Genomic DNA, 230686 nt, shown 5'->3' on the forward strand with positions numbered 1-230686 from the left:
ATTCAATAGAATAAGCGGTATGTCCCGGGGTATGTCCCGGCGCGGCTATGGCCTTGATTCCGGCGACCGGTTCGGTTTCTTCACCCGAGAAAGTACGGATGCTTCCGGTGTAGGGCGCCAAAGCCGCCTGGGCCATTTGAAAATTAGCTTGTTCTCCTTCATCCAAAGGATTTTTCATATTGCGATTGTCCATCCAGTAGTCATATTCTGCTTTTGCCACTACAACTTCGGCGTTCGGAAATACCTTCGTTCCATCCGGATAGATCAGACCATTGGCATGGTCCGCATGCAAGTGGGTCAGCAGGACCGTATCGATTTGTTCCGGCGCGATGCCGGCTGCCTTTAAGTTATCCAGAAAAACACCTATGCCGGGGCCGATTCCCGTATCGATTAAAGTAAGTCGGCCTTGAATATGGATCAGAAAGCAATTGGTGTTGAAATATGGAGGGCTTACTTCGAAATGGGACTCCAACAGGGATGTTCCATCCTCTTCGCTAAGCTCTGTAAAAGGCCACCAGGGAAACTGCATTCCTCCGTCCGAGAGAACGGTGACGATAACCTCTCCGATCCTTTTATGATAGACTCCCGGCGTCTGCGCCGTCGGCAATACTGTTTGTGTCATTCCATGTAGCTCCCTTCAGGAAATGTTGGACCAGGGCAGATCGGCCCGTTCCACTCCTGTATTATAGGGACCGGCGAAACTTGGATTCTACATACAAAACACTCGATTTGTTGCTTTAGTCTATATCCGTAGCGGTTTTATTTCAGCAGTCTGCGCGCAATCTTGACCTTGTCACGGTAAGGCGGGTAGACGATGCCGAAATCGAGCTTGGTCCCGCGCTTGACGACGCTTTTGCGGTGCGAGAACAGCTCAAAGCTGTGTTTGCCGTGGTATGCGCCGATCCCTGCATTGCCGACGCCGCCGAAAGGAAGGCGCGTACTGGCGACATGCGTAATCGTATCGTTGATGCAGCCGCCGCCGAACGATACGTCTCGCAGCACCCGGCGCTCGGTCTCCTTGTCCTGCGTAAACAGGTAGAGCGCGAGCGGCTTGGGCCGGGCATGGATAGCCGCGATGGCTTCGTCCAGCTGCGAATAGGTCAGCACCGGCAGCACGGGACCGAAGATTTCATCCTCCATGGCCGCATCGCTCCAAGCCGCCGGAAAGAGAAGAGTAGGCTCGATGTAGAGATCGTCCTCGCAGACTGTTCCTCCTGCGGCGACTTTGGCGCGGTCCTGCTCAATCATCTCCGCCACCCGGCGCAGCTGGCGCAGGTTGACCATTCTTCCGTAATCCGGGCTGCTCTGGATATCGGGGCCGAAAAAGGCCTGGATATAATGCTCCATCCGCGAGACCAGCTGCTCCGCCACCGCTTCCTGCACAAGTACGTAATCGGGGGCGATGCAGGTCTGGCCAACATTGATCAGCTTGCCCCAGACAATCCGTCGGGCGGCGTTGTCGAGATCGGCGGAGGCATCGACGATAACCGGGCTTTTGCCGCCGAGCTCCAGCGTTACCGGGACGAGCTTTTGGGCTGCCGCCTCCATGACGATCCGGCCGACGGGGACGCTGCCGGTGAAGAAGATATAGTCGAAGTCAGCATGAATCAGCGTCCCGGTCGTCTCCTTCTCGCCCTGAACGACGCGGACGTATTGCGGCGGGAAAACGGCGCCGATCAGTTCTTCAATGACGGCGGAGACCGACGGCGTATGCTCCGACGGCTTCAGCACCGCGCAGTTGCCGGCGGCGAGGGCCCCGATCAGCGGTTCCAGCAGCAGCTGGAACGGATAGTTAAACGGACCGATGATGAGCACGGTCCCGTAAGGCTCGCTGAGAATCCGGCTGGAAGCCGGAAACATATGCAGCGGCGAACGGACCTTGACGGGCTTGGCCCACCGTCTCAGATGCTTCTGCATATAACCGATGCTGTCGAGGATAAAGCCGATTTCCGTTGCGTAGGCCTCGAATTCGCTCTTACGCAGATCCTTGTGCAGCGCTTCGATGATCTGCCGCTCCCGGCGTTTAATTTCCGCTTTGAGCTGTGCCAGCTGCCGGAGGCGGAAGCCGACATTCCGGGTCTCCCCGCGTTCAAACCATCGTTTGTGCTCGGCCAGCAGCTTCGCGGCGGCCTCCTCCTGTAATTCGGGCATGGATATTCCTCCAGTACATTTTTCTTCAATGACTTCTTCGGTGTGTTCAGCCTTTGTCCGCCGTCCCGCCTTCGGAGCGGAGAAATCCGTTCATCGCCTCGCGGTCCAGCAGGGTAATGATCTCTCCCTTGAACGCGATCCAGCCTTTATCGCGCAGCAAGCCGATTTCCCGGGAGAGCGACGGCCGGGCGGTATTGAGATGCTCGGCCCATTCCCTCCGGCCGAAAGGCAGGCTCAGCTTATCCGAGCCCTGCTGGATAGCCAGCTCCAGCAGGAAGCTGATGATGCGGCGGCGCAGAGAGCCTGCGGAGAGCACTTCGATCTTACGGTTGACCAGCACGAGCCGGTCGGACAAATTTTCGATATAACGGACAAGCATGCCGCTGTCGCCGGAGAGCAGCCGCAGCAGCTCCTGCTTGCCGATGAACAGGATGGAGCAGGGGGAAGCAGCCGTGACGGTGGCAGGGACGACATTGTCCCGGCGGAAAATAACCGCCTCGCCGATCGTTTGCCCTTCTCGCAAATGGGCGATGGTGACGCCGCCGCCGGTCGGTTGGGTCTTCTGGACTTCGACGACGCCGGACAACACGATGCCCAGCCGCTCGGCCGGATCGCCTTCGGCCAGAATGAGGGCATTTTTCGGGTACGACGTGACGGTATACGCCAGTTCTTGCAGCAACGCTTCGATGTCCTGCACGGATTTTCCGCGGAAAAACAGGCACGAGCGCAGCGTGGCGGGATCGGGTCTCATGCTGGTCCTCCAAATTTAAGTGATTCGGTAACAACTGTTACCGATTGTTCGTCGAAAGTCTACTACAATAGGCGGTAACTGTAAAGGCGGAAGCCTGTGAGAATGCTTTCGGTTTGGCAGCCGATAACCGTAGAGGAGTGTGGGAAGAAATGACCGCCATGTTTTGTTATCAGTGTCAGGAAACGGCGAAGGGAACAGGCTGCACCATACAAGGGGTGTGCGGCAAAACCAGCGAGGTTGCCGGTCTGCAGGATGTACTGATTTACACGCTTAAGGGAATTTCGATCTTTGCCGCAAAAGGCCGCGAGCTGGGAATGACCGATCCGGCCGGCGACAAGTTTATCATTGAAAATATGTTCTCCACGATCACCAACGCCAACTTCGACGGGGCCGGTTTTGTGGAGCGGATTCGCAGCGGGCTGGCGCTCCGCGACCAGTGGCGCAGCCGGCTGGCGAACTTGGATGCCGTTCCGGCGCTGTCCGGCCATGATGCGGCGGTCTGGACAGGGACAACAGAAGCCGACTTTTGGGCGAAAATGGGGGATGCCTCCATTCTGGCCACTGAAAATGAAGATATCCGCTCGCTGCGGGAGCTGCTGATTTACGGCCTGAAAGGCATGTCCGCCTATATGGAGCACGCTGCGGTGCTGGGCCACCGGAATGACGAAGCGCATGCGTTTATGGAAAAAGGGCTGGCCGCCACCCTGGACGACAGTCTGGGCGCGGATGAGCTGACGGGGCTCGTTCTGGAATGCGGCAAGCACGGGGTCACTGTTATGGCGCTGCTGGATCAGGCCAATACGTCGACATACGGCCATCCGGAAATTACGAAGGTGAACATCGGCGTCGGCAGCAATCCGGGTATCCTGATCAGCGGCCATGACCTGAAGGATATGGAAGAGCTGCTGAAGCAGACCGAAGGCACCGGCGTGGACGTGTACACGCACAGCGAAATGCTGCCGGCGCATTATTATCCGGCGTTCAAGAAATACAGCCATTTCGTCGGCAACTACGGCAACGCCTGGTGGAAGCAGAACGAAGAGTTTGAAAGCTTCGGCGGTCCGATCCTGATGACGACCAACTGCATCGTTCCGCCGCGCGACAGCTATATCGAACGGTTGTATACGACCGGCAACACCGGCTTCCCGGGCGTAACGCATATCGCCGCAGGCGAAGACGGCAGCAAGGATTTCTCGGCGATTATCGCCCAGGCCAAAACCTGCCCGTCTCCAGTAGAGATCGAAACCGGCGAAATTATCGGCGGCTTCGCCCATGAGGCTGTGATGAACGTGGCGGACCAAGTCGTGGACGCCGTGCAAACCGGCGCGATCAAACGTTTCTTCGTCATGGCCGGCTGCGACGGACGGATGAAGAGCCGGGACTACTACCGCGACTTTGCCTCTGAACTGCCGGATGATACCGTCATCCTGACCGCCGGCTGCGCCAAGTATAAATACAACAAGCTGCCGCTCGGCGACATCGGCGGGATTCCGCGCGTACTGGACGCCGGCCAGTGCAACGATTCGTATTCGCTGGTTGTCATCGCGCTGAAGCTGAAGGAAGTATTCGGCCTGGACGACGTCAACGACCTGCCGATCTCCTATAACATCGCATGGTACGAGCAAAAAGCGGTCATCGTGCTGCTCGCGCTGCTCCACCTTGGCGTGAAAAACATCCATCTCGGCCCGACCTTGCCGGCCTTCCTCTCGCCGAACGTGGCGAAGGTGCTGGTCGACAATTTCGGCATTTCCGGCATTACGGACGTGCAGGAAGACATGGAAAAGTTCATGGCAGTAGTATAGCCCTTATACGTAATGGAAAAAGCCTCATTCCCGAATATATCGCGGGATGAGGCTTTTTGGTGTTAAAGGGAGCGGCAATCGGCCGCAGCCGTTCCCCGATAGTGGCAGGTCGGCGTGACTGCTACAACAGCCAGTCCGCTCCCGTTACAGCCGGTACACCGCAAACGGCTCGCCGCTGCGGAACGGCCGGCTCGCTTCCTCGAGCCGGGCCAACAATTCCGGCCCGAGGGGAACGTCCAGGCTGCGGAGGTTCATCTGTACCTGCTCCGTACCGGTCGCGCCGGCGATGACCGTGGCGACGGCCGGCTGCTCCATCAGCCAGGCGAGCGACAGCGCCGTCGGCGTCGTGCCGGCCTCGGCAGCCAGCTCGCTGACCTTGCGGCCTAGCTCCAGCCGCTCCCCGCTCAGGAAGCGGTTGAAGTTCGGATCGGTCTCTGCCCGCGAGCCGGCTGGGGCGTCGCCGCCCGAATATTTGCCGGTCAAAATGCCGCCGGCCAGCGGGAAGTAAGGAATCATGCCGACGCCTTGATCGAGGCAGAGCGGGATCAGCTCGCGCTCCGGCGTCCGGTCGGCCAGAGAGTAGCAGCTCTGGATGGAGACATACGGGGCGTAACCCTGCCGTTCGCTGATGCCCAGCGCCTTCATCAGCTCCCAGGCGGCGTAGTTGGAGGCGCCGATGTAGCGGACCTTGCCCGCACGGACCATATCGTCGAGCGCGCGCAGCGTCTCGTCGAGCGGCGTGTGCGGGTCGAACGTGTGGATCTGGTACAGATCCACATAATCGGTCTGCAGCCGCTGCAGGCTGCCCTCCAGCTCGGCCATGAGATGGCGGCGCGAGGAGCCGCGCCCGTTAGGGCCTTCGCCGCGCGGCAGCCCGGCTTTGGTCGTGAGCACGACGTCGTGGCGGCGGCCTGTAAGGGCCAGCCCGATGATCCGCTCCGACTCGGTTCCCGCGTAGATGTTGGCGGTATCGATAAAATTGATTCCGGCATCCAGCGCGGTATGGAGGATGCGGATCGACGCCTCTTGATCCGCCCGTTTGCCGAACGCGTTGGTGCCAAGCCCCAGCGCCGATACCTGCAGCCCGCTTTTGCCCAAATAGTTATACTTCATGATTTGGTTACCTCCCAAAGTGAAACCTGAAGTGAAATGTAAGGCCTTGGTGATTAAAGCTTGAAGGCCGGTTCCGCGTCCGCGAATAGCTGCCTGGCCGTATCCATGAACAGGCGGACGGCAATGGACATCTCTCCGGAAGAAGGGACGGCCAGATGAATGTCCCGGTAAGCGCCCTGCGCCAGCTCCCGCACCGTGACGCCGGGCGGAAGCGAAAGCAGCGACAGCTCGGACATCACGCCGAGCGCCAGTCCCTCCCGCACCATCTGGAGCGCGGTGACATAGCTGCCCACCTCGTATTTGATGTTCAGCGTCGTGCCGCTGCGCGCGAACAGATCCACGACCGGGGGTTCGTAACCGGAGCGGCAGATGAGCATCGGCGCGTGCTCCAGCTCGCCTACGTCCACAAGCTTTTTGACGCTGAGCGGATGGCCTTCCGGCAGCACGGCGTACAGTTTCTCTCGATAGAGCGGCTGCGTGTACAGAGCTTCGGCCGGAGGAATGATCAGCCCGACATCAATGAAACGGGAAGCCAGCCAGTCCTTAATCTCCATAACGGAACCCTCGTAGAGCGCAAACTCGATGCCCGGATAGACTTCGCCGATGGCGCGGATCAGCCGCGGAACGAAGTAAGGCGCCGCCACCGGGAAAGCGCCAATGCGGATCATGCCTTTCTCCAGCCCCCGCTCCGCGGCAATTTCCTGCTCGACCTTGTCAAAACCCTGAAGAATCTCGCGGAAAATCACGAGAATCCGCTGCCCGACGTCGGTGAGCGTAAGTCCGTTTTTCCGGTCACGCGTAAGCAGCTTAACCTGGAGCTCGTCCTCCAGCGCGGAGATCGCCCGGCTGACCGCGGGCTGCGTCATGTTCAGCGCGAGGCCGGCTTTGGTGAAGCTCCCGCTTTCGGCGATGTGGACAAACAAGCGAATCTGATTGTTGTTCATATCAAATTTGTTATACTCCTCATGATTAATATGCATTTCAATTATGATTAAAACTATTGTATCATTGGGAAATCAAAAAGAACAAGAGGTGTGGAGATATATGCAGCACAATAAACGAACGATTGCATTGCTCATATTTTTAATTCTCGTCTGGGGGATCAACTGGCCGCTGTCCAAAATCGCTCTGGCTTACTGCCCGCCGTTGTTGTTTGCCGGTATCCGGACGTTTCTGGCCGGCATCCTGCTCATTGCGGTTGCGCTGCCGAAGCTGAAGGCGCTGAGGCTGGGTACGCTCTGGCCTGTTTATTTGACATCGGCTTTTCTTAGCATCGTGTTTTATTACGGATTTCAAACGATCGGCCTGCAATATATGCCGTCGGGACTTTTCTCGGCGATTGTTTTCCTGCAGCCGGTGCTGCTCGGGATCTTTGCCTGGATGTGGCTGGGCGAAAAAATGTACGGCCAGAAGCTGGCCGGCCTGCTGCTTGGCTTTAGCGGCGTAGCGGCGCTCAGCATCGGCGGTTTTACCGGCAAGCTGTCGGCCACCGGCGTGCTTCTCGCACTGGCGAGTGCCCTGAGCTGGGCATTCGCGACCGTCTACATGAAACGCAATGCGCTGCGCGTGGATATGCTGTGGATGACGGCGATGCAGATTATGATCGGCGGGGTCCTTTTGCTGGGAGCCGGCACGGTAACGGAACATTGGTCGGATATTACGTGGAATGCCGCTTTTATCGTCAATACGCTTTTTATTGCCGTGTTTGTCATTGCGCTTGGCTGGCTGGTTTATTTCAAGCTGATTCAGGAAGGGGAAGCGGGAAAAGTAGGGGCGTTTACGTTCATTATTCCGTTGGTGTCCATCGGATCGAGCATTGTGTTGCTACATGAGCATATAACCGTTAATCTGGTGGTGGGCTTGCTGCTGATCGTCTGCAGCATTCTTCTAGTCAATACGCGGCCGGTGCCGATTTGGGGGCGTCTGGTTCGATCAAAGGGGGATTCAAATGTTCATTCGCGTGGATGAGCAATCGGAACATGACAATTACAAGCTTTTGATCGGAAGCGTGGTGCCGCGGCCGATCGCTTTCGTGACCACCGTGGACGGCGATGGCACGGTCAACGCCGCGCCGTTCAGCTTCTTTAACATCGTCAGCAACGAGCCGCCGATGGTGATGATCTCCTGCGTCCGCAGAGCCGGGGACGTCCTGAAGGATACCCCGCGCAATATTTTGGACAACGGGGAGTTTACGGTTCACATCGCCGATGAGGACGCAATCGCTGCAATTAACCACACCTCCATCGATGCGCCTGCCGGCGTCGGCGAGCTGGAGCTGGCCGGGCTGACGGCGGTTCCCGGTGCGATGATCCGGGTTCCGCATGTGCAGGAGTGCAAGATTGCTATGGAGTGCAAGCTGGCGAAGCATCTCGATCTGGGGCACAGCACGCTCCTCATTGGTGAGGTGCTGTGCTTCCATATTGCCGACGAGCTGCTCTCGCATGGCCGGATCGATCCGCTCAAGTTGAAGCCGATAAGCCGGCTAGCTGGAGCCTCTTATGCCGGCATCGGCCGGATCTTTGAGCTGGAACGCCCTAAATACGAGCCCTAAGTCGCAGTGTCTTCAAGTAAAAAGGGAACATCGGCGGCCGTCAGCAGTTCGCTTAGCCGGAGGTTTCCGTGATGGGCAAGGAAGCCGCCCGCGGATTCGATGACGCTGCTTTCGGCTTCGCCGATTTCGATCCGCGTTCCTTCCTCCTGCATGTATGAGATGTAGTCCAGAACAAGCCGGAGCCGCTCGATCAGCGAATTGAATTCGTCATCGCTGAAGGTATCGATATGCTGCCAGGGCTGAAGCAGGCGCTCCAGGCCCTTTTCCAGCAGCGAGGTATCCTCCTTTATCCGGCAGGAGCCTGAGATGTCACCGAGCGTTTCCAATATCACGGCGGCCAGCGGCGGCACATGTTTGAATTTACCCTCCAGCATGAGCACCGTCACCAGACCATAGCGCACGGTCTCCTGGCGGGCAAGGATGGCCTCCGCCAGCTCCTGGGCGGCCTCCCTCAGCCTGCCCAGCTCCTCCAGGAGTAGATTGGCCTTCTGCCACATCCGGCAGCGCACGACACCGCAGGATCCGGCGTACAGCCGGGAGTCCACCACACGGCCCTGCACATAAATGCTTCCGGTTACGGCAAGTGTACAGTGGTATACATCCCCGAAAACATATACATTTCCGATAGCCTCAATCGTAACCCCTGATAAACATTGACTGGCGACGACATCGCCGCCGAATACAATGCTCGCCCCGGGAGGAAGCGATTCCGGGAGCACATAACGTTTGGCCAGATCGAAGGTTCGCTCAAGGGTTCCATTCCCGGTAATCCGCGGCCGTCCATCGCGGAGCGCGACAACCTCGCCGCCGGGCAGCACTTTCGTGTCCGCTGTGGCGGTGAACCGGAGATCGGCCGGACGGGGGGCGGGCAGGACGCTGCCGAATACATCGTAGCCGGGCAGGCCGTCCTGGGCATCCACTTTACGGGCGATCGTCTGCCCTTCGCGGACAATGGCAATGCCCGGGAGCTCCGTTGCTTCGTCGTCCGGGCCGGTCGTCCGGGCCCGGAAGATGAGCTGAAGCTGCGCGTCCCGGCCGGGAACGGGAGCTTTGCCCCGTGCGATGCAGACTGGCTGGTAAGTGGGATTGCTCAGCTCGGCATATAAAGCGGGAATGCTGACATTGCGGGTGAGCGAGCTTTGGCCGAGTCCGGCCAGAACCTGCTCCACCGTCAGCGTAGACAACAGGGATGAACGATCAGGTTCAGCCCGGACCCGAAGTTCCCGGGCAGCGGAGCAATCGACCAGCTTCCAGGCATAACGCTCCGCACGGTAAAGCGTAAAATATACATGCAGCCGGTCTTCCGGCATCGTAATTTCGTATTGGGGTTTCTCGCTGATTTCCCAGGACACGACATCCTCCGGCAAAACAGGGGCCGAACCGGAAATCCGCCGGCCATTTATGCTTAGAACCACGGGATGGACCGCAGTGATTACGGCCGGTCTGCCGCCAGGCAGCGGCGGGGTGACTAAAATCCGGTTGTCGCGGATGTGAACGCTTCCGTCCAGATTAGGCTCGGGCACAGGAAAAGTCTGAACAACCTGAAACGCGCCTGAACTTGCGGCCGGCGCGGGTTGTGGATATTCTCTTCGCGGTGTACGTGGAAGACGCAGGGACATGCTCATACCTCGCTTTTCGTATAGTCAAAGTTATCGGTTACAGCAAAGACATGGCAGCGGGGATGGTTGAGCGCCTTATGGCGACAAACGTACTGAAAATGTCTTTATTTGGCGGCATGGCAACCCTAGAGGCGTCTGATCCCCATCCTTAGGCCCATTGCTTTGCGTCCTGCCCTTTCGGACAGTTTGCCCTTAGAATAAAACGTTGATATACATTCAGCCTGAGGCAATATTACCGCCCGTAACGGTGCGGCGCGCAACTTCTGCAAACAACCTTAATTCTAGTCCGAAAGACGCAGTTTTTCAACAAAAGTTTGGGAAAGGCAATCCGGATTCTTTTCCTGATGAAAGTTATCGCATATCTGGTAAGATTCCTTTATTCTATATAGGGTGAGATGTCGAACGCAAAGAGGAAATGTCGCTTGCCGGCAAGTCCGAAAGTCTCGGGTTGTTCCCCTGGAGAAGGGGTAAATTGGGTATAGTACATACATAGGGTTAGGAGGGTGTTAGCCATAGCTACAGAGAACACGATCATTTCATTCGAGCAGGTCATCAAGCAATATGATGATGAGGAGCCTGTCCTGAAGGGCGTCAGCTTCGAAATCGAGCGCGGTAAGTTTTATACGCTGCTGGGTCCGTCGGGCTGCGGGAAGACGACGATTCTGCGGCTGATTGCCGGATTCGCCGAGCCGACGGAGGGCTCCATTTATATGAACGGGCAGGTTATCAACCGCATTCCCGCCAATGAGCGCCAGGTCAATACGGTGTTCCAGGATTATGCGCTTTTCCCCCATCTCAACGTATTTGAGAATGTCGCGTTTGGGCTTAGGGTCAAGAAGCTCAAAAAGGACGTTATCGCGGAAAAAGTTCAGGAAGCGCTGCGTTTCGTCAACCTGGCCGGGTACGAAAATCGTGCGGTCAGCGAAATGTCCGGCGGCCAGCGCCAGCGCGTGGCCATTGCCCGCGCCATCGTCAACGAGCCGCAGGTGCTGCTCCTGGACGAGCCGCTGTCGGCGCTCGATCTGAAGCTGCGGACGGAGATGCAGTACATTTTGCGGGAGATGCAGCAACGGCTTGGAATTACCTTTATCTTCGTCACCCATGACCAGGAAGAGGCGCTGGCGATGTCGGACTGGATCTTCGTCATGAACCAGGGCCGGATCGAGCAGAGCGGAACGCCGAACGATATCTACGACGAGCCGATCAACCGGTTTGTAGCCGACTTTATCGGGGAATCGAACATTGTCCCCGGCACGATGATCGAAGATTATCTGGTGGAGATCAATGGCAAACGTTTTGAATGCGTCGATGCCGGGCTGCGGCCGAACGAAGCGGTGGAGATCGTGATCCGTCCGGAGGATCTGGAGATTGCGACTCTGGAGCAGGGCAAGCTGCGGGTACGTGTAGACTCCCAGCTGTTCCGCGGCGTGCATTACGAGATCAGCTGCTATGACGAATCGGGCCATGAATGGCTGGTGCATTCGACGCGCAAAGCGGAGGTCGGCAGCGAAATCGGCCTTTATTTCGACCCGGAAGCGATTCATGTCATGCGTTTCGGCGAAACGGAGGAAGAATTCGACGCCCGTCTCGAAGCCTATGGCGAGGTGGAGAACCATGAAGCGTAAGGGCCGGTCGTATTACCTCATCCCTTATTATTTATGGATCGCGCTGTTCGTCATCGCACCGGTGCTGCTCGTTGTTTATTATTCCTTGTTCGATTTGGACGGGAAGCTGACGCTGGACAATTACGTCAATTTCTTTACCCCGGTGTATTTGAAAATGACGCTGAGCTCGTTCTGGTACGCCTTTCTGATTACGCTGTTTTCGCTGCTCGTGGCGTATCCGGCTGCGTACCTGCTGACCCGGACGAAGCATAAGCAGCTTTGGCTGCTGCTCATTATTTTACCGACATGGATCAATCTTTTGCTGAAGACTTACGCCTTTATCGGCATTTTCGGCACGTTCGGGCCCGTCAACAGCCTGTTCGACGTTCTCGGGCTGGGCCGCCAGCAAATTCTGTTTACCGGTTTCAGCTTTGTGTTTGTTTCGGTGTATATCTTTATTCCATTCATGATCCTGCCGATCTTCAGCTCGCTGGAGGAACTGAACCACTCCCTCGTGGATGCTGCGCGGGATTTGGGCGCTTCCGGCTGGGCGACGTTCCGGCGCGTGATTTTCCCGCTTACGCTCTCGGGCGTCCGTTCGGGCTGCATGGCGGTGTTCATTCCGGCGTTGTCGCTGTTCATGATTACCCGCCTCATTGCCGGCAACCGGGTGATTACGCTCGGTACGGCGATCGAGCAGCATTTTCTGGTCACACAGGACTGGGGCATGGGTTCGACGGTCGCCGTGTTCCTGATCGCGATCATGGCGCTGTTCATGGTTTTGTTCGGCGGCGCGCGGAATGCGAGAAAAGGGGTGCGGAATGAAAAATAAAAACGGGATCGCCAATCTCTATTTGGTGCTTGTCTTTATTGTGCTGTACGCGCCGATCTTCTATCTGATGTATTACTCGTTCAACAGCGGCGGAACGATGCATAAATTCGAGGGCTTCACCCTCGATTATTACCGGGAAGTCATCCATGACACCCGCCTGATCATCATCATTATCAACACGCTGGTCATCGCGCTGCTGTCATCGGCCATTGCCACTATCATCGCCATCATCGGCGCGCTGGCCATTCAGGGCATCCGCAGCAGGCGGGCGAAAAATACGGTGCTGTCGCTGAACAACGTGCTGATCGTCAGCCCGGACGTCATCATCGGCGCTTCGTTCCTGATTCTGTTCACCATCGCCGGCATTCAATTGGGCTTTACCTCTGTGCTGCTGTCGCATGTGGCGTTCAGCATCCCGATTGCGGTACTGATGATTCTTCCGCATCTGCAGGAGATGAGCCCGACGCTGGCAGATGCCGCAAGGGACCTCGGAGCCACCCGGCGCGATGTACTGACGAAGGTGATTTTGCCGATTATCAAGCCGGGGATTTTCAGCGGATTTTTTATGGCGCTCACCTATTCGCTGGATGATTTCGCGGTGACGTTCTTTGTGACGGGCAACGGCTATTCCACCTTGTCCGTAGAGATTTATTCCCGCGCGCGGCAGGGCGTCTCGCTCTCGATCAATGCGCTGTCCACGCTGATCTTCCTGTTCACCATTTTGCTGGTGGTCGGTTATTATTTCCTGAACCAGCGGAAGAACCGTCCGGGCACGGCGGCTGCGGAGGGCGCGGCGGAAATGGGGGTGCCTAGATGAAGCAGCTCATCAACACGTTTGCCGCGATTCTGATCGTCGCCTTCGGGCTGATGTTTCTGGCCTCGCGGCTGAACTCGGCAGAAGGGTATACCGGCGGCAATACGTTGACGATTTACAACTGGGGCGATTACATCGATCCCGATATATTGAAGGAATTCGAGAAAGAGACCGGCATTACCGTCATTTACCAGACCTTCGATTCCAATGAAGCGATGCTGACCAAAATCGAGCAGGGCGGCACGACCTTCGACGTTGTCGTTCCTTCCGATTACGCGATCGCCAAGATGCGCGAAGAGAACCTGCTGCTGCCGCTGGATCATAGCAAAATTCCGAATCTGGCCAATATCGATTCGCGGTTCATGAATTTGTCCTTTGATCCGGGCAATCAATATTCGGTGCCGTATTTCTGGGGAACCGTCGGCATCATCTTTAATCCGGAGCTGACGGGGGGCATTGATTTCAGCAGCTGGCAATCGCTGTGGGACAGCCGGCTGAAGAACAACATCCTGCTGGTGGACGGCGCCCGCGAAATTATGGGCATGGCGCTGAACAGCCTGAACTACTCGGTCAATGATACGGACGAGGCGCATTTGCAGGAAGCGCTGAAGAAGCTGAACAAGCTGTCTCCGAACGTTAAAGCGATTGTCGGCGACGAGATCAAGATGCTGCTGGCCAACGAAGAAGCGGCCGTCGGGGTCGTCTGGTCCGGCGATGCTTCGGAGATTATGGACGAGAACGACAAGCTGGATTATGTCGTGCCGGAGGAAGGGTCGAACAAATGGTTCGACAACATGGTCATTCCGCGCACGGCAGCCAACGTCGACGGCGCGCACAAATTTATCGACTTTATGCTCCGTCCGGAGGTTGCCGCGCAAAATGCCGAATACGTCGGCTATTCGACGCCGAACGTGCCTGCGCTTGCGTTGCTGCCGGAGGATATTTCCGGCGACACGCGTTTTTATCCTTCGACGGAGATTACCGACCGGCTGGAGGTCTACGACAATCTCGGCAAAAAGATGCTTGCCCATTACAACGAGCTGTTCCTGAAATTCAAGATGAATAAAAAATAATATGAATCATACAAAATGATATAGGCCAAAAGGCGGCTGTGTGCGAAAGAAATTCGTGCATGGCCGCCTTTTTAGTATGGATGAAGAAGCCGGCAGTAGCGGCCCCGAGAAATTCCTTCAGAGCGGCATTTTTGATTGATCGCGGAGCGGTCCGGGTATAATACAAGCAGCGAATAGAGGAGCAATACGCGTAGCAGCGGGCTTTTTCCGTAGAACGGCAAGCTCTTAAATGTTGTCAACAATGTTCCTGCCGAAAGCGCATTTTCAATTCCGTGACACTGAAAGCGCTTTGAATTACTATGTAGCCATAGGGACGATATTCCTAGTAAGCCTTGATCAAAGGGCTTTAGATTAATATTTTGAGGGAGGCATTTGTTATGGCCACAACGGCTACAAACAGAGCAACACAACCTTCTACCGGCGGAGCCAGAGTAAAGGTTCAACAATTTGGCCGGCTGCTGAGCGGTATGGTTATGCCGAATATCGGCGCATTCATCGCTTGGGGCTTGATCACCGCTTTGTTCATTCCTACAGGCTGGATTCCGAACGCGGACCTGGCAACGCTGGTTGATCCGATGATCAAATACCTGCTGCCGCTCCTGATCGGTTACACCGGCGGTACGATGATACACGGCAAACGCGGCGGGGTTATTGCCGCCATCGTAACGATGGGCGTCATCGTCGGCGCAGATCAGCCGATGTTCCTCGGCGCCATGCTCGTCGGCCCGCTGGCCGGCTGGGTCATCAAACAGTTTGACCGTGCGGTAGACGGCAAAATCAAAGCCGGATTTGAAATGCTGGTCAACAACTTCTCGATCGGTATCATCGGCGGCGCATTGGCGCTGCTCGGCTACAAAGGCATCGGCCCGCTGATGCAAGGCATCACCAACGTTCTGTCGAACGGCGTAGAATTTCTGGTCAACCACCATGTGCTTCCGCTGGTCAACATCATCATCGAACCGGCGAAGGTCCTGTTCCTGAACAATGCGATCAACCACGGGATCTTGAGTCCGATCGCCGTAGAGCAAGTGCAACAACACGGCAAATCGATCCTGTTCATGCTGGAATCGAACCCTGGTCCAGGTCTGGGCATCCTGCTCGCTTACTGGCTGTTCGGTAAAGGCTCCGCTAAAGCTTCGGCTCCAGGCGCTGTCATCATCCACTTCCTGGGCGGTATCCATGAAATCTATTTCCCTTATGTCCTGATGAATCCTCGCCTGATCCTTGCGGTTATCGGCGGCGGCGTTTCCGGTACGTTCATCTTCAACCTGATGGGCGCAGGCTTGACGGCTTCCCCGTCTCCGGGTTCCATCATCGCCTACATGGCCATGACGCCTAAGGGCGGATACCTTCCGGTTCTGTCCGGCGTAATCGTAGCTGCGGTTGTATCGTTTGTGATTGCATCCCTGCTGCTCAAAACGTCCAAGCAAACCGATGAAGAAATGGATCTGGCAGAAGCAACGGCCAAAGTGAAAGACATGAAAGCCGCAGGCAACGTTCCGGCTGCTGCCGCTAACGCAGTCGCTGCCAACGTACGCACCAAAGGCGATGTGAAGAAAATCGTATTCGCTTGCGATGCCGGCATGGGCTCCAGTGCGATGGGCGCTTCGGTTCTGCGCAAAAAGTTGCAGGAAGCCGGCGTCAACATCACGGTCGTCAATTCGGCGGTCAGTGAAATTCCGGCCGACGCCGACATCGTTGTCACCCAGAAGACGCTGACGGACCGGGCCATGAAAACGAACCCGTCCGCCGAGCACATCTCGATTGACAATTTCCTGAAGAGTCCGAAATACGACGAGCTGGTTGAACGCCTGCGTTAATTTTAGGTAAGATCTGAATAGTCCCATATTACGGAGATACGTTGGCTGAGTTACGAAGCCAGCGTTTCTCCCGTTTAAGGCGAGGGCTCATGCCATGAGAAAAATGACCGCAAGGCAGCGGCAGGTCATTGCGCTTCTTATATCCATGGAAGGCGAAATGACCGCCGCCGAGATTGCCGGAAGCGTCGGCGTCAGCGTCCGAACCGTCCATCGCGAAATGGAGGAAATCGAACGCATTCTGCAGAACTTTGGACTGGTGCTCAGCCGGAAGTCGGGCAAGGGTATACAGCTTGGGGGACCTGCCGAAGGCATGGAGGAGCTGCGCCGTTTTCTCCGTGAGGCAAAGCCGGCCGAATACTCCGGCGAGGAACGCAAGGTGATGGAGCTTTGCCGTCTTCTGGAGGCGGAGGAACCGGTCAAACTGTTTGCGTTATCCCATTCCCTGAAGGTCACGGTGGCTACGGTCAGCTATGACCTTGATGAGCTTGAGCCTTGGCTGAGGAAATTCAGCCTCCTGCTGATCAGGCGCAGAGGGTACGGCGTAGAGGTCGAAGGCAGCGAATTTGACAAACGGCGGGCGCTTAGCCGGCTGGCGGCCGAGCATCTAGACCAGTCCGACCTCGTTGGTTACGGCGCCCATGCCGAGAGCAGCGCGGTGTTTGCCCGGCTGCTCACCGCCATCGGCCAGGACCGGCTGATCGAAATCGAAAGCACCTTCTGGGACATGGAATGGAGCTGGACGCTGGAGCTTCCGGAGATTGTCTACATGGAGCTGCTGATCGGCCTGGCCATCGCCGTCAGGCGCGTGGAAATCGGCCGGGGCATCGACAGCGTCGATAATGCGGGTTATTCGCGAAAGTCGGAGCATCGGAATATTCCGATTGCCGAGCAGTTTATCGCCAGGCTGGAGAAAGAGCTGAACCTACAGTTTCCCAAGGCGGAGATTCTGCATATTGCCGGTCTGTTTGACCGGGCGCAGGATTCGTTCTCTCCTTCGGATTCGGCCTATGGCGATATCGGGCTGATGGAGCTGGTGTACCGGCTCACGGAGAATGTGGTCCGGCGGACGGGGCTGCTTTTCCAAAGCGACCGCACCTTGCGCGAAGGGCTGCTGGAACATATGGAGCCGGCGCTGCGCCGCATCCGGGAAGGCACCCGAATTCGCAACCCGCTGCTGAACCCGATCCGCAGAGATTATGAAGAATTGTTCCAGATCATCCGCCAAGCGGTGGAGGAGCTGGGGCTCGATTTAACCATTCCGGATGAGGAAATCGGCTTTCTGGTCATGCATTTTGGGGCGTCCATGGAAAGACTGAACCAGCTGAAACGCAAGGTCCGGGCCATTCTGGTCTGCTCCAGCGGTCTCAGCTCTTCCAGGCTGCTGGCGACAAGACTCAGCAAGGAATTGCCGCAGATCGAAATTCTCGGCAATGCCTCTTGGTATGAAGCGGCACGCATGCCGGAATCCGAATACGACCTGATTATTTCAACGATTGATCTTCCGCTGCCTCGTGACCGTTATATTCGTATCAGCCCGCTGCTTACGCCGGAAGAAACCGTACGGCTGCTGGATTTTATCCAGAATACGACGCTGCGCGAGCGGCCAAACAGCGGCGGTGACGCCGGAGGAACTTCCACTCAGACGGGGCGGGCGCTGGAGCGGCTGATCAGCTACAAGGGGCTGCTTGATGAAATCATCAGCCTTATGGAGCGCTTTCGCTACCATCCGCTCGACAATTCCGGCCTGGCGCTGCCGGCATTGCTGAGGCTGATCCTCGACCACCTTGAAGCGGACATCATCGACGATGCCGACCTGATGGTCGAGCGCCTCCTGGAACGCGAGCGCCTAGGCAGCCAGGTCATTCCCGACACCGGCCTTGCGCTGTTCCACGCGCGAAGCAGCCATGTAAGGGTGTCGTCGCTGACGCTCTACCGGCTGCGCAGCCCGGTTCTGCTGGAGGGCGAGCAAGAAGTCAGCGTCATTCTCTTGATGCTGGCGCCGCGCAAGCTGGAGAAGGAAAGCCTGGAGGTGCTCAGCGAGATCAGCTCGCTGCTGCTCAACGCTGAAATGGTGAAGCTGCTGCAAGAGAAGACGGAGGAGGAAATACGGGCTTTTTTATCGGCTGAGCTCCTCCGTTTCTTTGAAAATAAACGATAGAGAGGGAGAAACCATATGAGTATTTTGAATGAAAACAAAGTCGTTATGAATGCTGTGGCTAAAGACAAATATGAGGCCATTACCATTGCCGGCCGCATTTTGGTGGAAGCCGGACATGTTACGGAGGAATACATTCCTAAGATGCTGGAGCGCGAGCAAGTGGTCTCCACTTATATGGGCGGCGGGCTCGCCATTCCGCATGGCACCAAAGAAGGCAAGCAATACATTAAGTCGACGGGCTTGTCCGTAGTCCGTTTCCCGGATGGCGTTGATTTCGGCGGAGACGAACCGGCTTTCGTAGTGATCGGCATTGCGGCCGCGGGCAGCGACCATATGGAGATCCTGACGAATGTAGCCATGATTTTCACGGAAGACGATGCCATCGAGAAGGTCATGAACGCAGCGACACCGGCCGAGATTATCTCGATTTTCGAAGGGGGACTGTAAGATGAAGAAGGCAGTTCACTTCGGAGCGGGCAATATCGGGCGGGGTTTTATCGGCCTGTTGCTGTCGGATTCCGGTTATAAGGTCGTATTTGCGGACGTAAACGAGAAGGTGGTCGGCGAGCTGCGGGAGCGCGGCGAATATCCGGTAACACTCGCAAGCGAAGGCGCGGAAACCGTTATCGTGAAAAATGTAACGGCGCTCAGCAGCGCTGCGCAAGCAGAAGAGTTGGTAAGCGCCATTGCCGAGGCTGATCTCGTGACGACCGCCGTCGGCGTTACCGTGCTGAAATTCATCGCCGGCGCCGTAGCCGAAGGCATCAAGAAGCGTCTTGCTTCCTCGGAAGCCCCGCTGCATGTCATCGCCTGCGAGAACGCCATCGGCGGCAGCGCCCAGCTCAAAGAGTTGGTTTATGCGCAGCTGGATGAAGCCACCCGCGAAAAAGCAGACCGCGTCGTCGCCTTCCCGAATGCGGCGGTAGACCGCATTGTGCCGCTGCAGCAGCATGAAGATCCGCTAAAAGTGGTGGTCGAGCCGTTCTACGAGTGGGTAGTCGACGCTTCGCAGATGCTTCCGGGCTATGAGCCGGTGGAAGGCGTGCATTACGTCGAGAACCTGGAGCCGTATATCGAGCGCAAGCTGTTTACGGTGAACACGGGTCACTGTTCGGCGGCTTACCTGGGTTATCTGGAAGGATATGAGACGATTCAGCAAGCCATGGCCGACGACAGCCTGACGGCAAAGGTCCGTGAGGTACTGGAAGAAACCGGCGCCATGCTGGTGAAGAAACACGGCTTCGATGCCGGCGAACACGGCAAATACATCGACAAAATCCTGGAGCGCTTCCGCAATCCGGCGCTGACCGACGAAGTCAGCCGCGTCGGCCGTTCGCCGATCCGCAAGCTGTCTCCGAACGACCGTCTTGTGTCGCCGGCACTGCAGGCCTTGGAGCTGGGGCTCAGCTATGACGCGCTCGCCCGTTCGATGGCCGCAGCGCTGCTGTTCAAAGCGGCCGGCGATCCGGAGGTCGACGAACTGCAAGCCGCTTTGGCCGAGCATGGCGTATCCGCAACCTTGGCCCAATACACCGGCCTGGGACCTGACCATGCCATCCATCAAGCGGCGTTGAAGCATTACGAAGCATTGAAATAACCCGGGCGGCAGGCCGGACAGCAAAAAGCCAGTATCCTTGCGAGGCGAGGGTACTGGCTTTTTTAGTTGCCGACGGAGAGAAGTGCTATGGCGTCACGGCGGAGTGCTAACGGCAGAGCAGTAAGGGCGGAGTACTGGTGGAGTGCAAACGGTGGAGTGGCAAAGGTTGAGTACAGGTGAAATGGCAAAGGCGAAGAGCCAGCGGTAGTAGTAACGGCAGAGTACAAGTGGAGAGCCAACGGTGGAGCCATCGACGAATGCCAAGGCGGAGAGCTAGGACAGAGTAGTAACGGCAAAGTACTGGTGGAATGCCACGGCGGGGAGCTACGGCAAATTAACAACGGCAAAGTACTGTGGGGCGCCAACGGCCAAGTGCCAATAACGGAGCGCTGTCAGGAGAGAGCCAAGGCGTTCGCAGACAGTGGAGCAGCAGCGGGGAGTATCGGTAGAGCGCCAACCACGTAGCGCCGGCGGAGCGCAGACTGCTGAGTGCCAACGGTGGTGCTGCTATCGGCTTGCTCCATCCGTGCAACTCCTTCCAACGCTGCTTGCTCACCACGTAACGGACACAGGAGCCGTTATTTGATCCAAAAGGTGTCAATTTCCAAATTAACGGACATGAGAGCCGTTATTCACTTCAAAAGGCCGAAAATAGCTAGGTAAAAGTAACAATAACGGCGCTCAGGTCCGTTGGAATGGGAAATAACCGATTTTTCCGCAAATAGCGGCGCTCAGGTCCGTTAGAAGGGGGGCCGGGTCACAAGCGAGGTTACATGCCAGAACACAAGTGAGTCTGTAGTGACTGCAAGTGAGACTGAACGTGAGACCAGAAGTGAGGTCACACGCGGGACCAACTGTACCGCGCCTGCATACCCGATTACTTCACGCCGATCCGCATCCGGTAGCCCAGCAGCATCGGCAGCGTGCGGCCAGCATAATACGCCTCGACCGTACGGGCAAATTCCGCAATATCCTGCTCCAGCTGCTCTGGCGCCAGCTTCAGTACCGTCTGAAGACCGCCTTGGCTCAGCGCCAGGCCGATGAACCGCTGCGCATCACAATTCTCGGTATGATGGAACACGATTTCGCGGCTAAAGGAAAAATGGCCGCTTTTTTGAATTTGCGCCAGATGTCCTTCTTTGTTCCATTTGCTGGCCCGCTCTTTCTCGGGTTGCAGCGAATGCAGCAGCTTGTCGGCATTATCGATCAACCGGCCGTAGCCGGCTTCGACCTGCGGGTGAACCACCGGAGGCCAGTCGCAGTCGTAAGCGGCGAAGAGGCCGCCCTCCCGCAGGCAGCGGGCGAACTCCAGCAGGGTGCTGGACGGCTCCATCCAGTGGAATGACTGCGAGCAGGTGATGATGTCCAGCGCGCCCGAAGCAAACGGAAGCTGGTTAGAATAGCCGTGGATAAAAGACACGGTAGCCTGCCCCTCCGGCAGCCGGCCCAACTTCTCCTGTGCTTTGCTCAGCATGTCGGGATTCGGCTCTACGCCGGTCACGCGGTCGGCGGCTTGGCCCCAGATGAGCGTCGACAGCCCGGTGCCGCAGCCGACATCCGCCACTGCCGCAGGCCGGCCGCCGAGATATTGGCAAAGCAGCTCGGCAACCAGCGGAGGCGCCTCGGGACGGAAGCGGTCGTACGTATCCTGGTATCCCAGGAAACGGTCTATATTCTCCTGGCGATTGCCTTCGGGAATGATTGTAATCTCCTCCTTGGGGTTCAGGTGCATCTATCGCAGCAGCGCCAAATCAAACGCAGGGACAAGCCCCTCCGCCGCAGCGCGGCCCAGCAGGGCGGTAATAGCGGCATAGCCGTCTTCGCCCAGATCCATCGTAAATTCGTTCACGTACAGGTCGATATGGGATTTGGCGACTTCCGGCGACAGCTCCTGGGCATGGCTCATCACGAACTCCCGGGTATCGCCGGGGTGATCCCAGGCATGGCGCAGCGAGGCACGGATCCATCCGGCGATGGCGGCATCGTCCAGCTCCCGGCGGGCGATGATGGCCCCGAGCGGAATGGGCAGGCCGGTATCGCTCTCCCACCAGCTGCCGAGATCGGTCAGCAGTTCAAGACCGTAAGACGGATAGGTAAACCGCGCTTCGTGAATGACGAGGCCGGCATCGATTTTGCCATCGCGCACAGCCGGCATAATCTCGTCGAACGGCATGACGACGATCTCCGCCGGTCCGCCCGGCACATGCTGCGCAGCCCACAGGCGGAAGAGCAGGTAAGCGGTCGAACGCTCGCTCGGCACGGCGATCCGGCGGCCGGACAGCCGTTCCGGCCGGGCAATCGCTCCCTCCTGCTTGCGGGTCAGCACCAGCGGCCCGCAGCCGCGGCCAAGCGCGCCGCCGCAAGGCAGCAGCTTGTAGCGGTCCAGTACCCAGGGCAGCGCGGCATAGGAGATTTTGAGTACCTCCGGGCCGGCGCCGTCCGCAGCAAGGCCGTTGGTAATATCGATATCGGCAAACATGACGTCAAGCTTGGGAGCATCCGGCACCAGGCCGTGCGCCCAGGCGTGAAAGACAAAGGTATCATTCGGGCATGGCGAAAAAGCAATCTTCAGTTCGTCGGTCATTACAGCACCTCCACTAGTATCGCGGCGGCCTTGGACAGCATGTCCAAGGCTTCGCCGATTTTCCAGGCGGCCCGGTCGCGGGGACCGACCGGGTTCGAGATCGCGCGCAGCTCCAGCACAGGGAGCCCGCGCGCTTCGGCGGCCACGGCGACCCCGTGGCCTTCCATCGCTTCCGCGGCGGCACTTGGGTGCCGCGCGAGCAAGGCGGCGGCCGTCTCCGCGGTTCCGGTCGCCGTGGACACCGTCAGCACAGGCCCCGTGCTGACAGGCAAGCCGGCCGCTTCAAGCGCGGCCGCCAGGGCCGCCGCTGCCGCAGGCGCGGCGGGAACGAGCACGCGGCCGAAGCCGAGCTCGGCCGCGCTGCGGAAGCCCTCGGGGGTCTCCGCCCCGAGGTCCGCGGCAATTAGCTCGCTGGCAACGACCAGCGAGCCGACGGGTGCGCGGCCGGGGAAGCCGCCGCCGATGCCCGCGCTGACGACGCAGCCGTAGCGGCCGGCCGCCAGCATCGCCGCGGTGCCCGCGGCCGCCGCGGCGGTCCCGGCCCCCGCCGCGACCACATCGAAGCGGCCGCTGCCGCCCAGGCCGCGCAGGACCGCGTCGCGCTCCGCCTCGACGGCGGTGACGATCAGCACGCGCGGCGCAGCAGGGCCGCTGTTCGGATCGGCAGCGGCCGGGGAAGAGTGTTCTTGAAAGGTCATGATCGAGTAGCCTCCAGGCAGATGGGATTTGAGTGGATGCAAAACACAAGACATACACAAGTTATATAGAAGGGAAGCTTTCTCTTTCCGGGAAAGGGACGGTATATCCCGCCATGTATGTTTACAGGTACGGCAAGCGTGTCCGTTTAAATCAAAAGTCTACGCCGATTTGCAAAACAGGTCAAATGGACGTCAAGAGCGGGAAGGGGTTTAAGGAAGGAACGTGCGTTGCGGCGGCAATCTTCAGATGACTTCGGATGATATTATGATTATTTTAACAGAGGTGTTGACAAACGATTCAAAGGGGGTTATATTTATCTTAACTTAAAGATAATTAACTTAAAGATAACTACACAGGAGGTGATGACCATGAACGAGAATAGCGGAATTGCCAAACCGGCGGAGCAGCTTCCCAATCAGGAAGAGGCCATGTCGCTCAAGCTGTTTGTCGTTCTGTCGAAAGCCTACCGCAGCCTGATGGATCAGGCGGTCAAGGATATGAAGAGCCACGGGCTGGCCTCCGCCGAATTTATGGTGCTTGAGGTGCTGTACCACCGGACGCGCATCCCGCTGCAGCAGATCGGGGAGAAGATTCTCGTCACGAGCGGCAGCATCACCTACAATATCGACAAGCTGGAGAAGCGCGGACTGCTGAGACGCGTTCCATGCAGCGATGACCGCCGCGTGACCTATGCCGAGATTACCGAGGCGGGCCGGGAGCTGTTCGACGATATTTTTCCCAAGCATACGGCATCCATTCATCAGTTGATGGGCGGGCTGGATCCGGAAGAGAAGCAGCAGGCGATCAAACTGCTTAAGAAGCTGGGCAAAGGCGTGTAGCGCGGAACAAGCCGCAAAGCTTGCAAGATCCGGGAGTCCCGGACATCCGCGCCGTCATACCCGGCGGTAAACAGGTAAGGATAAAGAATTGTCGGCGAGGCTGGAAGGCTGCTTAAGAAAGGACAAAAATTTTTTTAGCAGATATCTTAACGTTAAGATAATTAAATCAAAGAGAATGGAGTGTATTTAAAATGGTGAGCGTAGGATTGTTGGTTATTCGTTTGGTGATCGGGGTTATCTTTATCGGGCATGGTGCACAGAAGCTGTTTGGCTGGTTCGGAGGTTACGGTCCGAAGGGAACCGGGGGCTGGATGGAATCCATCGGCATCAAACCGGGCGTGGCAATGGCGGTCACGGCGGGACTTCTGGAGTTTGTCGGCGGGCTGTTGTTCGCAGCCGGACTGTTGACGCCGCTGGCGGCGCTCTTTATCGCAGGGGCGATGCTGGGTGCCATCGTCAAGGTGCATGCGCCTAACGGCTTCTGGTCTACGGCGAACGGTGTGGAATTTCCGCTGATTCTGCTCGCAGTGGCTGTAGGCGTTGCGGTAACCGGAGCAGGTTCCATTTCGCTGGATGCGGTTTTGTTTAATTAAGATTGACGCACGCATGATTAGTTCGCATTTTCAAATATAAAACTGGAGGTAATAATCATGACTACACAACAAACGGCAGGCATTCACCATATTACGGCTTTTGTCGGCGACGTACAGCGCAATGCGGATTTCTACGCGGGGATTCTCGGCCTGCGGCTGGTGAAAAAAACAATCAACTTCGACGCTCCGGAGGTCTACCACCTGTATTTCGGCAATGAGCAAGGCGCACCGGGCACAATTATTACGTTCTTCCCATGGTCGACGGGACGCAAGGGCAGAATCGGCGGCGGCCAGGTCGGCATTACGACCTACGCCGTTCCGGCCGGCTCCTTCGGATTCTGGGAAAAACGGCTGGCCGATTACGAAATTCCGGTGACGCATACCACCCGTATCGGAGAATCGTATCTGTCCTTTGCCGACTATGACGGCCTGCGGATCGAGCTGGTCGAACGAGAAGACGGGGCGCCAAGCGCCTGGACGTTCGGCGGCGTACCGGAAGAGCATGCGATCAAAGGCTTCGGCGGCGCGGTGCTCTTCAGCACGAATCCGGAGAGAACGGAGGATACGCTGGCCCGCACACTGGGACTTACGCGTATCGCCGAAGGCGACGGTTATATCCGCTTCCGTTCCGGGGCCGACATCGGTAACATCATCGACCTGAAGGCTTCGCCGGTGCCGCATGGCTCCGGAGGCACAGGTACAGTCCATCATATCGCCTGGCGGGCCAAAGACGACGCCGAGCAGCTCGAATGGAGCGAAAAAGTGTTCGGTGACGGATACCAGCCGACGCCGGTGCAGGACCGGCAGTACTTCAACGCCATCTACTTCCGCGAGGAAGGCGGCATCCTGTTCGAGATCGCGACCGATCCTCCAGGCTTTGCCCGGGACGAAGCGCCGGAAGCGCTCGGCGAGAAGCTGATGCTCCCCGCCTGGTACGAACCGCACCGCGCGGCAATTGAACAGAATCTGCCGGCGTTTGAAGTCCGTGAGATCGGGGTGAAAAAGGCATGAATCACGTTTTCCGCAAAGGAACGGATGAGCGCTTGCCGGTACTGGTGACGTTCCACGGCACCGGCGGCAACGAGCGTGATCTGCTGCCGCTCGCGGAAATGCTCTCCCCCGGCGCCTCGTTGCTGGGGGTGCGGGGCAACGTGCTGGAGAACGGCATGCCGCGGTTTTTCCGCCGCCTGGCCGAAGGCGTATTCGATGAAGAGGATCTGGTATTCCGCACCCATGAAATGAAGCAGTTTCTGAATGAAGCAGCAGAGCAATACGGCATTGCCCCCGGCAACTTCATTGCGGTGGGTTACTCCAACGGGGCGAATATTGCCGGTAGCCTGCTGTTCCATTACAGCGCGCTGTTCAAAGCGGCGGTCCTGCTGCACCCGATGGTGCCGCTGCGCGGCATGAAGCTGGCGGAGCTGAAGGGCGTTCCGGTATTCATCGGGGCAGGCACCAACGATCCGCTGGTCCGCAGGGAAGAGACGGAGGAGCTGGAGCAGCTGCTGCAGGGCGCCGGAGCGGAAGCATCCGTGTACTGGAGCAACCAGGGCCATAGGCTGAGCACCGGCGAGGTCGAAGCCGCCCGCGGCTGGCTGCGGAAGCATGACGGGCTTACCGCCCTTTCCCAATAAAAGACGCTTTAAACAAGCCACCGCCTGCGGGGCGTCCCGAAGCACTTAACCGAGTGCTCTCCGGGCCCTCACGGGCGGTTTGTTGTTTATTCGGAAGCGGCCGAGCCTGAAAATAACGGGAATGCGAGCAAAAGCATTGATCTTTAGGTCTTTGCTGCGGTAATATGATGAATCAATAGAATGATAGGAGGACGGGAAGACGGATGAATCGCAAGGATTTTGCTTCATTGCTGCTGCTGGCCATGACCTGGGGCGCTTCTTTTTTGTTTATGCGTATCGCCTCTCCGGAGCTGGGGCCGGTATTTACGACGGAGCTGCGGGTCAGCCTGGCTGCGGCCGCGCTGCTGCTGTACGCAGCCCTGACGAAGCGGCCGCTTGAGATCTGGAAGCATTGGAAGCCGTTCCTGCTGCTGGGCGCGATCAATGCCGCGCTGCCATTTACACTGATCTGCATCGCGGAGCTGGAGCTCAGCGCGTCGCTGGCGGCGATTCTCAACGCCACTACGCCGATGTTTACCGCGCTGGCCGCCTGGGGCGTGCAGCAGGAGAAGCCCGGCGCCGCGCGGATGGTCGGGCTGATCGCCGGCCTGGGCGGCGTTGCCGTACTGGTCGGCTTTAGCCCCGTCCCGCTTGAGGGCACGGTCGTGCTGTCCGTCCTGGCTTCGCTGGGCGCGGCGCTCTCCTACAGTTTCGGCGGATTGTATGCCGCCAGGGTCGGGCGCGGGCTGGAGCCGTTGGCACTCGCCGCCGGCCAGCAGCTGGGCGCCGCCGCCGCGCTTCTGCCGCTGGCGGTCTTTTTCCTGCCTCATGCGCTGCCTTCAGCCGCCACGGTATTTTCCGTTCTCGGCTTGGCGCTGCTCTGCACTTCTGCCGCCTATTTGCTGTATTTCCGGCTGATGCGCAGCGTCGGTCCGGTCAAAACGGTCAGCGTGACCTTCCTGGTGCCGGTGTTCGGGCTGCTTTGGGGCGCGCTTTTTCTGCAGGAGCGGATCTATGCCAACACCGTTGCCGGCCTCGTCATTATCCTGCTCAGCGTTGGCTTGGTAAACCGCAAACCGCGGCGGGAGGCCTCCGGCCGCCTGGATGAGGCGCAAAATGCCGGCTATAAAGCGCGAAGATAACCGGCCGACAGGCTTTCAGCAAACTTTCAGCGCGTTTTAACGTTGGGACAAGGGAAAGGGACTATACTCGGAGGGTGAAAGGAGGGATTCGCATGAACGTATCATCCGTATCCTCAGCATCTTCCGCTACCTATACCTCATCCCCGTCAGCTTCCTCGGACACCTCGGCGCTCGAGAAGCAGAAAGCCCGGCTGGAAGCCGAATTGGAGAAGCTTAAGGCAAGCAAAGAAGACGAAAAAACCAAAGAGACCAAAACGAAGCAGCTCGAGACGCAGATCAAGACCCTGGAAGCGCAGATCGAGCAAAAATCAAACAGCGCTTCTTCCCCGTCTGGAGCCGGTGCAGCCGGAGCGCCGCCGCAAGGGCCTCCGCCGCAAGGACCGCCGCCGGGAAGCAGAGCGAACAGCGCGGCCAGCTCGCAGGAAATCGAAACCGCTACGACGGACAGTCAAGGCCGGTTCGATATCCGCGTGTAGGACAAGCCGCCGCGGCGAATCCTATACAGCCTTCCGTACAGATGCTAAAATAGGATTGTGAAAAAAAACGCAAAACATTCGAATGGCATCCGCGCACAGTCTGAACGTGGATGCCATTTTTATTTTGCGACAAGGAGGCAGGATTCTGATGACAACGGAAACGCCGGTAATTCCGGTTTTCCCCGCCGCGGCGACCATGGAGAAACGAAAATCGGTCCGCACGTATGCCCGGACGCCGATCCGCGGGGAGGACCGGCGGGCGATCATGGACTATCTTGCGGATGAGACGCTGCTGCGCGGCCCGTTCGGCGGCCAGGCGGCCGTTGAATGGGTGGATGCCGGGCAGGAAGCCAGGGAGGAAAGCGGCAAAGGCCTCAAGCTGGGTACCTACGGATTTATTCGCAATCCCCAGGCCTATCTTGCAGGCTGTATTCCGGCCTCGGAGCAGGCGGTCCTGGAATTCGGCTATACGTTTCAGCGGCTAATCCTGTTTGCAACCAGCCTTGGGCTTGGTACCTGCTGGCTGGGAGGGTCGTTCACCCGCAAATCCTTTGCCCGCGAGCTGTCGCTGGCTCCGGGGCATATTATTCCGTGCATCACGCCGCTCGGGTACACCCATGACAAACCGCGGCTGATGGAGTCCACGATCCGCTTCATGTCCAAAGCCGATCAGCGCAAGCCGTGGAACGAGCTGTTCTTCGACGGCGCGTTCGGCCGGCCTCTGACCGCCGAAGCCGCGGGAGAACTGCACAAGCCGCTGGAGATGGTCCGCATCGGCCCTTCGGCCTCGAACCGGCAGCCCTGGCGTCTGGTATTGTCCCCGGACCGCCGTCAGGTGCACTTCTATTTGAAGCAAACGCTGGGCTACAGCGCCAAGCTTGGCTTCGATATGCAGCGGATCGACATCGGCATCGCTGCCTGCAACTTTGAGCTGGCTTGCCGGGAGCTTGGCCTCCAGGGAAGCTGGCATCGCCAAGACCCCGGCCTTGCGCCGAGAGAGCCTATGCTTCATCTGCTCAGCTTCGCTTTCAGCTGAAGCGGGAGAATCCCCACAGCAGCGCCGCCGTCACCAGGATGGCGGCGAGCGCCGCAGTGTCCGCCTTGCGCCACTGCAGCTGGAATGAAGGCGTCCGGGTTTTGTCCGGATCATAGCCGCGCGATTCAACGGCCGCGGCTAGGTCATCGCCCATCCCGATCACGAGAATCAGCAGAGGTACGGTCAGAAGAGCGGCTTGTCGCGGCGTCCAGCGCGGCTTGCCACTTTTTCGTCTGCCGCGCGAGCGCAGCGCCGTCTGCAGCTGGACCAGTTTATCCAGAATCCATGGAATAAACTGCAGCGTCACCGAGACGGCCAGCGAAGCGTTCCGTGTACGGATCCCGAGCCGGCGCAGCGGCGCAATCGCCCATTCCAGCGCTTCGCGCAGCGGCGCGCCGGTGGTCGTCTCGGTGAAGAGGAATCCGAGCGCGATCAGCAATAGAAGCCGCAGAACGTTAATCCCCCCGCGGACAAACCCGGCATAACTGAAGAAGCCCGAACCGGCGCCCGGGGTATTCCAGCTCAGTGCTGACAGCAGCCACAGAAAGGAAAACATCAGCAGGAACGGGCGGAAGAAGCGCAGGCAGCGCCGCCCCGGAATACCGGCCGAGCGGATGAGGCCGGCCATGAGCGCCGCCGCGAGCAGGAGCGGCGGCCACTGGTCCATGCCGAGGATGACGAGCGTGCCGAGCATCATCCCGAGCCATTTCACCCGGGGGTCGAGGCGCTGCCAGCGCCCGCGTCCCCCCGCTGCCGGGTCCGGCCCTGCCTCCTGCGGGCCGGACGGTTCCGGCCGCAGCCCGGCGGGGGCTGCGGCGGCGTCTGCCGGATGCCGGGGAGGAGGCGGCGGGAGCGGGCGGGCCTCCAGCTCCGCCAGCAGCGCCTCCATGCTCTCCGGCATCCGCCCGAGCCAGCCGCGCGCCATCAGGCGGTGGCCGATGGCGGCGTAAGCAGGCGGCGTGAGCCCCGCCGCCTGCCAAATGCCGGGCCGCTCCGCCAGCGGCCCGGGCGGTCCGTCATAGGCGACGGCGCCGCCCGCCATGACGATGACCTGATCGGACAGCGGGATGAAGCTGTCCAGATCATGCGTGGCGACGACGAGCGTCATGCCGCCGCGCCGCAGCTCCTGCAGCCGCGCCAGCAGCGCCGCGGCTGCCCGCGGATCGAGCCCGGCCGTCGGCTCGTCGAGCAGCAGCACCCGGGGCGAGACGGCCGCGGCGTCGGCGAGCGTCAGGCGGCGTTTCTCGCCGCCGCTCAGCAGGAAAGGCGAGCGCTCGCCGAAGATCTCCTGCGGCAACCCGGCCTCGCCGAGCGCCCGGGAGACCTGCCGCAGCCGCTCTGCCTTGGGCATGCTGCGTTCCTTCAACCCGTATTCAACCTCCTGGTTGACGCTGCCCAGGAACAGCTGCGTCTCCGGCTGCTGGAACACGATCGATATCTCCGCTTCCGGACCGCCGGCATAAAGAATGCGGCCCTGCTGCGGAGCCAGCAGGCCCGAAAGGAGCCGTAGCAGCGTCGACTTGCCGCTGCCGGTGACCCCGCACAGTACCGCGAGCGTGCCCTCCCGGATCTCCAGATCAATACCGTGCAGCAGCGGGGTACTGTCGTAACGGTAAGCAATGCCTTCCGCGCGGATGCTCATAGGATGGCCTCCAGCTCCAGCTCTGTGAGCGGAAGCTCCGCGAGTGCCCAGCCTTTGGCGTGCAGCAGCCGGCCGATGCGGACCGCGGGCGGCAGCGTCCAGCCGAGCCGTTCCGGCAGGCCGGAGGCGTAGAATAAGGAACGGGAGTCGCCGTCGAAGATCAGCCGTCCTTCGTCCATGACGGCGGCGCGCGGGCTGAGCGCCAGCTCCTCCAGCCGCTGGGTCACCCATAACACCGTCATGCCCTGCTCCCACAGTTCCCGGGCCAGCCGCAGGATATCGGTTCTGCCCGCAGGGTCGAGCATCGACGTCGCTTCGTCGAAGATAATCATTTCCGGCTCCAGCGCGAGACAGCATGCCACGGCCAGGCGCTGGCGTTCGCCGCCGGACAAGGTGCCGACGGCGGACGCCGCCTTATGCGCCAGCCCGACCTGCGCCAGCACCCGGAGAATGGTTCGAGCCATTTCTTCCGGCGGGATGCCGCGGTTCTCCAGCCCGAAGGCTACGTCTTCGAACGGCGTGGAGCCGACTGTCTGGGCTTCGGGATTCTGGAAGATTAGCTGAATCTGCCGCTTGACGGCCGAGCGGTTCTGCGGGCGCCGCATGTCTAGGCCCGCAGCATGCAGGCTGCCCAACGTCGGCGAGAGCAGCCCGTTGAACATACGGACCAGCGACGATTTGCCGCTGCCGTTGCTGCCGGTCAGCGCGATCCACTCGCCCTGGCCGATATGTATGGACACCCCCCGGACGGCGTCCAGCCTGCGCTGGCCGTCCCGGTAGGATAAGGTCAAATCGCTTGCATCGATCATAATGGCTTCGTTCCTCCCCTGAATGCCCTTGATTATAGCAGAGATTCACCCGTTGCTGTATCCCGGCGGGGATGATATAGTGTTCTAAATTACCCCAGAGATTCATATAATGATCTTTTAAAAAAACGGAGGTGTTGCCGGATATGAAACCTTGGACGACCCGGGGCGTGATTTTCAGCGCCTTATTCGCCGGTGTCATTATTACGATGAGTTACTTGAAAATTTCGCTGCCATTTTCGGCGGTGCCGATTACGATGCAGACGCTGGCCGTCATGCTGACCGGCTGCATTCTCGGCCCGCGCTACGGTACGCTGGCCGTCCTGATTGTGATTGGGCTGACCGCTGCCGGTTTTCCGGTTATGGGCGGGAACGGCGGACTTGCCGTGTTGTCCGGACCGACGGCGGGGTATATCTGGTCCTGGCCGGTTGCCGCAGGGCTGATCGGCTGGTTTGGCGTACGGATGGCACAGAATAAATATACGTTTCTCAAGCTCTTGGCCGTCAATTTCATTTTTGGCGCGCTGCTGGTCTATCCGGGCGGCGTATGGTGGCTGGCGCATTCGATGGAGATGGATTCGCTCTCCAAGGCGCTCACCGCGGGCATGTGGCCGTTTATTCCCGGCGATCTGATCAAGGCGGTTCTGTCGGCCGGCGTGGTCGCTTCCGTCTGGAGAGTATATCCGGTGAGCCGCGTGCTCGGCGGAGACAGCGGAGTGTGGGACGACGGAGGAAAAGTCACAGCCCGTCATTAAGTTTCGTTATACGCAATGCGCACGCAAAAAGAGGTGAACCTGCGCCGGCCATCCGGCCGGCGGGTTCACCTCTTTTTTAGCGTAAGCTTCGATCAGTCTTGATCTTCATCCGGCATCGCCCAGACGGAGACGCTTCCGCCTTTGACCGGGAACACGGCCCAGCCGTCCTCGCCGATGGTTACGGTTGCGTCCAGATTGCCGGTGTAGTCGATCCAGGCTTCGCCGCTCCGCGCTTCGCCGACGAACATCCGCTTGTCGCCGTTGTCGCCATTGCCGATGACAACCGCGCAGCCCGAGCCCGGAAGCTCGTCCGTGCCGCGGCGGACCCAGCCGATCGTATTCGGATGGTCGAAATAATCCTCCTGCTCGCCGTACGCCTTATGGTAGCGGACATACAGCAGCGGATCGAGGGCCGCCTTTTTGCCATCCAGCGGGGCCGGTCCGCCGATGCCGTAATAATCGCCGTAGAACACGACGGGATAACCGTCCCTGCGCAGCAGAATCAAGGCGTAGGCGCTTTGCTTGAACCAGTCGCTGATCCAGGATTCCAGCGCTTCATGGGGCTGGGAGTCGTGATTGTCGACGAAGGTGACGGCGTTCAAGGGATGCGTCTGCACCAGCGTGTCTTCGAGTATTTTGGACAGATCATAGCTTTTGCCTGCCTGCGAGGCCGCGTGCAGCTTGTAATGCAGCGATACGTCGAACAGATCGATCCGGTAATCGACGGTGTCCAGGAACCGGCGGCAATCCTCCAGGTTGGAATTCCAGAATTCGCCGACGATGTAGAAATCCTCGCCGCGTTTTTTCAGCATCTCGCCGGCAAACTCTTTGATGAAATCGTGGTTGATGTGCTTAATCGCATCTAACCGGTAGCCACTGCACTGCAGCGTGTCTACGAGCCATTTTCCCCATTCGATCATTTCTTTGCGGACCTCGGGGTGGCTGTAGTCGATATTGGCGAACATCAGGTAGTCGTAATTGCCAAATTCGTCGTCCACGTTCGGGTTCCAGCCCTTATTGTCGCCGAGAATCCGGTATACGCCGGTACGGTCCCGTTTGGCATCGTAATCGGTGCCGTTGAAGTGCGTGTAGTTCCATTTGAAAGAGGAATATTTATCTTCGCGGCCGGGGAAGGTGAACTTTGTCCAGCCTTCGATATCGAACGGCTCGGAAATCTCTTTGTTCCGGTCATGCGGATCGACCTCGATGACTTTGAACGTCTCCTTTTCATCGGCGCCGGCTTTATGGTTCATGACCAGATCGACGTAGACGGCTACGCCGTTTTTCTGGCATTCCGCGATGGCCTGCACGAGATCGTCCTTCGTCCCGTATTTGGTCTCCACCGTGTTCTTCTGCGGGAACTCGCCCAGATCGTACAGGTCATATACGCCATAACCGGTATCCTCCCGGGATACGGCTTTCGTCACGGGCGGGATCCATACCGCGTCAATGCCTACCGCCTTGAGCTCCGGCGCCTTTTCGGCCAGCCGTTTCCAGTGCTCCCCGTCCGCCGCCACATGCCACTCGAAAAATTGCATCATCGTATGATTTCGCATCATCGGGTACGCCTCCTGTAGGTTCAATTGGAAGATGTAATATGTAGTCCTTAGGAAAATAGGTCAAGCTGTCGCGGCGCAAGGCCGCCGTCGATACCCAGGAGCGCTTGAAGCTGCTGCGCATTCGGGCCGGCATCGCCGCCGGAATTGTTGTTAAAGGCGACATAGAGCTCCTTGCAGGTCGGTTCCAGCGCCAGCAGCCGATCCCGCCATTCTTCCAGCTCTTCCGTGCTGTAACGGTAGAGATAACGTTCTTTGCGCCAGTCGGGATTGGCGCCCTGGCTCCAGCCTCTGGCATTGCGGCCGTGAAGGCGGACATAAGTCAGTTGCGGGTTGGCAGTTACGGGCACGAGGGGCACCGACGCCGTCCCGATCTGCGGTTCGTCGACGACGGTATGCACCCAGCCCAGTTCCTGCAGAAAGGCCGGCGTACGCTCCCGCAGCTCCCCGCTGTACCACGAAGCATTGCGGAATTCGACCGCGACCGGTACATCCTCCATACGCTCCTTTGTTTCGCGCAGGTGTTCGGCGTTCTCCTTGCTGCAATCAAACCACGGCGGATACTGGAACAGGACCATGGTCAGTTTGGCAGCCTCCCTGAGCGGGGCAATCGACTTGTGGAAGGCTTCATACATGTCCCGGTCCGATTCAAAGTATTGCTTTTTGCCGCGCAAATGGCCGGTCATGCCCTGATAGGCTTTGACGACAAAACGGAAATTGTCCGGCGTCTGCTCGACCCAGCGCGCGTAATTTTTGACGGGAAGCACGGCATAGAACGAGCTGTCGATCTCCACGAACGAAAAATAGGCGCTGTAGGCGCCAAGCCGCTCGGTGGATTTCATTTTGCCGTACAGTTCTTCATGGTCCGAAAATCCGGTCAGTCCGATTTTGATCATGCGGAACGCTCCTTATGTGAGGGATTTCGTCCATTCATGGCTAACATTTATATAAACGGGAATGTTCCCGTTGCAAACATTTGATTCACCCGGAGATTTGCGTCATGATAAAAGTATAAGGTGCATAAGGGTTATTTTACCGCTATGGGTGCTGTTATCACCAAAAGAAGGCGCGGATATACTTGCGGCGGGCGTTTGCAGCCGGCCTAAGGCGGTTCCGCGGAAGGAGAAGAAATGGAGCATCGATTTGAGCGGCTTACCCCGCATATTGTCATTATGCACGCCGAACACGAGACGGACCGGCCGATCCTTGCGGCAATCGCCGGCCAGCGGCGGACGCTGCTGCTGGATGCCGGCAATTCGCCGGCCCATGCCCGGCTGTTCCGCGAGGAGCTGCAGCGCCAGGGTCTGGAGCTACCGTCGCTGCTGGCGCTCACGCATTGGCACTGGGATCACAGCTTCGGCATGGCGGCATGGAATCTGCCGGCGGTTGCCCATACCGGAACAGCTGAAGCGCTGAAGCGGCTGTCAGCCCTGGAATGGCACGAAGCCGAACTGGCCCTTCTGGCCGCAGAGGGCGTTCTGAACGAGGCGAGCGCTGAACATATCCGGCTGGAATACGGCGATGCAGCACAGGTGAAGGTGGTTCCTCCGGATGTGGTGTTTGATCAGCGTACGGTGTTGGAGCTGGGCGGCGTGACCTGCGAGCTGACCCATGTCGGGGGCGACCATGCGGATGATTCCTGCATGCTGTATGTGAAAGAGGATCGCGTCCTGTTTGTCGGTGATGCCTTGGGGCCTTCCGTGTATGGCGGACCGCGGCGGTACAGCAGCACCGGTTTTCTCCGTCTGCTCGAAACCATCTACGCCTACGGGGCGGACTGGATTGTCGAGTCGCACGGCGTTCCGCTTTCGCCGGACGACTTCCGCCGGGAACTGGATCCTTGGGAGCGGCTTGCCCGGCTGGTCGACGTCTTCGGCAAAGACCGCACCCGCGTGGTGCTCGAGCTGAAGGATTACCTGGGGCTGAACGAACTTCCCCGCGACCTGAGCCAAGGCGTCGAATATTTTATGGCCGGCGTTTGAACGGGAGCATAGGCAAGGGCGCTTTTGCCGCCGCAGGACCAGCGGAATATAACGTCAAAAAAACCACCGCATCGGTATCTGCGGTGGTTTTTTTGGCGGCTGCGGCCTAATGCGGCACAAATGCGGAAATCCCGCCGCCGTTCGAGGTATGGACGGCGTTGCGGCCGCTCCGTTTGGACGTGTACAGCGCGTGGTCCGCTTCGGAGAGCAGCTCCTCCAGCGAGATGCCGGGGCGCGAGGAATCCGCTACGCCGAAGCTTGCCGTTACATGGATGGGGCCGGACAGTGCATAAAACGGGCTTGCCGCGATATCCGCACGAATTTCTTCCGCAAGCTGCGCGGCTTCATCCAGATCGGTGTCCGGGAGGCAAAGGACAAATTCCTCGCCGCCGTAGCGTCCGAAAATATCCTGTTCCCGGAGATGCCTCTCGCAGACGGCTGAAATATGCCTCAGCGCCATGTCGCCGAATTGATGGCCATGCCGGTCATTGATGTTCTTGAAAAAATCGATGTCGAGCAGGATGACCGACACATCCATGCCGGTTTCGGCCTGCTCCGCGAGCAGCTGGCGGCTGAGCTCCATGAAATGCATCCGGTTATAAATGCCAGTAAGGCTGTCGGTCGTCGCCAGCACCTTCAGCCGTTCCTGAAGCAGCGTCCGCTCCGTGACGTCGATCAGCATGATCATCCGGCCGGCGAGCTGGCCGTCCTGCTTGGTAACCGGGGACGAACGGATCTGGTAATAGTTCATGCCGTCGACCTTCTTCCAGGCCAGCTCCCGTTCCTCGCGTTCCAACGGGTCGGAATGCATGACATATTGGACGGCTTCGGCACCGGCGGGCAGGAAGAGCTGGGCGAGCGGGCGTCCGATCGACGATGTGTCCAGCCCCTCCAGCATTTCCGCCGCTGCCCGGTTGTAGTCAATCAGCATGTCGTAACGGTCGGTGACCAGGACCCCGTCGCGCATGCTCTCAAACAGATTCTCCCGGGCGATCGGCGCTGCGGTGAGCATTCCCCGCGAGAGGATGGCCCAGATATACAGCGTGGAGGTTACGCTCATGATGACCGGGACAGGGTCCATGCCGTACGGCGTCTTGTTCATCAAATAGAGGAAGGCGCCCAGCGCCGGGAGAAACTGGCCGATCAGGATGGTGACCATCTGCCGGCGGTAGATCCGCTTCATCTTGTTCCACTGCCACAGCATCAGGAACATTCCGGCCAGCAGGCAGCCGAAGGTCACGCTGCCCTGGACGATGTACCAGGGGCCCATGACGATATCGACCATCGGCGTCGGCGTTCCTTCGCGGAGGTACATCGAGCGGTAAAACAGATGATGATAGTCGTTGGTCCATACCAGCAGAGTCGAGAGGACAGGGATGCTGTACAGGAAGGTCAGCAGCTTTGTTTTGATCAGCCGGTCCAGTCCGACGAAATGCATGACCATCAGCAGGCTGGACGGGGCGATATAAGGCATTCCCAGGTATTCGACCTTTACCCAGAAGCCGATCTCCCGGAGCGTGTCGCCCGATAGTTCCAGCGCAAAGCCGAAGGTATAAATAGCCGAAGCAACGGAACTGATGATAAACGCGTTGATTCCGGTGAAATCGGTTTTTTTGTAGTAAGCGATTAAGGCAAGCAGGGCGTTGAGCACGCCGGAGATGCAGACGACGACAATATAATTAGAGATCAAAGAGTCCATAGATCGCGGCTTGTCTCCTGTTATTAATGAAATGATAGTTAAATAGTAACACAGATTGCCTGGGAGCACATGATGCTTCCTTAGGGCTACAAATGTAAGGGTATATAACTTCAATATCGGCATCCTTTGCATAAATGACCAGGTTTTTTTGCCCGGCTAGACAAAATGCCGGAAATTAAGAAGTGCAATTTTACGCTTTGTCTAATGAGTGGGTGGAGCCTTCCGTGTAACATGTTAGTTAATCCTACATCGTAATTAAAAGTTATTGTCGGAAACGGATTTTTCGTGTTATATAAACTGTCATATACAACGAGTGCAGATCGTGAAGGGGGAGTTCTACATGTCATCGGTAGCGGCGAGAATGCCTGAAATTCAACTGCAGAACGTGGAAATGCGTTACCGGACGGAAACGGCCGACGTTCTTGCGCTTCACCAGGTTAGCCTGGATATCGCCAAGGGGGAGTTCGTCTCTTTGCTGGGTCCTTCGGGCTGCGGAAAAACGACGCTGCTGCGGCTCATGGCCGATCTGATTGCGCCGACCGGCGGCAAGGTGAACGTGGCGGGCAAAAGCGCCAGGGAAGCGAGGCTGGCGCAGAAATACGGCATCGTATTTCAAAGCCCGGTGCTCTATGACTGGCGGAAGGTCAAGCACAACATTACCCTGCCGCTGGAGCTGATGGGCGTCAAGAAGTCGGTCCGGGAAGACAAAGCGCTGGAGCTGCTTGATCTGGTAGGCCTTCAAGGCTTCGCCGATAAATATCCTTGGCAGCTCAGCGGAGGCATGCAGCAGCGCGTGGCGATTGCCCGGGCGCTGTCGATGGAGCCGGAAATCCTGCTGATGGATGAACCCTTCTCCGCGCTGGATGAATTTACGCGCGAACGCCTGAATGAAGAGCTGCTCTCCGTATGGAGCAAAGTGCAGAATACGATCGTCTTTGTGACTCACAGCATTCCGGAGTCGATTTTCCTGTCGGACCGGGTGTTTGTGCTCTCGCCGCATCCCGGCAGGCTGTCGGCCATCGTCGACATCCCGCTGCCGCGTCCGCGTACGGCGGAGATGCGTAACAGCCCGCAATTTTACGAGCTGATCTCGAGAATCCGCGACAGCTTCGAAGGGGTGTAGCCATGAAAGGGAACAGCGCGCTGGCCAGCAGCCGGCTGCTGCCGCTGCTGGTGTGGATCGTCTTGCTCCTTGCGGTATGGGAGGGGATGTCCTGGTATTTGCTGCATGTGGCCAAGACGCCGCTGGCCCAGTCGAAGCTGCCGTACGTTCATGAAGTGGCAGCGACGCTGTGGAAATACAGCGGTACACTCCTGAAAGAAGGGGGAGCGACCTTCGGCAATGCGGGCGTCGGCTTTTTGCTCGGCGCGGCGGCAGGCGTGCTGCTGGCCGTGCTGATGAGCCTCTCCCGGACGATTGAGCGGCTGGCTTTTCCGTATGCCATCGCCTCGCAAATGATTCCGATTCTGGGCCTGGCGCCCATCATCTACGGCATTGTCCGCGACGAGCAGGTGTCGCGGATCATCATCTCGGGATATATCACCTTCTTCCCGGTGGCGCTGAATATGCTGCGCGGTCTGCGCAGCGTAGAGCTGCCGGCGGTAGAACTGATGCATTCCTACGCGGCAAAATCCTGGGCCGTCTACTGGAAGCTGCGGCTGCCGGCCTCGCTGCCGGGCTTGTTCGGCGGCCTCAAGATCGCCGCGCCGCTGGCCGTGACGGGCGCGATTCTGGTGGAGCTGATGGGTGCGCAGCATGGCATCGGCGTCATCATGCTCCGCAACCTCTATTACGGCCCTTCGCATACGTACATGTTCTGGTCCACCGTCCTCGTCGGTGCGCTGCTCGGCATCGCCAGCTACTGGCTGATGGGCCTCATCGAGCGATTGGCCGCGCCCTGGCAGCCGGAATTCCGGCCGAAAGGAGGCGACCGCGGATGAAAGAAACTTCGGTACGCGAAGCGGCTATTTTAGCCCCGGCCGGGAATGACGGATCCGCAGTATCTCTTATAACAACGAATAAACGCGCGTCGGCATCTTCGAATCCACGCAAAAAGCGGAAAATCATACGGCGCATTTTTAATCCGTCGGTGGTGTTGCCTCTTCTGTTGGGTGCGCTGTTCCTGCTGTTGTGGGAAAAGCAGGTCTTCCATAAGCTCTTTGATCTCAAAAAATATCAGCTTCCGCTTCCTTCGGCCATATACGAAGCGCTGAGGGACAATTTCAGCCTGCTGCTGTCCTATACAGGCTACACGCTGACCGAAGCGGTGGTCGGCATGCTGCTCGGCTCCGCCTGCGGCTTCCTGATCGCACTGGCGGCAACGGCGTGGCCGCGCTGGGGCAGCAGCAGCCTGACGCTGGTGGCCGCGCTGAACGCCGTGCCGATCGTGGCGCTCGCCCCGATCATGAACCTGTGGTTCGGCGACGGCATCGGCTCCCGCGCCGCCATTGTCGTAGCGACAACGATGGCGGCGATGGCTATCAACAGCTATAAGGGCATGACGGCGGTTGATCCGCTGGCGCTGGATCTCATGCATTCCTACGCTGCAGGCAAGCCGGCGGTATTCCGGTATTTGCGGATTCAGAACAGCCTGCCGTATGTGTTCACCGCGCTGAAGATCAACGCCACCGCCAGCATGATCGGCGCCATCGTCGGGGAGTTCTTTTTCTCCTCGCGCGGTCTCGGTTACCTGCTGTCCAACTCGATCAAGGTGGCGAAGATGCCGCTTGGCTGGTCCTGCATCGTGCTTGCGGCCATCGCCGGCGTTCTCTTTTACCTGGTTATCGAATGGCTGGAGAAGATCTTTATCCGCTGGCATGCTTCCCAGCGCGCCTGACCTGTTATAGGTACATCCGGCCGGAGCGCAGCGCGAAGACAGAGGCGTCTGCGCCACCGCGGCCGTGTGCATACAGCTGTACAACGATACCATGCTGTGACCCGCTCGAGACAAAAAATCAAAATTGGTAGGGGGAGTTGGCCTTGATGAAACGGAAAAAAAGCAAATTTCGCGGCGGACTGTTGTTGGCGGCACTGGTAATGGTCTTTTCACTTCTGGCGGGCTGCGGCAACAACAATAACAATGCGGGTGCGCCGGTAGCTGAGGCGAATGGCGGTGCGGAAGCGTCGGCTTCCCCGGATGCGGCGGCAACGGAAGCGCCGGCAGCCGAGCCGGTCAAGGTCAAGCTGCAGCTCAAATGGGTGCCGCAGGCACAATTCGCCGGTTATTTTTTGGCCAAGGATAAAGGGTATTATGCCGATGAAGGCTTGGATGTCGAAATCCTGCCGGGCGGACCGGACATCGTGCCGGAGCAGCAGGTGGCCGGCGGTTCCGCCGATATCGGCGTGGATTGGGTGGCGAGCCTGCTGACGAGCCAGGAGCAGGAAATGCCGCTGGTGCAGATCGCGCAGATTTTCCAGAAGAGCGGCCTGGTGCTGGTCTCCAAAAAGGACGCAGGCATTAACGGTCCGGCGGACCTCAAGGGCAAAAAAGTCGGCAACTGGATGGGCGGCAACGAGTTTGAAATTTTGGCACTCTTCGACAAATACAAGCTGGACTCAAACAAGGATCTGAACTTTACGAAGCAGGGCTTCACGATGGACCAATTCCTCGGCGGCGAGATCGATGCGGCTTCGGCAATGACTTATAACGAATATCAGGTCGTGCTGGAATCCGGCATCAAGGCCGAAGACCTGAACGTCATCGACATGAACGATGAAGGCGTGGCGATGCTGGAAGACAATCTGTTCGCCAACAAGGAATGGTTGGAAGCCAACAAGGAGACGGCGGCAAAATTCGTCCGCGCTTCCCTGAAGGGTTGGAAGGACGCGATTGCCGATCCGGAAGCGGCGGTAGACAGCGTCATGAAGCTGGCCGAGGAAGGCAGCACGACCCGCGAGCATCAGCTCACGATGATGACCGAGGTCGCCAAGCTGATTCAGCCGGAGGGCTTCGACGTCTCCAAGCTGGGGTATACCGATGCGGCCGCGTTCCAGCAAACGGCGGATATCGCGCTTAAATTCGGCGTTATCAAAACGGCGTCCAAAGTGGACGAAGCGTACACGAACGAGATTGTGGAGATGGCATCCAAATAACGGTTTGGCTTATACAATCATTCGGATGACCGCCTTCGCCGGCGGTCATCTCTTATCATCGGCATCGGGAAAGAGGTGCGCTTATGTCGCTGGCGGCAAGACAGACGGTAAAAGTGAAAAATTATATCAACGGCATCTGGACCGAATCGGCGTCCGGCCGCGAAGAGGAGGTCTTTAATCCGGCGACAGGCGAGGTAATCGCCAAGGTGCCGCTCTCCAGTGAAGCGGAACTGGGAGCTGCGGTAACGGCGGCGGCGGAAGCTTTCGTAAGCTGGAAAAAGATTGCCGTTCCCCGGCGGGCCCGTTATTTCTTCGCATATCAGCAGCTGCTGGCCGCGCACAGCAGAGAACTGGCGGAGCTGATCACTCTGGAGAACGGTAAAAGCCTGGAGGAGGCGCTCGGCGAGGTGCAGCGGGGCATCGAATGTGTGGAATTTGCCGCCGGCGCCCCGACGCTGATGATGGGCAGCCAGCTGCCGGATATCGCGACCGGGATCGAATCGGGGATGTACCGTTATCCGCTCGGCGTGGTCGGCGGGATCGCCCCGTTCAACTTCCCGATGATGGTGCCCTGCTGGATGTTCCCGCTGGCCATCGCTTGCGGCAATGCCTTCGTGCTGAAGCCTTCGGAACGGACGCCGCTTCTGGCCAATCGGCTGGCGGAACTGTTCGCCGAAGCGGGTTTTCCGCCCGGCGTGCTGAATGTCGTGCACGGGGCGCATGAAGTCGTGAACGGGCTGCTCACGCATGAAGCCGTGAAGGCGATTTCCTTCGTCGGCTCCCAGCCGGTGGCGGAATACGTCTACAAAACCGGTGCGGCGAACGGAAAAAGAGTGCAGGCGCTGGCCGGCGCCAAAAACCACTCCATCGTGCTGCCGGATGCCGATCTGGACAACGCCGTCAAGAACATCATCGCCGCCGCCTTCGGATCGGCAGGCGAGCGGTGCATGGCCTGCGCCGTCGTCGTCGCGCATGAGGACATCGCCGACGAGTTGCTCGGCCGGCTGGTGGAGGCCGCCGATGGCCTGAAGATCGGCGACGGCAGGGAAGACGGCGTCTTCCTCGGCCCGGTCATCCGCCAGTCCAGCAAGGACCGGACGATGGGGTATATCGAAGCAGGCCTTGCCGAGAACGCGGTGCTTGTCCGCGACGGCCGCAAGGATGCCGCCGCGGAAGGGACGGGGTATTTTCTCGGCCCGACGATCTTTGATCGTGTGCGGCCCGGCATGAGCATCTGGAAGGATGAAATCTTCGCGCCGCTGCTGTCCGTGGTGCGGGTGAGGGACTTGAGCGAAGCGATCGCGGTGGCGAATGCGTCGCCGTTTGCCAACGGCGCCTGCATTTATACCGACAGCGCCAAGGCGATCCGCGAATTCCGCGAGGAGATGGATGCAGGCATGCTCGGCGTCAATCTGGGCGTACCGGCGCCGATGGCTTTTTTTCCTTTTTCGGGCTACAAGAAGTCGTTCTACGGCGACCTTCATGCCAACGGACGGGACGGCGTTGAATTTTACACCCGCAAAAAAATGATTACTGCGCGCTATTAGCGGAGCGGGATTTTGAGAGGAGCGAGCGCTGTGCAAAGCCTGGGGAGAGAAACCGAGCTGGCGATTCAGAAGGACCAGCGTTATTTATGGCATAATATCACGCCGTACAACGAACAGAATCCACCGATGGTTGCGGCGGAGGCAAGCGGTTCATGGGTGACCGACCTCGACGGCAAACGGTATTTGGACGGGATGTCCGGCCTGTGGTGCGTCAACGTCGGGTACGGGCGCAAGGAACTGGCGGAGGCGGCCTATCAGCAGCTCTTGAAGCTGCCGTATTTCCCGCTGACACAGAGCCATACACCGGCCATCGCGCTGGCGGAGAAGCTCAGCGAATGGCTGGGCGGCGACTATGTCGTGTTCTTCTCCAACAGCGGTTCGGAGGCGAACGAGGCGGCGTTCAAGATTGCCCGCCAGTACCAGCAGCAGATCGGCCAGCATTACCGTCACAAGTTTATCGCCCGCTACCGCGGTTATCACGGCAGCTCGCTCGGCGCGTTGTCGGCGACCGGCCAGGCGCAGCGCAAGTATAAATACGAGCCGCTTGCCGGCGGCTTTCTCCATGTGGCGCCGCCCGACAGCTACCGCCGTCCGGCCGGCATGACGGTGGAGGAATTTAACCTCCACTGCGCACAGGCCATCGAAGACACGATTGTCTGGGAAGGCGCGGAGACGGTCGCGGCGGTCATCATGGAACCCGTAATCACCGGCGGCGGCATCATCGTGCCGCATCAGCTGTACCTGGACCGCGTGCAGGAGATCTGCCGCAAGCATGGCGTGCTGCTGATCATCGACGAGGTCATCTGTGGGTTCGGGCGCTCCGGCCGCAAATTCGGCCATCATAATTTCGGCGTGAAGCCGGATATCGTGACGATTGCGAAAGGCTTGACGAGCGCGTACCTTCCGCTGTCCGCTACGGCGGTGCGCAAGGAGATTTACGATGCATTCAAAGACAGCGGCGACGACTACAGCCACCTGCGCCATGTCAACACCTTCGGCGGCAATCCGGCCGCCTGCGCGCTGGCGCTGCGCAATCTGGAGCTGCTGGAGCAGGAGCAGCTGGTGGAACGTGCGGATACGCTGGGCGCCAGATTGGCATCGGCTTTGGCGCCGCTGCTGGAGCAGCCGCTCGTCGGCGACATCCGCAGCTTCGGGTTGATGATCGGCATCGAGCTGGTTGCCGACAAGCTCACCAAGCAGCCGGCCGATCTGAGCGTGGTGAAGGGGATCATCGGGGAATGCAAAGCCCGCGGCCTGATTATCGGCAAAAACGGTGATACCGTCGCCGGCTTTAACAATGTGCTGACCCTGGCACCGCCGCTCTCTTCGACGGATGAGGATATCCAGTTCATCATCGATACCGTCACAGCTGTGCTGAACGGGAGCTCGGCAGGGTGAATTTCTCCGGATACAGGAACTGGTAGGCCCGCAAGGCAACCTGTATGGAAATACGGTTCTCCGGCAGCATGAAATCTTCGCCGAGCAGTTCCGTGATTTTATCCAGACGGTAATACAGCGATTGTCTGACGATAAACAAGTTCCGCGCGGCAATCTGTTTGGAGCCGTCATGGTCCAGGAAAACGCGGAGCGTCAGCAGCAGCTCGCTGCCTTTGGCTTCGTCGTGATCGATTAACGGGCCAATGTAGCTGCGGATGAAATTCTCCAGCGTGCGCCCGTCGTTCAGGCTAAGCAGCAGCTGGAAGACGCCGAGTTCCTCATAGAATAGGATAGGCTTCTGGTAACAGGAATAGAGGGACAGGGCCTGGACTGCTTCCTGGTAGCCGGCGTAGGCATGCTTTAGCCCTTTATGGGATTTGCTGACGCCGATCACGAGCTGCAGATCCTTTAGCTTCTCGTCGGAGCGGATATGCTGGAGTGCGTCGAGCGCTTGTTGCAACCGGAGCTTGCCGGGCAGCTTGGACTGGATGTCGAGCGCGATGACGGTCAGGCGGTTGTTCTTGAGCGTAATGAGCGGCCGCAGGGAATATTTCTCGAAGGTAGAACGAAGCAGGAGCGACAAGTGAAAGGCAATGGACTCCCATTCATGCTCGGAGCTGTTCCATTTCACTTCGCGCGGGTTTTCGATTTCGATCAGGCAGACGCGGTAAGGCAGCTCATTGACGGTGTTGAAGTCGGGTCCCACAAGCGCCTTCAGGCGGCTTTCGTCTTCAATGCGTCCGCTGATCAGCTCGTCGACCCAGAGATTCTCCGAAAAAAGCTTGCGTTCCTCCATATACCGGGTGCGCAGCAGCTCCTGGGCGATCGACAGCGAGGCCGAATCGAGCAGCAGGCAGTCGAATTCTTGAGGTTTGTAATTACATACCATCAGGATGTACGCCCAGGTCTGGTCGAGCGCGCCGACCGGTTTCAGCGCTACGGTTCTGGTGCCGAACTCCCGGAAGATCGGGGCGGCATCGGGCTGGAGGCCCTCGGCGGATTCGGCGAATGTTTCGAAGAATTGCAGGAGCGGCGCCTGATCTTCGGGCGAAAGGGCCGGGAAGAAGAGCGGTTTGCCTTGCAGATGCACGTAGGCGATCTGCGTGCGCGTGCTTTTACACAGAAGCTGCAGTACTTTGAGTGTGCCTTGGGACGTGAGCGTCAGCCGGTGGAATTCGCGGGAGATGCTCTCCAGCTCCTGCAGCATCCGGTGGTGCCTGTTAATGATCAGGGAGTGCAGGTCAAGCGTGATATCGACGAAACGGACGGTACGGGAAAAGACGATCAGCGGAAAATCGTGGCGGTCGGCAAGCTCAATCATTTCGGAAGGAATATTGCTGAAGTAGGTGCCCAGCTCGATGCAGAGGCAGGCGGCGTTTTTATCGATCAGATTCTGCATAAAGGACAGTGCGGAGGAAAGTGTCGTGCTGACTCCCATCCCCGTAGTCAAAATCATCTCTTCGCCGTGGATCAGGCTTTCAAAGCTGGCGCTCTCCAGCACATGCACCCAGCGGATGGCTCGGCCCAGACCGTTTCCGCCGCCGATGATCTCGGCTTCAGCAAACAGCGGGCGCCGCAGGGCATCGCGAATCGTAAATACAAGCTCCCAATCCATATGAAGCTTCACCCCGCTTGTCGTTGGTATGGCGTACTTTTCCCAGCACTGAGGCCCGGGTAAAAAATCCGCATTTGAAATTAGACATATTGTCTAATGTAACGAAAAATTGAAATGACTATATTGAGAATATAATGTTAGATTATATAACCCAAATGGAGAGGAAATGCCGTGAAGTTCCTGCTCGATGTCCATTTTACTACATTTCTCAGCGGAAGTAAGCAAAAAATATAAGGCAAATATCGTAATTGTGTAATATTATATAACATACACTTGGAGTGAAGGAGGAGTTACCGATGGAACGCGTTTCTCCATTGACCGTGTACACGCCGGATATGTTTATGCGCAACTTCGCCGAATTCGAGCCCGGTCTTACCCGCAAAGGCGCAATCGAGGAATCTAACCGCTGCCTCTATTGCTATGACGCCCCCTGCATTAAAGCCTGTCCCACCGGCATCAACATTCCCTCCTTTATCAAGCGGATTGCGACCGACAACTTAAAAGGTGCGGCCATGGCCATTATGGATGCCAATCCCGTAGGCGCGAGCTGCTCGCGCGTCTGCCCGACCGAGGAGCTGTGCGAGGGCGCCTGCGTGCTGAACAGCGCCTCTGCGCCGATTGAAATCGGGCTGCTGCAGCGGTATGCCACCGATTGGGCCGCGGCGAGCGGACAGACCTTGTTTGAGGCCGGGCTTCCCAACGGAAAAAAAGTAGCGGTGATCGGCGGCGGCCCCGCCGGGCTCTCGGCGGCCCGCGAGCTGGCGCGCAAAGGGTTCGAGGTGACAGTCTATGAAGCCAAACCGCTGGCCGGCGGCTTGAACACCCACGGCATCGTATCGTTCCGGCTGCCGCAATCCATCTCCTTATGGGAAGTGGAGCAGGTGGAGAAGCTGGGGGTAGCGATTCATACCGGCGTCAAAGTCGGCGTGGATATTACGGTAGAGGAACTAAAAGCGGAATATGATGCAATCGTGCTTGCGGCAGGAATGGGCTATGTTCCGCCGCTGGGCATCGAAGGCGAGCGGCTGTCGGGCGTATATGATGCTATCGAGCTGGTGGAGACGACCAAAACCGGTATTCCAAACCTGGAGCTGATGGGACGGAATGTCGCCGTTATCGGGGCAGGAAATACTGCCATTGACGCAGCGACCTGCTCCATCCGGCTGGGGGCGGCAAACGTGAAGATGGTGTACCGCCGCACCCGCGGGGAGATGACGGCTTACGATTTTGAATATGAATTCGCCAAGCAGGAAGGCGTGGAGTTCTCCTGGCTCACGATGCCCAGACGCATCGTCGGCGACGCGGAGGGCCATGTAACCGCGCTGGAGTGCGTGCGGATGAAGCTGACCGGCGAGACCGGAAAGGACGGACGTCTCACCCCGATGCCGGTCGAAGGCTCGGAATTCCTGCTTCCGGTGGACGCCGTCGTGGTGGCTATCGGACAGAACCGGCGGACAGAGCTGATCGAGGCGCTGGGCATCGCGCATGACCGCGGCGTGGTAGCAATCGATGCGGCGACGGGGCGGACCTCGGATCCGCAAATTTTTGCCGCCGGCGATATTGTATTTGGTTCCGGCAGCGGCGAGGCCATGGTCGTATCGGCGGCCCAACAGGGCAAAAATGCGGCATATGCCATTGCGAAGCAGTTATTGGGCTGGCAGGACACGGTGGTCGGCTCCGCCGTCTGAAGACGGGGTTCATTATGAGGGGGAGGGAATCGCATGGCAGATTTAAACATCAATCTAGCAGGAATCAAGTCACCCAATCCGTTCTGGCTGGCCTCCGCGCCGCCGACCAATACCGGCTATCAAGTCCAGCGGGCCTTTGAAGCCGGCTGGGGCGGAGCAGTCTGGAAAACGCTCGGCGAACCCATTATCAATACGTCGTCGCGGTTTGCGGCGGTTCATTTTAACGGGCAGCGGGTGGCGGGCTTCAACAATATCGAGCTGATCACCGACCGGCCGCTGGAGGTCAACCTCAAGGAGATTTACGAGACGAAGAAAAGGTTCCCGAACCATGCGGTAGTCGCCTCGCTGATGGTGGAGCCGAAACGCGAGAAATGGCATGAAATCGTCAAGCGCGTCGAGGCAATCGGCGTGGACGGCCTGGAGCTGAACTTCGGCTGTCCGCACGGCATGGCGGAGCGCGGCATGGGCGCCGCCTCAGGGCAGCAGCCCGATCTGGTCGAGTCCCAGACCTATTGGGTCAAAGAGGTGGCAACGACGCCGGTTATCGTCAAGCTGACGCCCAACATCACCGACATTACGGTGGTGGCGCGCCACGCGGTCAAGGGCGGGGCCGACGCCATCAGCCTGATCAATACGATCAACAGCCTGGCGGGCGTGGACATCCACAGCTGGAATACGATCCCGAATGTCGGCGGCAAAGGTGCCCATGGCGGATACTGCGGCCCCGCAGTAAAGCCGATTGCGCTCAGCATGGTGGCGGAGTGCGCCCGCGATCTGGCGGTGAACGTGCCGATCTCCGGCATCGGCGGTATCTCCACCTGGCAGGACGTTGTCGAGTTCATGCTGATGGGCGCAACAGGCATCCAGGTCTGCACGGCGGTCATGCACCACGGCTTCCGTATCGTCGAGGAGATGATCGATGGGTTAAACCATTACCTGGATGAGAAAGGACTGGCTTCCGTCGCCGATCTGATCGGCAAGTCCGTCCCGCGCTATTCCAACTGGGGCGATTTGGACCTGAACTATAAAGTGGTGGCCCGGATCAACGAGGACAACTGCATCAACTGCAATAAATGCCACATCGCCTGCGAGGATGCCTCGCATCAATGCATCGATATGCTGACGGGCAAGGACGGCAAGGCGGTTCTAAAAGTGCGGGAGGAAGACTGCGTCGGCTGCAATCTTTGTTCGATCGTCTGCCCGGCGGAGGGCGCGATCGATATGGTCGCCCTGGATACGGGCGCTGTCCCGCTTACCTGGAATCAGCGGCAAAAGCTCGTGGGCGGTCTTAGCGGTACCTATTCCGAAGCGGAGGTGGTCTGAGATGAAGAAAATCATCAAAAACGGCATAATCGTGACAGCCGCGGATACGTATGCAGGGGATGTCCTGATCGAAAATGGAGTGATCACAGCGCTTGGCCTGGGGCTGGAGGCGGCGGATGCGGAGGTGATCGACGCGGCCGGTTGTTATGTGTTCCCGGGCGGGATCGATCCCCACACCCACCTCGATATGCCGTTTGGCGGCACGGTGACGGCCGATGATTTCGAGACCGGCACGAGGGCTGCCGCTTTCGGCGGCACGACGACAGTCATCGACTTTTGCCTGACGACCAAAGGCGAGCCGCTGCAGCGGGCCGTCGATACGTGGCACAACAAATCGAAGGACAAGGCGGTCATCGATTACAGCTTTCACCTGATGGTCTCGGAGCTGAACGACCGCGTGCTCGGCGAGCTGCCGCAGATTATCGAAGACGAGGGCATTACCTCTCTGAAGGTATTTATGGCCTATAAAAATACGTTCCAGGCCGACGACGGCACGCTGTACAAAACGCTGCAGACCGCCAAAAAGGAAGGCGCGCTCGTCATGGTGCATGCCGAAAACGGCGACGTGATCGAATTCCTCGTCGAGCAGGCGCTGGCTGCCGGCAATACGGATCCGATCTATCATGCCCTGACCCGCCCGCCGGAGCTGGAGGGCGAAGCGACGGCGCGGGCGGCCTATTTGACCGAGCTGACCGATTCGCAGCTGTATGTGGTGCATGTCACCTGCGCGGAAGCGGCCTGGAAGATTGCCGAGGCCCGAAAGAAGGGGCTGCGCGTCTACGGCGAAACCTGCCCGCAGTACCTGGTGCTGGATCAGTCCGCGCTGGAGAAGCCGGACTTCGAGGGCGCGAAATACGTCTGGTCGCCGCCGCTGCGCGAGGCATGGAATCAGGACGCGCTCTGGGATGCGCTCTGGAACGGCTCGCTCCAAACGATCGGCTCCGATCAGTGCTCTTTTAACTTCAAGGGTCAGAAGGAACTGGGCCGGGGCGATTTCTCGAAGATCCCGAACGGCGGGCCGACCATCGAAGACCGCTTCAGCCTGTTGTATTCCGAAGGCGTGACGAAAGGCCGCATTTCGCTGAATAAATTCGTCGATATTATCGCCACGTCCAGCGCCAAGCTGTTCGGCCTGTTCCCGCAGAAGGGCACGATCGCCGTCGGCAGTGACGCCGACATCGTAATCTTTGATCCGAACGTGAAGCGGACGCTGTCCGCAGCGACGCATCACATGAACGTTGACTACAATGCATTCGAGGGCTTTGAAGTGAACGGCGAGCCGGTATCGGTGCTCAGCCGGGGCGAGTTCGTCATCCGCGACAAAACGTTCGTCGGCCAGGCGGGCAGCGGCCAATATTTACGCCGCAAACGGTTTGAGGCGGAAGTGCCGCTCCCTGCCCGGAAGGAAATTGGCGGAGGAGTGGTGTAAATGACCGCGTTCGACGATTTCGCAAAGGAGCGGGCCGGCATCGACGCTTTGCTGGACCAAGGGTTTACCGTTGCCGGCATGGCCGAGGATTTGGACGGGGCTGCCGTGACCTTCACCGGAGGAACAGGCGTGACGGTGGAACTGCGGCTGTTAACCGCCGATGCCCGTAAATATGTGACGACCCGGATCCTTGCCGCATACCAGGAAGCGGCAAGGCCCCAGGCCAAAACAGCCGGATCAAGCGCTTAGCGCGGATCCGGCTGTTTTTTTCATATACATATGGGAAGGTTATCCCGCTCCAGCGATGGAGTTCTTTCTCCGCTCGTACTCCGGGCGCAAAATCGACATGACCTGCATGGACACGAACGTTTCTCCGAGCCGGATGCTGTCGCGCAAGGTGCCTTCCAGTATAAAGCCGGCCCCGGTGTAGACATGCTTGGCTCTGTCGTTGTTCTCCCGCACATCCAGCCACAGGCGATGCGTTTGCGTGTACGTGAAGATATAATCGGTCAGCAGGCCGAGCAGGAGGGTGCCGTACCCCCGTTCTTTGGCATGCACGACTATGCGCTTGAGGCAGACGCTTGAATTGGGGTCGCGCAAGCCGGTAACGATGACATAGCCTATGGAATGGCCGGCGGCATCCGTGAGCAGTAAGTGGAGGACATCCTCATCCGTGAGCGCGGCTGTATGCTCTTCCAGGCTCCATTGGCCGATGTAAGGCCGGTTTTCTTCATGCCGCTCGGCGGTGAGAACGAACTCCAGATCCTCCGGTGTGGTCCGTTGCAGCCGCAGCAGGTCGGTATGGATCATCAAAGCACCCTCCTCAGGATTTTTGTTCATTATACAGGAGGGCGCTGCTGTGCGTCAGTAGGAATTGGAGGTCATGTATAAGGAATGATGTCTACGGCTTTGGCGGGAACTTCGGTAATGTCGGGCGCATAGAGATACACGCTGCTTCCGGCTTCGCTGGTCCGGATTCGCGTAAACTCATTGGCGAGGCTGATCAGGGAGGAAGCGGCGGTGGCCTCTTTTTTGACCCGCAGCTTGAAGGCAACCAGTGTTTGGTCGACTGCGGGGATCGGCGCTTTTTTGCTGTTGGCTTCGACTTGAATGTCGATCCCGCGCATCCGGTTGTTCACGCCGAAGTGAACGCCGCCGTCGACGGGGCTTAGAAAGTTATATTGAAAAATGTTGCTGACCTGATGGCCGGCCGCATAAGCTTCTTCTTTGTACACGTATTGGCTGACAAATTCCGTATTCTCAAACACGTCGCTATCGTATTGCACCATCAGATTAATGTAGCTATATCCGCAGTCTTCCGGCATGAAATCACGCAAATGTACAGAAACGACGACGTCTTCGCCGGGGACGTAGATCTGTTTGTTGGTCGTGACATGCACCGACATGGCCGATTGGGTATTATCCACGGCAATCTCCCGAACCATGGAGAACATGAGGGTGAGGAAACGCGAAGTTTGAAAATATCTTTTAAAACCTGACCATTTCTGCATGCGGATTCTCCTGTCGTCGAAACTTTAACCAGCAGCGGAATACGGTGCATCCCGGAGAAGGACATCCTCTGCCTGTAAGACTATGGTAATCTTTGCCGCTGATAAATCGCTGATAAACTGCTGATAAACGTCGAAAACTGGCGAAAAAAAGCAGCCTTTGAGAAATCAAAGGTTGCCTGAGAGTCTTTGGTATTCTTCGAGAAACCACGCCGGCAGCTCCGCGCCCATTTCGTTCATATACGACTCGCGGAATGAGGCGAATCTGCGCTGGGCCCGCAGCGGCTTGCCGACCCGCCAATACAGCGAGATGAGCTGCAGCACGTAGCTTTCCTCCAGCGGCTCCAATTCAACAAGCCGTAGCGCATAATCCTCGGCCTCATCGTAACGTTCCTGCTGGAGAAGGCCATGCACCAGCTCCTCCAGCAGCTTCAGATAGAGGCGCCGGCTTTTGTCCCGCGCGGGATACACCCAGAGGCTGTCCAGCGGCTGAAGCAGCTCGCCGCCGTAGAGCGAGGCGGCGTTCTGCAGGCGCTCCGGGTCTTCGCTTTGCAGAGCGGCATTTGCCGCCTCCTGGAACCGGCTGATGTCGTCGGCGATGCCTGCGGATTCCAGCCGGTAGTTCTCCCGGTCGAAGGCCAACTCAATCTGCTCGCCCAGCTCGGCGCTTTTCAGCGTTTTCCGGATTTGGTAGACGGTCGTATGCAAGTATTGCTTGCCCTTTTCGTAATTCCACTGGGGGAACACATCGTTCAGGATGATGCTGACGCTGCCCTGGCGGTGAATCCACAGGTAGGCAAACAGCTCCTCGGCTTTGTGCGTGCTCCACTTCACAGGCCCGTGCGGCCCGGTCAGCTCGTATCCGCCAAGCACCCGAACGGCCGCGGACGTTCCCTGTCCTGCGCCCGCGACCGGCGGCACCTTGCGGGCGGTGATTTTGTTCCAGGTCTTCAGCAGCCGCATCGGCTCCACCGGCTTTAGCAAATAGTCGGCTGCCGACAGCTCGAAGGCCTCTACCGCGTAATTCCGGTAAGCTGTAACGAACACGATATCGGTCTCCGGCGAAAACGTGAGCAGCTCCTCGGCAAAGGTCAGTCCGGAGAGCTCGGGCATCTGGATGTCCAGGAACAGGATATCCGGCTTCTGCTCCGCCGCCGCTTGGAAGGCTTCGCGCGGATTGTCGTAGACCCGGATGTCTCCGACCCCTTTGCACTGCCGCAGCAGGCCCTGCATCTGCTCCAAAGCGGGCCATTCGTCATCCACTATCATCACAGAATAATTCAGGTTCCCTCACCCTTCCACGGGATCGTAATGTGCACTTCAATGCCGCCCCCCGGCCTGCGGCTGAGGACGAGCGGGCGGCCGAACTGGGTCAGCAGCCGGCGGTTGATGTTCTGCAGGCCGATGCCCGTCCGCTGCCCGGAACCGCCGCCTTCGTTCATCCAGGTGGCAAGCTGTTCGTCGCTCATCCCTTTGCCGTCGTCGGCGACCGTGATGCGGATGAGCTTCTCCTCCCGGCGGGTGGAGATCACGACGGTCCCGCCGCCGATCTTTTCCATCAGGCCGTGACGGACCGCGTTCTCGACGATCGGCTGGACGATCAGCGGCGGCAGCGCAAAGCCGGTGATCTCCAGATCATATCTGGCCTGCAGCCGTTTGCCGAACCGGGCTTGCTCCAGCGATAGATAGGCTTCGACCAGTTCCAGCTCCTTGTCGAACGGAATTGCGGTCTCCTGATTGCTGAAGTCGAAGCTTCCGCGCAGGAAATGGCTTAAATCGTACAGGAGCTGGCGGGTTTTCTCATTATCGCGCGAGCTCATCCAGATGATCGTATTGATCGCGTTGTACAGGAAATGCGGCTTGATCTGCGCGCGCAGCATGGCGATTTCCGAGCTGAGACGGTCGGACACCGAGCGGCGGAGCTGCACCAGCGTTTTGACGCGCCCTTTGAGATCGCTCCACGCGTAAGGCTTATGGATAAAGTCGTTTGCGCCGGCCCGGAATGCCGACTCGTTAAAATGCAGCAGTTGCCCGGATGTAGCCATCAGAACCGGCAGGTCCAAGGGCGAGAAGCTGGTGCGGATCTGTCTGCATAGCTCCAGTCCGGACATCTCCGGCATCATGACATCGATAATGCATAGATCGAAATTGCGGTCTTCTTCGAGCAGGGCGAGCGCTTCCCTGCCGCTGCGCAAGCTCGTAATTGCATAGTTCTCCAGGATGAGCAGGTTCGTCAGCGCCTTCAGGTTGGCATAATCGTCATCCACGACCAGAATGCGCGGGGCCTGTCCACGCTCCTGCTTGCCGTTTGCCGCCGGGAGTCTCGGATATTTCCAATTCTCGACGGCGGCTTCCGCCGGCGGGCGGACGGGCGACAGCAGCAGGCGGGCATCCTCCGGCTCCGCATCGGCGATCTCGTCTTTTACCAGAGGGATCGTAAAAGTGAAGCGGCTGCCCTGGCCCGGGGTGCTGTCGACGCGGATGCCGCCTTCGTGCAGCTCGACCAGCTTGCGGGTGATGGGAAGTCCCAGCCCAAGCCCGATCGGCTCCGGCGTATCGTCTTCCGTCATCAGCGGGCCGTCGCGGAACAGGGTCTCCAGCATCTCTTTCGGGATGCCCCGGCCGGTATCGGCCACGGCAATGGCTGCATCATCTCCCTGGCGTTTGGCCTCGAAGACGATGCTGCCGCGATCCGTGAATTTAAGCGCGTTGTCGAGCAGATTGTACATGATCTGCATCAGCCGGTGCTCGTCGCCATACACGAAATAGACGCCGGGCGGTATGCGGTTTTTAATGCGGACCGTCTCTTTCTTGTTGAGGAACTGGAAGACCTCGATGACGATAGCCGCGACGCTTTGGATGTCTACCGGCTTCCGGTTCAAGGTGATTCGCCGCTTGCGGATCTGCTCGTAGTCGAGGATATCGCGCACCATGAACGCCAGCCGTCTGCCGGTGCCGAGGATCAGCCGCATATCCTCCCGCTGCGAGGCGCTGAGCGGCCCGCCGGCCCCCTCATACAGCGAAAGCGAGAGATTGATCATGGCATCCAGGGGCGTCCGCAACTCGTTCGAGGTTTTGAGCAGGAACTCGTCTTTGTCCCGGTCGCGGCGCTCCAGCTGGCGCGAGAGCTGCCGGATGGTCTCATACGCATGGGCATGGCGGGCGGAGAGGAACAGCCCTTCGGCCAGTATAAAGATCGGGCCGGCGACCGGCGGTACGGCATAGAAGGTCTTGCCGAGAAAAAGATTGGCTGCAAGACACATCGTAAACATGATGGCGGCGATGACGCCGATCAGCAGATACAGCGAACCGGTCTCTTTGCGCCAGGCCGCTTTGGCCATAACGTAGAAGGTGTAGCAGACCGACAGGAAACTGAACACCAGCAGAAAGCTGGCTGCTCTGGCATAAAAGCTGACTGAGAATGCCAGGGCAATCAGGCACAGCCCGTAAGTATAGACCTGCGTGATCCGGCGGAAGACGCGGGAGTATAGCGCCGGGAACAGGGAATACGTATAACCGCTCACCGCGTTAAACGCGACGACGCCGGAGATCAGCTGCAGCTTGCAGAACCATTCATACGATATAGACGGCAGATAGGTGAACAGCAGCTTTTCGCTGTGCGTAAGCAAAAATGCAGCGAACATTAGGCAATAAACGGCAAGCTGAAGCGAGGAGAGGTCCTCTCTGCGCTGCAAGCCTTGGCCGATAAAATAAATTCCGATAAAAAGATATCCGGCGACGAGCAGGATGTCGTATGTGCTGTTGCGCAAATCGAGCGCGCCGATGGCTGGTTCAGAGCCGATCTGCACGGAATCGGCGATTCCCCCGCTCTCGTAGGTGTAATTGGCGGTGTGGATCACGATATCCGCCCGCCCTTCACGGGCGCTGAAGACGACCGTGTACGGGTTGTTGCGCGGAGCGGTATCCTGCCTGGACAGGCCGGGGATGCCGCTGCCTCCTAGCGGATCGCCGTTGATATAGACGCGGCTGGCGCTGCGGATATTATTGATTTTAAGCGCAAAAGAAGCAGGCTGGTCCGGCAGCAGCACCGTCAGGCGGTAGGTTGCGGCGCCATAACGGCTGTAGGATTCGGGCAGGCTGGAGGATGTCCAGATCCCGGGAACGGGCATATACTTGGGGGCGGATTGAAACGCAAATCCGCTCCCTTCGGGTTCGGGCAGCTCGTTCCAATAAAACGCCCATTGTCCATCCAGCTTGAAGGTGGCGGAATGGTCGAAGAGACATCCGGAGAGATCAAAGGTGCCCGGCTCCTGACGGATGCAAGAAGAGGTGGAGCTGCGAAGCAGCGGTACCAGCGCAGCTGCCGCCAGCAGGCAGAGACACAGCACAGCCAGCGCCCGCTTGGCCAGCAGCCGGTAGTCAAAGGGTATCATGAAGACCTCGCTTTACGAATCTGGATCAGGTTGGCAAATAGCCAATCTAATCATAGTCCCGTCGGCTTTGGCTTGTCCAGTCAAGAAGAAGCGGGCCAAGGGCCGGAAAAGGTGGATACGCGGCAAGGGGGAGTGTTGTATAATTAGGCACGGCTTCATTTATTTTGGAGGGAGAAGGAAAGGGGAAGGTTCGTGTTCACTCTTGATCTGGCGTCATGGTTAACCGAAGACCGGCTGCGCGATCTGATCGAGCAGTACCGTTCGCTCGGTCCGCTGCCCGGGGTCGGGCTGACGTTTATGAAATCTTTTGTTCCGCCGCTGCCGACGATCGCCATTGTAGGACTTAACGGCGCCGTGTACGGATTGTGGCTCGGATTTTTATATTCTTGGCTGGGACTGGTGTCCGGCTGTCTTGTGACGTTTCTGCTGATCCGCAAGCTGGCTTCGCACCGTTATTTCCGCAAATGGGCAGCCCGGCCGAAGGTGGCGCGCAGCATGAATTGGGTCCGCCGGAACGGCTTCAGCTACGTTTTCCTGCTCAGCCTGTTTCCGGTGGGGCCGTTTGTCGTCATTAACATGGCGGCCGGACTGGCGGCCATGCGGCTGCGCTCCTACCTGCTTGCGCTATGCGCCGGCAAAGCGATTATGGTGTTGGCCGTAACCTACATCGGCAATGATGTGGAGCGCTTTATCCGCCGCCCGGGAGAGCTGGTCTACGTGCTGCTGTTCATCGGCTTGTCGCTCTGGTGCGTGCGGGCCATCGAGGCCCGCTTTGCGCTCGCCGAACAGCAGCGGAAATAACGGCCCGGCTGTTACAGCTGAAACAGATCGGCAATCCGTTCATCCTCCGGTTGGCCTGAACGATGCACCCAGGCGTTGCGCTGCTTAGAGTAGCGGTAATCCTGCATCCACGCTTTCCCGTGCTCGGCAATGTCGGCGACGGCGGCAACGATCGCCCGGACATCATCGTCCTCCATGGTCGGATGCAGTGAGATCCGCACCCATCCCGGCTTAAGCGACTGGTCCCCGGCGTTCATCCCCGCAATGAACTGCTGGGACCAGACAGAGCCGATGCCCAGCAGATGGTAGCCGTACGGCCCGGCGCAGGAGCATCCGCCCCGGGCCTGAATGCCGAAGCGGTCGCTGAGCAGCTGTACGGCCAGATTGTAGTGAATCTGGTCGAGCGTGAAGGAGACGATGCCCAGACGGTCGCGGCGGTTGCCGGCGAGAATCGTGCAACCGGCAATGCCGGAAAGTCCGTCCAGCAGCATCCCGCACAGCTCGCGTTCCCTGGCGATCATCCGCTGGCCGTCATCGTTCATCTGCTCCTTCAGCCGGATGCAGAGGGCGGTGCGGATGGCCTGCAGGAAACCCGGGGTTCCGCTGTCTTCACGCACCTCCACGTCGTCGATATAGCGGCGTTTGCCTCCGGGATGGACCCACATCACGGTGCCGCCGCCGGGCTCATCGGGCCGGAGGCCGCCGCATAAGCTCTTATCGAAGACGAGAACCCCGCCGGTGCCGGGGCCCCCCAGAAATTTATGCGGCGAGAAGAACACCGCGTCAAGCTTCTCCAGCGGCGATGCGGGATGCATGTGGATATCCGCATAAGGGGCGCTGGCTGCGAAATCGACGAAGCATAATCCGCCGTGGCGGTGCATGGCGGCGGCAAGTGCGGGATAAGGCGTTTCGATGCCGGTCACGTTGGAGCAGGCCGTGAAGGAGCCTAGCTTGTAGCGGCGGCTGCGGTATCGGTACAACAGCGCCTCCAGTGTCTGCGGGTCCACTCCGCCGTCCGCGGCGGGCGGGACGGTGACGACGTCGCACACGGATTCCTGCCATGGCAGCAGGTTGGAATGATGCTCCATGTGGCTGACAAAGACGACCGGGCGTTCCTCCGGCGGGCAGGTTAACCGGCCCTCCAGCCAATCCGGCAGCCGCAAGCCCATCAGCCGGATCAGCTTGTTGACGGCGCTTGTCGTGCCGTTGCCGCAGAAGAGCAGCGCATCCTCCGGACCGGCGTGCACATGGCGGCGGATGATGGACCTTGCTTCGTCGTACGCGCGGGTCATCAGCCGCCCCGTCATGCTCGATTCCGTATGCGGGTTGGCGATCAGCGGGCCGAAGTCTTCCAGCATACGCTGTTCGATGGGCCCGTAAAGCCGTCCGCTGGCGGTCCAGTCGGCATAGAGCAGCGGCTTGCGCCCGTAAGGAGTATCAATCAGGTGCCGACTGCCGACGGTATTTTCGCGGAACGCTGCGAAGCGGTCTTCCTGCAAGGCGGGTTCCGTATTGGCGGCGGAGCTCATGAGAAGTTGCGACAAGGGACATTCCTCCTGCCCGTTGGGGATTTACCCGCTCAGTATATGCTTGCGGGGCGAAATGGGTTAATGCCCGGCTGGCTGCTCAAATAAACAGCTGCATATCGCTTTCCAGCGCATCCTTCAGGTAGGCGGCCGCATCGATGATCTCCACCTCGGGCAGAAATTCTTCCGGCTTAAAACCCATAATCTCTACGGAGAGCTTGCAGGCGTAGAATTTGATGTTTTTCTTACGGGCACCCTTCAGAAAATGCACCAGCTTGGGCGCGCCCTGATCCTCCATCATCTCCTCCAGCATCATCCGTCCGAGTCCGCCGAAGTTCATCCGCGAGAGCGGAAGCTGATGCGGTCCCTTAGGGGTAATGACATCCATCAGTTTTTCATAAATCGTTTTGTCCTCCAGCGTCATTTTCTCCGGATCACGGACGAGAAATAATCCCCAGAATGCAAAAAACATCGTAACCTCAACGTCGATCTCCCGGGCGGTATTAGCCAAGATTAACCCGGCCATAGCTTTGTCGTACTCGCCGCTAAACATCAGTAGATTCATTTTTTTGCCCATGCCATATCCTCCTTCAGAAAAATACAGATTGCTCTTAGTATGGATGGATGCTGGAAAAGTATGCCGCGTCTTCCGGGCATGCCAAATAACGCCGGTTGCGCTCCAGAGTCGGAGGCAACCGGCGTATCGTGTCCGTGTGCGCTTGGCTTCAGTTGAAAAATAAACGGTTGTACAGCAGGCTGCCGTTCCCCGAGCGGAATTCGCCCGGCGTCTGGCCGGTCAGCTTGCGGAACACTTTGATGAAATAGCTGCCGGTGGAGTAGCCCACGCGGGCGGCAATGGCTTCGATCCCGTCGTCGGTGGACCGCAGCAGCAGGGCGGCATGCTCGATGCGCACGCGGTTCAAATAATCGTTCGGCGTCACCCCGGCATATTTGCGGAAGGTCCGCAAAAAATGGTATTTGGAGAGGCCGACCGTTTCGGCCAATTGCTCCTGTCCGAGCATGGACGCGTAATGCGAATCGATGTAGGCGGCCGCGGCTTGAATCGCCGCCGGCCAGCTCTCCCGCTGCCGCGGCCCGCTGGTCGCCAGCCTGCCTAGCTCCATCAGGAACTGGTACAGCAGGGAAGAGGCGATGTACGGGTCGGTAATCCGCCCGGCCTGCGCTTCCAGCGTAATGTCGCGGAGCCGCCGGACCGGCAGGCTGGAGGGGTCCAGCGCGGGCGTCACGCCGAGGCGCTCCTTTACGCTCTCCCAGAGGGGCAGCATGGGCTGCGGCCGGAAAAGCACGAAATAAAATTCCCAGGGCTCGGGACCTCCCGGATAATAATAACGGTGGTTGCCGGGGATTTCGGCCATGAATGCCCGCCCGGGGCCGACCCGGTAGCTGTGTCCGTTCAGCTCGAAGATGCCGGTCCCGGACGTGGTGTACTGAAACAGCAGAAGGGGGCCATCGGTCCGCTCGAGGCCGTTCCAATGATACGCGGGGCTTGTCTCTGCGGCATGGCCTGCGGCAAATAAGTTCAGAAGCGGGAGCTGCTCCGGCTCGGTGAAGCGGAAGCCGTAGATTCCATAGCTGCTTTGGTTTTTCACAGCATATCCTCCTAAGAAGCCAGCTTGAAGATTTCCTCTGCCGGAAGCGGCGGGAAAAACAGATAACCCTGAATATGCGGGCAGTTATGCTCGATCAGGAACCGGGCCTGCTCTTCGGTCTCCACGCCTTCGGCAATGAGGTCATAACCGAGCTGCGAGGCAACATAAACAATCGATTTGATGATCGTCTCGTCGATGGAACTGACCCCGATGCCGGTGATGAAGGTCCGGTCGATCTTGATCTTGTTGACCGGGAAGTGCTTCAAATAGTTCAGCGATGAATATTTGGTGCCGAAGTCGTCGATGGACACGACGAAGCCGTGATCACGCATCTGCTGCAGCAAGGGATAATGTTCCTCGAGGAGCGCGGTGCTCTCCGTAATTTCGAATTCCAGCACGTTCGTCTCCAGCCCGTATTGATTCAGTACATCCAGCAGGCTTTCGATCAGATTGCGGTTGTAGAACCAGCTGTTCGAAATGTTGATGGAGGTGCGGATAAGCGGCATTCCCCGCTCTCTCCAATCGCAGAGCTGGCGGCAGACTTCCCGGATCACCCAGTCGGTGAGCTGGATCATCAGTCCGGCTTCCTCTACCGCGGCGATAAAGGCGCCCGGGCCGAGCAGTCCCCGTTCCGGATGGTTCCAGCGGATCAGCGCCTCCATGCCGATCATTTCCCCGGTGGCGGCGTTCATTTGCGGCTGATAAAACATAACGAATTCCCGGTTCTCCAGGGCGGATTGCAAATATTTGGCGATCTTCGTCTTCTGTTCCAGCTTCTCGCGCAGATCCCAGTCAAATACGAAGTAGTTGCCGGCCTCCTGCGATTTGGCCTGATACATGGACATGTCGGCAAATTTGAGCAGGTCCTCCTTGTCCAGCGAATGCTCGGGATAGAGGGAGATGCCAATGCTTGTCGACAGATTCAGATGTGCGCCGGCAATATAAAGCGTCTCGGAGATCACAGTGCTGATCCGGGTGGAGATCGTCGATATTTCTTTGCGCGGCAGGTCGGCGAAGATCATGACAAACTCGTCGCCGCCGATGCGCGCGAACAGCTTGTACGGCAAATCGACGGACTTCAGCCGGTCGGCCAGCGTCTTGATGACCTGATCCCCGGTCGAATGCCCGAGCGTATCGTTGATTTCCTTGAACCGGTTCAGATCAAAGAAAAACAGGCTGTACGTTTGCAGCGGTTCGGCCATTTGCAGCAGGCGTTCAAACTCGTCCATGAAAAACCGGCGGTTGGGAATCTCGGTTAAGCTGTCGTAATGCGCCATTTTTTCATAGAGGCGTTTGGACACCCGCAGGTCGCGGGTGCGGATGCTGACCACGCGTTCCAGCTCGCGGTGAAAGCGGCTTTGGTGCCAAGAAGTGTACAGGATGAACGCAAGCAGCAGCAGGAAGGCGATATCGATCCATAAAATGCTGCGGAGAATTTCCCCCTTCTTCTCGGAATGCAGCGGGATGCCGATCAGCCAATGCTGGTTGTAGATCTCGACCGGAACCGTGATCTGGGGGCCTTTGTTCCAATCCGGGTTGCCGAACAGAAAGCGGTTGTTATCATCCATCACATAAACCTGCGAATCCTCCGGCAGCAATGAGTCGCTTCTGACATTAATCTTTAGCGTAACCGAAACGATGCCTTTAAAGGTGTTGCCGTCGTATAAGGCTTGGCGGATGACCATGCCATAATCGCCTTGGGCCAGCGTCCGCGGCCCGTCGATGGTAATGGTGCGGGAAGCGATCGTCTCCTGAATGATTCCGGGCGCTGCCAGCGCTGGATCGGTCAGCAGGTTTTTGCCTTCCACCACCGCGTTGCCATTCTGCGGGTATAAGTAACGGATGATGCCATCCGGTGCGATCACGATATTTTTCACGTCGGGAAAGTTGTGGAATTGGGCGCGCAAATAGTTTTGCACAAGGGTAGGATCGGCCTTCAGGCCGGCAGCGTCCACAAACGCGCAAACGCCTTTAATAATCGATACTTTCTGCTCGATGTTGGAGGTAAGCATTACGGCTTGCGAGGATAGGTTGGCTTTTTCGGCGCGGTATTCGCGGTCCACCGACAGAGAATAATAGTAGAATAATGAGAATTGAAGAACCAATATGAACACGAGGATGATCGTTAAAGGCTTTTTGCGGATGAAAGCCATGAGGTGCCTCCGTTACGGAAAAATTCATGCATGAAATGTCGGTTTATGTCGTATATGTTTCTCTAGCATGTCACGATTATAAGCGGAGCGCAAGGATAAACGTAATAGATTTGCAAAAAAAAAACAACGGTTAAAGCCCCGCTGAAAACAGCGAAACGGGCTTAACCGTTGTACTTTGCCGGATCATGCTATTTTTTGAAGATGCGCAATGGAGCGCCGATCGGCAGGAAGGTACGTCCGAAATGGGCGTTCAGCACGGAAGCGCCGCAGCCGTACAGGGATACGATCCCGATGGCCATTTCCGAGTAAGCCGCCAGCTTGTGGAAGGCTTCCGCAGCAACATCGAAGGAATCAAAGGTGAGGCCCAGGAACAGGAAGTCGATCAGAATGAAGATGACCAGCAGCACCCTATTCGCTTCAACGGCTCCGATGGTCATAAAGAGCGTGAATACGAGATAGCCGAGGAACACGAAACCGAGCTGCTTCGGATCTATGCCTCCTGCAAGGACGGTGCCGAATACGCCAAGCTTGATCAGCCAGCTGGTCCCCATACCGAACCAGAAGAACGCATAGGCGGCAAAGGCGGTCATGCCGAAGGTGTTGTTGTGCTTGGCATCCTGAATGGAGGCGAACAACTGGGCAAAAGCGCCGAGGAAAATCGCCCAAGGAATGCAGTAGCTGAGCCCGGTTGTGATCTCCAGCTTTTGCGACGAAGCGATCAAGGTGACGATGGCCAATCCGAAAAGGCCGATGGCGCTAGGGTCGGCAGTAACGATTTTGACGGATTGCGGGGATTGCGGTTGTGCAGACATAACGATAGAAGCCTCCATTTTTTTCGATAATTCGCTAATAAGCGTGCCTATCATACCATATGAGCGGTAACTTGCCTATAAAATAACAGTCATTTTTCGCGCCGATGTTCTCCCGGTAACTTAAATTTGATGTATAATTGTTAAGAATCATTATCAAATAATAATACGAGGAGACACGATGCCGAATGGATCGATGGATACAATTCAAAAAAGCGTCGCGGTTTCGAGTGATCCCCGTTATGCTGATCCCGGTGGTGCTGGGGGCCGCCGGAGCCTATGTCTGGACGGGGCAATTCCATCCGCTGCTGTTTATACTTACCGTGATCGGGGCCGCGGCCGCCCATTTGTTCTCCAATATGGTGAACGATCTGTGGGACTTCCGCAACGGCACGGATTCGCAGGCTAAAGAGACGCCCGGGGCGATTTCCACCAACTCGGGTTTTTTGTCGGGAGGCATGATGTCCGAGCGGGCATTTGCCCGCCTGACCTGGGGGCTGCTGGCGGTCGCCGTTATTTGCGGCGTGGCGCTGAGCATAGCCAGCGGGCCGGAGGTGCTGTGGTTCGTGGCCGGCGGGGCACTCATTGCCTACTTCTATGTTGCGCCGCCGCTGCGTTTCGGATACAGGGGCAAAGGCTACAGTGAGCTGGCGATCTTCGTCGCCTTCGGGCTGATGCCCGTGCTGGGCACCTATTTCGTGCAGACCGGCGAGTTCAGTCTAAAGCCGGTGCTGCTGTCATTGCCGGTCGGACTCCTGACCACGCTGCTCCTGTTCAACCATCACTTCCTGCACTGGCAGGCCGATAAGCAGGCGGGCAAACGGACGCTGGTCGTCGTCTGGGGCGAACGCCGGGCGCTGGTCTTCTCCCGCGTGCTGCTCTACATCTCTTACGCTTCACTGATTGTTTGCGTAGCGTTCGGCGTGCTGCCGTTCTATGCGCTCCTTGGGCTTGTTACGATTGCCGCGCCGGTGCATGTCTACCGCGGCCTCAGCGCCCATAACGCCTCCGCGGCGTATCTGCCGCTGATGGGCGCTTCGCAGCAGGCATCGGTGCGCTGCGGTCTGATTATGGCCGCCGCGCTGGTTATTCAGGGCCTCATTTAAACTCAAAACACAGAAAGAAGGGACCGTTTTGGAACATAAAGAAACTGCTATTGCCGAAACAACAGCCGCCGCCCGCCGGACCTTTGAACTCGGTGATTTTCATACCATCCTGTCGGAAGGAAAGGTCTGGAAGACCGGCGGTTTTACGCTGCCGGACGGCTCGTTCTGGGCCTACCGCGAGCCGGAAGCGGTCGTTATCGTTCGCAACGGATACTTGTACGTCCGGGCGCAGCTCAGCCGCGGCCATAACCAGGTGCAGATTCTGGACAACGCCAAGCATATGTACTACTCCGCCGAGCCGGTGGCGGTTCCCGAGAAGGGCGAGATCAGCTTCGAGCTGCAAATCCGCGCCCGCACGCAGGGGACGGCGCCGGGCGACCTCTACGACGGCTACGTTTCGCTGAACCTGCTGGACTTTACGACGGGCGCCGCCCTGGACTTTTTTGCCGGGAACGACAAATACGCCAGCGTGTATGGCATTTTGCCGTTTCCGGGCGTGAAGGTGCCGGACCGGGACGGTACGAAATATTTCTGTATTTTTACCGAGGACACCGGCTTTAAGGCGCGGGAGTTCAATACGTACAAAATTACGTACCACCGCGGCAACGACGAGGCGGTATTCTACGTTAACGGCAAGGAAGTGCGGCGCGAGCAGGGGATCCCCGTCAAGCTGAACGAGTTCACGGTAGCGCTCGGCATCATGACCGAAAAAGACCTTTCGCCGGAAGGCAGCGTCTCCGTGCACGGACAGACCGTCATCGCCGACTGGTCCCCGGTCACCGTTACGGTCTCCGAAGCTTAGGTGGGCATTTTTGACAGACAGGGGATAATGCGGTGAACGTAAAAAGCTTCCTGAAGCTCGTGGAGCTGCCGACCAAGGTAGCCAGTATGATTCCTTTTACCTTAGGTACGCTTTATGCTTTATACCGGTTCGACCATTTCGAGGTGCTGAATTTTGCGCTGATGCTGATCTCTTTGCTCAGCTTCGATATGGCGACGACGGCCATCAACAACTATTACGATTTTAAAAAGGCTTCCAAAACCTCGGGATACGGGTATGAGACGCATAATCCGATCGTACATTTCAAGCTGAAGGAGTTCACGGTCGTAGCAACGATCTTCACCTTGCTGCTGCTGGCCGTGGGCGGGGGCATCGCGCTGGTGTCGCAAACGGGCATACTGGTGTTCCTGCTCGGCGGCCTTTCCTTCCTGATCGGGATTCTGTATTCCTTCGGACCGATACCGATATCGCGGATGCCGCTGGGCGAGCTGTTCTCGGGACTGTTTATGGGTTTTGTCATTATTTTCATCTCGGCTTATATCCATTCCGGCGACAGCGTCATCTACCTGCAGTTCCAGGGAGGCTGGGCTACGCTGGGCATCCATTGGCCTGAATTGCTGTATATGTTCTGGTTCTCCGTGCCTGCCATCCTCGGCATCGCCGGGATCATGCTGGCCAACAACATCTGCGACATCGATGATGATCTGGAGAACCGCCGGTATACGCTTCCGGTCTATATCGGACGGCAAAACGCGCTGCTGCTGTTCAGCCTGCTGTATTATTGCTCCTATGCCGATTTGATCGTGCTGCTGATTCTGGGCATTCATCCGCTGCTTGTACTGGCGCTGCTGCTGACGCTGATTCCGCTGCGCCGCAATATCGCTGCCTTTCGGATCAAGCAGGAAAAAGCAAGCACGTTCATTCTTTCGGTCAAAAATTTCGTGCTCCTGAGCACGGCGCGAATTGCCGTGCTAGCGTTGGCCATTGTGCTGGACGCGCTGCTGTAACACAGGCTGAAGCTGCTCCGCGCGCGCAATCCGGCGCTGCGGGCGGCTTTTTTCTTCAATATTAGTTTCAATATTGGTTCGATAGAGGTTATATGATATGTTGGTTGATAAATACAGCATTTGGAAAGGCGGAGAGTGAAATGGCGGACAAACTGCGCTGGGGCATCATGGGCTGCGCGCAAATTGCGATTCATACCGTGCTGCCGGCCATCCAGGAATCCACTACGGGCGAGATACTCGCCATGGCCAGCCGCAGCCTGGAGAAAAGCCGGGCCATTGCCGAAACGTTTGGCATACCGCGGGCTTACGGCAGCTATGATGAACTGCTAGCCGATCCTGATATCGACGCGGTATATATTCCGCTGCCGAATCATCTGCACCGGGAATGGGTCATCCGCGCGGCGGAAGCGGGCAAGCATGTGCTCTGCGAGAAGCCGATCGCACTTACGAGCGCCGAAGCGGAGGAGATGCTTGCGGCCTGCCGGAAGGCCGGCGTCCATCTGGCCGAAGCCTTCATGTACCGGCATCACCCGCAAATGGCCGGGCTGCGCGAAGTGATCCGGCGCGGGGAGATCGGCGAGCTGCGGCTGATCCGCGGCGCATTTACATATAACGACGCGGCAGATGCGGGCAATATCCGCTTCAAATCGGCCTGGGGCGGCGGTTCCTTATACGACGTCGGCTGCTATCCGCTGAGCGCGGCGCGTTTTCTGTACGAAGCCGAGCCGGAGGCGGTGACAGTACACGCGCTGTTCTCGCCGGAGCATGACGGCGTCGACATGATGGCCTCCGGCCTGGCGGAATTCGCCGGCGGCCGCAGCCTGATCTTCGACTGCGGGATGTGGGCACACAACCGCCAGCTGCTAGAGGTGCTTGGCACGGAGGGGCGCATCGAGGTTCCGGTGCCTTTTAACGCCCGCTACGAGGATGCAGGCTTCACCGTTTTCGTCGGAAATGAAGTCCGGACCTACGGCACCGAAGGAGCCAATCCGTACGTGCGGCAGGCCGATCATTTCGCAGCAGCCGTATTGGGGGCCGAGCCTGTCGTTGCGGCGGATGACCCTGTATCCAATATGAAAGTGCTGGAAGGCTGCCTCGGTTCGGCACGCCGGAGGGAACGCGTAGATTTAGCTTAAATTTATTACACTAATGTGTTAAAATTAGATAGAATAGGAATGGAATAGATTGGCTTTCAAGCAAATATGGACATTTTTTGCCGGCCGCCTAAATCGCATTCCAAGTTCCAGTATTTACTTAGACAGTACGCCGAATACACGTTAGAATACACCTAAAGTTACTTCTCAGGAATGGTCTATACTTTTTACAAACTCTTCCTTTTATCTACTATTCGTAAATTGTTTTTACTTGAGAATGCACTGCAGCGAAAATGATAATTAAACGGGTGAAGAGGTCAAACTATGGATCAAACGGGAATCCACTATAACATCTGGGTTGTTTTGCTATCCTTTGCGCTGGCGGCCATCGCGTCCTATTCGGCGCTGAACCTGACCGCTCAGGTTTCGCATTCCGTCGGCAGGATCCGGCGTTTATGGCTGTTTTCCGGCGCAAGCGTGCTGGGGACGGGGATTTGGGCCATGCATTTTATCGGGATTATGGCCGGCCAATATCCGCTGAATGTCAGCTACGATCCAGGCGGCGCCGTGCTTTCTCTGGCCGTGAGCATGCTTTTCTCGCTGCTGGCGTTATTCCAGGTCACTTCCAAACGCAATTCCTTCAGACGTCTCTTCCTTGGCGGACTGATCCTCGGTGCAGGCATTTCACTGACGCATTACGCTGCGATGGATGCCATGAAGACAAGCGGACACCTTCACCACAATACACTGGCTCAAATTCTATCCGTAGCGGTATCGCTGCTGGGCTCATGCTTCGGGTTTATGTTTCTCCGCCGTTTCAGGGAGAAACGCGGGCTCGGGCGCTGGAAACTTTACTCGTCACTGTGCATCGCGATTGCCGTAACCGGCATGCATTATACCAATTTACGTTCAAGCTATATGGAGACAGACGTTGCAAATAGTCTGGGCCCGCTTCTTATGGATACGGATGTCGTGCTGCTGACCGGGGTTACCCTGGTCACCCTGCTGATGTTGCTTATCTCCGGCGGCGCCGTGTTCCTCGACCGCCATGTGCTGGAACGGATGGCTTATAACGATCCGCTGACAGAGCTGCCGAACCGGCATGGCCTGGAGCGGTATTTCTCGGAGGAATTTTTCGGCAAGCCTTCCGGAGCGGTCTTCTTTGTCGATCTCGACCGGTTCAAATCGATTAACGACACCCTGGGCCATGATATCGGCGATCTGCTGCTGCGGGAAGTGGCTGAACGGCTTAAGGCCTGCATCGGCCACCGGGGAAAGGTATTCCGGCTTGGCGGTGACGAATTTCTGATTGCCTTACCGGATTGTTCCGCGAAAGAGGCGCAGGACACCGCCCATCATATGCTGAGCGAAGTCAAAAAGTATTACAGCATTCAGGGAAATGAACTTTATATTACGGCAAGCGTGGGCATCAGCATGGCCCCGGTGCACGGAATCGACCGCTCGGCTTTGATGAAAGCCGCAGATACGGCATTGTATTCTTCCAAGGATTCCGGCAAAAACAAATTCAGCATGTTCGATCAGGAGATGAACCGCCATCAGCTGCGGCGAATGCTGTTGGAGAAGGATTTGCGCAAGGCGCTGGCCCGTTCCGAATTCGTGGTCGTCTATCAGCCGAAATGGGACTCGCTGATGAATGTGACCGTCGGTCTGGAAGCGCTGCTGCGCTGGAGACATCCGGAGCATGGGATGATCTCCCCGGGGGAGTTCATCCCGATTGCCGAAGAGACGGGGCTGATCGTGCCGATTACGTACTGGATGCTGCACGATGTCTGCATGCAGAATGTGCTCTGGCATAATGCCAAGGTGGCCAATGTACCGGTCTCCATCAATATGTCGGCCCGCATGTTTGAGGGCGAGAACTTATATGATGCGGTGGCGGAAGCGCTGGATTTTTCGGGACTTGAACCGCATTTCCTGGAGCTGGAGATTACCGAATCGATCGCGATGAATAATATGGAAGAGACGGTCGCCCAGCTGTCCAAGCTGCGAAACCTTGGCGTGCGGGTATCGCTGGATGATTTTGGAACAGGGTTTTCCTCGCTCGGCAATCTGGACGAGATTCCGGTCAACACGCTCAAGATCGATCAGGTATTTATCCGCAAGAGCAAGATGCATTCCAAAAAAGCAATCATCAGCAATATCATTGCCATTGCCACCAATCTCAACATGGAGGTTGTGGCCGAAGGCGTAGAGACGCCGGAGCAGATCGAGCTGCTGCAATCGCTCGGCTGCCGGGTGATGCAGGGATTCTACTATGGACGCCCCATGCCGGTGGGTGAGCTGGATCAATGGTTTGTACAGAATACGGCCTGAAATAGCGGCTGGCGTACGAATAAAGAGGATGTCCTTTCGCAGATTTCGCGAAGGGACATCCTCTTTATTGTTGATGCAAGCCTGTCCGGCTTAGGAATTGATTTTAAAGTTCTCGACGAGCACTTGAAGCTTCTCGGCCAGCGATGACAGGAATGCTGCCGAGGCTTCGACTTCCTCCATGGCGGCAAGCTGCTCCTGCGACGAAGCAGAGAGGCTTTCCGCACCTTCGGCCGTTTGGTTGGAGACGGCGACGACGCTCTGGATGGAAGCGACCAATCCTTCGGCAATCGCGGCCAGTTCCCGTACGGTCGCCGAAATTTGCTGGTTCTGCACGGCCATTTCGGATACCGAGGTTTCGATTTCCGTGAAGGAGCGGCCGGCGGCTAAGATCATTTCCGAGCCTTGCTGCATTTCCTCTTTGGAGCGGTCCATCGTAAGGCTGACCTGGTTCATTTGACCGACGATCATCGTGATCAGCTCGCCGATTTGCGCTGCGGACGTGGCCGAGCGTTCGGCCAGCTTGCGCACCGAATTGGCAACTACGGCAAAGCCGCGGCCTTCTTCGCCCGCGCGGGCCGCTTCAATCGCAGCATTCAGCGAGAGCAGGTTGGTCTCCTCCGCAATGCCGGCTATCGTTCCGACGATGTTCTCGATTTCCCGGGTGTGCCCGTCCAAATTGGAGATAATCGTGGACAAATCGGTAATGCTTTCGTTGACCCGCTGCATTTGCGAAGTCGTCGACTCCATCGAATCGCGGCCGTCATGGGCTTTCTGTGCATTGATCGCCGCGTGGTTCGTCGCATTGTCCGCGCTGCCGGCTATCTCGGCAATGAACCGCGACATATCCTGTACGGCTTTATAACTGCCTTCGAGGTTCTGAAGCTGGGCATTGGCGCCTTCGGCCAATTCGATTGTTACGTTTACGCTGTGCTCTCCGGCCCGGTTCGTTTCCTGCGCGCTGGCAGACAGTTCCTGCGAGGAGGAAGCCACGAGCATGGAGGTATCGTTCACCTGGGTGATCAGATTGCGCAGATTCAGTGTCATGTCGTTGAAGTCGCGGGCAAGTACCCCGATTTCATCCTTGCTTTTGAAGAGCAGCGGCTCTTGGGACAAATCGCCTTTGGCGACGGTGTTTACCGAATGAGACAGCTTGGTCAGCGGGCTGACCATCCGGCGAATCAACAGATAAGCGGCGATAATGGCGACAACGAGAATGGACGCGCCGATAATGAACGGTTGAACAATGATATCCATGGTGCGTTCTTTTACGAGCGGGCCGTCGAAGTTGATGGCCATCAGCGCAACGATCGGCTTGGTGGGATCATGGTCCTGATAGATGGGGCCGTAACCGGTTTTGAGCGAGGTTCCCTGATAGGTATAAACCTTGGAGTATGCGGAATGCTTCATGGTAGTAATCATGGCTTTGTCTTTTTCATTGAAATAGAAAGAATCTCCGGCTTTGTAGCCTCTTTTCTTGAGGTTGTCGTCAGCGGCGAGGATCTTTCCATCCAGCGAGAGCAGGAAAACTTCTTTAAAGATCGGTTTGTGTTGAACCGTCCAGTTGATTCGCTTTTCTATAGCAGCCAGCTTGCTGGTATCGCCTGCGGCGAGTGCAGCGACATCCGCTGGATCGAGAAGGCCTGTGGTAATATTGGCGCAACCAACCAATTCAATACCTGCTGCTTCGTCGACTTGGTTATAGGCGGCGCGGTATCCGAAGAACCCGATGGATGAACCGACGAGCAGGAGCACGATCAGCATCATCCAAGTTAATTTTGTTGCCAATTTCATTATTAGCACCACCAGTCCTTACCCTATGTGTATTCAGTGATATTTAATATCACTGCTACGATTATAAGCGGAAGCCCGTGTTTTGAGAATATGGCAGATTGTAATTTTTTTGTGTCGAATGTTGCAGAATTTCAAAGAAATAGCACAATAATTGTGACTCTAGTCATGTTCCGGTACAAAAATATTGAACCGCCCCTCCGGTAATGTTACGCTTAATTTAGGACAAACGGACTGGGAGCTGAAAAAGATGCCTCAACAAATCGATCCGCTCATCGAAACGCTAGGACTCTCCATGTGGAGAGTACAGCGCAGAATTATGTCCCAGAATTCGCTGTATAAAGAAATCGGGCTGACCGTTCCGCAATACAGCCTGCTTCAGCTGGTCGCGATGGAGAAGACGCCCCGCGTCATCCAGCTTGCGGACAAGCTGGAAGTGAAATCGAGCGCGGTTACGGTCATGCTGGACCGTTTGGAGCTGCTGAAGCTCGTATCACGGACCACGGATGAGAAGGACCGCAGGGCAGTCATTGTTACCCTTACGCCGAAAGGCCAGGAAGTACTAGATGAAGCCAAACACCGTTCACTGCTGCTGCTTGCGGAGACGGTTTCCATTTTGCAGCCGGAAGAACTGGAACGCTTCGCCGCCTATTATCACATGGTGGAGAAACAGGAACGCCCCGAATCCCCCGAGTAACATAAACAGCCGCACCCCGATAACGGGTGCGGCTGTTTTTATGGAATCCGGAAGACGGCCGGCGTATTAGTTACCGGCGGTCTCTGTTTTTGTTTTGTCCGGAAGCTGTATCAAATAGCTGTCCGAAAGCTGGCGCAGGCGCAGTGCGCGGTTGTACTCGTCTTCCGTGCCTGCCGGAGTTTTGCCGCCGGAAGCGAGCAAATGCTGCGTATTATCCGCAAAGCTGTTGCCCGGGATCAGCAAGCCGCTGGTCGCGATGAACGATCCGGTAGGCAGATAATAACGCTGCGGCAGAAGATTATAAGGTTCGGCAAGCAGGTCCTGGCCGAAGTGAATCTGGTTGCCGAGCGGGACGCCCAGCAGACCGGCAGCCGTCGGCAGAATATCGACCTCGCCGCCGACGGTGTCTACCGATTGGCCCTGCTCTACCCCGGTGGCGCGAATGAGCAGTGGAATGTTGAGCATATCGGCATACTCGTAATCGTGGCCGTAGATTTCTTCCATCAGCGCTTTGTCGTCATGGTCGAGCGAATAAATCGGCAGCCCCATATGATCGCCGTACAGCATAATGACAGTGTTATCCCAGAGGCCGGCTGCCTTCAGCTCCTCGACGAACTGTCCAAAGGCGTAGTCCGCGTAGTTCTGCGCGCGGATATAGTCGCCGACGAACGTGCCTTCATAACGCTCCGGAAGCTTGATTTTATACTTATCCTTCGGAATGTTGAACGGATGATGCGCCGACATCGAAATGACCTGCGCGTAGAACGGCTGGCCGGAAGCGGACATTTCCTTCAGCTTCTCCGTCGTTTTGCGGTAGAGCACCTCATCGGAAGCGCCGAAGAAGAAGGAATCCTCATCCCCGAAATAGTCATGATCGTAATAGTTTTCCCAGCCGAGCGCGCTGTACAGTTCTCCGCGGTTCCAGAAATTCACGTTGTTGACGTGGAAGGTCGCGGTCTGGTAGCCGTTCTGCTGAAGCAGCCGCGGCAGGCTCGGAAGCTGCTTGTTCACATATTCGGAGGAGGTCGCCGCGCCTTGCGGAGGGCTATAGAACGAAGAGTTAACCACGAACTCCGCATCCGAGGTGTTGCCCTGTCCGACCATTTGATAGAAATTGGTAATGTGCAGGCTGTCTTCCATGAACTTGTTCAGATTCGGCGTGATTTCCGTGCCGTCAATCTTCAGGCCAAGCAGGAAATTTTGCAGCGATTCCATTTGCAGGATAATCAGGTTTTTGCCTTTAGCCGCACCCTGGTATGGCGAGACGTCGGCAACGCTGATGCCTTTCAGCTTGTCGATGGCGTCCTGCGTAATTTCGCTGGCATCGACGAGCGGCGGTTTATCTTGAGCAAAGATGGTATAAGCCTCATAATTAAGGATACCCATTTCCTGTGCTTTCTTGATTTCGTTCATGCTGGCTTTGTTGGGCAGAATATTGAACAGGCATAACGCCAGCGATACGGCGAACAGCACACTGTAAGAAATTTTCCCGTTGCGGAAGTTGATGTTCGCTTTCTTGTAGCTGCGCCCCTTCTTATTAAAGAAGAAATAGATGCCGAGCACGATAATGTCCGAGAAAATCAACAGGTAGTACGGATCCATCAGCGAAAAAACGCTGGATTTGACCTCCGTCACCTGGCCGGCCTGCTGGGCGGCATGATAGGTCACGATAACCCCGAAATACTTGAAATACATAATGGCTGCAAAATAGATGCCGGTCACGATCAGGTTCACCAGCATGTAATAGCCGAGCTTGCGTTTGGAGGCCAGACGTTCGATCAGGCAGAACAGCGCCCAGACGAACGGCAGCTCGGTGACGATAGATTTCCACGGCAGCGGATCTCCGAATACTACACCCCAGGCCAGCCAGGTCTTGAGGATAAATAGAATCGAGAAGAATACAAATGGTTTGACAAGCCACCGTTTGACGCTCAGGGATGACACAGCTTCGCCTTCTTTCTAAATATGAACACAATGTAAAAACGCCTTATTAATAGATTTATTATGCAGGGCAGGCCTGGGATTGTCAAAAAGCAGGAAACCCGTATACCGTTACTGTAACGCGTATTACCGGAGATGACGCAGGCAAGCGTGCATTCTCGTGAGAATAAGCCTGATTGAAGCGGGCGGACGATATTGGAGGTCTACAGATGGAGTATGCGGAAATCTGCCTTTCAGTGCGTACACTTGTGGAATATGCCTATGCTTCCGGCAGCATTGAGCCGGGCTTTCGCAGCGCGGCGGCCTTATCCGAAGGAACACGCATCCACCAGCATATCCAGCGGCAATATAAGGAAAGCGACCGCAAGGAAGTCTACCTGAAGACGGAACTTACCTGCGGCGGACTGCGGTTTGTCATCGACGGGCGCTGCGACGGTCTCCTGGACGACGAAGCGGGCGGCTATATCGTTGAAGAGATCAAGTCGACGGGAGCGCCGCTGGACGAGCTTGGCGAAGGGCGCGAGGTGCACTGGGCGCAGGCCCGGATGTATGCCTATATGATTCTGCAAAATGAACCGCTGCCGCACATCGCTATCCGCCTGACCTATGTGCGCCAGGGCGGCAGCGAGTCGCGCCAGCTGGTGCGGTCAGAGACCCGCGAGTCGCTGGAGGCATTCGCCGCCGAAACGGTGGCTCGTTATGCCCCGTTCGCCGAACTGAAGACGCGCCACCAGGAACGGCGCGACGACAGCATCCGGAGCTTGGCCTTCCCTTTCCCGGCGTACCGGCCCGGACAGCGGCGCCTGGCCGCGGCGGTATATAAGACTGCCCGGGAAGGCGTGAATTTATTTGCCGAAGCGCCGACCGGCATCGGCAAAACGATGTCCACGCTTTTCCCCGCCGTCAAGGCACTCGGGGAGGGCGTCATCGGCAGTCTGTATTATCTGACTGCCAAGACCGTCAACCGGCTGGCCGCCCAGGATGCGGTGGCACTGCTCCAGAACGGCGGCCTCCGGCTGCATACCGTGACGCTGACCGCCAAGGAGAAGGCCTGCTTCTGCGCGCAGGGGCTCTGCGGCAAGGAGCCCTGTCCCTTTGCCGACGGCTATTATGACCGGATCAATGGCGCGGTGCTGGATATTCTCGGCCAGGAAACGCTGATGACCGGTCCGGTCATCGCCGAATATGCCCGAAAACACCAGGTTTGCCCGTTTGAATATTCGCTCGACCTGGCCTATGCCAGCGATCTCGTCATCTGCGACTATAATTATATCTACGACCCGCGGATCAGCTTCAAGCGAAATGCCGAGGAGCGCAAGAAGCGGACCGCCCTGCTGGTCGACGAAGCGCATAACCTGGTCGACCGCGGGCGGGAGATGTACTCCGCGGTTTTGACGAAAGCGCCGTTTCTGGCGCTCCAGCGGCGCTATAAGAGCAGCCGGAAGAGCCTCAGCGCTGCCGCCAAAGCGGTCAACGCCTTCTTCATCGCCCTGCGCAAGAGCTGCGGGGAGGGTGGAACCGGCCGCTGGGACGAATACCCGGAGGAGCTGCCGCCGCTGCTGGAGGATTTCGCCGCCGAGGCGGAGAACGAGCTGGCAGCCCCGGCCCTTACCGTGCCGCTTTCGGGCGACGAAGAGGCCGGCCTCCTGCTGGATACCTACTTCGCGGCACAGAACATGCTGCGGACCTTCAAGCTCTACGACGACTGCTATATCACTTACGCCGAAACGGGACGGGGCGACGTGACGCTCAAGCTGTTTAACCTGGACCCGTCCCGCCTGCTGCGGCAGATGTCCAAAAGCTACCGCAGCCAGATCTTTTTCTCGGCGACCCTGTCGCCCTTGTCCTACTACCGCGACATGCTTGGCGCCGGAGAGGGAGACTACAGCCTGAGCGTGCCTTCGCCGTTCCACAAAGAACAGTGGCAGGTGACCGTGCTGCCGGTGTCCACCCGCTACCATGAGCGGGAGACGTCCCTGGTTCCCCTCGGCGATGCGCTGATGGGCATGGTGTCTGCGCGCAAGGGCAACTATCTGGCCTTCTTTCCTTCCTATATTTATATGCAGCAGGTCTATGAACAATTTACCGGCAAATATCCGGAGGTAAGGACGCAGGTACAGCGGACCGGCATGGACGAAGCCGAACGGGAGGGATTTCTTGGGGCCTTCCAGCCGGACAACCCGGAGACGCTGCTCGGCTTTGCCGTGCTTGGCGGTATTTTCTCCGAAGGGGTCGACCTGCCGGGCGACCGGCTGAACGGGGTCATGGTCGTGGGCGTCGGCCTGCCGCAGGTCGGGCTGGAGCGCAATCTGCTGCGTGCCTATTTCCAGGCGCAGGGCAAAAACGGCTTCGACTACGCCTACGTCATTCCCGGCATGTGCCGGGTGCTGCAAGCCGGCGGCCGGCTGATCCGCAGCGAAAGCGACAACGGGGTGATCGTGCTGGCGGACGACCGCTTCCTGCTGCCGCCGTATGTCCATCTGCTGCCGGAGGAATGGAAGGACTACCTTGTGCTGGATTAGGAGGGTATAATTTAACTGGACTAGCACTTCATTAAACGCAGGAGGTATGACATGACACTCAACATCGGAATCGTCGGGACAGGCTGGTTCTCCAAGGTGCATGCGGATTTGCTGGCCGGCATGGAAGACGTGAAGCTGGTTGCGGCATGCGGCAGCAGCCAAGAGAAGGGCGAGGAGCTGGCCGGCAAATACGGCGCCGCCGGCTATGGGGATATCCACGACATGCTGGAGAACCACGAGCTGGACGCCGTCTATATTTGCGTGCCTCCGCAGGCGCACGGCACGATCGAGCGGGCGCTGATCCGGCGGGATATCCCGTTTTTCATTGAAAAGCCGCTGGCGTCGAGCACCGAAATTCCGGCGAGCCTGCTGCAGGAGATCAAAGAACGGAACCTGCTGACCTCCGTCGGCTACCATTTCCGTTATCAGGAGAATATCCAGCGGCTTAAAGCGGAGCTGGAGGAGGATAAGGTCGGCATGATCGTCGGCCAATGGATGGGCGGCATGCCGGGCGTGGCCTGGTGGCGCAACCAGGAGATGTCGGGCGGACAGTTTACCGAGCAAACGACCCATATTGTTGACTTGCTGCGCTATCTGGCCGGTGAAGTGACCGAGGTCTATGGCGCTTTTGCCAACCGGATTATGCACGAAAAACATGAAAACGTAACCGTCGCCGATGTCGGCACCGTGTCGCTCAAGCTGGCCAGCGGCATCGTCGCCAGTATCTCGAATACCTGCGTGCTGCCGGACGGGGTCGGCAAGGTGGGGCTGAGCTTCTACAACGAAAAAGGCCTGCTCGACTGGAACCCGGAGCGCCTTCTGACCGTGCGCAGCGGGAACAGCGAGGAGACGCCGAACTCCGGCAATCCGTATGCGGCGGAGAGCGAAGCTTTCCTGCATGCGGTACGGACCGGCGACCGTACGCGCATCCTTAGCGACTACGAGGACGGGTACAAGACGCTGAAAGTCACCTGTGCCGCCTTTGAATCGGCACAGAGCGGAACGCCTGTTAAGCTGTAATCAGCAGGCTGATTACAAAAAAGGCCCTTCGGCCAGCGATGCTGACCGAAGGGCAGTTGGCCCAAGCCGGGGCGGCCCAGTTTAGTGGAGGAAAACCGCGAATAACGTCGGCGTCAGCCCGATAGAGAAGAGCGCCGACAGGATCATCGCGATACTCGAGATGGTGCCGGTCAACGATCCAAGCTCGAACGCTTTGGAGGTTCCCGTACCGTGCGCCGCGGTTCCCAGCGATACGCCGCGCGCTACTTCATTGTCAATGCGGAAAAGCCGCAACACCGAAGGCCCCATCAGGGAGCCAAGCACCCCGGTCATGATGACAAATACCGCCGTGATGCTGGGGATGCCGCCAATGCTTTGCGAGATGCTCATCGCAATCGGCGTGGTTACCGACCGCGGAACGAGGCTGGTGGCCAGATCGCCGCTTAAGTGCAGCATCCGGGCAAGCAGCATGGAAGACAATACTGCCATTACCGTACCTGACAGCACGCCTGCCGCAATTTCGGCGGCGTGTTTTTTGAGCACCTTGAAGTTTTTATGAAGAGGGATCGCAAAGGCGACGGTGGCCGGTTGAAGCAGATCCGTCAGCCATTGACCTCCCGCATTGTAAGATTTGTAGGAATGGCCGGTCAGCAGCAGAAAGCCGATGATCGCAAGCGGTGTAACGATGAGCGGGGAGAACAGCATGTTGCCGGTCGACCGGTAAAGACGTTTAGCCAGCAAATAGAGAACAAGGGTTAGGATAAGATACATTAGGCCTGTAATCATGAGCTCCGACGCTCCTTTACTTTATAGATGAGCCCGGTCAATACGCCCGAGCTGGCCATGACGGCGAAGGTTCCGATCAGGACGACGGCCAGCACTTGAATGCCATCCGCTTCCAGCACCTTGAAATAGTTCATGACGCCGATGGCGGAGGGGATAAAGAACAGCAGCAGCTCGGCAAGCAGCCAGGAGGCGCCGGCTTCCACCCAGGACAAGCGGACAATGCCCGATTCCAGAAGCAGGAAGAGCAGAAACATGCCGATGATGCTTCCGGGTATCGGGAGATGCAGTCCTTTGGTAACCAGATTAACCAACATCGAAAAAACGGTAAGGCCCGCTACCTGCACAGTACCCAAGGCTAATTTCTTCATGGCTTCTTCCTCCTTTCATGTTAATGAAAGTTTACATCAATTGTTTTCATAGGTAAAATGAATAATAAGAATAGATGACATTCCTTTCGTCTATATATGAACGGAGTTGAACCGAGGATGGATATCCGTCAGCTGCAGTATTTTGTCCGGGCGGCCGAGCTCAACAGCTTCTCCCGCGCCGCGGAGTCCTTGTTTATTACCCAGCCCACCATCAGCAAGATGATCCGCAACCTGGAGGAGGAGCTTGGCGCAAGCCTGTTTTACCGGGAAGGCAAAAGCATTCGCTTAACCGATGCCGGGGAAATCCTGCTCTCCAAGGCACAGAATATCGTAGAATCGGTAGGGAGCTTATCCTCCGAGCTCGACAGCCTGCGCAACCTGCGGCGCGGCCATATCCGCATCGGCTTGCCGCCGATGGTCGGGGCCAGCTTTTTTCCGGCAGTGATCGGCGAATTTCATCGGAAATATCCCGAGGTGACGATCCGGCTGCATGAGGACGGCGCCCGGAAGGTGGAGAATGATGTCGAGACCGGTCTGCTTGATATCGGGGCGATTGTCTTGCCGGTGGATACGGCTAAATTCCACTGTTATACCTTTGTGGAAGAAAAGCTCGAATTGCTCGTTCCGCTGAGTCATCCGCTCGCTCACGCAAAGGTTGTCACCCTTAAGGAACTGGAAAATGAAGAATTTGTGCTGTTCCGGGAGGATTTCGCCTTGCATGATCTGATTATCGGGGAATGCGTCAAAGCCGGCTTTCAGCCGAAGGTCGTCTATGAAAGCTCGCAATGGGATTTGATCAGCCGGATGGTGGCTGCAGGCATGGGGATCGCCCTGTTGCCGGAGACGATCTGCCGCAGCATGGACCGGACGCATCTGGCCATTATCCCGCTGGTGGAGCCGGTGATTCCGTGGCAGCTCGGGATGATCTGGCGCCGGGGACGGTATCTTTCGTTTGCCGCCCGCGAATGGATCGATTTTGCCAAGCGGGTATTGGGTGAACGGCACCGGCAGTAGACGTTTGTTTTCTATTTTTCTAAAGATATGTTTTTTGGCATCATCCCTTATGATAGGAGAGGAGTTTGGGAGAAAGAGGTGTGCTGTTGGACCGGAATGAAGAGGAACTGTCCGCCCGGATTGAACGCTTGAGAAGAGAGCTCCTGGAGGCTGCGAGGCACCGCAGCTTATCGGATAATCGGGTGATTGAGCTCAGCCAGCGCTTGGACACGGTTGTGCTGCTGGCCCAGAAAAAGAAGCTGGAGCGAACAGACGGAGGCCATTTATAAGGAAGTACCATTATATAGCATCTATTACCATAATTTACGACCCCTTCGGACGGGGTTTTTTTGTTAGAATAGCAGAAAGAAACGGCGGGGAATGCCCCTGGGAGGTACAGATGGACGGAAATCAGGTTACCTTGCGTACGGTCATTGAGCGGCATCTGGTAGGCACCGGACATACACTTGCCTCTTTTGCGAAGCAATCCGGCCAGAATCGGGGCAGCCTAAGTGCCATTCTGCACGGCAATCCGCCCAAGCCGATTTCACTGGCCCAGCTGGATGCGATCACTGCGGCACTCGGCTTGGGAGACGGAGAATTGTATCCGCTTTATCCGGATGAATGCTTCAGCGAGCGCAGGATTTCCCGTCGCCGGATCGAACCGTTTCTGATCCGCTGCGCCGAGATCGGCCAGTCGGCCTGTGTGGAGTCGTGCATCGAGCGGATGATGGAGTACCCCCGGGCGCTTGATATTTTGTTTGCCGTCGGCGAAAAGCTGTTTTTTCAAGAGAAGACCCGGGAAGCGGGCATTTTCTACGCCAGGATCGCGCTCAATGACGCCGATTTCCATTCGGAGCGGCTGGCGGTGAGCCAATACCGGCTGTTTCGCATGCGCCGCTCGGCCAATGATATGGAGGAGAAGCTGTGCGCGGTCATCGCCTTTGAGCCGTTCCGCCGCCGCTTGCCGGAGGAATTGCAGCTGGACGGTCTGCTGGAGCTGATCGAGACCTGTTCGGCGCTGCAGCGGTGGGGCGATGCCGAGCGATATGCGGGCGAACTGGAAGCGCTCGCGCTGGGAATCGCCCGTGAGCTAAGCATGCGGCGAAAAGCCGATTCCGATGCCGGGCGTCCCAAGTCCGAGCATCCGCTGATCCATTACGCCATACAGGCGCATATGCGGAAAGGAACCGCTCTGGTCAGGCAGGGTAAATATGCCGAAGCCCGGGGGTTTGCCGCAGGTTATCCCGAGATCGGCTCCTTCGGAGAGCTGAATGAGCGGGAACGGTTACTGGTCGAAGAATGCCTTGCTTATTCGAAGGGTTACCAATATGCGCTGGAATTGCTGTTGGGCGATACGTCCTTATTATCTGAGGTATTGGAATACATGGAGCGTCATCCGCGCCGGGTAATACCGGGGTTGGTCTTTGTGCTGACAGCGGCCAACGGCAATGGATTTTCGGTAGATCACGTTCTGCAGCGCTTCGCCGGACGGATTGCCGAATATGTACAGACCCGGGATACCGCCTTGCATGGGCTGGCTTTCCGGCTGCTGGATGAGCTGGCGACGTATCTCATGAACCAGGAAAAGTACGCCGATGGCCTCGACTGCCTGCTCCGCGGTCTCGGATTAGCACGCTCTATGAACAGCGCCAAGGACATGGTGTACGGGCTGGCCCGGTTCGAGACGTTCCGCGAGTATGCCGACGGCCGGCAGCTGGCTGAATATCGCCGGTTACTGTACGCCGACGGAGTGCAGACGCCGTTATTTTCGCATCAACCCTATACAAAAAGGCAATAATAAATCCTCCCGTAGACGGGGGGATTTTTTGCTGTTCGCCGGGATCGCTACCTGCCGCTTTATGTTCGAGGATCCGCCACATTTGAGAACGCATTCAATATTTGACAACAGATTGTCCGCATCCATATAATTAGGTTGCCTAAATAATATACTACTTAATAATTAGTAAACCTAAGTAAAGGGGAGAAGGATCGATGGGATAAACGAAGAACACCCGGTGGCGCACCGCCTGTACAGCGCGTTTCGCCAGCTGCGCCGGGGCCATTGGCAGCGCCCGTTCGAAGGTCATAAGCCGAGTGAGCTGACGTTATTGATTTGCCTTGCCCGTAAGTCGCATGAGCACGAAACCGGACTCAAGGTCTCTGAAATCAGCAAGTTCCTGGGACTGACCCCGCCGACCGTTACCCAGCTTATCAACAGCCTGGAAGCCAAGCAGCTGGTGCAGCGGCAGGCGGACCCGACAGACCGGCGCGTCGTAAGGATCGCTCTGACGAAGAAGGGGTTCGAGATTACCCATAAGACGAGAAAACATATGGATGGAACGCTCAACCGACTGGTGGAATACCTCGGGGAGGAAGACAGCAACCGGCTTGCCGATCTATTGCTGAAGGTCAAAACCTTTATCGACGAGAACCCGCCGCCCAATCTGGACAGGCTAGAAATGAACGGAGATGATAAGCTTGATTAAGCTGATGAAACAGTTAAAGCCTTTTCGCTGGGCCATTGCACTTGTACTGGTGCTGGTCTTTCTGCAGTCGATGGGCGATCTTTATTTGCCGACCCTGATGTCCGACATCGTGGATAAAGGGATTGTGCATATGGACAAACCGTATATCTGGAAAATCGGCGGCTATATGCTGCTTGTGGCGGGCGTCGGGGCGCTATGCTCGGTTGTCGCCAGTTATTTTTCGGCGCGGATCGCCGCCGGTTTCGGAAAAAACACCCGTGCGCGGGTCTTTCATCATGTTGAGAATTTTACGCTGAATGAGTTCGACAAGCTGGGTACGGCTTCGCTGATTACCCGGACAACCAACGATATTACGCAAGTACAGGTCGTCCTGACCATGATGCTGCGCATGATGATCGGCGCGCCGATGATGATGATCGGGGGCATCATTATGGCGGTGTCCGAGGATGCCAAGCTTTCGCTGATCTTCGTCATCGTCATTCCGGTTCTGGTGGGAGCGATTCTCCTGATCGGCATGAAAGGACTGCCGCTCTTCAAAGCGATTCAGGTCAAGCTCGATAAGCTGAACCGCGTGCTGCGCGAGCATCTGACGGGCATTCGCGTCATCCGCTCCTTTAACCGGATCGAGCATGAGAACCGCCGCTTTACCGAAGCTAACCGCGACCTGACTGAAACGTCGATCAAGGTCAACAAGATTATGGCCGGACTGATGCCGATGATGATGATCGTCATGAACTTTTCCATGATCGCGATTTTGTACTACGGCGGTATCCGTATCGGCGACAACGACCTCAAGGTCGGATCGCTGATGGCTTTTATCCAATATGCGATGCAGATTATGTTCTCCCTGATTATGGTTTCCATGATGTTCGTGCTTATCCCGCGGGCCTCCGCCTCCGCGCTGCGGATCAATGAGGTGCTGGATTTGCAGCCGGAGATTAAAGATCCCGAAGCCAAGGCTGCGGCCGGCGCTAAGACTGGGGCGGATGGCGAAGCCCTGCGCGGGTATATCGAGTTCGACAATGTCGTGTTCTCGTATCCCGGCGCGGAGCAGCCGGCGCTTGCCGGCATCAGCTTCAGCGCCCGTCCCGGCGAGGTGACCGCCATTATCGGCGGTACCGGATCGGGCAAATCGACGCTGCTGAGCCTGATTCCGCGGTTCTATGACGTCGACTCCGGCGCGGTGCGCGTGGACGGCGTCGACGTGCGCGAGATGACCCAGGAAGAGCTGCGCGTCAAGATCGGATACATCCCGCAGAAGGCGGTGCTCTTCACCGGAACGATCAGCGACAATATCCGTTACGGCAAAGAAGACGCTAGCGAAGAAGAAATTATCCACGCCGCCAAGGTAGCGCAGGCCTATGATTTCGTTACGGCGATGAAGGACGGCTTCGAGTCGGAGATCGCCCAAGGCGGCGGCAACGTGTCCGGCGGGCAGAAGCAGCGGCTCTCGATTGCCCGCGCGCTGGTACGGAAGCCGGAAGTATACCTGTTCGACGACAGCTTCTCGGCGCTCGACTTCAAGACGGATGCCAAGCTGCGTGCAGCCCTGAAAACGGAAACGACGGAAGCCACCGTCCTGATTGTCGCGCAGCGCGTCAGCACCGTTATGGATGCCGACCGGATTATCGTGCTGGATGATGGCCGCATTTCCGGTATGGGCACACACCGCGAATTGATGGAGCACAGCGAAGTGTACCGCGAGATCGTATCTTCGCAGCTGTCAGAGGAGGAAATAGCATGAGTGAATCGAATCAAAAAATGGCGCGCCCCGCTCCCCGCAGACACGGCGGCTTTGGCGGCGGTCCTCCGGGCATGCGGATGCCGGCCGAGAAAGCCAAGGATTTCAAGGGCACGCTCCGCCGACTGATCCGTTACCTGCGGCCACGCCAGGTTCAATTGCTGATCGTCCTCATCATGGCTATCGCCAGTACGGTGTTCAGCATTTTCAGTCCGAAGGTTATGGGGAAGGCAACGACCAAGCTGTTTGAGGGTGCCTATGCTAAAATGACGGGCGTACCGGGAGCGAAGATCGACTTCGGCTATATCAACGAAATACTTCTGCTGCTTGCCGGATTATACGTGCTTAGCGCGCTGTTTAGCTATATTCAGCAATATGTAATGGCCGGCGTGGCGCAGAAAGTCGTCTTCGATATGCGCGAGCAGATCAACGCTAAGCTGGAAAAGCTGCCGCTTAAATATTTCGACTCCCGCACCCACGGGGAAATTTTGAGCCGCGCGACAAATGACGTCGACAATATCAGTACGACCTTGCAGCAAAGCTTGACCCAATTGATTACCGCCGTCATTACGATCATCGGCGTCATCATCATGATGCTGACCATCAGCCCTTGGCTGACGTTAATCACCATTGTGACGCTGCCGCTCAGCTTCGTCGTCATTATGGCCATTTCCAAACGGTCGCAGTCGCAGTTTATCACCCAGCAGAAGTCGCTGGGCCAGCTGAACGGACATGTCGAAGAAATGTATACCGGGCACCGCATCGTCAAAGCGTTCGGACGCGAAAAACAGTCGCTCGACGAGTTTAATAAAATCAACGAAGAGCTGTATAACAGCGGCTGGCGCGCCCAGTTCATGTCGGGGATGATTATGCCGCTGATGTCGTTTATCGGCAACCTCGGCTACGTGCTGGTGTGCGTGGTCGGCGGGATTTTTGTAACCCGCAAAGCGATTGAAGTCGGGGACATTCAGGCCTTTATCCAATATTCGCGCCAATTCACCATGCCGATTACGCAAACGGCGAATATCGCGAACATTATCCAATCGACCATCGCTTCGGCGGAACGCGTGTTTGAACTGCTGGACGAAGAGGAAGAAGTTCCGGAAGTCGCCAAATCGTCGGCCAGATCTGTCGCCGGCGAAGAAGGCGCAGTGGAATTCCGCCATGTGAAGTTCGGCTACAAGGAAGACGCTATTCTGATCGAGGATATGAACATCGAGGTAAGTCCGGGTCAAACCGTCGCCATCGTCGGCCCGACCGGCGCAGGCAAAACAACGCTGATCAATCTGCTGATGCGGTTCTATGAGCTGAACGGCGGGGAGATCGTCATCGATGGTATCAACATCACCGATATGAAGCGCAGCGAGCTGCGCAGCAAATTCGGCATGGTGCTTCAGGATACGTGGCTCTTTAACGGCACGATCCGCGAGAACATCGCTTACGGCAAGGAGGGCGCAACGGAAGCCGATGTCGTGCGTGCCGCCAAGGCCGCGCATGCCGACCACTTTATCCGTACGCTGCCGCAAGGCTACGATACGGTGCTGAATGAAGAGGCGTCGAACATCTCGCAAGGGCAAAAGCAGCTGCTGACCATCGCCCGGGCGATTCTGGCCGATCCGTCCATCCTCATTCTGGATGAAGCGACCAGCAGCGTCGATACCCGGACCGAAGTGCAGATCCAGAAGGCCATGAATACGCTGATGACCGGACGGACCAGCTTCGTGATCGCCCACCGTCTGTCGACGATCCGCGATGCCGATCTGATTTTGGTTATGAACAAAGGCAGCGTAATTGAAAAAGGCACGCATACCGAGCTTCTGGAGCAAGGCGGATTCTATGCCGATCTGTACAACAGCCAGTTCTCCGGTGAAGAGCTGCCGGACGTCGGTTAACTTACAGTATATACAGTACCATACAAACAGGGGTGTCCCGGATGGCCAAACGGCCATTTGCGGGGCACCCCTGTTTGCCGATCTGCGGCTAATTCCGTTTTCGTCCCGAAACGGCCCCTGGAACGGGTTTTGGAACGGCACCCTGCTACAGTTTTTCCGCCGCTGTGGCCGAGCCGAGAACGAGAGAAGCAGCGGTTGCGGCAATCCGTTTAACGTGCTGCGACAATGTGACCATCCTCCAATTCGTAGACTTGATCGACCATATCCATGATAGCCGGATCATGGGTGGTCAGGACGACGGACATTCCCTGCTGCACGAGATCGCGAAAAATTTTGATGATCGTCAGTCCGGTCCGGGAATCCAGCTCCGCCGTCGGTTCGTCGGCCAGAATCAGCTTGGGCTTGTGGGCGATGGCCCGCGCGATGGCGGTACGCTGCTGTTCACCGCCAGACATTTCAAAGGGGCGATGATGCAAACATGTGCCGAGACCAACCTGCTCTAGAGCAAACAGAGCCGCGTCCCGGCGCAGTTTGGCGGGATAATCGGCGATACGCAGCATAAACTCCACGTTCTCCAACGCAGTCATGAGCGGAACAAGCGCGAAGGACTGAAAGATCAGGCCGATCTCCTGCCGGCGGATCTCGTCGCGCTTCCATTCGGGCAGATTCGTGATTTCCCGGCCGTCAAAGCGGATGCTGCCTTCCGTCGGCTGATCCAGCGCGCCGAGCAGATTGATCAACGTGGTTTTACCGGAGCCGGACCGGCCCCTGAAGGCGATAAACTTACCGGCGGGCAACGCCAGCGTTGCGCCCTTCAGCACCGTTACTGCACCGTTACCTTTACCGAAGGTTCGAGTGACCCCGATGACCTGGATAATGTCGGCAGTAGCTGTAGTCAAGTTGCTACCTCCTTTATGATGGTTTGCCGCCTGAGAGGAGGGGAGCCCGGGTGAGTCCTTGCAAGCCAAGCACACGCGGCATCTATCTTCAAAGTACATGCAAAATCTAGAGAGGAGAATGCGCGATCCATTGGTTTTCATGCCTATTTCTTATAGAGAGGGCTGAAGGAAATTAAGCAGGGGATGAAGCCAAAGAAGCGCCCGGACAGTTCCTGTCCGGGCGCTAGTGTGATGCAGAAAGGGCCTTATTCGCCCGTGCCGAGCTTTTCCAGCGGCTGTGTCGCCGGTCCTTCCAGCACATCACCGTCGATTGAAAAACGGGAGCCGTGGCATGGGCAATCCCAGGAGCGCTCCGCCGCGTTCCATTCGCATTCGCAGCCGAGATGCGTGCAGGTCCGGTCCACCAGATGAAGCGAACCGGCGTCGTCGCGGTAGGCGCCGACCTTCCGGCCGTCAAGGAAGACGACCGCGCCTTCGTCCGGCGCAAGCTCATGCGTTTTTTTGAATACAATCTCCAGCTTGCCTGTAACCAGCTCTTTGGCGACATTGGCGTTTTGGGCCACGAAATTTCGGATGCCGGGATGGGCTTTGAAGCGTGTGGGATCATACAGCTCGGCGTAACGGCTGCGTTTGCCGACGATTTCATCGCGGATCATCAACGCAGCCAGCGTGCCGTTGGTCATGCCCCATTTGCGGAAGCCTGTGGTGATATACACTTTTTTATCATCCGATATTTTGCCGATATAAGGGACATTGTCCAGCGTAATGAGATCCTGCGTCGACCAGCGGTAAGGGATCTGCTTAATGCCCAGCAGTTCTCCGCCGAACCGCTCCAGATTCTCGTAATGGCCGTACGTGCACTCGCCCTGGCCGGTCTTGTGATTCTCGCCCCCGACAATGACGAGCCGTTTGCCTTCCCATTCCACCGCACGCAGCGACCGGACCGTATTGCCTGCGCTCAGGTACATGCCGCCGACAAACTCCGTTTCCGCTTCAATGGCCAGGGCATAGGAACGCTCGGCATGCAGGCGCGTGAAATAAAGGGCACCGCCGTCGTAGAACGGAAAGTGCGACGCCGAAACGGCGTGATGACAGTGGATAAGGTAGTCGTCCTGCTCGGTATGCAGTGTAAGACCGCTGTCCTGGTCGACCTTCTCCCCGATCATCGTATGCTCGAACACCTTGCCGCCTTGGGCCAGAAAAGCCTCCAGCAGCGCTTTCAAATATTGCAGCGGATGGAACCGGGCCTGATCCGGCAGGCGGATCGCGCCTTCCACCTGAAGCGGAATCGGCAGGCTGTCCACCCATTCCCCCGGAATTCCCAACTGCCGGTAAGCCGTGAATTCATCCTGCAGCTGCTTCAGCGTTGCTTTATCCCCGGCGTCGGCATACAGGTAGGCGTCCTCCCGCGTCAGTCCGCAGTCGATATCGAGCGCCTTGGCCGTATTCAGCATGAAATCCATCGCCTCGCGCTGGGAACGATAGTAGAGCCGGGCTTGCTCCTCCCCGAAATGCGCCACCAGCTCGTTGTAGATCAAGCCGTGCTGGGCCGTGATTTTGGCGGTCGTGAAGCCGGTGGTCCCGGCAAACAGTTCGCCCGCTTCCAGCAGCGTAACTTGGTAACCTTCCTTGGCCAGCAGATAAGCGGCAGTAATGCCGGTGATGCCTCCGCCGACGACGGCAACTTCAGTGCGGTGATCCTCCATCAGCTTTGGGAAATGGGGGATGTCCACGGTATCCCGCCAGAGCGATGAAGGGAACTGGGGTAAATCTTCTTTGTACCTGCGTGTTTCCTGCATATCAGCGTCCCTCCGTTACGTTAAAGGTTCATTTCATTTATTACCACATCGGAGATAATAAAAACGGGGACCGGAGAATCCATTGACCCTGCTTGCAGAAAGATTTATACTTGATCTAAAAATAAAGTTGAAGGATGAGTAGCATGAGGAATTTGAACCTGACTTCCCAGCGCCAAGCCGTTTATGATATTGTCCGCAACTCGCATGACCATCCCACGGCGGCGGAAGTGATGAACCGTCTGGTGGAGCAGGGCCACAATCTGGCCTACGGAACGGTTTACAATTCGCTGCGTTATCTTGCCGATAAACAGTTGATCCGCGAGTTGAAGCTGGGCGAAGCGGCAAGCCGCTATGATGCCCGGATGGACGACCATCAGCATATCCTATGCGAAGTGTGCGGGGCGGTCGACGAGGTCACCAGCCAGGTGCCGAAGGCATGGATCGACGAGGTGGCGGCGGATACCGGATATTCCATTACCCATGCGCATGTCGTGTTCGGCGGCGTATGCCCGAATTGCCGGAACAAAGCGGTGAACTAGCTTTGTGCCAACGATATACCGTTTGCCTGCCAAGACCGCTGGTTCAGCGGTCTTTTTTCATGAAAAAAAGAATATATAGTTTTCCTAGGATGCTTTTCTTTTTTCATTCCCAGCAAGTATACTGGTAAACAACAATAATGCAGACAAGGGGAGAGATGTGCATGGCGGAGCAACTGAAAGGGATGACGATCGCCCTCGCCGGCCCGCGCAAAGCGGAGGAGATGGCGGCCATCGTCAGCAATATGGGAGGAACCGCATTGCACCGGCCTGCGCAGGGAACGGTATTTCTGGACGAAGAGGCGCTGCGGGCAGGGCTGACGGAGTGGACCAAGAATCCTCCCGCCTGGGCGGTATTGACCACGGGAATGGGGCTGGACGCGCTGGTGCGGGCGGCTGAAGAGCTTGGTCTTAAAGAGCGGTTTCTGGACGTGCTCTCCTCTTCGAAGCTGGCCGCACGCGGCTATAAAACGGTCAATGCACTCAAAAAACTCGGTTTCGTTCCCCAGGTGCGGGACGATGACGGAAGCACGACCGGCCTGCTTCGCGGCCTTCAAGCATTTGACCTGCGCGGTCAGACGGCAGTGGTCCAGCTGCATGGCGAACCTGCGCCGCGCCTGCTTGCCGGGTTAGCGGAGGCGGGTGCAGCCGTCCGCGAAATCCAGCCTTACCGGCATACACCTCCCGCTCCCGGAGCGCTTGCCGGTCTGCTCGGCGACATTCTTGAAGGACGGGTGGACGCCGTTGCCTTTACAAGCGCACCGCAGTTCCGCTTCCTGGCGGAATACGCCCGAGCGGAAGGACGGCTTACGGAACTGGTGGAGACGCTGGAACAGCGGGTTCTGGCCGTATCCGTGGGTAAAATCACTTCGGAGGCGCTCAGGGAAGAAGGCATCTCCCGCATCGTTATGCCGGAGCATGAACGGATGGGCAGCATGTTCGTGGAGCTGGGCAAATATGTGGCTGCGCAGCGGGGATCCCGGGAGGCCTAAGACCGGGAGCGTTGGACAAGCCGGACGGGTTTCCTTAGAATAAGAGCAACGTATGTAAACAGGGGCAATCATGAAACCACTACAAGAACAAGGAGGAGAGATTGATGGACAAGAGAAAATGCCTGCTTCTCGGCGAATACACCCACCCGAGATTCCATCCGCTGCAAGGCGTGGATCAGCAGCTGGGCGAGATTCTGCATGAGCTGCTGACCGTGCAGTGTTCGGAGAATAAAAAACTGCTGCTCGGCGAGCACCTCGCCGGGTATGACCTGTGCATCGCGTACAATGAATTATGGAATGAGACCGTGTCGCCGCAGCAGACGGCTGGGCTGCTCAGCTATGTAAGCGGCGGGGGCGGCCTGATCGTGCTGCACACCGGTATCTCGCTGGCTAGCCGCTATGAGCTGGCTCAACTGATCGGTGCCCGTTTTACCGGCCATCCGCCGTATGCGCCGCTCAAATTCACCGTATCGGAGCATGATATTACGGAAGGCGTGCAGGATTTCGAGCTGGATGAAGAGCCGTACCGGTACGAGTTCGATCCGTTTACCGAAAAGACGGTTCTGCTTGAGTATGAAGCGGACGGCGAGAAGTGGCCTGCGGCCTGGTGCCACAGCTATGGTCTGGGCCGGGTGGTCTTTCTGATGCCGGGCCATCATGAGCCGACCTTCCGCCATCCCGAGATGCGCAAGCTGATTCTGCGGGCGGCAACCTGGGCGGCGCGCATTCCGGCCGAGCCGGTTTTGTGAAATAGCCGGCCAAGAGGTATACTTTATCCATACTTGAACCTGTGGGAGGAAAGTGCCATGAGCGATTTGTTCAAAAAAGCAATCTCTTTGGGAGTGGGCCTCACCATCGTCAGCAAGGAAAAAGTAGAGAAAGTCGTGGATGAACTGGTCAAGAAGGGCGAACTTGCCCCGTCGGAATCGAAAGCGCTGGTCGACCGGCTCGTGGAGCGCGGCGAAGAGGAACGCGGCGCGTTCAAAACCGCGGTCACGGAGCAGGTGCAGCGTATCCTGAAGGAGCTGAAAGTTCCGGCGCAAAGCGATCTGGCTGTGCTTGAAGAGCGGATCGCCGAGCTGGAGCGGCGTGTAGCGGAGCTGGAGCACCGGCATGTCCCGCAAGCGGACCCCGCCAAGGACCTGGAGGTCCAAAGCACGCTAACCGCGGATGTTCTGCCCGATACCCGCACCGATTAAATGGCGGTGCGAATCAGGCATGCCGGCAGGTATCGGACGATAGCCATGGCGCTGATGCGCCATGGCTTCGGCTATATGGTGGAAGAAATGGGGCTGTACCATCTGCTTTCGCTTCCGCGGCGGATGGTAACCCATGAAACGCATATGAGTTTAACGCTGGGCGAACGCATACGGCTCGTGCTGGAGGACCTCGGACCGACCTTCATCAAGATCGGCCAGCTCGCCAGCACCCGTTCCGACCTGCTGCCGGATTCCATCATTCAGGAACTGGTCAAGCTGCAGGACAACGTACCGCCGTTTTCCGCCGAGACGGCCCGGAACATTCTGGAGCAGGAACTCGACGAGCATCTGGACGCTGTTTTTTCGTATTTCGAGAAAATGCCGCTGGCGGCCGCATCGATCGGCCAAGTGCACCGCGCGGTGCTGCATAACGGGCAGCAGGTGGCCGTCAAAATTCAGCGTCCGGGCATTCTGCGGACGATGACCCGGGATTTGGAGATTATCCGCGACTTATGCGTGCTTGCCGAGAAGCGGCTGGATTGGGCCAAGCAATACGGGCTGACGCAAATGGTCGCCGAATTCTCCCGCTCCTTGCTTGCTGAGCTGGACTATACGCAGGAAGGGCGAAGCGCGGAACGGATTGCCGCCCAGGCACCCGGAACGGCGGAGGTGTACATTCCGGCGATTTACTGGGACTACAGCTCCTCCCGGGTGCTCACGATGGAGTATGTGCAGGGCATTACGCTGAACCGCCGCGAGGAATTGCTGCAGCAGGGCATCAAGCTGAAGAAGGTTGCCGAGCAGCTTGTAGACATTATGCTGAACCAGATTTTTATTCACGGGTATTTCCACGCTGATCCGCATCCCGGCAATGTCATGCTGCTGGAGGGCGGGAAGCTGGCGCTGATCGATTTCGGGATGGTCGGCCGCTTAAGCGAAGACATGCGGGACAGCCTTTCGTCGCTGATTATCGCCCTAATGCGGCGGAGTACCGATGCCATGGTCCGGGCGATTCTGCGGCTGGGCGTCCTTCCCGGCGACGTGAATCAGTCGGCGCTGCATGACGACATGGACCGGCTGCGCGAAGCCTATTACGATATTCCGTTTCAGCAGGTCAGCATCGGGCAGGCGCTGAACGATCTGTTCGGCATCGCGCGCAAACACCGGCTGATGATTCCGCCGGATTTGACGATGCTCGGCAAGACGATGCTGACGCTGGAGGGCGTCGTCGCCGATCTCGACCCGGCCTTCAGCATCGTGCAAATGGCCGAGCCGTTCGGCAGACGGCTGGCGCGGCAGCGCTTCAGCGGGACGCGCCTGCAGCGCAAGCTGGTGGAAGGCGCCGCGGACCTGGCCGAAAGCGTCTTTGAATTGCCTTTCCAGGTCCGGAGGCTGTCGGCGCTGCTGAACAAAGGCAAGCTGAAGATAGACATCGGGCTGCCGGAGATGCGGAACGTGGAGCGCAAACTGGTGCGGGTCGGCAACCGCCTATCCTTCAGCATCGTCATGCTGGCCTTTAGCATCATTATGGCGGCGCTCATCATCGGATCGTCGCTGCGGGGGGACTCCTCGGTCATCTGGAGCTTCCCGACGGTGGAGGTCGGCTCCGTGGTGGCGCTGCTGATGTTTATCTGGCTGCTCTTCTCGATCTTCAAATCCGGCAGGTTCTAACGGCCTGGCGGTCAAACGCAGGATTGCCGGAAAGCGCAATTAATGATATAGATGTATAGTGGAAACTGAAACCAAAGTGCTGCCTGTCATGTCCGGTGGATTGCTGCTTCCCTGAGAAACCGAATGTTGACCGCGCCGCTTTGGCGGAAAACGACAGGAAATCGGGCAAGAAGGGCTCCGTGGACGGAGCTCTTCTCTTTGTGTAGATGAGTGGTTTGTAGAGAATTGGTTTTGAATTGAAATCGTGAGGTGGATAACTTGCCGGGATTTAAAGAACTTGGAGTATCTGAAATATTAACGGACCTGTTGAAGGGTCAGGGCATCGCCCAGCCGACGCCGGTGCAGAGCGAAGCGATTCCTCCGCTGGTGCAGGGGCTGGACGTCATTGCCAGAGCGAAGACGGGGACAGGCAAAACGCTGGCGTTCCTGCTGCCGATTCTGGATAAAATCCGCTTGGAAAACGCCTATCCGCAAGCGCTGATTATGGCACCGACGCGCGAGCTGGCGCTGCAGATCACCGAGGAGGCGCGCAAGCTCGCCCGCCATACCGGCGTGAAGATTCTGGCCGTTTACGGTGGACAGGACGTGGAGAAGCAGCTGCGCAAGCTGGAGGGCGGCCGACATCTGATTATCGGCACGCCGGGCCGGCTGCTTGACCATTTGCGCCGGGAGACGCTGGACCTCGGCGGCGTTAAAATGCTGGTGCTGGACGAAGCCGACCAGATGCTGCATATGGGCTTCCTGGAGGATGTGGAGAGCATCATTATGGCCGTGCCGTACCGCCGCCAGACGATGCTGTTCTCCGCAACGATGCCGGATCCGATCAAGCGGCTGGCTGCCAATTACATGAAGGAGCCGGTGGACATCGTGATCAAAAGCGGTTCGCCGATTCCGCTGGACAATATCCGCCAGCAGGTGGTGGAATGCTCCGACCGGAACAAGGAAGAGGCGCTCAAGTCGCTGATCGAACGCGACCGCCCGTATTTGGCGATGATCTTCTGCCGGACAAAACGCCGGGTGTCCAAGCTGAACGAAGCGCTGCAGGCCGCCGGCTACGCAAGCGACGAGCTGCACGGCGATTTGTCCCAGGCTAAACGCGAAGCGGTCATGAAGCGTTTCCGGGAAGCGAAGCTGCAGCTGCTCGTGGCGACGGATGTCGCCGCCCGCGGGCTTGACGTCGAAGGCGTCACCCATGTGTTCAACTACGACATGCCGCTGGACGCGGACAGCTATATCCACCGGATCGGCCGTACGGGCCGGGCCGGCGGCAAGGGGCTGGCGATTACCCTGGCCTCCCCGCATGACCGGGCCGGGCTCGAGGTCATCGAGCAGGCCACGAACCAGCGGCTGGACCGCCGCCGCTACGAGAAGGGCGAAGGCGGCGCCGGCGAATTCACCAGCGCCGGCGGGGGCGGGGGCGCCGCGCGCAGCAAGCGCGGCGCGGAAGAGCCATCCCGCGCCGGCCGGGGCGGGCGCGGGCAAGGGCGCAGCGGCGGAGCGCCGCGCGCCGAAGCCAGCGCGCGGCCGGGCGGACGCGGCCGCGGCAAAGAGGCAGGCGGCTGGGACGCGCCTGCCGGGCAGGGCAGCCGCAGCGGCCGCGCCGCCGCTGCGGGCAAACGCGGCGCCTACGGCACGCCTGCCCCGCGCAGCGGGGGACAGGCCGGCGGCGGCAGCGCCGCAGGTTCGCGAGCCGGCGCAAGCTACGGCTCGTACGCCAAAGGCGGCGCGGCGGGCGGAAGCCGCGCCGGACAGGCCGCCAAGGGCGGCCAAGGCTCGTACGCCCCTAAAGGCGGCGGCCAAGCCTCCGGCGGACGCGGCAGCGGCGCGGGCCGCGGCGGGCAAGGCAACCGCGGCGGCAGCCCGGGCAATTCCCGGGGCGGCCGCGGCAAATCCAGATAAAGGCGCTTTACAGCCGAGAATAAAACTTGTTACCATAGAGCCGCTCGCGAATGCCTGCGGCGCTATGGTAATATTTGTTTTACGGAAACCTGCAACCTTTTTCAAAGTGGAGCGGTCTGATAGAGTTGTTTATAGATTGCCGAATACGATCAACAGGAGGATTCAGACAGCAGATGTCCAGAACCGTTAAAATCGTCATTTTATTTATTGTTGTCATTGCCGTAGGCTGGGGAATCGGCAAATATACAGCACCGTCGGCCTCGCCGGAGCAAGGCGGCGCCGCGGTGGACGGCAGTGCCGGGCTGGCACAGCCCGGGGAATCGGCCGAGCCTTCGCCGGTGACCGGAGACAATGCCGGTGAGGGCGGGGATACTGGAGCGGATACTCCGGAAGCAACGACAGAACCTGCGGCAACCAGCGAGCCAGCGGCAACGGAGAAGCCTGCAGCCACCGAGAAGCCGGCGGCAACGGAGAAGCCTGCGGCTACCGAGAAGCCGGCTGCGACGGACAAGCCTGCCGCCACAGCTAAGCCTTCCGGCAATTCGGGCAGCGGCGCCGAGCTGACCGCCACGGAGCCGGAAAGCATCGCCGTGCTGGTCAACAAGCAGTACAAGCTGCCGGACCATTACAAGCCGACCGATCTGGTGTATCCGGATGTGCCGTTTATTTTCTCGGAGAAAATCGAGAAACGGATGATGCGCCGCGAAGCGGCGGGCGCGCTGGAGAAGATGTTTGCCGGGGCGAAAGCTGACGGCGTGCATCTGGCCGGGGTCTCCGCCTACCGTTCGGAAAAAACGCAGACTACGCTGTTCAATAACTATGTAGCGAGGGACGGCGAAGAAAAAGCGAAGCGGTACAGCGCCGTACCCGGCCACAGTGAGCACCAGACGGGGCTGTCGATCGACGTGTCGGGCAGCACCGGCCAATGCGCGGCGGAGAGCTGCTTTGGCGGGACGAAGGAAGCGAAATGGCTGGCCGCGCATGCGGCGGATTACGGGTTTATCATCCGCTATCCGGACGGGAAGGAAGCCATTACCGGCTACATGTATGAGCCTTGGCATATCCGCTATGTCGGCAAAGAAATCGCGTCCGATATCGCGGAGCGGGGCATTACGCTGGAAGAATATTTTGATGCCATTCCGGTATCCAACTGAGCAGTCATCTGAAAGAACGTTCGTACATCCGCTCTCCGCGTCCAGACGCGGGGCGGATGGCGGGCGTTTTTTGCTTTGGTTCACCCCATGGGCCCTGGGTTAATAGTGTACAACTCTTACTTTTCCCCAAGGAGGCGAAGCGGATGTCGGAGCATAACCATGTAGTAAGCAAGGACGGCAGCTTGACCATGAACAGGGTGGATGAGGCGCTTGACCGGATTGAACCGGAGCAGCGGGAGATGATTTTGAACAATTTCGCGGAATTTAAAGGCTATTTAAGCAAACGCATACACTTGGCGCAAAAAATCGGACTCGGCGAAGAGCAGCTCGCGCTGGCGGCCGAGAAAATCGCCGATTATCTCGCAAAACATGAAGAGCCCCGCAACAGCGAGGAGAAGCTGCTTCTGGAATTGTGGCGGGTGGGCACGAAAGAAGAACGCCACAGGCTGGCGCATATGCTGGTCAAGCTGGCGCAGCAGTAAAGAATACATCCTTTTCCGGCTGCCGGGAAAGGATATTTTTATGACGCAGACAAGGAGGATGGCCATGTCCATTTACAGTTTTGCCGCCGTGACGCCGTCCGGCGCCGAGATTCCGCTGAAGGAGTATGAGGGACAGGTGCTGCTGATCGCGAACACGGCCAGCCGCTGCGGGCTTACGCCGCAGTATGGAGAGCTGCAGAAGTTGTACGAACGCTACAAGGAAGCTGGATTCACCGTGCTGGGGTTTCCCTGCAACCAGTTTGGCGGCCAGGAGCCGGGAACGAGCGAGGAAGCGGCTGAATTTTGCCAGGTGAATTACGGAGTCGGTTTTCCGGTCTTTGCCAAAATCGACGTCAACGGAGCGGAGGCGCATCCTCTGTTTGCCTATCTGAAGGGCCAGCAGCCGGGCGCGGGCGAAAGCAGCGATATCGCCTGGAACTTCACCAAATTTCTGGTGGACCGCCATGGCAATGTCGTGGCCCGCATCGAGCCCCAGGAATCTCCGGAGAGCATGATCGAACAAATCGAAGCGTTGCTGTAAGCCCTTTCTGAACCGCTGCCCAATTGTGCCTATGAAAATGTTCCTTGACGCTTTTCAAAGACAAGGTATGCTTTTGAAGAGACAGATCCGCAGCGTTTGCTGCATAATGGAACGATAGGCGCAGGATAATAACGGCAGGAGGGTATCATACAGGCATGAGGTTGATAACAGAGGTGGCAGCGGCCGCCGGTATACACGAAGAACATCTGGAGTTGTACGGAAAATATAAAAGCAAGCTTTCTCCTTCCCTTTGGGAGGAATTGAAGGATAAACCGGACGGCAAGCTGGTGCTTGTCACCGCAGTGAATCCGACGCCGGCGGGCGAAGGCAAAACGCTGACGACCATCGGGCTGTCGCAGGCGATGAATCTGGCCGGTGTCCATACCGTCGCTGCACTCCGGGAACCGTCGCTGGGACCTTGCCTCGGCATGAAAGGCGGCGCGACCGGCGGCGGCAAATCGCAGATTGTTCCGGCCGAGGAGATCAACCTGCATTTTACAGGCGACATCCATGCGGTAACGTCCGCGCATAACCTGTTGTCGGCTTTGATCGACAACCATATTTTCCAAGGCAACCTGCTGGATCTCGATCCGCAGCGGATCGTCTGGAAGCGCGTTATGGACATGAACGACCGCAGCCTCCGCCACATCGTTACTGGTCTCGGCGACGGCAACGGTACGGTGCGGGAAGCTGGCTTCATGATCACTACGGCGTCGGAGATTATGGCCGTGCTCTGCTTGTGCGAGAATCTGCAGGACCTGAAGAGCCGGCTGGGACGGATGCTGATCGGCTTTACCTACGCCGGGGAGCCGGTTACAGCCGGCGACCTGGGCGCGGTGGAAGCGATGGCCGTTCTGCTGAAGGAAGCGGTCAAGCCGAATCTGGTGCAGACGCTGGAGGGTACGCCCGTCATTATCCACGGCGGGCCTTTCGCCAATATCGCCCACGGCTGCAGCAGCGTGATCGGCACCCGTTACGCTTTGAAGCTGGGCGAAGTCGTACTGACCGAAGCGGGCTTCGGCGCCGACCTCGGAGCCGAGAAATTCATGGATATCAAATGCCGCCAGGCCGGGCTGGCGCCTTCGGCGGCGGTGCTGGTAGTCACGGTGAAATCGCTGAAATACAACGGCGGCGTGTCGAAGGATGATCTCGGTGTCCCGAACCAGAATGCGCTGCTGTCCGGCATGGTCAATATGGAGCGCCATATCGCCAATCTGCGCAAGTTCGGCGTTCCCGTGCTGGTTGCGCTCAATCATTTTGCCGGCGATGCGCCGGCGGAGATCGACGCGGTGCTGGAAGCCTGCGCGCGGCTGGACGTGCCGGCTGCCGTATCGGACGTGTGGGCCGAAGGCGGCGCGGGCGGGCTGGAGGTCGCCGAAGCGTTGAAGAAGCTCCTCGCCGAGGAGAAGGCCGGCGGTTTCGCTCCGCTGTACCGCGACGAGCTGAGCATTGCGGATAAAATCGAGACGATTGTCACCGAGGTCTACCGCGGCGCGGGAGTAGCATATACCCCGGCGGCCAGACGTTCGCTGGCCGTGATCGAGAAACTGGGCCTTGGTCATCTGCAGGTCTGCATGGCCAAGACGCCGTACTCCTTCTCGGATCAGCCGAAGCAGCTCGGCGCGCCGGCCGGATTCACTGTAGGCGTCCGCGATATCACGCTGTCCCTCGGAGCGGGGTTCGCTGTAGTCATTACGGGCAATATCGTAACGATGCCCGGCCTGCCCGCCAAACCGGCGGCGGCGAGCTTGTATCTGGATGAGGATGGGGTCATTCACGGCCTCGAGTAATACAAAAACAAATAACTCCGGAATGCAGCAGGCGGACTGCGTATTCCGGGGTTATTTGTTTTTCGCGGTCCGGGAGACATAGAACATCACCTGCGGGGAACAATAAACCGGACGAAGAAAAAGGTTGATCGCCATAATTTTAATTGTGAAAAATTTAAGAACATAGACATAAAAGTATTGATTTGTGATAAATATCACAATATAATCATCTCATAAAGTGAAATAAATCACAAAACACATACGGATTGTTTTTCAATACAAGGAGGAATTTATGATGAAAGTAGCAGTGATTGGATGTACCCATGCCGGAACCGCAGCCATCGTCGGCACCGCCCAAATGTACCCGGATGCGCAAATTACCGTTTACGAACGCAATGACAATATATCTTTTTTATCCTGCGGCATCGCGCTGTATGTCGGCGGCGTCGTCAAAGACCCGCAAGGCTTGTTCTACTCTTCGCCGGAAAAGCTGGCCGAGCTCGGCGTGGACATGAAAATGCGCCATGAAGTCAAAGCCGTCGATACCGCCACTAAAACGATTAAAGTCCGCAATTTGGCGAACGGCCTGGAATTCGAGGATACGTACGACAAGCTGATTATGACCACCGGTTCGTGGCCGATTGTTCCGAAACTGCCGAATATCGATCTGGACGGCATTCTGCTCTCCAAAAACTTCAATCACTCCAATACGATTATCGAACGGGCCAAAAGCGCCAAACGCATTACTGTCGTCGGTGCAGGGTATATCGGCGTAGAACTGGTCGAAGCCTTCGAAATGAACGGCAAGGAAGTAACGCTGATCGATGCCGAAGACCGGATTCTCAGCAAGTATCTCGACGAGACCTTCACGGAGCCGATTGAAAAATCGCTGCAGGATCACGGCGTCAAACTGGCGCTGGGCGAGAAAGTGAGCTCTTTTGCCGGCGAGAACGGCAAGGTGACGAAAGTGATCACGGACAAAGGCGAGCACGAAGCCGACCTGGTCATCCTCTGTATCGGTTTCCGGCCGAACACCGAGCTGCTCAAGGGGCAGGTGGATATGCTGCCGAACGGCGCGATTATGGTCAACGACTACATGCAAACCAGCCTTCCCGATGTATTTGCCGCCGGCGACAGCTGCGCGATCCACTACAATCCAACGGGTCAGCATACGTACATTCCGCTGGCGACCAATGCCGTCCGTATGGGTACACTCGTCGCCCGCAACCTGGTGGAACGGACCGTTCCGTACATGGGAACCCAAGGCACGTCGGGCATCAAAATTTACGAAGACAATATTGCCAGCACAGGGCTTACGGAGGAAGGGGCAAAGGCCGCCGGAATCGCCGCCGAAAGCGTAGTGGTCTCCGACAACTACCGTCCGGAATTTATGCCGACCTATGAGGAAGTGCGGCTGAAAGTGGTCTATGAACGCGGCACGCGGCGCATTCTTGGCGCACAGATCATGTCCAAGGCTGATTTGACGCAATCGATCAATACCGTTTCGGTATGCATCCAGAACCGCATGACCATGGATCAGCTGGCCTTTGTCGACTTCTTCTTCCAGCCGCATTACAACAAACCTTGGAACTTCCTGAATACCGCCGGGCTGCAGGCGTTGCCGGTAACCGCTGAAGCCAAAGCCAAGGAAACCATAACCGTCTGAGCGTAAAATAGAAAAGCATCGCTGCCGGGGCCGTAAAGCTCCGGCTTTTTGTTTTGCCCGGATATATTGCGGGGAGCGTTCCACCCGGAGGAACGGCTTTTTTTAAATTTGACATGTCAGTGAAAACTTTCACTAACCTTTTCTGAGGGTGATATTTATCACGTAAATGTGCGTGGCGTCACGTTACAATGGCATAAAGAAACAAATTTTAAGTAATTCGAAGGGGATAGGAATCATGGCTTACAACAAACCGCAGCAGATTGCCGAAGTGACGGTCGAGAACGGCATCAAGAAGGCGCATAATCCGCTGGCTACCGTCCTGATTTTGGGCTTTCTCGGGGGAGCGTTCATCGCGCTCGGATTTTTGCTTGATATTCGCGTTATTGCCGGCGCACCGAAGGAATGGGGCTCCATTGCCAACTTCATCGGCGCCTCTGTGTTCCCGGTCGGCCTGATCTTGGTGCTGCTCGCCGGCGGCGAGCTTTTGACTGGCAACATGATGGCCGTACCGCTGGCTTTTATGGCGAAGAAGATTTCGTTTTTTGAAGTCATTAAGAATCTGGTTCTCATCACATTGGCCAATCTGGCCGGCGCTTTATTTGTCGCTTATTTCTTCGGCCACGTGGTCGGACTTACCGCCGATGGAGTCTATCTGGACAAGCTGGTAGATATGGCGGGACATAAAATCGACGTTACTTTCCTGCAGGCGTTCGTCTCGGGGATCGGCTGTAACTGGCTCGTAGCCCTGGCGGTATGGCTCTCCTACGGCGCGGACAATTTCAGCGGTAAAATTCTCGGAATCTGGTTCCCGACGATGGCGTTCGTCGCCATCGGCTTCCAGCACGTTGTGGCCAACATGTTCCTTATCCCCGCCGCAATCTTTGAAGGACATTTCACCTGGGGCGATTATTTCGGCAACTTCTTCCCGGTATGGCTGGGCAACCTGACGGGGGGCGCGATCTTCGTCGCCTTCGCTTACTGGATGGCATACCTGCGCAAAGCGCCCGCCGCCGTGCAACCGGTGGAAGGCCTGCCTGCGGCCAGCGTCAAGAAACACGCGTAAACATACGGACGCAAATAAGCATCCTGGTTTCCTCTTGGGGAAGCAGGATGCTTTTTTTATGGGGCCCAAAACAAGTTTCGCCGCATCATCCGGTTCGGGGGAACGAAATCGGATGTTACGGCGAAATGAATAGGGAGTGTTTCATATGGCTTATTACCCGGGCGTTCAATGGGTGAAACAGGATACTACGGAAATTTGAGGGCCTTTTCTTTACGATCGGACGCCGGGCGTCTACAATGGAATTTAGCATATGAAGCGGCAGGAAAATCGCAATTGGATATTTCGTGGTAATGCGTCAGTGCGTTAATGTATATGCTTGCCCTTGACCCTGTATTAACTAATACTGGTGAGAATATGACACAACGATTACAGGGGATGAAAGAAAGACATGAAGGTTTTGCCGGGTTATCCGAAGGAAGTAAAAGTGTTTTTGATTGCCAGCCTTATTAACGCTACCGGCAGCGCCTTGATGTGGCCGCTGGTAACGATGTACGTGTTTGACGAGCTGGGCCGGAGCATGAAGGATGCGGGATTCGTCATCCTGATTCAATCCCTGGGCGGCATTGTCGGGCAGCTTCTTGGCGGTTCGCTTTATCACCGGGTCGGCGTCAACCGGCTTATCGTCGGAGCGCTGGCGATGAATGCACTGACGCTGTTTGCCTTGCCTGCGGCAAGCGCAGAGTGGAGTGTGTTCATCATGGTGATGGGCCTCATGGGGTTGTTTAATTCGTTGTCCCTGCCGGCGATTCAGGCGTTTGTCGGTTTCCGGTTTGCGGAGAAGCGCGGCGAGCTGTTTAATATTATCTATGTGGCCAACAACATCGGCGTGGCGCTGGGAACGGCGCTCAGCGGGTTCCTTGCGGACATTTCCTATATGCTGAGTTTCGTGCTGAACGGCGTGACCTCGGCGATTTTTGCCATTTTCTTCTTCATTTATCTGCGGAAAGTCGGAAGCGCGCCGCAAGCCTCGTCCGATGCCAAGAAAAAGGCGCCGCGCGCCGAATCGGCCTGGAAGCTGATGGGCCACACGCGCATCTATCTGTACATGTCCATCGGCTCACTGTTTCTGCTGATCGGCAATTCCATCTGGAATACCGGCGTTTCGCCATACATTATTTCGGAAGGTTGGCCGAAAAAGATATATGGGTTCCTGTGGACGCTGAACGGGATCATGATCTTTGTCGCCCAGCCGCTGGTCGGCCTGATCAAGCGCTGGTGCGCACAAACGGCGACCGCGCAGATGACGGCAAGCGCCGTGTTTTACTTAAGCGGGTATGCTGTGATTCTGCTGCTGCCGAGTTATCCGGGATTCGTGCTGGCGATGGTTTTGGCCACGCTCGGCGAAATGCTGATTTCACCGGCGACGCCGTCGTTTATTTCCGATCATGCCGGACGCCATGCGCCGTTTTATTTGGGCTTAAGCGGCGGCATCGGCGCAGCGGGCCGGGTCATCGGCCCTTTCCTGATGGGTTCGCTGTATGACGGCGGCGGCCTGGCGCCGACAGCCTGGCTGTCCTGCGCGATGGCGGTACTCGCGGTCGGTTTCTTTGTGATTCATGCTTATATACACCGGGCTGCGCTTCGTTCGGAACGGAGTGCCGCCTGAGGATCCAGGCACGGCAAGGGGGGCAGCAGCTGATGCGGCCGATACACAAGGGAACGCTCACGATCCGGCTTTCGGAAATCCGCGATGCGCGTGAGCTGATTGTTCTCGACAATATGATCTGGACGGAAGAGACGACCCCGGGACCGCTGATGTGGCGGTCGCGGGAGGATTTTCTGCTGCATGCGCCGCCCGGCTCGCAGCTTGTGGCGGTTCAGGACGGCGTGCTTTGCGGATATGTCGGCTTCGGCAATCCCGATGGGATGGAGAGCCACCGGCATGTCTGCGAGATCAATATTGCCGTCCACCCGGACTATCAGCGCCAAGGCATCGGCCGGGCGCTGATTGCGGCAATTAAGCAGCATGCGGCGCAGTACGGCATCCGCAAGCTGCGGCTGCGCGCGCTGTCATGCAATGCGCCGGCGCTGGCCTTTTACCGCAAATGCGGCTTCCGCGAGGAAGGGCGTTTGCGCGAGGAGTTTTATCTCGGCGGACGTTATGTCGACGAGGTCTATATGAGCTGCATGCTGAATGGAGGGAAAAGTTATGGAGGTCGTTTCGCTTAATGTAGGTCTGCCGGTACAGGTGGACTACAAGGGAAAACCGCTGCAGACCGGCATCTACAAGCAGCCGGTGGAAGGCGCGCTGCCGGTGGGCCTGGAAGGCTTTGCCGGCGACGGGCAAGCCGACCGCGTCAACCACGGCGGGCCGGACAAGGCGGTCAACGTCTATCCGGCTGAGCATTACCGGTTCTGGGAAGAATACCTTGGCGCACGGCTGGCGGCTTCGGCGTTCGGCGAGAATCTGACGGTTCGCGGCCTGCTCGAGACGGAAGTGTGCATCGGCGATGTGTACGAAATCGGCACGGCACTGCTGCAGGTCAGCCAGCCGAGGTATCCGTGCTTCAAATTGAGCCAGAAGCACGGCCCGGCGGAAATGCCCGCCAAAGTGCTGGAGACGGGCTACAGCGGCTTTTACCTCCGCGTATTGCGGGAGGGAGTCATCGCTGCGGGCGACGCGATAGTCAAACGCGAGAGCGGTGCAGGCGGGTATACCGTCGCACGCGTGCTGTATGCGATGGAGCACGGCAAACGCGACCGGACGGATGTCGCGGCGCTGGCCGGGCTGGACAGCCTCTCCGAGGTGGTCCGCGCCAAGTTCCGCAGCTTGCTGGAGAAGGAGTAAGCGTATAAGCCGAAGCGGTAGCGCAGCACACAAAAACATCCCCGAGCCTGAATGACCGCCGGGGATGTTTTTGTGTTGTGAACCGGAGCTGCCGTTAGCTAACTAAGCCGCTTCCATTCGCTGCGCAGCAGCCCGTAGACGGCGTGGTTGACGTAGCCGCCGGGCAGTTTTTCCGCCTGCCGGATTACGCCCTCGAAGATAAAGCCGAGCCGCTCGGGAATCGCCCGGCTGGCCTGGTTGCCCGTGGCAGAGCGGATTTCGACGCGGTTCAGCTCCAGCTCCAGCAGCGCGTAATCGACGAAGGCGCGGCAGGCGCTGGTCATATAACCCTGGCCCTCGTAGCCTTCGCCGAGCCAGTAGCCGATGCCCACCGAGCGGTTATGCCAGTCGATCTCGTGAAAGCCGATGACGCCGGCGAACGCCTCCTTGACCCAAAGTCCGGCGCTGAAGCCGCCGTTCTCGCTGCCCTGCTTGGCGGCTCCGCGGATATAGGTCGCCATCTGCGCCTCTTCCCGCACGCCGTCCACCCAGGGCAGCCATTTGCGCAGCCGGGTACGCGAACGCTCCACCAGGGCGAACATCGGCCGGGCATGCTCCGGCATCAGCAGCTTGAGCGTTAACTCATCATCAATGACATAATTGAACATTTCGCCGCCACCTTCCGGGCTGACTCAGCGTTTCGTTTTCCATTCCAGCGCGTAAATGTCTTCCTCCAGCGATTGCATGCGCTGCGCGGCAAGCGTACGGCAGTCGGACAGCGCCGCATTGTAAACGGCCGGGCCCAGCTCCTGCAGGAAAAACTCCAGCAGATTGTCGGCGGCCAGGTGGCCGAGCTCTTCGCCCCGTTCCATGTCGAAATAAGTGCGGATATGCTCGATCATCAATTCGCGCTGCTCTCTGGGCAGCTTAAGCGGTTTCAAAGGAAGCTCCCTCCTTGGATGCTTTTTCGATAAAACGATGTATCCCCATGCTACTCCATCGCCCGGAAGGAAGTCAAAAACCTTTTACGCTGCGGACGGTGCCGCTGATTTCATTGAACATTATCCGCCGAACGGGTATATTAGTAGGAAACATGTTCATAACAAGGCAGTAGCTATTACAGAACGAAAGGTTGATTACACGTGGAGAATCGCGGTACCCCCTCCAATTTCATTAAAAATATCATTACCGAAGACCTCCGATCCGGAAAAGTCAAGGAAGTGATCACCCGCTTTCCGCCGGAGCCGAACGGTTATTTACATATCGGACATGCCAAGGCGATCTGGATCAATTTCACGCTGGCCGATGAATTCGGCGGCCGGACGCATATGCGGTTTGACGACACCAACCCGGTGAAGGAAGACCTCGAATACGTCAATTCGATTCAGGAAGACGTGAAGTGGCTGGGCTACGAATGGGAAGAGCTGCGCTTCGCCTCCGATTACTTCGGCGAGATGTACGAGCGGGCCGAGCTGCTGATCCAAAAAGGCAAAGCGTACGTGGATGATCTCAGCGCCGATCAGATCCGCGAGCTCCGCGGCACGCTGACCGAGCCGGGGCAGGACAGCCCGTTCCGGAGCCGCAGCATCGAAGAGAACCTGGACCTGTTCCGCCGCATGCGGGCGGGCGAGTTCAAGGATGGCGAGAAAGTGCTCCGGGCCAAAATCGATATGGCCTCGCCGAACATCAACCTGCGCGATCCGGTCATTTACCGCATTACGCATTCCCATCATCACAACACCGGCGACGCCTGGTGCATCTACCCGATGTACACCTACGCGCATCCGCTGGAGGACGCCATTGAAGGCATCACCCACTCGCTCTGCTCGCTGGAGTTCGAGGATCAACGCCCGTTCTATGACTGGGTAGTGGCTGAATGCGAAATGCCGGCTTCGCCGCATCAATACGAATTCGGCCGCCTGAACCTGGCGCAGACCGTCACCAGCAAGCGGAAGCTGAAGCTGCTCGTGGACGAAGGCCATGTCGACGGCTGGGACGATCCGCGCATGCCGACCATTTCCGGGCTGCGCCGCCGCGGCTATACGCCGGAAGCGATCCGCAATTTCGTATTCGAGACCGGCATCTCCAAAAGCCAGGGCCTCGTCGATCTGCAAATGCTGGAGCATTTCATCCGCGAAGACCTCAAGCTGACCGTACCGCGGACCATGGCCGTACTGCGGCCGCTCAAGGTGGTCATCACCAACTATCCGGAGGGTCAAACCGAATGGCTGGAAGCGGAGAATAACTCCGAGAACGAAGAGATGGGCAGCCGGCAAATTCCATTCTCGCGGGAGATTTACATTGAACGCGACGACTTTATGGAGAATCCGCCGAGCAAATATTTCCGCCTGTTCCCGGGCAATGAAGTGCGCCTGAAGCATGCCTACTTCATTAAGTGCAACGAAGTGATCAAGGATGAGAACGGCGAAGTGGTTGAATTGCACTGCACCTACGATCCGGAGACGAAAAGCGGCAGCGGCTTCACCGGCCGCAAAGTCAAAGGAACGCTGCATTGGGTGGATGCGGGACAAGCCGCGCCGGCCGAGTTCCGTCTGTACGAACCGCTGATCGCCGAAGAGGCGGCGGAAACCGATGGCGAAGTCGAAGGCCTGGAGGCCGCCGATAAACCGGAGCCGACCTTCCTGGATCAGCTGAATCCGAAATCGCTGGAGATTCTGCACGGCTTTGTCGAGCCGGGGCTGAAGGACAGCGTGCCGCAGGATAAATATCAATTCTTCCGTCACGGGTACTTTAACGTGGACAGCAAATATTCGGAGCCGGGCAAGCCGGTCTTCAATCTGGTCGTTTCGCTGAAAAGCTCGTATCAGCCGGCCAAGGGCTGAGGGGCGCATCGGATCCTTTTTTGATCATGAAAAAGCAGGCTTGGACATTCACCGCGAATGGTCCAAGCCTGCTTTTGCGTTAAAACAATAGAAGTATGTGTTATTGCCGGGCAGCCGAGATGTCCTCCAGCTCTTCTTCCTGCGCAGCCGGCGGCCGGTAGCCGCCGCTTCCGGCGAACAGCCACATGCCGCCGAAGCCGAGCGTTCCGATCAGCGTCAGAAACACCGCGGACTGGTACATCGTCTGTACGCCCAGGTTCTTATACAGCCAGCCGCCGAGCACGCCGCCGAGAATGCCGGCGACGCCGCTCCAGGCAAGGGCATACAGCGCTTGTCCGGAAGAGCGCAGCGGACGCGCCACGAGCAGCATAGTCAGCTGGGTGCCGACATAGAAGAAACCGCCGAACGTAATGCAGTGCAGCACCTGGATGAACGCCACCTGCAGCGGCGTCGTGGCATCGGCCATCAGCCACCAGCGCAGCACGAACAAGAGGCTGACCAGCGTCAGGCAGGCGAGCATGACCGGAATGCGCTTGCGCAGCAGTTTGTCGAACAGCAGCAGTACCCCAAACTCCAGGATGGAGGAGAGGAAGACGGCCAGGCCGACCATTGTTTTGCTTCCGCCGAGCTCCGTAATGTACAGCGGCACAAAAATGCCGTTCATGGTATTCGGAATGGAGACGAGAATACCGAAGAAAATAAAACAGAGGAAAAACGGGTTGCTGATCGTTTTGCCAAGCCCTCTAAACGGCAGCGGTGCGCTGCCGATGATATTTTTCGGCCGGGGCAGGGATATCAGCATCACCATCGCCAGGCAGAGCAGGAGCGCAAAGAGGTAGGACAAGACTGAGACGCCCGCCCATTCGATGACGGGGCCGGCAAGGATCGCCGTGAAGGCCCAGCCCAGCGAGCCCCACAGACGGAAGGAACCGAAACGTTTGGGCGAGCTGTCGACGTAACTTAAGATCATGGTGTTGCTTTCGGCAAACAGCGGTCCCTGAAAGAAGTAAAAAAACAAAATGAAAATATACACCGATTCGTATGTATGAGCCTGAAAAATGAGTTGCGACAATACCAGCGTGCCGGTTAGCATCAGCAGGACAATCCGCCGGATATTTTGATAGCGGTCGGTCCAGATGCCCCAGAAGGGATTGGCGATCAGCGACACAAGCGCGCCTGCGGACATCACACTGCCGATTTCAAGCTTGTTCATGCCGACATCCTGCAGGTATAGTGGGAAGAAGCTGGTGAAGAGAACTACAGATCCATAGACAAAGAAGTTGAACCATTTCAGAAAGATGAACGAATGCTGATTATCAAGATTCTCCCGCAAACTGGGCACTCCTTCCCGCAAAAAGGCTTTACAAGGCAATGATTGCCTGAGAAAATGGGCCGCTTCTATCACTGTAACACTTGTTGAAAAGGGATACAAACCATCTTTTGAAGGGATTGACAAATCAATGGTAAAAGCGTTCGTTTAACTTCAGTTTAAATAGCGCTGGTATGTTGAAGCAACGATATATCCCTGCATCGGCTGCAGGGCAAGGGGGTTCGTGAACCATGACAAGCATTCTCGTCGCAGACGATGATCCGCATATCCGGGAATTGGTCGAGCATTTTTTGAAGGCGGAAGGGATGAATGTCTACGGCGCAGGCGACGGAGAAGCGGCGCTGGAGCTTTTGGCCGGCAACGGCATCGATTTGGCCGTCATCGACATTATGATGCCCAAAATGGACGGTTGGGAGTTATGCCGCCGGCTGCGTGAACAATATGATTTGCCGATCCTGATGCTGACGGCGAAGGGCGAGACCTCGCAGATTGTCAAAGGCTTTGAGCTGGGGACCGACGATTATCTCGTCAAGCCGTTCGAACCGCCGGTACTGATTGCCCGGGTAAAAGCACTGCTCAAGCGGTATCAGATTTCGGCTGCGCAAAGCGTGTCCGTCGGCAAGCTGCGGATGAACCGCAAAACGTATGAAATTTTTTCGGAGTTCGGGGAGACGACCCTGCCGCTCAAGGAATACGAGCTTCTGTTCAAGCTTGCCAGCTATCCGGGCCAGACGTTGACGCGTGACCGCCTGATCGAAGAGATCTGGGGGTTTGATTTCGAGGGCAATGAACGAACGCTCGATGTCCACATCGGCCGGCTGCGCGAGCGTTTCCCTTCGGAGCAATACGGCTTCGCCATCCGCACGATCCGCGGTCTCGGCTACCGGCTGGAGATCATGGCATGATCAAAAAGATATGGCAGTATATCAAAGCCGTGTTTGGGATCCTCGTGTTTATTACGGGATTTTTTATTTCCTGGAATGGCGCGTTTTTCGGTTATGGCTGGCTGAGCCGGCATTTCCATTGGAATTTTTCCTCCTATTACGAACACCTGATGATCATGGGGCTGCAATTCTTCCTGCTTGTTCTGATGGCCGGTTCCATCGGGATGGCAACGAAGGGCAAGCAGCGTTCCTTTTACCGTCCGATTATCAATGCGATCCGGCAAATCGCCAAAGGTGATTTCTCCGTGGAACTGGATGGCGGACGGTATGGCCAATTCGAAGAAATCGTAGTGGGCATCAATGAGATGGCCAGCGAGCTGAACCGGATGGAGACGATGCGGCAGGATTTTATCTCCAATGTGTCGCATGAGATCCAGTCGCCGCTGACCTCGATCCGCGGGTTTGCGCGCGCGCTTCAGGATGAAGGGCTTGATGAGGCGAGCAGACGCCATTACCTGGAGATTATCGAAGCCGAAAGCGGCCGTCTGTCGGGGTTAAGCGATAACCTCCTGAAGCTGTCGGCGCTGGAGTCGGAGAGCTTTCCGTTCGAGAAAAAGCCATACCGGCTCGACAAGCAACTGCGCGACATGATCTTGGCCTGCGAGCCGCAGTGGCTGGGGAAAGACATCGAGGTGGAGGCGGAACTGCCGGACGTAACGTATACGGGCGTGCAGGACTTGCTGAGCCAGGTGTGGACCAACCTCCTGCACAACAGCATCAAGTTTACCCCGGACGGCGGTAAAATCTGCATTCTGCTGAAGCCGGCCGAAGCTAAGGTAGAGGTATCGGTCAAGGACAGCGGCATCGGAATTTCGGAGGAGGATCTCCCGCGCATTTTCGAACGGTTCTATAAAGCCGACAAGGCCCGGACCGCCAGCGGGGGCGGCAGCGGACTCGGGCTGTCCCTCGTCAAAAAAATCGTTGAGCTGCACGGCGGCACCGTGCAGGCGGTGAGCCAGCCGGGCGAAGGCACGAATATCACCGTAACGCTGCCCCTTTGAGCTAATCGGATTAAGTTTGGTTCTGCCGCTAAGACTCCGTAAGGAGTCTTTTTGCCGTTGCGGCCAAAGCGGCCAGTCCCTGTTCCAGCTCCGCGCCGGAGGCATAGGCGAACGACAGGCGGATCCGGCTGCTGTCGCCGCGGTCATACAACTGGCCGGGATGAAGCAGCACGCCCGCTTCGAGCGCGGCGTCGAACAGCCGGAGCGCGGACAGGGGCTGATGGAACCGCAGCCAGATGTAGAAGCCGCCGGCGGGGACGCTCCAGTCGGCGATGGACGCGAAGTGGCGGTCCAGCAGCGCCAGCGCGTGATCCCGCCGGCTGCGCAAAGCGCTTCGCAGCCCGGCGAGATGTTCGCCGTGCGCGCTGGAGTTCAGCCAGCGGGCGGCCAGCAGCTGCGACAAGGAGCTTGCGCCGTAGTCGGTCTGCATCTTGATGTCGGCCAGCCGGGAGATCACCGGCTTCGGCCCGGCGATCCAGCCGATGCGCAGCCCCGGGCTGACGGTTTTGGAGAGCGTGCCCAGATGCAGCACGCGCCCTTCGGTGTCGAGCGCCATCAGGGGCGGCGGAGGCGGCGCATCTAGCCACAGCTCCTGATAAGCGCCATCCTCCAACACGGGCAGGCGGAAGCGGGAAGCGAGTGCCATCAGCTCGCGCCGCCGCCCGGCGGACATTACGGCGCCCGTCGGATTGTGGAAGCTCGGGATGGTGTAGAGCGCCGCGCCGGGATGGCGCGCCGCTTCGGCCTGCAGGTGGCGGATGCTGAGCCCGTCCTCATCCAGGGGCAGGCCGGAGAATTTGATTCCCGCCGATTGAAAGGCGTGAATCGAGTAGAGGTAGGAGGGCTTCTCCAGCAGCAGCGTCGAGCCGCGCGGCAGCAGGCCGAGCGCAATCAGCTGCAGCCCCTGCAGCGCTCCTGAAGTAATGAGCACGGAATCTGCGTCCGCCTGGATTCCGCTTGCGCTCAGCTCGGCGCTGACCGCCTCGCGCAGCGCCGGGGCGCCGAGCGGCTCCTCGTAGGAGAGCGGCAGGCGCGGCGACTGCGCCAGCTCGGCAAGCATCCGGCGAAGAAGGGCATCCGGCAGCAGGTCCGGATGCAGCTCGCCCGTGCCGAGGCGGATCAACCGGCGGTCAAACTCCAGCCGGTTGATCGCCTGAACGGCCGGCAAATTCGGATAATGTGTCCCTTCCTCCACATAATCGTTCCAGCCGCCGGCCGAAGGGCCCGCGGCAACGCGCGTTCCGCCGCCGCGGTTGGTCTCGATCAGCCCGCGCTCCGCCAGCAGGCCGAGCGCGGCCGCCACCGTGCTCCGGTCGACCCGGAGCCTGCGGCTGAGCTCGCGCTGCGAAGGCAGGCGCATGCCTGCGGGCCATGCGCCCCCGCCGATCCGCTCCAGCATGTATTCAAGGATTTGTCCTTGAAGCGGAAGCGGCGCGGAGGGGTCGGGCTGCCAGCCGTCCGGCGGCGGGACGGCCGTTTTTTTTGGGCGTGAAGGGCTGTGTGAATCTGGGGGCACCTTTGAACTCTCCTTTCATACAAGCTGAATTATTACGCAGTATATCATGACCGGAAGGCGGGTGGTAATTTGGCTGGTATGCGAGAGCGCATTTGGCTGGTTACGAAAAGGACGAAGCCCGTTATGCTGGTACGGATGAAAAGGGCTCGCTGCCGTATGCATGTACATACGGCGGAGTTTGCAGGGCTGATGCTAAAGGGGAGTCGTGAAAGATGACAGAAGCAATACTGCACGGGATCGTATTGGCCTTCGGCCTGATTTTACCGCTGGGGGTCCAGAATATTTTTGTCTTTAATCAGGGGGCGGCCGGGCAGAAGTTTCGGCAATGGCTGCCTGTCGTGGTGACGGCGGCGCTGTGCGATACGCTGCTGATCAGCATCGCGGTCGGGGGGATTTCGCTGGTACTGCTGTCTTCGGTCTGGCTGGTGCGGATAATATATGGCGGCGGCATTGTGTTTTTGGCAGTTATGGGCTGGAAAATCTGGGGTGCGGTTCCTGCGGAGGAGCAAACGGCGGAGCTGTCCGTCCGCCGTCAGATCGCCTTTGCGCTCTCCGTCTCGCTGCTCAATCCGCATGCCATTATGGATACGGTGGGGGTTATCGGGGTGAATTCCCTGCAGTATGCCGGCAGCAACCGCTGGCTGTTCGCCGCCGCCGCCGCCGCGGTGTCATGGGTATGGTTTTTCGCTTTGGCTTGTACCGGAAGACTGCTCGGAAGGGCGGACCCCTCCGGCGTCATCATCCGGCTGCTGAATAAAGCGTCGGCGCTGCTGATCTGGGGCGTTGCCGTTTATATGGCGGTTCAGCTTTGGCAGGAGCTGCGCTGAATGCCGTATGGTTGAATCTCGCTTGGCTGAACAGCGTCCTGTTGAATGCGGTGCGGCTGAATCCGGCATGGCCGAACAGCGTCCTGCCGAATATCGCTTTCGCAATTCGGATCCATGGACGCATCCGGCTGAAGCCGGCTTGATCCATCGTGCGCCGCCTAACCGCCGATCTGCGACATCCGCCGTGCCGTCGGCGTATGGCTTTGCGCTTTTTTCTCCAGCGCCAGCGCCATTTCATGGTTATGCGGCTTATTGCCGAGCGCCTGGCGGAACATGGCGCGAACCGCATCCGGATCGCCGGTCAGCGGCCGCACGTCATATTCGTCCTGCCAATACAGGCAGGCTTTGATATGCCCGTCGGCCGTCAGCCGCAGCCGGTTGCAGTTGTCGCAGAAATGCTCGCTGACGGGATGGATCAGCCCGAAGGTGCCTTCGGCGCCGACGATCCGGCGGTTTTGCGAAGGGCCTCCCCCTGCCGTCAGAGCGGCTTCTTCCGTCGTCCACCCGGCCTCGTGGCAGGCGGAAACCACCGTTTCGAGCGGCAGGTAAGTTTGCCGCCAGCTATCGCTGGCACTGCCGATCGGCATATATTCGATAAACCGCACATGCAGCGGCTGGTTCAAGGTCAAACCGATAAAATCCCTGATCTCGTCATCGTTGATGCCTTTCATCAGGACGACGTTCAACTTGATCGGCGCCAGTCCGGCCGCTGCTGCGGCTTCAATGCCTTTCAGCACCTTGGATACTTCGCCGCCGCGCGTAATTTGCGCGAAACGTTCCTGCCGCAGTGAATCCAGGCTAATATTTACCCGCGACAGTCCGGCCCGCTTCAGGCTCTCGGCTTTGCCGGGAAGCAGCAGGCCGTTGGTTGTCAGGGATAAGTCTTCAATGCCGGGAATCTCGGCAAGCATAGCCACGAGCTTCTCGAGGTCCTTGCGGACCAGCGGTTCCCCTCCGGTCAGCCGGACTTTCCGCAAGCCTGCCGGGGCCAACGCCCCGACAACGGCGGCAATTTCCTCGAAGGACATGATTTCGTCCTGGGGTTGGAATTGCATGCCTTCCGCAGGCATACAATAGATGCATCTCAGGTTGCAGCGGTCTGTCACCGAAATGCGGATATAATCATGGATGCGTCCGAAAGGGTCCGTTAACGGCTCCATCACGCGGCCTCCTCTTCGTATGGATATATAGTTCAAATTTTAATAATTACTGCAGCCGCCGTCAATTCGCTTTTACGGCTTGCAGGCTTCCAAGCGGCGGCAACCTCCATGATAGGCGATCCATGCCCGTAAGCTGATCCTAATTATGACAGAACTGCGACAATTCCGGGGAATGGTCAAAGAATGCTCACTGAAAGCGCTTAACAAGTCCGATATAATGAAAGTGCAGATAATTCGACGTAATTCTTTCGTTAGGAGGATACGCAAGATGACTATAACGCAAATGTCGTCCGTTGTCATGCCGGAGGAAGTTCAGCGCTGGCTCGAAAATCGGGGATTCATATATCAAATGTTGGGTGATTTTTATGGAAGGGTGCCGGCTCTGTCGCGGGTAGCGCAATGGCGCAGCGACCGTCAAATGGCGAATGCGGCAGAACTGACGGAGGGCGGCCGGGCGCTAAAACGTTACTTGAGCGACTGCGACCCTTCGGAGCTTCCGGCTTTGTGCGAAGCCGAGAGCGAAGAGTACAAGCGGCTGATGGGTGAGTTGAACCGGCTGAAGTCCGGACCGCGCGAAGCGGCGCAGCTTGGCCGGGAAGCGGCATTTTGCAACGTGATTTCCGATGTCTACGCGTCGGCGGGAATCGTGTTCAAGAAATGCGGCGGCGAAGCGGACGATCATATCGCAATCGAGCTTGAATTCATGGCCGTGATGCATGACCGGATGCTCTACAACAGCTTTTCGGCGCGCAATGCCATGGAACTGCTCGAGATTCAGGAGAGATTCCTTGAGGAGCATTTGATCAAATGGGTTCCGCTGTTTTGCAAGCGCCTGAATGAGGCGACTTCCAGTCCGCTTTATCTGGCGCTCAGCCGGATGGTGGAAGAGTTCCTTCCGAACGACCTGAACATGCTTCGGGCCTGGAAGGGTTCGATTGAGGGAAGCGCGGCAGCGACGGTCTAGAGACCGGTTTATCGTGACAGGATTACAACGGGCAGGAGGCAGTGGCAGCAATGGCAGCGTTCATTATACTCGGTATGCTGGGGCTGATCTTCCTGGTTCTCGGCATTGTATTCTATCGGGGCAAAGGTGCCATTCTGATCGCCGGCTTCAACACGCTGCCCAAGGAAGAGCAGGATAAATACGATGTTCCCGCCTTGTGCAGGCTGATGGGGAACCTGATGTTCGTGACCTGCTTTTGCGTGCTGCTGATCGGTCTGAGCGCTGTGCTGGAAACGCAGTGGGTGACTTTTTTGGCCATTGCTATTCTGCTGGTTGCGACTCTTGGGGGCGTGATTTATGCCAACACCGGCAACCGATTCCGCAAAAATTAAATGTATCCGGCGTCCGCCAGGTTAAATACAATGTTATCCTGCTTCGGTAGAAGCGGGATATTTTTTTTGTACCGTGTAAAAGTGTCCTGCTCCATTTCGCGCAATAACTTGCCGCATGACCGACACTTGCTCAACTTACGTCATAACTACCCGCTGCATTGCGACCTTTGTTCAACTTAGAAAATCACCCGCCGCATCACCAAGCCTAGTCCTAAGTGGGCAAGAGGCTCTCACGCTCCCCGCAACATCCTCATCTCCGACAACCTTACGGACCTGAGAGGCGTTATTTACAAAAAACCAGGATATTTCCCAAAACAACGGACATGAGCGCCGCTATTTTGGCCAAAACATTTAAAATCGCCTCCCAATCGAAACAATAGCGGCTCTGGTGTCCGTTATGGGCATAAATAACACATATTTCTCTAAATAGCGGCTCTGGTGTCCGTTACCATAAGTCCGACGGCGGCCCCAACTCCCTACCTGACTTCGAGCCCAACGTCAGCGCCCAACTCCCCACCTAACTTCGAGTCCGATGCCAACCGTGTCTGATTCGATCCACGAGTCCGATCCGAGGCCATCCACGAGCCCATTCATCGTTGGGAGTATCTTCGCCATCAAAAAAACCGCTCCACCCGCGGCTGGACTCATGATCCATGTTCGCGAATGAAGCGGTTTTGTGCAGCTATGAGATTAGCGTGCAATAATTATTCTTCCACCCGTTTGCGGCGGAATTTCATCAGGAATTCGTACACGACCGGCACTACGACCAGCGTCAGCAGCGTTGAGCTGACCAGGCCGCCGATAACGGTCACGCCGAGGCCTTTGGAGATGATGCCCGCGCTGTTTTCCAGCCCGGTGACGAGCGGCAGCAGCGCGCCGATCGTCGCCAGCGCCGTCATCAGAATCGGACGGAGACGGGTAGCCCCGGCCTCCAGAAGCGCCTGGCGTGTGGACATGCCTTCGTTCTCCTTGTGAATAACACGGTCGATGAGGACGATGGCGTTCGTGACGACAATCCCGATCAGCATCAGCGCGCCCATCAGCGCGGAGACGTTCAGCGTTTCGCCGGCCAGCAGCAGCGCAACCAGCGCGCCGATGACGGTAAACGGCAGGGAGAACAGGATGGCGAACGGTGCCAGGCCGCCGCCGAAAGTGACCACCAGCACGAAGTAGACGATGGCGATCGCGGCCAGCATGGCGATGCCGAGCTGTCCGAAGGTTTCATTGATTTGCTCGGTGACGCCGCCGAAGGATACGGTCACGCCGTCCGGCAGATCCAGCGAGTCGACCTTATCCTTCACGCTGTTCGATGCGCTGTTGACGTCGCTGGCCAAAATATCAGCGGTGACGTCTACTTTCATTTTTCCGTCTTCACGCGTGATGGTATCCGGCGACGTTCCGGACTCAACGGTCGCAACCTGCCCGATCGGCACCGAAATGCCAAGAGGCGAAGTCAGCGTTGCATTCTCCATCTCCGTGATGCTGGAGTAAGTGTCTTTGTCGGTTTCAATGTATACCTTATAGTTTTTGCCGTCGACATCGACCTCGGTCAGAACCGGGCGGGTGCTGACCGGAGCCAGCTTCATCGCGATTTGCCCGGCGGTCAGTCCGAGCGAGCTAAGCTTTGCCTGATCCGCGACGATGGTGTATTGGTCATAGGCTTTGGTCAGGCTTGTTTCCCCGTCCTTGAAGTTTTTGCTGTCCGACTGAACAAAGCCGAGGATTTGGTCGGCCACCGGTTTGATCTGATCCAGCGTATCGCCGAACACGCTGACGGTCAACGTATTGCCGCCAAGGCCGCCGCTCGACATGCCGGACATATCGCCCCACTCGCCGTTCGGCGCTTCTTTGGCCAGGTTTTCGATCAGTTTTTCCTTTACATCCTCAAAGTTCGGGGTATCGCTGTCGTACGTGATATAGAACAGTCCCGAGTTGCCGGAGCCCATGCCGAACGGGCCGCTGCCGCCGATGGAATATTGCAGTTGGTCGAGATGCTCCTGGGCCAGAATGAATTTCTCGGCTTTGAGCGCCTGCTCTTTGATGTCGTCCAGCGTTTGTCCGGCCTTCGGCGAGAAGGTCAGGATGACGTTCTTCTCTTCCTGGGAAGGCATGAAGCTGACCCCGATCGGCTTGATCAGGAACAAACTGCCGACGAGCAGCAGGACGGCGACGCCGAAGGTCACCAGCTTATGGGATAGGCACCAGTTCAGAATCTTCTGGTAACCGCCGGCCATTTTGCCCGGTTTCTCGTCGTGGTCATGCCGTTTGCTGCTCTTCAGCCCGTTGCGGAAGAGCGAATGGGCCAGCGCCGGCACCAGCGTAATGGCGACAAGCAGCGAAGCGAGAAGGGAGAAGACCATGGTTAAGGCAAAAGGTAAAAACAGCTCGCCAACCATGCCGCTGACAAAAGCAAGCGGAAGGAATACCGCGATCGTGACGATCGTGGAGGACATGATTGGAATGAACATTTCGCGCGTTGCGGCGCTGATCAGTTCCCGGCCCTTCAGCTTTTCGCTGGAGAGCGACAGGCGGCGGTATATATTCTCGATAACGACGATGGAGTCGTCGACGACCCGCCCGATGGCGACGGTCATCGCGCCGAGCGTCATCATATTGAGCGTAATGTCCATCTGCTTCAGGCAGAGCATCGCGATCAGCAGCGAAAGCGGGATCGAGATAATGGAGATAATCGTCGAGCGGATGTTGCGGAGGAAGATCAGAATGATCAGCACCGCGAACAACGCACCGAATACAGCCTTGGACAGCATGGTGGAGACGGAATCCTCAATCGGCTTTCCTTGGTCGAACAGGTATTCCAAATCGATGGATTTATACTGCTGTTTCAGTTCCTCGGCTTTGTCTTTAACTTTGTTGACAACCTCTACAGTGTTGGCGTCGTTCCCCTTGACGATCTGGATACCGATGGACTCTTTGCCGTTGGTCCGCGAGATCGACTCCGATTTGCCGACCACCTCGATGGTCGCGACATCGCTGAGCTTCACGGTCGGAATGCCCGCGCCCAAGGCAGCGCCTGCCGCACCGGCATTGACCCCGGCACCAGCGGCAGCATCGCTGCCCGCACCGGCAGCGGCGCTTCCCGCGCCCGTTGGCGCGCCCGCGGCACCTGCACCAGCCGCGGCGCCTGCGGAAGGCATGGCCGGAATGCGCAGGTTCTCCAGATCCTCGACGGTCGTAATGTTGCCGTCGACTACGACAGCCTTTTGGGCGTCTTCCATTTCAAACAGGCCCAGCGGCACGCGCAGAGAGGAGCCTTGGACGATGCCTTTTACGGTATCCTCGGTCAATCCATACTGCTGAAGCTTCGCCTGATCGAATTTCAGGGAGACTTCCTTCACATATTGCCCGGAGATTTGCACGGAAGCCACGCCATCAATATCCTCCAGTTCCGGACGGATATCGTTTTCGGCAATGCGGGTCAGGCTCTCCAGATCCTCGCTGCCGTCCTTGCCTGCCAGGCTGAGGGAAATGACCGGAAGTGAGCTGAGGCTGAACCGGGTAATTTGCGGCTTTTGCGCACCGTCCGGCAAGGTGACGTCATTCAGCGCCTCGCGGATGGTGGCGGTAGCATTGTCGAGATTGGTGCCATAGTCGAACTCGATGGCAATGTTGGAGGCATTCTCCATGGAGGTGGAGGTGACCGCCTTCACGCCCTCAACGTTGCGGAGCTTCTGCTCCAGCGGTTTGCTGACATCGTTGACGACGCCCTCCGGAGCGGCCCCCGGGTAGACGGTCGTAATCGTCAGGAATGGAATGTTGATGTTCGGCAGGGTCTCCTGCTTCATCGACAATCCGCTGTACAGCCCGCCGAAGACGACGATAATCGTCAGCAGCCAGATGGCAAATTTGTTGCGCAGCGAAAAATTAATCAGGCTTTTCATTGCAGTTCTCTTCTTCTCCTCTCGGCTTTCCGGAAGGAAAGCTACAGTATGGTGCTTGCGGCTTCAGCCGCCTTATCTTTGTCCCTATACGCGCCAGCTGTCCCGTTCGTTTCAGAATAAATCGCAGGACGGGTGGCTGCTAAGGCCAATCTGCGCCTCCAGCTCCGGCAACTCTTGAGCCAGCAAGGAATTCTGCCGCAGCAGCAGCGTCAAGCCTTGCAGGATCGGCTTGCGGGGCTGCAGCGATAACAGCTCGTTCTCCAGTAGGTTGAGTGCCTCCAGCGCTTCTTCATGCTGCGGGCTTCCCGCGCCGGCAATCCGCAGGCGCATCTGCTTGATCAGTTGAATCGGATTATGCCGCGGAGCGCCGCCCCGCTGCTCTGTCCAGTTCTCGATCATCGCTGCGGGAATCAGCGGCTGCGGAGCGCGGGACATGAGTCCCTCGGCCGCGATATCCAGCATGTCCACGAGATGCCCGGCAAACCGGCTGATCGGAACAGGGAGATTGTGGGTAAAAATAACCCAGATGTACGAATGGATCATTCCCCGCGCAAACAGGCAAAGCTCGCCGGTGTAGGGCAGAATCTCTTCTCCGTACAGCGCCTCCAGCCGTCCGCGGGCCCAGCCCAGAATCGGTACTGTGCTCCGCTTCAGCCATTCCGGCATCTCGGTCCGGCCCTGGCTGGCCAATTCCTGAAATCCCCGCTGCAAAAATTCGCGCAGCTCATAGACATGCTGCAGGAGAATTTCGATCTGGCTGCGCAGCTTGTCCCGAGGCGGCTTTTCCGTCTCCCGTTCTTCCCGGAGCAAGGGGTCGCTGATCATTCGGAAGCAATATATATAAAGGCTGCGTTCCAGCTCTTCTTTGGATTTGAACACCAGATACAGGCTGCCCTTGGAAATCCCGCATAGCTCGGCGATGTCCTGCATGGAGGTGGAGGAAGAGCCTTTAACAGCAAACAGCTGCATGGCGGCCTTGATGATCTGTTCTTTTTTCTCATTGATTTTTTCCGTCAACTGTACATCCTCCCGACTTTCTGACTTGTTGGTTCTATAAATGACCGGAAAGTCAAAATCGATTATAATATACTTTCGGGAGACAATACAAATTCTGCGGGGAAAGTGGTTACAGTATTGTTGTAATTGCGGTTTTCGCGCCTTTTCCAGTAGGAAGAACCGGTTTCTTCCTGTAATATATAATTTGAAATTTTTCGTGTGAACTGGCGAAAGAAAAGGTAGGTTGTATATGAGAAGAGGAATGCAGGCTTTAGTTATTATCGGGGCATTGCTGGCCTTTTATTATTTCGGCTTCGGCGTCTTCGGCAAAACGGTCGGGACCATACTGAGTATTTTCTCCACGCTCGCCGTATTTTCCATCGGGCTGGGGATCTTCATGGAGAACCGCAACCCCTCGACGACCATGGCGTGGATTTTGCTGCTCGCGCTGATTCCGGTGCTGGGCCTCATTTTTTATTTCCTGTTTGGACAAAACGTGTTCAAGCGGCGCAAATACGACAAAAAGGCGGTCCGCGACCTGATGGCCTACGACCGGATCGAGAACGACGCGCTGCGTACGCACCAGGACTGGTCCATGTTTGACGCCTCCCGGCAAAAGCTGCTCGGCCTGTCGCAGCGGCTGGCCCGTACGCCGATCTCGTTCCATTCGGAAACCCGCATTCTGACGAACGGCGAAGAGACCTTTGGCACGCTGCTGCTCGAGCTGCGGAAGGCACAGCATCATATTCACATGGAATATTATATTTTTCGCGCAGACCATATCGGGACGCGTATTCAGCAGATCCTGATTGAAAAAGCACGTGCAGGCGTCACCGTGCGCTTCATGTACGATGCCGTAGGCAGCCTCGAGCTGTCCGGTGCGTTCCTAAAGGAGCTTAGAGATGCCGGCGTGCAGGTGGCGGCTTACGGCAAATCGGCGACCTTTTTCTCCAGCCGGGTCAATTACCGGAATCACCGCAAAATCGTCGTCATCGACGGGGATGTCGGCTTCCTCGGCGGTCTGAATGTCGGCGATGAATATTTAAGCCGCAGCAAGACATACGGCTTCTGGCGCGATACCCACATGCTGATCCGGGGCGAGGCGGTGCGGACGATGCAAATCATTTTTCTGCAGGACTGGATGCACACCACCGGAGAAAAAATACTGGAGCAGGACTATCTCTCGCCTCAGCTGCGTTTCACGACGGGCACAGGCGCAGTGCAGATTATTGCCAGCGGGCCGGACAACGAGCGGCGGGCGCTGAAAAACATCTTTTTCACTATGATTACCTCGGCGGAAAAATCGGTCTGGCTGGCCAGTCCTTATTTTATCCCGGATGAAGATATTCTGACGGCGCTGCGCGTAGCGGCATTGTCGGGGCTCGATGTGCGGCTCCTGTTCCCGGCTAAACCGGATAAATGGATCCCGTTCCTGGCGTCGCATTCGTATTTCCCGGCACTGCTGGAATCAGGCGTGAAGATCTATGAATATGAAAAAGGGTTCATCCATTCCAAGCTGCTCATTACGGACGGCGAAATCGCCACCATCGGCACCGCCAATATGGACATGCGCAGCTTCCACTTGAATTTCGAAGTCAATGCGCTGCTGCTGCAGACCGAAAGCGTCGCCCGGATCGTCTCCGATTTTGAGCGCGACCTGCTTTCGACCCGGCAAATCGTGCATGAGAATTTTATCAACAAACGGTTTATCGAGCGGCTGCTGGAATCGGCAGCCCGGCTGATGTCGCCGTTGCTATAGGAGTCCGACAATAACCGCCGGAAGAAGCGATTCAGGCTTCCCGGCGGTTATTTGTCTGCGTAGGCTTAAAACGTGGTGAAGCCCAGCCGGGTCTGCATCCGGAAAAGGATGTATTTCAGCCAGGTGACGTCACTCTGATACGCTCCGAGGGGCAGGCTGTACTCGGCGCCTTCATTGTTCCACAGCCGGTTGAAGTAGCCGGTCATCTCCGTATACAGCGGCTGATCCTGGGGAACAGATACCCACAGATTATTTTCCAGATTATAATCGTCCAGATTGCGGGTCGTGAAATTGGTTGAACCCCCCAGCACGATGGAGCTGCCGGAAGCTTTGGCGATAAACATCAGCTTGGTGTGATACTGCTCCTTGCCGGTGTTGTACCAGCGGATGGCGATTTTTCCGCCGGAGCGCTTGTTCAAGTTCATGGCCACTGGGCGGTTGGGGATACCGATTTTGTCGCGGCCGAAGGCGTTCTGGTTCGGATCGAGCAGCAGCCGGACCTCCGCGCCGCGCTTTGCTGCCTTGACCAGTTCACGGATGACGGCATCATCGGCCAGATAGAACATGCCCATCCAGACGGTATCGCCTGCTCCGGCACTGCGGATACCCTCCAGTGTATATTTGTAGATTTTCCCTTCGGTCAGATAGCGGATGTCCAGCGGTCCGTCTGCGTTCTGCTTAAACGCCGGCGTGCTGCTAAGCAGCGGACCGGCACCGGAGAGATCGGCCGCCGCCTGCTCGGTGCGCAGAATGTCGGCAATCACCGGACCTTGCACCTCCAGCGCAATGTTGGAATGATAGGCGCTAGGGTCATGCACATTGCCTGATGAAACAAGCGCTGTTTTTTCGCTGACGATCACCTTACGGTGGTTGGCCTTCACGTTCAACAGCTTTAAATAGGAGCGTGCCGTAATATCGGGTCCGCCGCTGGCCATCAGATTGGGAATCCAGCCGTTGCCGGACTGCCCGAACCACTGGATGAAGGTGCGCCATACTGCGGAGTAGGCGGGGGTTGAATCCCGGAGCTTGTCCGTATCGGTGATGATCACCTTAATGCCGGCAGCCTTCATCTCCTCCAGAAGAGGGTTGGGGGCGGAGCCGTAGTTGGTATTGACCTCATCGGTGATGAAAACAATGTCCATAGCCGGAAAGGCGGCTTTATGGCTAATAAGCTTGTCGGTAAGCCTGCGGCTGACTTTCGGGAACTGCTGGTCTTTATGGGTGTAATCATTGAACAGGAACAGATCGATAACAAGAAACTGTCTGGATTCTTCGATAATTTGCAGGATTCTCGGCAGAATTTCCTCTTCCCGTCCACCGTCTGCGCTGCCGTCCCGATAAGTCAGATCATGCCAGAAATGCACGTCATGAACCTTATACACCGGGCTTTCATAGGAAATCCCCGGCGGCAGCGGCTTGTGCGTCTGGTAGAGCATCACGCCGGCCAGCCAGATAAGGAGCAGCAGCGCGGCGGTTAAAAGAATATGGCGGGGTCGTCGATTTGAATGCATGAAAGAGTCCTCCTGAGTCTGCTCCGGGTATTGTAACTACCTATTACCGCCCCTGACGGACAAGTGAAGCAGCCTTATCCCAAGCCCGTACCTACATTTTTGCTGAAGCATGGCAGGTTTATTCTTTCCGGGGCATCGCAGCTATGTCTGGTAGCCGCATCTGATGACATAATACAGGTGCAAATGTATAATGAATGTAAATCATTTGTATAAGGTTTGAATATCTAAATACTATGCAACGGGCTACGGAAAGAGAGTGGGATGCAACGTGTACTCGATCAAACAGGTCGTCGAAATGCTGGATATACCGTCTGTCACCTTGAGAGCCTGGGAGAACAGGTATCAGGCGGTTACCCCTGAGCGGACGGAATCCGGCTATAGGCTGTATACTCAGGAGAATATTGAGGACCTGCGCTGGCTGAAGGAGCAGACAGAGAAGCAGGGGATCAGCATTTCGCATGCGGTGCGGCTGCTGAAGGCCCGAAAAGAGAATCCGGCTGCCGAAGGTCCGGCGGAGGGCCTTGGAACACCCGGGGAGGCCTTCGAGAAGATGAGGCAGCAGATTTATACGGCGCTGCATGAATTCCAGGGCGAACGGGCGAATGCGCTGATTGATTTCGGCTTTTCCATGTACGGCTATGAAGCGATGTTTCATCGGGTGCTTGTCCCGGTTCTAATCAAGGTGGGCGATGCCTGGGAGGAAGGCTCGGCGACGGTAGCGCAGGAGCACTACATGACGCATATGGTTTCTAACCGCTTCTATCAGTTTTTCCACCTGTTCCCGGTGTATGCCCACTTGCCGAAAGTGCTGGCTTTTTGTCCGGAAGGGGAGCACCATCAGGTCGGTCTGCTGCTGTTTTCGCTTTTTCTGCGTAAAAACGGGGTTGAGGTGGTCTATCTAGGCGCCAATACTCCGGAGGCAGGAGTTATAGCCATACTGGAAACGCAAAACCGGATCGGGGCAGCTTGCCTGTCGGTTACGGACAAGGAACTGTTGCCTTACTGCAAAGATCTGATTGCACGCATGTTGGCCATACGGCCGGGAATGCGGTTTTTCCTCGGAGGCAAAGCCTATGAAGCGGCGGCGGGAGAGCCTATCCCGGAAGCGGCCGAGATTATAGAAGGCTCCGCGGAACGCTGGCAGGATTGGTTTGATTATTCATTTACGGGAGCAAGGAATCAGCGCTGAGACCAAAATTTGCGAGAACCCTTTCGAAGTCACCTGCGGGTGAGGCGGAAGGGTTTTTTTGTGCGGATTTTTCAGATAGAAAAAGAAATCGGGGGCCGGTCACGTGTAGCTGTTTACAGGGGTATATAAAGTATGTATGATATTTGTATCACTAATGTATAGTTTTTGTATAATGTTTGTTTATAAATTGATGCGAGCGGATGAACAGAATCCATATCGAATAGGGAGTGGAACGGATGACTGGAAAAAGCGCTGCGAAGGTTGCGGTTGTGGGTGCCGGACCGGGAGGGCTGGCTGCTGCCATGCTCCTTGCCGCCAAGGGCTACGAGGTGGAGGTCTTTGAGAAGCAGGAGACGGTCGGTGGAAGATCGGGCGAGCTGCGCCTGGGGGAATACCGTTTTGACCGCGGAGCCACCTTCCTGATGATGCCGCATTTGCTGGAGGAATTATTTGCTCTGGCGGGACGTTCCCTCCACAGCTATATTTCCATGAAGAAGCTGAACCCCCTGTATTCCCTGCATTTCGGGGACACCGTGTTCCGGCCGTCCACCGATCAGAAGCAGACTGCGGCCGAAATCGAGCGGCTGTTTCCGGGAAACGGGGCCGGGTACCGCCGGTTTATGGCTGATGAGGACGATAAGTTTGCCAGGGTTATGCCGCTGCTGCAGCGTCCCTTTCAGTCACCGGCGGATTATTTGAAAAGGGATGTGCTGCACGCGCTGCCCAAGCTTCATGCCGCCGATACGGTGTATCGCCGGCTGTCGAAATATTTTGACGATGAACGGCTCCGCTACGCCTTCACCTTTCAGGCCAAATACCTTGGAATGTCGCCTTGGGAATGTCCGGGGACCTTTACGATTCTGTCTTATCTGGAGCACCGTTACGGCCTGTATCATCCTGTTGGGGGCATTAACAAGGTGCTGCAGGCTATGGCAGATGTCATCAAGGAGCATGGGGGAAGCATCCGTACTTCAAGCCCGGTTGGGAGGATCTTGGTAAAGAACCGCCAGGCCTCCGGCCTGCTCCTGGAGAACGGGGAAAAGGTGCAGGCGGATTACGTCGTCCTCGGCGCAGATTTCGGGACTGCCGTGACCCGGCTGTTCGAGCCGGGTGTGCTCAAAAAATACACCCCGGCCAAGATGGCACGCAAGCGTTATTCCTGCTCCACCGCCATGCTGTACCTCGGTGTGGACGGCACCGTCGACCTCGGCCATCATTCGGTCCATTTCTCCGGCGATTACCGCCGCAATGTTGACGAGATTACGCGGCAAGGGGTCTTGTCGGCTGACCCGTCCATTTATATACACAATCCTTCGGTGATTGACGATACCCTGGCTCCGGCCGGAAAGTCCTCCCTGTATGTGCTGATGCCCGTTCCCAACCTGCAGGCCGGTATCGACTGGCAGCAGGAAGGCCCGGCCGTCAGGGCACAGATGATGGAGCGGCTGGAGCGCATCCCGCAGCTTGCCGGCCTGTCTTCCCGGTTGGAGGAGAGCCAATTCTTCTCGCCGCTGGACTGGCGGGACCATCTGGATGTATATAACGGCGCGACCTTCAATCTGGCCCATAACCTTGGCCAAATGATGTATCTGCGCCCGCATAATACGTTCCAGGAAGTGTCCGGCATCTGGCTGGTCGGGGGCGGGACGCATCCGGGCAGCGGGCTGCCGACGATTTTTGAGTCGGCCAAGATCAGCGCGCGCCTGCTGGAGGAGCATGACCGCGCTGCCCGCAGCCGGTCCGTTGCTGTAGCAGGCGCGGCGGGAAGCGGGGTGCCGCTGTGAGCCGCGTGGCTATCGTCGGCGGCGGCATCGGCGGGCTGACGGCGGCGCTGCTGCTGAGCCGCCGGGGGGAGCAGGTTGTCATCTATGAGCGTGCCGGCCAGGTCGGCGGGCGGGTCGCTTTTGAAGAGGAAGGCCCATACCGGATTGACCGCGGGCCGACAATCGTGCTGCTGCCGGAGATGCTGACCGGCATTCTGGAGGAAGGCGGGCTTCCGCCCGGCAGCCTTGAGCTGCTGCGCTGCGATCCGCTCTGCCGGATTCACTTCGGGAGCGGGCGCGTGCTGAACAAGGTCGCGGGCCTGGAGGCGCAAGCCGCGGAAATTGACCGGGAATTCCCCGGAGAAGGCAGCGGCTTCCTCCGGTTTATGGGCGATATGGCCGGACTGTTCCCCCGGGGCAAGGCTTCCTTTCTGGAGCAGCCGTTCAGCCGGCGCCGGCAGTTTTTCCGCCCGGCGAACCTCGCGCTGATGAGTCGTCTGCGGGCCTACCGCAGCCTCCGGTCGGCGGTCGGCAACTATTTCCGCAGCGAGGAGCTGCGGGACGCCTTTTCCCTGCAGAGCCTGTACATCGGCGGCGCCCCGTTCCGCACGCCGGGCATCTACACGATGCTGCCGTATGCGGAGAGCGCCTTCGGGATCTGGATGCTGAAGGGCGGATACGGGGAGCTTCCGCGGATTCTCTCCCGCGAGCTCCTCAGCCGCGGAGTGGAAATTCATACCGGTACAGAGGTCGAGGGCCTGACCGTGGAGGAGGGGCGGTGCACCGGCATTACAGCGGGCGGCGTTAAGCACTCGTATGACGCCGTGCTCTATAACGGCGAATTCCCGCAGCTGGAAGAGCTTCTGCCTGCGGAGTTGTTCGCCGGAATGGCAGACGCGAAGCGCGGTAAAGGTACCAGGGGCCGGATCAAACGCGGCCGGTACCAGCCCTCCTCGGGTTGTGTGCTGATTTATGCCGGAGCGGACCGGCGCTGGCCGGAGTCCGAGACCCATCAGTTTTTTCTGCCGGACAGCCTGAACGACAATCTCCGGGAGTTGTTCGACCAGGGCAGAATTTCACATCTGCCGTCCTATTATGTATTTAACCCCGCAGCGCTTGACGACAGTGCGGCGCCGCCGGGAGAAAGCGTGCTGTATTTCCTCATTCCCGTACCGGCCGATCCGGGGCTGGACTGGGAGTCTATTGCCGGTCCTCTGGCGGAACGCGTCCTGGAGGATGCCGAGCAGAGAGGTTTTCCCGGCTTGAAAGCCAGCCTGAAATGGAAGAAGCTGCGTACGCCTGCGGATGCGTACAAGGAAGGCCTGTACGGCGGCGGCAGCTTCGGCATTGCCCCGGTGCTCAGCCAGCTCGGGGTGTTCCGTCCCCAGCCCCGGCCTTACCCGATCAAGAGCCTCTATGCCGCCGGCGCTTCCGTTCATCCGGGCGGAGGCGTGCCGATTGTCATGCAGGGCGCTCGGATGGCTGTCCATGAACTCATGAAGGAGATGAAACCATGATCAACGAGAGTATTTTGCTTGAATGCGAGGAATTGATGAAAAAGGGCTCAACCTCCTTTCATAAAGCTTTTGCCGGGCTGCCGAGTCCGCGGCGCGAGGCGGTGCATGTCATCTACGCCTTTTGCCGGATGATTGATGACAGCGTGGATGAGCCGGAAAAATCGCCGTACACCATCCATGAGCTGCGCCGGCATTTCAAGCAGCTGGACGAAGCGGAGGGCCACTTCATCTGGCCGGCGCTGCGCTGGCTGTTCGCCAGCTTCCCGAAGCTTACGCAGGAACCGTTCCTGCTGCAGATGCAGGGTCAGCTCGGAGATCTGACGTTTACCCATTATGAGACCATGGAGGAATTGGAAATTTACTGCTACCTGGTCGCCGGAACCGTCGGCGAGATGCTGCTTCCGGTTCTGCGCGAGGATTCGGATGAGGAGGTGCAAGCAGCCGGCATTTCACTGGGTATCGGCATGCAGCTAGTCAATATCATCCGTGATGTGGGCGAGGACCTGCGGCGGGGACGGCGTTATGTGCCGCTGGAGCTTATGCGGAGGCACGGATACAGCCAGGAGGAGCTGGAGTCGGGGGTGGTTAACCGGAGATTCGTAAAGGTGATTGAAGAGCTCCGCCGGGAAGCGCTGGGCTGGTTCGAGAAGGGGCTTGCCCATGTGGAGACCTATCCACCCGAAAGCGGCCTGGCGGTGGAGCTGGCGGCGGCATTTTATGCGGCCATTCTCGATTCGGTGGCCGAAGCCGGCTATGATGTATTCCGCAACAGGGCTTATGTCAGCGATGAGGCCAAGCTGCGGATGCTGGGCCGCACAGCGGAGCGATATGCCTCAAGACTGGGCGGCAGAACCGGTAAAGCGGCGGTACTCTAGATGCTCAGGACTGTATTCTGGGGCTGGTACGCTATCGGCGCGCTGCTGCTCATTTTTTTCAGTGTTCCGAAAGGACTGCAATTTTCGAATGGCCTGTTTCTGGTCTTGTATGCCGTTTATGCCGGCGAGCGGATCTTCAAGGGATATGAGCGCCACTTTGTTGCCGTCCCTTCTGCCGTCTATTCGCCCCGGCTCCGCCCGGTCCGTCTCCTCGTCTCGGCCGCGTTAATCTGGACCGGCGGAATGGCTGTGGAATGGGTTGGCGTGCATACCGGGCATCTGTTCGGAAGCTACGGCTATTCCGAAATCCTCGGTCCGCTGCTGTACGGCGTGCCGGTTACTTTGGGCTTTGCCTGGATAGCCGTAGTCTGCAATGCGGTGCTGCTATGCCGGGATTTCGGCCTGTCCGGCTGGCGGCTTAGGCTGCTGCGGGCGGTTCAGGTGGGCTCCTGGGCGGTTTTGCTCGATCTGGTCCTTGACCCGGTGGCCCATGCCCGAGGCTTCTGGACCTGGAGGGACGGAGGCGGCTTCTACGGCGTGCCGGTGAGCAACTTCGGCGGCTGGCTGATTGCCGGATCGCTGCTGTCGCTTTTTCTTCCGGCCGTCCGCATAACCGGCAGGGCAGCCCGGCACGGCACCCGGCTCTATCAGGCGGTGATCCTCATGTTCGGCCTCATCGGCCTGCGTGAAGGGCTCCCCCTCTGCATGGTCATAGCCGTTATCGGGACAATTCTGGCAGAAGGGGGTCTGCGCTATGCTCGAGGCAGCCAAATCCCGAAGCTTTGATGCGCTGTTCAGCCGCTATAATACACTGTACCTGCTGCGCAGGCATTTTCGCTTCCTCGGAATATCCGGCGACCTGCAGCCGGCGTCGGCAGGGGGCAGGCCTTTGTTGTACATCATGAACCACAGCTCCTGGTGGGACGGTCTGCTGGCCTATCATGCAGCAAGGGTGCTAAGCAGCCGCAAGCAGTATTTCATGATGGAGGAAGCGCAGTTGCGCAAATTCCAATTCTTCCGCCGTTTGGGCGCCTATTCGGTTAACCGGAACCATCCGGCGGATGTCCGCGCATCTCTGCGTTATACAGCCGGACTTTTGGGCGAAGGGGGCAGCGTATGGATCTACCCCGAAGGGGAGCTGCTTCCGCTTGAGCACCGCCCGCTGCAGCTCAGGGAAGGGGCGGCTATCGTGCTTCGCCTGTGTCCGGAGGCGGCCGTTGTACCCGTAACCTTGTACCACGGCCTGTTTTTCCATCCCAAGCCGGAGGCGACGCTGCTGGCGGGGGCACCGCTGCTGCAGCCTTGGAAAGAGCTGGACAGGAGCAGCATCTCGGCGCTGCTGGCCTCCTGCCTGCAAGAGCAGCTGGAGAGGCACCGCCGCCTGATTCTGGATAATAAGGGACATATGCCGGCTTGTTTCAGGCCGCTGGTCAAGACGGGCGGTTCGGTCCATGAACGTTATGACGCCTGGCGGAGGGGAGGCCGATGATTGCCCTGCTTCAGGGAATAACCGGAATAATCGTTCTGCAGCTTTTGTTTGCCGTATGGAATGCTTCGCGGCTTCCGGTGCTCGGTGCTCCGCCCGGAGAGGAAGCGGCAGAGCCGGAGGATACACAGCCCGGAAAGGCGCCGGCAGATTCGGCGGATGCACAGCATACAGAGGCGCCGTCAGCGTCCGAAGGTACACGGGCGCCCGCCCTGTCCGTGCTGATTCCGGCGCGCGATGAGGCCAAGAACATTGCTGCCTGCCTGGCCTCAGTGCTGGCCTGCGGCACGGCTGGCCGCCGAATCGAGATTATCGTGCTGGATGACCGTTCATCTGACGGCACGGTAGAGCTTGCCGCAGCCGCGGGAGGCGCACGGACGCAGGTGCTCGCAGGAGCCGGTCTGCCGGAGGGCTGGTCAGGCAAATGCCATGCCTGCGCCCAACTGGCAGAGGCAGCAGGCGGGGAATGGCTGCTGTTTCTCGATGCTGACATCCGCCTGCATCCGCAGGCACTGGATGCGGCGATGGCGTCCGCAGCAGCCCAGGGCAGCGGCCTGATTACCGGCTTTCCACGGCAGCTGACCGGCTCCTGGCTGGAGCGTCTGGCCGTACCGCTGATGGTGTTCACCATTGTCTGCCACCTGCCGATACCGCTTGTCCGCCGATCGGAGGATCCGCGGTTTGCAGCTGCGCACGGCGGGTTTATGCTGATCCACCGGGACAGCTACATCCGCTGCGGGGGGCATAGCGCCATTCGCGATCAGCTGGTGGACGATATGGCGCTGGCCAAAGCGGTCAAGCTTGCCGGCGAACCGGTAACTCTGGCGGACATTTCTGCACATACGGAAATGCGGATGTATCACAATGCCTCCGAGGTCTGGAAGGGCTACCGCAAAAATATTTACGCCGGCCTTGGGCGCAAACCGTTGCTGCTGCTAGGTGTGCTGTTGTTCTACGCGCTTTTGTACGTATGTCCGCTTATTGCGGCCCTTGGGGCTCTGGTCACCGGAGACAATACAGCCCTGCTCTGGGCGGCGGCCGCTTTGGTCGCAGGCGCTGCCGTAAAACGAACGGCAGACCGGTCAGGGCAGCAACCTCTCTGGTTCTGCCTGCTGCTGCCGGCAAGCATCCTAAGCCTGATCGCCATAGCAGCCGCTTCCTGGCGCGGCAGTATATCCGGTAAGGGCTATGAATGGAAAGGGAGGCAGTACCCATGAACAATAAGGCGGTTATCATCGGCGCCGGCTTCGGTAGCCTGTCCTGTGCGGTCACGCTTGCGGCAAAAGGCTGGAAGGTGACCGTGCTGGAGCGGCAGGCGCGGCCCGGAGGCAAGCTGCAGCGGGTAACGGCGCAGGGGTATACCTTTGACAGAGGCCCGAGCACCATCACCATGCCGCATGTCTTCCGCTCGCTCTATGAGCTTGCCGGGGCCGAGATGGAGGAATTTGTCGAGCTCTATGAGCTGGAGCCGAGGACGCGGAATGTTTTTGCAGACGGGCATGTGGTCGATTTGTCCGGGGATTCGGCGTTTATGCGGGAACAGATTGCAGCTTACTCCGCTCATGATGCTGACCGCTACGGGGAATTCATGGCTGAAGCCGAACTGCTGTACCGCCTGAGTGAAAAACAGTTCCTGAACCGGCTTTTGCTCTCCTGGAAAGATAAGCTGTCACCGCCGCTGGTACGGGATCTGCTGCGGGTACGGCCGTTTCTCAGCCTGCATTCGCTGCTTCAGCGCTACTTCAGGCATCCCCATACACTTGCTATGCTGGGGCGTTACGCTACCTATGTCGGATCCTCTCCCTACCAGTCTCCGGCGATCTTTGCGATGCTCGGTCATGTGGAAGCCAAACTTGGCGTATACGGGGTTAAAGGCGGTACATATAAACTGGTAGAAGGGCTGGTGGCATTGGCCCGGCGTCTCGGCGTCGAAATCGTTACTGAGACAGAGGTTACAGCAATCGCCGTCGCCGGCGGGAAAGCCGAAGGGGTGGAGACTTCGCGCGGCTTCTACCCTGCCCAGACTGTCATTGCCGGCGGGGACGTCCTCAGCGTCAGCCGCCTGCTGCTGCCGGAATCCGCCCGCCGGACGATGAGTAACCGCAAAATAGCCGGCTACGAGCCTTCGTTGTCCGGTCTGGTGACCCTTGCCGGTGTTAAACGGAAATATAGGCAGCTACTGCACCATACGGTATTTTTCCCAGAGCAGTATGAGCCTGAATTTACGGCTATTTTCGGCAAAAGACGCCCACCGCAAAATCCTGCCGTGTATGTCTGCTACTCCGGTTACTCAGAGCCCGGCATGGCTCCGGAAGACGGCAGCAATCTGTTTATTCTGGCGAATGCCCCTTATCTGGACAATGGCTGCGACTGGAGCACAGAGACGGAAGTGTATGGCCGGCGGATCACGGATACGCTTAAGGGCTTCGGGATCGGAGGGCTGGAGCAGGCGGAGGTTCTTCAGCGGTATACCCCGCAACATATTGCAGCCGATACCCTTGCCCACCGGGGGGCCATTTACGGCATTTCCTCGAATTCCGTCCGCCAGACGTTTTTTCGCCCGGCCAACCGTTCCCGGGAGGTTCAGGGGCTGTGGTATGTGGGTGGAACAACGCATCCGGGCGGAGGGACGCCGGTCGTATCCCTGTCCGGTAGACTTGTAGGCGAGCATATCGCGGGCGGGGGTTAAGCCCGCCGGGCTTTCTGTTATTTGCAGGGCAGCGATGCTATAATGAAGCGTGCTCTTGGCAAAAGAGATGCCGGCCGAGCCGGCATCTTGCGGTTATAGATCTGCAAATGAAATGAAAAGGGGGGAGCAGCATGGAACAATTACCGCAAAAGGCACTGCAGTCCTTCGCCGCTGAAGCGGCCGGGGACTCGCTGCTGCCTGGCAGTGCCGGGAAGAAGTCTCTGCTGCCCTCCTCCACTACAGGGGAGCGCAAGCTGGAGCATGTACGGCTCTGTCTGAACGAGGCGGTAGGCGGCAGCGGAATAACGACCGGTCTGGAAGAATACCGGTTTGTGCACAATGCGCTGCCTGAGCTGAATTTCGATGATATTTCACTGCGCACGGTTTTTCTGGGGCGTGAGCTGCAGACCCCGCTGCTGATCAGCTCCATGACTGGCGGCAGCAAGGCGACCGGGGCTATTAACGCCAGACTGGCCGAGGTGGCCGGCCGCCGGGGCTGGGCGCTTGGCGTCGGCTCGGTCCGGGCAGCGGTGGAGCGTTCGGAGCTGGCGGAGACCTTCCGGGTGCGGGAGCGGGCTCCGGGAATTCCGGTCATCGCCAATATCGGGGCCGTGCAGCTGTCCTACGGATTTGGCGTGGAGGAGTGCCGCCGGGCTGTGGAGATCGCCGGCGCTGACTGGCTTGTGCTGCATCTGAACGGGCTGCAGGAAGTGTTCCAGCCGGAAGGCAATACCGGCTTCGCTTCCCTGCTTCAGGCCATCGAAAAGGTCTGCCGGGCGCTGCCGGTACCGGTAGGCATCAAGGAAGTCGGCTGGGGCATCGACGGCGAAACGGCGTTCAGGCTGTATGATGCCGGCGCAGCTTTCATCGATGTGGCCGGGGCAGGCGGCACCTCTTGGAGCCAGGTTGAAAAATTCCGCAGCACCGACCCTGTGCGGCGGGCGGCTGCGGAGGCCTTCGCCGACTGGGGCATTCCGACGGCCGAATGCATCCGCGGGGTACGGGCGGCCGCCCCTCAGGGCGCGTTGATTGGCAGCGGCGGCCTGAAGCATGGCGTAGATGCCGCCAAAGCGCTCGCGCTCGGTGCCGATCTGGCCGGCTTCGGCCGCAGCCTGCTCGGGCCGGCCGTGGAATCCGAAGAGGCGCTCGACCGGGCGCTGGCCCAAGTGGAGCTGGAGCTGCGGATCGCCATGTTCGGCATCGGTGCGTCCGACCTGGCTGCGCTGCGCGGAACCTCCCGTTTGATCAAGCGGTAAAAAAGAATGAGGGACAAATGATTCGGAGGATATGGCTAGAGTTGGCGCATGGCAAGGAGGCTTTGATCGCTGACATCGGGCCAGGTGCGGGGCTTATGGCAATGAGGGAGCTAGCCGGCTCGCAAACCCGGTAAAACCCGGCCCCCCTCGATTAACTTCCGGTGCAAAGACTCCTTTGGGGGTCTTTTTTGTTGCTTCAACCGGCTAATCAAACCTGAAACCCTACAGCGGTTCGCATAGCAGATGAAATAAGCTTGTGAAAAGCAGGAGCGGGACGCAGCAGGCGCCAAATAGCCTGAAAGCCTTATGGAGAAAGGGCGGGTTGCTAAGACAATCGTTCGCAAACGGGAGCAAATCGGGAACCTTCTTCACGGGACCCGCCTTTTTTCTGACACACCGCATGGACATCCGCTGTTGCTGGCGAATTTTTTCTAATATATAATGGTTTAGATCGATTGGCATTTATGGTGTGATCAATTTACCCGAAATAGGAGTTGTCATATAAATGGCTTTGAAAGCTGGAATTGTGGGTCTTCCAAACGTCGGAAAATCTACGTTGTTTAATGCAATTACGCAGGCGGGCGCGGAATCCGCAAACTATCCGTTCTGCACGATCGACCCAAACGTCGGCGTTGTGGAAGTGCCGGACGAGCGTCTCGACAAGCTGACCGAGCTGGTGCAGCCGAACAAAACCGTACCGACCGCCTTCGAATTTGTCGATATCGCCGGCCTGGTGCGCGGCGCGAGCAAAGGGGAAGGGCTGGGCAATAAATTTTTGGCCCATATCCGCGAAGTCGATGCCATCGTGCATGTGGTCCGCTGCTTTGTGGACGAGAACGTCACCCACGTTGACGGTAAAGTCAATCCGGTCAGCGACATCCAGACGATTAATCTGGAGCTGATCCTTGCCGACCTCGAAAGCGTGGAGAAACGTCTGGACCGTGCGCGCAAAAACACCAAAGGCGGCGACAAAAAGGCGATTCAGGAAGTGGAACTGCTGGAACGCGTCAAGGAGGCCCTCTACAACGACATGCCTGCGCGCAGCGTGGAATTGTCCGATGACGAGCGCCCGCTGATTCGCGACATGCATCTGTTGACGCTGAAACCTGTACTGTATGCAGCCAACGTCGGCGAAGACGAAGTTTCCGATGCCGAGAGCAACCCGTACGTTCAGCAAGTGCGCGAATTCGCCGCTGCCGAGAACGCCGAAGTGGTGCCGATCAGCGCCAAAGTGGAGGCAGAAATCGCCGAGCTGGAAGGCGAAGACAAAGCGATGTTCCTGGAAGAGCTGGGTCTGCAGGAATCGGGCCTCAACCGCTTGATCAAAGCGGCTTACAAGCTGCTGGGCCTGTACACGTATTTCACGGCCGGCGTGCAGGAAGTCCGCGCATGGACGATCCGCAAAGGCACCAAAGCTCCGGGCGCTGCAGGCGTCATCCATACCGACTTCGAACGCGGCTTTATCCGCGCCGAAGTTGTGGCCTATGACGATCTGGTTGCTGCCGGATCGATGAACGGAGCCAAAGAGCGCGGCCAGCTGCGCCTCGAAGGCAAAGAATATGTCGTGAATGACGGCGACGTAATGCATTTCCGTTTTAACGTCTAAGGATAGACTGGAATAAGGAGGGCGCTTCGAAGCCATGAACTTTGGCTGCCGGGGCGCTCTCCTTTTTTTAGGGGAAAAACAGAATCAGAATGCTGGATAGTTACTGGACCGGAGCTGGGCGGATGTGATTAAGCTGGCGATGCTGAATTGCTGCCGCTACACTACCTCCAAACTATTATGTCCGAGCAATAACTTCCAAAGAAGCTGGTGCTAAACGGCACCTCAAATAACTGCTTATGCTGCCACAGCTAAACTGAATAGGCAAACTACCACAGCTAAACTGCCGCGGCTAAACTGTCATCGCCAAATGTATGGCTAAACTGCCTCGGCAAGCTGTCCCCGCTAACTGCCACTGCTAAACTGCCTCGGCAGGCTGTCCCCACTAACTGACACCGCTAAACTGCATGGCTAAACTGCATAGGCAGGCAGTCCCCACTAACTGCCATGGTTTCGTTACACTTGCGCGTTCATAACCTTTGCCCTGCATTGCAGGCAGCATCGCGAATTTTTCCTGACCTAACGGACATGAGCGCCGTTATTATCCGGGAAATACCTCATTTCCCGAAGCAATGGACACTAGGGCCGTTATGTGCACGACAGACCATCAAAATCGTTCTAAAATACGCAAATAAGGTCTCTAGTGTCCGTTAGAAGCCGAAAAAGCGGATTTTTCAACAAATAACGGCTCTCAGGTCCGTTGGCTGCAAATATTTCAAGAAAGTGGCCGTTGGAAGCGGGGGCGGCGAGTGAAATACAGGATACAGGATACAGGTTACAAGAAACAGGTTACACATTACATGGTTAAAGAAATTTCGTGTCTCTGCTGCAAAGATGCCGGCGGATGCGGGCATTATAGAGTTTGAATGAGTAAAGTGAAACGGATGGTTATGCATAACGTGATACGGCTAGATCAAACGGGGTTTTAAGCGCTCCGGCAAATTGCCGAATTTATTTGTATTCCTCCGGCAGCGCATTGTAGCCAATTAGCTTGTTCGGTGGTATAATATAAAGTCGTATCTCTGCTTTGTGTTTACTTACAATTTTAAATAATGAACGATATGAATTTGATTTCAGGAGAGGTGAATTCCCTTGTTGGACCGATTGCAATCCCTGGCGGACCGCTATGAGAAGCTCAGTGAACTGCTTTGTGATCCGGATGTTGCAAACGACAGTAAGAAACTGAGGGACTATTCCAAAGAACAATCCGATTTGCAGCCCGCCTTTGAGGCTTATACCGAATATAAAAACGTAGTGGAAGAGCTCGAAGCAGCAAAAATGATGCTCGGCGAAAAGCTCGACGATGAGATGAAGGAAATGGTCAAGATGGAGATCGATGACCTTTCCGAGCGGCAGGCGGCGCTGGATGAAAAAATCCGCATTCTGCTTTTGCCGAAAGACCCGAACGACGATAAGAACGTTATCGTGGAAATCCGCGGCGCAGCCGGCGGGGACGAAGCGGCGTTGTTTGCTTCCGACCTGTACCGGATGTACACGCGGTATGCCGACAGCCAAGGCTGGCGCGTTGAGCTGATGGACGCCAACATGAACGATCTCGGCGGCTTCAAGGAAGTCATCTTTATGATCAACGGCCGGGGCGCTTACAGTAAAATGAAGTTCGAAAGCGGCGCGCATCGCGTGCAGCGTATTCCGGCGACCGAATCCGGCGGCCGGATTCATACGTCCACCTCGACGGTGGCGGTGATGCCGGAAGCGGAAGAAGTCGATATTGAAATTCTCGACAAGGATATCCGCGTCGATACGTTCTGTTCCAGCGGTGCAGGCGGCCAGTCCGTTAACACGACCAAATCGGCCGTGCGCGTGACGCATGTTCCAACGGGCATCGTGGCAACTTGTCAGGACGGCAAATCCCAGAACTCCAACAAGGAAAAGGCGCTGCAGGTGCTGCGCGCGCGGATTTCCGATATGATGCGTCAAGAGGAAGAAGCAAAATATGCCGGCGAACGCAAATCGAAAGTCGGCACGGGCGACCGCAGCGAGCGGATTCGCACCTACAACTTCCCGCAAAGCCGGGTCACCGATCACCGGATCGGACTGACGCTGCATCGCCTGGATCAGGTGATGAACGGGGATATTGCCGAAATTATTTCGGCGCTGTCGATTGCGGAGCAAGCGGAATTGATGGAAAAAGGAGAATAATGCTTTGAACCAGGGCGTATATGTCTTGTCTACTGTGCAAAGCATCCGGGAAGCCTTTGCGGAGGCTTCTTCTTTTTTGGCTGAACACGGATGCTCCGAACCGCAGCGCAGCGCACAGCTTTTGCTTGAGCATGCGCTGGGCCTTTCCGGCGCAGCCTTCTATATTGCGCTTGGCGAACCGTTCCCGCCGGAAGCGAAAGCAGAATGGGAGAGGCTGGTTAACCGCCGCGCCACAGGGGAGCCGGTGCAGTACATCATCGGCGAACAGGAATTTTACGGCCGGCCGTTTGAAGTGACGCCGGACGTGCTGATCCCCCGGCCGGAGACGGAGCTGCTGGTCGAGGCGATTTTACGCTATGCGGCCGAGCTGTGGCCGGATGGCCTAGCCGGCGCTGCGACGGATGCGGCGGGGGCGCCGCAAACGGAAGGCGCAGCAGCGCCAAGGCCGCTGACCGCCGTCGATATCGGCGCCGGCAGCGGAGCGATTTGCGTCACGCTGGCGGCCGAAACGCCGGCGTGGCGGGTCTGCGCCGGGGATATTTCCCCCGGCGCGCTGGCTGTGGCCGGGCGCAACGCCCGCCGCCACGGCACAGCCGTGGACTTCCGGCTCGGCGATCTGCTCGAGCCGTTTGCGGGGATGGAGACGGATATCCTCGTCTCCAACCCGCCGTACATTCCCGGCGGCGACATCGCCGGGCTGCAGCGCGAAGTGCGCGACCATGAGCCGCGCACCGCGCTCGACGGCGGGGCGGACGGGCTGGCCCCGTACCGCCGCATGCTGGAGCAGCTGCCGCTGCTCCCGGCCCCGCCCCGCCTGGTCGGCTTCGAGCTGGGGCTCGGCCAGGCGGAGGACGTGGCCGGCCTGCTGCGCGCGGCCGGGCACTGGAACGAGATCGTCACGGTCGACGATCTCGCCGGCATCCCGCGCCATGTGCTGGGTATCGCCCGCTGATGCAGCGCGAAGGTTGCGGCGGCTTTTCCAGAATTAAGTCCGCCGCCCGCTGCAAGGGAAGATTGGTTTTTTGCCGCCCCTTCCTTTACAATAGAAGGTACGGGAACCCGCTTCGTGTGTGCGGTACCCAAACCATAAGCAAGGAGACGGGAAATGCTTCAGAAGCTCAAAAAAATCGACGGCATCATTTTAGTTGTCCTGGCATTGTTAATGGTCGTCAGCATTTTTTCCATATACAGCGTCACCCACGGCAGAGACGGGCTGGACGGTTCGCATATCAAGATGATCAAATTTTATATTCTCGGCATTATCGCCTTTACGGGAATTATTTTTGTGGATTACCGGCTGCTCATCAAATATGCGATGTATATCTATATCATTGGCATTGGCGTGCTCGTGCTGGTCAGCTTCATCGGAGCCGAAGAGAACGGCGCGCAGGGCTGGATCAAATTCGGCGGGTTCAGCTTGCAGCCGGCTGAGCTGTTCAAGCTGATTCTCATAATGTTTCTGGCATCGGTGCTGGTCCGCAAAAATAAAAACCGGTTGCTGTTCTGGAAGGATGTCGTCCCACTCGGTATGATGGCGGCGCTGCCCTTTCTGATCGTCATCAGCCAGAATGACTTGGGGAATGCGTTATCCTACATCGTGATTCTGTTCGGGCTGCTTTGGATCGGGAACATCAAGTTCTCCCATGCGCTGATCGGGCTGCTGGTGATCGCTTCCACGGCTACGGCGGGCATCATGAGTTACATCCATTATCATGATAATATTGAAAAATTCTTTGTGGGCATCGGCCGGGAGCACTGGGTCGAGCGTTTTGATCCATGGCTGGTTCCCGATAAGGCGACGGCCAAAGCGAGTTATCATACGAAAAACGCCAAGCTGGCGATCGCCTCGGGCGGCATGAGCGGAGAAGGCTACATGAAAGGCAGCTCCGTGCAGACGGACCGCGTGCCGTATACGTATTCCGACTCGATCTTCGTGCAGATCGCCGAGGAGTACGGGTTTGTCGGCTCGGCGCTGGTGCTGCTGCTCTACTTTATATTGATCCACAGGATGATATTGATTGCGCTGGAATGCAAGGACAGGGGCGGGCCGTTCCTGATTATCGGCATTGTGGCGATGCTGCTGTATCAAATTTTTGAAAATATCGGTGCCTTCATCGGCCTGATGCCGCTGACCGGGATCACGCTGCCGTTTATCAGCTTCGGCGGCACCTCGCTGATGATCAACATGGCCAGCATCGGCCTCGTAATGAGCGTGCGGCTGCACGGCCAGGAAGTGGAGGAAGATCTTCCGGAGCCGCTTGCCTATCCGCCGGCCGCCAAGCAAAGCTAAAGCATTCCGCCGTAGTCCCTGCAAAGGGCTGCGGCTTTTTTATGCGCAATATATCACGCTAATAAAAAATTAATAGATTGCTAGGTTTGCCGCTTCCTCTCCCCGGGCATAATGGGAACATCAAGGAGTTACGGGAGAGGGGAAGAGAAAGATGAACGCAACAAAACAAGGGTTTGCCGAATCTCTGCGCACGACGATTAAGTATACCGCCATTTTAATTTCTTTTTTTATGGTCGTGCTGATGATGTGGGAAAGCCAAAAAAGCGATGCCGCCCTGGCCGAAACCGCCATTCCGAAGGAGTCGATCCGCCTGCGCATTCTGGCCAATTCGGATGCTCCGGGTGATCAGCTGGTCAAACGGCAAATCCGTGACGCCATTGTGGAGCAGATGAATAAGTGGGTGGCCGAGCTGGAGAATCCGCAAAGCCTGGAGCAGGCGCGGGGAACCATCCGTACCCATCTGCCGGAGCTGAACGCGCTGGTCGGAAGCGAGCTTGCGAAGCGGAGCATTTCCTACGGCTATAAAGTGGAACTGGGCATCGTTCCGTTTCCGACGAAAATGTACGGCGGCACGGTCTATCCGGCCGGCGATTATGAAGCGCTGCGCGTCACGCTGGGCAAAGGCGAGGGACAAAACTGGTGGTGCGTGCTCTTTCCGCCGCTTTGCTTTATCGATGCGGGATCGGGCGACGCTGCGGCAGCGCCGGCAGCCGACGTGAAGCAGGACGGCAAAAGCAGCGCGCAGGTGAAGGCGGTTAAAGCATCCGCGGCCGGTGCGGGTGCCGTAACTGCGGCTGCCGGAGATGCGGCGGACAAAGGAGCGGAGACGCCGGAGGTCCGGTTTTTCGTGGTCGATCTGCTGGCGAAGATTTGGAGCTGGATTTGCAGCTTATTCTCCTGATCTAGTCGTACTCGCCAAAGTGAGGACACTCTACAGTTTTACCCGAGCTTGTGATACTATGAAAAGATAGCAATGCGGCTCCAGCCCTGGAGCCGTTTTTTTCGGCATTTGGCATGTCATTGGTTTATATCATCGGGTATATTATCGGGCATGTTTGATGCGCTTCACAAACCTCTTTCAGAAAGCTTGTGATCTTTGATGGTACAACGTGACGACTATCCGTTTGCGGCGCAGCGCCGCAGCGGAGGCATACAGGATACGAAATATTGGCGCCTGCAGGCTCCGGCGGAAGACTTCCTCGGCATGGATTCAAACGCAATCGACGCGCAGGACCGGCAGGCGCTTGCGGAAGCGGCCGAAATGCTGGCGGGCGGAGCGACGGTCGCTTTTCCGACCGAAACGGTATACGGACTAGGCGCGGATGCCCGGAATACCGCGGCAGTGGAGGCGGTCTTTGCCGCCAAAGGCCGTCCTTCGGATAACCCGCTCATCGTGCACATCGCCGATCGCGAAGCGCTTGATCCGCTGGTGACGGAGGTCAGCCCGGCGGCGACTGCGCTGATCGAGGCGTTTTGGCCCGGCCCGCTGACGCTGGTGCTGCCGGTCCGTCCCGGCGTGCTCTCCCCGCTGGTGACGGCCGGCCTGGACACGGTCGGCGTGCGCATGCCGGCCCACGGCGTCGCACAGGCGCTGATCCGCGAAGCGGGCTGTCCGGTGGCGGCGCCCAGCGCCAACCGTTCCGGCCGGCCAAGCCCGACGACGGCCGGCCATGTCCGCGGCGACCTCGCCGGCTATATCGGCGGGGTGCTGGACGGCGGCCCGGCCGGGGTCGGCCTGGAGTCGACCGTCGTGCAGGTGCAGCCGGACGGGACGGCAGTGATCCTCCGTCCCGGCGGCATCACCGCCGAACAGCTCGCGGCGGTGCTCGGCTCCGGCGCCGTGTCGGCGACGCCGGGCGAAGAAGCCGCCGCCCGGGATGCGGCGGCGGAAGACGGCCCGGCGCCGCGCGCGCCGGGCATGAAGTACACGCACTACGCCCCGCGCGGCTGGCTGGGCGTCGTGCGCGGCGCCACGCCGCAGCGCGTGGCGGAAGCGGCCGCTGCGCGGCTGGCGGCGGCGGCGTTAAGCGGGGAAACGACGGGCCTGCTCCTCTTCGAGGAGCACCGGGCCCTCTACCCCGCGAACCCCGCCGCCTGCGTCCGTTCTCTCGGCGCCCTGGCCTCGCCGGAGGAAGGCGCTCGCGCCCTGTATGCCGCCTTGCGGGACTTCGATGAAGCGGGCGCGACGTATATCCTTGCCGAGGCTTGTCCGGAAACCGGCCTCGGCGCCGCGATCATGAACCGGCTGATGAAAGCCGCCGGCGGCACCGTGATCGAAGCGGGAGAATGAGGCGGCTGCAAGGTTATTCTGCCGTGCGCAGGCATTCTCTTTTTCCGTTTGGTGCATAAGCCGTCATCCCAATCGGTGTCCGTGCTTGTGAGAGGCATGATCGCCTTCTTGTCCGCATATCGTTAGGTGTACAAGATATTCGGACTTGGAGGGTTGGACATGGACGTGGCCGGCGGGTATATGGGATACGGGCAACTGATAACGATCGCGATCATGGCGGTCGCCCTGGGAATGGATGCCTTTTCCCTCGGCGTAGGGATCGGGATGAAGGGAATCCGTCTGCTGCATGTGCTGCAGCTCAGCCTGCTCATCGCCCTTTTTCACGTGCTGATGCCTTTGCTTGGCTTGTTTACCGGCAATTATGTCGGGCATTTGCTGGGCAAAGTTACGACATACGCGGCCGGCGGCCTGCTGGTGCTGCTCGGCGGACATATGGTTATAAATGCGTTCCGGAGCGGAGATGACGGCAAACATCAATTCGAATACCGGACGTTCTGGGGAATGCTGCTCATTTCGCTCAGCGTAAGCGTGGATTCGTTTTCGGTCGGCGTTTCGCTCGGGATGTTCGTCAGCAGCATTGCCCTGACGGTGCTGGCCTTCGGCGCCTGCGGCGGCCTCATGTCGATCATCGGCCTGCTGGTCGGAAGGCGTGTCCGCCGGGGGCTGGGCGACTACGGTGAGGCGCTGGGCGGGGCGATTCTTCTGGCGTTTGGATTGCTGTTCATCTTCTGATACAATAACGGCATAAACAGCTGAAATTGCGGTTATCATCAGCAAAACGTCAGCTGCTATTTTAAACTGGAGGTGGTACGCATGCTGCGTATATTGTTCGTCTGCACCGGCAACACCTGCCGCAGCCCGATGGCTGAGGGGCTTCTGCGGAAGCTGGCGAAGGAGCGGGGCCTGGCACTTGAAGTGCGGTCTGCCGGCGTGTCCGCCATTTCCGGTATGTCCATGTCCCGCCACGCGGCGGCTATTCTGCGGGATGAAGGAATCACGGATACCATTCAGTCTTCGCAATTGACTCCGGAGACGGTGGCCTGGGCGGATCTTGTATTGACCCTGACCAGCGGGCATAAACGGCACTTGCTGCAATATTTTCCCGAAGCTGTTGCCAAGACGCATACGCTCAAGGAATTTGTTTATAATGAAGATAGCGTGAACGGAGATATCCGCGAGCTGGACAGCTTGTATGCGGATGCGGAACTGCGCCTTGCGCTTGGCGGCGAACCCGATCCTGCGGATATGCAGCGGATCATTGAAATCCGCCAGCGGATTCCCAGCTTCGATATCACCGATCCGTTCGGCGGAACGCGCGAAGACTATGAGCTGACCGCGGCCGAAATCCGCACGGCCCTGTACAGTTTGCTCGACAAGCTGGAAACGCTGCGGCACCAGTAATACAGAATATGCAATTTTATCCTGCTGCAGCCTGCGGATCCATTGTTGATTTTTGCGGCGGCATACATTAAGATGAATTTATATTATCCGGTTCCGGTGTAACTGGCGACAACGGTGGATCAAACCACGATGGAGCACCGGAATACACGGCCGGTCGCCTGGGCGAAAGAGCACATCCGCAGCTTCCTGCGGACTGCTCTTTTTTGTTTAAATTCAGGATGATACCGTCCCGGCGCCCATTGAGGAGGCATAAAGGATGAATGAAATCACGAAACTGGCGGAGCAAACCGCGGCCATCGTCCGCGAATTGGCCGATGCAGCCAAGCTTGGCCCGGGGAAGGTTTTGGTCGTCGGAGCCAGCACGAGCGAGGTAGCCGGCGTGCATATCGGCAAAGGCGGCGCGCTGGAGGTAGCGGAGCAGCTGCTTGCCGGAATACGGGAGGTTGCAGAGGAACGGGGCTTCCATCCCGTGTTCCAGTGCTGCGAGCATCTGAACCGTTCATTGGTCATGGAGCGTTCGTTGCTGGAGGCGCTTGGCCTTACCGAAGTATCCGCCGTGCCGATTCCGGGAGCCGGCGGCTCGATGGCGACGGCGGCCTACCGGTCCATGGCGGACCCGGTGCTGGCCGAAACGGTGGCTGCCCATGCGGGCATCGACATCGGGGAGACGCTCATCGGCATGCACCTGCGCCGGGTGGCGGTGCCTTTCCGGCCGAGCCAACGGTATGTTGGACAGGCGAGGGTCAATGCGGCATACAGCAGGCCGCCGCTTGTTGGCGGTGAGCGGGCGGTGTACCGCGCGCCGGAGACAAGCGGAAGCGGTAGCTGCGACTGATGCCGGGACGGTCCCCGGACAGGGGAATCAGGAATTCGCAGATTACTCTGCATAAGCTATAAAACTATATTTTGAAATCAGGGAGGAAGTAGAAACAAATGGAACAATTGCGTAAGAGTGACCCGGCGGTACTGGAAGCGATGGGGCTGGAACTGAGCCGTCAACGCCGCAACATTGAACTGATTGCTTCGGAGAACATTGTCAGCGAAGCGGTAATGGAAGCGATGGGCTCCGTGCTCACGAATAAATACGCCGAAGGTTATCCGGGCAAACGCTATTACGGCGGCTGCGAAGACGTGGATATCGTGGAGAATTTGGCCCGTGACCGTGCGAAGCAATTGTTCGGCGCCGAACATGCCAACGTCCAGCCGCATTCCGGCGCTCAAGCCAACATGGCCGTTTATCTCGCTGCGCTGAATCCGGGCGATACCGTGCTCGGCATGAACCTGGCGCATGGCGGACACTTGACCCACGGCAGCCCAGTCAACGCTTCCGGCTTGCTGTACAACTTTGTGGCTTACGGCGTTCAAGAGAACACCTTCCTGATTGATTATGACGAAGTGCGCAAGGCGGCGTTCAAACACCGGCCGCGCCTGATTGTCGCCGGAGCGAGCGCATATCCGCGCACGATCGATTTTGAAGCACTGGCTTCGATTGCGAATGATGTCGGCGCGCTGTTCATGGTCGACATGGCGCATATCGCCGGCCTGGTTGCCGCAGGCGTGCACCCGAGCCCTGTGCCTCATGCACATTTCGTGACGACCACGACACATAAAACGCTTCGCGGTCCGCGGGGCGGCATGATTCTGTGCAGACAGCCATGGGCGGCCGCAATCGACAAGGCCGTATTCCCGGGCTCGCAAGGCGGTCCGCTGATGCATGTCATCGCCTCCAAAGCCGTTGCGCTGGGCGAAGCACTGCAGCCGTCTTTCAAGACCTATGCAGAGAACGTAGTGAAGAACGCGAAGGTGCTGGCGGAAACGCTGATCGGCGAAGGCGTCAACATCGTATCCGGCGGAACGGACAACCACCTGATGCTGGTGGATACCCGCAACTTGAACATCACCGGCAAAGATGCCGAGAAGGTGCTCGATTCCATCGGTATTACCGTCAACAAAAACGCCATTCCGTTTGATCCGACCAGCCCATTCGTTACCAGCGGCATCCGGATCGGAACGCCTGCGGTCACTTCCCGCGGAATGGACGAGGAAGCGATGGTCGTCATCGGACGCATTATCGCCAACGTGCTGAAAAATTCGCAGGATGAGGGCAAGCTGGCGGAAGCGGCGAAAGAGGTTGCTGCACTGACCGAGAAATACCCGCTTTACTCCGACCTGCGTTACTAATCCTTTAACCTTACCTTGAGCCACTGTATGCTCCGGCCATCCGCCGGATGCTGCGGCGGCTTTTTTAGTTAGAAGATGGTTATAAGTTTGTGAGATAATGTTGTCCTTCCACCGTGTACAATTTTGAATAATGTTCACAATTGGCTGATGAAATCTAAATGAAAATCGATGTAAAAGTGTTGAAAAGTTCAACCATTTTTCGAAAATACTCGTGAAAAAAGTGTGAAAAGTATGAAAACAGAGGAATTACGCAAACTAACACGGTTTTTGAAGCGGCTTGCAGGCTTAGCCGGCAGTCCGGTTCAAACGTAGGTGAAAAGCATCCGCGGTGATGATATAATAGACAAGATTTAGCCGAGGAAGCGATTCAAAGCGCTTTCTGCGGCGGACAAGACTTACAATACCGGAGGTACAAGAATGGGAAAACTGGTGATTTGCGATCATCCATTGATTCAGCACAAACTGACATTTATCCGCGACGAGCGGACGAACACGAAAGAGTTCCGCGAGCTTGTCGATGAAGTAGCCACCCTGATGGCTTATGAAATTACACGCGAAATTCCGCTTGAGGACATCACCGTGCAAACGCCGGTATCCGAAACGCAAAGCAAAGTGATCTCCGGGCGTATGCTGGGCCTGATTCCGATTCTCCGCGCGGGTCTTGGAATGCTGGAAGGCGTGCTGAAGCTGCTGCCTGCGGCAAAGGTCGGACATGTCGGCTTGTTCCGCGATCCGGAAACGCTGCAGCCGGTGGAATACTATATCAAGCTGCCAACGGATGTACAGGAACGCCTGCTGATCGTCATCGATCCGATGCTGGCTACCGGGGGCTCGGCGATTGCGGCAATCACTTCGCTCAAAAACCGGGGCTGTACCCAAATCAAGATGATGAACCTGATCGCCGCGCCGGAAGGGGTTGCCGCCGTGCAAGCCGCCCACCCGGATGTCGATATTTACGTTGCCGCGCTTGACGACCATTTGAACGATCACGGATACATCGTACCGGGACTCGGCGATGCCGGCGACCGCTTGTACGGAACGAAGTAATTCACTTACCACACAATAATGTAGAGATCGGATGAAAGAGAGGCCATGGGCAATGTCCAAGATTAAAGTAATGACGATATTCGGGGTGCGTCCGGAGGCGATCAAGATGGCGCCGCTGGTTCTGGAGCTGGGCAGACATCCGGAGCATATCGAATCGCTCGTCTGCGTCACGGCCCAACACCGCGAATTGCTGGACCAGGTGCTGGAAGTGTTCCATATTACGCCGGATTACGATCTGGATGTCATGAAGAACCGCCAGACCCTGAACGAAATCTCGATTCGTGTGCTGGAAGGGCTGGAGCCGGTTCTCCGCGAAGCCAAGCCGGATCTCGTGCTGGTGCATGGCGATACACTGACGACCTTCCTGGCCAGCTATGCCGCATTTTTGCAGCAAATCCAGGTGGGGCATGTGGAAGCCGGGCTGCGAACCTGGAATAAACTGTCGCCTTATCCGGAGGAGATGAACCGCCAGCTGACGGGTGTTTTGGCCGATCTTCACTTCGCTCCGACCGACTGGTCGGCGGGGAATTTGAGACACGAAAACAAGAAAGAGTCAACTATTTATATCACAGGCAATACCGTAACCGATGTGTTTCAATATACCGTACAGCCGGATTACCGGCATCCCGTTCTTGATTTTGCTTCAGGAAAAAGGCTTATTCTGATGACGGCGCACCGCAGAGAATCACAAGGCGAACCGCACCGTCATATTTTCCGTGCAGTCAAAAGAATCGCTGATGAATTTGAAGATGTAGCCATTGTGTATCCCGTGCACCCGAGCCCGGCCGTCAAAGAGCCGGCGTACGAGATCCTGGGCGACCACCCGAGAATCAAGCTGATCGATCCGCTGGATGTCGTAGACCTGCACAATTTTTACCCGTATACCCACCTGATCCTGACAGATTCCGGCGGCTTACAGGAAGAAGCCCCTTCCTTTGGCGTTCCAGTGCTCGTACTTCGCGATACGACAGAACGTCCGGAAGGAATTGAGGCCGGAACCTTGGAACTTGTGGGTACGGACGAAGAGAAGGTGTATCAACGGACACATGCTTTGTTGACTGATGAGGACCTCTATCAATCAATGAGCCGGGCCGCCAACCCGTATGGAGACGGAAATGCCTCCAAGAGAATTGTCAATGCGATTTTGCATCATTTCGGTGTTGTCGAAGAGCGTCCCGAAGAGTTTCACAGAACGTTCACAATTTCACCAGAGGCTTAAAAACTAGCTGGTGAAAAGAAATGAAAATACCATGCAGTAAAACTGTATGGTTTGTGCGGATTTTTTTGATTTTTATGTGACTTTTTTCATATTTTCACGCTTAGAAACACTGTTTCCGCTTGATTGACAAACTCTTGTAACATTCAGTAAAATGAATTGAAATCCAAGGGCGGGATACAATGAATCAATCTGACCGGAACCAAAATGAAGGCAAAGATCCGGCGAGAGCCTATCGCGCCATAGGTTTGGCCAGCGCAATCGGCGTCGACCTTGCGGGCTGCACAATCGGGGGCTATTTTCTCGGAAGATGGCTCGGCGGGATGTGGGGAAACGCAGGTCTTTGGGTCGGCTTGGGCGTGCTTTTTGGTATGTTGTCGGGAGCCGCAAGCATTGTTAGCGTGATAAAACGAGTGATGAGGGAAAGCGATGAATGACATATCGAAGCTAAACAAGATTATGTTTGTGACCATTATGGCCATCATCGCGGTATGCTTCATTATCGCGGAGCTGATGCCCCATCGGCGGACGATCTTTCACGGAACGGTACTGGGCGCTTCTGTCAGTTGCATCAATGTGCTCTATATGGGCTACAAGATCAACAATATCGGCAAATCGGCAGCGGGTCAGCGAAAGGGCCGGGCTACGCTTGGCTTTGGTGTCAGAGTAGCTACCTCGATCCTTGCCATTATTTTGGCGCTCGAGTATCCTCATTACTTCAGTGAGATTGCGGTATGCGCCAGTCTTGTCGTCGGACAGCTAATGACTCCTATTATAGGATTTATTATGGTAATGAATGAGAAATGAAGCCGCTGACGAGAAAGGGGTGAGAACACAATGCATGAATCACCGATTATTGAACTTGGAGGACTCAACTTCGATCTGTCCATCATTCTGATGCTGATTGTCACCTGTACGATTGTCTTTGTCATCGCGCGTCTGGCAACCCGCAATCTCTCTGTGGAGAATCCGGGGAAACTGCAGAATTTCATGGAATGGGTCGTGGAGTTTGTCCAAGGTTTGATTTCAAGCAATATGGATATGAAAAAAGGCAAGCCGTTTCTCTCGCTTGGCATGACGCTGATCATGTTTATCTTCGTAGGCAACATGCTCGGTCTGCCCTTCGGGATTGTAACGGAGTATAAGGACGCAGATAAAGCAACCTTTTTCAGCCAGCCGCTGGTTACCGTGGTCGACAAAATCCATGAGGATCAAGCTGCGAAGCCGGGCGAAGAGGTTGAGGTTGGCGTAAGCTGGTGGAAATCGCCTACCGCCGATGCCTCGGTATCGATGGGCTTGGCCGGATTGGTATTCGTCCTGGTACATTTCCTGGGGATGACGAGGAACACCAAGGGATACTTCAAACACTATTTACAGCCTTTTGCATTCTTCTTGCCGATAAACCTGATAGAGCAGTTCTCGAAGCTGCTGACGCACGGGATGCGTCTATTCGGGAATATTTTCGCGGGCGAGGTATTGATCACCGTTCTGATCAAGCTCGGTTCATCCGGGATTGTCGGGGCGATCGCATCGATTCCGCTGCTCATGATCTGGCAGGGCTTCAGTATTTTCGTTGGCTCCATCCAAGCGTTTGTCTTTACGATTTTGACCTTCGTATACATTTCGCAGGCATTGGAGACGCATGAGGAACATTGATTGAGGCTTTTCGCGCCATGGGCGCGTAGAAGCTTGTAAATAAAAAAACTATAAAACTTAGATCTTTAAGGAGGATTCATCTAATGGGAGTTATGGCATACATCGCGGCAGCAATCGCGGTAGGTTTGGGCGCACTGGGCGCCGGTATCGGTAACGGTCTGATTGTCAGCAAAACGGTAGAAGGTATCGCCCGTCAACCAGAAGCTAGAAGCACGCTGCAAACCACTATGTTTATCGGGGTAGGTCTGGTTGAAGCCCTGCCGATCATCGGTGTCGTATTGGCTTTCATTTTCTACGCGGGAGCCTAAGAAGTCGCAATATTTGGCGGGGAAGGCCACGGCCATCCGCGCTTTCTTTTTTGAAGAAATTCGCTCTGTAAAGATAATGAAAGTCAAGCGGAAAGGAGTGACCCCTAGTGCATTTTTCTATCACATCTCTCGTGCTGGCGCTGATCGCGTTCCTGATCTTGTATCTTCTGCTCAATAAGTACGCCTTCGGCCCGTTGTTCTCCGTTATGGAGAAACGCCGTGAACTTGTCATGTCGCAGCTTAACGAAGCTACCCAAACGCGGGAGCAAGCGGTCGCTTTCGTAGAGGAGCAAAAACAGGCTCTGCAAAATGCCCGCAAGGAAGCGTACGACATCATCGAGCAATCCCGGCAGACGAGCGGAAAGCAATCCGAGCAATTGCTCGAACAGGCTAAAGTTGAAGCAGCCCGCATCAAAGAAGAGGCTGTTCGCGATATTCAGAACGAGAAGAACAAAGCGGTTGAGGCTTTGCGCGGCGAGCTCGGCGCGGCTTCGGTAAAGATCGCTTCCAAGCTGCTTGAAAAAGAAGTCAGCTCAGATGCCGCTCAAGAAGAACTGGTTGACCAATACCTTAAAAAGGTTGGAGGCCAGTCATGAGTCAGGATACGGTTGTCGCCAAAAGATATGCGAAAGCATTGTTTCAAGTGGCCCATGAAGAGCAAAAGACGCTGGAGGTTGAACAGGAGTTGAAGAGCCTCGTCGAAGCGCTCAATTCCGATGTTGACCTGCAACGCTTCATCGCCACGCCGAAGATTTCCGGAGAGCAGAAACTGGAAGTGCTGAAAACCGCGCTTTCCGGCAAACTGTCCGCTACGGTGATCAACACGCTGGAGCTGCTTGTGCAGCGGGGAAGAATCGGGATTCTCGGCGATCTTTTGGATAGCTACATCAAGCTTGAAGGCGAAAGCCTTGGACTTGCCGATGCTACCGTATATTCCACTTATCCGCTGAACGAACAGGAACAGGAAGAAGTTGCCGCAGAATTCGGACGGTTGTCCGGCCGCAACATCCGTGTCAGCAATGTCGTCGATAAAAGCCTGCTCGGCGGGCTGAAGGTGATCATTGGCGATACGCTCTATGACGGAAGTTTGTCCGGCAAGCTGGAACGGCTTGAGAAATCTTTTAACGATAAGCACAGAAGATAGGGGTGAACATATTGAGCATCAGACCTGAAGAAATCAGCACTTTGATCAAAAGTCAAATCGAACAATATAAAGCCGATATTGAAGTGGCCGAAATCGGCACCGTTATTCAAGTCGGCGACGGGATTGCCCGCGTATACGGTCTTGAAAACGCCATGGCCGGCGAGCTGGTGGAATTCTCCAACGGCGTAGTGGGAATGGCGCTCAATCTGGAAGAAAGCAACGTCGGTGTTGTTATTCTGGGTGAGTACACGGAAATTCGCGAAGGCGACCAAGTGAAACGTACAGGTCAAATCATGCAGGTGCCGGTTGGCGAAGCGCTGCTTGGCCGTGTCGTGAATCCGCTGGGTCAACCGCTGGACGGCAAAGGACCGATCGCAACGACGGAATTCCGTCCTGTTGAAAACAACGCTCCGGGCGTTATCGACCGTAAGTCGGTTCATGAACCGATGCAAACCGGTCTGAAAGCGATCGATGCGATGGTTCCGATCGGCCGCGGCCAACGCGAGCTCATCATCGGTGACCGTCAAACCGGTAAAACGGCGATCGCGATCGACGCGATCATCAACCAAAAAGGCAACGGCATGAAATGTATCTATGTTGCCATCGGACAAAAACAATCCACGGTAGCACAGGTAGTGGAAACCCTCCGCCGCCACGGCGCGCTGGAATATACCATCGTCGTGACCGCATCGGCTTCCGAGCCGTCTCCGCTGCTGTATATCGCTCCATACGCAGGCTGCGCAATGGGCGAATACTTCATGTACAAAGGCGAGCATGTCCTCGTCATTTATGATGACCTTTCGAAGCAAGCATCCGCTTACCGCGAACTGTCCCTGTTGCTCCGCCGTCCTCCGGGCCGCGAAGCTTTCCCTGGTGACGTGTTCTATCTGCATTCCCGCCTTCTGGAACGTGCGGCCAAGCTCAGCGATGCACTGGGTGGAGGTTCATTAACCGCCCTGCCTTTCATCGAAACACAAGCTTCCGACGTATCGGCATACATTCCGACGAACGTAATTTCGATTACGGACGGCCAAATCTTCCTTGAATCCGACTTGTTCAACTCCGGGCAACGTCCGGCGATCAACGTCGGTATCTCCGTATCCCGCGTAGGCGGATCGGCGCAAATCAAGGCGATGAAGAAGGTCGCAGGCTCCCTGCGTCTGGATCTGGCCCAATACCGCGAGCTTCAAGCGTTCTCGCAGTTCGGTTCCGACCTCGATAAATCGACGCAAGCCCGTCTTAACCGCGGTGCCCGGATGATGGAAATTCTGAAGCAAGGCGTAAACCAGCCGCTGCACGTTGAGCACCAAGTGGTCAGCCTGTACACGGCCGTTAAAGGCTTCCTTGACGATATTCCGGTCAAAGACGTCCGCCGCTTCGAAAAAGAATTCCTGTCGTTCGTGGACAGCAGTGCGCCGGAAATTCTGAAGTCGATTACCGATACGAAGGATTTGACAGCCGACAATGAAGCCGCTTTGAAAGAAGCGATCGAGAAGTTCAAAAAAGGCTTCGCGACCAGCTAATCAGCGCGGGTGAACAATATTGCCGTAACCGAGCTTTGGCAGGGGCCAAAGCTCTGAAGATATAAGGTGGTGAACTCATGGCAAGAAGCATGCGTGATATTAAACGTCAAATCAAGAGCGTTCAGAACACCAGACAGATCACGAAGGCGATGGAAATGGTCGCGGCCTCCAAGCTGCGCAAAGCGCAGGAGAAAGCGGAGGCGGCCCGCCCGTATTCGGAGAAGCTCAAGGAAGTCGTAGCCAGCATTGCCGCCGGCTCGCAGGGCGCATCGCATCCAATGCTGGTCAGCCGTCCTGTGAAAAAGACCGCCTATATCATCGTTACTTCCGACAGAGGTTTGGCGGGCGGTTACAACGCCAACATTTTGCGCAAAGTGACGATGCTGTTGTCCGAACGGCACCCATCCAAAGATGAATACGGTTTGTTTGTCATCGGCCGCAAAGGCCGTGATTTCCTGCGCCGCCGCGATTATCCGATTGTGGAGGAAGTCACGGAACTTTCGGATACCCCGACATTCGCCGACATCAAAACGATCGCCTATTCAGCGGTCAGCCAGTTTGAGACAGGCGCGTACGACGAGGTATACATCTGCTACAACCGGTTCGTGAATGCCATCAGCCAGATCCCGACCGTGGATCGCCTGCTGCCGATGGAACCCGTGGAACAGCAGGAGAAGGCACATGGCGTAAGCGCTCTTTATGAATATGAGCCTTCGGCCGAGGGTGTTCTTGAAGTACTGCTTCCGAAATATGCGGAAACTTTGATTTACAGTGCGATTCTGGACGGCAAAGCCAGCGAGCTGGGCGCGAAAATGACAGCGATGGGCAGTGCAACCAAAAATGCATCGAAAATGATCGGATCTTTGACCCTTACGTACAACCGTGCCCGCCAGGCGGCGATTACGCAAGAAATCACCGAAATTGTGGCCGGCGCCAACGCGCAGTCTTAAGTGTATGAAGCTTAGCTTTTGAGGAGGGAAATCAAAATGAACAAAGGACGCGTTGTCAGCATTATGGGTCCGGTTGTCGATATTGAATTTGAACGCGGCCAACTGCCCGAAATATTCAACGCCATTAAGATTGAAGCAAGTACGGGAAATGGCCGTGCCATTAATTTGACGCTAGAGGTTTCCAACCATCTGGGCGACAACCTGGTTCGCTGCATCGCCATGTCTTCGACGGACGGCCTCGTCCGCGGACTCGATGCCATCGACCAAGGCGGTCCGATCTCGGTTCCGGTTGGAGCGGTAACGCTGGGCCGGGTATTCAACGTGCTCGGCAATCCAATCGACAACGGCGAAGAAATCGGAGCGGTTGAGAAAAATCCGATTCACCGTCTTGCTCCGACATTCGACGAGCTCTCGACGCAAGCAGAAATCCTGGAAACGGGTATCAAGGTTATCGACCTGCTGGCCCCTTATGCCAAGGGCGGTAAAATCGGCCTCTTCGGCGGTGCCGGCGTAGGTAAAACCGTTACCATCCAGGAACTTATCAACAACATCGCGCAGGAACACGGCGGGATCTCCGTATTTGCAGGGGTCGGCGAACGTACGCGCGAAGGAAATGACCTTTACCATGAAATGACCGACTCCGGCGTTATCAAGAAAACGGCGATGGTGTTCGGGCAAATGAACGAGCCGCCGGGCGCGCGTCTGCGCGTAGCCTTGACCGGTCTGACCATGGCGGAATATTTCCGCGATGTTGAAGGCCGCGATACGCTGCTCTTTATCGACAACATCTTCCGCTTTACCCAAGCGGGTTCCGAAGTATCCGCACTCCTCGGACGCATGCCGTCCGCCGTAGGTTACCAGCCTACGCTGGCTACGGAAATGGGCCAATTGCAGGAACGGATTACGTCCACCAAAAAAGGTTCCGTTACTTCCATCCAAGCGATCTACGTACCGGCGGATGACTACACTGACCCGGCTCCGGCTACGGCGTTTGCCCACTTGGATGCAACGACTAACCTTGAACGCAAAATCTCCGAAAAAGGGATCTTCCCGGCCGTTGACCCGCTCGCTTCCAGCTCGCGGATTCTGGCTCCGGAAATCGTCGGAGAAGAGCACTACAACGTGGCGCAAGGCGTGAAACAGCTGCTCCAGCGCTACACCGAACTTCAGGATATCATCGCCATCCTCGGTATGGATGAGCTCAGCGAAGACGACAAAGTGATTGTAGCCCGCGCACGTAAGGTTGAACGCTTCCTGTCCCAGCCTTTCCACGTTGCGGAACAATTCACCGGCTTCAAGGGTAAATACGTGCCGATCAAAGAAACCGTCCGCAGCTTCAAGGAGATCCTTGAAGGCAAACATGACGATCTTCCGGAAGCGGCATTCCTGTTCGTAGGCACGATCGAAGAAGCGGTCGAAAAAGCAAAATCGCTCTAAGACTTTGCTCGGCTAGGCTGATGCTTACGAAGCAAGCTTTGCTGCGCAAAGCTAAGCTGATGCTTTCGACGCAAGCTTTGCTGCGCAAAGCTAAGCTGATGCTTTCGACGCAAGCTTTGCTCCGCAAAGCTTTAAGGAGGAATAAAAGTGAACACTTTTCTGCTGGAAATTGTCACTCCGGATCATCTGGTGCTCTCCAAACAGGTGAACAGCCTGACGGTCAAGGGCGCCGACGGTGACCTCGGTATTTTGCCGGGCCATATTCCGCTGGTCACGCCGCTGCAGGTTGCTCCTCTTATCGTCAAGGCTGACGGGGAGACGACAACCATCGCGGTGCACGGCGGATTTATGGAAGTGCATAAAGACAAAGTAACCGTACTGGCCGAAAGCGCCGAGCTGCCGAAGGACATCGACCTGGAGCGCGCGGAAGCGGCCAAGGAACGGGCGCAGCGCCGTTTGCAGTCCCGCAGCAAGCAGGACGACGTCGACCACCGCCGTGCCGAGCTCGCGCTTCAGCGCGCCGTCACGCGGATCAAGGTGTCTGCAGGCAAATCGCAAAAATAATAGGATGCGGTCAAGCCTCTGGTTTGGCCGCTTTCTTTTTCACATGATATTTGAAATAAACAACCGGTAGAAGTTTACAAGAGGTGAACGGATCGTCATTTTTCGGGCACGGTAAGGATGGCATTGTTTAAATATTTGTAAAAGTACTGGATTCTTTTTATCTTCACAAGTATGATATAAGAGTCGATTTCCGAGTAAGTATGAACACGGGGGTGGAACATGAATCAGTTTTGGGACTCCGAACTAACAAGAAGCGCCGGCACCAGCGGTCTGGTCTCAATGATCGTTTCTTTGTTCTGTGTCGTACTCTCTTGGTGGGCACTTCAGAACCTTAAGCTCGATTTGGTCATAAGATATCCCAAGAGCCCACAGGGAAGATTGCTGCACTTGCTGCTGGCGATTGTCCTGGGCCACTTTGTGGCGGGGTTTCTGCTGGATTACTTGAGCTGGACCGGGCTGATCAGGTACATGTTTTAATGACGGCCGCTTTGGTTATATCTGTCATAGGCTGCAGGGCCCAGTCGCTTTCGCATAATAAGAATTTATTATGAGAACACTGAGGTTTAAGCAAAAGCTTTGCGCGGCAGGGGAATGACGAAATAACCGATATTTTAACAAATGCATCTTACTTCAAAATTAATGTCAGAAATAATGGACGCGGAGGGAAACCGAAATGAGCAAATTTATCGTCCGCGGTGGCAACAGATTGACCGGGAGCGTGAAAGTCAGCGGCGCAAAAAATTCCGTACTACCGATCATAGCCGCCTCTCTATTGGCAGAAGAAGGAGCAAGTGTGATTGTGGACGCTCCTCCGTTAGACGATGTAATGACCATCAGCAAAGTGCTGGAATCTTTGGGTGCGGGCGTTACATACCAGAATGATATCATTGAGGTTAATGCGACCAACATCACTTCGTGTGAAGCGCCCTATGAATGGGTGAGTAAAATGCGGGCTTCTTTTCTGGTCATGGGTCCGCTGCTTAGCCGGATGGGGTACACAAGAATTTCATTGCCTGGCGGCTGCGCGATCGGTACAAGACCGATTGACCAGCATCTCAAAGGATTTGAAGCGCTCGGGGCCGAGATCAGTCTGGGCCAAGGGTACATTGAAGCGAAAATTAACGGAAGGCTGCGCGGCGCCAAAGTCTATCTGGACGTGGCAAGCGTAGGCGCGACCGAAAACATAATGATGGCGGCAGCGCTGGCTGAAGGCGTTACGGTTATTGAGAATGCCGCCAAAGAACCGGAAATCGTCGATTTGGCCAACTATATCAACGGCATGGGCGGGATCGTCCGCGGCGCGGGCACCGGCATAATCCGGATCGAAGGCGTGGAGAGGCTGCATGGCGTAAGACATCAGGTCATTCCCGACCGGATTGAAGCCGGGACCTACATGGCTGCGGCTGCCATCACTGGCGGTGACGTATACGTGGAAGGCGCGATTGCAGACCACCTTGGTCCAGTCATTGCCAAGATGGAAGAGATGGGCGTCACGATCATCCCGGACGAAAACGGCGTGCGCGTCATCAGCGACAAGCCGCTGAAAGCAGTGGATGTCAAGACGCTGCCGTACCCGGGATTCCCGACGGATATGCAGTCGCAAATGATGGCCCTGCTCCTTCGCTCCGAAGGCACAAGCGTTGTTACCGAGACCGTATTCGAGAACCGGTTCATGCATGTGGATGAGTTCCACAACATGAACGCCGAGATCAAAATCGAAGGCCGTTCGGCCATCGTGACCGGCAATGCCAAGCTCGTCGGCGCCAAGGTTACCGCAACCGACCTGCGTGCAGGCGCTGCGCTGATTCTTACCGGTCTGGTCGCCGAAGGCACCACCGAGGTGAGCGGCACGCATCATATCGATCGCGGCTACGTGCACCTCGCCGAGAAGCTGGCCGGCCTCGGCGCCGACATCTGGCGGATTTCGCTGGACGAAACGCCGGCACCGGCACCTGCTTCTGCTCAGGCAGCGGCTACCAAAGAAGAAACGGTGGCCAAACCGCGCTTCCAGGTCCAGCCGACCTGGGTCTAATCTTAGGAATGCAAGAGGTCCCGCCTAGGCGGGGCCTCTTTTTGCGTTGAACGGGTTGGGAGGTGCGGGTTTAAACGAAAGCTTCAGTAAAGGTCGTTTGAAGCAAGGCTGTTCCGAAATAGCGGGAAAACGTCCCACTAAATTTGGACGGCTGTGCGATGATTTTGATTTAGTGGGATAATGTCCCTCTAAATCTCCTGGAAAGGGCAAATGCAGCCTGTATTCATGAAATTAGTAGGACAAAATCCCACTATTTGTGCTGAAAGCTGATTTTAAAACAAATTAGAGGGATGTTATCCCGCTAATGGTATAGCGGCTCTCTCTGCCAGAAGTATGGCGACTGCAGCAGGCTGATCGTGAAACGTGGGGGGGTTAGCGCTTAATTGCGCCCATATCGGAAGCCGGTTTGGGCGGTAATCCCTAAAGCGGGTTTAGGAAATGAAGCACAGCAGAGGCTACCCGCTCGTTGGGCTTTTGTCTTCTCCGTCTCTCAAAATATCGTTCTATCACTTATCCGGAATTCATATCTATAAGAATCACCGGAGATAGGAAGGAGAGAACGAAATGAAGACGATTCGCAATCTGCGGCGCATCCTTTCGCGCCGCGCCATGCGCTTTGCGCGCGGGCCGCGCAGGCTCCGCAGCGCGCGGCCGCGGCAGCTCAGGCGGCGCCTGACGCCTGCCGCCTGGCTCGCAGCGCCCCTGCTGGCGGCGCTGCTGCTGCCGCTGGCGATCGTCCTGCTGCGCAGCGGACCATCGCCAGCCCCGCCGGCGCCGCAGGCTACGGCTTCGCCCGCGGCGCCGGATACGGCTGCGGAGGCCCCGCAGCCAGAGGTGTCCGTCTATTTGTCGCAGAGCGGACAAATAGAAACGCTGCCGCTGGAGGACTACGTCAGCGGCGTGCTGGCGGCCGAGATGCCGGCGGACTTTGAGCTCGAAGCGCTCAAAGCCCAGGCCGTGGCCGCCCGCACCTTCATTGTGCGCCGCCTGCGGGCCGGCGACACCAGCGGCGTTCCAGGCGGCGCGGCCGACGTCACCGATACGGTAAGCCATCAGGCTTACGTCTCGCGGGCCGTCCTGGAACGGGATTGGGAACGCGGCGGCAAGAGCGCCGCGCTGGCCAAGATCCGCCGCGCCGTCCTTGAAACGCGCGGCACGGTGATGGTCTATAAAGGCGAGCCGATCACCGCCGCTTTCTTCGCCTCCAGCGGCGGCTATACCGAAAACTCGGAGGATTACTGGAATGCGGCCGTGCCGTACCTGCGCAGCGTGGCGAGCCCTTGGGAGCAGCAGATAACGCCGGACCTCGCGGTCACCTACCGCTTTACGGCAGCGAAGCTGATTCAGAAGCTGGGGCTGGAGCAGCCGGCTGTTCCGGTATCGGGCCGCCAAGGCACCTCTGCCAAGCTGAAGAAACTTGCTGCTTCTTCTTTGCCGGCCAAGATTCTGTCCTGGACCGCCGGTCACCGGGTAAAGGAAATTTCAATTGCCGGAACTATTTTTACAGGCAGAGAGATTCGGGAGAAGCTGGAGCTGCGATCTAGCCAGTTCACGTGGAGCTGGCGGGGCAGCGAGGTGGTCATCACTACTTACGGCAACGGGCACGGCGTCGGAATGAGCCAATGGGGCGCGAACGGCATGGCTCAGGAGGGCAGCACCGCGACGCAGATTCTCAAACACTACTACAGCGGCGTTTCGTTCGCGCAAGTCTCAACTCTCCTGAAAAAATAACTTGAAAGATACGTATAAAAGCGAATCACCCGGTAACACTGGTTATTGAGGTGATAAACATATGAATGAACAAGACAAAAACAAAAACGTCCATGACGAATCTCTCAAAAACAAACAGGGAGATCCAAGCGTAAAGCCTTCCTCATGGAAAAAGATGCTCTCCAAGCGCTGGGTTTTCCCGGCAGTGTACACGGCGGCAGCGGCTATTATACTAACCTTGGTGTGGGTCTATCAGGATGCCGGCCAAAAGGCGCTGAATGACGATACCACCACCGCCATCTCGCAAAATGACACCGCTGCTGTCTCCTCCAATGAAGCCGGTACAACAAACAGCGACCCTGAGGCGCTGGAAGTCAGCGCTTCCGTGGAAGACATCGCCTGGCCTGTCGCAAATCCGGCAGACGTGGATGTCGTCAAACCGTATTATGACGAAAACGGCACCGAAGAGAATCACGTGGCTGCGATGGTACAGTACAACGATACTTTTGTACCGAATGTCGGCATCGACCTTGCCCGTGCGGACCACAAAACGTTTGACGTGAAAGCGGCGCTGAGCGGCGAAGTCACCCGTGTCGAAGATGTAGCCGTATTCGGCAAAGTGGTTGAAGTGACCAGTCCCGGCAACCTGGTAACCGTGTACCAAAGTCTGGCCGATACCAAGGTCAAACAAGGCGATAAGGTCAAGCAAGGCGATACGCTGGCCACGGCCGGACGCAGCGAAATCGAAAAGGATCTTGGGAACCATGTGCACTTCGAAGTGCACGAAAACGGCAACCCGGTAAATCCTTCGGATCTGCTGCCGCAGCGTTAATCGAACACCTGAAGCAGGGGGCTTGTGCCCTCTGCTTTTTTCATGATTGCAGGGTTGTCCAAGAAATTAAATGACCCTCCGGAAGCTTGTCACGTCCTGAAAGCGCGAATATCTAGGCCCGCCCCTCATATAATGTACCAAACTATCCACAGTTGGGAGGCGGGAGCGTGCACGATTACATCAAGGAACGTACGATCAAAATCGGACGCTGCATCGTGGAAACCAGGCATACGGTCCGGACGATAGCCAAGGAATTTGGCGTTTCAAAAAGCACGGTGCACAAAGATCTAACCGAGCGGTTGCCGGAGATCAACCCTGATCTGGCCGATCAGGTCAAGCACATTCTCGAGTATCATAAGTCCATTCGGCATCTTCGGGGGGGAGAAGCTACCAAAATCAAATACAAAAAATCGACCGGCAAAAAACGCGAAGTCGCGGTCGCCTCAAAGTCCTGAGAAATTCAAGAAATTCAGTAATTATTCAGCTTTAATTCATTGTATAATTCCCCTGAAGTATGGTACTTTAAAGCTTGGTATCATCCAACATTTTCAATTAAAATAACACTTTGGGGGCTTTTTCATTATGCTTAGCAAGGATATCGGAATTGATCTGGGCACGGCCAATGTGCTTATTCATGTCAAAGGAAGGGGAGTCGTTCTGGATGAACCTTCCGTGGTCACGCTTGAAAGTGATACGAAGAAGGTCCTTGCGGTAGGCGAGCAGGCGCGCCGGATGGTCGGACGAACGCCGGGCAACATTACGACGATCCGTCCGCTGCGCGATGGCGTTATTGCCGATTTTGCCATTACAGAAATGATGCTCAAATATTTTATCGACCGCGTCGGCGGGCGTACCTGGTACGCGAAGCCCCGTATTTTGATCTGCGCCCCCACAAATATAACCTCCGTTGAGCAGAAATCTATCCGGGAAGCCGCTGAACGGAGCGGTGCCAAAGACGTATTTATGGAAGAGGAGCCAAAAGCCGCAGCGATCGGTGCGGGAATGGACATTTATCAGCCAAGCGGAAATATGGTCGTCGACATTGGCGGCGGAACGACGGATGTAGCCGTATTATCCATGGGCGACGTCGTTACCGCCTCCTCGATTAAAGTCGCGGGGGACAAGTTCGACGATGCCATTTTACGATATATCAAGCAAAAATATAAACTGCTGATCGGCGAGCGTACCGCCGAGGACATCAAAGTGACAATCGGTACGGTGCGTCCGGGCGGCAAGCAGGCCGAGATGGATATCCGGGGCCGGGATATGGCCAGCGGGCTCCCGCTCACGTTGACCATCACTTCCGGAGAGGTGAAGGAAGCGCTGTGGGATCCGGTATCCTCGATTGTAGCGGCTGCCAAATCGGTGTTGGAACGGACACCGCCGGAATTGTCGGCGGACATCATCGACCGCGGCGTCGTGCTTACCGGCGGCGGAGCCCTGCTTAACGGATTGGACGAGCTGCTGGCCGAAGAGCTGCATGTTCCCGTGTGGGTAGCGGAGGATCCGATGCATTGCGTCGTGAAAGGGACAGGCATCATGCTGGACCATCTCGACAAAAATATTAAGAAAAAATTTTAAATGGCCGATAATAAAGGGAGAACGACGGAATTTAGGGAGGGTTTTACCGTATGCTGAGAGGTTTATATACGGCGGCTGCCGGGATGGTCACACAGCAGCGCAGACATGATACGGCAACGCAGAATATTGCCAACATGAATACGACTGGATACAAGCAGGTGGACAGCGTCAGCCATGCCTTTCCCGAAGTGTTGATCTCCGCGATGAGCGGGGGGACTGTTAAACCGGTGGGCCGCATTAATACAGGTGTATTCGCCGAACAGTCAGTATCCCAGTACATGCAAGGGGATATGATCGAAAGCGGCAAACCGGTCGACTTTGCGCTTTCCACTGATTTACAAGTCACCAATCCGGACACGGGCGGAAATATCGCTTTTGACGGTTCCGGTAAATATATAACGGCGGACGGCGAAACCATCTACCGGCCGCAGGCTTTTTTTACTGTGCAGGACGATGCCGGGAATAACCTGTACACCCGGAACGGCAGCTTCACGGTGGATCCTTCGGGTCAAGTACTGAGCGCCGGCGGATTCAAGGTTCTTGATGCAAGCGGCAATCCGCTGGTGATCACCGGTTCCGAGGACAACTTGAAAGTGGACGGACAGGGCAATCTGCTTGATCCGGCCACAGGCCTTCCGTCAGGAACAAAAATCGGGGTCAGCGTCATTGAGCGCCCGCAGGAGCTGGTGCGCGACGGCAACGGTGTTTTCCATGCCGAGGATCCGACGACGGCAGGGATCCGCTTTGCCACAAATGCTGACAATCTTGAAGTGCGTCAAGGCTACCTGGAGAATTCCAACGTGGATGCCACTCAGGTTACAGTTGATTTGAATGCCGCTTACCGGGCATATGAAGCCAACCAGCGGGTGGTGCAATATTACGATAGAAGCCTTGATAAAGCCGTGAACGAAGTCGGCAGAGTCTAGAACCGGAGGGCGGTAACGATGAATAACTCAACAATCAGCGCTGCGGTATCCATGGCCAGTCTCCAGCAGCGGCTTGACATTATTGCGAATAATGTCGCTAACATGAATACGGCCGGCTATAAGAGCAAGGAAGGCTCGTTTGAGGACGTGCTGACCCGTGTTCAGCAGCAGTCGAAGGAATACAACCAGCCGGGCCGCAGTACCCCGCTTGGTTTCACCGTTGGTTACGGCGTACGTGTGCCGGAAGTTACGAGCGACTGGGTAGAAGGCACGCTGCAGGAAACCGGTAATCCGACCGATCTGGCGATCCAGGGCAACGGTCTCTTCGGCGTTCAGGTCAACGGCGGAATCGGGTATACGCGGCAGGGCGATTTTCATTTTCAGCCGGATCCGGATGATGCTGCCAGCATGATTCTGGTGGACAATACGGGCAATTCCGTTTTAAACTCGGAAGGGGAGCCGATGAGGGTTCCGGCGAATGTCAGCGCCGCAATTGACGAAAGCGGACGGGTATTGACGAAGACCGGCGACAACGACCCGGTGGAGGTTGCCGGAACGCTGATGATCGTCGAGCCGCGCAGCAAAAGCGTGCTTCAGGCGGTGGACGGCAATTTTTACGTGCTGGCGGACGGCGTAACCGCTGACCAGGCTTTTGTGCAGCGCCAGCCGGGCGAAGCCACGGGCATCGGCGTGCGTTCGGGTTATCTGGAGCAGTCCAATGTGGATCTAACCAAAGAAATGACGGAACTTATGCAAATTCAGCGTACATATCAGCTGGCCGCGCGGGCGCTTTCTTCCAGCGATCAGATGCAAGGACTGGCTAATAGTATGCGCGGGTAGGTGAAGGAATGAGCCTTAACGATAGCCAAAATCCGGCGCAAGACAGCGGAAAGCCGCAGCGGAAACGGAGAATTCGCACGTGGACGATCATCCAGTGGTTCCTGATTCCGATTCTGCTGGTGGGAGCGCTTGCCGGCGGTCTGGTGACCGGCTATGTTGTGCTGGGGCACCGGGAATTCAGCGATGTGCTTCAGTTCAGCACGTGGAAGCATGTGTATGACCTCGTGTTCGCGCCGTAATTGTTTCGCAAACTCCCTTATTGTACATTATGTACAAGGGAGTTTTTTTGTTTGGCCGGGCGTTTAAGGGCTTGTCCTAGGTTCGGGTGGACGTAGATGGAAGTTTTTCTTATAATTCAGAATGTATGAACTTTAGGATAGACGACATCCTGAATGGACTCGGGTAGGTGTTTTTCTTATACTGGGATATGTATATAAAGCCGGGGAGGCCGGCGGCGCGTAAAAAGGCCCTCTCCGTCATGCGGCGCATGCCTGGAGAAAGCCCCTATCTTAACCTCCACTTCTGCAGGTGGTGAAGGATAGCTATAGTTTTTGCCGAAGCGGTCCATATTTATGCAGTTGCTGTACATATCCGTATTTCCGAAAGGGGCTTGTCCTTAATGATGAATATCAATGAGATCCAGGAGATCATCCCGCACCGGCCGCCATTTTTGCTGGTGGACAAAATTATCGAAATCGAAATGGGCAAACGGGCGGTAGGCATCAAGAACGTAACGGTGAACGAGCCGTTTTTTGTCGGCCATTTTCCGGGATATCCGGTGATGCCCGGCGTGCTGATTACCGAAGCGCTTGCGCAGGTCGGCGCCGTGGCGATCCTTGGGGTTGAAGCGAACCGGGGCAAAATCGGGTTCCTGGCCGGACTCGACGGCTTCCGCTTCCGCGGTCAAGTGGTTCCCGGCGATACGCTGACGCTTGAAGTCGAAATCACCCGCCTCAAGGGCAGCATCGGCAAAGGCCAAGCTACCGCCAAGGTGGACGATAAAGTTGTAGCCTCCGGAGAGATAATGTTTGCGCTAAGCTAACCGTTTTAGTTCATCCAATTTATAGATATGAAGGAGAGATATCCATGACTGAATTAAGCCCAAAAGCTGCTGAAACGTTGTCCCGCTGGTTGCAGGACCCGTCCGTGGACGAAGCGACGAAAGCCGAACTCAAAGCGTTGGAGAACGACCCGAAGGAACTTGAAGAGCGTTTTTACCGTGATCTCGAGTTTGGTACAGGCGGTCTGCGCGGCGTGATCGGCGCGGGCAGCAACCGGATGAACCGTTACACGGTGGGCCGGGCTACCCAAGGGTTGGCGAACTACCTGCTGGAAAAGCATACCGGCGAAGGCAGACCGTCCGTGGTCATCGCCCATGACTCCCGCCGGTTCTCGCCGGAATTTACGCTGGAAGCCGCACTGGTGCTCGCCGGAAACGGCATCGACGCCCACCTGTACCCTTCGCTGCGCTCGACGCCGCAGCTTTCGTTCAGCGTCCGCCATTTGAAGGCAACCGGAGGGATTGTCATCACCGCCAGCCATAATCCGCCGGAATATAACGGCTACAAAGTATACAATGCCGAAGGCGGTCAGCTGGTACCGGACGAAGCGGAGCAAGTGATTGCGGCGATTCTGGAAGTGGATTCCTTTAACGGTGTAAAACGGATTTCCCGCGAAGAGGCGGAAGCGGCAGGCCTGCTGCACTGGCTCGGCGAAGCGGAAGACGAAGCGTTTACGGATACGGTGGCTGCGGTCAGCGTTGCCCGTGACGAAATTACAGCGAAGCTGGGCAAAGACTTCTCCATCGTCTATACGCCGCTGCATGGAACGGGCAATCTGCCGGTCCGCCGTGTGCTGGAGAAGATCGGCTTCACGAAGGTGCATGTGGTGCCTGAGCAGGAGCAGCCGGATTCCGAATTCTCGACGGTGAAGTCGCCGAACCCGGAAGAACGTGAAGCGTTCACGCTGGCGATGAAGCTCGGGGAAGAGCTGGGCGCGGATCTGCTGATCGGAACCGACCCGGATGCGGACCGGATGGGCGCTGTCGTGCGGGATAACGAAGGCAAGTTCGTAGTGCTGACCGGCAACCAGTCCGGAGCGTTGATGATCCATTACTACTTGAGCCGCCTGCAGGAGCTGGGCAAGCTGCCGAAGAACGGCGCTGTCGTCAAAACGATCGTTACCAGCGAAATGGGCGCGGCTGTCGCTTCCCACTACGGTGCGACCGTATTCAACACTTTGACCGGCTTTAAATACATTGGGGAAAAAATGACCCAATTCGAACAGTCGGGTGAATACACCTACTTGTTCGGGTATGAGGAAAGCTACGGTTATCTGGCCGGCAACTACGCCCGCGATAAAGATGCTGTGCTTGCCGCCATGCTGATTGCCGAAGCGGGCGCTTACTACAAGGCCCAAGGTAAAACGCTGTATGACGTACTTCAAGAGCTGTACGAGCAATTCGGATACTTCCTGGAGAGCCTGGAGTCCCGCACGCTCAAGGGCAAAGACGGAGTGGCGCAGATTCAGGGAATCATGACTGACTGGCGCAGCAATCCGCCGCAGGAAATTGCCGGCGCGGCTGTAACTGAAGTTCTCGATTACTCGCTAGGCCTAAACGGTCTTCCGAAGGAAAACGTACTGAAATATCTGCTCTCCGACGGTTCCTGGTTCTGCCTGCGTCCGTCCGGTACCGAGCCGAAAATCAAGGTGTACTTTGCGGTCCGCGGCGAATCGGTACAGAACGCCAAAGATAAGGTCGCTGCGCTGACTGGGCAGGTTATGGCGCGGGTCGACGGGAAATAATACAACTGTAAAAGCTGGATCGCGGAAACGGATACCGTCATGGTTTTGGGGCGGACATCCGTTTCTGCTTGAGTATAGAGGGTTTGAAGTGAGATGAGGAGGAACTTTTGGTGCAGCAGAAATGGCAACGTTGGAATATCGCTTCACGCAGATGGCTGTGGATAATCGTCGTGATCGGTTTGGTCGCGGCGCTCCCGGTCGTCTATGACCGACTGCAGACCGAGAAATCTTCGAAAACGGTGGAAATCGTTTTTGATTACCGCGACCTGGTGGATGCGGCAAGCTACCGCAGCAATCCGCAGGACTATATTTCCGAGCAGCTCGACCGGTTGAAGGAAGCCGGCGTGCAAAGCATGGCAATTTACGAGAATACACTTGACGATTACCGCAAAGCCCGGCGTTTGATGCTGTGGGGCGCAACGGATATCGCGAATTTGACGGATACGGTGATCCCGGAGAATGATAATTATACATACGTTCTCTTTACCAGCACGGCGAATTCGGACGCCTTGTCCCCGGTGATCAAGGACACCTTCGGCCGGCTGGGTATCGTAACCGAAGATTGGGAATTCCGCGGGCAAAAAGGTCTGATCATCAAGACGCCGATCGAGGATGCTACGCTGAAGCCGATTCAGCCGGACCCGTTCACATTGGACATGCTGCATGACAAAGGTTTTAACATCGTGCCGCGGCTCGTCGACTCGCTGCCGTACGACCAGGATGCCGTGAAGCTGCTGCTGGACCGTTATGCGGATCTGGGCGTCAAACGCATTTTGTTCGAGGGCGATTCGGTCAAAGGTTATAATGACAACGCCAAATTGAACAGCCTCTCCGCCTTTGCCGATCTTTTGAAAGAACGGGGTATCGGCATCGCGGCGATTGAGAATATCAAGGCTCAGCAGAAGGGGTTCAAAACGCTGGCCTATCAGCTGGACTATAACGTTACCCGTCTTTATTCGCTTAGTGAAAATGATTCCAGCCTGTCGCCGGAAACGATTGCCGACCGCTTTGCGCTGGCGACCAAAGACCGCAACATCCGGATGCTATACTTGAACACCGCACCTTCCCGCGATGTCAGCAAGGCGCAAATCACGGATACCCTGGACAATCTGATCACTAGCTTAAGCGGACCGGATGGCGCTATAGAGAAGATCGAGGACAACGGCTTCAAGCTGGGCCAAGCTACCGCCTTTGACGTCGTGGATTCCGATTATCAGCGTTACTTCAAGCTTATTGCCGTCGTCGGCGCCGTGTCGATGGTGGCCTTGATGATTTCGTACTTTATCCCGTGGCTGACGCTTCCGGCCTGGGCGCTTGGCCTCGTGGGCAGCGCGGGATTGCTGGCACTGAAGCCGGATTTGTTTGCTCAGGCACTGGCTTTGGCCGTAGGTATCAGCGCGCCGACCGTTGCCGTCATACTGGCCATCCGCAAAATCAATGAAATGGGGCCGCCGCTTCGTAAAAACCCGCTGACTTACGTAGAGATGAGCCCGGGCCGGCGGCTGGCGCACAGCCTGGTGCTGTATGTCAAAACCGCTTTGATCTCGCTCTCCGCGGTTCCATTTGTCATCTCCTTGCTGAACAATATTACGTACAGTCTGGTGCTTGACCAGTTCCGCGGCGTAAGCCTGCTGCATCTGGCGCCGATCGGGCTAATCGCGATTTACGTACTGCTGTATCGCGGCGAATTTGCCTTTAACAAAACCGGCAAGCTGCTTCGTACGCCGATTACCTTATCTTGGGTGATTGCAGCGGGTGTTATCGGAATTTTGGGTATGTATTATTTGAGCCGTACCGGAAACAACGGCAGCGTGAGCTCGATTGAAATGTCCTTCCGGACGTTCTTGGAAAATACGGTGCATGTCCGGCCGCGCAACAAGGAGTTCCTGCTGGCACATCCGCTCTTTATCGCAGGCGCTTTTATGGCTTATAAATACCGAGGCGCCGCATTCTTAATGATCATTGCGGTCATCGGGCAGCTGTCCATGGTGGATACTTTCGCCCACATCCATTCTCCGGTCATCATCTCGCTGATCCGCGGCGGACTCGGACTGGGGCTCGGTTTGATTCTGGGTCTGGTAGCCGTAGCGGCTTGGCAAATCCTTGAAGGGTGTTGGAAACGATGGTCGCCTCTGCTCAAAAAATAATTCTGTCCGGCTATTACGGCTTCCGTAACAGCGGCGACGAAGCGGTGCTGCAATCGATTTTGAACGCACTCGACAAGGAATCGGAGGCTTCAGGTATCGTTTTCAAACCGGTCGTCCTGTCGATTGATCCCGAATGGACAAGCGTCACCTATGGCGTAGAAGCTGTTCACCGGATGAAACTCGGCGAAGTCCGGCGTGCAATTGCGGACAGCGTAGGGCTAATCAGCGGCGGCGGAAGCCTGCTGCAGGATGTCACCAGTCCCAAGACGATTCCTTATTATCTTGGCGTCATCAAGCTTGCCCAGTGGATGGGCAAACCGACGTTTATTTATGCGCAAGGCGTCGGCCCGGTAAACCGCAAGCTGTTCCACCCGCTGATCAAGTCGGTGCTGCGCAAATGCGCCTACATCTCCGTGCGGGATGAGCAGTCGCGTACCCTGCTGGGGCAGATAGGGCTGGAGCAGAGCCGCATTGCGGTTGTTCCTGATCCGGTTATGGGGCTTGCCCTGCCGAAAGGCAGCGCTGCTCCCGATCGGACACACGCTGGCACGGAGAGCTCCCTGCCGACGGTAGGCATCTCCGTCCGCTTCTGGGAGCAGGACCGCCGCGAGCTGGATGCCCTTGCGGAAGGCTTGATCAAGGCTTGCGGCGAAATGCCGCTCCATCTGCGTTTCCTGCCGTTTCACCATCCCTCGGATAACGAGGCATCGCGGTATGTGATGAGCAAGCTGGAAGCAGCCGTCAAAGATAAAGGCGGCGCCGTTAGCTTTTGCGAGGATGCGCTGCATCCTATGCAAATGCTGCAGGAAGTGGCCGGCTGCGATGCGCTGATTGGCATGCGGCTGCACAGCCTGATCTATGCGGCCGGCAGACGCGTACCGCTGATGGGCGTGTCTTACGATCCGAAGATCGACCAGTTTCTGCGCCGGATCGACTGCAAGCCTGTGGGGGCGACAGCATCCCTGGATAGCGGGTCAGTTGCGGCAGAGCTCTTGAAGCTGCTTCGTACAGGCGAGTCGTGGAAGCTTGAACGTGAGCCGCTCATAGCCGGGCTGGTTAGCGAAGCCGAAGCGCCTGCAAGACAAATTGGACAATATTTCCGGCATAAAGGATGATTAAATATGAAGGCGGATAGTGTAATACCTACTGTGCCGATTTTCGGCGTCCGTGTATCGAAGGTGGACATGCAGGCCACGGTTCGGTACCTGGTGGATGCCGTGCAGCGGCGCGAGCCGCATCAAGTCATTACAGCCAATCCGATTATGATTATGGCCGCTCTGGAGAATCCGGCTTACATGGATATCATGAAATCGGCGGAGCTGGTTGTGCCGGACGGCACGGGCGTCGTATGGGCTGCCGAATATTGCAAACAGCCGGTGGCCGAGCGGGTTGCCGGATTCGATCTGCTGCATGAGCTGTTGCGCGAGGGAGAACAATACGGCTGGAGATTTTATCTTCTCGGCTCGACGCCTGAAGTCATTCGAGAAACCGCGGTCCGGATTGAAGCGAAATATCCGGGGGTAGTGATCTGCGGATATCGCGACGGATTTTTCGGACCGGATCAGGATGAAGCGGTTGTCGAAGAGATCATTCAGACCCGGCCGGACTTCCTTTTTGTGGCCAGAGGCGCGGATACCCAGGAGCCTTGGATTGCCAAATACAAGGACAAGCTGAACATTCCGGTCATGATGGGAGTCGGCGGCAGCTTCGATGTCATCTCCGGCAAAAGCCGGCGCGCCCCGAAACTTTTCCAAAAGCTTCGTGCGGAGTGGCTGTATCGCCTTTTGAAAGAACCAACGAGGTACAAAAGAATGCTTGCCCTGCCGAAATTCGCAGTAAAAGTGCTGCGTGAGAAAGATAAAGTGACAAAAGCCTAGGAAAATCCGAAAATTTACTGAAAAAATCCGCTATGCCGCCATAAAACGGAATTGGAATTTGATTTTAGTTCAGCGTATAATTCAATGCGGTAGAGAAATGGGGGTCGACTGATCGAATGTTAATGATTTACATCGCCGGATCAATATTATGTATGGGACTCGCACTCCTCTTGACGCCGCTGGTGAAGAAGTTCGCTGTCAAGATTGGCGCTACGGACGTACCCAACGCCCGTAAAGTGCATACGCAGATCATGCCTCGCCTTGGCGGGCTCGGTATTTTTCTGGCTTTTGTCCTAGGCCTGCTTGTCGTATTGCCGGTTCTTCCTTACGACTTCACCCCGCGCGAGGAGAATTTTATCCGGGCTTTGCTCAGCGGAGGTGGCTTGATCGTCTTGATCGGCGCGCTGGATGACCGCTTCGAGCTTTCGGCCAAAGTGAAGCTGCTGGGGCAGATCGCTGCCGCCTGCATCGTGGTGTTTGGATTCGATATTACCGTAAACTTCGTAAATATACCGTTTCACAATTCGTACTCTTCGCTCGAAAGCTGGATCGCCATTCCGCTTACGATCTTCTGGATTGTCGGGGTTACCAACGCCGTCAACCTGATTGATGGACTGGACGGGCTGGCCGCAGGCGTCTCCGGCATCGCTATTGCAACGATTGCGGTTATGGCCTTTATTATGGGCAACACTGCGGTTGCGCTGCTCTGCCTTCTGCTGCTGGGCAGCATCGTCGGATTCCTGTTCTTTAACTTCCATCCGGCAAAAATTTTCATGGGCGACACAGGCTCCCTGTTCCTAGGCTTCTGTTTGGCGCTGCTGGCGCTGCTTGGCTTTAAACAGATTGCCGTTGTGTCCTTTATTACACCGCTCTTGATCATCGGGGTGCCGCTGTCCGATACGTTCTTCGCGATCGTACGGCGCAAGCTGCAGAAGAAACCGATTTTCGCACCGGACAAAGGCCATCTGCATCACTGCTTGCGCGAGCTGGGATTCAGCCACCGGCAAACGGTACTGATCATTTACGGCATTGCCGCTTTCTTCGGCGTACTGGCCGTTATTCAGACTTCGGCTTCGCTGTATGAAGCGAACTGGGTCACTTTCGTCGTCATCTGCGTCATGCTGTTCTTCCTGCAGATTGGGGCAGAGATTACCGGAGTTATCAGCAAGACGAAACGTCCGGTCATTGACTTCTTCATGCGCCTGCGGATGAAAACGGACGCCGAGCGCGGCTCCAAGTCTTAAGCATACAAGCCTCATGATCTTGTAATATATTCCCTTTCATGACAAAACTCATCCGATTTCGGATGAGTTTTTTATGTTTTTGTCTAAATTTACACATGGAAGTGACCGATAAAAGAACAAGCAAGGTAAACCATGGACATGAATAAAAAGGAGAGGTAAACACATGCAACGCATCAAGAGACCGTTCTTGTGGCTGGTTATGGCGGCTTTGCTCGTCTCGCTGTTTCCGGTCGGTATGGCCCGGCCCGCTTTGGCGGCTACCCCGACCGTTTCGACTTATTTTAACCCGGACAACAAGGCGCTGCTGGCAACCAAGAGCTTAAGACCCGACGCTGTGTCAACCGACAGTGATTATAATGCAGTAAAGATTTCGCGCAGTAACGTATATTTCACAACCAACGGATCGATGACGATTACGGGCTCTTACTCCCTGGTTACAGGCTCAACCATCAAGGTGAAGGTAGAGCAGCTGACCCAGGACAGCGCAACAAGTACGTGGAAAACCGATGCAACCCATGTCACAATCGGCTCTGTCTCCCTTTCTACGACCAATTCCATCAGCACGTTTAAGACCAACGGTTTGACGTTGTACTCCGGGTACAACAAAATCACCTTCTCGGGTGAACAAGGCGGCCTGGAACGCTCGGAATCGTTCTATGTACTGTTCGATAATGTCCCTTATGTCCAATATCTTAAAGTGCTCGATGCCGGACCTGAGCCCATCGTGCTGAACGAAGGAGCTCAAGTGGTGGTTTCGAATAACGAGATTACCATTCAAGGCGGCGTTGCCAACGCCACTTCCGTTACGGTCTCCCTGAATGGCGGCTCCGAGCAGAATGCTCCGGTGCTGGAGGATACCAGCGGGAAGTTTTTCGTAACGCCCTTACTGACGCTTGCTTCAGGCATCAATACCATTGATTTTACCGTGAAGACGGCATCCGATACGATTCATATTTCGCGTTCCCTGTATTTCTTTGATACGACGCAGCCTTTTACCGATATGCAATTGTCTTATGATTCTTCGCTGATCAAAGCTTATAATACTACACCGACGCTGACTGGAAGCAACACGACGGATCTGATTGCACAGGTTCTGCTTCCCTACTCCTCTTCTAGCCAAGCGTTTTCGACAAGCACCGGTGCGGCTGGAACGGCAACTTCGGTGAAGATCGGTACGGACACGTACCCAATACAGGTACAAAAACTCAATAACACAGATGGTACATCCGACGATGAAGTGATTATTCCTAAACCGGACGGAGAGTCCCCTGCTTACCGTCTCGTCAAATTCAAAGTTTCCGGGATTCCGCTGAGTGCGGGTTCCGGCCAGAAATTTACCCTTTATGTGAACTACGGCAATTTCTCGACATCGTATACCGTTAAATATAATTATCTGCAGAATGAAGTCGTTATTACCGATCTATACTATCTCCCGGATTACGTCTCAGGTGCAGATTTAACCAATGTGTCCAAGCTGCCGCTTGACGGTGCCGAAGTGAGCACTGCGAACTTTTACATTTCCGTTAAAACGAACAAAGCGCCAACAACAGGCAAAGATTTGTCTGCTTCGTATTTACCGCTCAGTTCACAAAAGGTAACGCTAACGCAGGTTGCTTCCGTTACCGGTTCTTCTGATAAGGAACGAATCTATAAGGTAACTGGATTCTCGACAGGGCAGCAGACTATCCGGTTCCAATATGCCGGTTCGACTTCGTATCAGAATGTATTAATTTCGTATGTATCCAAGAACTATATTTATGTAAGCAATCTTCAGGACGGTCAGACTTACACGTTTAACTCCAAGAAAACAAATACAATGACCATTACCGGTCAGTACATTGGATTCGAAAGCATTGATAATGCCCAGTATTATATTAATGGCATTGCCGGCGATCAGTTAAAAGAAGGTGCTGCACTGGATGGGCCGGATACAAAGCTAGGAGTCTATTACACATCGGCAACCGATAACCAAACAAGCTTTAGCCTTGTGTTAAATATCAAAGCCGGCGGTCCAATCCAATATGGCGAGAACACCTTTGTGTTTACAGGCGTCTCCATGGACGGTGCAGGCAACAAACGCGAAATTCGCAAGGAAATACGTATCTACATCGTGGATGAGAATACATCGACGCTTAAAGTATTCCGCCCGGCTACTGGAACAAACCGTACCAGTGTCCATGACGACATGACGGATGCCGAACTCGTCAGCTTCCTGAAAGTCTCTCCGGAGTTCGTTCAGCAGACCGGCAAGTTTGTAACCAGCGAAAAATCCTTTGACCTCCTGGTCCAAGGCAGCTCCGCCAATGCGCTTAATCTGTATCAAGGCAGCCAGTTGATCTTCTCGAGCAAATCGATTACTGGAATGCTGGGCAGTGCTGTAACCAAAAGCGTTGGCGACACCTATTCCTATACGGTTGATGGTGTGACGAATACCTTTATCTATGACTTCTATGGCAACGAAGATTCATTCGTGTTCCGTTTCCGCGATTTCAAATTCGACGCTCCGGGAACCCAGGTGTTTAACTTGGAACTGGTCAACAGTACAGGAGCGCGCAGCTCGCAGCGGCTTGAAATTGAACGTGTCGTTTCGCCTTACATTATCTTGTCGCCGGTGCCGACCGTAGGCTCGCAAATCGTCGTGAACAAAAACTTCGTGCGTTTTGACATCGAAGCCGAAGGCGCAACGAAGGTTATGATCGACAAGTTTGAAGCGAAGAAACGCACAGACGTGGACAACCGCTTTGTATATGACTATGTGGGCCTCAAACCGGACAAAGCAACGACAATCAAAATTCAAATTGTCCGCAGCGGTACAACCCTAAATGATTCGGTGACCGTCTATTACGCCAGTGCGGTGCAAGTTGATACCCAGTTTATGGCGGAGAAGGTAGCCAATAAATATACGGTATTCAACAAAGACCTGACACTGAGCTTCCCTAAGGGAACCGTAATGAAAGGGTATACGACCACGGGAGCAGCGAAATACTATCCGGATCAAAAGCTGCTGTTCGGCATCGCCGATCCGCGTGACGGCGTTGTAGAGCGGTATAACGATTACGGCAATCTGATCGGCAATGTGGCGGACGCCCGCTCCACAACCGGGGAAATCATTCAGCTGCCGGCGGATTTGACCAGCAACTTTGGCAATACAAATGAAACGAAGAACTTCACCCGCGTATCCGATATCTACTGGATCAGCGGCGGTCTCGGCGAAAGCGGAACGAAGCAGTCTACCAACGGCATTCCGCCGTACTCGCTTGAAGGAACGTATTTGCGGATTCCTTCCGACCGTTTGATCGTCCCTTCCCAGCGCGGGGACCTGACCCTTTCTTTCAATGACAGCGTCGTGGATGAGGTTGGAACAACGGTAACGGTATTCCGCTATGTGGAATCCAGCGGGTGGGAGAATGTCGGGGGCTCCGTCGATACCAAAGCGCATACTATTACGGTTCCGTTCGATAAATTCGGATATTATACGGTAATGAAGCTGCGCCGCGGATTCTCGGATATTACGAATCATCCATGGGCGCGTAACATTTTGAACGCCCTGTATTCGAAAGGCATCATGAACTACTTGCAAACGGACCGTTTCGGTGCCGACGATTTGACGACACGCGGTGAATTCGCAACCCTACTCGTCAAAGGCCTGAACATTCCACTGAATTATGACAACTCGCAGCAGACGTTCTTCGACGTCGTACCTAATTCAAGCACCTTGACCTGGGATTTCGCCCGGATTGAGACGGCGGCAAGAGCCGGTATCGTAACCGGCCTGAGTGACGGGTTCTTCGGTCCGGATGTTTCGTTGACGCGTGAGCAAGCGGCGGTCATGATTGCCCGGGCATTAAAGCTTAAAATGAATGCCAACAATGACAAGCTGCTTGCAAGCTTGAACAAGACCTTTGTGGATGCCGGCAGCTCCGATTTCTATTCCCGCCCGGCGATAGAGGCGGTATCCAAAGCGAAAATCATGGAAGGCAGCGCCAGCACGCCAACCGGATCAACGAAGCCGGTATACAGTTTCAATCCGAAGGGTAAACTGACAAGAGCGGAAGCCGGCAAGATTGCGGTAGCCCTTCTCCAGAAGAGCACCAACATTTTCCCGAAAACCTTCAATTAACCTTCAATTAATATGAAGTGAAGTTACGGCGGTCCGCGAAACTGTTCGCGGGCCGCCTTGTTTTGAAGCGGAAGCGGGAACTTCTGACAATAGCTTTGTAATCTGATACGTTTTACGTTACAATAACGAGGAAGTCAATATTTTCTGAAAGGTGAAAGCCATCGATGAAACCGATTTTGTCTAAAGCACAACTGGACTATACAAAAGCCAAAAACATGTTTGAGAATAGAGCAAAAGTATTGGAGAAAGAAATTGCCGCCAAACGGGCTCTGCAGGAAATTACCCAGGAAGTAATGGAAGAGCTGGTTCAGGCTACGGGGTTCCACGATGCATACAATGATCTGGTGGTCGCAGAGAATGCTTTGATTGAGTGGTCCCACTCCACCATTAAGCACGAGAAGAGTTATAAAGACAATAAAGCGGCGATTGACGCCTTGTACGAAAATGTGAATGCAAGCCCGGAGAAACGGCAGGAATTGATTCAATTATCGATGAAGATCCGTTAGTTATAAGATGAAATAGTGAAAAGCGCCGGTTTCGGCGCTTTTTTTGATTTATTAAGGGCATATATGGTTATTATCTTTACAAATATTGTTTAATGACGATACGAAAAACGGTGTGCTATACTGAATCCCGTAGCCGGTTAACCAGCCAATACTTAGTAGAGCATACATATGTATCTTCTATTGTAATGTGCAGGAGATCAAAAATAATAAAAATATTTTAAAACCAGCCGCAACTTTTCCGAAACTTCTGCGTTTAAGGTGTAGAGTCATTTGCACAGGGCATTAGCCTGATGGCACAGAGGTAAAGCGGTTTTGAGAATGGAAAAATTAGCTTTACGTGACTAGAGGCACATTGTATAATACTTAGGTAGAATTAGGAATCTAGTATTATTCTGCCTTGAATCTGCTTACAAGTTTCTGTGATACCCGTCACAGACATTATTTATACTTAATATGCTCAACTCGGGAAAGGGGGTGCATCGGCTAATGAGTAACATGAGCTACCCAACTAAAGAAAATACTCAGTTTATGAATGTTCAAGGAGGAGAAAAAAAGGTTATGAAGAAAATTTTATCCGTAGCATTGTCTACAGCAATGGCATTCTCGATGTTTGCCTCTGTGGCATTTGCTGACACGACTACTACTGCAACTCCACAACAAGCATTTGAAGCACTGGCAGCTAAAGGTATCCTGAACGGCTACCCGGACGGCCAAGCTCACCTTGAAAAAGATCTGACTCGCGCTGAATTCGCTAAGATCGTATCTAAATTGTTCGATCTGAAAGAAGTAACCGGCAAACTGTCTTACAAAGACAAAGGTTACACAGCAACAAACTGGGCTGTTCCTTACATCGAAGCAGTAACTGCTGCGAACTTGATGCAAGGTAAAGATACAGTTAAAGGCATCTTCGACTACAACGGTAAAGTAACAGTTGAAGAAGTTTCTGCTGTATTGTTCCGCGCTCTGAAACTGGAAACTCCAGCTACAACTGATAACTCCGCTTCCGCATGGGCTAAAGGTTATGCACAAGCAGTTATCAACGCTGGTCTGATCGCTAAAGATACCAACTTCAAAGCTAACGCTACCCGCCAACTGGTTGTTCAAGCCGCTTACCAAGTAGCTACTCTGCAAACTAAGCCTGCAGTAGTATCCGCTAAAGCAATCAGCCCTACAAGCGTAGAAGTTACTTTTGATGACAAAACTACTACAACTGTAACTCCTGCTGCTGCTCTGGTAGAAGGCGTTCCTACAAACGTAGCGTTCACTTACAAAGGTTTCAGCTACAGCGTTTCTGTAACCCTGGCTGCTCCAGCTGTGACAAGCGTATCGATCGTGAACAGCAAGCAACTTAAAATTCAATTCAACAGCCCTGTCAATACTGACACTGTTCTGGATGCCAACGGCGAACTTCTGAACAACGTTGTTACTCTTGACGGAACGGCTTTGGTGGCTGCTACTTCTGACGCATCTTTCGATGATGCTAAGCTCGTCCTGACAGTAACGCTTACCACTGGTCTGGTTAAAGACACTGAGCATACTCTTACTGTAGACAATGTACAAAATGCTCAAGCTGTTAAATTCCCTAGATACTCTGTTGCTTTCAAAGCAGCTGAAGCGGTTGTTCCTTCGATCAAGTCCCTGACTTCGGTTACTAAGAACGATGTTACTCGCAACGTAACAATCGAGTTCACTGAACCGGTTTCTTTCAACTCGATCAAAGTGAATGGCAAATTCGTAAGTGGCGTGGCTACTGCTGACTCCAACTACGGAGCTAAATACACCTTGACTACTTCTGAAGACCTTACAACGGGCCAAACTTACTCCGTTGAAGTTAACGGTCTGAAAGACGGATTCAATAACTTGGCTCAAAACATTATCACAACTTCCGTAGCTGTTGTTCGCGATACAGTTAAGCCTACATTCACTGTAGCTGCTGTTAACGAAAAAACGCTTGATGTGAAGTTCGACAAATCGATGAGCTCGAGCGTTGCGGTTGACTCCTTCACAGTAACTTATGTTGATGTGACTGGCGCAACTAAAACTGCAGTTCAAACTCAATTGCCAACTTTGAAATCTGACGGCAAAACCTTCAGAATCACGCTGGCAACTGATGTTTTCGAAGGCAACACCAGCCTCACTACGAAAGATCTGAAAGTTGCTGTAGCGAATGTTGCTGATACTCTTGGCAACGTAGTGGATTCCAAAACTGCTACTGTTACAATCAACCGTGATGCTACGAAGCCTACAATTTCTGCTGTGAAGGTTGTTCCAGGAACTTCCAACACATTGACTGTTGACTTCTCTGAACCGGTTACAGGTATCGCTCCTGCAGCATTCGCCTTGACTGATGCCAATGGTAATGACGTTAAGACATCTGCTGGAACTACTATCACTGTAGCCACTGCAGTTGCTGCTGATTCGGATACAGCGACTCTGACGCTTTCCGCTTCGCTGCCTGCTACTGGAACTTATAAACTGGTTCTGAAACAAGATTACCTCAGCGATAACGCTACTGTAGCTAACAAAAATGCTGCTCAAGTTGTGTCCTTTACGTTCACAAAAGCTGCAGCTACAGTTAACCAAGTATATGCAACGATCTCTAACAGCCTTGGTGGCGGTGTTGTAACATCCTCTACACAAGCAGACCGTAGAGTTGTAGTTACTTTCACTGAGCCAGACGTTATTCACGGCCTGAGCAACTCCACAGGTACTTATCTTGATGGCGCTGCTGACAACGCTGCAAACTACACATTGGATGGAGTAGCTCTGCCGGCCGGTACTACTGTTACCTTCGCTGGTACTACTGCAACCATCGACTTCACTGCTGTAGCTGCAGCTAACCTGCCTACTGCTTTGAAACAAGGCGGTAACATTGGAATTGGCGTATCTAACGTAAAAACTGCTGCAGGCTCCACTCTGGGTTACACAACTGCAACAGTAGCCGTTAAAGATACTACTGCACCAACTGTTTCTGGCGCATTCCTTACTGGTGATGTATCCAGCAACACTGTGAAGTTGACTGTTGTATTCAGCGAAGCTGTAGACATCACAGCTATTGATGCAACTAAATTCAGCTTGACTGATGGTACTAACACTGCAGCATTTGACAGTGCGGTTGTAGGAACTGACTCTTCGAGAGTAGAGTTCACTTTCACTGCTGCGCCTACTTTGGATGCTACTAAAACCATCACACTTGCTATTGCTGCTGCGAACGGTGTGAAAGATAAAGCTGCTACTCCAGTAGCTCTTGGCACTGCCGCTGCGGTTGCTGTAACTAACTACGCTACAAACTAATCTTTGAAACGTAGTTGTTAGGCATAAGGGACAGAGAGGAAACTCTCTGTCCTTTTTATTTATTCCACAATTGAGACACAACGCTAATGAGGAGGAACATATGCATCTTGGCAAAAAAGTTACCATTACAGCTTGTCTGTTAGTAGCGGCGATCTGGGCCGGAACCATCCTCACTACCGCCGAAGGTGCAAGCGTAGGATCCCAACCAGGCACCGCCGACGACCCGGTAGTCACTAAAAGCTATGTCGATCAAGCGATCCAACAAGCCCTTAAAGGAGGCGCCGTTGCAACACAAGCGCCAGTCGCTACATCGACGCCGGTTCCAACTGCTCCATCGAATTCTGGCGGAAATACCTCTACAGATGAAGGCATAAAAATTGTTGACGTAAAACCAGGACAAACTCTGGTCGCATCAGCAGGTGCGGAATTTATCGTTCGTGCCGGCAAAGCCATTATTTTCTCTGCAGATGCCAACGGTGTAGCCGATTTGACGGATGGCAAAGATTTAACGAATGGACAACCTGCACCATCGAACCATCTGCTGTCCTTTCCGCGTGACGGTCGCGGCATTGCAGTACAAAGCGGACAAACCCTTGGACTGGTCGTCATGGTTCGCGGCGGATATACGCTGCAATAATTCTTACTTCTAATAAGTATGCCCTTTATATCCAAAGCGCATACTTCGCTCATCATTTCCAGCCCTCCCATACATTGTTGGGATTGAGATAAGGTCATTGGATGCACTATATACCTGTATTCTTAAACTTTCTTTAGGAGGTACAGGGACCATGGCTAGAAATAATAATCGTACTGTCGTACCGGAAAGCCGCGCGATGCTGAAACAAATGCAATATGAAATCGCTTCGGAGTTTGGTTTATATGGAGCTTCCACCGGCGTGGGGGCGGATACAGAGTTTGCTTCCGAGCTGGGTTTTTCGGGGGGCATTGCCAAAACGCCATACCTCGGACATCTGTCGTCCAGAGATAACGGATCGGTCGGGGGAGAAATCACGAAACGGCTCGTCCAACAAGCCGAGCAATCTTTATTCCACTAGGAATATTGCCGTTCCTCATTATAAGCGCCTTGCGTATACTGGTGTATCTGTCAGGGCCTTGAATTGACACCATCGGTCAAATGAGATAATATGACTTTTGAGAAAAGCCATGACCTTTTCCAATAGGAAAAGGTTCATTTTTTATTACATTATATATTCTAGGCCTGTTATTGATTAAGGAGCCCCCTTATACGATGTCAGACTAATGATATGGGAGGTTGTTGGATTGTCTATTCAAGGACGTCATTTATTTACTTCCGAGTCCGTAACTGAAGGCCATCCGGATAAAATCTGTGACCAGATTTCGGACGCGGTGCTGGACGCTTTTTTGGCGAATGATCCGAATGCCCGCGTAGCCTGCGAAGTTGCTGTAGCTACCGGTTTAGTTCTGGTTATTGGGGAAATCAGCACAAAATCCGATTATGTCGATATTCCATCGATTGTTCGCAACACGATTAAAGAGATTGGCTACACCCGCGCAAAATATGGCTTCGATTATAATACCTGCGCCGTGCTGACCTCGCTTAATGAGCAGTCTGCGGATATTGCCCAAGGCGTAAATGCTGCGCTGGAGCATCGTGATCCGGCACAAGTTGCCGAAGAAACGGCAAATATCGGTGCAGGGGACCAAGGTTTGATGTTTGGTTTTGCGACGAATGAAACACCGGAACTGATGCCGCTGCCGATCGCACTGTCGCACCGCATTGCCCGCCGGTTGTCCGAAGTGCGCAAGAATGGCACATTGGAATATTTGCGTCCGGACGGCAAAACCCAGGTTACCGTTGAATATCAGGATGATAAGCCGGTACGCGTGGACACGATCGTCGTTTCAACCCAGCATGCAGAAGAGATTTCGCTCGAGCAAATTCAAGCGGACATCAAAGAGCATGTAATCCTGCCGGTTGTACCTGCAGAGCTGCTCGACGAGAACACTAAATACTTCATTAATCCTACAGGCCGTTTTGTGATTGGCGGTCCGCAAGGCGATGCCGGTCTGACCGGCCGGAAAATCATTGTCGACACCTACGGCGGTTATGCCCGTCATGGCGGCGGTGCATTCTCCGGTAAGGATCCGACCAAAGTCGACCGCTCTGCAGCGTATGCCGCACGGTATGTCGCGAAAAATATCGTAGCCGCCGGTCTGGCGGATAAATGCGAAATTCAGCTTGCTTACGCCATCGGCGTTGCCAATCCTGTCTCGATTAATGTAGATACATACGGCACAGGTAAAATCAGCGAAGAAAAGCTTGCTGAACTGGTCCGCACGAATTTCGATCTGCGCCCTGCCGGCATTATTGCCATGCTGAATCTGCGCCGTCCGATTTACAAGCAGACTGCGGCATACGGCCATTTCGGCCGTACCGATGTCGATCTTCCTTGGGAACGTGTCGATAAAGCCGATCTTCTAAAGAATAAAGCTGGCCTGTAATTTAACATTTATAAGACCGCCCGCGAGGCGCCTTCCGTATCGGATTGCCGCTGCTGCGGGCTTTTTGCGTATAGATTTATGCGCAGCCGCTGGTATAGAAGAGTATCCTCTTCTAAACTTTGGAAGCCCTTTAGCCGACATATAAGAATATACATAAAGACGCTAGAAAAGGCTTGAGAGGAGTCAATCACCGCATGAAACGAAAACTATCCCTAGGACTTGCCCTGATTCTCGCCGGCAATTTGCTTCTGGGAACGGCAGCACCTGCAGGAAGCCCGATCTTATCGACCGTTCACGCCGCGGCAGATTTTAATGTATATACAACGCCGGCCGACGGAGACAAAAATATCAGCACCAATGCATCCCTAAGTTTAAGCTTTGATCAGCTGGTCACTCCGCAAACAGGGAATATTACGGTATATGCCGAGGGTGTCGCGACGCCTTTCATGACGATACCGGTTGGCAATCTAGGTCTAGTCAGCAGTTCTAAAAGCTTCGAGATCAAGCTCGGAGCGAATAAACCGATGGATCCCAATAAGAAGTATACCGTTTCCATTCCGCGGGGCTTGTTTGAAGACAGCTCAGGAAATGACTCCGCCGCTAAAAGCTGGTCGTTTACGACAACGCCTGTAACGAATCCCGTGATTGTTGCCAGCAATTTTTTGCCGGCCACGAATTCACGGGTGGACGCCAGTACCTTTTCGCAGCTGAGCTTCAAGCTGAATAGCAAGCTGCAAAAGGGTGGGGGCTCCATCAAGCTGATCTCATACAGTGACAATTCAGTGGTTCAGGAGTTTAAAGTTCAGGACAGTTCTCCGTATGTGGCCGTAACCACGGATTCGGTATCTACAACGGTCACGCTGACTTTAGCCAGCCGTCTGGCTGTTGGCAGCAGTTATTATATTTTAATCGACAATTATGCATTCAAGGATGACGACAATAAGACTTTCGCCGGGATTCAAAGCGGAAATGTCTGGCGGTTTTTCACAAAAGGCGGAGCCGTTGCTTCTGCGGCCGTATCGCCGCTGCGGGGGGCTGTAAATGTTCCGGTAACGAGCAAAGTCGATTTGACCTTTGACCGGCCGATGATGCCTGCCTCCGGCTTGATTACCTTAACACAAGGGGGGGCGACAAGCACCGTCCGTTCTTTCGACGTCAATTCTACATCCGTAACCGGCGGCGGCAGCCAGACCATTTCGATCAACACGGCTTCAAGCGCCTACCCGCTTTCGGCGGGGACGCTGTATACTGTATACATTCCGCAAGGCGCTTTTTATGACCAGGACGGAAATCCCTATCCTGCAGCAAGCGCCGGAGAGACGTGGAGTTTCACAACCGCGGCCCAGGTGAACAGCGGGTATACGGCAGCGTTCAGCCCGGCCGACCGGGCCGAGAATGTGGCGCTGAACCAAAAGCTCAAGCTTACCTTCTATCGAGAAACTGCACGAAATCCAGCGATATCGACCGGAGCAACGCTTTATAAGAGCAATGGAACCCTTGTTCCTTCTACATTAACGCAGAATAGCGATTATGAGTTTGAAATTGTGCCGGGCAGTTCGCTGGATAACGATACGGTCTATTATATTGACATACCAAGCGGCGCATTTTACGAGAAAAATAATTCAGCGAGCCTTTATGGGGGCGTCAACGGAAAAAATGCTTGGAGCTTCCGCACGGTCGCGGACGATCGTACCGCTCCAATGCTGCAGACGGCGCAAATGGAGAATAACCGCACGATTCGCCTGAAATACGATGAGACGCTGAATTCGTCCATTGCGCTGATGCTCTCCAGCTTTACGGTTACGGTTAACGATGAGCGGCGCAACGTGAGCGGCGTCTATATCACAGGCGATAGCGTTTATGTCACGCTTGAGACCGGAATCGCCGTAGGGCAAGTGGTCAAAATCTCGTATTCCAGCGTCCTGCGTTCGATCCAGGATGATAGCGGGAATGCCGCGAGCGCTTTTTCATTAAAACAGGTCGGCAATGGCGTCCAATCCGCTCTGCCGCTGCCTAAAGACGGTTATCTGAGCGGCAAGACGCTGGTGCTTAACTTCAATGATTCGATTAAAGCCGTTTCTGCCTATGCGTATAGCCAGTTCACGGTATATGCCGACGGTTCGTCGCTGGGAGTAAGCTCCATCACCTCCAGCGGTTCCTCGGTCATTCTGGGGCTGGGCAATACGGCGTCGAGCGGACAAACTGTTAAACTCGCCTATTATGCCGGGTCATACCCGCTACAGGATCAGTACGGACAGAATATCGCCAATTTCAGCGATCTCTATATCCGGAATTCCAGCGACGTGACGGCTCCGCTCTTCCAGAGCGCCTCCGGTTCAGGGAACAAAGTCCTCTTGAATTATAACGAAGGCTTGTCTTCGACTAGCCTGCCCATGAACAGCCAATTTTCCGTACTGGCTGCAGGTACGCCTAATTACGTTACGAATGTATCCGTAAGCGGCAACCAGGTTACATTGACGTTGCAGAGCAGCTTGAAAACGAATGTTGCGACAACGGTATCCTATGTTCCCGGTTCGCTCGGTATCAGTGATCTGAACGGTAACCGCGCTGCGTACATTAACCTGCAGAATGTGTCGGTTACCGGCAGCACAAGCACCGGAATCGCGGAGATTAGCTCAGCTACCGTGAGCGGAGACGAGCTTACCGTAAACTTCAGCAAAACGATGAGCGCTTCCTCGGCCTTGTATAGCGGTCAGTTTGCGGTTAGAGCAGACAGTTCCATGGTGGGTGTTCAGACCTTCTCTTTGTCCGGAAGCACGCTGAAGCTGACGCTGTCGAGCATCATTAAGACAGGCCAGGCCGTCGACCTGTCCTATATGTCAGGCGGCGGTTCGATCTACGATTCGACCGGGAAATCGCTGGATTCCTTTACGGCGCTTGCCGTGCAGAACTTGACAGGGACCTCAACCACGACGGCCAGCAGGCCGGCCTATATGGCCACCCTTGCGGCGGCTGAATTCGGCAAAGAGTACCCGCTTTTGAAAAGCGATTCAGCCACGGCCGTGGACGACCGTTCCACCTACGGGCAATCGGTCAAAAGATATAATCTGACGGCGGAGCGGATCTCCGCCAGCTATGACTACTTGGCGAAGCTCAGCACGCCGAGCCTGGCTTTTGAAGTACCATCGACGGAGTCTGCGGCATATGTAACTGTGCCGTTAAAGCCACTGCTGGATGCCGTAAATCGCAACAGTAAATCCACTTTCTCGGTGCGCTACGGAGACAACCTGTATACGCTGGCATTGAACGACATCAATATGAACAGTTTGGCGGCAAGCCTGGCGGCGGACAGCAGCAGCATCTCGCTTGTGATTCGGATGGAGAAGGTCCCTTCCGGAACGTTTTCGCCGCTGGAGCAGAAGCTTAAGCTCCAGGGAATGACGGGAATCACGAATCTCGTCGATCTCAAAGTAGCAGCCTCGCTCACCAGTAATTTCAATAATGCTGCGGCTTTGAGCGTTTCGGGAGATTATATAGCTCGCACAACGGCTTCGGTAAACCAGGACACCGCCTCGGCGGCAAGGCTGGATATGTCCTACTACGATGCCGCTTATCTGCCGACCAAGGTTACAATGACGGGAACCTATACGGCAATACGCGGAAAAGTGACGGGCAACCAGGTGGTCGGAACCTTCCAGTCCACTCGCAGCTTTACGGACATGGGCCGGCATTGGGCAAAGGATACCGTATCTGAGCTGACTGCTAAGAACATTATCGACAGCAGCTACGGAACGACCTTTAAACCGGATCAAAAAATTACCCGTGCGGAGTTTGCGGTGATGCTCAGCCGGGGGCTGGGATTACTTGGCGACCGTACGACGGCCCAACGGTTCAGCGATATCCAATATTCGACGCAAACCGGGGATTATGTCGGCGCTGCGGCCAAAGCGGGAATCATTACGGGCAATACGGATGGAACCTTTAAGCCAAGCAGCAATATTACCCGTGAGCAGTTGGCCATTATGATCATTCGCGCCATGGAGTATACGGGAAATCCGATTACGCTTCGCTCGACATCGGCGTTAACCTTGTCCGCCTTTAAGGACAGCAAAAAAATTCAAAGTCAAAGCGCCGAATTTGTCGCCAAAGCGGTGCAGGAGGGGATTATTCTCGGCATGACCTCTACGAGTTTCCAGCCGCAGGGCAACGCTACCCGTGCCCAGGCCGCGGTCATGCTGCAGCGGATGCTGGAGATGGCCGGATATTTGTAATTTTATTATCCATTTAAAATAAAAATACACGTATTTAAAAGCGTCCGGCCCCTGGCCGGGCGTTTTTTTCATGCTTCAAGAGAGGGATCCCCGGCAAGCCCATTCTATGAATCTTCCAAAATACGCAACTTTTTCGCCTGAAATCAGTCTATTAAAGGTGTGACGGGAACTAGAAGACGTCCCCAGACTTGGAAAAACAGACGCGGATACGGCTGAAAAAAAGAGAGATGGGAGAGTTCACTGGAAATGAAAGAAGCAAAAAAATGGGTTGCCGCCTCACTGGCCGGCGTACTCTGGATTATGCCGGTTCTTGGAGCAGAAGGCATGACGACACTGAATACCGGAATAAAATCGGTTGCCTCGGCGGCAACGGCTCCGCTGAATGTGACGAAGCTTAGCGAAGACGTCATTACTTCTGGCGCAATGATGATCAAGTATAAATATACGGCGACCCGCTCCGGCAAAGCGGTTACCGGCCTGGCGGATGTCATCCGGGTAGACCTCAGTAACCCTTATGTCTCCCTGGATGTAATGACAGGCAAGGGCGGTAAGCTGACCACCAAACAAAGCACAGGCGGCATGGCTGCCGAGACCGGCGCGGTTGCTGCCGTGAACGGAGATTATTTTGTCACCGGCGGAGAAGGCTCGCCCATGGGCGGAGAGATTGCCGGCGGAGTGCTGGTATCTACCCCTTCCCAGCTCGATGGGATGTACGCGTTTACGATTACGAAGGACCGCAAGCCGGTCATCGATGAATATTCTTTTGAGGGAATGATTACGGCTGAAGACGGCTCGCAGTTCCCGCTGTCCGGAATCAACAAAGGCGCATATACGCCGGAAGGCGGAAGTTCGATTTACAGCCACGCCAACGCGGCGTACATTTATACCGATGCCTGGACTGCATTGGAACGGCCGAAAAATAGCTCTACGACGCCTACCGAAGTACTCGTCGAGAACGGCGTAATTACGCAAATCTCCCCGGAGGGCCAAAGCGGCCTGCCGATGGCGGTTCCGCAAGGTGCCTATATTTTGCGTACGCACGGGTTGGCGGCACAGTTTGTAAGAGCGCATCTAGCGGTTGGACAAAAGCTGGCGACCGCGTATTCGCTGCGCTCCGAAACCACCCAGCAGGCGGTTGACCCCTCCAGCCTGCAGATGATGATCGGCGGCCATACGATTCTGGTCGATAACGGCAAAGCCGCGACTTTTTCCCGCTCAACCACAAGCATCGGCGGCAACCGTGCCCGCACGGCGCTGGGGTATTCGCAGGATGGCAAGTATGTGTATGTCATTGCCGTTGAAGACAACGGCAACAGTGCAGGGATGTCGCTGACGGAGCTGCAGACGTTTATGACAAGCATCGGGGTCTACAAAGGGCTCAATCTCGATGGCGGCGGATCGACGACGATGGTTGACCGTCCGCTCGCCGAAACGTCGACAAGGCTTACTTTCAATACCGAATATGGCACGGAACAACGCAGTATCGTCAACGGGCTTGGGGTCTATACGACAGCGCCGCAAGGCGAAGTAAAGGGCATTAAAATCAGCGGCAGCTCGGTCATGCTGATCGGGCAGCAAGCAAGCTTTTCCTTAAAAGGCTATGATACGTACTATAATCCGATCGATGTCGCTGCTTCCAATCCGGCCTGGACGTCCAGTAACGGCAGCGTGAGCATTAATGCGGGCAGCGCGACAGCCGTCAAAGCCGGCATAGCCACGCTGACCGCAACGAGCGGCTCAGCCAGCGCGACAGCCAAAGTTACGGTACTCGGCGGCGATGATTTGACGGGCCTCAATGTGGGAACGACCACTGCGCCGCTGACCGCGGGCGCTTCCGTCGCCGTTCCCGTAACGGCCACTGCGAAGAGCGGGACGTCGATTACCGTCCCTGCTTCCTCGCTCAAATGGGAGTTTGTCGGGTTTAAGGGCAGCGTAACGAACGGTACGCTCACCGTGGATTCCGTAAACCCGGGCGTACAGACGGGGTATGCCATCGCCAGATATGACGGCTTCAGCACAGTGGTGGTGCTCACGACGGCGGCTGCGACGGCTTGGGAGGATTTCGAAAAAGTCGGCTATCCGCTGGCCTTTACCTCTAACCTGACAACTGTAACCGGAACCGCGGCAGTGACGGACGGAAATGCCGAACGGGCCGGCTCCAAGGTGCTGACCTTGAGTTATGACATGACGGCAGGCAGCGGTAAAATGTACGCCTATGCCCAGTTTAACGGAACGGCCGGCAAGAGCATTCCGGCAGCGGCAACCGCGATGTCGCTCGATGTGATGGGGGATATGAGCCTCAACTGGCTGCGGGCCGAAGTGGTGGACAACAGCGGTGCGACGGTATATGTCGATCTGGCCAAAGTTATCGATTGGAGCGGCTGGAAGAAGCTGAACATTGATTTATCATCGTATGGCATTAAATTCCCGGCCACGCTGAAGCGGATGTATGTCGTCAACGTGGAAGAAGGGCAAGATGAACGCGCCAAAACCGGCACGGTTGCTTTTGACAATATCGCTTTTACGATGCCTTCCCTCTCCAGCGAAGCCGGATTGCCGAAGGGGAGTGCCGCGATGGTGATCGGTTCCAAGGCGATGACCGTTAATGGCGCCAAAGTGGCGATCGACGTAGCGCCGGTCGTCAAGGACAACAGCACGTACGTGCCGATCAAATACGTACTGGATGCGTTCGGAGGCAGCGCCACCTGGGATCAGAACACGAAGAAGATTATGGTGCTGCGCGGCGGTAAAGCCCTCGACCTGACTGTAAATAAAAAGGAATTTATCCTGAACGGCAAACGCCAAAGCGCAGAAGTCGCTCCTTTAATCCTACAAGGCAGGACTTTAGTACCGCTCAGACTCGTTTCCGAGCAGCTTGGACTGACCGTAAAATGGGAACAGAAAACGAAGACCGTAACGATCGAATCGTGATATGTTAATATATAGGGAAAGATCATGATTCGAAAGAAATGGGGCAAGTTTCCGTGGAATTTCAAACCGATGCAATCGATCGCGTCATAAAGAATACGATTGACGTGATGGAGAGCAGCAAATACCAAATTTATGAAATCCTGCAAGTCGCACGCGACGAGCTGCTGGCTCTAACCAAGGAATTGCAGCGGGTGATGGAAGAAACGGACGAGACCTTGCAAAAAGTCGATAAACTGGAACTGCAGTATCAGCGTTCGCGAATCCGGCTGACCGAGGTCAGCCGCGATTTCGTGCGGTACTCGGAACGGGATATACGGGTGGCTTACGAGAAAGCGACGGAGCTTCAGCTGGAGCTGATGATGACGCGGGAGCGGGAGGCCTATCTGCGCAACCGGCGCGACGAATTGCAACTGCGTACCCGGGGCGTGGAGCATTCCATCGAACGTGCGGAATTGATCGGCTCGCAGATGAGCGTCGTGCTGGATTATCTGTCCGGGGAACTCGACCAGGTGACGAGAATCGTGGAGTCGGCCAAGAATCGGCAAATGATCGGACTCAAGATTATTTTGGCGCAAGAAGAAGAACGAAAAAGAATTGCCCGGGAAATTCACGACGGACCGGCGCAAATGCTGGCGAATCTTGTTCTTCGCACAGAAATTGTAGAAAGAATGCTCGTAAAGCAGGAATTTGGGCTTGTGCAGGACGAAATAATAGACTTAAAAGGACAAGTCCGTTATTCGCTCGAAGAAATGCGCAAGGTGATCTTCAATCTTCGCCCGATGGCGCTGGATGATCTGGGACTTATCCCGACTCTGAGAAAATATGTGCATGATTTTGAGGACAAAACGAAGATCCGCACCTCTTTTGAGACGAGGGGAAAAGAGTATCGCCTAACCTCGGCGATGGAGGCTGCGGTCTACCGGTTAATCCAAGAAGCGTTGTCCAATGCGGCCAAGCACGCTTATCCAAGCTATGTGCTCGTGGAGATTACTTATCAGGCACAGATGATCAAGATTGTCGTCAAGGACAATGGGGTTGGTTTCAATGTCAAAAAGGTCAGCGAGCAGAGCCGGGAAAGCTTCGGTCTCGTAGGAATGCGGGAACGGGTGGAGCTGCTGGAAGGCCGGATCGAAATTCAATCCGAAGAAAATCAGGGCACAACTATTATCATCCACATTCCGACGAATGTGGACAAGGGAAAGGAGTAAAGCGATGGACATCCAGAACTCTGGCAAAAAGCCCATAAAGGTTCTTTTAGCCGACGACCATCAGTTGTTTCGGGAAGGCCTGAAACGCATTTTGAATATGGAGGACGACATTGAGGTCATCGGCGAATGCGGCGACGGCATTCAGGTGCTTGAGTTCGTGAACGTCAACAAGCCGGACATCGTGCTGATGGACATCAACATGCCGATCGAGAACGGTGTCGAAGCAACGCAAAAGCTGAAGGAGCTTTTTCCGGATGTGAAAGTCATCATCCTGTCGATTCATGACGATGAAAGTTATGTATTTGAAACGCTGCGCAAAGGAGCCAACGGTTACCTGCTCAAAGATATGGAGGCCGAATCGCTGATCAATGCGATCCGTTCCGTCTGCGAAGGGCATGCCTTTATTCATCCGAAGGTGACCGGCAAGCTGATCAACCAGCTGCGGCGCATGACCTACGTCAACGAAGCCGGTGCAGTTGCCGAAACGACGGTGAAGGAAGCGGGCGTGAAATTTGTCGCCGGCGACAACAATCCGCTGACCCGCCGGGAAGCCGAAGTTCTACGCCTGATGGCCGAAGGCAAGAGCAACAAGATGATCGGCGAATACCTGTTTATCAGCGAAAAAACCGTGAAAAATCACGTCAGCAGCATTTTGCAAAAAATGGAAGTAGACGACCGGACGCAAGCGGTTATCAACTCGATTAAATACGGTTGGGTTACATTGTAGCAACGGCGCAGTGACCAAACGGAATACATAGAGCAGCAAGAATACCCTGTCTCCGGACGGATGGCGGGGGACAAGCGATTCAGGGACGGGTGGCTAGGCACCGACCTTTTCTTTCCGGCATATAGTGTCGGTAGAAGAGGAGGTGCATCTCCATGGCAGCCCAATTGATCTGGATTGCTGCTGTATATGCAGCCGCTGTCGTTCTCGTTCATCTACTGCATCGCCGGTCCAAGAGCCCATTGAAGGGCCGCTTCGGGAAGCGGATTCACTATATTGTGGTTACCCGCAACCACGAAGCCGTGCTGGAGTGGTATACCCGGGTGCTGGGAATCGAGGCCTTTGTGACAGGGAAAAACATTCGCATTACCGTGCTGGACGACGGCTCGACGGACGGAACCTTGAGGATTGCCGCCAAACTGGCGCTCATCAGTCCGAATATAGAGCTGGGCGGGACGACCAGGAGCCTTGAAGAGCATTCGGCGAACCACGAGGATCAGCGGATGACGCTGGATCTCCGTTCCATCCGCAAGGGAGATCTACCGCCCTTTATGCGGATCCCGGAAGGCAGGGGATACGAATCTACAAGCTAGTCTATCATACAGCGGCAGCATACGGGTGAAGCACACTCTCTCCATAAACGGAGGAGTGTGCTTTTTTGCATGCGAATTAAGAAGGGGGTGCCGAAATGAAGGTGGCGGTATATGCAGTCTGCTGGAAAAAAGAATGGCAAATCAAGATTTCGCTGGATATTCAGGTGGACAAGCTGTGGTGGAGGCAGAGGGTGACGGAGTGCGAGGAGAAAGGGCCGACAGACATGGCCTGCATGCTGCGGCTAGCTGGTGCTCTGCCGCTGGGCTGGGCGGTGAAGCTGGAGAGAGGCTTTAGCTCTGAAGATGGCATGCATAGGTGGGGACTATCCGACTGGAAAGGCTATATACGCCGGATACTGCGGAAGGAACTGGAAAAGGAATGGACGGCCAGGCAGAAAATCAAGAGCGGCGTGGTTTCAGGAGGTGAAGGGTCGTACGGAGATGAGCGGGAATGGAAGGATCACATGCTTTTTGGAACGGAATTAATGCCTGGACATGAGAAGCAGATGCAGCTTAGTCGGCTGGCAGCGCTCAGCGATACACTGTCCGCGGCGCTCGGCGGCCGCTCGCTGCTCGTGCCGGAGCTTGAGGCTTTGCTGGCGGAGCAGGCTCCGGAGTGCCTGGGCGAGTGGCTCTCCATTGTTCAGCTCGCCTATCTGCAGGGGCGGCTGATGCTGGAAGCGGCGGCGGGGTCTTCCGCCGCAAGTGGTTTCCGGCCGGGCTCAGGCCGGAAGAAGGGCCGCGGGCGCGTTGCCCGCGGCGGCAAGGCCCGGGGAGCGCTCGCTGCGGCTCCCCGGCTGTTGCGCGCGGCGGCGCTTCGCCTGCCGCCGCTGCTCTGGCGCGGCGCTGCCGCCAGCCGCGCCGGGTTCCGCTGCCTGCGCTGCGGCAGCGGAACCACTGCCCGCACGCCCTGCGCGGCGTGCGGCCTGGCGGGCTGCGCCTACTGCGAGGCCTGCCTCGCGCTCGGGCGCAGCCGGGCCTGCGCGCTGCTGGTACGCAGCGCGGCCCTGCCGGCCGTGGCTTGCACGGCCGGAGGCGGCCCCACCGTGGCGGCACGCCGGTGGGGGCTTAGCGCGGCCCAGGCGGGAGCCGCCGGGGCTGCGCTGGGGTTCCTGGCAGAGCTGGCGCAGCGCTCCGCCAACAACAGCCGCCCAGAGAAGTTCCTGCTCTGGGCGGTCACGGGCGCGGGAAAGACGGAGATCACTTTCCCGCTGCTGGAAGCCGCCCTCGCTGCCGGAGGGCGGGCCCTGGTGGCGACGCCGCGGCGCGACGTCGTCCTGGAGCTCGCTCCGCGGCTGCGCAAAGCGTTCCCTGCGCATACGCTCGCCGTTTTGTACGGCGGGAGCGCGGAGCGCTGGGAGCAAAGCCAGATCACGCTGGCGACGACGCATCAGCTGATGCGTTTTTATCGCAGCTTTGATCTAGTCATTCTGGATGAACTGGATGCCTTCCCCTATCACGGCGACCCTATGCTGGCTTATGCCGCCGAGGAAGCATGCAAACCGGACGGGGCATTCCTCCTGCTGTCGGCAACCCCGCCAAAAGGACTGCAGCGCGAGGCCGCCCGCGGTAAACTCCCGCATGCCAAAGTTCCGGTACGTTTTCACGGTCAGAGGCTTCCGGTTCCGCTCCGCTTTACGCTGCCGGCTGTCCGTACTCTTCTTGCGCAAGGCCGGCTTTCGAATGTCTTGACCAAGCAGCTGATGAAATCGATCCGCCGCGATGCGCAGATTTTTCTGTTTGTGGCGCGAATCTCGCAGATTGAAGGATTGCTGCGGCTGCTGAAGACGGCGCTGCCCGGGGTGGCCATTGAGGGGACTTCTTCCCGCGATCCGCAGCGGACCGAGAAAGTTGCCGCCTTCCGCGCCAGAGAGATCACGCTTCTGGTGACCACCACGATTCTGGAGCGGGGGGTTACCGTCCCGCGCAGCGATGTGTATATTCTCGATGCCGATGACCAGCAATTTGACGAGGCCTCGCTGATCCAGATGGCCGGAAGAGCCGGCCGTTCCAAGACCGACCCGAACGGGTTGGTTGCCTTTTTCGCTCCGCGGTTTACGGGGGCACAGCGGAGCGCCATTCGGCAGATTCGCAGCATGAATGCCATCGCCCGGAAACAAGGATATTTCGTCAGGGAGGCGCCGAAATGAAGCTTTTTGCGAATTGGCGGCAAAGTTTGAACTCGCTGCTGGGGCCGGATTTGCAGTGGTGCCGGTTGTGCGGGAGGAAAGGCGTCCGATCGAAGGAGGCAGAGGGTCTTTGCCTGAAATGTGCCGCTTCGATTCCATGGATACGCACGCCGCGCTGCTTGAAATGCGGCCGGCCTGTCGGCTGCCCGGATTGCAACCGCAGTTTTGCGGACCCGGGACTGCTTATTCTCAACCGTAGCGCCGTTACCTACAGCGAAGTTATGCGCGAGCTGCTGGGCCGCTATAAATACCGCGGGGATGAACATTTAATCGGGCTTTTCGGAATGATGATGGATAGAGCCTATTCCATGATGTGCCTGGAAATGGCACACCTCCATTCCTTCAATAATCAATCGTCAGCTTCAACCTTCCCCATAAAAATTTCTTCTCCGAATATAACAACGTTGCATCAAAAACATGCGGAAATCATCCCTAGTCGGCTTCACCCCCGCCACGCCCCGGCTTGGCAAGGGGATCTTCTTGTCCCCGTTCCTGTCAGCGAATCCCGGCTGCGGGAGCGCGGCTTTAATCAAGCCGAGCAATTGGCGGATCAACTGAGCATTCGGTATGGCATTCCCCAGCTTCCGCTATTAGTCCGTACACACCACACGGCCAAGCAGAGCTTCAAGAGCCGGGCTGAACGATTGAATGATATGAAGCACGCCTTTGCCTTTACCTCTGATCTGAAGGTAGCGGCGGAATTTGCTTTTCTCGTGCAAAAGCAGGAAACGCCAACGCCCCCCCTAAGAATAATTATCATTGATGATATTTATACGACGGGGAGTACGTTACGGGCCTGTGCCGCTGCCATTGATTCCTGGAGCCGGGGAATCGGATATCCAGTGAGCATCTATAGTCTAACCTTAGCCCGTTCTTAAGCTTTTTGGGTAAAAATCCAATCTTGATGCCGTATAAAGATAGACGAAACCATGGTGATCATGTAATCTAGGAACATAACAAATTGTTAGGCTTCGAGGAATGGCAAGAGAGGAGATTGTGCAAACTATGAACGTGGATAATTGTCCCCGGTGCGGCCGGTTGTATGTTAAGAATGTGATGGAATTGTGCCAGCCTTGTTTGAAAGAGCTGGAGCATCAATATGAGACTTGTGTCAAATACCTGCGTGAGAACAGAGGCGCCAATATACAGGAATTATCAGATGCAACGGAGATTCCAATAAAGGAGATTACCCGCTTTATCCGCGAGGGCCGTATCTCGATCGCCAATGCTCCGAATATGATGTATCCGTGCGAAGTGTGCGGTACGCTTATTCGCGAGGGACATATGTGCGACAACTGCCGTGGCCGTCTGGTCAAAGACTTGAATACCGCGGCCAAGCAGAGCGAGGAAGCGCAAAAAACGCCTAAAACCAATGATGCTGCATACCGGGCAGTGGATAAGTTCCGCAACTAATATTTTGAAAAAGCATGTGCAGCTATAAAATATGATTCATCATGGGCCGATAAACTTAGTAAAGATTATCGGCTTTTTATTTGTATTGGGAGGTGTAAAGTTATGAAAATCAATGAGACTGGACGAATTAATCCGATCAATCCGTATCAACGGAGCGCAGAATCGCAGCGTCAGGATCAAGTGAAGAAGAGCTCGCGCAAGGATGAGGTCTCCATATCTGACGAAGCAATCAAGCTGCTGCAAGCGCAGAAGAGCAGTGAGACAGACGCTGCTCGTTCCGAGAAAATCGCTGACCTGAAACAACAGGTTTCCGCAGGTACTTACAAAATCGACGCCGCCAAACTCGCAGAAACACTCGCCCCTTACTTCAAGCAATCCTCCGAGAATTAGGTGAAACCACCCATGCCATTGATAAATTTACTTGAATTGCTGGAGCGGCTGGATGACGTGCATATTCAGATGCTTGATCTGGCCGCTGTCAAGAAGCAAGCCATTATGGATAACGATGTCGACAGTCTGATCGACCTTATGAATCGTGAATCCAAGCTGATGAAGATGGTCGGGCAGCTTGAAGAACAACGCTCGCAGGCGGTTTATTCCTTTTTGCAAGGAGTAGGGATTCGATCCAACCTGAGCCTGAATCTTTCGGAGCTATCCCGTCTTGTTTTTGATCCCGATGACAAATCGCGTCTGCTGCAAGTTCAGAACAAACTTTCCGGAACGCTATCCGAGCTAAAGAAAGCCAATGAGCTGAACCAGAAACTGATTGAGCAGTCGCTTGCTTTTATAGATTATTCCCTTGAACTTTTGGTCGGCAGACCGAACCAGGATATTACGTACCATCATCCGGCCGATAAGGGCGGCAATGCCTATCGTCCGGGACTTTTTGATACCCGAGGATAAGCAGTACGCGCTGGCGTGATGTTTTGCCGTAGTATTTACAAGGAGGAACCTTTAAGATGACATCCACATTTCATTCAATTGAGACGGCAAGACGCAGTTTGTTTACCCAGACCGCTGCGCTTAACACCACCGGACATAACATCGCCAATGCGAACACCGAAGGCTACACCCGCCAGCGGGTGAATATGAAAGCTTCTTCTCCAATCGAAGCTTACGGATTCAGTAATTCCACGGTCCCTGGACAGCTGGGCACCGGCGTTGAATTCGGCTCCATTGACCGCATCAGAGAAACGTTTTTGGATGACCAGTACCGCGGGGAGAACGCCTCGCTCGGCAATTGGACCATTCAATCCGACACGCTGGACAAGCTGGAAGCGATTTTTAATGAGCCTTCTGATACGGGCCTTAGCACGGTTCTCAATAATTTCTGGCAAGCCTGGTCAGATCTGAGCAAAAATCCCGAAGACAGCACCTCGCGGAAAATTGTGGCTCAAACGACTCAATCTCTGACCGATGCGCTCAATTACATGAGCAAACAGTTGGACAACCTTGATAACGATCTGTCTTCCAATATTGCAGTGAAAGCGACGGAAGTCCAAGGTTACCTCTCCTCCATCACTGATCTAAATGCCTCGATCTTCAAGATCGAAAGCATGGGCGATAAAGCTAACGATTTGCGTGACCAGCGCGATTTGTTGACGGATAAGCTTTCTAAAATTATGAATATCAGCGTGGTTGATACCGACTACGGTTACAGCATTTCTATGAGCGGGCAGGCTCTTGTAACTCCTAATGGCGATCCGGCAACCGTGGACAGCTCCTTCCTGACTTCCGCTTTTGCTTCCGGTGATTTGAAATCGGGCGAAGTGTATGGAATGCTATCCTCAAAGTCGAACTATGTGACCGACTATAAAGCACAGCTTGACAATATTGCTAATACGATTGCAAATGGGGACATTGAGGTTACTTTGCCTAATGGCTCCGTCTTGCCGGAAGGCACTGTTTTAAGCAGCGACGTCACCATTAAAAAAGCGGACGGAACAACAGCAACGGTAACGGCCGGTACAGCGTTGCCTGGAGGAGCTACCCTTACTGCAGATGCTAAGGTTACGGTAAAGGGTTTAAATGGACTTCACCAATTGGGTTATACGATGGACGGAACTTTAGACCCTGGAAAGCCATTGTTTACTGTTTCTGGTGACGGTTCAACTATTACAGCAGGTAATATTACGCTTAACCCGTTAATTGCAGAAGATACCAATCTGATCGCAACGTCATTGCGAACCACAGGAACAGGCGGTTCGGAAACGGTGGTCAAGGGCAATAACGCCCTTGCTTTGCTGCTCGCCAATCAGCAGATTAATACGTTTACTTCTCCATCTACAGGCATTCAAGGAACCGCTAGTGCTTTTTATAAAACGCTGGTTGGACAGTTGGGGATCCAATCCCAAGAAGCAACGCGGCAAACGGAGAATTCGGACTATCTGGTCCAACAAGTGGATTCCCGCAGGCAATCGGTAAGCGGCGTCTCGCTCGATGAAGAAATGTCCAATATGCTGGTATTCCAGCATGCTTACAGCGCCGCGGCCCGGTTTATGACGACTTATGATGAAATGCTTGATAAACTAATTAACTCTACCGGAACGGTAGGCAGATAAGCAAGGAGGACTAGCTGATGTTAAGAGTCACTTCAAATATGATGAACTCGCAGCTACTGCTGAATTTGAACCGTAATGCGCGTACCATGAATGATACGCAACTTCAGCTCAGCACAGGCCGTAAAATAAATAAGCCCTCTGATGATCCGGTAGGAATCACGTACTCCCTTCGTTATCGTGCCGAACTATCCGCTAACTCGCAGTATCAGGAGAATGTGGATGCGGCAACTTCATGGCTTGATTTTAACGATACGGTTTTGACAGAGGCTGGGGATGTTATCCAACGTTTGAGAGAGTTGACCGTCGACGGCGCAAACGGTACGAATAACCAAACGGCTTTGGACAGCATAAATGAAGAGGTCAAACAATTAAAGTCCCAGTTGCTCGATATTGCAAATAGCCAATTTAACGGAAAATATATTTTTAACGGCCAGCAGTATGACAAGAAACCGTATGATTTTCCGACAGGCCCTGACGGAACGCTGGACACTTCGGGCGCTGCGCTTGTAACTACGGATAGCGGGTTAATCAATTATACGGTAGGAGACAGCGTCCAGCTTCCTATTAATATTACCGGGAATGAAGTGTTTGGCGGAGACGAAGCGGATAATATCTTCAAGGTGCTGGATAATATCTCTGCTGCTTTAGCCGCGGGAAAAACAACGGAGCTATCGAATCAACTTGGGAACATTGACACCCGTATGAGTAAAATGGAAGCGATTCAGGCAAATGTCGGCGCGAAAACAAACCGTATTGAATTAATGGAGAACCGGTTAAGCGATCTTGAGGTCAATCTAACCGATCTGCAGTCCAAAACGGAAGATAGTGATTATGCCGAATTAGTAATGCAATCGAAGATCCAAGAAAATATCTATAACGCCTCCCTATCGGTCGGCTCCAAAATTATTCAGACTTCACTGGTGGATTTTATAAACTAATGTGGAGGAGACGATGAAGTGATCCAGCCTCTCGTTCAGATCCGTCAAACCTATGCGCTTATCGGAATGGATTCCACATCTGCAACCTTATCGATTTCACAGCCGCCGGCCGATATGCAAATTAATACTACCCCTGGCGAACTTACTGTCCACTCTCCCGGGCCTGAAGTCCATATTGATCAGTCGGCGGCAAGGGCGGCCTACACAGGCGGAACTTATCCGGAGATGAGTCAGAGAATATATTCAGGTGTTCAAGAAATTTGGCTTCAAGGTATAGCAAAACGTGTTGAGCAGGGAGACCGTATGGCGGAATTTTTCAAACCTGGCAACACTATAGCAGAGGTTTACGGAACCGACTGGCAGATAGAATCGCTCCCCGATATTCGCGGCGTCGCTTCTTTCGATAATGTGGATATTGATATTCAAGCAGTGGCACCGAGCATTGAGTATCGCCCCGCCGAAGTCCATATTCAAGTGCAGACCCATCAGCCGGATATTGAATATCAGCCTGGAAGTCTGGATATATATTTGCGTCAGAAGGCCTCGCTAAGCTTTATCCCGCCGGAAATTGACACACGCATGTAATATGAAAAGCTGTAGATGGTTGTTCACAAGCCTTCTATAGCTTTTTTGTTAATGTATGTTATCTAAGAGATTACAAGATGAACGCAAAGGAGTGTAAGCAATGCTTATAGAAACATCTGCATGGGGAACACTGGAAATCAGTGAGGATCAGGTATACAACTTTCCCAAGGGGATTCCAGGATTCGAGGAGGAAACTGAATTTGCTTTGATTCATTTCGAGGAGGGTCCATTCTCGTACTTATGTTCGTTAAAGAACGATGCCCTTTCATTCTTAATTTGTGATCCGTTTGTTTTTCATCCGGAATATGAATTTGAGCTTCCCCAGAGTGATATAGATGAATTGAAGATTCAGGATTCTGTGATCGTCCGGAGCATTGTTACATTACGTGAACCTGTGGATCAGTCTACATTGAATCTGCTGGCCCCGGTGGTACTGAATCCGATCACAAAAACCGGAAAGCAAACCGTATTGCATACATCCGCATATCAAGCCAGACATCCGCTTTGGGCGCCAGATATGGCCCGGATTAAAAAGGAGGGTGAATAAGATGCTTGTCTTGTCCCGAAAAAAAGGAGAGTCCATCATCATTCAGGATCAGATCGAATTGACCATTTTGAGTGTAGAAGGGGACACAGTAAAGGTCGGCATTAAAGCGCCCAAGCATATCGATATTTTCCGGCAGGAGGTTTATCTGTCCATTAAAGAAGCCAACAAGGAGTCTGCAGTTGCTCCAACGCAAGTGAACCTGGCGGCATTGATGGAGAGGTTAAAGGCAGGACAATAATTTTTTTCTGAATTTATCATCTAGGCTATAAACAATGGGACAAACTGGACGATATATATAATAAGACGCTAACCGGAGGGGCGGCCGACCTTAACGGTAGCGTAACCACATGGATGTGGTAAAACTTATTTCAGGGAGGAAATTCCACAATGATTATCAATCACAATATCACTGCGCTGAACACGTCTCGCCAGTTGAACAACAACACAAACGCACAAAGCAAGAACATTGAAAAACTGTCTTCCGGACTTCGCATCAACCGTGCCGGCGATGACGCTGCAGGCCTGGCAATCTCCGAAAAAATGCGCGCTCAAATCCGCGGTCTGGATCAAGCGAGCCGCAATGCTCAAGACGGTATCTCTTTGATTCAAACAGCCGAAGGCGCGTTGAGCGAAACTCACAGCATCCTGCAACGTATGCGTGAACTTTCCGTTCAATCCGCCAATGATACAAATACTTCTACCGACCGCGGCGAAATCCAGAAGGAAATGAACCAACTGACTTCGGAAATCAACCGTATCGGCAACACAACAGAATTCAATAACCAAAAGCTGTTGAATGGTGGTAAATCCGCTACTGCAGGAGCTACTGCTGCTGCTAGCGCGTTTACGATTAAGGCAGCTGGCGCATCCGGTATCACTAATGTCAAAGTTGGTTCTACTACATTGTCCGGATTGACAATTGCTTCCGGTACTTCTGCTGCTTCGGGTGCTGCCAAAATTGCTAATGCGATCAACGCTAATGCAACATTGAGTGCTTCCTATACAGCTTCCGTAAGTGGCAGTGCAGTAGTTATTACTAACAAAACACTGGGTCATGTGGCCGCTTCTGGTCAAGTGAAGCTTACTGCAGGCGGTAGCGGTGTTCAATCTTCGGGTATTAAATCTTCCGGGGACAACGGCAAAGATCAATCCGTAACCCTGCAAATCGGTGCCAACCAATCGCAAAGCTTCTCTGTAGACATCAATGACATGACGTCGGTGAAACTGGGTATTTCCAGCGCAACCGGTGGCACTGGATTTACTTCCACGAAGACCGTTACAGACGGAACAAACAGCACAACTGCTGAATACTCGTTGAATGTATCCACGTATTCCGGCGCATCTGCAGCGATCACTGCAATCGATACTGCAATCTCGACGGTATCCTCGGAACGTTCTAAACTGGGTGCTTTCCAAAACCGTTTGGAACACACCATCAACAACCTGGATACTTCCTCGGAGAACCTGACTTCCGCGGAATCCCGTATCCGTGACGTGGACATGGCGAAAGAAATGATGAGCCAGTCCAAGAACAGCATCCTGGCGCAAGCTGCGCAAGCTATGCTTGCTCAAGCCAACCAACAACCGCAAGGCGTGCTTCAATTGCTCCGTTAAGATTCAAGATTTTAAAGACTATCTGTCAGCAGCTTAACTGCTGGCGGGTAGTCTTTTTCTATTTTTAGGCGGATTTTGATAATCATTATGTCATTTGATGTCGATATAATAGATAATGAATGAAACCAGGTATAGAAGGAGGAACTCCGATGCGGGTAATCATTGCCGGAGAAATAGCAGTATACACGGATGTTGTTGCAAATAGCGAATCTATAATTGAGGTTATACAAGAGAAGCTTGATCAGAAGCAAATGGTCCTTAGCCACATCGTCGCGGACGGGCTTGAAATTTATAGCGAGATTGACTCTTACCTCAGCACGCATCTATCAGACATTGAGGAAGTAATTGTCGTTGGTTTATCCTTACAGGAAGCTCTTTCTCAAAATATGATATCGGCCGTTCAATACGTGGAACGTGCAACTCCTGAAGTAGAAGTGCTCATTAACCAAATCATTCAAGGCTCCAGTGCGCAGGGATGGGAGACGTTTGCGGAGCTTGCAGAAGGGCTGGAATGGATGCTTCAATTTTTGAGTCTGATGGAGAACAATCAGAGTGCCGCGGCGGATTCTTCTGTGTTCACTCCGCTTCGCACGGAACTCGAAGCTGTGCTAGGATCCTTGCAGGAAGCGATGAATAATGAAGACATTGTCCTCATCGCAGACGTGTTAAAGTATGAATTAATCCCCTACTTTTCAAGCTTTCAAAAACAGATCAATCCATTAATAGATAATGAGGATGCCTCCCATGATACTATCTAAAAATGCAGCTATATTAGAGCGGCTTTTCCCAGTCACGTGGAAGTTCATTATGGATAAAGGACATTCGCCTCTAACCGAAACGGTTCAGGTCGTCGATACGCCGGTAAATGTTCCGACCCTGAAAATCATGCAGGATCAGCGTTCATTTTTTGTCCATAGCAAATATCATCCTCTGGAGGAAGCAGAGACATTTGTTCAGTCCTTTGGCGATGAAATTACAGCCAAGCATATCTTCTTTTACGGTATGGGCATGGGTTATCATATTGAAGCATTTATGATGAAGCACCCGGAGTGCTCCTTCTCCATTTATGAACCTCGATATGAGATCTTTGAAACGTACCTTAGTCATTGCTGCTTGGATAATTTACCGCTCTCTCAGCTGAAAAATATCTACATTGAAGATGGAATTGGTTCAACTCCAATCTATGTAGATCATTTTATAAAGAACGTGAAAGAAGAGACATTGCTAGTTTTTTATCCGGCCTATGAAAGAATCTATAAAGAACAGGCGGAATTATTTCATCAATTATTCAAGCAGGGTGTCGCAAATAAAAGACAGTCATTGGCAATTAACGCGAGCTATCAGGAACGTTGGACATACAATTCATTAATGAATTTCCGGCCCGTTCTGCAGACTCCGAATGCAGTTCGGAATTTGAAGCCCTATTTTGAAGGTACAACGGTGATCCTAGCAGCGGCCGGTCCTTCCCTTCAAGACGAATTTGAAAATCTGCGGACGATTAAACAGCAAGGATTGGCTTATATTTTTGCCGTTGGCTCCGCGAATAAGGCGCTTATCAGTGAAGGTATAATGCCGGACGCCATTTGCAGTTATGATCCAACGCCGCTTAACCAGCGGGTGTTTCAGGATATTGTGGAACAAGGCATCGATAGCATTCCCCTGTTTTTTGGGAGCAGCGTAGGCTTTGAAGTTGTACGCGATTACCCGGGTCCAAAACTGCACATGTTTATCAATCAGGATACGATATCTCCCTTCTACCTAAAAGGACAGTTGAACGACGACGAAATCCTCTCCGATGCACCCTCTATCGCTGTAGTTACGCTAGAGCTGATGCGTAATCTTGGATGCCGCTCGGTAGCATTGGTAGGTCAAAACTTTGGGTATCGAGATAATCGCATTTATTCTTCAGGAATCGTATATAAAGACATTCCGGCAGAGCTTACGGAAGCCGCCAAGGCAGAATTGATCTGGGTCCCTGGAACTGATGGGGAAAATGTGGCAACCCATGCATCCCACAATTCTGCAAGAGAACAAATGGAGATGTACATCAAGAGGTTCTCCTCTCTAGAGGTTCTTAACTCGACCAAAGGCGGGGCGAGTATAGCCGGGGCTCCGTTTAAGCCGCTGGAAGAAATCATGGAAGAAAGAATGGCCGGAAGAGTCGTTGCCGAGAATTGGTTGGAGCAGGCCAAGTTGTCGTACGATATTGCTGGTGTACAGAAACAAGCTCGCACTATGAAACAAGCAAATCTTGATTTTCAATATACCATTGAGGCTATGGTCAAACTATTCAAGAAAATGGGCGAATCTATCGAAGTATCCGACGAGCGCCAACTGGAAAAAATATTCGCCAAGTTTGATAAAAAATTGCAACAGTTTACAGCTAATAAATTTTATGAAGTCTTCATTTTGCCGATGGTTCGTGTACACCTGGAGATTCTGCAGAAGTCCACGAATGATATCCGGTCGATATCAAATTTGGTGGATCGCGGAAAGCAGGCATTGGATGCTTATGGACGTTATATTTATGAATGCCGGCAATGCTGGTATCAGATTGAATCCCCTTATAACGAGCTTCAGCAGGAGTTATTAAAGGAAGACTAGTGCTGCTCATAAAGTGGCAGGAAGGTGATGTCCATGAAACAGACCGTTCTTGTAACAGGCGCCGATGGTTTTATCGGAAGCCATCTGACAGAAAGCTTACTTGAAGCCGGATATAAAGTACGAGCCTTCGTATACTATAATTCGTTCAACAGTTGGGGATGGCTAGATACGTTACCGAAAGAGAAACTATCGCAGATCGAAATTTTCGCAGGAGATATCCGCGATCCCAATGGGGTCCGTGAGGCAATGAAGGGAATCGACGTGGTTTATCATCTTGCGGCGCTTATCGCCATTCCCTTCAGTTACCATTCACCGGATTCCTACGTTGATACGAATATCAAAGGGACTTTAAATGTGCTGCAGGCTGCAAGGGATTTCAATACAAGCCGGGTATTGGTTACCTCAACCTCTGAAGTATACGGGACAGCACGATATGTTCCCATTGATGAGGCTCATCCCTTCCAGGGACAATCTCCTTATTCGGCTACCAAAATTGGTGCGGACCGCATCGCGGAGAGCTTCTACCGTAGTTTCGGCTTACCTGTCAGCATTGTAAGACCTTTTAATACGTATGGCCCGCGCCAATCGGCCAGAGCCATCATTCCAACGATAATTACGCAGCTGCTGAGCGGAAGCAACGAAATCAAGCTGGGCTCGTTATCCCCGACCCGGGATTTCAATTATGTTAAAGACACAGCAGCGGGATTTATTGCAATCGCGCAAAGCGAAATGACCATTGGTGAAGAAATCAATATTGCCACGCAGCAAGAAATTTCAATTGGTGAACTGGCAAATGAGCTTATCGGACAGATCAATCCGCAAGCCACCATCATCTGTGACGAGCAGCGGCTTCGGCCGGAGAAAAGCGAAGTGGAGCGCTTGCTGGGCAGCAATGAGAAAATTATGTCTTTGACAAATTGGCGGCCCAAGTATTCTTTTAAGGATGGAATTGCTGAAACGATTTCATTCCTGAGGGGAAATCTGGACAGATATAAAACGGATATCTACAACCTATAAGAGGTGGTTTCTTTGGAGAAGTTTATTCCTTTGTCTGTTCCTAATCTGAAGGGAAATGAATTGAAATATGTCACGGAAGCTATCACAAGCGAGTGGGTATCTACCGGTGGCAGTATGATAAACCGGTTTGAGGAAGATATGGCAACCTATTTAGGTGCCGATGCAGCTGTGGCCTGTCAGAGCGGCACTGCTGGTCTTCATCTATCGTTGTTGACTGCGGGTGTTGGGCCGGAAGATGAGGTTCTGGTGCCCACACTAACATTTATTGCCGCCGTAAATCCAGTAACTTATGTGGGAGCAAAGCCCGTTTTTCTGGATTGCGATGACTCATTGTGCCTGGATCCAGACAAGTTGGAAGCCTTTTGCAGAAATGAATGTATGTTGGAGCATGGGGTATTAATTAATAAACAGACGCACAGGCCTATTAAAGCTTTAGTTGTTGTACATGTCTTCGGCAATATGGCAGATATGGAGAGAATCATGCTTGTTGCTGAGACATATGGACTAATAGTAATTGAAGACGCAACGGAGGCTTTAGGCACTTATTATACCGCAGGGAAATATAATGGAAAATTTGCAGGTACAATTGGCCATTTCGGAGTGTACTCGTTCAACGGAAATAAAATTATTACAACGGGGGGCGGAGGAATGCTGGTCGCCCGAAACAAGCAGCAGCTGCAATACGCGAAATATTTATCTACTCAGGCTAAAGACGATGAGATCCAATTCATTCACCATGAGATTGGCTATAACTATAGGATGACGAACTTACAGGCGGCTCTTGGCGTTGCGCAGCTGGAGCAACTTGAGGATTTTATTGCGGTCAAACACGAGAACTATGAGGTTTACAAACAGGAGATTTCAGATGTGAACGGGGTGTCCCTTCTTCCGTTTAGGTCCGGTATCCGGCCCAACTATTGGTTCTACTCATTGTTTATTGAGAATACGCAACATTCTAAACTGACGAGGACTGAGCTATTGGAACGCTTCTCCAAAAATAATATTCAGACTCGTCCCATCTGGGGATTGATTCATCAACAGCAGCCCTACAAATGTTTTCAGCAATATAATATTGAAGAAGCCGAATATTATTATGAGCGGATTTTAAATATTCCGTGCAGCTCTAATTTAAAGACTGAGGAAGTCCAGCGTGTAGTTGCTTGCTTAAAGAACGCATAAGGAGGAATTACGATGGATTTTTCAAAACTGCTGGTTACAGAGTCTACGCCGATACTTAAGGTCATGCAGATCTTTAATGCTACCGGTAAGCAGCTTGCCCTTATCGCGCCTGAAGGTAAGCTTGAAGCAGTCGTGACTGACGGCGATATAAGAAGACATATCGTTAGCGGAGGGTCGCTAGAAACGGCTGTCGGGAATATTGCCAACTATAATCCTAAGTTTGTTTGGGAGCATGACAAAGAATCCGCTAAAAAGATTATGCAGCAATATTCCATAAATATTTTACCTGTACTTAACGATAAAGGGATCGTTACATCGCTAATTTTTTCTAATGACGTTGAAATTGATCTTCAGAAAAAAATTGAACTGCCGGTTGTAATAATGGCAGGCGGACTTGGAACCCGGCTTTATCCATATACTAAAATCTTGCCTAAACCGTTAATCCCAATCGGCGATTACCCTATCATCGAACACATCATTAACCGTTTTACAAAGGTTGGCTGCGAGCATTTTCATCTAATAGTCAATCACAAGAAAAACATGATAAAATCTTACTTCTCGGAATTGAATCATAACTATAATGTCCATTTTGTTGACGAGGACGAGCCTCTTGGTACTGGCGGGGGATTGTCGCTACTTAAAGGAAAAATGGATCAGGCTTTCTTCTTATCGAATTGTGATATTCTGGTGGACGCGGATTACGAGAGTATTTACCGCCAGCATAAAGAACAAAACAATGTCATTACAATGGTATGTGCGTTTAAGCATGTCACGATTCCGTATGGGGTCATCGATTTGGATGCAAGCGGCTCCATTAAAGCAATGGTTGAGAAACCGGAGTACTCGTTTCTGACGAATACCGGGATGTACTTAGTTGAACCCCGCGTTATTGAGGAGATGGAGAACGGAAAAGCTATGGGGTTCCCTGATATTATCGAGCACTACCGGAATGCAGGGGAGAACGTAGGTGTATACCCGGTCAACGAAAAATGCTGGCTGGATATGGGGCAGCTTGAGGAATTGGAAGAAATGCGTAAGAGCCTGGGTGTTTAAGGTGAAGCGCATCGTTCTTATTGGCGGTGGAGGACATGCTCTTAGTGTTTTGGATTCCCTGCTTTGCCTGCAAGAGTATGAGGTTATTGGATATACGGATAATTCCGGAAATGCTGGCGATACATTAATGGGCGTCCCCTTTCTAGGACAAGACGAGGTGTTACCGCGCTTGTACGAAGAAGGCATAGAGCATGCTGCAATCGCGGTCGGCAGCGTCGGAAGCACGGTACTCCGCGAAAAGCTGTATTTAAAGGCAAAGTCTATCGGTTTTGCCCTTCCTGCAATCGTGGATCCAACTGCAATTATCGCCAGGGCTTGCAAAATAGCTGAAGGTGTATATATCGGGAAAGGTGCGGTTGTAAATTCAAGTTCGGTCATTGACAGGATGGCGATCATCAACACCAGGGCCATAGTAGAGCATCAAAGTCGGCTTGGAGTGTTCTGTCACATTGCTCCGGGAGCCATATTGGGTGGTAACACGATAATCGGTGATCACACCCATGTTGGAATCGGCTCTGTCATCATTCAAGGAATTCATGTGGGTCATCACGTTCTGATCGGGGCTGGAAGTGTCGTGGTGCGAAATATATCGGATTTGAAAAAGGCATATGGAAATCCGTGTAGAGAGGCAGGATCGGTATGAGTGTGCTTATTATTGCTGAAGCAGGAGTTAACCATAACGGTAGCATAGAGAGAGCCTATCAATTAGTAGATGCTGCGGTTGTAGCCGGAGTCGATGTTGTTAAATTTCAGACCTTCCGCGCAGAAAAACTGGTAAGCCGGTTTGCGGAAAAAGCTGAATATCAGAAAAGAGAAACTGCTGCAGAAGAGAGCCAGCTTGAAATGCTAAAGAAGCTGGAGTTCTCCGAAGAACAATTCCGACGCATTCAGGCCTACTGCAGAGAAAAAGGGATTTTGTTTATTTCCACGCCGTTTGATGAAGACAGTTTAGAACTTCTAGAGCAACTGGAGATGCCATTTTACAAAATTCCTTCGGGTGAAATAACAAACCTCCCCTTTTTAATACAGATAGCGAAGCTGCGCAAACCGGTAATAATGTCGACTGGTATGAGTACAATGGAGGAAATTTCTCTAGCCGTGGATATTCTCGCTCGATATGGAGTCCCTGAAATCTCGATTCTTCATTGCAATACCGAATACCCGACTCCTTATAAGGACGTTAACCTTCTGGCGATGCTTCAATTACGGGAAAAATTCGGCTTGAAAGTCGGATACTCTGATCATACGCTTGGTATCGAGGTGCCAGTTGCGGCGGTTGCGCTTGGAGCTGAGATCATTGAAAAACATTTTACACTAGATAAAACATTGCCTGGGCCTGATCATAAGGCAAGTTTATCTCCAGAAGAATTACGCGACATGGTAACAGCGATACGTCACATTGAGCAATCCTTGGGGAACGGGGTCAAAGAGCCAAGCACCTCAGAACGCAAAAATCTCTCTGTAGCACGTAAAAGCATTGTAGCGAAAAAGTTTATTAAAAAGGGTGAAATATTCACTGAAGATAACCTTTCTGTAAAAAGGCCCGGAACGGGTATTTCACCTTTGCTATGGTTTGAAGTGCTGGGCCAGTCGGCAAAAAGAGATTTTGAAGAAGATGAGTTGATTGAACAATGAAAAAGGTGTGCGTTGTCACAGCTACCAGAGCTGAATACGGATTGCTTCGACCTTTGATGCTGAAATTGAAAGAGGCGGAGGAACTATCCTTTCAATTAATCGTAACAGGTACACATTTGGAAACGGGCTACGGCCATACCGTTGACGAAATCATTGGCGATGGGTTCGAGCCCGATGCCTTGATTCCTATTCTTGAGGATGCTACGCCTAGCGGGATATTAACGACTATGGGGAATGCGATTACCAAAATTGGCGAGGCATTGAACCTTCTGCGGCCTGACCTTCTGATTTTACTGGGTGATCGTTACGAAACCCTTGCCGTTGCTTCGGCAGCTGCGGTACTATCAATCCCCGTGGCTCATTTATATGGAGGAGAAGTTACATACGGGGCTTATGATGAGATGTTCAGACATGCCATTTCAAAGTTAAGCCGATATCACTTTACCTCGACGGAGGCTTACCGCCATAGAATTATACAAATGGGAGAGAGTCCGGATAGAGTATTTAACGTCGGAGCACTCGGAGTAGAAAATGTACTGGGTACGCCGCTTCTCTCCAAGGAAGAGTTGGAGAAACAATTGCAGTTCTCCATGGACCATACTTTGCTTGCTACCTTTCATCCTGTAACCATGGAAACGATGTCCCAGTCGGAACAATTCGAGGCACTCCTTGAAGCGTTGGAAGAAAGTCCGAAATACTCTGTGTTATTTACAAGGCCTAACGCAGACACTTTTCGTGATGAATTAAATGATAGGCTTGAGCAATTTGCCGCTAATCAACCTGGAAGGGTTAAGGTTGTGGACTCTCTGGGCGTGTTGAAATATCTCAGCGCAATGAAATTTTCTGCCGGAGTCATCGGTAACTCTTCTAGCGGTATTATTGAGACCCCCAGCATGAGGGTGGGGACGATCAACATTGGAAATCGCCAAAGGGGAAGAATCAGCGCAGAATCTGTCATTCATGTTCAAGCGGATAAACAGGAGATAAAGGAAGCACTCCGGAAACTTGAATCAACCGAATTTATATCTACTCTTCAGCATGTTGTGAACCCTTATGAAGGGCAAAATACATCGTTGACTTTAGTCAGCCTAATCCATCAAGCGGTAAATAATGATCATAGCGTTGCCAAAGAGTTTTACGATCTTGTCCATGATTGTGAAGGAGGAGAGGGGCAATGAGTAGGATTGCTATAATCCCTGCACGAAGCGGTTCCAAGGGATTGCCCGATAAAAATATTCTTCCCCTGCTGCACAAGCCTTTAATTGCCTATACAATTGAAGCCGCTATTGCCAGCCAATGCTTTGACACCGTCTTTGTATCGACCGATAGCCCGCATTATGCCCAAATCGCGGTTGGATATGGCGCGGAGGTTCCTTTTCTCCGATCCGTTGAAAATGCAGGGGATGCCTCATCTTCATGGGATGCCGTCAAAGAGGCACTTCAGCAATACCGTTCCCTGGGAAAAGAATATGAGGTAATTGCATTGCTCCAGCCCACTTCACCGCTTAGAACCAGCCTGGATATTCGTGCTGCAATGGAGCTTTTTGATCGAAACAAGGCGCATTTTGTTGAAAGCGTATGTGAGATGGAACATAACCCTTTATGGTCAAATACGCTGGATGAAACGCTGTCACTTAAAGATTTTATTAAAAAGGAATATAATGTAAGGCGCCAGGAACTACCAACCTTTTATCGGAAAAATGGAGCTTTATATATCGTCCAAGCTGAATTTCTTGAGCGGCTGGAGGACCTTTATACGGATGGAAGTTACGCGTATCTAATGCCTGTCGAGCGTTCAGTTGATATTGATGGATATGTTGATCTGAAGCTTGCCGAGCTGATGCTTCAAATCAGCAATCCTTCAAACCATACATGATGGCGTCCGAGCAAGATTTTATCGGAACGGCTAAAATAATTGGCAAAGATAACCGATAAAGAGTGTAAGAATGATCAAGGTAACGGGGGTTTGAGTATGGATGTTCGTCTTTCATCCGCTTCTAACTATAGTAAACCGGTGGCAAGTTCAGATAATCTTCCCGGTGCTAAAAAATCTGAAACGCAAAGCTCTGAACTGGGAAATGTCAACACCAGTACAGAACTGAAAACTTTGGAACGTCAAGGAATGAGTGTTTCTACCGGAGAAGAGCAGGTTATCAAGGCGCTTGATCGGGCATTTAAAGCATTGGAAGGTCCAACTACAACGTTTGAAGTCAGCATACACAAAGAAACAAAAGCAATAATGGTAAAAGTATTAAACAAAGACACGGGTGAACTGATTCGTGAAGTACCTCCAGAGAAAACCCTGGACTTAGTTGCGAACTTAATGGAAGTAGCCGGAATTATCGTTGATGCAAAGGTATAACGTAAACTGAGGAGGTGTTAATTCCATGACTACAATGAGAATCAGCGGTATTTCCTCAGGGCTTGATGTTGATAGTATCGTTAAACAGCTAATGACTGCACAGCGGGTTCCATTGGATAAACTGAATCAACAGAAACAGGTTCTGCAATGGCAACGGGATAATTACCGTGAAATTAACAGTAAATTGGTTGATTTTAGAAATAACAAGTTAATGAAATTCAACACGTCTGTCCAAATGAATACGCAGTCTTCTACGGTTAGCGGAGATACAGCAGCATTAAAGGCAGAAGCAACAGCCGATGCTAACGGAATTGAAATGAATATTAAGGTGTTAAGATTGGCGAAGCCGGCAACCCAGACTTCTTCCGGAGCAACAATGGTTAATACGACCTTAAACACCAGAATAACTTCTAGTTCGACGCTGTCCGAGCTGAATGCTATTAATACCGGTACAAGCCCTGATAGCGACGGAAACTTTAAAATCACAATAAATGGCAATTCCATAAAAATACCAGCTACTTCAACGATCTCAGATGCGCTTACCCAAATTAACAAGACAGACGCTGCAAAAGTAACTGCCAAATTTGATGAAGCTACCGGCAAACTGGTTATTTCTTCAAAAGAATATTCTACAGGTGGAAAAGTTGTATTAGATACTACTCCTGCCGCTTCGGATACTTTTGAACAGTTGTTTGGTTCTTCCATGACGAAGACCGATTATCAAACAGCCCAGGTACAGGTTAATGGCGGGTCAACTATCGATTATGCCAGCAACAGTTTTAAATTGAATGGCGTTTCGCTGACCCTCCTTGCTCCGACAACCACGTCTGCCAAGGTCACGACAACAACTGATTCCTCCAAGGCTGTAGAAACAATAAAAGCTTTTGTGACGGCCTATAACGACTTGCTCAGCACGCTTACAACCAAGAATACGGAAGAACGCTATAAGGATTATACTCCTTTGACAGATGAGCAAAAAAAAGAAATGTCGGATTCGGATGTCGAGAATTGGGAAACTAAAGCGAAAAGCGGCTTGTTGAAAAATGACGATATCTTAAAATCGACAATCTCCTCCATGCGTTCGATTATTACCAGTAAACTTGGAGATTTAAGTGCAGCCGGGATTACTACAGGGCAATATTATGAGAATGGCAAGCTGTATATCGACGAAGACAAATTGAAAGCTGCCTTAGAAGCTAATCCTCAGCAAGTAACGGGTATTTTTCAAGGTTCAAAGGGATTGTATAGTTCGATGTCGGATAAAGTATATGAATCCATTCAAAGTCTTGCTTCTCGTGCGGGGACTTCGAAATACTCTTCAGACGTTACTGCTGCGTTTAACTCCGAGAGTGTTATGGGTAAAAGCTTAACCGACTATACTAAAAGAATTTCAGACCTTCAGGATAAGTTAGATGATATGGAGACGGCTTATTATAAAAAGTTCACGGCAATGGAAACGGCAATGGCGAATTATAGCAGCCAATCCAGTAGTCTGACGAGCATGTTATCATAACGAAGTGAAAGGTGGAGGGGTATGATTTCATCTCCATACGATAAATACCGGCAATCATCAATTCAAACTTCAAGTCCTTCTCAATTGCTGCTAATGTTATTTGATGGAGCAATCCGCTTTGGCAAAACAGCAATTGACGGTATTGATACAGCTGATCACAACAAAGCCAGTGTTAACTTTGGCAAAGCGCAAGCAATCGTCAGTGAACTTCGAGCCACCTTGGATCGATCATACGAAGTTTCGAATGGTCTGGCTGCAATGTATGAATATATAAACTATCTCTTTATTGAATCCAATATTAAGAAAAGCAAGCAACAAGCAGAAGAAGCTATCGGCTATCTTCAGGAATTACGTCAGACTTTTGCGGAAGCGGCAAAGCTGGTAGCGAGCCAAGACTTACAGCATGGATGAACTTCTCAATAACCTCGAACAGCTGACAAACCTGATGATTTCTGACTTGGACAATGCTCCCTACGAATCCCTCGAGAACTTTGTCGAAGAACGCCAGAAGCTTGTCGATGCCATCGGTCTGGAAGTCGAAAAATGCGCTTTAACCTCTGCACAAAAGGAAAAATTGTCCCGGATCATGGAGCATGATTCCGCCATCATCGCCCGCATGAATGCGCACCGGCTTGAGGCATTGGATGGGCTGCAGCGCCGTAATCAGGCTAAAATGCAGCGCAGCGCCTACGAATCAGCTTACACCCCGGACAGCATTTTGATGGACCGGAAAAAATAAAATATACGGAATGTTTCAACCAAGGAGGAGACGGGTATTATATAACGTCTGCTCCTTTTTTGATGGAAATATTGCCGGAAGCGCTTCATAAAGGTTAATTAAGGCATGGTAAAATATTGAAAGTAATCATTTACTATTCCAATTGACAATGGAGAAGGACCGGTGGTATAGTCGAATTGTGAGCAAGACTCACGTTCATTTGATGACGAAGGGAATGTTTAATCAATGGAAGGTAAAGTAAAATGGTTTAACGCAGAAAAAGGCTATGGCTTTATCGAAACTGCTGAAGGCGGCGACGTATTCGTACACTTCTCCGCAATCCAAGCTGACGGATTCAAAACTTTGGACGAAGGTCAATCCGTAGAGTTTGACATCGTTGAAGGCGCACGCGGACCACAAGCAGCTAACGTCATCAAATTATAATCATCCGGCGAAGCCGACCTACATATAATGGTAGATGGTTAGCAATTGAGACAACGCTAGCGCGGACTCTGGGATTACTCCCAGGGTCCTTTTTTGTTGGATTCGCGGGGATATATAGCACAAGAAATCAGGAATACTAAGGCGGCCGGAAGATCTAAATGGCATGTCAGCGGATTGTAAAACGAAAGCGATTTATTTTTACTTAGCCCTGACAATTTGGTATAATGGGGTTGTAAACAAAGGAGGAGTGCCCATGCAATTCAGCATTCGAGGTCAACAGATTGATGTGACGGACGCTTTGAGAGACTATGTTGATAAGAAACTCAGCAGGCTTGAGAAGTATTTCGATGCACCCCCTACCTCTGAAGGATTTGTGACCCTTGCCGTGGTCCGCGGACTTCACACTGTGGAAGTCACCATCCCGCTGGCCGGCGTGACCCTTCGCGCAGAAGACCGCAGCGATGATATGTATGCTTCGATCGATGCCGTTGTGGACAAGCTGGAACGTCAAATCCGCAAACACAAAACCAAACTTAATCGTAAATTCCGCCAGGAAGGAAGCCTGAAGACACTGTTTGTGGAAGGGTCGGCCGGCGCTGTAGCTGTGGAAGAACATGATTACGATGATTTGGAGGTTGTGCGGAACAAACGGTTCACGCTGAAACCGATGGATGTGGAGGAAGCCATCCTGCAGATGAATATGGTTGGCCACAATTTCTTTGTCTTCTCCAACATTGACACCTCCGAGGTGAGTGTCGTTTACAAACGCCATGACGGAAAGTATGGACTGATTGAACAGAATTAACCGTCGCATGGCCGAAGCTAGTTTACGAATAAAATAAACCAAGCCCCTCTCCGCTCGAAACGGAGGGGGCTTTTATGCGTATATACAAGGTATTCCGTACCGGGGCTGTGACAACTATGTGCCTTTTTGATTATGAAAAATAAGGTTAGGACTGCTTGTATTGCGGCTTCTCTTACAAACTGTTACAATTTATGAAGCAGCGGAATCGAAATTTTACATTGGCCCTTTCAATTTGTGAAAGATCAAGGATGGGCTAAGGTTCCACCATCTGTGTTGCATGAAAGGGGTTAACCATGCTAGGACTTGTCAAAAAAATATTCGGCGACACCAATGAACGGGATGTCAAACGTCTGATGAAGACGGTCGATGTAATTAACGGTCTGGAGCCGCAATTTGTGGCATTGTCGGACGAAGCGCTCCAAGCGAAAACTGCTGAATTCCGCGCTCGTATCGAGAAGGGCGAAACGCTCGAAGAAATTCTTCCTGAAGCTTTTGCTACCGTACGCGAAGCATCCAAACGGACGCTGGGCATGCGGCATTTTGACGTACAGTTAATCGGGGGCATGGCGCTGCACGAAGGCCGCATCTCCGAGATGAAGACCGGTGAAGGTAAAACGCTGGTCGGTACGCTGCCGGTATACCTGAATGCACTGCTGGGCAAAGGCGTGCATGTCGTTACGGTCAATGATTATCTGGCTCAGCGCGACAGCGCGCAAATGGGGCAAATTTATAATTTCCTGGGGATGACGGTGGGGGTAAACCTCAGCGGCATGGACCATGCTGATAAACAAGCGGCGTATGCCTGCGATATTACGTACGGAACGAACAACGAGTTCGGATTCGACTACCTGCGCGACAACATGGTGCTCTACAAAGAGCAGATGGTTCAGCGCCCGCTCTATTTCTGTATTATTGACGAAGTGGACTCCATCCTGATTGACGAAGCGCGGACGCCGCTCATTATTTCCGGACAAGCCGAAAAGTCGACCGAGCTGTACTACTCCGCAGACCGTTTTGTGAAGAAGCTGGAGCCGGAAGAAGATTACACGGTAGACATCAAGGTGAAGTCGGTAGCGCTCACGGAAAAAGGCGTGGCCAAAGCCGAAAAAGCTTTTGGTGTCGACAATCTGTATGACCAAAGCCATGTCACGCTGAATCACCATATCGTCCAAGCGCTGAAAGCCAATGTAATCATGCGCCGGGACGTGGATTATGTCGTCAACGATGATGAAGTTGTCATTGTCGACGAATTCACCGGCCGTCTGATGGCCGGCCGCCGCTACAGCGACGGTCTGCATCAAGCCATTGAAGCGAAGGAAGAAATTCAGGTTCAGAACGAGAGCATGACGCTCGCAACAATTACATTCCAGAACTACTTCCGGATGTACCGCAAGCTGGGCGGCATGACGGGTACGGCAAAGACCGAAGAAGAAGAATTCAAGAAGATCTACGGACTTGAAGTGCTCCAGATCCCGACGAATAAACCGAATCAACGTCTCGACATGCCGGATGTCGTGTATAAGAGCGAAAAAGGCAAATTCAACGCCGTGGTGGAAGAGATCGTTGAACGCCATAAAAAGAACCAGCCGGTATTGGTGGGTACGGTATCCATCGAAAATTCTGAGCTCGTTTCGGAAATGCTGAAACGCAAAGGCGTGAAGCACCAGGTTCTGAATGCGAAACATCATGCTGCCGAGGCCGAAATTATTTCCCAAGCGGGACAGGCCGGTACAGTAACAATTGCAACAAACATGGCGGGACGCGGTACGGATATCGTGCTTGGCGAAGGCGTAACCGAACTTGGCGGCTTGCATATCATTGGTACGGAGCGCCACGAATCGCGCCGGATCGATAACCAGCTGCGCGGCCGTGCCGGTCGTCAAGGCGACCCGGGCTCCACGCAATTCTATTTGTCGCTTGGCGACGAACTGATGAAGCGTTTTGGCGCGGACAACGTGCTGGGCATGATGGACCGCCTGGGCTTTGCCGAAGACCAGCCGATTGAAAGCCGGATGATCACGAGAGCGATCGAATCTGCGCAAAAACGGGTGGAAGGCAATAACTTCGACGTGCGTAAAGTCGTCCTCCAATATGACGACGTGATGAACCAGCAGCGGGAGATCATCTACAAGCAGCGCCGCGAAATTCTCGAATCCGAGAATATCAAGGATGTTGTTGTAGGCATGATCAAACCGGTCATCGAACGTGTCGTTCAGGCGCATTGCACCGACGACATTCCGGAGAACTGGGAACTGCAAGAGGTTGCCGACTACGTGAACAGCAAGCTGCTTGACGAAGGCGCCTTGACCCGCGACGACCTGTGGGGCAAAGAAGTTGACGAGATGGTCGAGTTTATCTTCGGCCGCGTTATGGATAAATATGCTGAGCGCGAATCCCGTCTTGGACCTGAACTGGTCCGCGAATTCGAGAAGGTTATCCTGCTTCGTTCCGTGGACAGCAAATGGATGGATCATATCGACGCGATGGATCAGCTGCGTCAAGGGATTCACCTGCGCGCTTACGGCGGTACCGATCCGCTTCGCGAGTATCAATTCGAAGGCTTTGAAATGTTTAACGCCATGACTGCAAGCATTCAAGAAGAAGTGGCGAACTACATTATGAAGGCCCACATCGAAGCGAACCAGGAGCGTCAATCGGTTGTGGATGAAGACAAAATCTCCACCAACGCCGAGCCGGTCGAGAAACGTCCGGTACACGTACAGCAAACCGTTGGCCGTAACGATCCGTGCCCATGCGGCAGCGGCAAGAAGTACAAGAACTGCCACGGTCAAAACGTGTAATATGTCGAACTAAACCGGAAGAAGCGAACAACCAATAAATAATAAACTGCGGCCCGGCCGGGCGAACCTGTCACGGCTTGGCCGCAGTTTTATGAATGAAAGGTGATGCAGCGTGATCGATTCCAAGTACAAACAAGATCTACGTGAGATCGGCAAGAAATTAAATAATCTTAGGGGGTCTCTTTGACTTAGACCTTAAGCGTGAAATGGTCTCCAACTTTGAGGAGAAAATGTCCGCTCCCGACTTTTGGGACGACAATGAGAGAGCGCAGAGCGTGATCGCGGAGATGAACGCGGTGAAGTCTGCGGTAGATCAGTTCGAGAAGCTGGAACAGGAATACGACGATGCCCAGGTCATGCTGGAACTCGCGGACGAAGAGGATGACGAGTCGCTCTTAACCGATGTCATCGAATCGATCCGCAGCGTCGTGGCCAAAGTCGACGAGTTCGAGCTTCAGCTTTTGCTGAATCAGCCGTACGACAAGCTGAATGCCATTCTGGAGCTGCACCCGGGGGCCGGCGGCACCGAGTCCCAGGACTGGGGACAAATGCTGCTGCGCATGTACACCCGCTGGGCGGAGAAGCGCGGCTTCAAAGTGGAAATGCTCGATTATTTACCGGGTGACGAAGCGGGGATCAAAAGCGTTACGCTTCTGATCAAAGGGTTTAACGCTTACGGTTATCTGAAAGCCGAAAAAGGCGTGCACCGTCTGGTGCGGATTTCGCCGTTCGACTCCTCGGGCCGCCGTCATACTTCGTTTGTCTCCTGCGACGTAGTACCGGAAATTTCCGATGATGTTGAGGTCGAGATCCGTACCGAGGATCTGAAGATCGATACGTACCGGGCCAGCGGCGCCGGCGGTCAGCATATCAATACAACGGACTCGGCGGTGCGGATCACCCACTTGCCGACAGGCGTTGTGGTGACCTGCCAGAACGAACGGTCGCAGATCAAAAACCGGGAGCGCGCGATGCAAATGCTGCGTTCCAAGCTGTACGAACGAAAACTGCAGGAGCAACAACAGCAGCTGGATGAAATCCGAGGCGAACAGTCGGATATTGCTTGGGGCAGCCAGATCCGCTCCTATGTATTCCATCCCTATAGTATGGTAAAGGATCACCGCACTTCCGTGGAGACAGGGAACGTGGGTGCCGTGATGGATGGCGACCTGGATGCGTTTATCGATGGATTTTTGCGCAGCCAGATCAAAACTGAAGTTGAATAGCATATTTGGAATTCCTACGTTTCCTCGGAAGTGTAGGAATTTTTGCTGTGGACGATAGTATAAAGAGGCGCGAAGTCGCCTGAACCATTATTGAAGGAGTATTATTTCATGCAGAAAACGAATTCCCGCAATAAACCGCCGCTCATCCCGCTCAACGGGCCCATCCGGCATACTGTAGATATTTTCCTGATTTTGCTGGGCTCGCTGATTACGGGGCTGGCGTTTAACTTGTTCTTTTTGCCAAACCGAATCGCCTCCGGCGGCGTCTCGGGTTTGTCCGTCTTGGCCGAAGCCTGGTTTGGCGCGGAGCCGGCATTTACACAGTGGGCGCTGAACATTCCGCTGTTCATCTTGGGCGTTATTTTTCTCGGAAAACAATACGGCGCGCGTTCGCTGCTCGGCAGCTTTGTATTGCCGCTGTTTATTTATCTGACCAAAGATGGTCCGGTTCCTACGCATAACCCGCTGCTTGCTTCCGTATATGGCGGGATCGGCGTGGGTCTGGGACTTGGCCTGGTATTCCGCGGACGCGGATCGACCGGCGGCCTGACGATTCTGGCGCAGATTATCCAGAAAATCACCGGGTTCAGCTTTTCGCTGTCTGTTGTGCTGCTGGACGGAACAGTCATTACGCTGGCCGCATTCGTGCTGGGCATGGAGCAGGCGATGTATGCATTGATCGGGCTTTTTGTCACGGGGAAGGTCATCAACGCGCTGGAGGTCGGTTTCAGCAATACCAAGGTTGCGTATATTATCGCGGACAAAACCGAAGAGATTTCGCAGGCGATTCTTCATGATCTCGACCGGGGGTTGACCAAACTGAATGCCGAAGGCGGTTATACCGGCGATCACCGGGTCGTGCTGATGGTCGTCGTCGGCCAAAATGAAATTACCCGTCTGAAAGCGATCGTCCGCTCGGTGGATCGGGGCGCGTTCGTTATTATCAGCGAAGCCCATGAAGTGCTGGGTGAAGGATTTAAGAGGGAAGCTTAATCTTCTATGAAAAGAGAAGGTAAGCTTCTCTTTTTGCATCCGGGGACGCAGAAAATCCTTCACATTATGTGTTGTATTTATATGAATACGGTCGTATAATAATACATATTTGCAGGACGGTATAGCATTGAAATAAAAACGATATAGATTGTTTTGAGCATTTTTGGGGAAAGGAAGGAGTGCGTAGAGGAAGTTTGGAACTGTAGGAGCGAAGCGTTCGCCTTTGTCTCCGGATTTTAACCGCTAGCGGTTTCAAAATAGAAATCTGGAGACAACAGCGACCGAAAGTCCAAACATCACCGCAGCAGCGACGGAGTATTTTCCCAAGTATGACAAAGTAATTTATATTCGCAGGAAGCGGGGATGAATGTGGAAGGCAAGCTGAGAGCGGCGATTGTCGGATCGACTGGATATGGCGGCGTGGAGTTGATCCGGCTGCTGCAGAACCACCCGAATGTTGAAATTACGTCGGTCATTTCTTCCTCAAGCGCGGGAGATGCTATTGAAGAAGGTTTCCCGCATTTGACGGGAATCATCAGCCGCAAGCTGGACGGCGTCGATCCTGCGGAAATCGCTGGCCGGGCCGATGTTGTGTTCACGGCGACTCCTTCGGGCGTCAGCGGGAAGCTGGTGCCGCAGCTGCTGGCGGAAGGGTTGAAGGTTATCGACCTGTCGGGCGATTTTCGTCTGAAGGACGGCGCAGAATATGAGCAATGGTATAAACACCCAGCGCCTCCGGCTGAGCTGCTGGAGCAGGCGGTATACGGCTTATGCGAGGTGTTCGGCGAACGCGCCCAAGGCGTGGATTTTGTTTCGAATCCGGGGTGTTACCCGACCGCTACGCTGCTCGGCCTCATTCCTGCGCTGGCGGCCGGCTGGATTAAAGCGGACAGCATCATCATCGATGCCAAATCGGGCGTCTCCGGCGCGGGCCGGGGCACAAGCCTGATGGTACATTATGCCGAGATTAACGAGAACCTGAAGGCCTACAAGGTGAACAAACATCAGCATATTCCGGAGATCGAGCAGGCGCTGTCGGAGATTGCCGGGGAGAAAGTAACGGTAACCTTCACCACGCATCTGGCCCCGATGACGCGCGGAATAATGAGCACGATGTACGCAAGCCTGAACGGATCGTACAGCGACGAGGATTTTGCCCGGCTGTACCAGGAGTATTATGAAGGCCGGCCATTTGTGCGGGTACGCAAGCCAGGCGTTCTCCCGGCCACCAAGGAAGTCAGCGGCTCCAACTATTGCGATATCGGCTTTGCAGCGGATGCCCGGACAGGACGGGTAACAATCGTGTCGGTTATCGACAACGTGGTCAAAGGCGCGGCAGGGCAAGCGATACAGAACCTGAATTTGATGATGGGATGGGAGGAAACCCGCGGTTTGGGCTACACACCAGTGTATCCATAAACGGCTGCGGTCAACATACAATGAGCGAGCAACTTTTATTTACCGTTCTAGACGGCGGAAGCATTACGACGCCGAAAGGCTTTAAAGCCGGCGGGCTGCACTGCGGCCTCAAAAAGACAACCCGCAATGATCTGGCGGCCATCGTCTGCGAGGTGCCGGCAACGGCTGCGGCAGTGTACACTACGAATATTTTTCAGGCAGCTCCGCTTAAAGTGACGCGGGAAAGTCTCGTTAACGGCACATTGCAGGCCATCGTGGTCAACAGCGGCAATGCCAATGCCTGTACCGGAGAGCAAGGGGAGATCGACGCTTATGCGATGCGTACGGCGACGGCGCGTGCGCTGGGCGTCAAAGAGCAGGATGTGGCTGTAGCGTCCACAGGGGTCATCGGGGAACTCTTGAAAATGGATAAAGTGCTTGGTGGCATCACTGAACTGCCGGAGCGGATGAATGCAGGTGCGTCTGGTGCGGAAGAGTTCAGCCAAGCCATTCTGACCACCGATCTGGTGAAAAAGGAATGCTGCGTCGCCGTACAAGTGGGCGGTATAACCGTAACAGTGGCTGGTGCGGCCAAAGGCTCGGGAATGATCCATCCGAATATGGCGACCATGCTCGGATTCATGACTACCGATGCCGCTATTGACGGCGAAGATTTGCTTGGCTTGCTGCGCGCGGCTACCAATGTAACTTTTAATATGATTACCGTGGATGGAGACACAAGCACCAACGATATGCTGGTTACACTGGCCAGCGGTCTGGCGGGCAACGAGAAGCTGAACCGCCAACATCCAGACTGGGAGGCTTTTGCCGCAGCGTTTACGCATGTGTGCCAAAGCCTGGCCAAAGCAATTGCCCGTGACGGCGAAGGCGCAACGAAGCTGGTCGAAGTGCAGATTAGCGGGGCGGTTCATGATGAGGCGGCCGCTGCGATTGCCAAGACGGTGGTTGGCTCCAGCCTGGTGAAATCGGCGATTTTCGGAGCGGATGCGAACTGGGGACGGATCATTGCCGCAGTCGGGCGCGCAGGCGTGCCGGTGTCACCGGACAATGTGAACATTTGGCTGGGCGAGATCGAGGTGCTGCGCAATTCGCGGCCGGTTCCTTTCGACGAAGAGCAGGCGCTTCATTATTTGCAGAAGACCGATACGGTGACGATCACCGTGGCGTTGTCCGATGGCGAAGGCAAGGCGACCGCCTGGGGCTGCGACTTGACCTACGATTATGTGCGCATCAATGCGGCGTACCGGACTTGAGTCTTGGACCGGAGAACGGCGCAGAGGGAGGAAGTACGGCAATGACAAGTGAACAGTTGACGGGCGGGTTGCCGGTGGCACTGCCAAAGCTTGATGGGCTATTCGTAATGAAATGCGGCGGCAGTACGCTGGCTGCGCTTCCGGATTCCTTTTTCGAGGATCTGCGGGAGCTTCAGGAAAGCGGGGCAAAGCCTGTCATCGTACACGGCGGCGGCCCTGCGATCTCGAATAATCTGGCGAAACTGGGCATCGAGAGCAGCTTTGTGAACGGGCTGCGCGTGACGACGGAAGAAGTGCTTGATGTGGTGGAGATGACGCTTGCCGGCAGCATCAACAAAACGATAGTCCGGCGGATTCAGAACAGCGGCGCGCTTGCGCTCGGTTTATCCGGCGTAGACGGCCGGCTGATTACCGCACGTCCGGTGGCGAACAGCGCCGAGGTCGGTCTGGTCGGGGAAGTAACGGAAGTCGCGGCGGGACTGATTACCGGCATTTTGGAGCTGGGGTATATCCCGGTCATCGCTCCGATCGGGGTGGATCAGGCTGGACAGCGTTACAATATTAACGCGGATACAGCAGCCGGGGCAGTGGCTTCGTTCGTCCAGTCGCCGAGCATGATCGTCGTGACTGACGTGCCGGGGATTCTGCGAACGGTTGAAGGAGAGAAGAAGGTATTGCCGTCGGTAACGGTAGCTGAAATTGAAGAGCTGATCGCTAGCGGCGAGATCTACGGCGGAATGATTCCGAAGGTGCGCGCAGCGATGGATTGCATCCAGGGCAGCGTGTCCGAAGTTGTTATTGTTGACGGTAAGGAGCCGCGCGTGCTCAGCCGTGTCTTGAAGGGCGAGAAGCTGGGAACCCGGATTAAGCGGGCATAACCCGATTAAATTAGCGCTGCCGGAATACCGGAAGCAGCATGGTGGGAGAGTGACTAAGAATGAGTGAGCTTACGCAAACGGAAAAAGATTCTTTGACAGGGGCGCCGGAGAACCGCTCCGCGGAAGGACAGCAGGAGGCCGCTCCTGCCAAGCTGCGTGCGGTATTCCCGTCCTATGCCAGATATGACCTCAGTCTGGTCAAAGGTAAGGGCAGCTGGGTCTGGGACGACCAAGGCAACAAATACCTCGACTTTATGTGCGGTCTGGCGGTAACCAGCCTTGGCCATGCGCCGGAGAAGGTCGGCCAGAAGCTGAAAGAACAGATCGATACGCTGTGGCATGTCTCCAATCTTTTTCATATTCCGGGACAGGACCGGGTGGCCGAGCTGCTGACAGCAAACAGCGGTGCCGATCAGGTCTTCTTCTGCAACAGCGGCGCCGAAGCGAACGAAGCGGCGATCAAGCTGGCCCGCAAATATCATCAAAAAATCAAAGGCACCGGACGTTATGAGATTATCACCTTCGAGCAGTCGTTCCATGGACGTACGCTCGCTACGCTGACCGCTACCGGACAGCAAAAGGTAAAGGAAGGTTTTTTGCCGCTGCCGGAAGGGTTCAAGACGGTGCCGCTGCATGATCTCCCTGCGCTGAAAGCGGCGATTACGGAGAACACGGCAGCGATTATGCTGGAGATGATCCTGGCCGAAGGCGGCGTACTGGTCGTTGAGCCGGACTTTCTGAATGCTGTAGTAGAGCTGTGCAAGGAGCATGGACTGCTGCTGATCGTCGATGAAGTGCAGACCGGCATGGGCCGTACGGGCAAGCTGTTTGCCCATCAGCATTATGGGATCGAGCCGGATATTTTCACCTTGGCCAAAGGGGTGGCGAGCGGCTTCCCTGCAGGCGTAATGCTCGGTAAAGGTTATTTGCGCGATGCGTTCAGCCCGGGCAGCCATGCCAGCACCTTCGGCGGAACGCCGCTCGCTGCGGCAGTGATGCAGGCAACGATCGAAACGATGCTCGAAGACCAGCTGCCGGAGCGCGCTGCAGAGATGGGCGAATATCTGATATATCTTTTGCGCGAAAAGCTTGGCGATCTTCCGTTTGTCCATGAAGTACGCGGCAAAGGGCTGCTGATCGGGATTGAATGCGCGGGGCCGGTGGGAGACATTATTTTGGCCGGGCAGAAAAAAGGCCTGCTCTTCGTGCAAGCCGGACCGACGGTCATCCGCCTGCTGCCGAACTTATATGTAACCAAAGAGGAGATTCATCAGGCGGTGGACATCCTGACGGAGCTCATTCATACTTATGTTAATTCATTAAACGGGGAGGCGAACCAATGAGCCAGAGTGTACACGCCGGGGCGGACGCCATTGCGCAGCAGCTTAAAGGACGCGATTTGCTGGAGCTGAACGATTACAGCCCGGAGGAAATCACGTACCTGATCGATCTGGCGATCGAACTCAAACGCAAGCAAAAAGCGGGCGAAACATACCATCCGCTGAAGGGCAAAACGATCGGACTGATTTTTGAAAAATCCTCGACCCGTACCCGGGTATCGTTCGAAGTGGGGATGTTCCAGCTGGGCGGGCATGCGCTTTTTCTAAGCAAAAACGACATCCAGCTCGGGCGCGGCGAAACGATCGGCGATACGGCCCAGGTCATGTCCCGTTATCTGGACGGAATCATGATCCGGACCTTCGGTCACGACAAGGTGGAGGATCTGGCGAAATACGCCTCCGTGCCGGTGATCAACGGGCTGAGCGATCTGGCGCATCCGTGCCAGGTGCTGGCCGACTACCAAACCATTTACGAGCATAAAGGCACGCTGAAGGGACTAAAGCTGGCTTACATCGGCGACGGCAACAATATGGCGCATTCCCTGATGATCGGCGGTGCCAAGCTTGGCGTGCATGTATCGGTAGCGGGACCCGAGGGCTATGAGCCGGATGCAGCGGTTGTCGCTGAAGCCCAGGAGATCGCCAAAACCACGGGTGCGCAGATTGTTGTCACCCGCAGCCCGCAGGAAGCCGTGCAGGATGCCGACGTGATCTACACCGACGTATGGGCGAGCATGGGATTTGAGGCCGAGCAATTGGCTCGTGAAGCGGCGTTTAAGGACTACCAGGTCAACGAAGAGCTGGTTAAAGGGGCAAAAAGCGACTACCTGTTCCTGCACTGCCTCCCGGCCCACCGCGAGGAAGAGGTCAGCACGGGCGTGATCGACGGGCCGAACTCGGTGATTTTTGATCAGGCAGAGAACCGGCTGCATGCGCAAAAAGCGCTGATGGTCGCATTGATGGGATAACTATTTGCATTTGAAAGGAAGAGGAACGTTCATGGCAAAAGAGAAAATCGTCCTCGCCTACTCGGGCGGTCTGGACACTTCGGTGATTTTGAAATGGCTTAAAGAAACCTACGACGCAGAAATTATCGCATTTACCGCCGATATCGGCCAAAAGGAAGAACTGGAAGGTCTGGAAGCCAAAGCTCTGGCCACCGGCGCATCCAAAGTATACATCGACGACCTGCGCGACGAATTTGCCAGCGACTTCATCTATCCGATGTTTCAAGCCGGCGCGCTGTACGAAGGGCAATATCTGCTCGGCACCAGCATCGCCCGTCCGCTGATCGCCAAACGCATGGTGGACATCGCCATCGCCGAGGGCGCAACGGCCATCGCGCACGGCGCGACCGGCAAAGGCAACGACCAGGTGCGTTTCGAGCTTGGCGTCGCCGGACTTGCTCCGAATATCAAGGTGATCGCACCTTGGCGTCTCGAAGAGTTCCGCAACCAGTTCCCGGGCCGGGCAGAAATGATCGCTTATGCGGAAGCTAACGGTATCCCCGTACAGGCTTCGGCAGCTAAGCCCTATTCGATGGACCGCAACCTGCTGCATATCAGCTACGAGAGCGGCGTGTTGGAGGATCCTTGGTTCGATCCAAGCGCTCCGGAGAACAAAGAAATGTTCCTGCTCAGCAATGCGCCAGAGGATGCGCCAGACGAAGCGGAATATCTGGAACTTGAGTTCGCACAAGGCAACTGCGTGGCGCTGAACGGCGAGCAGCTCTCCCCGCTGCAAGTGATGGAGAAGCTGAACGAGCTTGGCGGATTGCACGGCATCGGCCGCGTCGACATGGTGGAGAACCGTTTTGTCGGCATGAAGAGCCGCGGCGTCTATGAGACCCCGGGCGGCACGATCCTGTTCACCGCGCACCGCAAAATGGAGTCGATCACGATGGACCGCGAAGTGATGAACCTGCGCGACAGCCTGATCACCCGTTATAGTACGCTGGTGTACAACGGCTTCTGGTTCGCACCGGAACGTCAGGCGCTGCAAGCGCTGGTTACCGAAAGCCAGAAGAATGTGACCGGCACCGTGCGCGTTAAGCTCTACAAAGGCAACATTATCGGCGCCGGCGTGAAAAGCCCGGTTAGCCTGTACAACCCGGACATCGCCACGATGGAAGCCGATCCTACCCAAGCGTACGATCAAGGCGACGCAACCGGCTTTATCCGCCTGAACGCGCTGCGGCTCAAAGTATCGGCAGGCGTAGCGGGACAACAATAAAAAAACAGAGAAATGCCGCGGGCCGTTTCTTCCGTCATGGATAGAGCGGCCTCTGGCTTACATGAAGGAGGATCTACGTGAGCAAGCTGTGGGGCGGACGTTTTACGAAGGGGACCAACAAGCTGGTGGAGGAATACACGGCTTCCATCGGTTTTGATCAGGCTTTGGCCGAAGAGGATGTGCAGGGCAGTTTGGCCCATGTCACGATGCTCGGCAAATGCGGCATCCTGCCGCAAGAAGATGTGGACATCATCAAGGATGGCCTGAACAAGGTGCTGGAGAAGGTTCGCGCGGGTGAAATCGAATTCTCTGTCGCCGACGAAGACATTCATATGAATATCGAAAAAAATCTGATCGAGCTGGTCGGTCCGGTCGGCGGCAAGCTGCATACCGGACGCAGCCGCAACGATCAGGTGGCAACGGATATGCACTTGTACCTGCGCAATCGCGTGGTTGAACTGGTCGGGCTGCTGCATGAGCTGCAGGTTGCTTTGATCAACCAAGCCAAGGACAATGTGGAGACCATTGTTCCGGGATATACACACTTGCAGCGGGCGCAGCCGATCCTGTTCGCGCATCATCTGCTGGCATATGTGTCCATGTTCCGCCGCGATGCGGAGCGCCTGACCGACAGCTACAAACGGATCAATGTACTGCCGCTCGGCGCCGGTGCGCTGGCCGGGACTACATTCCCGATTGACCGCCATTTTGTAGCCGAGCAGCTTGGCTTTGATGCGGTGTACGAGAATAGTCTCGACGCCGTCAGCGACCGCGACTTCATCGTCGAGTTCCTGGCGAATGCCTCGCTGGTCATGACGCATCTGTCCCGGCTCAGCGAAGAGCTCGTGCTCTGGAGCAGCACCGAATTCAGCTTCGTTGAGCTGGACGACGCTTTCTGCACAGGCAGCAGCATTATGCCGCAGAAGAAAAACCCGGACGTACCCGAGCTGGTGCGCGGTAAAACCGGACGCGTCTACGGCAACCTAGTCGGCCTGCTGACGGTGCTGAAGTCGCTGCCGCTGGCGTACAACAAGGACATGCAAGAGGACAAGGAAGGCATGTTCGATACGGTAGCGACGCTGACCGGTGCGCTGCAGCTGTTCGCGCCGATGATCGCCACGATGAAGGTGAACAAAGGCCGGATGCGCGAAGCGGTGAATACCGACTTCTCCAATGCGACCGACATTGCCGACTTCCTGGTTGGCAAAGGCCTGCCGTTCCGTCAGGCGCATGAAGTGATCGGTAAAACGGTGCTCTACTGCATCCAACAGGGCAAATTCCTGCTCGATCTGACGCTGGAGGAGTTCAAGGAATTCTCGCCGCTGTTTGACGAGAAGATTTACGAGGTTCTTCAGCCGGAAGCGGTCGTTAACGCACGTAACGTTTACGGCGGCACGGCTACGGTTCAGGTGAAAGCGGCGATTGAGCGGGCGGAAGCGGCGCTGCAGGATGCGGGCAAATGGGTAACGGAGCATAGCAAATGATCGGCATTGTATGATGTGAAACAGCCTCTTCGGAGAGCGGGTGAAACCCGCTTTCGAAGAGGCTGTTTTTTTATATTACTTTTGCAGCGGCAGCCAAGCCAGCACATCTTGGATTTTGGCGTCCCAATAGCCCCATTCATGTTCGCCGGGACCTTCTTCGTACGTGAGCGAGAGCGAGGTTTCGGCACAGGCCTTGCGAAATTCCTGATTATCTTCGTACAGAAAATCTTCGGTTCCACAGCACTGGTAAAGCAAAGGCTTTGGTCCGTTCGCTTCATCCGCTTGCTTGAGCAGCCAGAGCAGGTCATTTGGCGTACCGGAAATATCGTTTTGACCGAAAATCCGGTCGAACTCCGCGATGAGAGGATTCCCATCTCTGCGGTGCTCTTTGATGTGGCTAGCCATGCTCAGAGCACCGGAGAGGCTGGCCGCGGCGGCGAACATTTCCGGTTTACGCAGTCCAAGCTTTATGGCCCCGTAGCCGCCCATCGACAGGCCTGCGACAAAGTTATCTTCACGTTCGGACGACAGCGGGAAAAAGGAGCGGGCAATTGCCGGAAGCTCCTCACTGATGAAGGTCCAGTATCGGCCCCCCTCCTCCATATCCGTATAGAAACTGCGGTGCACCTGCGGCATCACGACGGCAATGCCCATTTCCGCAACATACCGTTCAATCGAAGTCCGGCGCAGCCAGATCGAGTCATCGTCGGACAGGCCGTGCAGCAGATAAAGCGTAGGGTGGAGCGTACCCCGGGATACGTTGCTCATGCCAATTTGAGTAGATGTTTGCTGCGGTAAAATCACGGTCATCGAGGTGCTGAGTCCAAGAACATCCGAATAAAATCTGCATTCTATGAGAGCCATTGCTTCTCCTCCTTTTCAGCTCAAATGATAACATAATGCAATGCCGATAAATAGGGAGTAGGGCGCGGTACAATTATTCTTTTGCTAAGGATTGATGGGGGTCCGGTTGAACGAATATAATAAAAGATAGGTAGAAAGATTTAGAGAATTCGGTTGTTTCTAGGACCGGCGTCCAGAGATATCTATGCCTGCATGAAAAAAAACGAAAGCGCAGACCGTCAAGACCCGCCTGATCGGGGACGGATGTTAGCGAGGGGCGAATGGAATGTTGTGGAGAAATCAGCCTAAGCGCGCGGTGGCGGGCGAACAGGGATTTACACTGATTGAAGTGCTGGCTGCGGTTGTAATATTGTCCATTGTCTCACTGGTGCTCAGTTCTTATTTTACTAATGCCATGTCCTATTCGAAATCGAATCAGAACAAGACCATTATGGTAAATCTGGCGCGCAACGCGCTCTTCTATATGGAAAAGCAGGATTACGACGGGCTGAAGTTGTATTTTATGGGCCGGGAAGCCTCGGGATCGACTCCTGCAGAAGCAGGGCATGCAAGCATTACGGCGACAGCCTGCGCCCCGCTTACCGATACAACGGCCAGTTGCGGCGCGTACAGCCAAGTGGTTAAAGACACATTAACGCTGGCAAAGGTGCTTAACCCGACGGTCAACAATATTTCTTACCAGATCGACATTGAATACCAATCGGCTTTGCATCAACAGATGAAAAGCTCGGGGGATCAAGTAGAGCGGGCGACGGCGGATTATCTTTTGCCCGTGCGCGTCAGAGTCCAGGACCCCAGATCCGGCGGCAACGTGAAAGAGACGGTAGTGGAGGGGTACATCACCGATGAGAAGATTCGTTAAACGCCTGCGCGGACAACAGGGGCTGACCCTGATTGAATTGATCGCGGCACTGTCGCTGTTTTCGCTCGTATCCGGCCTGATTTATGGCGTCGTATCCTTCGGGATGCAAAGCTATCAGCGGGTGACAATGGAGAATACACTGCGTGAAGAAAGCGATCTGCTGATGTCGGCGGTCATTACCGAAATCTATACGTTTGCGCCTACTTCGGTG

Annotated in this window: 202 protein-coding genes and 2 riboswitches (2 of these 204 running past the window's edge); of the genes, 163 read left to right on the plus strand and 39 right to left on the minus strand. The window is 55.4% G+C overall.

Annotated features, from left to right (window positions below; genetic code table 11):
• The 3 genes from BMW84_RS15915 to BMW84_RS15925 form a co-directional block, all read right to left on the minus strand.
• Positions 1-622 carry the 5' portion of an MBL fold metallo-hydrolase gene (locus BMW84_RS15915; RefSeq protein ID WP_091070122.1) on the minus strand. The gene continues 257 nt to the left of window position 1, outside the view, so the window shows 622 of its 879 coding nt (coding positions 1-622); it begins with the start codon at positions 620-622; its stop codon lies beyond the left edge, outside the window.
• Between the two features lie 137 nt (positions 623-759).
• Positions 760-2151: an aldehyde dehydrogenase gene (locus BMW84_RS15920; RefSeq protein WP_091070124.1), complete on the minus strand. Its 1392-nt coding sequence runs from the start codon at positions 2149-2151 to the stop codon at positions 760-762.
• Positions 2152-2197: 46 nt separating this feature from the next.
• Entirely contained in the window at positions 2198-2902 is a 705-nt protein-coding gene (locus BMW84_RS15925) for a Crp/Fnr family transcriptional regulator (RefSeq protein WP_091070125.1), read from the minus strand.
• Between the two features lie 149 nt (positions 2903-3051).
• On the opposite strand from BMW84_RS15925, the gene hcp reads away from it, so the two are divergent.
• Positions 3052-4704 (plus strand): hydroxylamine reductase, encoded by a 1653-nt coding sequence (gene hcp, locus BMW84_RS15930; protein WP_091070127.1) that lies wholly within the window; start codon positions 3052-3054, stop codon positions 4702-4704.
• A 144-nt stretch (positions 4705-4848) separates the two neighbouring features.
• Here hcp and BMW84_RS15935 read toward each other — a convergent pair whose 3' ends face one another.
• Together BMW84_RS15935 and BMW84_RS15940 are read right to left on the minus strand one after the other, a co-directional pair.
• Positions 4849-5817: an aldo/keto reductase gene (locus BMW84_RS15935; RefSeq protein ID WP_091070129.1), complete on the minus strand. Its 969-nt coding sequence runs from the start codon at positions 5815-5817 to the stop codon at positions 4849-4851.
• A 53-nt stretch (positions 5818-5870) separates the two neighbouring features.
• Positions 5871-6761 carry a LysR family transcriptional regulator gene (locus tag BMW84_RS15940; RefSeq protein ID WP_091070131.1) on the minus strand — a complete coding sequence of 297 codons (891 nt, stop codon included), beginning with the start codon at positions 6759-6761 and terminating at the stop codon, positions 5871-5873.
• Between the two features lie 100 nt (positions 6762-6861).
• Between BMW84_RS15940 and BMW84_RS15945 the strand changes: the two genes are divergently transcribed.
• Together BMW84_RS15945 and BMW84_RS15950 are read left to right on the plus strand one after the other, a co-directional pair.
• On the plus strand, positions 6862-7785 hold the full coding sequence (locus BMW84_RS15945) for a DMT family transporter (protein ID WP_091070132.1): 924 nt from the start codon (positions 6862-6864) through the stop codon (positions 7783-7785).
• Positions 7766-8368, plus strand: a complete 603-nt coding sequence (locus tag BMW84_RS15950) for a flavin reductase family protein (protein WP_091070135.1) — start codon at positions 7766-7768, stop codon at positions 8366-8368. The genes BMW84_RS15945 and BMW84_RS15950 overlap by 20 nt, the downstream gene beginning before the upstream one ends.
• On the opposite strand, the gene BMW84_RS15955 is transcribed toward BMW84_RS15950, so the two are convergent.
• Entirely contained in the window at positions 8365-9891 is a 1527-nt protein-coding gene (locus BMW84_RS15955; protein ID WP_175498836.1) for a flagellar assembly protein A, read from the minus strand. The genes BMW84_RS15950 and BMW84_RS15955 overlap by 4 nt on opposite strands.
• Positions 9892-10094: 203 nt before the next feature.
• A riboswitch (cyclic di-GMP riboswitch) is annotated at positions 10095-10188 on the minus strand.
• Positions 10189-10490: 302 nt separating this feature from the next.
• Between BMW84_RS15955 and BMW84_RS15960 the strand changes: the two genes are divergently transcribed.
• The 8 genes from BMW84_RS15960 (at position 10491) to BMW84_RS15995 (ending at position 19885) form a co-directional block, all read left to right on the plus strand.
• Positions 10491-11612: an ABC transporter ATP-binding protein gene (locus BMW84_RS15960; RefSeq protein WP_091070138.1), complete on the plus strand. Its 1122-nt coding sequence runs from the start codon at positions 10491-10493 to the stop codon at positions 11610-11612.
• Entirely contained in the window at positions 11602-12423 is an 822-nt protein-coding gene (locus BMW84_RS15965) for an ABC transporter permease (protein WP_091070140.1), read from the plus strand. Before BMW84_RS15960 ends, BMW84_RS15965 begins: the two co-directional genes overlap by 11 nt.
• A complete protein-coding gene (locus tag BMW84_RS15970; RefSeq protein ID WP_091070142.1) occupies positions 12413-13240 on the plus strand; it encodes an ABC transporter permease in 828 nt (275 codons plus the stop codon). The genes BMW84_RS15965 and BMW84_RS15970 overlap by 11 nt, the downstream gene beginning before the upstream one ends.
• Positions 13237-14310, plus strand: coding sequence for an ABC transporter substrate-binding protein (locus BMW84_RS15975; protein ID WP_091070144.1), 1074 nt, complete (start codon positions 13237-13239; stop codon positions 14308-14310). The genes BMW84_RS15970 and BMW84_RS15975 overlap by 4 nt, the downstream gene beginning before the upstream one ends.
• 377 nt (positions 14311-14687) lie before the next feature.
• Positions 14688-16130, plus strand: a complete 1443-nt coding sequence (locus BMW84_RS15980) for a PTS mannitol transporter subunit IIBC (RefSeq protein ID WP_091070146.1) — start codon at positions 14688-14690, stop codon at positions 16128-16130.
• Positions 16131-16224: 94 nt separating this feature from the next.
• The gene (locus BMW84_RS15985; RefSeq protein ID WP_091070147.1) at positions 16225-18288 is read left to right on the plus strand and encodes a BglG family transcription antiterminator; all 2064 of its coding nucleotides are present in this window, start codon (positions 16225-16227) and stop codon (positions 18286-18288) included.
• Positions 18289-18303: 15 nt separating this feature from the next.
• Positions 18304-18735, plus strand: a complete 432-nt coding sequence (locus tag BMW84_RS15990) for a PTS mannitol transporter subunit IIA (RefSeq protein WP_091070149.1) — start codon at positions 18304-18306, stop codon at positions 18733-18735.
• 1 nt (position 18736) lies between these two features.
• Positions 18737-19885, plus strand: a complete 1149-nt coding sequence (locus BMW84_RS15995) for a mannitol-1-phosphate 5-dehydrogenase (RefSeq protein ID WP_091070151.1) — start codon at positions 18737-18739, stop codon at positions 19883-19885.
• A gap of 877 nt (positions 19886-20762) precedes the next feature.
• On the opposite strand, the gene BMW84_RS16000 is transcribed toward BMW84_RS15995, so the two are convergent.
• From BMW84_RS16000 to BMW84_RS16010, 3 genes are read right to left on the minus strand one after another with little or no spacing between them, the layout of a single operon-like run.
• Positions 20763-21587 (minus strand): class I SAM-dependent methyltransferase, encoded by an 825-nt coding sequence (locus tag BMW84_RS16000; RefSeq protein ID WP_091070548.1) that lies wholly within the window; start codon positions 21585-21587, stop codon positions 20763-20765.
• Between the two features lie 30 nt (positions 21588-21617).
• A complete protein-coding gene (locus BMW84_RS16005) occupies positions 21618-22457 on the minus strand; it encodes a 1,4-dihydroxy-6-naphtoate synthase (protein WP_091070550.1) in 840 nt (279 codons plus the stop codon).
• A gap of 11 nt (positions 22458-22468) precedes the next feature.
• Positions 22469-23167: a futalosine hydrolase gene (locus BMW84_RS16010; RefSeq protein ID WP_091070152.1), complete on the minus strand. Its 699-nt coding sequence runs from the start codon at positions 23165-23167 to the stop codon at positions 22469-22471.
• A 369-nt stretch (positions 23168-23536) separates the two neighbouring features.
• Here BMW84_RS16010 and BMW84_RS16015 point away from each other — a divergent pair, with 369 nt between their 5' ends.
• From BMW84_RS16015 to BMW84_RS16045, 7 genes are all read left to right on the plus strand, one after another.
• Positions 23537-24007 carry a MarR family winged helix-turn-helix transcriptional regulator gene (locus tag BMW84_RS16015; RefSeq protein ID WP_091070154.1) on the plus strand — a complete coding sequence of 157 codons (471 nt, stop codon included), beginning with the start codon at positions 23537-23539 and terminating at the stop codon, positions 24005-24007.
• A gap of 191 nt (positions 24008-24198) precedes the next feature.
• Entirely contained in the window at positions 24199-24600 is a 402-nt protein-coding gene (locus BMW84_RS16020) for a DoxX family protein (protein ID WP_091070156.1), read from the plus strand.
• Positions 24601-24657: 57 nt separating this feature from the next.
• Complete coding sequence (locus BMW84_RS16025) at positions 24658-25611, plus strand: ring-cleaving dioxygenase (RefSeq protein ID WP_091070158.1); 954 nt, start codon at positions 24658-24660, stop codon at positions 25609-25611.
• Positions 25608-26234, plus strand: coding sequence for an alpha/beta hydrolase (locus tag BMW84_RS16030; RefSeq protein ID WP_091070159.1), 627 nt, complete (start codon positions 25608-25610; stop codon positions 26232-26234). The genes BMW84_RS16025 and BMW84_RS16030 overlap by 4 nt, the downstream gene beginning before the upstream one ends.
• Positions 26235-26437: 203 nt before the next feature.
• A complete protein-coding gene (locus BMW84_RS16035) occupies positions 26438-27355 on the plus strand; it encodes a DMT family transporter (protein ID WP_091070161.1) in 918 nt (305 codons plus the stop codon).
• A gap of 92 nt (positions 27356-27447) precedes the next feature.
• The gene (locus BMW84_RS16040; RefSeq protein WP_091070163.1) at positions 27448-27831 is read left to right on the plus strand and encodes a FlxA-like family protein; all 384 of its coding nucleotides are present in this window, start codon (positions 27448-27450) and stop codon (positions 27829-27831) included.
• A 148-nt stretch (positions 27832-27979) separates the two neighbouring features.
• The gene (locus tag BMW84_RS16045) at positions 27980-28867 is read left to right on the plus strand and encodes a nitroreductase family protein (RefSeq protein WP_254773012.1); all 888 of its coding nucleotides are present in this window, start codon (positions 27980-27982) and stop codon (positions 28865-28867) included.
• Here the strand turns inward: BMW84_RS16045 and BMW84_RS16050 are convergent.
• Positions 28860-30509 (minus strand): ATP-binding cassette domain-containing protein, encoded by a 1650-nt coding sequence (locus tag BMW84_RS16050; protein ID WP_091070164.1) that lies wholly within the window; start codon positions 30507-30509, stop codon positions 28860-28862. The genes BMW84_RS16045 and BMW84_RS16050 overlap by 8 nt on opposite strands.
• Positions 30506-31318 (minus strand): ATP-binding cassette domain-containing protein, encoded by an 813-nt coding sequence (locus tag BMW84_RS16055; protein ID WP_091070166.1) that lies wholly within the window; start codon positions 31316-31318, stop codon positions 30506-30508. The genes BMW84_RS16050 and BMW84_RS16055 overlap by 4 nt, the downstream gene beginning before the upstream one ends.
• A 143-nt stretch (positions 31319-31461) precedes the next feature.
• On the opposite strand from BMW84_RS16055, the gene BMW84_RS16060 reads away from it, so the two are divergent.
• Positions 31462-32070 (plus strand): biotin transporter BioY, encoded by a 609-nt coding sequence (locus BMW84_RS16060; protein ID WP_091070168.1) that lies wholly within the window; start codon positions 31462-31464, stop codon positions 32068-32070.
• A 92-nt stretch (positions 32071-32162) separates the two neighbouring features.
• On the opposite strand, the gene BMW84_RS16065 is transcribed toward BMW84_RS16060, so the two are convergent.
• Both BMW84_RS16065 and BMW84_RS16070 read right to left on the minus strand, forming a co-directional pair.
• The gene (locus BMW84_RS16065) at positions 32163-33629 is read right to left on the minus strand and encodes an alpha-amylase (protein WP_091070169.1); all 1467 of its coding nucleotides are present in this window, start codon (positions 33627-33629) and stop codon (positions 32163-32165) included.
• Positions 33630-33676: 47 nt separating this feature from the next.
• The gene (locus BMW84_RS16070; protein WP_091070171.1) at positions 33677-34522 is read right to left on the minus strand and encodes a DUF72 domain-containing protein; all 846 of its coding nucleotides are present in this window, start codon (positions 34520-34522) and stop codon (positions 33677-33679) included.
• 234 nt (positions 34523-34756) lie between these two features.
• Between BMW84_RS16070 and BMW84_RS16075 the strand changes: the two genes are divergently transcribed.
• A complete protein-coding gene (locus BMW84_RS16075; RefSeq protein ID WP_091070172.1) occupies positions 34757-35608 on the plus strand; it encodes an MBL fold metallo-hydrolase in 852 nt (283 codons plus the stop codon).
• A 106-nt stretch (positions 35609-35714) separates the two neighbouring features.
• On the opposite strand, the gene BMW84_RS16080 is transcribed toward BMW84_RS16075, so the two are convergent.
• A complete protein-coding gene (locus BMW84_RS16080; RefSeq protein WP_175498837.1) occupies positions 35715-37307 on the minus strand; it encodes a histidine kinase N-terminal 7TM domain-containing diguanylate cyclase in 1593 nt (530 codons plus the stop codon).
• Positions 37308-37647: 340 nt separating this feature from the next.
• Here BMW84_RS16080 and BMW84_RS16085 point away from each other — a divergent pair, with 340 nt between their 5' ends.
• The 6 genes from BMW84_RS16085 (at position 37648) to BMW84_RS16110 (ending at position 44345) form a co-directional block, all read left to right on the plus strand.
• Positions 37648-38430 (plus strand): ABC transporter ATP-binding protein, encoded by a 783-nt coding sequence (locus tag BMW84_RS16085; protein ID WP_091070176.1) that lies wholly within the window; start codon positions 37648-37650, stop codon positions 38428-38430.
• 2 nt (positions 38431-38432) lie between these two features.
• A complete protein-coding gene (locus tag BMW84_RS16090; protein ID WP_091070178.1) occupies positions 38433-39248 on the plus strand; it encodes an ABC transporter permease in 816 nt (271 codons plus the stop codon).
• Positions 39245-40144 carry an ABC transporter permease gene (locus BMW84_RS16095; protein WP_254773013.1) on the plus strand — a complete coding sequence of 300 codons (900 nt, stop codon included), beginning with the start codon at positions 39245-39247 and terminating at the stop codon, positions 40142-40144. Before BMW84_RS16090 ends, BMW84_RS16095 begins: the two co-directional genes overlap by 4 nt.
• Positions 40145-40290: 146 nt before the next feature.
• Complete coding sequence (locus BMW84_RS16100; RefSeq protein ID WP_091070179.1) at positions 40291-41400, plus strand: ABC transporter substrate-binding protein; 1110 nt, start codon at positions 40291-40293, stop codon at positions 41398-41400.
• An 83-nt stretch (positions 41401-41483) separates the two neighbouring features.
• Positions 41484-42947, plus strand: a complete 1464-nt coding sequence (locus BMW84_RS16105) for a CoA-acylating methylmalonate-semialdehyde dehydrogenase (protein ID WP_091070181.1) — start codon at positions 41484-41486, stop codon at positions 42945-42947.
• A 30-nt stretch (positions 42948-42977) separates the two neighbouring features.
• Positions 42978-44345, plus strand: a complete 1368-nt coding sequence (locus BMW84_RS16110; RefSeq protein ID WP_091070182.1) for an aspartate aminotransferase family protein — start codon at positions 42978-42980, stop codon at positions 44343-44345.
• Here the strand turns inward: BMW84_RS16110 and BMW84_RS16115 are convergent.
• Positions 44311-45999: a PucR family transcriptional regulator gene (locus BMW84_RS16115; protein ID WP_091070184.1), complete on the minus strand. Its 1689-nt coding sequence runs from the start codon at positions 45997-45999 to the stop codon at positions 44311-44313. The genes BMW84_RS16110 and BMW84_RS16115 overlap by 35 nt on opposite strands.
• 296 nt (positions 46000-46295) lie before the next feature.
• On the opposite strand from BMW84_RS16115, the gene BMW84_RS16120 reads away from it, so the two are divergent.
• Genes BMW84_RS16120 through BMW84_RS16135 form a run of 4 tightly spaced genes read left to right on the plus strand, consistent with a single transcriptional unit; the run spans position 46296 to position 50688 of the window.
• Positions 46296-47687: an NAD(P)-dependent oxidoreductase gene (locus tag BMW84_RS16120; protein WP_091070186.1), complete on the plus strand. Its 1392-nt coding sequence runs from the start codon at positions 46296-46298 to the stop codon at positions 47685-47687.
• 33 nt (positions 47688-47720) lie between these two features.
• On the plus strand, positions 47721-49010 hold the full coding sequence (gene preA, locus BMW84_RS16125) for an NAD-dependent dihydropyrimidine dehydrogenase subunit PreA (protein WP_091070187.1): 1290 nt from the start codon (positions 47721-47723) through the stop codon (positions 49008-49010).
• Between the two features lies 1 nt (position 49011).
• Positions 49012-50439 (plus strand): dihydropyrimidinase, encoded by a 1428-nt coding sequence (gene hydA, locus BMW84_RS16130; RefSeq protein WP_091070189.1) that lies wholly within the window; start codon positions 49012-49014, stop codon positions 50437-50439.
• Positions 50440-50688: a hypothetical protein gene (locus tag BMW84_RS16135; protein ID WP_091070191.1), complete on the plus strand. Its 249-nt coding sequence runs from the start codon at positions 50440-50442 to the stop codon at positions 50686-50688.
• 39 nt (positions 50689-50727) lie between these two features.
• Here the strand turns inward: BMW84_RS16135 and BMW84_RS16140 are convergent, their stop codons facing one another.
• The 4 genes from BMW84_RS16140 to BMW84_RS16155 all read right to left on the minus strand — a co-directional run bounded on the left by BMW84_RS16140 (position 50728) and on the right by BMW84_RS16155 (position 56341).
• Entirely contained in the window at positions 50728-51249 is a 522-nt protein-coding gene (locus BMW84_RS16140) for a GNAT family N-acetyltransferase (protein ID WP_254773014.1), read from the minus strand.
• A 71-nt stretch (positions 51250-51320) separates the two neighbouring features.
• Complete coding sequence (locus tag BMW84_RS16145) at positions 51321-51950, minus strand: hypothetical protein (RefSeq protein WP_091070195.1); 630 nt, start codon at positions 51948-51950, stop codon at positions 51321-51323.
• Positions 51951-52115: 165 nt separating this feature from the next.
• The gene (locus tag BMW84_RS16150; RefSeq protein ID WP_091070196.1) at positions 52116-53216 is read right to left on the minus strand and encodes a response regulator; all 1101 of its coding nucleotides are present in this window, start codon (positions 53214-53216) and stop codon (positions 52116-52118) included.
• 11 nt (positions 53217-53227) lie between these two features.
• Entirely contained in the window at positions 53228-56341 is a 3114-nt protein-coding gene (locus BMW84_RS16155) for an ATP-binding protein (RefSeq protein ID WP_091070198.1), read from the minus strand.
• Positions 56342-56533: 192 nt separating this feature from the next.
• On the opposite strand from BMW84_RS16155, the gene BMW84_RS16160 reads away from it, so the two are divergent.
• Complete coding sequence (locus BMW84_RS16160) at positions 56534-57142, plus strand: TVP38/TMEM64 family protein (RefSeq protein WP_091070199.1); 609 nt, start codon at positions 56534-56536, stop codon at positions 57140-57142.
• Positions 57143-57153: 11 nt separating this feature from the next.
• Here the strand turns inward: BMW84_RS16160 and BMW84_RS16165 are convergent, their stop codons facing one another.
• The 5 genes from BMW84_RS16165 to BMW84_RS16185 all read right to left on the minus strand — a co-directional run bounded on the left by BMW84_RS16165 (position 57154) and on the right by BMW84_RS16185 (position 63222).
• The gene (locus BMW84_RS16165) at positions 57154-58665 is read right to left on the minus strand and encodes an aminotransferase class V-fold PLP-dependent enzyme (protein ID WP_254773015.1); all 1512 of its coding nucleotides are present in this window, start codon (positions 58663-58665) and stop codon (positions 57154-57156) included.
• Positions 58666-58747: 82 nt separating this feature from the next.
• Positions 58748-59224 carry a DsrE/DsrF/DrsH-like family protein gene (locus tag BMW84_RS16170; protein WP_091070200.1) on the minus strand — a complete coding sequence of 159 codons (477 nt, stop codon included), beginning with the start codon at positions 59222-59224 and terminating at the stop codon, positions 58748-58750.
• 148 nt (positions 59225-59372) lie between these two features.
• Positions 59373-60257, minus strand: a complete 885-nt coding sequence (locus tag BMW84_RS16175; protein WP_091070202.1) for a helix-turn-helix transcriptional regulator — start codon at positions 60255-60257, stop codon at positions 59373-59375.
• Positions 60258-60268: 11 nt separating this feature from the next.
• On the minus strand, positions 60269-62410 hold the full coding sequence (locus tag BMW84_RS16180; protein WP_091070204.1) for a bifunctional diguanylate cyclase/phosphodiesterase: 2142 nt from the start codon (positions 62408-62410) through the stop codon (positions 60269-60271).
• Between the two features lie 188 nt (positions 62411-62598).
• A complete protein-coding gene (locus tag BMW84_RS16185) occupies positions 62599-63222 on the minus strand; it encodes an acetate uptake transporter (protein ID WP_091070206.1) in 624 nt (207 codons plus the stop codon).
• Between the two features lie 185 nt (positions 63223-63407).
• Between BMW84_RS16185 and BMW84_RS16190 the strand changes: the two genes are divergently transcribed.
• The 5 genes from BMW84_RS16190 (at position 63408) to BMW84_RS16210 (ending at position 69541) form a co-directional block, all read left to right on the plus strand.
• Positions 63408-64325 carry a prenyltransferase gene (locus BMW84_RS16190; protein WP_091070207.1) on the plus strand — a complete coding sequence of 306 codons (918 nt, stop codon included), beginning with the start codon at positions 63408-63410 and terminating at the stop codon, positions 64323-64325.
• Positions 64326-64353: 28 nt separating this feature from the next.
• Positions 64354-65127 (plus strand): DUF6081 family protein, encoded by a 774-nt coding sequence (locus BMW84_RS16195; RefSeq protein WP_254773016.1) that lies wholly within the window; start codon positions 64354-64356, stop codon positions 65125-65127.
• 32 nt (positions 65128-65159) lie between these two features.
• A complete protein-coding gene (locus tag BMW84_RS16200) occupies positions 65160-66113 on the plus strand; it encodes a 1,4-dihydroxy-2-naphthoate polyprenyltransferase (RefSeq protein WP_091070209.1) in 954 nt (317 codons plus the stop codon).
• 140 nt (positions 66114-66253) lie between these two features.
• Complete coding sequence (locus BMW84_RS16205) at positions 66254-67249, plus strand: Gfo/Idh/MocA family protein (RefSeq protein ID WP_091070210.1); 996 nt, start codon at positions 66254-66256, stop codon at positions 67247-67249.
• Positions 67250-67531: 282 nt separating this feature from the next.
• On the plus strand, positions 67532-69541 hold the full coding sequence (locus tag BMW84_RS16210) for a putative bifunctional diguanylate cyclase/phosphodiesterase (protein WP_091070212.1): 2010 nt from the start codon (positions 67532-67534) through the stop codon (positions 69539-69541).
• Positions 69542-69631: 90 nt separating this feature from the next.
• Here BMW84_RS16210 and BMW84_RS16215 read toward each other — a convergent pair whose 3' ends face one another.
• Positions 69632-71332, minus strand: coding sequence for a methyl-accepting chemotaxis protein (locus tag BMW84_RS16215; protein WP_091070214.1), 1701 nt, complete (start codon positions 71330-71332; stop codon positions 69632-69634).
• A gap of 247 nt (positions 71333-71579) precedes the next feature.
• Here BMW84_RS16215 and BMW84_RS16220 point away from each other — a divergent pair, with 247 nt between their 5' ends.
• Positions 71580-72026 carry a MarR family winged helix-turn-helix transcriptional regulator gene (locus BMW84_RS16220; protein ID WP_091070216.1) on the plus strand — a complete coding sequence of 149 codons (447 nt, stop codon included), beginning with the start codon at positions 71580-71582 and terminating at the stop codon, positions 72024-72026.
• Between the two features lie 66 nt (positions 72027-72092).
• Here BMW84_RS16220 and BMW84_RS16225 read toward each other — a convergent pair whose 3' ends face one another.
• Positions 72093-73970 (minus strand): LTA synthase family protein, encoded by a 1878-nt coding sequence (locus BMW84_RS16225; RefSeq protein ID WP_091070218.1) that lies wholly within the window; start codon positions 73968-73970, stop codon positions 72093-72095.
• Positions 73971-74176: 206 nt separating this feature from the next.
• Here BMW84_RS16225 and BMW84_RS16230 point away from each other — a divergent pair, with 206 nt between their 5' ends.
• The gene (locus tag BMW84_RS16230; RefSeq protein WP_091070220.1) at positions 74177-76489 is read left to right on the plus strand and encodes a helicase C-terminal domain-containing protein; all 2313 of its coding nucleotides are present in this window, start codon (positions 74177-74179) and stop codon (positions 76487-76489) included.
• Between the two features lie 51 nt (positions 76490-76540).
• Positions 76541-77509: a Gfo/Idh/MocA family protein gene (locus BMW84_RS16235; protein WP_091070221.1), complete on the plus strand. Its 969-nt coding sequence runs from the start codon at positions 76541-76543 to the stop codon at positions 77507-77509.
• Between the two features lie 81 nt (positions 77510-77590).
• On the opposite strand, the gene BMW84_RS16240 is transcribed toward BMW84_RS16235, so the two are convergent.
• Both BMW84_RS16240 and BMW84_RS16245 read right to left on the minus strand, forming a co-directional pair.
• On the minus strand, positions 77591-78274 hold the full coding sequence (locus tag BMW84_RS16240) for a CidB/LrgB family autolysis modulator (RefSeq protein WP_175498838.1): 684 nt from the start codon (positions 78272-78274) through the stop codon (positions 77591-77593).
• Positions 78271-78642: a CidA/LrgA family protein gene (locus BMW84_RS16245; RefSeq protein WP_091070223.1), complete on the minus strand. Its 372-nt coding sequence runs from the start codon at positions 78640-78642 to the stop codon at positions 78271-78273. The genes BMW84_RS16240 and BMW84_RS16245 overlap by 4 nt, the downstream gene beginning before the upstream one ends.
• A 117-nt stretch (positions 78643-78759) precedes the next feature.
• Here BMW84_RS16245 and BMW84_RS16250 point away from each other — a divergent pair, with 117 nt between their 5' ends.
• The 6 genes from BMW84_RS16250 to BMW84_RS16275 all read left to right on the plus strand — a co-directional run bounded on the left by BMW84_RS16250 (position 78760) and on the right by BMW84_RS16275 (position 85757).
• Complete coding sequence (locus tag BMW84_RS16250) at positions 78760-79656, plus strand: cidABC operon transcriptional activator CidR (protein WP_091070224.1); 897 nt, start codon at positions 78760-78762, stop codon at positions 79654-79656.
• Positions 79657-79721: 65 nt separating this feature from the next.
• Positions 79722-79925, plus strand: coding sequence for an aspartyl-phosphate phosphatase Spo0E family protein (locus BMW84_RS16255; protein WP_091070226.1), 204 nt, complete (start codon positions 79722-79724; stop codon positions 79923-79925).
• A 110-nt stretch (positions 79926-80035) separates the two neighbouring features.
• Positions 80036-81436: a helix-turn-helix domain-containing protein gene (locus BMW84_RS16260; RefSeq protein ID WP_091070227.1), complete on the plus strand. Its 1401-nt coding sequence runs from the start codon at positions 80036-80038 to the stop codon at positions 81434-81436.
• Positions 81437-81653: 217 nt separating this feature from the next.
• Entirely contained in the window at positions 81654-82124 is a 471-nt protein-coding gene (locus tag BMW84_RS16265; protein ID WP_254773017.1) for a MarR family winged helix-turn-helix transcriptional regulator, read from the plus strand.
• A complete protein-coding gene (locus BMW84_RS16270; RefSeq protein WP_091070230.1) occupies positions 82117-83868 on the plus strand; it encodes an ABC transporter ATP-binding protein in 1752 nt (583 codons plus the stop codon). Before BMW84_RS16265 ends, BMW84_RS16270 begins: the two co-directional genes overlap by 8 nt.
• A complete protein-coding gene (locus BMW84_RS16275; RefSeq protein WP_091070231.1) occupies positions 83865-85757 on the plus strand; it encodes an ABC transporter ATP-binding protein in 1893 nt (630 codons plus the stop codon). The genes BMW84_RS16270 and BMW84_RS16275 overlap by 4 nt, the downstream gene beginning before the upstream one ends.
• A gap of 209 nt (positions 85758-85966) precedes the next feature.
• Here the strand turns inward: BMW84_RS16275 and BMW84_RS16280 are convergent, their stop codons facing one another.
• Positions 85967-86656, minus strand: a complete 690-nt coding sequence (locus BMW84_RS16280) for an ABC transporter ATP-binding protein (RefSeq protein ID WP_254773018.1) — start codon at positions 86654-86656, stop codon at positions 85967-85969.
• A gap of 245 nt (positions 86657-86901) precedes the next feature.
• On the minus strand, positions 86902-88455 hold the full coding sequence (locus tag BMW84_RS16285; RefSeq protein ID WP_091070235.1) for an FAD-dependent oxidoreductase: 1554 nt from the start codon (positions 88453-88455) through the stop codon (positions 86902-86904).
• A gap of 143 nt (positions 88456-88598) precedes the next feature.
• On the opposite strand from BMW84_RS16285, the gene BMW84_RS16290 reads away from it, so the two are divergent.
• The 15 genes from BMW84_RS16290 (at position 88599) to BMW84_RS16360 (ending at position 104215) form a co-directional block, all read left to right on the plus strand.
• Positions 88599-88994: a Fur family transcriptional regulator gene (locus tag BMW84_RS16290; RefSeq protein ID WP_091070237.1), complete on the plus strand. Its 396-nt coding sequence runs from the start codon at positions 88599-88601 to the stop codon at positions 88992-88994.
• A 161-nt stretch (positions 88995-89155) separates the two neighbouring features.
• Positions 89156-89983, plus strand: coding sequence for a uroporphyrinogen-III synthase (locus BMW84_RS16295; RefSeq protein WP_091070238.1), 828 nt, complete (start codon positions 89156-89158; stop codon positions 89981-89983).
• Between the two features lie 104 nt (positions 89984-90087).
• A complete protein-coding gene (locus tag BMW84_RS16300; RefSeq protein ID WP_091070239.1) occupies positions 90088-90732 on the plus strand; it encodes a ThuA domain-containing protein in 645 nt (214 codons plus the stop codon).
• A gap of 57 nt (positions 90733-90789) precedes the next feature.
• Entirely contained in the window at positions 90790-91182 is a 393-nt protein-coding gene (locus tag BMW84_RS16305) for a phasin family protein (RefSeq protein WP_254773019.1), read from the plus strand.
• Entirely contained in the window at positions 91183-92853 is a 1671-nt protein-coding gene (locus tag BMW84_RS16310) for an ABC1 kinase family protein (protein WP_091070240.1), read from the plus strand. It begins immediately after the preceding gene.
• A gap of 258 nt (positions 92854-93111) precedes the next feature.
• A complete protein-coding gene (locus tag BMW84_RS16315) occupies positions 93112-94752 on the plus strand; it encodes a DEAD/DEAH box helicase (RefSeq protein ID WP_091070241.1) in 1641 nt (546 codons plus the stop codon).
• Between the two features lie 173 nt (positions 94753-94925).
• A complete protein-coding gene (locus BMW84_RS16320) occupies positions 94926-95906 on the plus strand; it encodes a M15 family metallopeptidase (RefSeq protein WP_091070243.1) in 981 nt (326 codons plus the stop codon).
• A 143-nt stretch (positions 95907-96049) separates the two neighbouring features.
• Entirely contained in the window at positions 96050-96388 is a 339-nt protein-coding gene (locus tag BMW84_RS16325; RefSeq protein WP_091070245.1) for a DUF3243 domain-containing protein, read from the plus strand.
• Positions 96389-96452: 64 nt separating this feature from the next.
• Positions 96453-96929: a glutathione peroxidase gene (locus tag BMW84_RS16330; RefSeq protein WP_091070246.1), complete on the plus strand. Its 477-nt coding sequence runs from the start codon at positions 96453-96455 to the stop codon at positions 96927-96929.
• Between the two features lie 155 nt (positions 96930-97084).
• On the plus strand, positions 97085-98719 hold the full coding sequence (locus BMW84_RS16335) for a formate--tetrahydrofolate ligase (protein ID WP_091070248.1): 1635 nt from the start codon (positions 97085-97087) through the stop codon (positions 98717-98719).
• Between the two features lie 274 nt (positions 98720-98993).
• The gene (locus BMW84_RS16340) at positions 98994-100364 is read left to right on the plus strand and encodes an FAD-dependent oxidoreductase (protein WP_091070250.1); all 1371 of its coding nucleotides are present in this window, start codon (positions 98994-98996) and stop codon (positions 100362-100364) included.
• 235 nt (positions 100365-100599) lie between these two features.
• Complete coding sequence (locus BMW84_RS16345; RefSeq protein ID WP_091070251.1) at positions 100600-101427, plus strand: formate/nitrite transporter family protein; 828 nt, start codon at positions 100600-100602, stop codon at positions 101425-101427.
• A gap of 388 nt (positions 101428-101815) precedes the next feature.
• Positions 101816-103033: an MFS transporter gene (locus BMW84_RS16350; RefSeq protein WP_091070253.1), complete on the plus strand. Its 1218-nt coding sequence runs from the start codon at positions 101816-101818 to the stop codon at positions 103031-103033.
• Positions 103034-103065: 32 nt separating this feature from the next.
• Positions 103066-103596: a GNAT family N-acetyltransferase gene (locus BMW84_RS16355; RefSeq protein WP_091070254.1), complete on the plus strand. Its 531-nt coding sequence runs from the start codon at positions 103066-103068 to the stop codon at positions 103594-103596.
• Positions 103577-104215: an MOSC domain-containing protein gene (locus BMW84_RS16360; protein WP_091070256.1), complete on the plus strand. Its 639-nt coding sequence runs from the start codon at positions 103577-103579 to the stop codon at positions 104213-104215. Before BMW84_RS16355 ends, BMW84_RS16360 begins: the two co-directional genes overlap by 20 nt.
• 98 nt (positions 104216-104313) lie before the next feature.
• On the opposite strand, the gene BMW84_RS16365 is transcribed toward BMW84_RS16360, so the two are convergent.
• Together BMW84_RS16365 and BMW84_RS16370 are read right to left on the minus strand one after the other, a co-directional pair.
• On the minus strand, positions 104314-104862 hold the full coding sequence (locus tag BMW84_RS16365; protein WP_091070257.1) for a GNAT family N-acetyltransferase: 549 nt from the start codon (positions 104860-104862) through the stop codon (positions 104314-104316).
• Positions 104863-104886: 24 nt separating this feature from the next.
• A complete protein-coding gene (locus BMW84_RS16370; RefSeq protein ID WP_091070259.1) occupies positions 104887-105135 on the minus strand; it encodes a DUF2164 domain-containing protein in 249 nt (82 codons plus the stop codon).
• A gap of 201 nt (positions 105136-105336) precedes the next feature.
• Between BMW84_RS16370 and BMW84_RS16375 the strand changes: the two genes are divergently transcribed.
• The gene (locus BMW84_RS16375; protein ID WP_091070261.1) at positions 105337-107037 is read left to right on the plus strand and encodes a glutamine--tRNA ligase/YqeY domain fusion protein; all 1701 of its coding nucleotides are present in this window, start codon (positions 105337-105339) and stop codon (positions 107035-107037) included.
• Between the two features lie 100 nt (positions 107038-107137).
• On the opposite strand, the gene BMW84_RS16380 is transcribed toward BMW84_RS16375, so the two are convergent.
• Complete coding sequence (locus BMW84_RS16380) at positions 107138-108442, minus strand: MFS transporter (protein ID WP_254773021.1); 1305 nt, start codon at positions 108440-108442, stop codon at positions 107138-107140.
• Between the two features lie 155 nt (positions 108443-108597).
• Between BMW84_RS16380 and BMW84_RS16385 the strand changes: the two genes are divergently transcribed.
• Entirely contained in the window at positions 108598-109272 is a 675-nt protein-coding gene (locus BMW84_RS16385) for a response regulator transcription factor (protein WP_091070265.1), read from the plus strand.
• A complete protein-coding gene (locus BMW84_RS16390) occupies positions 109269-110312 on the plus strand; it encodes a sensor histidine kinase (protein WP_175498839.1) in 1044 nt (347 codons plus the stop codon). Before BMW84_RS16385 ends, BMW84_RS16390 begins: the two co-directional genes overlap by 4 nt.
• A 28-nt stretch (positions 110313-110340) precedes the next feature.
• Here BMW84_RS16390 and BMW84_RS16395 read toward each other — a convergent pair whose 3' ends face one another.
• The gene (locus tag BMW84_RS16395; protein WP_254773022.1) at positions 110341-111828 is read right to left on the minus strand and encodes an aminotransferase-like domain-containing protein; all 1488 of its coding nucleotides are present in this window, start codon (positions 111826-111828) and stop codon (positions 110341-110343) included.
• A gap of 212 nt (positions 111829-112040) precedes the next feature.
• Here BMW84_RS16395 and BMW84_RS16400 point away from each other — a divergent pair, with 212 nt between their 5' ends.
• Together BMW84_RS16400 and BMW84_RS24860 are read left to right on the plus strand one after the other, a co-directional pair.
• Positions 112041-112655 (plus strand): LysE/ArgO family amino acid transporter, encoded by a 615-nt coding sequence (locus BMW84_RS16400; protein ID WP_091070267.1) that lies wholly within the window; start codon positions 112041-112043, stop codon positions 112653-112655.
• Positions 112637-112798 (plus strand): hypothetical protein, encoded by a 162-nt coding sequence (locus BMW84_RS24860; RefSeq protein WP_175498840.1) that lies wholly within the window; start codon positions 112637-112639, stop codon positions 112796-112798. The genes BMW84_RS16400 and BMW84_RS24860 overlap by 19 nt, the downstream gene beginning before the upstream one ends.
• Before the next feature lie 15 nt (positions 112799-112813).
• On the opposite strand, the gene moaA is transcribed toward BMW84_RS24860, so the two are convergent.
• Positions 112814-113818, minus strand: coding sequence for a GTP 3',8-cyclase MoaA (moaA, locus tag BMW84_RS16405; RefSeq protein WP_091070269.1), 1005 nt, complete (start codon positions 113816-113818; stop codon positions 112814-112816).
• Positions 113819-114083: 265 nt separating this feature from the next.
• On the opposite strand from moaA, the gene BMW84_RS16410 reads away from it, so the two are divergent.
• Positions 114084-114779 carry a TorD/DmsD family molecular chaperone gene (locus tag BMW84_RS16410; protein WP_175498841.1) on the plus strand — a complete coding sequence of 232 codons (696 nt, stop codon included), beginning with the start codon at positions 114084-114086 and terminating at the stop codon, positions 114777-114779.
• Between the two features lie 50 nt (positions 114780-114829).
• Positions 114830-115150: a DUF3784 domain-containing protein gene (locus BMW84_RS16415; protein WP_217646136.1), complete on the plus strand. Its 321-nt coding sequence runs from the start codon at positions 114830-114832 to the stop codon at positions 115148-115150.
• 704 nt (positions 115151-115854) lie between these two features.
• On the opposite strand, the gene BMW84_RS16420 is transcribed toward BMW84_RS16415, so the two are convergent.
• Both BMW84_RS16420 and BMW84_RS16425 read right to left on the minus strand, forming a co-directional pair.
• Positions 115855-119049, minus strand: a complete 3195-nt coding sequence (locus tag BMW84_RS16420) for an efflux RND transporter permease subunit (protein WP_091070272.1) — start codon at positions 119047-119049, stop codon at positions 115855-115857.
• 111 nt (positions 119050-119160) lie between these two features.
• Positions 119161-120066, minus strand: a complete 906-nt coding sequence (locus tag BMW84_RS16425; protein WP_091070273.1) for a TetR/AcrR family transcriptional regulator — start codon at positions 120064-120066, stop codon at positions 119161-119163.
• A gap of 229 nt (positions 120067-120295) precedes the next feature.
• Between BMW84_RS16425 and cls the strand changes: the two genes are divergently transcribed.
• Positions 120296-121804 (plus strand): cardiolipin synthase, encoded by a 1509-nt coding sequence (gene cls / locus BMW84_RS16430; protein WP_091070274.1) that lies wholly within the window; start codon positions 120296-120298, stop codon positions 121802-121804.
• Positions 121805-121869: 65 nt separating this feature from the next.
• Here the strand turns inward: cls and BMW84_RS16435 are convergent, their stop codons facing one another.
• A complete protein-coding gene (locus tag BMW84_RS16435; RefSeq protein WP_091070275.1) occupies positions 121870-123315 on the minus strand; it encodes a phospholipase D family protein in 1446 nt (481 codons plus the stop codon).
• A gap of 268 nt (positions 123316-123583) precedes the next feature.
• Here BMW84_RS16435 and BMW84_RS16440 point away from each other — a divergent pair, with 268 nt between their 5' ends.
• The 93 genes from BMW84_RS16440 to argH all read left to right on the plus strand — a co-directional run bounded on the left by BMW84_RS16440 (position 123584) and on the right by argH (position 228749).
• On the plus strand, positions 123584-124504 hold the full coding sequence (locus tag BMW84_RS16440; RefSeq protein ID WP_091070276.1) for a MerR family transcriptional regulator: 921 nt from the start codon (positions 123584-123586) through the stop codon (positions 124502-124504).
• 236 nt (positions 124505-124740) lie between these two features.
• Positions 124741-126288 carry a phytoene desaturase family protein gene (locus BMW84_RS16445; RefSeq protein WP_091070277.1) on the plus strand — a complete coding sequence of 516 codons (1548 nt, stop codon included), beginning with the start codon at positions 124741-124743 and terminating at the stop codon, positions 126286-126288.
• The gene (locus BMW84_RS16450) at positions 126285-127784 is read left to right on the plus strand and encodes a phytoene desaturase family protein (protein WP_091070278.1); all 1500 of its coding nucleotides are present in this window, start codon (positions 126285-126287) and stop codon (positions 127782-127784) included. Before BMW84_RS16445 ends, BMW84_RS16450 begins: the two co-directional genes overlap by 4 nt.
• Positions 127781-128659, plus strand: a complete 879-nt coding sequence (locus tag BMW84_RS16455) for a phytoene/squalene synthase family protein (RefSeq protein WP_368086722.1) — start codon at positions 127781-127783, stop codon at positions 128657-128659. The genes BMW84_RS16450 and BMW84_RS16455 overlap by 4 nt, the downstream gene beginning before the upstream one ends.
• Positions 128660-129445 carry a carotenoid biosynthesis protein gene (locus BMW84_RS16460; protein WP_091070279.1) on the plus strand — a complete coding sequence of 262 codons (786 nt, stop codon included), beginning with the start codon at positions 128660-128662 and terminating at the stop codon, positions 129443-129445.
• Positions 129414-130148, plus strand: a complete 735-nt coding sequence (locus tag BMW84_RS16465; RefSeq protein WP_091070280.1) for a lysophospholipid acyltransferase family protein — start codon at positions 129414-129416, stop codon at positions 130146-130148. Before BMW84_RS16460 ends, BMW84_RS16465 begins: the two co-directional genes overlap by 32 nt.
• Positions 130145-131362, plus strand: a complete 1218-nt coding sequence (locus tag BMW84_RS16470; RefSeq protein ID WP_091070281.1) for a glycosyltransferase family 2 protein — start codon at positions 130145-130147, stop codon at positions 131360-131362. The genes BMW84_RS16465 and BMW84_RS16470 overlap by 4 nt, the downstream gene beginning before the upstream one ends.
• Positions 131359-132834, plus strand: coding sequence for a phytoene desaturase family protein (locus BMW84_RS16475; protein WP_091070283.1), 1476 nt, complete (start codon positions 131359-131361; stop codon positions 132832-132834). The genes BMW84_RS16470 and BMW84_RS16475 overlap by 4 nt, the downstream gene beginning before the upstream one ends.
• A 131-nt stretch (positions 132835-132965) precedes the next feature.
• Positions 132966-134090 carry a type 2 isopentenyl-diphosphate Delta-isomerase gene (fni, locus tag BMW84_RS16480; RefSeq protein WP_091070285.1) on the plus strand — a complete coding sequence of 375 codons (1125 nt, stop codon included), beginning with the start codon at positions 132966-132968 and terminating at the stop codon, positions 134088-134090.
• A gap of 505 nt (positions 134091-134595) precedes the next feature.
• On the plus strand, positions 134596-135696 hold the full coding sequence (gene ychF / locus BMW84_RS16485) for a redox-regulated ATPase YchF (RefSeq protein WP_091070286.1): 1101 nt from the start codon (positions 134596-134598) through the stop codon (positions 135694-135696).
• A gap of 1089 nt (positions 135697-136785) precedes the next feature.
• On the plus strand, positions 136786-137853 hold the full coding sequence (prfA, locus tag BMW84_RS16490) for a peptide chain release factor 1 (RefSeq protein WP_091070288.1): 1068 nt from the start codon (positions 136786-136788) through the stop codon (positions 137851-137853).
• 4 nt (positions 137854-137857) lie between these two features.
• Positions 137858-138805 (plus strand): peptide chain release factor N(5)-glutamine methyltransferase, encoded by a 948-nt coding sequence (gene prmC / locus BMW84_RS16495; RefSeq protein WP_091070289.1) that lies wholly within the window; start codon positions 137858-137860, stop codon positions 138803-138805.
• Between the two features lie 153 nt (positions 138806-138958).
• Positions 138959-140143: an FtsW/RodA/SpoVE family cell cycle protein gene (locus tag BMW84_RS16500; RefSeq protein WP_091070291.1), complete on the plus strand. Its 1185-nt coding sequence runs from the start codon at positions 138959-138961 to the stop codon at positions 140141-140143.
• Positions 140144-140327: 184 nt separating this feature from the next.
• Positions 140328-141044, plus strand: a complete 717-nt coding sequence (spoIIR, locus tag BMW84_RS16505) for a stage II sporulation protein R (protein ID WP_091070565.1) — start codon at positions 140328-140330, stop codon at positions 141042-141044.
• 303 nt (positions 141045-141347) lie between these two features.
• Positions 141348-142433, plus strand: a complete 1086-nt coding sequence (locus tag BMW84_RS16510) for an L-threonylcarbamoyladenylate synthase (RefSeq protein WP_254773031.1) — start codon at positions 141348-141350, stop codon at positions 142431-142433.
• A gap of 159 nt (positions 142434-142592) precedes the next feature.
• Positions 142593-143165 (plus strand): manganese efflux pump MntP, encoded by a 573-nt coding sequence (locus BMW84_RS16515; RefSeq protein WP_091070294.1) that lies wholly within the window; start codon positions 142593-142595, stop codon positions 143163-143165.
• A gap of 81 nt (positions 143166-143246) precedes the next feature.
• Positions 143247-143834 (plus strand): low molecular weight protein arginine phosphatase, encoded by a 588-nt coding sequence (locus tag BMW84_RS16520; RefSeq protein ID WP_091070296.1) that lies wholly within the window; start codon positions 143247-143249, stop codon positions 143832-143834.
• 88 nt (positions 143835-143922) lie between these two features.
• Positions 143923-144005, plus strand: a riboswitch (ZMP/ZTP riboswitch).
• Positions 144006-144090: 85 nt separating this feature from the next.
• Positions 144091-144669 (plus strand): TIGR01440 family protein, encoded by a 579-nt coding sequence (locus BMW84_RS16525; protein ID WP_091070298.1) that lies wholly within the window; start codon positions 144091-144093, stop codon positions 144667-144669.
• A 98-nt stretch (positions 144670-144767) separates the two neighbouring features.
• The gene (glyA, locus tag BMW84_RS16530; RefSeq protein ID WP_091070300.1) at positions 144768-146015 is read left to right on the plus strand and encodes a serine hydroxymethyltransferase; all 1248 of its coding nucleotides are present in this window, start codon (positions 144768-144770) and stop codon (positions 146013-146015) included.
• Positions 146016-146432: 417 nt separating this feature from the next.
• The gene (gene upp, locus BMW84_RS16535; RefSeq protein ID WP_091070301.1) at positions 146433-147062 is read left to right on the plus strand and encodes a uracil phosphoribosyltransferase; all 630 of its coding nucleotides are present in this window, start codon (positions 146433-146435) and stop codon (positions 147060-147062) included.
• Between the two features lie 52 nt (positions 147063-147114).
• A complete protein-coding gene (gene wecB, locus BMW84_RS16540) occupies positions 147115-148281 on the plus strand; it encodes a non-hydrolyzing UDP-N-acetylglucosamine 2-epimerase (RefSeq protein ID WP_091070303.1) in 1167 nt (388 codons plus the stop codon).
• 179 nt (positions 148282-148460) lie between these two features.
• On the plus strand, positions 148461-148715 hold the full coding sequence (locus tag BMW84_RS16545; RefSeq protein WP_091070304.1) for an AtpZ/AtpI family protein: 255 nt from the start codon (positions 148461-148463) through the stop codon (positions 148713-148715).
• Entirely contained in the window at positions 148708-149085 is a 378-nt protein-coding gene (locus BMW84_RS16550; RefSeq protein WP_091070306.1) for an ATP synthase subunit I, read from the plus strand. The genes BMW84_RS16545 and BMW84_RS16550 overlap by 8 nt, the downstream gene beginning before the upstream one ends.
• Positions 149086-149115: 30 nt before the next feature.
• The gene (gene atpB, locus BMW84_RS16555; protein ID WP_091070308.1) at positions 149116-149934 is read left to right on the plus strand and encodes a F0F1 ATP synthase subunit A; all 819 of its coding nucleotides are present in this window, start codon (positions 149116-149118) and stop codon (positions 149932-149934) included.
• Positions 149935-150017: 83 nt separating this feature from the next.
• Entirely contained in the window at positions 150018-150242 is a 225-nt protein-coding gene (gene atpE, locus BMW84_RS16560) for a F0F1 ATP synthase subunit C (protein WP_091070309.1), read from the plus strand.
• A 107-nt stretch (positions 150243-150349) separates the two neighbouring features.
• Positions 150350-150838, plus strand: coding sequence for a F0F1 ATP synthase subunit B (gene atpF / locus BMW84_RS16565; RefSeq protein ID WP_091070311.1), 489 nt, complete (start codon positions 150350-150352; stop codon positions 150836-150838).
• Positions 150835-151386 carry a F0F1 ATP synthase subunit delta gene (locus BMW84_RS16570; RefSeq protein ID WP_091070312.1) on the plus strand — a complete coding sequence of 184 codons (552 nt, stop codon included), beginning with the start codon at positions 150835-150837 and terminating at the stop codon, positions 151384-151386. Before atpF ends, BMW84_RS16570 begins: the two co-directional genes overlap by 4 nt.
• Positions 151387-151397: 11 nt before the next feature.
• Positions 151398-152909 carry a F0F1 ATP synthase subunit alpha gene (gene atpA, locus BMW84_RS16575; protein WP_091070314.1) on the plus strand — a complete coding sequence of 504 codons (1512 nt, stop codon included), beginning with the start codon at positions 151398-151400 and terminating at the stop codon, positions 152907-152909.
• Positions 152910-152986: 77 nt separating this feature from the next.
• Complete coding sequence (gene atpG, locus BMW84_RS16580; protein WP_091070316.1) at positions 152987-153859, plus strand: ATP synthase F1 subunit gamma; 873 nt, start codon at positions 152987-152989, stop codon at positions 153857-153859.
• A 36-nt stretch (positions 153860-153895) separates the two neighbouring features.
• Positions 153896-155296 (plus strand): F0F1 ATP synthase subunit beta, encoded by a 1401-nt coding sequence (gene atpD / locus BMW84_RS16585; protein WP_091070317.1) that lies wholly within the window; start codon positions 153896-153898, stop codon positions 155294-155296.
• Positions 155297-155443: 147 nt separating this feature from the next.
• Positions 155444-155860, plus strand: coding sequence for a F0F1 ATP synthase subunit epsilon (locus BMW84_RS16590; RefSeq protein ID WP_091070320.1), 417 nt, complete (start codon positions 155444-155446; stop codon positions 155858-155860).
• A gap of 219 nt (positions 155861-156079) precedes the next feature.
• Positions 156080-156337 carry a DUF1146 family protein gene (locus BMW84_RS16595; RefSeq protein ID WP_091070321.1) on the plus strand — a complete coding sequence of 86 codons (258 nt, stop codon included), beginning with the start codon at positions 156080-156082 and terminating at the stop codon, positions 156335-156337.
• A 196-nt stretch (positions 156338-156533) separates the two neighbouring features.
• Complete coding sequence (gene murA, locus BMW84_RS16600) at positions 156534-157892, plus strand: UDP-N-acetylglucosamine 1-carboxyvinyltransferase (RefSeq protein WP_091070324.1); 1359 nt, start codon at positions 156534-156536, stop codon at positions 157890-157892.
• Between the two features lie 564 nt (positions 157893-158456).
• Positions 158457-159623, plus strand: a complete 1167-nt coding sequence (spoIID, locus tag BMW84_RS16605; protein WP_254773023.1) for a stage II sporulation protein D — start codon at positions 158457-158459, stop codon at positions 159621-159623.
• A gap of 61 nt (positions 159624-159684) precedes the next feature.
• Entirely contained in the window at positions 159685-160434 is a 750-nt protein-coding gene (locus tag BMW84_RS16610; protein ID WP_091070327.1) for a M23 family metallopeptidase, read from the plus strand.
• Positions 160435-160601: 167 nt separating this feature from the next.
• A complete protein-coding gene (gene spoIIID, locus BMW84_RS16615) occupies positions 160602-160889 on the plus strand; it encodes a sporulation transcriptional regulator SpoIIID (RefSeq protein ID WP_091070329.1) in 288 nt (95 codons plus the stop codon).
• A 127-nt stretch (positions 160890-161016) separates the two neighbouring features.
• Entirely contained in the window at positions 161017-162015 is a 999-nt protein-coding gene (locus BMW84_RS16620; protein WP_091070331.1) for a rod shape-determining protein, read from the plus strand.
• A gap of 50 nt (positions 162016-162065) precedes the next feature.
• Positions 162066-162941 carry a flagellar hook-basal body protein gene (locus tag BMW84_RS16625; RefSeq protein WP_091070333.1) on the plus strand — a complete coding sequence of 292 codons (876 nt, stop codon included), beginning with the start codon at positions 162066-162068 and terminating at the stop codon, positions 162939-162941.
• 18 nt (positions 162942-162959) lie between these two features.
• Positions 162960-163781: a flagellar hook-basal body protein gene (locus BMW84_RS16630; RefSeq protein WP_091070334.1), complete on the plus strand. Its 822-nt coding sequence runs from the start codon at positions 162960-162962 to the stop codon at positions 163779-163781.
• 8 nt (positions 163782-163789) lie between these two features.
• On the plus strand, positions 163790-164020 hold the full coding sequence (locus tag BMW84_RS16635) for a DNA-directed RNA polymerase subunit beta (protein ID WP_091070336.1): 231 nt from the start codon (positions 163790-163792) through the stop codon (positions 164018-164020).
• A 380-nt stretch (positions 164021-164400) separates the two neighbouring features.
• Positions 164401-164823 carry a 3-hydroxyacyl-ACP dehydratase FabZ gene (gene fabZ, locus BMW84_RS16640; RefSeq protein ID WP_091070338.1) on the plus strand — a complete coding sequence of 141 codons (423 nt, stop codon included), beginning with the start codon at positions 164401-164403 and terminating at the stop codon, positions 164821-164823.
• Positions 164824-164867: 44 nt separating this feature from the next.
• Complete coding sequence (locus tag BMW84_RS16645) at positions 164868-166586, plus strand: phospho-sugar mutase (RefSeq protein ID WP_091070340.1); 1719 nt, start codon at positions 164868-164870, stop codon at positions 166584-166586.
• 110 nt (positions 166587-166696) lie between these two features.
• Positions 166697-168733, plus strand: coding sequence for a DUF5693 family protein (locus tag BMW84_RS16650; protein WP_091070341.1), 2037 nt, complete (start codon positions 166697-166699; stop codon positions 168731-168733).
• Positions 168709-169848, plus strand: a complete 1140-nt coding sequence (gene csaB, locus BMW84_RS16655) for a polysaccharide pyruvyl transferase CsaB (protein ID WP_091070343.1) — start codon at positions 168709-168711, stop codon at positions 169846-169848. The genes BMW84_RS16650 and csaB overlap by 25 nt, the downstream gene beginning before the upstream one ends.
• Positions 169849-169854: 6 nt before the next feature.
• On the plus strand, positions 169855-170610 hold the full coding sequence (locus tag BMW84_RS16660) for a WecB/TagA/CpsF family glycosyltransferase (RefSeq protein ID WP_091070345.1): 756 nt from the start codon (positions 169855-169857) through the stop codon (positions 170608-170610).
• 116 nt (positions 170611-170726) lie between these two features.
• Positions 170727-171854, plus strand: a complete 1128-nt coding sequence (locus BMW84_RS16665) for a glycosyltransferase family 4 protein (RefSeq protein ID WP_091070346.1) — start codon at positions 170727-170729, stop codon at positions 171852-171854.
• Between the two features lie 163 nt (positions 171855-172017).
• Entirely contained in the window at positions 172018-175974 is a 3957-nt protein-coding gene (locus BMW84_RS16670) for an S-layer homology domain-containing protein (RefSeq protein WP_091070348.1), read from the plus strand.
• A 164-nt stretch (positions 175975-176138) separates the two neighbouring features.
• On the plus strand, positions 176139-176480 hold the full coding sequence (locus tag BMW84_RS16675; RefSeq protein WP_091070350.1) for a hypothetical protein: 342 nt from the start codon (positions 176139-176141) through the stop codon (positions 176478-176480).
• A 486-nt stretch (positions 176481-176966) separates the two neighbouring features.
• Positions 176967-179774 (plus strand): Ig-like domain-containing protein, encoded by a 2808-nt coding sequence (locus tag BMW84_RS16680; RefSeq protein WP_175498843.1) that lies wholly within the window; start codon positions 176967-176969, stop codon positions 179772-179774.
• A 100-nt stretch (positions 179775-179874) separates the two neighbouring features.
• A complete protein-coding gene (locus tag BMW84_RS16685) occupies positions 179875-180411 on the plus strand; it encodes a hypothetical protein (protein WP_091070354.1) in 537 nt (178 codons plus the stop codon).
• A 151-nt stretch (positions 180412-180562) separates the two neighbouring features.
• Entirely contained in the window at positions 180563-180829 is a 267-nt protein-coding gene (locus tag BMW84_RS16690) for an alpha/beta-type small acid-soluble spore protein (RefSeq protein ID WP_091070355.1), read from the plus strand.
• A gap of 226 nt (positions 180830-181055) precedes the next feature.
• The gene (metK, locus tag BMW84_RS16695) at positions 181056-182258 is read left to right on the plus strand and encodes a methionine adenosyltransferase (RefSeq protein ID WP_091070357.1); all 1203 of its coding nucleotides are present in this window, start codon (positions 181056-181058) and stop codon (positions 182256-182258) included.
• Between the two features lie 194 nt (positions 182259-182452).
• Complete coding sequence (locus BMW84_RS16700) at positions 182453-186490, plus strand: Ig-like domain-containing protein (protein WP_091070359.1); 4038 nt, start codon at positions 182453-182455, stop codon at positions 186488-186490.
• Between the two features lie 246 nt (positions 186491-186736).
• Complete coding sequence (locus BMW84_RS16705; RefSeq protein WP_091070360.1) at positions 186737-189421, plus strand: stalk domain-containing protein; 2685 nt, start codon at positions 186737-186739, stop codon at positions 189419-189421.
• Between the two features lie 53 nt (positions 189422-189474).
• Entirely contained in the window at positions 189475-190629 is a 1155-nt protein-coding gene (locus BMW84_RS16710) for a sensor histidine kinase (RefSeq protein WP_091070362.1), read from the plus strand.
• A gap of 4 nt (positions 190630-190633) precedes the next feature.
• Positions 190634-191356, plus strand: coding sequence for a response regulator (locus BMW84_RS16715; RefSeq protein ID WP_091070364.1), 723 nt, complete (start codon positions 190634-190636; stop codon positions 191354-191356).
• 152 nt (positions 191357-191508) lie between these two features.
• On the plus strand, positions 191509-191946 hold the full coding sequence (locus BMW84_RS16720; RefSeq protein WP_091070365.1) for a glycosyltransferase family A protein: 438 nt from the start codon (positions 191509-191511) through the stop codon (positions 191944-191946).
• A gap of 95 nt (positions 191947-192041) precedes the next feature.
• A complete protein-coding gene (locus BMW84_RS16725) occupies positions 192042-194096 on the plus strand; it encodes a helicase-related protein (protein ID WP_091070367.1) in 2055 nt (684 codons plus the stop codon).
• Positions 194093-195013: a ComF family protein gene (locus tag BMW84_RS16730; protein WP_091070369.1), complete on the plus strand. Its 921-nt coding sequence runs from the start codon at positions 194093-194095 to the stop codon at positions 195011-195013. Before BMW84_RS16725 ends, BMW84_RS16730 begins: the two co-directional genes overlap by 4 nt.
• A 127-nt stretch (positions 195014-195140) precedes the next feature.
• Entirely contained in the window at positions 195141-195548 is a 408-nt protein-coding gene (locus BMW84_RS16735) for a TIGR03826 family flagellar region protein (RefSeq protein WP_091070370.1), read from the plus strand.
• A gap of 102 nt (positions 195549-195650) precedes the next feature.
• Positions 195651-195938 carry a flagellar biosynthesis anti-sigma factor FlgM gene (flgM, locus tag BMW84_RS16740; protein ID WP_091070372.1) on the plus strand — a complete coding sequence of 96 codons (288 nt, stop codon included), beginning with the start codon at positions 195651-195653 and terminating at the stop codon, positions 195936-195938.
• Between the two features lie 12 nt (positions 195939-195950).
• Positions 195951-196451 carry a flagellar protein FlgN gene (locus tag BMW84_RS16745; RefSeq protein WP_091070373.1) on the plus strand — a complete coding sequence of 167 codons (501 nt, stop codon included), beginning with the start codon at positions 195951-195953 and terminating at the stop codon, positions 196449-196451.
• Between the two features lie 56 nt (positions 196452-196507).
• Positions 196508-198109, plus strand: coding sequence for a flagellar hook-associated protein FlgK (gene flgK, locus BMW84_RS16750; protein ID WP_091070375.1), 1602 nt, complete (start codon positions 196508-196510; stop codon positions 198107-198109).
• Between the two features lie 17 nt (positions 198110-198126).
• The gene (gene flgL / locus BMW84_RS16755; protein ID WP_091070377.1) at positions 198127-199047 is read left to right on the plus strand and encodes a flagellar hook-associated protein FlgL; all 921 of its coding nucleotides are present in this window, start codon (positions 198127-198129) and stop codon (positions 199045-199047) included.
• 18 nt (positions 199048-199065) lie between these two features.
• Positions 199066-199632, plus strand: a complete 567-nt coding sequence (locus tag BMW84_RS16760) for a DUF6470 family protein (RefSeq protein WP_091070378.1) — start codon at positions 199066-199068, stop codon at positions 199630-199632.
• A 100-nt stretch (positions 199633-199732) separates the two neighbouring features.
• Entirely contained in the window at positions 199733-200179 is a 447-nt protein-coding gene (fliW, locus tag BMW84_RS16765) for a flagellar assembly protein FliW (protein ID WP_091070380.1), read from the plus strand.
• Between the two features lies 1 nt (position 200180).
• Complete coding sequence (gene csrA, locus BMW84_RS16770; protein WP_091070382.1) at positions 200181-200417, plus strand: carbon storage regulator CsrA; 237 nt, start codon at positions 200181-200183, stop codon at positions 200415-200417.
• Positions 200418-200566: 149 nt separating this feature from the next.
• Complete coding sequence (locus BMW84_RS16775) at positions 200567-201793, plus strand: flagellin N-terminal helical domain-containing protein (protein WP_091070384.1); 1227 nt, start codon at positions 200567-200569, stop codon at positions 201791-201793.
• 149 nt (positions 201794-201942) lie between these two features.
• Positions 201943-202551: a DUF8042 domain-containing protein gene (locus tag BMW84_RS16780; protein WP_091070385.1), complete on the plus strand. Its 609-nt coding sequence runs from the start codon at positions 201943-201945 to the stop codon at positions 202549-202551.
• A gap of 49 nt (positions 202552-202600) precedes the next feature.
• Positions 202601-204397, plus strand: coding sequence for a motility associated factor glycosyltransferase family protein (locus tag BMW84_RS16785; RefSeq protein WP_175498847.1), 1797 nt, complete (start codon positions 202601-202603; stop codon positions 204395-204397).
• A gap of 27 nt (positions 204398-204424) precedes the next feature.
• Positions 204425-205414, plus strand: a complete 990-nt coding sequence (locus tag BMW84_RS16790; RefSeq protein ID WP_217646137.1) for an NAD-dependent 4,6-dehydratase LegB — start codon at positions 204425-204427, stop codon at positions 205412-205414.
• Positions 205415-205426: 12 nt separating this feature from the next.
• Positions 205427-206593, plus strand: coding sequence for a LegC family aminotransferase (locus BMW84_RS16795; RefSeq protein WP_091070389.1), 1167 nt, complete (start codon positions 205427-205429; stop codon positions 206591-206593).
• Between the two features lie 12 nt (positions 206594-206605).
• Positions 206606-207646: a sugar phosphate nucleotidyltransferase gene (locus BMW84_RS16800; protein ID WP_091070392.1), complete on the plus strand. Its 1041-nt coding sequence runs from the start codon at positions 206606-206608 to the stop codon at positions 207644-207646.
• Between the two features lies 1 nt (position 207647).
• Complete coding sequence (locus BMW84_RS16805) at positions 207648-208289, plus strand: acetyltransferase (RefSeq protein ID WP_091070568.1); 642 nt, start codon at positions 207648-207650, stop codon at positions 208287-208289.
• Positions 208286-209281 (plus strand): N-acetylneuraminate synthase, encoded by a 996-nt coding sequence (neuB, locus tag BMW84_RS16810; RefSeq protein WP_091070393.1) that lies wholly within the window; start codon positions 208286-208288, stop codon positions 209279-209281. The genes BMW84_RS16805 and neuB overlap by 4 nt, the downstream gene beginning before the upstream one ends.
• Positions 209278-210459 carry a UDP-N-acetylglucosamine 2-epimerase gene (neuC, locus tag BMW84_RS16815; protein WP_091070395.1) on the plus strand — a complete coding sequence of 394 codons (1182 nt, stop codon included), beginning with the start codon at positions 209278-209280 and terminating at the stop codon, positions 210457-210459. Before neuB ends, neuC begins: the two co-directional genes overlap by 4 nt.
• The gene (locus tag BMW84_RS16820; protein WP_091070396.1) at positions 210456-211157 is read left to right on the plus strand and encodes an acylneuraminate cytidylyltransferase family protein; all 702 of its coding nucleotides are present in this window, start codon (positions 210456-210458) and stop codon (positions 211155-211157) included. Before neuC ends, BMW84_RS16820 begins: the two co-directional genes overlap by 4 nt.
• 96 nt (positions 211158-211253) lie before the next feature.
• Positions 211254-211643, plus strand: coding sequence for a flagellar protein FlaG (locus BMW84_RS16825; RefSeq protein WP_091070398.1), 390 nt, complete (start codon positions 211254-211256; stop codon positions 211641-211643).
• Between the two features lie 25 nt (positions 211644-211668).
• A complete protein-coding gene (fliD, locus tag BMW84_RS16830) occupies positions 211669-213156 on the plus strand; it encodes a flagellar filament capping protein FliD (RefSeq protein ID WP_254773024.1) in 1488 nt (495 codons plus the stop codon).
• A gap of 21 nt (positions 213157-213177) precedes the next feature.
• Positions 213178-213567 carry a flagellar export chaperone FliS gene (fliS, locus tag BMW84_RS16835; RefSeq protein WP_091070400.1) on the plus strand — a complete coding sequence of 130 codons (390 nt, stop codon included), beginning with the start codon at positions 213178-213180 and terminating at the stop codon, positions 213565-213567.
• Positions 213560-213895: a flagellar protein FliT gene (locus tag BMW84_RS16840; RefSeq protein ID WP_091070402.1), complete on the plus strand. Its 336-nt coding sequence runs from the start codon at positions 213560-213562 to the stop codon at positions 213893-213895. The genes fliS and BMW84_RS16840 overlap by 8 nt, the downstream gene beginning before the upstream one ends.
• Before the next feature lie 225 nt (positions 213896-214120).
• Entirely contained in the window at positions 214121-214318 is a 198-nt protein-coding gene (locus BMW84_RS16845) for a cold shock domain-containing protein (RefSeq protein WP_091070404.1), read from the plus strand.
• A 253-nt stretch (positions 214319-214571) separates the two neighbouring features.
• Complete coding sequence (gene raiA, locus BMW84_RS16850; protein WP_091070406.1) at positions 214572-215123, plus strand: ribosome hibernation-promoting factor, HPF/YfiA family; 552 nt, start codon at positions 214572-214574, stop codon at positions 215121-215123.
• 293 nt (positions 215124-215416) lie between these two features.
• On the plus strand, positions 215417-217924 hold the full coding sequence (secA, locus tag BMW84_RS16855; RefSeq protein ID WP_091070407.1) for a preprotein translocase subunit SecA: 2508 nt from the start codon (positions 215417-215419) through the stop codon (positions 217922-217924).
• A 112-nt stretch (positions 217925-218036) separates the two neighbouring features.
• A protein-coding gene (gene prfB / locus BMW84_RS16860) for a peptide chain release factor 2 (RefSeq protein WP_139209636.1) occupies positions 218037-219150 on the plus strand; the annotation gives its coding sequence in 2 pieces (ribosomal slippage) (positions 218037-218108 and positions 218110-219150; 1113 coding nt in all).
• Between the two features lie 108 nt (positions 219151-219258).
• Complete coding sequence (locus BMW84_RS16865; RefSeq protein ID WP_091070410.1) at positions 219259-220143, plus strand: YitT family protein; 885 nt, start codon at positions 219259-219261, stop codon at positions 220141-220143.
• Positions 220144-220512: 369 nt separating this feature from the next.
• Positions 220513-221562: an N-acetyl-gamma-glutamyl-phosphate reductase gene (argC, locus tag BMW84_RS16870; protein ID WP_217646141.1), complete on the plus strand. Its 1050-nt coding sequence runs from the start codon at positions 220513-220515 to the stop codon at positions 221560-221562.
• A 20-nt stretch (positions 221563-221582) separates the two neighbouring features.
• Positions 221583-222815 (plus strand): bifunctional glutamate N-acetyltransferase/amino-acid acetyltransferase ArgJ, encoded by a 1233-nt coding sequence (gene argJ / locus BMW84_RS16875; RefSeq protein ID WP_091070413.1) that lies wholly within the window; start codon positions 221583-221585, stop codon positions 222813-222815.
• Between the two features lie 41 nt (positions 222816-222856).
• A complete protein-coding gene (argB, locus tag BMW84_RS16880) occupies positions 222857-223693 on the plus strand; it encodes an acetylglutamate kinase (RefSeq protein WP_091070414.1) in 837 nt (278 codons plus the stop codon).
• Between the two features lie 59 nt (positions 223694-223752).
• Positions 223753-225036, plus strand: a complete 1284-nt coding sequence (locus tag BMW84_RS16885) for an aspartate aminotransferase family protein (protein WP_091070415.1) — start codon at positions 223753-223755, stop codon at positions 225034-225036.
• A complete protein-coding gene (gene argF, locus BMW84_RS16890; protein WP_091070417.1) occupies positions 225033-226001 on the plus strand; it encodes an ornithine carbamoyltransferase in 969 nt (322 codons plus the stop codon). The genes BMW84_RS16885 and argF overlap by 4 nt, the downstream gene beginning before the upstream one ends.
• A gap of 31 nt (positions 226002-226032) precedes the next feature.
• A complete protein-coding gene (locus tag BMW84_RS16895; RefSeq protein WP_091070419.1) occupies positions 226033-227265 on the plus strand; it encodes an argininosuccinate synthase in 1233 nt (410 codons plus the stop codon).
• Between the two features lie 77 nt (positions 227266-227342).
• Positions 227343-228749, plus strand: a complete 1407-nt coding sequence (gene argH, locus BMW84_RS16900) for an argininosuccinate lyase (protein WP_091070420.1) — start codon at positions 227343-227345, stop codon at positions 228747-228749.
• A gap of 75 nt (positions 228750-228824) precedes the next feature.
• Here argH and BMW84_RS16905 read toward each other — a convergent pair whose 3' ends face one another.
• Positions 228825-229613, minus strand: coding sequence for an alpha/beta hydrolase (locus BMW84_RS16905; RefSeq protein ID WP_091070422.1), 789 nt, complete (start codon positions 229611-229613; stop codon positions 228825-228827).
• Between the two features lie 265 nt (positions 229614-229878).
• On the opposite strand from BMW84_RS16905, the gene BMW84_RS16910 reads away from it, so the two are divergent.
• Together BMW84_RS16910 and BMW84_RS16915 are read left to right on the plus strand one after the other, a co-directional pair.
• Positions 229879-230475 (plus strand): type IV pilus modification PilV family protein, encoded by a 597-nt coding sequence (locus tag BMW84_RS16910; protein WP_091070423.1) that lies wholly within the window; start codon positions 229879-229881, stop codon positions 230473-230475.
• A protein-coding gene (locus tag BMW84_RS16915; RefSeq protein WP_091070425.1) for a PulJ/GspJ family protein crosses the window boundary here: on the plus strand, positions 230459-230686 show its 5' end (the start). The gene runs 390 nt beyond the window's last position; only the first 228 of its 618 coding nucleotides appear in the window; the start codon lies at positions 230459-230461; the stop codon falls past the right edge of the window. Before BMW84_RS16910 ends, BMW84_RS16915 begins: the two co-directional genes overlap by 17 nt.

It is taken from the genome of Paenibacillus sp. NFR01 (assembly GCF_900111565.1).
GTDB lineage: Bacteria > Bacillota > Bacilli > Paenibacillales > Paenibacillaceae > Paenibacillus_AQ.

Excerpts from the sequence above, each read along its gene's own strand:
- BMW84_RS15920 (WP_091070124.1), bottom strand. The coding sequence starts at position 2,151 with ATGCCCGAATTACAGGAGGAGGCCGCCGCGAAGCTGCTGGCCGAGCAC.
- BMW84_RS15925 (WP_091070125.1), bottom strand. The coding sequence starts at position 2,902 with ATGAGACCCGATCCCGCCACGCTGCGCTCGTGCCTGTTTTTCCGCGGA.
- hcp (WP_091070127.1), top strand. The coding sequence starts at position 3,052 with ATGACCGCCATGTTTTGTTATCAGTGTCAGGAAACGGCGAAGGGAACA.
- BMW84_RS15935 (WP_091070129.1), bottom strand. The coding sequence starts at position 5,817 with ATGAAGTATAACTATTTGGGCAAAAGCGGGCTGCAGGTATCGGCGCTG.
- BMW84_RS15940 (WP_091070131.1), bottom strand. The coding sequence starts at position 6,761 with ATGAACAACAATCAGATTCGCTTGTTTGTCCACATCGCCGAAAGCGGG.
- BMW84_RS15945 (WP_091070132.1), top strand. The coding sequence starts at position 6,862 with ATGCAGCACAATAAACGAACGATTGCATTGCTCATATTTTTAATTCTC.
- BMW84_RS15950 (WP_091070135.1), top strand. The coding sequence starts at position 7,766 with ATGTTCATTCGCGTGGATGAGCAATCGGAACATGACAATTACAAGCTT.
- BMW84_RS15965 (WP_091070140.1), top strand. The coding sequence starts at position 11,602 with ATGAAGCGTAAGGGCCGGTCGTATTACCTCATCCCTTATTATTTATGG.
- BMW84_RS15970 (WP_091070142.1), top strand. The coding sequence starts at position 12,413 with ATGAAAAATAAAAACGGGATCGCCAATCTCTATTTGGTGCTTGTCTTT.
- BMW84_RS15975 (WP_091070144.1), top strand. The coding sequence starts at position 13,237 with ATGAAGCAGCTCATCAACACGTTTGCCGCGATTCTGATCGTCGCCTTC.
- BMW84_RS15980 (WP_091070146.1), top strand. The coding sequence starts at position 14,688 with ATGGCCACAACGGCTACAAACAGAGCAACACAACCTTCTACCGGCGGA.
- BMW84_RS15985 (WP_091070147.1), top strand. The coding sequence starts at position 16,225 with ATGAGAAAAATGACCGCAAGGCAGCGGCAGGTCATTGCGCTTCTTATA.
- BMW84_RS15990 (WP_091070149.1), top strand. The coding sequence starts at position 18,304 with ATGAGTATTTTGAATGAAAACAAAGTCGTTATGAATGCTGTGGCTAAA.
- BMW84_RS15995 (WP_091070151.1), top strand. The coding sequence starts at position 18,737 with ATGAAGAAGGCAGTTCACTTCGGAGCGGGCAATATCGGGCGGGGTTTT.
- BMW84_RS16010 (WP_091070152.1), bottom strand. The coding sequence starts at position 23,167 with ATGACCTTTCAAGAACACTCTTCCCCGGCCGCTGCCGATCCGAACAGC.
- BMW84_RS16015 (WP_091070154.1), top strand. The coding sequence starts at position 23,537 with ATGAACGAGAATAGCGGAATTGCCAAACCGGCGGAGCAGCTTCCCAAT.
- BMW84_RS16020 (WP_091070156.1), top strand. The coding sequence starts at position 24,199 with ATGGTGAGCGTAGGATTGTTGGTTATTCGTTTGGTGATCGGGGTTATC.
- BMW84_RS16025 (WP_091070158.1), top strand. The coding sequence starts at position 24,658 with ATGACTACACAACAAACGGCAGGCATTCACCATATTACGGCTTTTGTC.
- BMW84_RS16030 (WP_091070159.1), top strand. The coding sequence starts at position 25,608 with ATGAATCACGTTTTCCGCAAAGGAACGGATGAGCGCTTGCCGGTACTG.
- BMW84_RS16035 (WP_091070161.1), top strand. The coding sequence starts at position 26,438 with ATGAATCGCAAGGATTTTGCTTCATTGCTGCTGCTGGCCATGACCTGG.
- BMW84_RS16040 (WP_091070163.1), top strand. The coding sequence starts at position 27,448 with ATGAACGTATCATCCGTATCCTCAGCATCTTCCGCTACCTATACCTCA.
- BMW84_RS16045 (WP_254773012.1), top strand. The coding sequence starts at position 27,980 with ATGACAACGGAAACGCCGGTAATTCCGGTTTTCCCCGCCGCGGCGACC.
- BMW84_RS16050 (WP_091070164.1), bottom strand. The coding sequence starts at position 30,509 with ATGAGCATCCGCGCGGAAGGCATTGCTTACCGTTACGACAGTACCCCG.
- BMW84_RS16055 (WP_091070166.1), bottom strand. The coding sequence starts at position 31,318 with ATGATCGATGCAAGCGATTTGACCTTATCCTACCGGGACGGCCAGCGC.
- BMW84_RS16060 (WP_091070168.1), top strand. The coding sequence starts at position 31,462 with ATGAAACCTTGGACGACCCGGGGCGTGATTTTCAGCGCCTTATTCGCC.
- BMW84_RS16065 (WP_091070169.1), bottom strand. The coding sequence starts at position 33,629 with ATGATGCGAAATCATACGATGATGCAATTTTTCGAGTGGCATGTGGCG.
- BMW84_RS16070 (WP_091070171.1), bottom strand. The coding sequence starts at position 34,522 with ATGATCAAAATCGGACTGACCGGATTTTCGGACCATGAAGAACTGTAC.
- BMW84_RS16075 (WP_091070172.1), top strand. The coding sequence starts at position 34,757 with ATGGAGCATCGATTTGAGCGGCTTACCCCGCATATTGTCATTATGCAC.
- BMW84_RS16080 (WP_175498837.1), bottom strand. The coding sequence starts at position 37,307 with ATGGACTCTTTGATCTCTAATTATATTGTCGTCGTCTGCATCTCCGGC.
- BMW84_RS16085 (WP_091070176.1), top strand. The coding sequence starts at position 37,648 with ATGTCATCGGTAGCGGCGAGAATGCCTGAAATTCAACTGCAGAACGTG.
- BMW84_RS16090 (WP_091070178.1), top strand. The coding sequence starts at position 38,433 with ATGAAAGGGAACAGCGCGCTGGCCAGCAGCCGGCTGCTGCCGCTGCTG.
- BMW84_RS16095 (WP_254773013.1), top strand. The coding sequence starts at position 39,245 with ATGAAAGAAACTTCGGTACGCGAAGCGGCTATTTTAGCCCCGGCCGGG.
- BMW84_RS16100 (WP_091070179.1), top strand. The coding sequence starts at position 40,291 with ATGAAACGGAAAAAAAGCAAATTTCGCGGCGGACTGTTGTTGGCGGCA.
- BMW84_RS16105 (WP_091070181.1), top strand. The coding sequence starts at position 41,484 with ATGTCGCTGGCGGCAAGACAGACGGTAAAAGTGAAAAATTATATCAAC.
- BMW84_RS16115 (WP_091070184.1), bottom strand. The coding sequence starts at position 45,999 with ATGGATTGGGAGCTTGTATTTACGATTCGCGATGCCCTGCGGCGCCCG.
- BMW84_RS16120 (WP_091070186.1), top strand. The coding sequence starts at position 46,296 with ATGGAACGCGTTTCTCCATTGACCGTGTACACGCCGGATATGTTTATG.
- preA (WP_091070187.1), top strand. The coding sequence starts at position 47,721 with ATGGCAGATTTAAACATCAATCTAGCAGGAATCAAGTCACCCAATCCG.
- hydA (WP_091070189.1), top strand. The coding sequence starts at position 49,012 with ATGAAGAAAATCATCAAAAACGGCATAATCGTGACAGCCGCGGATACG.
- BMW84_RS16135 (WP_091070191.1), top strand. The coding sequence starts at position 50,440 with ATGACCGCGTTCGACGATTTCGCAAAGGAGCGGGCCGGCATCGACGCT.
- BMW84_RS16140 (WP_254773014.1), bottom strand. The coding sequence starts at position 51,249 with ATGATCCATACCGACCTGCTGCGGCTGCAACGGACCACACCGGAGGAT.
- BMW84_RS16145 (WP_091070195.1), bottom strand. The coding sequence starts at position 51,950 with ATGCAGAAATGGTCAGGTTTTAAAAGATATTTTCAAACTTCGCGTTTC.
- BMW84_RS16150 (WP_091070196.1), bottom strand. The coding sequence starts at position 53,216 with ATGATAGTGGATGACGAATGGCCCGCTTTGGAGCAGATGCAGGGCCTG.
- BMW84_RS16155 (WP_091070198.1), bottom strand. The coding sequence starts at position 56,341 with ATGATACCCTTTGACTACCGGCTGCTGGCCAAGCGGGCGCTGGCTGTG.
- BMW84_RS16170 (WP_091070200.1), bottom strand. The coding sequence starts at position 59,224 with ATGGGCAAAAAAATGAATCTACTGATGTTTAGCGGCGAGTACGACAAA.
- BMW84_RS16180 (WP_091070204.1), bottom strand. The coding sequence starts at position 62,410 with ATGGCTTTCATCCGCAAAAAGCCTTTAACGATCATCCTCGTGTTCATA.
- BMW84_RS16185 (WP_091070206.1), bottom strand. The coding sequence starts at position 63,222 with ATGTCTGCACAACCGCAATCCCCGCAATCCGTCAAAATCGTTACTGCC.
- BMW84_RS16190 (WP_091070207.1), top strand. The coding sequence starts at position 63,408 with ATGGATCGATGGATACAATTCAAAAAAGCGTCGCGGTTTCGAGTGATC.
- BMW84_RS16205 (WP_091070210.1), top strand. The coding sequence starts at position 66,254 with ATGGCGGACAAACTGCGCTGGGGCATCATGGGCTGCGCGCAAATTGCG.
- BMW84_RS16210 (WP_091070212.1), top strand. The coding sequence starts at position 67,532 with ATGGATCAAACGGGAATCCACTATAACATCTGGGTTGTTTTGCTATCC.
- BMW84_RS16215 (WP_091070214.1), bottom strand. The coding sequence starts at position 71,332 with ATGAAATTGGCAACAAAATTAACTTGGATGATGCTGATCGTGCTCCTG.
- BMW84_RS16220 (WP_091070216.1), top strand. The coding sequence starts at position 71,580 with ATGCCTCAACAAATCGATCCGCTCATCGAAACGCTAGGACTCTCCATG.
- BMW84_RS16230 (WP_091070220.1), top strand. The coding sequence starts at position 74,177 with ATGGAGTATGCGGAAATCTGCCTTTCAGTGCGTACACTTGTGGAATAT.
- BMW84_RS16235 (WP_091070221.1), top strand. The coding sequence starts at position 76,541 with ATGACACTCAACATCGGAATCGTCGGGACAGGCTGGTTCTCCAAGGTG.
- BMW84_RS16240 (WP_175498838.1), bottom strand. The coding sequence starts at position 78,274 with ATGATTACAGGCCTAATGTATCTTATCCTAACCCTTGTTCTCTATTTG.
- BMW84_RS16245 (WP_091070223.1), bottom strand. The coding sequence starts at position 78,642 with ATGAAGAAATTAGCCTTGGGTACTGTGCAGGTAGCGGGCCTTACCGTT.
- BMW84_RS16250 (WP_091070224.1), top strand. The coding sequence starts at position 78,760 with ATGGATATCCGTCAGCTGCAGTATTTTGTCCGGGCGGCCGAGCTCAAC.
- BMW84_RS16260 (WP_091070227.1), top strand. The coding sequence starts at position 80,036 with ATGGACGGAAATCAGGTTACCTTGCGTACGGTCATTGAGCGGCATCTG.
- BMW84_RS16275 (WP_091070231.1), top strand. The coding sequence starts at position 83,865 with ATGAGTGAATCGAATCAAAAAATGGCGCGCCCCGCTCCCCGCAGACAC.
- BMW84_RS16285 (WP_091070235.1), bottom strand. The coding sequence starts at position 88,455 with ATGCAGGAAACACGCAGGTACAAAGAAGATTTACCCCAGTTCCCTTCA.
- BMW84_RS16290 (WP_091070237.1), top strand. The coding sequence starts at position 88,599 with ATGAGGAATTTGAACCTGACTTCCCAGCGCCAAGCCGTTTATGATATT.
- BMW84_RS16295 (WP_091070238.1), top strand. The coding sequence starts at position 89,156 with ATGGCGGAGCAACTGAAAGGGATGACGATCGCCCTCGCCGGCCCGCGC.
- BMW84_RS16300 (WP_091070239.1), top strand. The coding sequence starts at position 90,088 with ATGGACAAGAGAAAATGCCTGCTTCTCGGCGAATACACCCACCCGAGA.
- BMW84_RS16305 (WP_254773019.1), top strand. The coding sequence starts at position 90,790 with ATGAGCGATTTGTTCAAAAAAGCAATCTCTTTGGGAGTGGGCCTCACC.
- BMW84_RS16310 (WP_091070240.1), top strand. The coding sequence starts at position 91,183 with ATGGCGGTGCGAATCAGGCATGCCGGCAGGTATCGGACGATAGCCATG.
- BMW84_RS16320 (WP_091070243.1), top strand. The coding sequence starts at position 94,926 with ATGTCCAGAACCGTTAAAATCGTCATTTTATTTATTGTTGTCATTGCC.
- BMW84_RS16325 (WP_091070245.1), top strand. The coding sequence starts at position 96,050 with ATGTCGGAGCATAACCATGTAGTAAGCAAGGACGGCAGCTTGACCATG.
- BMW84_RS16330 (WP_091070246.1), top strand. The coding sequence starts at position 96,453 with ATGTCCATTTACAGTTTTGCCGCCGTGACGCCGTCCGGCGCCGAGATT.
- BMW84_RS16335 (WP_091070248.1), top strand. The coding sequence starts at position 97,085 with ATGAGGTTGATAACAGAGGTGGCAGCGGCCGCCGGTATACACGAAGAA.
- BMW84_RS16340 (WP_091070250.1), top strand. The coding sequence starts at position 98,994 with ATGAAAGTAGCAGTGATTGGATGTACCCATGCCGGAACCGCAGCCATC.
- BMW84_RS16345 (WP_091070251.1), top strand. The coding sequence starts at position 100,600 with ATGGCTTACAACAAACCGCAGCAGATTGCCGAAGTGACGGTCGAGAAC.
- BMW84_RS16350 (WP_091070253.1), top strand. The coding sequence starts at position 101,816 with ATGAAGGTTTTGCCGGGTTATCCGAAGGAAGTAAAAGTGTTTTTGATT.
- BMW84_RS16355 (WP_091070254.1), top strand. The coding sequence starts at position 103,066 with ATGCGGCCGATACACAAGGGAACGCTCACGATCCGGCTTTCGGAAATC.
- BMW84_RS16360 (WP_091070256.1), top strand. The coding sequence starts at position 103,577 with ATGGAGGTCGTTTCGCTTAATGTAGGTCTGCCGGTACAGGTGGACTAC.
- BMW84_RS16365 (WP_091070257.1), bottom strand. The coding sequence starts at position 104,862 with ATGTTCAATTATGTCATTGATGATGAGTTAACGCTCAAGCTGCTGATG.
- BMW84_RS16385 (WP_091070265.1), top strand. The coding sequence starts at position 108,598 with ATGACAAGCATTCTCGTCGCAGACGATGATCCGCATATCCGGGAATTG.
- BMW84_RS16390 (WP_175498839.1), top strand. The coding sequence starts at position 109,269 with ATGATCAAAAAGATATGGCAGTATATCAAAGCCGTGTTTGGGATCCTC.
- BMW84_RS16400 (WP_091070267.1), top strand. The coding sequence starts at position 112,041 with ATGACAGAAGCAATACTGCACGGGATCGTATTGGCCTTCGGCCTGATT.
- BMW84_RS16410 (WP_175498841.1), top strand. The coding sequence starts at position 114,084 with ATGACTATAACGCAAATGTCGTCCGTTGTCATGCCGGAGGAAGTTCAG.
- BMW84_RS16415 (WP_217646136.1), top strand. The coding sequence starts at position 114,830 with ATGGCAGCGTTCATTATACTCGGTATGCTGGGGCTGATCTTCCTGGTT.
- BMW84_RS16420 (WP_091070272.1), bottom strand. The coding sequence starts at position 119,049 with ATGAAAAGCCTGATTAATTTTTCGCTGCGCAACAAATTTGCCATCTGG.
- cls (WP_091070274.1), top strand. The coding sequence starts at position 120,296 with ATGAGAAGAGGAATGCAGGCTTTAGTTATTATCGGGGCATTGCTGGCC.
- BMW84_RS16435 (WP_091070275.1), bottom strand. The coding sequence starts at position 123,315 with ATGCATTCAAATCGACGACCCCGCCATATTCTTTTAACCGCCGCGCTG.
- BMW84_RS16445 (WP_091070277.1), top strand. The coding sequence starts at position 124,741 with ATGACTGGAAAAAGCGCTGCGAAGGTTGCGGTTGTGGGTGCCGGACCG.
- BMW84_RS16455 (WP_368086722.1), top strand. The coding sequence starts at position 127,781 with ATGATCAACGAGAGTATTTTGCTTGAATGCGAGGAATTGATGAAAAAG.
- BMW84_RS16460 (WP_091070279.1), top strand. The coding sequence starts at position 128,660 with ATGCTCAGGACTGTATTCTGGGGCTGGTACGCTATCGGCGCGCTGCTG.
- BMW84_RS16465 (WP_091070280.1), top strand. The coding sequence starts at position 129,414 with ATGCTCGAGGCAGCCAAATCCCGAAGCTTTGATGCGCTGTTCAGCCGC.
- BMW84_RS16470 (WP_091070281.1), top strand. The coding sequence starts at position 130,145 with ATGATTGCCCTGCTTCAGGGAATAACCGGAATAATCGTTCTGCAGCTT.
- BMW84_RS16475 (WP_091070283.1), top strand. The coding sequence starts at position 131,359 with ATGAACAATAAGGCGGTTATCATCGGCGCCGGCTTCGGTAGCCTGTCC.
- fni (WP_091070285.1), top strand. The coding sequence starts at position 132,966 with ATGGAACAATTACCGCAAAAGGCACTGCAGTCCTTCGCCGCTGAAGCG.
- ychF (WP_091070286.1), top strand. The coding sequence starts at position 134,596 with ATGGCTTTGAAAGCTGGAATTGTGGGTCTTCCAAACGTCGGAAAATCT.
- BMW84_RS16500 (WP_091070291.1), top strand. The coding sequence starts at position 138,959 with ATGCTTCAGAAGCTCAAAAAAATCGACGGCATCATTTTAGTTGTCCTG.
- BMW84_RS16510 (WP_254773031.1), top strand. The coding sequence starts at position 141,348 with ATGGATTCAAACGCAATCGACGCGCAGGACCGGCAGGCGCTTGCGGAA.
- BMW84_RS16515 (WP_091070294.1), top strand. The coding sequence starts at position 142,593 with ATGGACGTGGCCGGCGGGTATATGGGATACGGGCAACTGATAACGATC.
- BMW84_RS16520 (WP_091070296.1), top strand. The coding sequence starts at position 143,247 with ATGCTGCGTATATTGTTCGTCTGCACCGGCAACACCTGCCGCAGCCCG.
- BMW84_RS16525 (WP_091070298.1), top strand. The coding sequence starts at position 144,091 with ATGAATGAAATCACGAAACTGGCGGAGCAAACCGCGGCCATCGTCCGC.
- glyA (WP_091070300.1), top strand. The coding sequence starts at position 144,768 with ATGGAACAATTGCGTAAGAGTGACCCGGCGGTACTGGAAGCGATGGGG.
- upp (WP_091070301.1), top strand. The coding sequence starts at position 146,433 with ATGGGAAAACTGGTGATTTGCGATCATCCATTGATTCAGCACAAACTG.
- wecB (WP_091070303.1), top strand. The coding sequence starts at position 147,115 with ATGTCCAAGATTAAAGTAATGACGATATTCGGGGTGCGTCCGGAGGCG.
- BMW84_RS16545 (WP_091070304.1), top strand. The coding sequence starts at position 148,461 with ATGAATCAATCTGACCGGAACCAAAATGAAGGCAAAGATCCGGCGAGA.
- BMW84_RS16550 (WP_091070306.1), top strand. The coding sequence starts at position 148,708 with ATGAATGACATATCGAAGCTAAACAAGATTATGTTTGTGACCATTATG.
- atpB (WP_091070308.1), top strand. The coding sequence starts at position 149,116 with ATGCATGAATCACCGATTATTGAACTTGGAGGACTCAACTTCGATCTG.
- atpE (WP_091070309.1), top strand. The coding sequence starts at position 150,018 with ATGGGAGTTATGGCATACATCGCGGCAGCAATCGCGGTAGGTTTGGGC.
- BMW84_RS16570 (WP_091070312.1), top strand. The coding sequence starts at position 150,835 with ATGAGTCAGGATACGGTTGTCGCCAAAAGATATGCGAAAGCATTGTTT.
- atpG (WP_091070316.1), top strand. The coding sequence starts at position 152,987 with ATGGCAAGAAGCATGCGTGATATTAAACGTCAAATCAAGAGCGTTCAG.
- atpD (WP_091070317.1), top strand. The coding sequence starts at position 153,896 with ATGAACAAAGGACGCGTTGTCAGCATTATGGGTCCGGTTGTCGATATT.
- BMW84_RS16595 (WP_091070321.1), top strand. The coding sequence starts at position 156,080 with ATGAATCAGTTTTGGGACTCCGAACTAACAAGAAGCGCCGGCACCAGC.
- murA (WP_091070324.1), top strand. The coding sequence starts at position 156,534 with ATGAGCAAATTTATCGTCCGCGGTGGCAACAGATTGACCGGGAGCGTG.
- spoIID (WP_254773023.1), top strand. The coding sequence starts at position 158,457 with ATGAAGACGATTCGCAATCTGCGGCGCATCCTTTCGCGCCGCGCCATG.
- BMW84_RS16610 (WP_091070327.1), top strand. The coding sequence starts at position 159,685 with ATGAATGAACAAGACAAAAACAAAAACGTCCATGACGAATCTCTCAAA.
- BMW84_RS16620 (WP_091070331.1), top strand. The coding sequence starts at position 161,017 with ATGCTTAGCAAGGATATCGGAATTGATCTGGGCACGGCCAATGTGCTT.
- BMW84_RS16625 (WP_091070333.1), top strand. The coding sequence starts at position 162,066 with ATGCTGAGAGGTTTATATACGGCGGCTGCCGGGATGGTCACACAGCAG.
- BMW84_RS16630 (WP_091070334.1), top strand. The coding sequence starts at position 162,960 with ATGAATAACTCAACAATCAGCGCTGCGGTATCCATGGCCAGTCTCCAG.
- BMW84_RS16635 (WP_091070336.1), top strand. The coding sequence starts at position 163,790 with ATGAGCCTTAACGATAGCCAAAATCCGGCGCAAGACAGCGGAAAGCCG.
- fabZ (WP_091070338.1), top strand. The coding sequence starts at position 164,401 with ATGATGAATATCAATGAGATCCAGGAGATCATCCCGCACCGGCCGCCA.
- BMW84_RS16645 (WP_091070340.1), top strand. The coding sequence starts at position 164,868 with ATGACTGAATTAAGCCCAAAAGCTGCTGAAACGTTGTCCCGCTGGTTG.
- csaB (WP_091070343.1), top strand. The coding sequence starts at position 168,709 with ATGGTCGCCTCTGCTCAAAAAATAATTCTGTCCGGCTATTACGGCTTC.
- BMW84_RS16660 (WP_091070345.1), top strand. The coding sequence starts at position 169,855 with ATGAAGGCGGATAGTGTAATACCTACTGTGCCGATTTTCGGCGTCCGT.
- BMW84_RS16665 (WP_091070346.1), top strand. The coding sequence starts at position 170,727 with ATGTTAATGATTTACATCGCCGGATCAATATTATGTATGGGACTCGCA.
- BMW84_RS16670 (WP_091070348.1), top strand. The coding sequence starts at position 172,018 with ATGCAACGCATCAAGAGACCGTTCTTGTGGCTGGTTATGGCGGCTTTG.
- BMW84_RS16675 (WP_091070350.1), top strand. The coding sequence starts at position 176,139 with ATGAAACCGATTTTGTCTAAAGCACAACTGGACTATACAAAAGCCAAA.
- BMW84_RS16680 (WP_175498843.1), top strand. The coding sequence starts at position 176,967 with ATGAGTAACATGAGCTACCCAACTAAAGAAAATACTCAGTTTATGAAT.
- BMW84_RS16685 (WP_091070354.1), top strand. The coding sequence starts at position 179,875 with ATGCATCTTGGCAAAAAAGTTACCATTACAGCTTGTCTGTTAGTAGCG.
- BMW84_RS16690 (WP_091070355.1), top strand. The coding sequence starts at position 180,563 with ATGGCTAGAAATAATAATCGTACTGTCGTACCGGAAAGCCGCGCGATG.
- BMW84_RS16700 (WP_091070359.1), top strand. The coding sequence starts at position 182,453 with ATGAAACGAAAACTATCCCTAGGACTTGCCCTGATTCTCGCCGGCAAT.
- BMW84_RS16705 (WP_091070360.1), top strand. The coding sequence starts at position 186,737 with ATGAAAGAAGCAAAAAAATGGGTTGCCGCCTCACTGGCCGGCGTACTC.
- BMW84_RS16715 (WP_091070364.1), top strand. The coding sequence starts at position 190,634 with ATGGACATCCAGAACTCTGGCAAAAAGCCCATAAAGGTTCTTTTAGCC.
- BMW84_RS16720 (WP_091070365.1), top strand. The coding sequence starts at position 191,509 with ATGGCAGCCCAATTGATCTGGATTGCTGCTGTATATGCAGCCGCTGTC.
- BMW84_RS16725 (WP_091070367.1), top strand. The coding sequence starts at position 192,042 with ATGAAGGTGGCGGTATATGCAGTCTGCTGGAAAAAAGAATGGCAAATC.
- BMW84_RS16730 (WP_091070369.1), top strand. The coding sequence starts at position 194,093 with ATGAAGCTTTTTGCGAATTGGCGGCAAAGTTTGAACTCGCTGCTGGGG.
- BMW84_RS16735 (WP_091070370.1), top strand. The coding sequence starts at position 195,141 with ATGAACGTGGATAATTGTCCCCGGTGCGGCCGGTTGTATGTTAAGAAT.
- flgM (WP_091070372.1), top strand. The coding sequence starts at position 195,651 with ATGAAAATCAATGAGACTGGACGAATTAATCCGATCAATCCGTATCAA.
- BMW84_RS16745 (WP_091070373.1), top strand. The coding sequence starts at position 195,951 with ATGCCATTGATAAATTTACTTGAATTGCTGGAGCGGCTGGATGACGTG.
- flgK (WP_091070375.1), top strand. The coding sequence starts at position 196,508 with ATGACATCCACATTTCATTCAATTGAGACGGCAAGACGCAGTTTGTTT.
- flgL (WP_091070377.1), top strand. The coding sequence starts at position 198,127 with ATGTTAAGAGTCACTTCAAATATGATGAACTCGCAGCTACTGCTGAAT.
- fliW (WP_091070380.1), top strand. The coding sequence starts at position 199,733 with ATGCTTATAGAAACATCTGCATGGGGAACACTGGAAATCAGTGAGGAT.
- csrA (WP_091070382.1), top strand. The coding sequence starts at position 200,181 with ATGCTTGTCTTGTCCCGAAAAAAAGGAGAGTCCATCATCATTCAGGAT.
- BMW84_RS16775 (WP_091070384.1), top strand. The coding sequence starts at position 200,567 with ATGATTATCAATCACAATATCACTGCGCTGAACACGTCTCGCCAGTTG.
- BMW84_RS16780 (WP_091070385.1), top strand. The coding sequence starts at position 201,943 with ATGCGGGTAATCATTGCCGGAGAAATAGCAGTATACACGGATGTTGTT.
- BMW84_RS16785 (WP_175498847.1), top strand. The coding sequence starts at position 202,601 with ATGGATAAAGGACATTCGCCTCTAACCGAAACGGTTCAGGTCGTCGAT.
- BMW84_RS16790 (WP_217646137.1), top strand. The coding sequence starts at position 204,425 with ATGTCCATGAAACAGACCGTTCTTGTAACAGGCGCCGATGGTTTTATC.
- BMW84_RS16800 (WP_091070392.1), top strand. The coding sequence starts at position 206,606 with ATGGATTTTTCAAAACTGCTGGTTACAGAGTCTACGCCGATACTTAAG.
- neuB (WP_091070393.1), top strand. The coding sequence starts at position 208,286 with ATGAGTGTGCTTATTATTGCTGAAGCAGGAGTTAACCATAACGGTAGC.
- neuC (WP_091070395.1), top strand. The coding sequence starts at position 209,278 with ATGAAAAAGGTGTGCGTTGTCACAGCTACCAGAGCTGAATACGGATTG.
- BMW84_RS16820 (WP_091070396.1), top strand. The coding sequence starts at position 210,456 with ATGAGTAGGATTGCTATAATCCCTGCACGAAGCGGTTCCAAGGGATTG.
- BMW84_RS16825 (WP_091070398.1), top strand. The coding sequence starts at position 211,254 with ATGGATGTTCGTCTTTCATCCGCTTCTAACTATAGTAAACCGGTGGCA.
- fliD (WP_254773024.1), top strand. The coding sequence starts at position 211,669 with ATGACTACAATGAGAATCAGCGGTATTTCCTCAGGGCTTGATGTTGAT.
- fliS (WP_091070400.1), top strand. The coding sequence starts at position 213,178 with ATGATTTCATCTCCATACGATAAATACCGGCAATCATCAATTCAAACT.
- BMW84_RS16840 (WP_091070402.1), top strand. The coding sequence starts at position 213,560 with ATGGATGAACTTCTCAATAACCTCGAACAGCTGACAAACCTGATGATT.
- BMW84_RS16845 (WP_091070404.1), top strand. The coding sequence starts at position 214,121 with ATGGAAGGTAAAGTAAAATGGTTTAACGCAGAAAAAGGCTATGGCTTT.
- raiA (WP_091070406.1), top strand. The coding sequence starts at position 214,572 with ATGCAATTCAGCATTCGAGGTCAACAGATTGATGTGACGGACGCTTTG.
- secA (WP_091070407.1), top strand. The coding sequence starts at position 215,417 with ATGCTAGGACTTGTCAAAAAAATATTCGGCGACACCAATGAACGGGAT.
- BMW84_RS16865 (WP_091070410.1), top strand. The coding sequence starts at position 219,259 with ATGCAGAAAACGAATTCCCGCAATAAACCGCCGCTCATCCCGCTCAAC.
- argJ (WP_091070413.1), top strand. The coding sequence starts at position 221,583 with ATGAGCGAGCAACTTTTATTTACCGTTCTAGACGGCGGAAGCATTACG.
- argB (WP_091070414.1), top strand. The coding sequence starts at position 222,857 with ATGACAAGTGAACAGTTGACGGGCGGGTTGCCGGTGGCACTGCCAAAG.
- BMW84_RS16885 (WP_091070415.1), top strand. The coding sequence starts at position 223,753 with ATGAGTGAGCTTACGCAAACGGAAAAAGATTCTTTGACAGGGGCGCCG.
- argF (WP_091070417.1), top strand. The coding sequence starts at position 225,033 with ATGAGCCAGAGTGTACACGCCGGGGCGGACGCCATTGCGCAGCAGCTT.
- BMW84_RS16895 (WP_091070419.1), top strand. The coding sequence starts at position 226,033 with ATGGCAAAAGAGAAAATCGTCCTCGCCTACTCGGGCGGTCTGGACACT.
- BMW84_RS16905 (WP_091070422.1), bottom strand. The coding sequence starts at position 229,613 with ATGGCTCTCATAGAATGCAGATTTTATTCGGATGTTCTTGGACTCAGC.
- BMW84_RS16910 (WP_091070423.1), top strand. The coding sequence starts at position 229,879 with ATGTTGTGGAGAAATCAGCCTAAGCGCGCGGTGGCGGGCGAACAGGGA.